The organism is Nocardioides jiangxiensis, from assembly GCF_030580915.1.
Taxonomy (GTDB): Bacteria; Actinomycetota; Actinomycetes; order Propionibacteriales; family Nocardioidaceae; genus Nocardioides; species Nocardioides jiangxiensis.
In genome coordinates, this window is the sequence record NZ_JAUQTA010000001.1 from 1,922,237 (window position 1) to 2,144,028 (window position 221,792).

The 221,792-nt window shown below is 71.5% G+C and carries 234 protein-coding genes, 4 tRNA genes and 1 riboswitch (2 of these 239 running past the window's edge); of the genes, 181 read left to right on the forward strand and 57 right to left on the reverse strand.

Features of this window, described 5'->3' with window-relative positions; all coding sequences use genetic code 11:
- Positions 1-758, forward strand: the 3' portion of a protein-coding gene (locus Q5722_RS09310; RefSeq protein WP_305027935.1) for a hypothetical protein. Its footprint begins 1 nt before the window's first position; only the last 758 of its 759 coding nucleotides appear in the window; the start codon is cut by the window's left edge — 2 of its three bases fall inside, at positions 1-2; it ends in the stop codon at positions 756-758.
- Positions 759-827: 69 nt separating this feature from the next.
- Here the strand turns inward: Q5722_RS09310 and Q5722_RS09315 are convergent, their stop codons facing one another.
- A complete protein-coding gene (locus Q5722_RS09315) occupies positions 828-2,138 on the reverse strand; it encodes a UDP-glucose dehydrogenase family protein (RefSeq protein WP_305027936.1) in 1,311 nt (436 codons plus the stop codon).
- Positions 2,139-2,282: 144 nt separating this feature from the next.
- Between Q5722_RS09315 and Q5722_RS09320 the strand changes: the two genes are divergently transcribed.
- Positions 2,283-3,470 carry a glycosyltransferase family 2 protein gene (locus Q5722_RS09320; protein WP_305027937.1) on the forward strand — a complete coding sequence of 396 codons (1,188 nt, stop codon included), beginning with the start codon at positions 2,283-2,285 and terminating at the stop codon, positions 3,468-3,470.
- Positions 3,471-3,542: 72 nt separating this feature from the next.
- Here Q5722_RS09320 and disA read toward each other — a convergent pair whose 3' ends face one another.
- Positions 3,543-4,637, reverse strand: a complete 1,095-nt coding sequence (gene disA / locus Q5722_RS09325) for a DNA integrity scanning diadenylate cyclase DisA (protein WP_305027938.1) — start codon at positions 4,635-4,637, stop codon at positions 3,543-3,545.
- A 46-nt stretch (positions 4,638-4,683) separates the two neighbouring features.
- Complete coding sequence (gene radA, locus Q5722_RS09330; protein WP_305027939.1) at positions 4,684-6,123, reverse strand: DNA repair protein RadA; 1,440 nt, start codon at positions 6,121-6,123, stop codon at positions 4,684-4,686.
- Between the two features lie 82 nt (positions 6,124-6,205).
- Between radA and Q5722_RS09335 the strand changes: the two genes are divergently transcribed.
- A complete protein-coding gene (locus tag Q5722_RS09335) occupies positions 6,206-7,378 on the forward strand; it encodes an NAD(P)/FAD-dependent oxidoreductase (protein ID WP_305027940.1) in 1,173 nt (390 codons plus the stop codon).
- On the opposite strand, the gene Q5722_RS09340 is transcribed toward Q5722_RS09335, so the two are convergent.
- From Q5722_RS09340 to Q5722_RS09350, 3 genes are all read right to left on the reverse strand, one after another.
- The gene (locus Q5722_RS09340; protein ID WP_305027941.1) at positions 7,372-8,079 is read right to left on the reverse strand and encodes a class I SAM-dependent methyltransferase; all 708 of its coding nucleotides are present in this window, start codon (positions 8,077-8,079) and stop codon (positions 7,372-7,374) included. The two genes, Q5722_RS09335 and Q5722_RS09340, sit on opposite strands and share 7 nt — an antisense overlap.
- Before the next feature lie 2 nt (positions 8,080-8,081).
- Entirely contained in the window at positions 8,082-8,720 is a 639-nt protein-coding gene (locus Q5722_RS09345; RefSeq protein WP_305027942.1) for a VOC family protein, read from the reverse strand.
- 69 nt (positions 8,721-8,789) lie between these two features.
- Positions 8,790-9,551 (reverse strand): DUF3109 family protein, encoded by a 762-nt coding sequence (locus tag Q5722_RS09350; protein WP_305027943.1) that lies wholly within the window; start codon positions 9,549-9,551, stop codon positions 8,790-8,792.
- Positions 9,552-9,588: 37 nt separating this feature from the next.
- Here Q5722_RS09350 and Q5722_RS09355 point away from each other — a divergent pair, with 37 nt between their 5' ends.
- From Q5722_RS09355 to Q5722_RS09400, 10 genes are all read left to right on the forward strand, one after another.
- On the forward strand, positions 9,589-10,527 hold the full coding sequence (locus Q5722_RS09355) for a Ppx/GppA family phosphatase (protein WP_305027945.1): 939 nt from the start codon (positions 9,589-9,591) through the stop codon (positions 10,525-10,527).
- Position 10,528: 1 nt separating this feature from the next.
- Entirely contained in the window at positions 10,529-11,323 is a 795-nt protein-coding gene (locus Q5722_RS09360) for a sugar phosphate isomerase/epimerase family protein (protein WP_305027946.1), read from the forward strand.
- 10 nt (positions 11,324-11,333) lie between these two features.
- Positions 11,334-12,047: an ABC transporter ATP-binding protein gene (locus Q5722_RS09365; RefSeq protein WP_305027947.1), complete on the forward strand. Its 714-nt coding sequence runs from the start codon at positions 11,334-11,336 to the stop codon at positions 12,045-12,047.
- Positions 12,044-12,796: an ABC transporter permease gene (locus Q5722_RS09370; RefSeq protein ID WP_305027948.1), complete on the forward strand. Its 753-nt coding sequence runs from the start codon at positions 12,044-12,046 to the stop codon at positions 12,794-12,796. Before Q5722_RS09365 ends, Q5722_RS09370 begins: the two co-directional genes overlap by 4 nt.
- An 8-nt stretch (positions 12,797-12,804) precedes the next feature.
- Positions 12,805-13,731, forward strand: a complete 927-nt coding sequence (locus tag Q5722_RS09375) for a proline dehydrogenase family protein (RefSeq protein WP_305027949.1) — start codon at positions 12,805-12,807, stop codon at positions 13,729-13,731.
- An 18-nt stretch (positions 13,732-13,749) separates the two neighbouring features.
- On the forward strand, positions 13,750-14,556 hold the full coding sequence (gene proC, locus Q5722_RS09380; protein WP_305027950.1) for a pyrroline-5-carboxylate reductase: 807 nt from the start codon (positions 13,750-13,752) through the stop codon (positions 14,554-14,556).
- Between the two features lie 175 nt (positions 14,557-14,731).
- Entirely contained in the window at positions 14,732-14,935 is a 204-nt protein-coding gene (locus tag Q5722_RS09385; RefSeq protein WP_305027951.1) for a helix-turn-helix domain-containing protein, read from the forward strand.
- Between the two features lie 167 nt (positions 14,936-15,102).
- The gene (locus tag Q5722_RS09390; RefSeq protein WP_017933175.1) at positions 15,103-15,204 is read left to right on the forward strand and encodes a 30S ribosomal protein bS22; all 102 of its coding nucleotides are present in this window, start codon (positions 15,103-15,105) and stop codon (positions 15,202-15,204) included.
- Between the two features lie 13 nt (positions 15,205-15,217).
- The gene (locus Q5722_RS09395) at positions 15,218-16,309 is read left to right on the forward strand and encodes an NAD-dependent epimerase/dehydratase family protein (RefSeq protein WP_305027953.1); all 1,092 of its coding nucleotides are present in this window, start codon (positions 15,218-15,220) and stop codon (positions 16,307-16,309) included.
- Positions 16,302-17,456 carry a lysophospholipid acyltransferase family protein gene (locus Q5722_RS09400; protein ID WP_305027954.1) on the forward strand — a complete coding sequence of 385 codons (1,155 nt, stop codon included), beginning with the start codon at positions 16,302-16,304 and terminating at the stop codon, positions 17,454-17,456. Before Q5722_RS09395 ends, Q5722_RS09400 begins: the two co-directional genes overlap by 8 nt.
- A gap of 65 nt (positions 17,457-17,521) precedes the next feature.
- Here the strand turns inward: Q5722_RS09400 and Q5722_RS09405 are convergent, their stop codons facing one another.
- The 3 genes from Q5722_RS09405 to Q5722_RS09415 all read right to left on the reverse strand — a co-directional run bounded on the left by Q5722_RS09405 (position 17,522) and on the right by Q5722_RS09415 (position 20,541).
- Positions 17,522-18,634 carry a DUF5667 domain-containing protein gene (locus tag Q5722_RS09405; RefSeq protein WP_305027955.1) on the reverse strand — a complete coding sequence of 371 codons (1,113 nt, stop codon included), beginning with the start codon at positions 18,632-18,634 and terminating at the stop codon, positions 17,522-17,524.
- A gap of 121 nt (positions 18,635-18,755) precedes the next feature.
- The gene (locus Q5722_RS09410; protein WP_305027956.1) at positions 18,756-19,550 is read right to left on the reverse strand and encodes a sigma-70 family RNA polymerase sigma factor; all 795 of its coding nucleotides are present in this window, start codon (positions 19,548-19,550) and stop codon (positions 18,756-18,758) included.
- Between the two features lie 112 nt (positions 19,551-19,662).
- Positions 19,663-20,541, reverse strand: coding sequence for an HAD family hydrolase (locus Q5722_RS09415; protein ID WP_305027957.1), 879 nt, complete (start codon positions 20,539-20,541; stop codon positions 19,663-19,665).
- A gap of 33 nt (positions 20,542-20,574) precedes the next feature.
- On the opposite strand from Q5722_RS09415, the gene Q5722_RS09420 reads away from it, so the two are divergent.
- The 6 genes from Q5722_RS09420 to hemB all read left to right on the forward strand — a co-directional run bounded on the left by Q5722_RS09420 (position 20,575) and on the right by hemB (position 26,655).
- Positions 20,575-20,841 carry a glutaredoxin family protein gene (locus Q5722_RS09420; protein ID WP_305027958.1) on the forward strand — a complete coding sequence of 89 codons (267 nt, stop codon included), beginning with the start codon at positions 20,575-20,577 and terminating at the stop codon, positions 20,839-20,841.
- A 178-nt stretch (positions 20,842-21,019) separates the two neighbouring features.
- Positions 21,020-21,748, forward strand: coding sequence for a redox-sensing transcriptional repressor Rex (locus tag Q5722_RS09425; RefSeq protein ID WP_305027959.1), 729 nt, complete (start codon positions 21,020-21,022; stop codon positions 21,746-21,748).
- Positions 21,745-23,061, forward strand: coding sequence for a glutamyl-tRNA reductase (locus Q5722_RS09430; protein ID WP_305027960.1), 1,317 nt, complete (start codon positions 21,745-21,747; stop codon positions 23,059-23,061). The genes Q5722_RS09425 and Q5722_RS09430 overlap by 4 nt, the downstream gene beginning before the upstream one ends.
- Positions 23,058-24,005: a hydroxymethylbilane synthase gene (hemC, locus tag Q5722_RS09435; protein ID WP_305027961.1), complete on the forward strand. Its 948-nt coding sequence runs from the start codon at positions 23,058-23,060 to the stop codon at positions 24,003-24,005. Before Q5722_RS09430 ends, hemC begins: the two co-directional genes overlap by 4 nt.
- The gene (locus Q5722_RS09440; protein ID WP_305027962.1) at positions 24,002-25,663 is read left to right on the forward strand and encodes a bifunctional uroporphyrinogen-III C-methyltransferase/uroporphyrinogen-III synthase; all 1,662 of its coding nucleotides are present in this window, start codon (positions 24,002-24,004) and stop codon (positions 25,661-25,663) included. The genes hemC and Q5722_RS09440 overlap by 4 nt, the downstream gene beginning before the upstream one ends.
- Positions 25,660-26,655 (forward strand): porphobilinogen synthase, encoded by a 996-nt coding sequence (gene hemB, locus Q5722_RS09445; RefSeq protein ID WP_305027963.1) that lies wholly within the window; start codon positions 25,660-25,662, stop codon positions 26,653-26,655. Before Q5722_RS09440 ends, hemB begins: the two co-directional genes overlap by 4 nt.
- Positions 26,656-26,722: 67 nt before the next feature.
- Here hemB and Q5722_RS09450 read toward each other — a convergent pair whose 3' ends face one another.
- The gene (locus tag Q5722_RS09450) at positions 26,723-27,976 is read right to left on the reverse strand and encodes a lytic transglycosylase domain-containing protein (protein ID WP_305027964.1); all 1,254 of its coding nucleotides are present in this window, start codon (positions 27,974-27,976) and stop codon (positions 26,723-26,725) included.
- A 208-nt stretch (positions 27,977-28,184) separates the two neighbouring features.
- On the opposite strand from Q5722_RS09450, the gene hemL reads away from it, so the two are divergent.
- Genes hemL through ccsB form a run of 6 tightly spaced genes read left to right on the forward strand, consistent with a single transcriptional unit; the run spans position 28,185 to position 34,052 of the window.
- Positions 28,185-29,525 (forward strand): glutamate-1-semialdehyde 2,1-aminomutase, encoded by a 1,341-nt coding sequence (gene hemL, locus Q5722_RS09455; RefSeq protein ID WP_305027965.1) that lies wholly within the window; start codon positions 28,185-28,187, stop codon positions 29,523-29,525.
- Entirely contained in the window at positions 29,522-30,196 is a 675-nt protein-coding gene (locus Q5722_RS09460) for a histidine phosphatase family protein (RefSeq protein ID WP_305027966.1), read from the forward strand. The genes hemL and Q5722_RS09460 overlap by 4 nt, the downstream gene beginning before the upstream one ends.
- Complete coding sequence (locus Q5722_RS09465; protein WP_305027967.1) at positions 30,193-30,783, forward strand: TlpA disulfide reductase family protein; 591 nt, start codon at positions 30,193-30,195, stop codon at positions 30,781-30,783. Before Q5722_RS09460 ends, Q5722_RS09465 begins: the two co-directional genes overlap by 4 nt.
- Positions 30,780-31,550 (forward strand): cytochrome c biogenesis CcdA family protein, encoded by a 771-nt coding sequence (locus tag Q5722_RS09470; protein WP_305027968.1) that lies wholly within the window; start codon positions 30,780-30,782, stop codon positions 31,548-31,550. Before Q5722_RS09465 ends, Q5722_RS09470 begins: the two co-directional genes overlap by 4 nt.
- A gap of 1 nt (position 31,551) precedes the next feature.
- Complete coding sequence (gene resB, locus Q5722_RS09475) at positions 31,552-33,189, forward strand: cytochrome c biogenesis protein ResB (RefSeq protein WP_305027969.1); 1,638 nt, start codon at positions 31,552-31,554, stop codon at positions 33,187-33,189.
- Positions 33,186-34,052, forward strand: coding sequence for a c-type cytochrome biogenesis protein CcsB (gene ccsB / locus Q5722_RS09480; protein WP_305027970.1), 867 nt, complete (start codon positions 33,186-33,188; stop codon positions 34,050-34,052). The genes resB and ccsB overlap by 4 nt, the downstream gene beginning before the upstream one ends.
- A 128-nt stretch (positions 34,053-34,180) precedes the next feature.
- On the opposite strand, the gene Q5722_RS09485 is transcribed toward ccsB, so the two are convergent.
- Both Q5722_RS09485 and Q5722_RS09490 read right to left on the reverse strand, forming a co-directional pair.
- The gene (locus Q5722_RS09485; RefSeq protein WP_305027971.1) at positions 34,181-35,446 is read right to left on the reverse strand and encodes a Glu/Leu/Phe/Val dehydrogenase dimerization domain-containing protein; all 1,266 of its coding nucleotides are present in this window, start codon (positions 35,444-35,446) and stop codon (positions 34,181-34,183) included.
- Between the two features lie 121 nt (positions 35,447-35,567).
- A complete protein-coding gene (locus Q5722_RS09490) occupies positions 35,568-36,071 on the reverse strand; it encodes an Lrp/AsnC family transcriptional regulator (RefSeq protein WP_305027972.1) in 504 nt (167 codons plus the stop codon).
- Between the two features lie 165 nt (positions 36,072-36,236).
- On the opposite strand from Q5722_RS09490, the gene hppD reads away from it, so the two are divergent.
- Genes hppD through Q5722_RS09515 form a run of 5 tightly spaced genes read left to right on the forward strand, consistent with a single transcriptional unit; the run spans position 36,237 to position 41,514 of the window.
- Complete coding sequence (hppD, locus tag Q5722_RS09495; protein ID WP_305027973.1) at positions 36,237-37,442, forward strand: 4-hydroxyphenylpyruvate dioxygenase; 1,206 nt, start codon at positions 36,237-36,239, stop codon at positions 37,440-37,442.
- A complete protein-coding gene (locus Q5722_RS09500; protein WP_305027974.1) occupies positions 37,442-38,656 on the forward strand; it encodes a homogentisate 1,2-dioxygenase in 1,215 nt (404 codons plus the stop codon). The genes hppD and Q5722_RS09500 overlap by 1 nt, the downstream gene beginning before the upstream one ends.
- Positions 38,653-39,450, forward strand: a complete 798-nt coding sequence (locus Q5722_RS09505; RefSeq protein ID WP_305027975.1) for a hypothetical protein — start codon at positions 38,653-38,655, stop codon at positions 39,448-39,450. The genes Q5722_RS09500 and Q5722_RS09505 overlap by 4 nt, the downstream gene beginning before the upstream one ends.
- Positions 39,447-40,631 carry a fumarylacetoacetate hydrolase family protein gene (locus Q5722_RS09510; protein ID WP_305027976.1) on the forward strand — a complete coding sequence of 395 codons (1,185 nt, stop codon included), beginning with the start codon at positions 39,447-39,449 and terminating at the stop codon, positions 40,629-40,631. The genes Q5722_RS09505 and Q5722_RS09510 overlap by 4 nt, the downstream gene beginning before the upstream one ends.
- A complete protein-coding gene (locus Q5722_RS09515; protein ID WP_305027977.1) occupies positions 40,624-41,514 on the forward strand; it encodes a phenylalanine 4-monooxygenase in 891 nt (296 codons plus the stop codon). Before Q5722_RS09510 ends, Q5722_RS09515 begins: the two co-directional genes overlap by 8 nt.
- 11 nt (positions 41,515-41,525) lie before the next feature.
- Here the strand turns inward: Q5722_RS09515 and Q5722_RS09520 are convergent, their stop codons facing one another.
- Entirely contained in the window at positions 41,526-41,750 is a 225-nt protein-coding gene (locus tag Q5722_RS09520) for a hypothetical protein (protein WP_305027978.1), read from the reverse strand.
- A gap of 69 nt (positions 41,751-41,819) precedes the next feature.
- On the opposite strand from Q5722_RS09520, the gene Q5722_RS09525 reads away from it, so the two are divergent.
- Together Q5722_RS09525 and cds1 are read left to right on the forward strand one after the other, a co-directional pair.
- Positions 41,820-42,086, forward strand: coding sequence for a DUF4229 domain-containing protein (locus Q5722_RS09525; protein WP_305027979.1), 267 nt, complete (start codon positions 41,820-41,822; stop codon positions 42,084-42,086).
- The gene (cds1, locus tag Q5722_RS09530; protein WP_305027980.1) at positions 42,086-43,132 is read left to right on the forward strand and encodes an L-cysteine desulfhydrase Cds1; all 1,047 of its coding nucleotides are present in this window, start codon (positions 42,086-42,088) and stop codon (positions 43,130-43,132) included. Before Q5722_RS09525 ends, cds1 begins: the two co-directional genes overlap by 1 nt.
- 27 nt (positions 43,133-43,159) lie before the next feature.
- Here cds1 and Q5722_RS09535 read toward each other — a convergent pair whose 3' ends face one another.
- Positions 43,160-44,149, reverse strand: a complete 990-nt coding sequence (locus Q5722_RS09535; protein WP_305027981.1) for a 1,4-dihydroxy-2-naphthoate polyprenyltransferase — start codon at positions 44,147-44,149, stop codon at positions 43,160-43,162.
- A 10-nt stretch (positions 44,150-44,159) separates the two neighbouring features.
- Entirely contained in the window at positions 44,160-44,615 is a 456-nt protein-coding gene (locus Q5722_RS09540) for a GNAT family N-acetyltransferase (RefSeq protein WP_305027982.1), read from the reverse strand.
- Positions 44,616-44,667: 52 nt separating this feature from the next.
- Between Q5722_RS09540 and Q5722_RS09545 the strand changes: the two genes are divergently transcribed.
- The 5 genes from Q5722_RS09545 to Q5722_RS09565 are packed head-to-tail and all read left to right on the forward strand — an operon-like array spanning position 44,668 to position 50,899.
- Positions 44,668-45,744 (forward strand): AMP-binding protein, encoded by a 1,077-nt coding sequence (locus Q5722_RS09545; RefSeq protein WP_305027983.1) that lies wholly within the window; start codon positions 44,668-44,670, stop codon positions 45,742-45,744.
- Complete coding sequence (locus Q5722_RS09550) at positions 45,744-46,697, forward strand: o-succinylbenzoate synthase (protein WP_305028356.1); 954 nt, start codon at positions 45,744-45,746, stop codon at positions 46,695-46,697. The genes Q5722_RS09545 and Q5722_RS09550 overlap by 1 nt, the downstream gene beginning before the upstream one ends.
- Positions 46,694-48,352, forward strand: coding sequence for a 2-succinyl-5-enolpyruvyl-6-hydroxy-3-cyclohexene-1-carboxylic-acid synthase (gene menD, locus Q5722_RS09555; protein WP_305027984.1), 1,659 nt, complete (start codon positions 46,694-46,696; stop codon positions 48,350-48,352). The genes Q5722_RS09550 and menD overlap by 4 nt, the downstream gene beginning before the upstream one ends.
- A 32-nt stretch (positions 48,353-48,384) precedes the next feature.
- Positions 48,385-50,244 carry a Na+/H+ antiporter gene (locus tag Q5722_RS09560; RefSeq protein WP_305027985.1) on the forward strand — a complete coding sequence of 620 codons (1,860 nt, stop codon included), beginning with the start codon at positions 48,385-48,387 and terminating at the stop codon, positions 50,242-50,244.
- A 10-nt stretch (positions 50,245-50,254) separates the two neighbouring features.
- The gene (locus tag Q5722_RS09565; RefSeq protein WP_305027986.1) at positions 50,255-50,899 is read left to right on the forward strand and encodes an MBL fold metallo-hydrolase; all 645 of its coding nucleotides are present in this window, start codon (positions 50,255-50,257) and stop codon (positions 50,897-50,899) included.
- On the opposite strand, the gene Q5722_RS09570 is transcribed toward Q5722_RS09565, so the two are convergent.
- Entirely contained in the window at positions 50,889-52,154 is a 1,266-nt protein-coding gene (locus tag Q5722_RS09570; RefSeq protein ID WP_305027987.1) for an isochorismate synthase, read from the reverse strand. The genes Q5722_RS09565 and Q5722_RS09570 overlap by 11 nt on opposite strands.
- 55 nt (positions 52,155-52,209) lie before the next feature.
- Between Q5722_RS09570 and Q5722_RS09575 the strand changes: the two genes are divergently transcribed.
- The 17 genes from Q5722_RS09575 (at position 52,210) to Q5722_RS09655 (ending at position 70,699) form a co-directional block, all read left to right on the forward strand.
- Positions 52,210-52,899, forward strand: a complete 690-nt coding sequence (locus Q5722_RS09575) for a demethylmenaquinone methyltransferase (RefSeq protein ID WP_305027988.1) — start codon at positions 52,210-52,212, stop codon at positions 52,897-52,899.
- 2 nt (positions 52,900-52,901) lie between these two features.
- Positions 52,902-54,227, forward strand: coding sequence for a geranylgeranyl reductase family protein (locus tag Q5722_RS09580; protein WP_305027989.1), 1,326 nt, complete (start codon positions 52,902-52,904; stop codon positions 54,225-54,227).
- A 289-nt stretch (positions 54,228-54,516) separates the two neighbouring features.
- On the forward strand, positions 54,517-54,873 hold the full coding sequence (locus Q5722_RS09585) for an NADH-quinone oxidoreductase subunit A (RefSeq protein ID WP_305027990.1): 357 nt from the start codon (positions 54,517-54,519) through the stop codon (positions 54,871-54,873).
- Positions 54,874-54,883: 10 nt separating this feature from the next.
- The gene (locus Q5722_RS09590; RefSeq protein ID WP_305027991.1) at positions 54,884-55,444 is read left to right on the forward strand and encodes a NuoB/complex I 20 kDa subunit family protein; all 561 of its coding nucleotides are present in this window, start codon (positions 54,884-54,886) and stop codon (positions 55,442-55,444) included.
- Complete coding sequence (locus tag Q5722_RS09595) at positions 55,437-56,147, forward strand: NADH-quinone oxidoreductase subunit C (protein ID WP_439652492.1); 711 nt, start codon at positions 55,437-55,439, stop codon at positions 56,145-56,147. The genes Q5722_RS09590 and Q5722_RS09595 overlap by 8 nt, the downstream gene beginning before the upstream one ends.
- Positions 56,147-57,478 carry an NADH-quinone oxidoreductase subunit D gene (locus Q5722_RS09600; protein ID WP_305027992.1) on the forward strand — a complete coding sequence of 444 codons (1,332 nt, stop codon included), beginning with the start codon at positions 56,147-56,149 and terminating at the stop codon, positions 57,476-57,478. The genes Q5722_RS09595 and Q5722_RS09600 overlap by 1 nt, the downstream gene beginning before the upstream one ends.
- Positions 57,475-58,092, forward strand: a complete 618-nt coding sequence (gene nuoE, locus Q5722_RS09605) for an NADH-quinone oxidoreductase subunit NuoE (protein WP_305027993.1) — start codon at positions 57,475-57,477, stop codon at positions 58,090-58,092. The genes Q5722_RS09600 and nuoE overlap by 4 nt, the downstream gene beginning before the upstream one ends.
- Positions 58,089-59,402, forward strand: coding sequence for an NADH-quinone oxidoreductase subunit NuoF (gene nuoF / locus Q5722_RS09610; protein WP_305027994.1), 1,314 nt, complete (start codon positions 58,089-58,091; stop codon positions 59,400-59,402). The genes nuoE and nuoF overlap by 4 nt, the downstream gene beginning before the upstream one ends.
- Positions 59,399-61,798 (forward strand): NADH-quinone oxidoreductase subunit G, encoded by a 2,400-nt coding sequence (locus tag Q5722_RS09615; RefSeq protein ID WP_305027995.1) that lies wholly within the window; start codon positions 59,399-59,401, stop codon positions 61,796-61,798. Before nuoF ends, Q5722_RS09615 begins: the two co-directional genes overlap by 4 nt.
- Complete coding sequence (gene nuoH / locus Q5722_RS09620; RefSeq protein WP_305027996.1) at positions 61,795-63,105, forward strand: NADH-quinone oxidoreductase subunit NuoH; 1,311 nt, start codon at positions 61,795-61,797, stop codon at positions 63,103-63,105. Before Q5722_RS09615 ends, nuoH begins: the two co-directional genes overlap by 4 nt.
- On the forward strand, positions 63,105-63,689 hold the full coding sequence (gene nuoI / locus Q5722_RS09625; protein WP_305027997.1) for an NADH-quinone oxidoreductase subunit NuoI: 585 nt from the start codon (positions 63,105-63,107) through the stop codon (positions 63,687-63,689). Before nuoH ends, nuoI begins: the two co-directional genes overlap by 1 nt.
- Positions 63,686-64,444: an NADH-quinone oxidoreductase subunit J gene (locus Q5722_RS09630; protein WP_305027998.1), complete on the forward strand. Its 759-nt coding sequence runs from the start codon at positions 63,686-63,688 to the stop codon at positions 64,442-64,444. Before nuoI ends, Q5722_RS09630 begins: the two co-directional genes overlap by 4 nt.
- A gap of 8 nt (positions 64,445-64,452) precedes the next feature.
- The gene (nuoK, locus tag Q5722_RS09635) at positions 64,453-64,767 is read left to right on the forward strand and encodes an NADH-quinone oxidoreductase subunit NuoK (protein ID WP_305028358.1); all 315 of its coding nucleotides are present in this window, start codon (positions 64,453-64,455) and stop codon (positions 64,765-64,767) included.
- Positions 64,768-64,774: 7 nt separating this feature from the next.
- Complete coding sequence (gene nuoL, locus Q5722_RS09640) at positions 64,775-66,631, forward strand: NADH-quinone oxidoreductase subunit L (protein WP_305027999.1); 1,857 nt, start codon at positions 64,775-64,777, stop codon at positions 66,629-66,631.
- The gene (locus Q5722_RS09645) at positions 66,631-68,109 is read left to right on the forward strand and encodes an NADH-quinone oxidoreductase subunit M (protein ID WP_305028000.1); all 1,479 of its coding nucleotides are present in this window, start codon (positions 66,631-66,633) and stop codon (positions 68,107-68,109) included. Before nuoL ends, Q5722_RS09645 begins: the two co-directional genes overlap by 1 nt.
- Positions 68,106-69,692 (forward strand): NADH-quinone oxidoreductase subunit NuoN, encoded by a 1,587-nt coding sequence (gene nuoN / locus Q5722_RS09650; RefSeq protein WP_305028001.1) that lies wholly within the window; start codon positions 68,106-68,108, stop codon positions 69,690-69,692. The genes Q5722_RS09645 and nuoN overlap by 4 nt, the downstream gene beginning before the upstream one ends.
- Positions 69,689-70,699: a polyprenyl synthetase family protein gene (locus Q5722_RS09655; RefSeq protein WP_305028002.1), complete on the forward strand. Its 1,011-nt coding sequence runs from the start codon at positions 69,689-69,691 to the stop codon at positions 70,697-70,699. Before nuoN ends, Q5722_RS09655 begins: the two co-directional genes overlap by 4 nt.
- A gap of 23 nt (positions 70,700-70,722) precedes the next feature.
- On the opposite strand, the gene rarD is transcribed toward Q5722_RS09655, so the two are convergent.
- A complete protein-coding gene (gene rarD / locus Q5722_RS09660) occupies positions 70,723-71,634 on the reverse strand; it encodes an EamA family transporter RarD (protein ID WP_305028003.1) in 912 nt (303 codons plus the stop codon).
- Between the two features lie 195 nt (positions 71,635-71,829).
- Between rarD and Q5722_RS09665 the strand changes: the two genes are divergently transcribed.
- From Q5722_RS09665 to Q5722_RS09680, 4 genes are read left to right on the forward strand one after another with little or no spacing between them, the layout of a single operon-like run.
- Positions 71,830-72,852, forward strand: a complete 1,023-nt coding sequence (locus Q5722_RS09665; protein WP_305028004.1) for a sulfate ABC transporter substrate-binding protein — start codon at positions 71,830-71,832, stop codon at positions 72,850-72,852.
- Positions 72,849-73,718, forward strand: a complete 870-nt coding sequence (gene cysT, locus Q5722_RS09670) for a sulfate ABC transporter permease subunit CysT (protein WP_305028005.1) — start codon at positions 72,849-72,851, stop codon at positions 73,716-73,718. The genes Q5722_RS09665 and cysT overlap by 4 nt, the downstream gene beginning before the upstream one ends.
- A complete protein-coding gene (locus Q5722_RS09675; protein ID WP_305028006.1) occupies positions 73,712-74,524 on the forward strand; it encodes a sulfate ABC transporter permease in 813 nt (270 codons plus the stop codon). The genes cysT and Q5722_RS09675 overlap by 7 nt, the downstream gene beginning before the upstream one ends.
- A gap of 11 nt (positions 74,525-74,535) precedes the next feature.
- Positions 74,536-75,534, forward strand: a complete 999-nt coding sequence (locus Q5722_RS09680) for a sulfate/molybdate ABC transporter ATP-binding protein (protein WP_305028007.1) — start codon at positions 74,536-74,538, stop codon at positions 75,532-75,534.
- A gap of 60 nt (positions 75,535-75,594) precedes the next feature.
- Here the strand turns inward: Q5722_RS09680 and Q5722_RS09685 are convergent, their stop codons facing one another.
- Positions 75,595-75,771 carry a hypothetical protein gene (locus tag Q5722_RS09685; protein ID WP_305028008.1) on the reverse strand — a complete coding sequence of 59 codons (177 nt, stop codon included), beginning with the start codon at positions 75,769-75,771 and terminating at the stop codon, positions 75,595-75,597.
- A gap of 62 nt (positions 75,772-75,833) precedes the next feature.
- The gene (locus Q5722_RS09690; RefSeq protein ID WP_305028009.1) at positions 75,834-76,325 is read right to left on the reverse strand and encodes a YajQ family cyclic di-GMP-binding protein; all 492 of its coding nucleotides are present in this window, start codon (positions 76,323-76,325) and stop codon (positions 75,834-75,836) included.
- A gap of 104 nt (positions 76,326-76,429) precedes the next feature.
- On the opposite strand from Q5722_RS09690, the gene Q5722_RS09695 reads away from it, so the two are divergent.
- The 11 genes from Q5722_RS09695 to atzF all read left to right on the forward strand — a co-directional run bounded on the left by Q5722_RS09695 (position 76,430) and on the right by atzF (position 89,681).
- A tRNA-Tyr gene (locus Q5722_RS09695) sits at positions 76,430-76,510 on the forward strand.
- A 78-nt stretch (positions 76,511-76,588) separates the two neighbouring features.
- Positions 76,589-77,269 carry an SGNH/GDSL hydrolase family protein gene (locus Q5722_RS09700; protein ID WP_305028010.1) on the forward strand — a complete coding sequence of 227 codons (681 nt, stop codon included), beginning with the start codon at positions 76,589-76,591 and terminating at the stop codon, positions 77,267-77,269.
- 55 nt (positions 77,270-77,324) lie between these two features.
- Complete coding sequence (locus Q5722_RS09705; RefSeq protein WP_305028011.1) at positions 77,325-78,644, forward strand: MFS transporter; 1,320 nt, start codon at positions 77,325-77,327, stop codon at positions 78,642-78,644.
- A gap of 42 nt (positions 78,645-78,686) precedes the next feature.
- Complete coding sequence (gene mptB, locus Q5722_RS09710; protein ID WP_305028012.1) at positions 78,687-80,165, forward strand: polyprenol phosphomannose-dependent alpha 1,6 mannosyltransferase MptB; 1,479 nt, start codon at positions 78,687-78,689, stop codon at positions 80,163-80,165.
- A 68-nt stretch (positions 80,166-80,233) separates the two neighbouring features.
- On the forward strand, positions 80,234-81,679 hold the full coding sequence (mptB, locus tag Q5722_RS09715; protein WP_305028013.1) for a polyprenol phosphomannose-dependent alpha 1,6 mannosyltransferase MptB: 1,446 nt from the start codon (positions 80,234-80,236) through the stop codon (positions 81,677-81,679).
- 97 nt (positions 81,680-81,776) lie between these two features.
- Positions 81,777-82,889, forward strand: coding sequence for an alanine dehydrogenase (gene ald / locus Q5722_RS09720; RefSeq protein ID WP_305028014.1), 1,113 nt, complete (start codon positions 81,777-81,779; stop codon positions 82,887-82,889).
- 90 nt (positions 82,890-82,979) lie between these two features.
- Positions 82,980-83,102: riboswitch (guanidine-I (ykkC/yxkD leader) on the forward strand.
- 70 nt (positions 83,103-83,172) lie between these two features.
- A complete protein-coding gene (locus Q5722_RS09725) occupies positions 83,173-84,729 on the forward strand; it encodes an APC family permease (RefSeq protein ID WP_305028015.1) in 1,557 nt (518 codons plus the stop codon).
- Entirely contained in the window at positions 84,729-85,424 is a 696-nt protein-coding gene (locus Q5722_RS09730; protein ID WP_305028017.1) for a DUF1989 domain-containing protein, read from the forward strand. The genes Q5722_RS09725 and Q5722_RS09730 overlap by 1 nt, the downstream gene beginning before the upstream one ends.
- The gene (locus Q5722_RS09735; protein WP_305028018.1) at positions 85,421-86,059 is read left to right on the forward strand and encodes a DUF1989 domain-containing protein; all 639 of its coding nucleotides are present in this window, start codon (positions 85,421-85,423) and stop codon (positions 86,057-86,059) included. Before Q5722_RS09730 ends, Q5722_RS09735 begins: the two co-directional genes overlap by 4 nt.
- Positions 86,059-88,068 (forward strand): 5-oxoprolinase/urea amidolyase family protein, encoded by a 2,010-nt coding sequence (locus Q5722_RS09740; protein WP_305028019.1) that lies wholly within the window; start codon positions 86,059-86,061, stop codon positions 88,066-88,068. Before Q5722_RS09735 ends, Q5722_RS09740 begins: the two co-directional genes overlap by 1 nt.
- On the forward strand, positions 88,065-89,681 hold the full coding sequence (gene atzF, locus Q5722_RS09745; protein WP_305028020.1) for an allophanate hydrolase: 1,617 nt from the start codon (positions 88,065-88,067) through the stop codon (positions 89,679-89,681). Before Q5722_RS09740 ends, atzF begins: the two co-directional genes overlap by 4 nt.
- Positions 89,682-89,747: 66 nt before the next feature.
- On the opposite strand, the gene Q5722_RS09750 is transcribed toward atzF, so the two are convergent.
- On the reverse strand, positions 89,748-90,875 hold the full coding sequence (locus Q5722_RS09750; RefSeq protein WP_305028021.1) for a glycosyltransferase: 1,128 nt from the start codon (positions 90,873-90,875) through the stop codon (positions 89,748-89,750).
- A gap of 120 nt (positions 90,876-90,995) precedes the next feature.
- On the opposite strand from Q5722_RS09750, the gene Q5722_RS09755 reads away from it, so the two are divergent.
- From Q5722_RS09755 to Q5722_RS09805, 11 genes are all read left to right on the forward strand, one after another.
- Entirely contained in the window at positions 90,996-91,991 is a 996-nt protein-coding gene (locus Q5722_RS09755) for a pirin family protein (protein ID WP_305028022.1), read from the forward strand.
- Between the two features lie 46 nt (positions 91,992-92,037).
- On the forward strand, positions 92,038-92,661 hold the full coding sequence (locus tag Q5722_RS09760) for a DNA-3-methyladenine glycosylase I (RefSeq protein ID WP_305028023.1): 624 nt from the start codon (positions 92,038-92,040) through the stop codon (positions 92,659-92,661).
- Positions 92,658-93,017 (forward strand): CidA/LrgA family protein, encoded by a 360-nt coding sequence (locus tag Q5722_RS09765; RefSeq protein WP_305028024.1) that lies wholly within the window; start codon positions 92,658-92,660, stop codon positions 93,015-93,017. The genes Q5722_RS09760 and Q5722_RS09765 overlap by 4 nt, the downstream gene beginning before the upstream one ends.
- Positions 93,014-93,724, forward strand: a complete 711-nt coding sequence (locus Q5722_RS09770) for an LrgB family protein (RefSeq protein WP_305028025.1) — start codon at positions 93,014-93,016, stop codon at positions 93,722-93,724. Before Q5722_RS09765 ends, Q5722_RS09770 begins: the two co-directional genes overlap by 4 nt.
- Before the next feature lie 65 nt (positions 93,725-93,789).
- The gene (locus tag Q5722_RS09775; protein ID WP_305028026.1) at positions 93,790-95,178 is read left to right on the forward strand and encodes an amidase; all 1,389 of its coding nucleotides are present in this window, start codon (positions 93,790-93,792) and stop codon (positions 95,176-95,178) included.
- Positions 95,179-95,235: 57 nt separating this feature from the next.
- A complete protein-coding gene (gene folP / locus Q5722_RS09780; RefSeq protein ID WP_305028027.1) occupies positions 95,236-96,096 on the forward strand; it encodes a dihydropteroate synthase in 861 nt (286 codons plus the stop codon).
- On the forward strand, positions 96,093-96,728 hold the full coding sequence (locus Q5722_RS09785; protein ID WP_305028028.1) for a class III extradiol ring-cleavage dioxygenase family protein: 636 nt from the start codon (positions 96,093-96,095) through the stop codon (positions 96,726-96,728). Before folP ends, Q5722_RS09785 begins: the two co-directional genes overlap by 4 nt.
- Before the next feature lie 96 nt (positions 96,729-96,824).
- Positions 96,825-96,896 (forward strand) — tRNA-Thr (locus Q5722_RS09790).
- Positions 96,897-96,940: 44 nt separating this feature from the next.
- Positions 96,941-97,017, forward strand: a tRNA-Met gene (locus tag Q5722_RS09795).
- Between the two features lie 36 nt (positions 97,018-97,053).
- Positions 97,054-97,224 carry a 50S ribosomal protein L33 gene (gene rpmG / locus Q5722_RS09800; RefSeq protein WP_107700766.1) on the forward strand — a complete coding sequence of 57 codons (171 nt, stop codon included), beginning with the start codon at positions 97,054-97,056 and terminating at the stop codon, positions 97,222-97,224.
- Positions 97,225-97,314: 90 nt separating this feature from the next.
- On the forward strand, positions 97,315-98,343 hold the full coding sequence (locus tag Q5722_RS09805; protein ID WP_305028029.1) for a UDP-N-acetylmuramate dehydrogenase: 1,029 nt from the start codon (positions 97,315-97,317) through the stop codon (positions 98,341-98,343).
- Between the two features lie 18 nt (positions 98,344-98,361).
- On the opposite strand, the gene Q5722_RS09810 is transcribed toward Q5722_RS09805, so the two are convergent.
- Both Q5722_RS09810 and Q5722_RS09815 read right to left on the reverse strand, forming a co-directional pair.
- Positions 98,362-98,814, reverse strand: coding sequence for a DUF4190 domain-containing protein (locus Q5722_RS09810; RefSeq protein WP_305028030.1), 453 nt, complete (start codon positions 98,812-98,814; stop codon positions 98,362-98,364).
- A 19-nt stretch (positions 98,815-98,833) separates the two neighbouring features.
- On the reverse strand, positions 98,834-100,213 hold the full coding sequence (locus tag Q5722_RS09815) for an MFS transporter (RefSeq protein WP_305028031.1): 1,380 nt from the start codon (positions 100,211-100,213) through the stop codon (positions 98,834-98,836).
- Positions 100,214-100,284: 71 nt separating this feature from the next.
- Between Q5722_RS09815 and Q5722_RS09820 the strand changes: the two genes are divergently transcribed.
- Positions 100,285-101,070, forward strand: a complete 786-nt coding sequence (locus Q5722_RS09820; RefSeq protein WP_305028032.1) for a DUF3027 domain-containing protein — start codon at positions 100,285-100,287, stop codon at positions 101,068-101,070.
- Between the two features lie 27 nt (positions 101,071-101,097).
- Here the strand turns inward: Q5722_RS09820 and Q5722_RS09825 are convergent, their stop codons facing one another.
- Positions 101,098-101,367, reverse strand: a complete 270-nt coding sequence (locus Q5722_RS09825) for a DUF2530 domain-containing protein (protein ID WP_305028033.1) — start codon at positions 101,365-101,367, stop codon at positions 101,098-101,100.
- Between the two features lie 76 nt (positions 101,368-101,443).
- On the opposite strand from Q5722_RS09825, the gene Q5722_RS09830 reads away from it, so the two are divergent.
- The 9 genes from Q5722_RS09830 to Q5722_RS09870 all read left to right on the forward strand — a co-directional run bounded on the left by Q5722_RS09830 (position 101,444) and on the right by Q5722_RS09870 (position 110,534).
- Positions 101,444-102,883 (forward strand): NCS2 family permease, encoded by a 1,440-nt coding sequence (locus Q5722_RS09830; protein WP_305028034.1) that lies wholly within the window; start codon positions 101,444-101,446, stop codon positions 102,881-102,883.
- 100 nt (positions 102,884-102,983) lie between these two features.
- Positions 102,984-103,433, forward strand: coding sequence for a MarR family winged helix-turn-helix transcriptional regulator (locus tag Q5722_RS09835; protein ID WP_305028035.1), 450 nt, complete (start codon positions 102,984-102,986; stop codon positions 103,431-103,433).
- Positions 103,430-104,713 carry an MFS transporter gene (locus tag Q5722_RS09840; protein WP_305028036.1) on the forward strand — a complete coding sequence of 428 codons (1,284 nt, stop codon included), beginning with the start codon at positions 103,430-103,432 and terminating at the stop codon, positions 104,711-104,713. Before Q5722_RS09835 ends, Q5722_RS09840 begins: the two co-directional genes overlap by 4 nt.
- A 162-nt stretch (positions 104,714-104,875) precedes the next feature.
- Positions 104,876-105,247, forward strand: coding sequence for a 30S ribosomal protein S12 (gene rpsL / locus Q5722_RS09845; protein WP_107700762.1), 372 nt, complete (start codon positions 104,876-104,878; stop codon positions 105,245-105,247).
- A gap of 1 nt (position 105,248) precedes the next feature.
- On the forward strand, positions 105,249-105,719 hold the full coding sequence (gene rpsG / locus Q5722_RS09850; RefSeq protein WP_305028037.1) for a 30S ribosomal protein S7: 471 nt from the start codon (positions 105,249-105,251) through the stop codon (positions 105,717-105,719).
- Between the two features lie 74 nt (positions 105,720-105,793).
- Positions 105,794-107,908, forward strand: coding sequence for an elongation factor G (fusA, locus tag Q5722_RS09855; protein ID WP_305028038.1), 2,115 nt, complete (start codon positions 105,794-105,796; stop codon positions 107,906-107,908).
- A 67-nt stretch (positions 107,909-107,975) separates the two neighbouring features.
- Entirely contained in the window at positions 107,976-109,169 is a 1,194-nt protein-coding gene (gene tuf, locus Q5722_RS09860) for an elongation factor Tu (RefSeq protein WP_305028039.1), read from the forward strand.
- A gap of 116 nt (positions 109,170-109,285) precedes the next feature.
- Positions 109,286-110,101: a tRNA (guanosine(46)-N7)-methyltransferase TrmB gene (trmB, locus tag Q5722_RS09865; RefSeq protein WP_305028040.1), complete on the forward strand. Its 816-nt coding sequence runs from the start codon at positions 109,286-109,288 to the stop codon at positions 110,099-110,101.
- 1 nt (position 110,102) lies between these two features.
- Complete coding sequence (locus Q5722_RS09870; protein WP_305028041.1) at positions 110,103-110,534, forward strand: PaaI family thioesterase; 432 nt, start codon at positions 110,103-110,105, stop codon at positions 110,532-110,534.
- A gap of 66 nt (positions 110,535-110,600) precedes the next feature.
- Here Q5722_RS09870 and Q5722_RS09875 read toward each other — a convergent pair whose 3' ends face one another.
- Positions 110,601-111,377 (reverse strand): LamG domain-containing protein, encoded by a 777-nt coding sequence (locus Q5722_RS09875; protein WP_305028042.1) that lies wholly within the window; start codon positions 111,375-111,377, stop codon positions 110,601-110,603.
- A 429-nt stretch (positions 111,378-111,806) separates the two neighbouring features.
- Here Q5722_RS09875 and rpsJ point away from each other — a divergent pair, with 429 nt between their 5' ends.
- From rpsJ to rplQ, 32 genes are all read left to right on the forward strand, one after another.
- Entirely contained in the window at positions 111,807-112,115 is a 309-nt protein-coding gene (gene rpsJ, locus Q5722_RS09880) for a 30S ribosomal protein S10 (RefSeq protein WP_008360994.1), read from the forward strand.
- Between the two features lie 11 nt (positions 112,116-112,126).
- Positions 112,127-112,786, forward strand: a complete 660-nt coding sequence (gene rplC, locus Q5722_RS09885; RefSeq protein WP_305028043.1) for a 50S ribosomal protein L3 — start codon at positions 112,127-112,129, stop codon at positions 112,784-112,786.
- Positions 112,783-113,379: a 50S ribosomal protein L4, sunset domain variant gene (gene rplD, locus Q5722_RS09890; protein WP_305028044.1), complete on the forward strand. Its 597-nt coding sequence runs from the start codon at positions 112,783-112,785 to the stop codon at positions 113,377-113,379. Before rplC ends, rplD begins: the two co-directional genes overlap by 4 nt.
- Positions 113,380-113,381: 2 nt before the next feature.
- On the forward strand, positions 113,382-113,684 hold the full coding sequence (gene rplW / locus Q5722_RS09895; RefSeq protein ID WP_305028045.1) for a 50S ribosomal protein L23: 303 nt from the start codon (positions 113,382-113,384) through the stop codon (positions 113,682-113,684).
- Positions 113,684-114,520, forward strand: coding sequence for a 50S ribosomal protein L2 (gene rplB, locus Q5722_RS09900; protein ID WP_305028046.1), 837 nt, complete (start codon positions 113,684-113,686; stop codon positions 114,518-114,520). The genes rplW and rplB overlap by 1 nt, the downstream gene beginning before the upstream one ends.
- Positions 114,520-114,801: a 30S ribosomal protein S19 gene (gene rpsS, locus Q5722_RS09905; protein ID WP_107700753.1), complete on the forward strand. Its 282-nt coding sequence runs from the start codon at positions 114,520-114,522 to the stop codon at positions 114,799-114,801. Before rplB ends, rpsS begins: the two co-directional genes overlap by 1 nt.
- Positions 114,798-115,196, forward strand: a complete 399-nt coding sequence (gene rplV, locus Q5722_RS09910; RefSeq protein ID WP_305028047.1) for a 50S ribosomal protein L22 — start codon at positions 114,798-114,800, stop codon at positions 115,194-115,196. Before rpsS ends, rplV begins: the two co-directional genes overlap by 4 nt.
- A 2-nt stretch (positions 115,197-115,198) precedes the next feature.
- Entirely contained in the window at positions 115,199-116,029 is an 831-nt protein-coding gene (rpsC, locus tag Q5722_RS09915; RefSeq protein WP_305028048.1) for a 30S ribosomal protein S3, read from the forward strand.
- Positions 116,030-116,033: 4 nt separating this feature from the next.
- On the forward strand, positions 116,034-116,453 hold the full coding sequence (gene rplP / locus Q5722_RS09920; RefSeq protein WP_305028049.1) for a 50S ribosomal protein L16: 420 nt from the start codon (positions 116,034-116,036) through the stop codon (positions 116,451-116,453).
- The gene (rpmC, locus tag Q5722_RS09925) at positions 116,453-116,683 is read left to right on the forward strand and encodes a 50S ribosomal protein L29 (RefSeq protein WP_305028050.1); all 231 of its coding nucleotides are present in this window, start codon (positions 116,453-116,455) and stop codon (positions 116,681-116,683) included. Before rplP ends, rpmC begins: the two co-directional genes overlap by 1 nt.
- Positions 116,683-116,958 carry a 30S ribosomal protein S17 gene (gene rpsQ, locus Q5722_RS09930; protein WP_131585642.1) on the forward strand — a complete coding sequence of 92 codons (276 nt, stop codon included), beginning with the start codon at positions 116,683-116,685 and terminating at the stop codon, positions 116,956-116,958. The genes rpmC and rpsQ overlap by 1 nt, the downstream gene beginning before the upstream one ends.
- 124 nt (positions 116,959-117,082) lie before the next feature.
- On the forward strand, positions 117,083-117,451 hold the full coding sequence (rplN, locus tag Q5722_RS09935; protein ID WP_131585643.1) for a 50S ribosomal protein L14: 369 nt from the start codon (positions 117,083-117,085) through the stop codon (positions 117,449-117,451).
- Positions 117,451-117,798: a 50S ribosomal protein L24 gene (rplX, locus tag Q5722_RS09940; RefSeq protein WP_305028051.1), complete on the forward strand. Its 348-nt coding sequence runs from the start codon at positions 117,451-117,453 to the stop codon at positions 117,796-117,798. The genes rplN and rplX overlap by 1 nt, the downstream gene beginning before the upstream one ends.
- Positions 117,798-118,355 carry a 50S ribosomal protein L5 gene (gene rplE, locus Q5722_RS09945; RefSeq protein WP_305028052.1) on the forward strand — a complete coding sequence of 186 codons (558 nt, stop codon included), beginning with the start codon at positions 117,798-117,800 and terminating at the stop codon, positions 118,353-118,355. Before rplX ends, rplE begins: the two co-directional genes overlap by 1 nt.
- A 1-nt stretch (position 118,356) precedes the next feature.
- Positions 118,357-118,542, forward strand: a complete 186-nt coding sequence (locus Q5722_RS09950; RefSeq protein WP_010831721.1) for a type Z 30S ribosomal protein S14 — start codon at positions 118,357-118,359, stop codon at positions 118,540-118,542.
- Positions 118,543-118,625: 83 nt separating this feature from the next.
- Positions 118,626-119,045 (forward strand): 30S ribosomal protein S8, encoded by a 420-nt coding sequence (gene rpsH / locus Q5722_RS09955; RefSeq protein ID WP_305028053.1) that lies wholly within the window; start codon positions 118,626-118,628, stop codon positions 119,043-119,045.
- 27 nt (positions 119,046-119,072) lie between these two features.
- Positions 119,073-119,612, forward strand: a complete 540-nt coding sequence (gene rplF / locus Q5722_RS09960; protein ID WP_305028054.1) for a 50S ribosomal protein L6 — start codon at positions 119,073-119,075, stop codon at positions 119,610-119,612.
- Positions 119,613-119,614: 2 nt separating this feature from the next.
- Positions 119,615-119,998 (forward strand): 50S ribosomal protein L18, encoded by a 384-nt coding sequence (gene rplR, locus Q5722_RS09965; protein WP_305028359.1) that lies wholly within the window; start codon positions 119,615-119,617, stop codon positions 119,996-119,998.
- Positions 119,999-120,027: 29 nt separating this feature from the next.
- Positions 120,028-120,642, forward strand: a complete 615-nt coding sequence (gene rpsE, locus Q5722_RS09970; protein ID WP_305028055.1) for a 30S ribosomal protein S5 — start codon at positions 120,028-120,030, stop codon at positions 120,640-120,642.
- Positions 120,642-120,824 carry a 50S ribosomal protein L30 gene (rpmD, locus tag Q5722_RS09975; RefSeq protein ID WP_107700740.1) on the forward strand — a complete coding sequence of 61 codons (183 nt, stop codon included), beginning with the start codon at positions 120,642-120,644 and terminating at the stop codon, positions 120,822-120,824. Before rpsE ends, rpmD begins: the two co-directional genes overlap by 1 nt.
- A gap of 1 nt (position 120,825) precedes the next feature.
- Complete coding sequence (gene rplO, locus Q5722_RS09980) at positions 120,826-121,269, forward strand: 50S ribosomal protein L15 (RefSeq protein ID WP_305028056.1); 444 nt, start codon at positions 120,826-120,828, stop codon at positions 121,267-121,269.
- 174 nt (positions 121,270-121,443) lie between these two features.
- The gene (secY, locus tag Q5722_RS09985; RefSeq protein WP_305028057.1) at positions 121,444-122,748 is read left to right on the forward strand and encodes a preprotein translocase subunit SecY; all 1,305 of its coding nucleotides are present in this window, start codon (positions 121,444-121,446) and stop codon (positions 122,746-122,748) included.
- On the forward strand, positions 122,748-123,320 hold the full coding sequence (locus Q5722_RS09990; RefSeq protein WP_305028058.1) for an adenylate kinase: 573 nt from the start codon (positions 122,748-122,750) through the stop codon (positions 123,318-123,320). The genes secY and Q5722_RS09990 overlap by 1 nt, the downstream gene beginning before the upstream one ends.
- A gap of 1 nt (position 123,321) precedes the next feature.
- Positions 123,322-124,173 carry a type I methionyl aminopeptidase gene (gene map / locus Q5722_RS09995; RefSeq protein ID WP_305028059.1) on the forward strand — a complete coding sequence of 284 codons (852 nt, stop codon included), beginning with the start codon at positions 123,322-123,324 and terminating at the stop codon, positions 124,171-124,173.
- Between the two features lie 36 nt (positions 124,174-124,209).
- The gene (locus Q5722_RS10000; protein WP_305028060.1) at positions 124,210-125,283 is read left to right on the forward strand and encodes an LLM class flavin-dependent oxidoreductase; all 1,074 of its coding nucleotides are present in this window, start codon (positions 124,210-124,212) and stop codon (positions 125,281-125,283) included.
- A 226-nt stretch (positions 125,284-125,509) separates the two neighbouring features.
- Positions 125,510-125,731 (forward strand): translation initiation factor IF-1, encoded by a 222-nt coding sequence (gene infA, locus Q5722_RS10005; protein WP_026145687.1) that lies wholly within the window; start codon positions 125,510-125,512, stop codon positions 125,729-125,731.
- A gap of 29 nt (positions 125,732-125,760) precedes the next feature.
- Positions 125,761-125,874, forward strand: a complete 114-nt coding sequence (gene rpmJ / locus Q5722_RS10010) for a 50S ribosomal protein L36 (RefSeq protein WP_004008316.1) — start codon at positions 125,761-125,763, stop codon at positions 125,872-125,874.
- 178 nt (positions 125,875-126,052) lie between these two features.
- The gene (gene rpsM / locus Q5722_RS10015) at positions 126,053-126,427 is read left to right on the forward strand and encodes a 30S ribosomal protein S13 (protein WP_305028063.1); all 375 of its coding nucleotides are present in this window, start codon (positions 126,053-126,055) and stop codon (positions 126,425-126,427) included.
- A 58-nt stretch (positions 126,428-126,485) separates the two neighbouring features.
- Entirely contained in the window at positions 126,486-126,893 is a 408-nt protein-coding gene (gene rpsK, locus Q5722_RS10020) for a 30S ribosomal protein S11 (RefSeq protein ID WP_120060198.1), read from the forward strand.
- A gap of 29 nt (positions 126,894-126,922) precedes the next feature.
- Positions 126,923-127,531 carry a 30S ribosomal protein S4 gene (gene rpsD / locus Q5722_RS10025; protein WP_188783967.1) on the forward strand — a complete coding sequence of 203 codons (609 nt, stop codon included), beginning with the start codon at positions 126,923-126,925 and terminating at the stop codon, positions 127,529-127,531.
- Between the two features lie 118 nt (positions 127,532-127,649).
- Positions 127,650-128,666: a DNA-directed RNA polymerase subunit alpha gene (locus Q5722_RS10030; protein WP_305028064.1), complete on the forward strand. Its 1,017-nt coding sequence runs from the start codon at positions 127,650-127,652 to the stop codon at positions 128,664-128,666.
- 113 nt (positions 128,667-128,779) lie between these two features.
- Complete coding sequence (gene rplQ, locus Q5722_RS10035) at positions 128,780-129,457, forward strand: 50S ribosomal protein L17, sunset domain variant (RefSeq protein ID WP_439652487.1); 678 nt, start codon at positions 128,780-128,782, stop codon at positions 129,455-129,457.
- Between the two features lie 105 nt (positions 129,458-129,562).
- On the opposite strand, the gene Q5722_RS10040 is transcribed toward rplQ, so the two are convergent.
- Together Q5722_RS10040 and Q5722_RS10045 are read right to left on the reverse strand one after the other, a co-directional pair.
- Entirely contained in the window at positions 129,563-130,471 is a 909-nt protein-coding gene (locus tag Q5722_RS10040; RefSeq protein ID WP_305028065.1) for an Rv1363c family protein, read from the reverse strand.
- Positions 130,468-131,217 (reverse strand): DUF2786 domain-containing protein, encoded by a 750-nt coding sequence (locus Q5722_RS10045; protein WP_305028066.1) that lies wholly within the window; start codon positions 131,215-131,217, stop codon positions 130,468-130,470. Before Q5722_RS10045 ends, Q5722_RS10040 begins: the two co-directional genes overlap by 4 nt.
- Before the next feature lie 118 nt (positions 131,218-131,335).
- Between Q5722_RS10045 and truA the strand changes: the two genes are divergently transcribed.
- Genes truA through Q5722_RS10060 form a run of 3 tightly spaced genes read left to right on the forward strand, consistent with a single transcriptional unit; the run spans position 131,336 to position 133,376 of the window.
- Positions 131,336-132,193, forward strand: a complete 858-nt coding sequence (gene truA, locus Q5722_RS10050; RefSeq protein WP_305028067.1) for a tRNA pseudouridine(38-40) synthase TruA — start codon at positions 131,336-131,338, stop codon at positions 132,191-132,193.
- On the forward strand, positions 132,186-132,794 hold the full coding sequence (locus tag Q5722_RS10055) for a class I SAM-dependent methyltransferase (protein ID WP_305028068.1): 609 nt from the start codon (positions 132,186-132,188) through the stop codon (positions 132,792-132,794). Before truA ends, Q5722_RS10055 begins: the two co-directional genes overlap by 8 nt.
- 33 nt (positions 132,795-132,827) lie before the next feature.
- Complete coding sequence (locus tag Q5722_RS10060; protein ID WP_305028069.1) at positions 132,828-133,376, forward strand: hypothetical protein; 549 nt, start codon at positions 132,828-132,830, stop codon at positions 133,374-133,376.
- A gap of 140 nt (positions 133,377-133,516) precedes the next feature.
- Here the strand turns inward: Q5722_RS10060 and Q5722_RS10065 are convergent, their stop codons facing one another.
- Positions 133,517-134,812, reverse strand: a complete 1,296-nt coding sequence (locus Q5722_RS10065) for a citrate synthase (RefSeq protein WP_305028070.1) — start codon at positions 134,810-134,812, stop codon at positions 133,517-133,519.
- A 317-nt stretch (positions 134,813-135,129) separates the two neighbouring features.
- Between Q5722_RS10065 and rplM the strand changes: the two genes are divergently transcribed.
- The 5 genes from rplM to Q5722_RS10090 are packed head-to-tail and all read left to right on the forward strand — an operon-like array spanning position 135,130 to position 139,263.
- Positions 135,130-135,573 carry a 50S ribosomal protein L13 gene (rplM, locus tag Q5722_RS10070; protein WP_305028360.1) on the forward strand — a complete coding sequence of 148 codons (444 nt, stop codon included), beginning with the start codon at positions 135,130-135,132 and terminating at the stop codon, positions 135,571-135,573.
- A 17-nt stretch (positions 135,574-135,590) separates the two neighbouring features.
- Positions 135,591-136,091: a 30S ribosomal protein S9 gene (rpsI, locus tag Q5722_RS10075; RefSeq protein WP_305028071.1), complete on the forward strand. Its 501-nt coding sequence runs from the start codon at positions 135,591-135,593 to the stop codon at positions 136,089-136,091.
- A 17-nt stretch (positions 136,092-136,108) separates the two neighbouring features.
- Positions 136,109-137,452 carry a phosphoglucosamine mutase gene (gene glmM / locus Q5722_RS10080; RefSeq protein ID WP_305028072.1) on the forward strand — a complete coding sequence of 448 codons (1,344 nt, stop codon included), beginning with the start codon at positions 136,109-136,111 and terminating at the stop codon, positions 137,450-137,452.
- Between the two features lie 50 nt (positions 137,453-137,502).
- Complete coding sequence (locus Q5722_RS10085; RefSeq protein WP_305028073.1) at positions 137,503-138,531, forward strand: GNAT family N-acetyltransferase; 1,029 nt, start codon at positions 137,503-137,505, stop codon at positions 138,529-138,531.
- 15 nt (positions 138,532-138,546) lie between these two features.
- A complete protein-coding gene (locus Q5722_RS10090; RefSeq protein ID WP_305028074.1) occupies positions 138,547-139,263 on the forward strand; it encodes a DUF8017 domain-containing protein in 717 nt (238 codons plus the stop codon).
- 1 nt (position 139,264) lies between these two features.
- Here Q5722_RS10090 and coaA read toward each other — a convergent pair whose 3' ends face one another.
- A complete protein-coding gene (gene coaA / locus Q5722_RS10095) occupies positions 139,265-140,239 on the reverse strand; it encodes a type I pantothenate kinase (protein ID WP_305028075.1) in 975 nt (324 codons plus the stop codon).
- 65 nt (positions 140,240-140,304) lie between these two features.
- On the opposite strand from coaA, the gene glmS reads away from it, so the two are divergent.
- The 9 genes from glmS to Q5722_RS10140 all read left to right on the forward strand — a co-directional run bounded on the left by glmS (position 140,305) and on the right by Q5722_RS10140 (position 149,362).
- Positions 140,305-142,149, forward strand: coding sequence for a glutamine--fructose-6-phosphate transaminase (isomerizing) (gene glmS, locus Q5722_RS10100; RefSeq protein WP_305028076.1), 1,845 nt, complete (start codon positions 140,305-140,307; stop codon positions 142,147-142,149).
- Between the two features lie 12 nt (positions 142,150-142,161).
- A complete protein-coding gene (locus Q5722_RS10105) occupies positions 142,162-142,512 on the forward strand; it encodes a holo-ACP synthase (RefSeq protein ID WP_305028077.1) in 351 nt (116 codons plus the stop codon).
- A gap of 354 nt (positions 142,513-142,866) precedes the next feature.
- A complete protein-coding gene (locus Q5722_RS10110) occupies positions 142,867-143,442 on the forward strand; it encodes a C40 family peptidase (RefSeq protein WP_305028078.1) in 576 nt (191 codons plus the stop codon).
- Between the two features lie 30 nt (positions 143,443-143,472).
- A complete protein-coding gene (locus Q5722_RS10115; protein WP_305028079.1) occupies positions 143,473-144,879 on the forward strand; it encodes an NAD(P)H-hydrate dehydratase in 1,407 nt (468 codons plus the stop codon).
- A 27-nt stretch (positions 144,880-144,906) separates the two neighbouring features.
- Positions 144,907-146,058 carry an alanine racemase gene (alr, locus tag Q5722_RS10120; protein ID WP_305028080.1) on the forward strand — a complete coding sequence of 384 codons (1,152 nt, stop codon included), beginning with the start codon at positions 144,907-144,909 and terminating at the stop codon, positions 146,056-146,058.
- On the forward strand, positions 146,055-147,224 hold the full coding sequence (locus Q5722_RS10125; RefSeq protein ID WP_305028081.1) for an alpha/beta fold hydrolase: 1,170 nt from the start codon (positions 146,055-146,057) through the stop codon (positions 147,222-147,224). The genes alr and Q5722_RS10125 overlap by 4 nt, the downstream gene beginning before the upstream one ends.
- Entirely contained in the window at positions 147,221-148,222 is a 1,002-nt protein-coding gene (gene tsaE / locus Q5722_RS10130; RefSeq protein ID WP_305028082.1) for a tRNA (adenosine(37)-N6)-threonylcarbamoyltransferase complex ATPase subunit type 1 TsaE, read from the forward strand. Before Q5722_RS10125 ends, tsaE begins: the two co-directional genes overlap by 4 nt.
- A gap of 25 nt (positions 148,223-148,247) precedes the next feature.
- Positions 148,248-148,892, forward strand: coding sequence for a tRNA (adenosine(37)-N6)-threonylcarbamoyltransferase complex dimerization subunit type 1 TsaB (gene tsaB / locus Q5722_RS10135; protein WP_305028083.1), 645 nt, complete (start codon positions 148,248-148,250; stop codon positions 148,890-148,892).
- Positions 148,889-149,362 (forward strand): GNAT family N-acetyltransferase, encoded by a 474-nt coding sequence (locus Q5722_RS10140; protein ID WP_305028084.1) that lies wholly within the window; start codon positions 148,889-148,891, stop codon positions 149,360-149,362. The genes tsaB and Q5722_RS10140 overlap by 4 nt, the downstream gene beginning before the upstream one ends.
- Here Q5722_RS10140 and Q5722_RS10145 read toward each other — a convergent pair.
- A complete protein-coding gene (locus tag Q5722_RS10145; protein ID WP_305028085.1) occupies positions 149,350-150,975 on the reverse strand; it encodes an HAD family acid phosphatase in 1,626 nt (541 codons plus the stop codon). The two genes, Q5722_RS10140 and Q5722_RS10145, sit on opposite strands and share 13 nt — an antisense overlap.
- A gap of 98 nt (positions 150,976-151,073) precedes the next feature.
- Between Q5722_RS10145 and tsaD the strand changes: the two genes are divergently transcribed.
- Positions 151,074-152,114: a tRNA (adenosine(37)-N6)-threonylcarbamoyltransferase complex transferase subunit TsaD gene (gene tsaD, locus Q5722_RS10150; protein WP_305028087.1), complete on the forward strand. Its 1,041-nt coding sequence runs from the start codon at positions 151,074-151,076 to the stop codon at positions 152,112-152,114.
- Between the two features lie 276 nt (positions 152,115-152,390).
- Here tsaD and rocD read toward each other — a convergent pair whose 3' ends face one another.
- From rocD to Q5722_RS10165, 3 genes are read right to left on the reverse strand one after another with little or no spacing between them, the layout of a single operon-like run.
- Complete coding sequence (gene rocD, locus Q5722_RS10155) at positions 152,391-153,590, reverse strand: ornithine--oxo-acid transaminase (protein ID WP_305028088.1); 1,200 nt, start codon at positions 153,588-153,590, stop codon at positions 152,391-152,393.
- Complete coding sequence (gene ddaH / locus Q5722_RS10160) at positions 153,587-154,477, reverse strand: dimethylargininase (RefSeq protein WP_305028089.1); 891 nt, start codon at positions 154,475-154,477, stop codon at positions 153,587-153,589. Before ddaH ends, rocD begins: the two co-directional genes overlap by 4 nt.
- Before the next feature lie 39 nt (positions 154,478-154,516).
- The gene (locus Q5722_RS10165) at positions 154,517-155,707 is read right to left on the reverse strand and encodes a class I SAM-dependent methyltransferase (RefSeq protein WP_305028090.1); all 1,191 of its coding nucleotides are present in this window, start codon (positions 155,705-155,707) and stop codon (positions 154,517-154,519) included.
- A gap of 41 nt (positions 155,708-155,748) precedes the next feature.
- On the opposite strand from Q5722_RS10165, the gene Q5722_RS10170 reads away from it, so the two are divergent.
- On the forward strand, positions 155,749-156,003 hold the full coding sequence (locus Q5722_RS10170; RefSeq protein ID WP_305028091.1) for a hypothetical protein: 255 nt from the start codon (positions 155,749-155,751) through the stop codon (positions 156,001-156,003).
- A gap of 59 nt (positions 156,004-156,062) precedes the next feature.
- Here the strand turns inward: Q5722_RS10170 and Q5722_RS10175 are convergent, their stop codons facing one another.
- Positions 156,063-156,428, reverse strand: a complete 366-nt coding sequence (locus tag Q5722_RS10175; protein WP_305028092.1) for a hypothetical protein — start codon at positions 156,426-156,428, stop codon at positions 156,063-156,065.
- A 97-nt stretch (positions 156,429-156,525) separates the two neighbouring features.
- On the opposite strand from Q5722_RS10175, the gene Q5722_RS10180 reads away from it, so the two are divergent.
- A complete protein-coding gene (locus Q5722_RS10180) occupies positions 156,526-156,867 on the forward strand; it encodes a hypothetical protein (protein ID WP_305028093.1) in 342 nt (113 codons plus the stop codon).
- A 1-nt stretch (position 156,868) separates the two neighbouring features.
- On the forward strand, positions 156,869-158,080 hold the full coding sequence (locus Q5722_RS10185; protein ID WP_305028094.1) for a site-specific DNA-methyltransferase: 1,212 nt from the start codon (positions 156,869-156,871) through the stop codon (positions 158,078-158,080).
- 28 nt (positions 158,081-158,108) lie between these two features.
- Here the strand turns inward: Q5722_RS10185 and Q5722_RS10190 are convergent, their stop codons facing one another.
- A complete protein-coding gene (locus Q5722_RS10190) occupies positions 158,109-159,527 on the reverse strand; it encodes a WS/DGAT/MGAT family O-acyltransferase (RefSeq protein ID WP_305028095.1) in 1,419 nt (472 codons plus the stop codon).
- Positions 159,528-159,641: 114 nt separating this feature from the next.
- Between Q5722_RS10190 and Q5722_RS10195 the strand changes: the two genes are divergently transcribed.
- The 3 genes from Q5722_RS10195 (at position 159,642) to Q5722_RS10205 (ending at position 163,502) form a co-directional block, all read left to right on the forward strand.
- Positions 159,642-160,781 carry an FUSC family protein gene (locus tag Q5722_RS10195; RefSeq protein ID WP_305028096.1) on the forward strand — a complete coding sequence of 380 codons (1,140 nt, stop codon included), beginning with the start codon at positions 159,642-159,644 and terminating at the stop codon, positions 160,779-160,781.
- Positions 160,782-160,818: 37 nt separating this feature from the next.
- Entirely contained in the window at positions 160,819-162,135 is a 1,317-nt protein-coding gene (locus tag Q5722_RS10200; protein ID WP_305028097.1) for a threonine/serine exporter family protein, read from the forward strand.
- A gap of 182 nt (positions 162,136-162,317) precedes the next feature.
- Positions 162,318-163,502, forward strand: a complete 1,185-nt coding sequence (locus tag Q5722_RS10205) for a S53 family peptidase (protein ID WP_305028098.1) — start codon at positions 162,318-162,320, stop codon at positions 163,500-163,502.
- 117 nt (positions 163,503-163,619) lie between these two features.
- Here the strand turns inward: Q5722_RS10205 and Q5722_RS10210 are convergent, their stop codons facing one another.
- From Q5722_RS10210 to Q5722_RS10220, 3 genes are read right to left on the reverse strand one after another with little or no spacing between them, the layout of a single operon-like run.
- A complete protein-coding gene (locus Q5722_RS10210; protein WP_305028099.1) occupies positions 163,620-164,462 on the reverse strand; it encodes an SDR family NAD(P)-dependent oxidoreductase in 843 nt (280 codons plus the stop codon).
- Between the two features lie 48 nt (positions 164,463-164,510).
- Positions 164,511-165,341, reverse strand: coding sequence for an SDR family NAD(P)-dependent oxidoreductase (locus Q5722_RS10215; protein WP_305028100.1), 831 nt, complete (start codon positions 165,339-165,341; stop codon positions 164,511-164,513).
- Positions 165,342-165,355: 14 nt separating this feature from the next.
- Positions 165,356-166,846 carry a flavin-containing monooxygenase gene (locus tag Q5722_RS10220; protein WP_305028101.1) on the reverse strand — a complete coding sequence of 497 codons (1,491 nt, stop codon included), beginning with the start codon at positions 166,844-166,846 and terminating at the stop codon, positions 165,356-165,358.
- A gap of 72 nt (positions 166,847-166,918) precedes the next feature.
- Here Q5722_RS10220 and Q5722_RS10225 point away from each other — a divergent pair, with 72 nt between their 5' ends.
- Positions 166,919-167,530, forward strand: coding sequence for a TetR/AcrR family transcriptional regulator (locus tag Q5722_RS10225; protein ID WP_305028102.1), 612 nt, complete (start codon positions 166,919-166,921; stop codon positions 167,528-167,530).
- A 10-nt stretch (positions 167,531-167,540) separates the two neighbouring features.
- Here Q5722_RS10225 and Q5722_RS10230 read toward each other — a convergent pair whose 3' ends face one another.
- From Q5722_RS10230 to Q5722_RS10245, 4 genes are all read right to left on the reverse strand, one after another.
- Positions 167,541-168,725: a bifunctional glycosyltransferase family 2/GtrA family protein gene (locus Q5722_RS10230; RefSeq protein ID WP_305028103.1), complete on the reverse strand. Its 1,185-nt coding sequence runs from the start codon at positions 168,723-168,725 to the stop codon at positions 167,541-167,543.
- Positions 168,722-170,761 (reverse strand): glycosyltransferase family 39 protein, encoded by a 2,040-nt coding sequence (locus tag Q5722_RS10235; protein ID WP_305028104.1) that lies wholly within the window; start codon positions 170,759-170,761, stop codon positions 168,722-168,724. Before Q5722_RS10235 ends, Q5722_RS10230 begins: the two co-directional genes overlap by 4 nt.
- A 1-nt stretch (position 170,762) precedes the next feature.
- Positions 170,763-171,077, reverse strand: coding sequence for a hypothetical protein (locus Q5722_RS10240; protein ID WP_305028105.1), 315 nt, complete (start codon positions 171,075-171,077; stop codon positions 170,763-170,765).
- 75 nt (positions 171,078-171,152) lie between these two features.
- A complete protein-coding gene (locus Q5722_RS10245) occupies positions 171,153-172,601 on the reverse strand; it encodes an FAD-dependent oxidoreductase (protein WP_305028106.1) in 1,449 nt (482 codons plus the stop codon).
- Positions 172,602-172,787: 186 nt separating this feature from the next.
- Between Q5722_RS10245 and hrpA the strand changes: the two genes are divergently transcribed.
- The 4 genes from hrpA (at position 172,788) to Q5722_RS10265 (ending at position 179,217) form a co-directional block, all read left to right on the forward strand.
- On the forward strand, positions 172,788-176,621 hold the full coding sequence (gene hrpA / locus Q5722_RS10250; RefSeq protein ID WP_305028107.1) for an ATP-dependent RNA helicase HrpA: 3,834 nt from the start codon (positions 172,788-172,790) through the stop codon (positions 176,619-176,621).
- A 20-nt stretch (positions 176,622-176,641) separates the two neighbouring features.
- Positions 176,642-177,202, forward strand: coding sequence for a hypothetical protein (locus Q5722_RS10255; RefSeq protein WP_305028108.1), 561 nt, complete (start codon positions 176,642-176,644; stop codon positions 177,200-177,202).
- 202 nt (positions 177,203-177,404) lie between these two features.
- Positions 177,405-177,797, forward strand: a complete 393-nt coding sequence (locus tag Q5722_RS10260) for a type II toxin-antitoxin system PemK/MazF family toxin (RefSeq protein WP_305028109.1) — start codon at positions 177,405-177,407, stop codon at positions 177,795-177,797.
- Between the two features lie 64 nt (positions 177,798-177,861).
- On the forward strand, positions 177,862-179,217 hold the full coding sequence (locus Q5722_RS10265; RefSeq protein ID WP_305028110.1) for an ABC transporter substrate-binding protein: 1,356 nt from the start codon (positions 177,862-177,864) through the stop codon (positions 179,215-179,217).
- Positions 179,218-179,253: 36 nt separating this feature from the next.
- On the opposite strand, the gene Q5722_RS10270 is transcribed toward Q5722_RS10265, so the two are convergent.
- Positions 179,254-180,531: an HRDC domain-containing protein gene (locus Q5722_RS10270; protein WP_305028111.1), complete on the reverse strand. Its 1,278-nt coding sequence runs from the start codon at positions 180,529-180,531 to the stop codon at positions 179,254-179,256.
- 2 nt (positions 180,532-180,533) lie between these two features.
- Positions 180,534-181,133, reverse strand: coding sequence for a DUF3000 domain-containing protein (locus tag Q5722_RS10275; RefSeq protein ID WP_305028112.1), 600 nt, complete (start codon positions 181,131-181,133; stop codon positions 180,534-180,536).
- Positions 181,134-181,204: 71 nt separating this feature from the next.
- Between Q5722_RS10275 and hemE the strand changes: the two genes are divergently transcribed.
- Positions 181,205-182,266 (forward strand): uroporphyrinogen decarboxylase, encoded by a 1,062-nt coding sequence (gene hemE / locus Q5722_RS10280; protein WP_305028113.1) that lies wholly within the window; start codon positions 181,205-181,207, stop codon positions 182,264-182,266.
- Positions 182,267-182,269: 3 nt separating this feature from the next.
- Here hemE and Q5722_RS10285 read toward each other — a convergent pair whose 3' ends face one another.
- Complete coding sequence (locus tag Q5722_RS10285) at positions 182,270-183,175, reverse strand: LysR family transcriptional regulator (protein ID WP_305028114.1); 906 nt, start codon at positions 183,173-183,175, stop codon at positions 182,270-182,272.
- 332 nt (positions 183,176-183,507) lie between these two features.
- Here Q5722_RS10285 and Q5722_RS10290 point away from each other — a divergent pair, with 332 nt between their 5' ends.
- From Q5722_RS10290 to Q5722_RS10350, 13 genes are all read left to right on the forward strand, one after another.
- Positions 183,508-184,530, forward strand: a complete 1,023-nt coding sequence (locus tag Q5722_RS10290) for a methionine ABC transporter ATP-binding protein (RefSeq protein WP_305028115.1) — start codon at positions 183,508-183,510, stop codon at positions 184,528-184,530.
- Positions 184,531-184,579: 49 nt separating this feature from the next.
- Positions 184,580-185,251 carry a methionine ABC transporter permease gene (locus Q5722_RS10295; RefSeq protein ID WP_305028116.1) on the forward strand — a complete coding sequence of 224 codons (672 nt, stop codon included), beginning with the start codon at positions 184,580-184,582 and terminating at the stop codon, positions 185,249-185,251.
- Positions 185,252-185,307: 56 nt separating this feature from the next.
- The gene (locus Q5722_RS10300) at positions 185,308-186,234 is read left to right on the forward strand and encodes a MetQ/NlpA family ABC transporter substrate-binding protein (protein ID WP_305028117.1); all 927 of its coding nucleotides are present in this window, start codon (positions 185,308-185,310) and stop codon (positions 186,232-186,234) included.
- Between the two features lie 13 nt (positions 186,235-186,247).
- Positions 186,248-187,468: an acyl-CoA dehydrogenase family protein gene (locus Q5722_RS10305; protein WP_305028118.1), complete on the forward strand. Its 1,221-nt coding sequence runs from the start codon at positions 186,248-186,250 to the stop codon at positions 187,466-187,468.
- Between the two features lie 39 nt (positions 187,469-187,507).
- Complete coding sequence (locus tag Q5722_RS10310; RefSeq protein WP_305028119.1) at positions 187,508-188,758, forward strand: acyl-CoA dehydrogenase family protein; 1,251 nt, start codon at positions 187,508-187,510, stop codon at positions 188,756-188,758.
- Between the two features lie 133 nt (positions 188,759-188,891).
- Entirely contained in the window at positions 188,892-190,031 is a 1,140-nt protein-coding gene (gene sfnG, locus Q5722_RS10315; protein ID WP_305028120.1) for a dimethylsulfone monooxygenase SfnG, read from the forward strand.
- The gene (locus Q5722_RS10320; RefSeq protein ID WP_305028121.1) at positions 190,028-191,242 is read left to right on the forward strand and encodes an SfnB family sulfur acquisition oxidoreductase; all 1,215 of its coding nucleotides are present in this window, start codon (positions 190,028-190,030) and stop codon (positions 191,240-191,242) included. Before sfnG ends, Q5722_RS10320 begins: the two co-directional genes overlap by 4 nt.
- A gap of 10 nt (positions 191,243-191,252) precedes the next feature.
- The gene (locus Q5722_RS10325; RefSeq protein ID WP_305028122.1) at positions 191,253-192,455 is read left to right on the forward strand and encodes an LLM class flavin-dependent oxidoreductase; all 1,203 of its coding nucleotides are present in this window, start codon (positions 191,253-191,255) and stop codon (positions 192,453-192,455) included.
- A 49-nt stretch (positions 192,456-192,504) separates the two neighbouring features.
- On the forward strand, positions 192,505-193,074 hold the full coding sequence (locus Q5722_RS10330) for a flavin reductase family protein (protein WP_305028123.1): 570 nt from the start codon (positions 192,505-192,507) through the stop codon (positions 193,072-193,074).
- 25 nt (positions 193,075-193,099) lie between these two features.
- Entirely contained in the window at positions 193,100-194,461 is a 1,362-nt protein-coding gene (gene hemG / locus Q5722_RS10335) for a protoporphyrinogen oxidase (protein ID WP_305028124.1), read from the forward strand.
- A gap of 5 nt (positions 194,462-194,466) precedes the next feature.
- Entirely contained in the window at positions 194,467-195,231 is a 765-nt protein-coding gene (gene hemQ, locus Q5722_RS10340) for a hydrogen peroxide-dependent heme synthase (protein WP_369415019.1), read from the forward strand.
- 62 nt (positions 195,232-195,293) lie between these two features.
- A complete protein-coding gene (locus tag Q5722_RS10345; RefSeq protein ID WP_305028125.1) occupies positions 195,294-197,342 on the forward strand; it encodes a prolyl oligopeptidase family serine peptidase in 2,049 nt (682 codons plus the stop codon).
- 213 nt (positions 197,343-197,555) lie between these two features.
- Entirely contained in the window at positions 197,556-198,071 is a 516-nt protein-coding gene (locus Q5722_RS10350) for a cysteine dioxygenase (RefSeq protein ID WP_305028126.1), read from the forward strand.
- An 84-nt stretch (positions 198,072-198,155) separates the two neighbouring features.
- Here Q5722_RS10350 and msrB read toward each other — a convergent pair whose 3' ends face one another.
- Together msrB and Q5722_RS10360 are read right to left on the reverse strand one after the other, a co-directional pair.
- The gene (gene msrB, locus Q5722_RS10355) at positions 198,156-198,557 is read right to left on the reverse strand and encodes a peptide-methionine (R)-S-oxide reductase MsrB (RefSeq protein WP_305028127.1); all 402 of its coding nucleotides are present in this window, start codon (positions 198,555-198,557) and stop codon (positions 198,156-198,158) included.
- Positions 198,558-198,596: 39 nt separating this feature from the next.
- Entirely contained in the window at positions 198,597-199,631 is a 1,035-nt protein-coding gene (locus Q5722_RS10360; protein ID WP_305028128.1) for a winged helix DNA-binding domain-containing protein, read from the reverse strand.
- 67 nt (positions 199,632-199,698) lie between these two features.
- On the opposite strand from Q5722_RS10360, the gene Q5722_RS10365 reads away from it, so the two are divergent.
- Positions 199,699-200,790, forward strand: a complete 1,092-nt coding sequence (locus Q5722_RS10365) for a DNA polymerase domain-containing protein (protein WP_305028129.1) — start codon at positions 199,699-199,701, stop codon at positions 200,788-200,790.
- On the opposite strand, the gene Q5722_RS10370 is transcribed toward Q5722_RS10365, so the two are convergent.
- Complete coding sequence (locus Q5722_RS10370; protein WP_305028130.1) at positions 200,779-201,405, reverse strand: TetR/AcrR family transcriptional regulator; 627 nt, start codon at positions 201,403-201,405, stop codon at positions 200,779-200,781. The genes Q5722_RS10365 and Q5722_RS10370 overlap by 12 nt on opposite strands.
- A gap of 161 nt (positions 201,406-201,566) precedes the next feature.
- On the opposite strand from Q5722_RS10370, the gene Q5722_RS10375 reads away from it, so the two are divergent.
- The gene (locus Q5722_RS10375; RefSeq protein WP_305028131.1) at positions 201,567-202,835 is read left to right on the forward strand and encodes a lipase family protein; all 1,269 of its coding nucleotides are present in this window, start codon (positions 201,567-201,569) and stop codon (positions 202,833-202,835) included.
- A gap of 19 nt (positions 202,836-202,854) precedes the next feature.
- On the opposite strand, the gene Q5722_RS10380 is transcribed toward Q5722_RS10375, so the two are convergent.
- Together Q5722_RS10380 and Q5722_RS10385 are read right to left on the reverse strand one after the other, a co-directional pair.
- Complete coding sequence (locus Q5722_RS10380) at positions 202,855-203,412, reverse strand: hypothetical protein (RefSeq protein WP_305028132.1); 558 nt, start codon at positions 203,410-203,412, stop codon at positions 202,855-202,857.
- Positions 203,413-203,477: 65 nt separating this feature from the next.
- On the reverse strand, positions 203,478-204,620 hold the full coding sequence (locus Q5722_RS10385) for an ATP-dependent DNA ligase (protein WP_305028133.1): 1,143 nt from the start codon (positions 204,618-204,620) through the stop codon (positions 203,478-203,480).
- A 106-nt stretch (positions 204,621-204,726) separates the two neighbouring features.
- On the opposite strand from Q5722_RS10385, the gene Q5722_RS10390 reads away from it, so the two are divergent.
- From Q5722_RS10390 to Q5722_RS10410, 5 genes are all read left to right on the forward strand, one after another.
- Positions 204,727-205,158, forward strand: a complete 432-nt coding sequence (locus tag Q5722_RS10390; RefSeq protein WP_305028134.1) for an FAD synthase family protein — start codon at positions 204,727-204,729, stop codon at positions 205,156-205,158.
- Positions 205,155-206,738: a LicD family protein gene (locus tag Q5722_RS10395; RefSeq protein WP_305028135.1), complete on the forward strand. Its 1,584-nt coding sequence runs from the start codon at positions 205,155-205,157 to the stop codon at positions 206,736-206,738. The genes Q5722_RS10390 and Q5722_RS10395 overlap by 4 nt, the downstream gene beginning before the upstream one ends.
- Positions 206,722-206,982 (forward strand): DUF6752 domain-containing protein, encoded by a 261-nt coding sequence (locus Q5722_RS10400; protein WP_305028136.1) that lies wholly within the window; start codon positions 206,722-206,724, stop codon positions 206,980-206,982. Before Q5722_RS10395 ends, Q5722_RS10400 begins: the two co-directional genes overlap by 17 nt.
- A gap of 27 nt (positions 206,983-207,009) precedes the next feature.
- Entirely contained in the window at positions 207,010-207,450 is a 441-nt protein-coding gene (locus Q5722_RS10405; protein ID WP_305028137.1) for an SRPBCC family protein, read from the forward strand.
- A 58-nt stretch (positions 207,451-207,508) separates the two neighbouring features.
- Positions 207,509-207,590 (forward strand) — tRNA-Gln (locus tag Q5722_RS10410).
- An 83-nt stretch (positions 207,591-207,673) separates the two neighbouring features.
- Here Q5722_RS10410 and Q5722_RS10415 read toward each other — a convergent pair.
- From Q5722_RS10415 to Q5722_RS10440, 6 genes are all read right to left on the reverse strand, one after another.
- On the reverse strand, positions 207,674-208,192 hold the full coding sequence (locus Q5722_RS10415) for an LppU/SCO3897 family protein (RefSeq protein WP_305028138.1): 519 nt from the start codon (positions 208,190-208,192) through the stop codon (positions 207,674-207,676).
- Between the two features lie 126 nt (positions 208,193-208,318).
- Positions 208,319-209,368: an ABC transporter permease gene (locus Q5722_RS10420; RefSeq protein WP_305028139.1), complete on the reverse strand. Its 1,050-nt coding sequence runs from the start codon at positions 209,366-209,368 to the stop codon at positions 208,319-208,321.
- 59 nt (positions 209,369-209,427) lie between these two features.
- Positions 209,428-210,339: an alpha/beta fold hydrolase gene (locus tag Q5722_RS10425; RefSeq protein WP_305028140.1), complete on the reverse strand. Its 912-nt coding sequence runs from the start codon at positions 210,337-210,339 to the stop codon at positions 209,428-209,430.
- Positions 210,336-210,785, reverse strand: coding sequence for an acyl-CoA thioesterase (locus Q5722_RS10430; protein WP_305028141.1), 450 nt, complete (start codon positions 210,783-210,785; stop codon positions 210,336-210,338). Before Q5722_RS10430 ends, Q5722_RS10425 begins: the two co-directional genes overlap by 4 nt.
- Positions 210,785-211,909, reverse strand: a complete 1,125-nt coding sequence (locus Q5722_RS10435; RefSeq protein ID WP_305028142.1) for an alcohol dehydrogenase catalytic domain-containing protein — start codon at positions 211,907-211,909, stop codon at positions 210,785-210,787. The genes Q5722_RS10430 and Q5722_RS10435 overlap by 1 nt, the downstream gene beginning before the upstream one ends.
- 37 nt (positions 211,910-211,946) lie before the next feature.
- Positions 211,947-212,270 carry a hypothetical protein gene (locus tag Q5722_RS10440; RefSeq protein WP_305028143.1) on the reverse strand — a complete coding sequence of 108 codons (324 nt, stop codon included), beginning with the start codon at positions 212,268-212,270 and terminating at the stop codon, positions 211,947-211,949.
- A gap of 152 nt (positions 212,271-212,422) precedes the next feature.
- On the opposite strand from Q5722_RS10440, the gene Q5722_RS10445 reads away from it, so the two are divergent.
- Complete coding sequence (locus Q5722_RS10445) at positions 212,423-213,088, forward strand: response regulator transcription factor (protein WP_305028144.1); 666 nt, start codon at positions 212,423-212,425, stop codon at positions 213,086-213,088.
- Positions 213,085-213,801: a sensor histidine kinase gene (locus Q5722_RS10450; RefSeq protein ID WP_305028145.1), complete on the forward strand. Its 717-nt coding sequence runs from the start codon at positions 213,085-213,087 to the stop codon at positions 213,799-213,801. Before Q5722_RS10445 ends, Q5722_RS10450 begins: the two co-directional genes overlap by 4 nt.
- Here Q5722_RS10450 and Q5722_RS10455 read toward each other — a convergent pair.
- Positions 213,739-214,566, reverse strand: coding sequence for a COG4705 family protein (locus Q5722_RS10455; RefSeq protein WP_305028146.1), 828 nt, complete (start codon positions 214,564-214,566; stop codon positions 213,739-213,741). The genes Q5722_RS10450 and Q5722_RS10455 overlap by 63 nt on opposite strands.
- Before the next feature lie 74 nt (positions 214,567-214,640).
- Here Q5722_RS10455 and glmU point away from each other — a divergent pair, with 74 nt between their 5' ends.
- The 5 genes from glmU (at position 214,641) to pth (ending at position 219,460) form a co-directional block, all read left to right on the forward strand.
- Complete coding sequence (gene glmU, locus Q5722_RS10460) at positions 214,641-216,026, forward strand: bifunctional UDP-N-acetylglucosamine diphosphorylase/glucosamine-1-phosphate N-acetyltransferase GlmU (protein ID WP_305028147.1); 1,386 nt, start codon at positions 214,641-214,643, stop codon at positions 216,024-216,026.
- A 123-nt stretch (positions 216,027-216,149) separates the two neighbouring features.
- Positions 216,150-217,130: a ribose-phosphate diphosphokinase gene (locus Q5722_RS10465; RefSeq protein WP_305028148.1), complete on the forward strand. Its 981-nt coding sequence runs from the start codon at positions 216,150-216,152 to the stop codon at positions 217,128-217,130.
- 361 nt (positions 217,131-217,491) lie between these two features.
- Positions 217,492-217,932, forward strand: a complete 441-nt coding sequence (locus Q5722_RS10470) for a 50S ribosomal protein L25 (protein ID WP_305028149.1) — start codon at positions 217,492-217,494, stop codon at positions 217,930-217,932.
- Between the two features lie 210 nt (positions 217,933-218,142).
- Positions 218,143-218,793: a 50S ribosomal protein L25/general stress protein Ctc gene (locus Q5722_RS10475; RefSeq protein ID WP_305028150.1), complete on the forward strand. Its 651-nt coding sequence runs from the start codon at positions 218,143-218,145 to the stop codon at positions 218,791-218,793.
- Between the two features lie 85 nt (positions 218,794-218,878).
- Entirely contained in the window at positions 218,879-219,460 is a 582-nt protein-coding gene (gene pth, locus Q5722_RS10480; protein ID WP_305028151.1) for an aminoacyl-tRNA hydrolase, read from the forward strand.
- Positions 219,461-219,475: 15 nt separating this feature from the next.
- Here the strand turns inward: pth and Q5722_RS10485 are convergent, their stop codons facing one another.
- Positions 219,476-219,985 (reverse strand): AMIN-like domain-containing (lipo)protein, encoded by a 510-nt coding sequence (locus tag Q5722_RS10485; protein WP_305028153.1) that lies wholly within the window; start codon positions 219,983-219,985, stop codon positions 219,476-219,478.
- Between the two features lie 92 nt (positions 219,986-220,077).
- Between Q5722_RS10485 and Q5722_RS10490 the strand changes: the two genes are divergently transcribed.
- Together Q5722_RS10490 and pstC are read left to right on the forward strand one after the other, a co-directional pair.
- On the forward strand, positions 220,078-220,872 hold the full coding sequence (locus Q5722_RS10490) for a 3'(2'),5'-bisphosphate nucleotidase CysQ (RefSeq protein ID WP_305028154.1): 795 nt from the start codon (positions 220,078-220,080) through the stop codon (positions 220,870-220,872).
- Between the two features lie 260 nt (positions 220,873-221,132).
- A protein-coding gene (gene pstC / locus Q5722_RS10495; protein ID WP_305028362.1) for a phosphate ABC transporter permease subunit PstC crosses the window boundary here: on the forward strand, positions 221,133-221,792 show its 5' portion. 387 nt of this gene lie beyond the right edge of the window; only the first 660 of its 1,047 coding nucleotides appear in the window; it begins with the start codon at positions 221,133-221,135; the stop codon falls past the right edge of the window.

The window sequence follows — 221,792 nt, forward strand, 5'->3', positions numbered from 1 at the left end:
TGAGCAGCATGGCACCACGGGGTCCGCTTCCCGCCCGCGTCTACTGGGTTCGTCGCGGCATCGTGCTGGGTGTCGCCCTGCTCCTGGTCCTCGTCGTCGGGCGCCTCCTCACGGGCGGCAGCGACGGCACGGACCAGGCCAGCGGCCCGCGCGACAGCGCGCAGCTGGTCGGCTCGCAGACCTCGCAGACGACGGATCCGACCGCCAGCTCGAGCGCCACGACGGCGACCACCGAGACGACCGCCGGCACCAAGGGACTCCCGCTCGCGGAGCCCACCGGGCCGTGTGACCCGGACAAGGTGACGGTCACCCCCGTCGGCGGCAAGCGCGCCAACGACGGTCACGTCGCCATGATCCTCGCCGTCGGCACGTCGGAGGAGGCGTGCACCTTCACCTTCTCGCCAGAGTCGGTCGTGGTGAAGATCGAGTCCGGCTCCGACAGCATCTGGTCGAGCCAGCAGTGTTCGGTCCTCCCGACGCAGGACCTGGTCGTCCGCGCCGCGAAGCCCGCGGCCGCGACGTTCACCTGGAACGGTCACCGGTCCGACGCGACGTGCTCGCGCAGCACGGCCTGGGCGCTGCCGGGGACCTACCACGCGATCGCGGCGACCCTCGGCGGCGAGCCGACCGACACGGCGTTCGAGCTGACCCGCCCGCCGACCGTCGTGGTCACGAAGACGGCGAAGCCCAAGGTCACGGCGACGGCGACGAGCACGGCCACCTCGTCGACGTCGACCAAGGCAGGCCGTCAGCCCTGACGGCCTGCACCAGCACGCAGAAGCGCCCCACCGGGAGCGAGGTGGGGCGCTTCTGCGTCCGGCTGCGGATCAGGGGCGACCGAGCGAGCGGATCGTCCAGCCCGCGTCGCGGTACGCCGCCTGGTCCAGGCAGTTGCGGCCGTCGATGATCGTGCGCTCGGCGACGAGGTCGCCCAGCTCCGCGGCGGACAGGGCCCGGTACTCCTTCCACTCCGTCAGGTGGAGCACGAGCTGCGCACCGCGGGCGGCCTCTTCGACCGACTCGGTGTAGCTGAGCTGCGGGTGCTTCGCGCTGGCCGGACCGGTCGCCTTCGGGTCGTGCACGACGACGTCCGCGCCCTTGGCGTGCAGGGCGACCGCGACGTCGAGCGCCGGGCTGTCACGGATGTCGTCGGAGTCCGGCTTGAACGCGGCACCGAGGACCGCGATCCGCTTGCCCTCGAGGTCGCCGAGCTCGGCCTTGGCGAGCTTCACGACGCGCTTGCGGCGGCGGAGGTTGATCCGGTCGATCTCGCGGAGGAAGCGCAGCGCGTCCTTCACGCCGAGCTCGTCCGCACGGTCCATGAACGCCCGGATGTCCTTGGGCAGGCAGCCGCCGCCGAAGCCGACACCGGCGTTGAGGAACCGGCGGCCGATCCGCGCGTCGTGGCCGATCGCGTCGGCGAGCGTGACCACGTCGGCTCCGGTCGCCTCGCAGAGCTCGGCCATCGCGTTGATGAAGGAGATCTTGGTGGCCAGGAAGGAGTTGGCCGCGACCTTCACGAGCTCGGCGGTCGGGAAGTCGGTCACGATGACCGGCGTGCCGCCCGCGATCGGCGTCGCGTAGATCTCGCGGAGCGTGGCCTCGGCCTCGGCGTTGCGCACGCCGAGGACCAGGCGGTCCGGCGTGAGGGTGTCCTCGACGGCGAACCCCTCGCGGAGGAACTCCGGGTTCCAGGCCAGGTCGACGTCGGTGCCCGCCGGGGCCTTGTCCTGAAGGATGCCGAGGAGGCGCTCCGCGGTGCCGACCGGCACGGTGGACTTGCCGATGACCAGGGTCGGACGCGTCAGGTGCTCGGCGAGCGACTCGATCGCGCCGTCCACGTAGGTCAGGTCGGCGCCGTTGCCGTCCTTGCGCTGCGGGGTGCCGACGCAGAGGAAGTGGGCGTCGCCGAACTCGGCAGCCTCCTTCATCGACGAGGTGAAGCGGAGCTTGCCGCTCTCGACCTGCTTGACGAGGAGGGTGTCGAGGCCCGGCTCGTAGAACGGGAGATCGCCCTTCGCGAGAGCGTCGAGCTTGCGCTCGTCGATCTCGACGCCGAGGACGTCGAAGCCGAGCTCTGCGAGACAGGCAGCGTGCGTGGCGCCGAGGTAGCCACACCCGATGACGGTGATCTTCATGGCTGTCAGACTAGGGGACGGGCAGCGGTCCTCCCGCACCGAGAGCGGCGCGGGTCGTGCAGCGTTCACGGAACCGTCACGCCAGGCTGCCCCTCGGGTAGCCTCCGCTCCATCAACGAACCCCTGCTGGGAGGCCTGAGTCACATGCCGCGTTTCTGGTCGCGACGTCGCGCGGAGCAGCCGGATCCGCTGGCGGGTCCCCTCCCGGATCCCTACCTCAGCGTGGTCGTGCCCGTCCACAACGTGGCGGAGTACCTCGCCAGCAGCCTGGACAGCATCCTGCGCCAGCCCCTGCGGGAGATCGAGGTCATCGTCGTCGATGACGCCTCGACCGACGGCTCCACCGAGATCGCGGAGAAGTACGCCGCCGACCACGACCGGATCCGGCTCGTGAAGCTGCCCGAGAAGAGCGGCGTGAGCATCGCGCGCAACGTGGCGATGCCGCTGTGCACCGCGCCGTTCATCACGTTCGTCGACTCGGACGACGACCTCCCGCCGGACGCCTGGAGCACCATGCTCCGCACGCTGCTGCGCACGGGGTCCGACTTCGTCGTCGGCTCCGCCGAGCGGGTCAGCAGCGAGCGTCGCTACGTGACCCCGCTGATGAAGCGGAACCACGAGGTCGAGCGCCTGGCCATCACGATCGAGGACGCTCCGCTGATGCTGGCCGACGTCTTCGTGTGGAACAAGATCTTCACGCGCGAGTTCTGGGAGCGGGCGGCGATCCACTTCCCCGAGCGCACGCGCTACCAGGACCAGCCGGCGCTCACGCAGGCGTTCCTCGCCGCGAGGAGCTTCGACGTGATCACCGAGATCGTCTACGAGTGGCGCTTCCGGGAGGACCTCACCTCGGCCACGCAGCGCCGCGTCGAGATCAGCAACATGCGCGAGCGCCGCGGCACCAAGCTGCTCACCCTCGACATGGTCCGCGAGCACGGCTCGGCGCCGATCATGGACGTCCTGCTCCGCGAGATCCTCCCCATCGACATGTGGGAGCACTTCCGTGCCGCGGTGGTCGCCGGCGACGAGTACCGCGAGGTGCTCCGTGACATGCAGCAGCGCATCTGGAACGACGGGACCGTGCGGTTCGAGCACACGACGGTGCCGCCGTCCCAGCGCGTGATGGGTGTGCTCGTCGACCAGGGCCGCTGGGACGACCTGGCCACTCTCATCGCGCACATCGACAGCCTGGGCGGCCCCGCCCCGCGCGCCGTCGTCGACGGGCGCGAGGAGGTCGTGCTCCCGTTCCGCGACGACCCGGCGATGCCGGCAGACGCATATGCGGTGCAGCCGGTGCGTGGCCCCCAGGCCGGCACCCACTCCGGTCGCTGACCGAGCCCCGGTCCGGCAGGCTCGCCGGGCGACGCTCGGGCATCGCGAAAGCGGCGCTCAGGTGGGGCTCGGTCAGACGTAGCGCTCGAGGATGCTCGACTCGGCGAGCCGGGAGAGTCCCTCGCGCACGCTGCGGGCGCGGAGCTCACCGACGCCCTCGACGGCCTGGAGGTCGTCGATGCCGGCACCGAGCAGCTTCTGCAGCGTGCCGAAGTGGTCGATGAGCCGGTCCACGACGGCCGCGGGCAGGCGCGGCACCTTGGCCAGGAGCCGGAAGCCACGTGGCGTCACGGCGCCGTCGAGGTGCTCGGCGGAGCCGAGGCCGAGGGCCTTGGCGACCGCGGCGGGGTCGACGAGCTCGCTGGCGTCGAGGTGCTCGAGCCGGAGCAGCAGCTCCTCCGGGGTCTTCGCCTTGCGGCCACCCGGCAGGTAGTCACGGATGACGAGCTCGCGCTCGGCATCGACGCCGGTGATCAGCTCCTCCAGCTGCAGGGTGAGCAGGCGGCCGTCGGTGCCGAGCTCGAGGACGTAGTCCTCGATCTCGCGGGCGATGCGGGTGACCATCTCCAGGCGCTGAGCGACGACGGCCACGTCACGGACGGTGACGAGGTCCTCGATCTCGAGGGCGGACAGGGTCGAGGAGACCTCGTCGAGGCGCATCTTGTAGCGCTCGAGCGTGGCCAGGGCCTGGTTGGCCCGGGTCAGGATGCGGCCGGAGTCCTCGAGGACGTGGCGGGTCTCACCGACGTACGCCGCGATGATCTGCATCGACTGTGACACCGAGATGACCGGGAAGCCGGTCTGCCGGGCGACGCGGTCGGCCGTGCGGTGGCGGGTGCCGGTCTCCTCGGACGGGATCGTGTGGTCGGGCATGAGGTGGACCGCGGCCTTGTGGATCCGGGTCAACTCCGCGTCGACGATGATCGCGCCGTCCATCTTCGCGAGCTCGCGCAGGCCGGTCGCGGTGAAGGGGACGTCGAGCTGGAAGCCGCCGGTCGCGATGTTCTCCACCGTCTTGTCGTAACCGAGGACGACGAGGGCGCCCGTGCGACCGCGGAGGATGCGCTCGAGCGCATCGCGCAGGGGAGTGCCCGGGGCGATCGACGCGAGTGTCGCCCTCAGGCGTTCGGTCTCTTCGGAACGCTCGATCGCGGCCACTGCTGCCATCCCGTCTGGTGTGTCGACAACTGCCCGAATCCTAGGGCAAGCGCGGTCAGCCGACCTCGTCATTTGTCGGCTGGGCGGCTGCGTGGACGGCGCGGCCCTGCAGGTCGAGGAGGCGCATCACCGCGGCGATGTCGGGCACGTCCATCACCTTCATGCCGTCGACCATCCGGACCCGTCCGGGAGTCGGGTTGCCGTTGCTGCGGTCGACCGGCACGAGTGCGTACTTGAAGCCGAGACGGGCGGCCTCCGCCAGCCGCTGCGGGAGGTCGCGGACCTTGCGGAGCTCGCCGGCCAGACCGAGCTCTCCGATCGCGATGGTGGCGGTCGGCGCGGGCCGGGAGTAGTGGGCCGACGCGATGCTGATGGCGATCGCCAGGTCGGTCGAGGGGTCGGTCAGCTTGGCGCCGCCGACGGTCGAGCAGAAGACGTCGTGGTTGTGCAGCCGGAGGCCACCGTGCTGGGCGAGGACGGCGAGCACCATCGCGACACGGGAGGAGTCCAGGCCCGACGTCGTGCGTCGTGGCTTGTCGCCCGGCGCCACCGTCACCAGGGACTGGACCTCGGCGAGGAGCGGCCGTCGGCCCTCCATGGTGACGGCGACGCAGGTGCCCGGCACCTGCTGGGAGTGGTTCTCCACGAAGAGGCCGGTCGGGTCGGAGACGGCGGTGATGCCGTCGGAGCCGAGGTCGAAGCAGCCCACCTCGTCGACGGGTCCGAAGCGGTTCTTCATGGCGCGGAGCATGCGGAACCGGCTGTTGCGGTCGCCCTCGAAGTGGAGGACGACGTCGACGACGTGCTCGAGCACGCGAGGGCCGGCGATCGTGCCGTCCTTGGTCACGTGGCCCACGACCACCGTGGTGATGTTGCGCGTCTTCGCCACGCGGACCAGGGCGGCGGCGACCTCCTTGACCTGGGAGACACCGCCGGGGACGCCGTCGAGGTCGGCCACGTTGACGGTCTGGACCGAGTCGACGACCAGCAGCTCGGGCTTGACCGCCTCGATGTGGCCGAGCACGGCGGCGAGGTCGGTCTCGGCGGCGAGGTAGAGCTCGTCGACCACCGCGCCGGTGCGGTCGGCGCGCATGCGCACCTGCGCCGCCGACTCCTCGCCGGAGACGTAGAGCGTGCGGCGACCCGAGCGGGCAGTCTGGGCGGCGACCTCCAGCAGCAGGGTCGACTTGCCGACGCCGGGCTCGCCAGCGAGCAGGATCGCGGCGCCGGGCACGAGGCCACCACCGAGCACCCGGTCGAGCTCGGGGACGCCGCTCGCCCGGGCGGTCGTCTGCTCGACGGGGACCTGGCCGATCGGCACGGCGGGCGCGGTCACGGGCCCGGCGGCCGTGCGCGCGCCGGAGGGCGCCGCGGCCGACTCCGAGACCGAGCCCCACGCCTGGCACTCGCCACAGCGACCGACCCACTTCGCCGTGGTCCAGCCACACTCGGCGCAGGTGTAGGCGGGGCGCGGGGCCTTCGGCGACTTCGACATGTTCGAAACCCTATTCGAACGGTCCGACACAAGGGCGACGACACCCTTGGCCCGCTCGCTCCACCGGAGCAGGATGGAGCGCATGGACGAACCGCGCAGCATCGTCATCGTCGGAGGTGGCCTGGCCGCCGCCCACGCCGTGGAGTCCCTCCGCGACATGGACTACGCCGGTCGCCTGACCGTCGTCGCCCGTGAGCCGCACCTCCCCTACGAGCGGCCACCCCTGTCCAAGGGCTACCTGGCCGGCAACGACGAGCGCGAGGCGGCGTTCCCGCACGACGCCGGGTGGTACCGCGACAACGACGTGACGGTCCGTGTCGGCACCGCGGCCACCGACCTGGACCTCGGTGGCCGGGTGGTCGTGCTCGACAGCGGTGAGAGCCTGGGGTACGACCGGCTCCTGATCGCGACCGGTGCCTCGCCGCGGACCCTCCAGCTGCCCGGCATCGGCCATGCCCTCACGCTGCGCACCATCGACGACAGCGAACGCCTGCGGGCGGCGTTCGCGAAGGGCGGGCGGCTGGTCGTCATCGGCGCCGGCTGGATCGGCCTCGAGGTCGCGGCGACGGCCCGGCAGGCCGGCATGGAGGTGACCGTCCTCGAGGCAGGCGAGCGGCCGCTCGGGGCGGTCTTCGGCCCGGTCCTCGCCGACCACCTCACCGCCATCCACCAGAGGAACGGCGTGGTCATCCACACCGGCGTCACGATCGAGGCGGTCACCGAGCACGGCGTCGTGACCTCCGACGACACGTTCGAGGCGGATCTCGTGCTCCTCGGCGTGGGTGCGACGCCGACCTCGGGCCTCGCCGAGAGCGCCGGCCTCGCCGTCGACGACGGCATCCTGACCGACGAGCACCTGCGGACCTCCGACCCCTACGTCCACGCCGCCGGCGATGTCGCGAACGCACGCAACACCGTCCTCGGCCGGCACCTCCGCGTCGAGCACTGGGACAACGCGATCCGCCAGGGCAGGCTCGCCGGCCGCACGATGCTCGGCGTCGACGACACCTATGACTGGCTGCCGTACTTCTTCACCGACCAGTTCGACTTCTCCATGGAGTACGTCGGGCGCAGTGCTCCCGACGACGAGGTCGTGCTCCGCGGTGACGTCGACGCGGGTGAGTTCGTGGCGTGGTGGCTCCGGGACGGCGTGGTCACGGCGGGCATGAACGTCAACGTCTGGGACGTCAACGACCGGATCCGGGAGCTCGTCGGCCAGCGTGTGGACCCGGCCGACCTGCCCGACCTTCAGTAGCCGCGGTGCCAGAGGTTGACTGCGTAGTCGACCTCGAGCCCGCGCTCGGGCCCCCACGAGCGGAGGATCTCGTCGGCCACCTGCCCGCTGAACTCGATCCGGACCACGGCCTCGAGGTCCTCGCGTGAGCCGAACGACCAGCTGATGTCGAGCGGCGTACGTGTCCAGCCGCGGCCGGACCAGAACCGCTCGACCTCGGCGGGGTCGACCTTCGGGTACCCCCGGCGGAACCACCGGCCGAAGGTCGACCGGGTCGCGTCGTTGTCGATGACGAACGCCGTGCCGCCGCGCCGCATCACCCGGTCGAGCTCGGCCAGGCCCGCCTCACAGCCCGGGCCGAAGAAGTAGGCCCACCGGGCGTGCATGACGTCGACCGAGGCATCGGGAAGCGGGATCGCCTGCGCGGTGCCGCTCAGCAGCGACACGTTCGGCAGCCCCCGGGTACGCCGTGCTGCGATCGCCAGCAGGTCGGCGTGCGGCTCGACGCCGATCACGCGCTCCGCGGCGGCCGCCCACCGGGGAAGGTGGAACCCCGTGCCGCAGCCCAGGTCGAGCAGCGTCCGACCGGCCCACGGCGCGACTGACTCCATCGCGCGCTCGATCACGCCGGCGGGGTCGACGGCGTCGTTCTCGACCTCGTAGGTCGCCGTGTGGTGCCAGATGTTCGGGGACGGGATCGCCCCCGGAGCCGTGCGCTCCACGCTCAGATGCGGACGCAGCCGTTCGGGGTGTTGAACTCCACCGCCACGATGCCCGGCGTGCCGTGCGGCGCGACCCAGCGGACCTCGACGTCGTCGAGCGGGTGGTCCTCCGGCTCGCCCAGCCACTCCGACACCCGGTGCGGGTCGCCGGCGATCTCGAGCGCGGCGAGCGCGTAGTCGCCGGAGGCGCCCGCGCTCGGGTGGTCCTCGGCGGGGGAGAGCCACTGGATGAAGTAGGGCAGCTGCGGGTCGTTGGCCAGCTCGCTGATGCCGATCTGCTTCCAGATCAGCTCGTGGCCGTCAGGGCGGTGGCGGTAGCCGTCCTTCGCCTCGCGGCCGAGGCGGGTCTCGACCGACGGCAGGTCGCTGACCGCGACGACCCAGCCGAGCCAGCCGCCGCCGAGGGCCGTGCGCGCCTTCACGGCCTGGCCGAAGACGGCCTTGTCGGAGGCCGGGTGCTCGAGGGCGCCCACGACCTCGAGGTAGGTGTCGCCTGCCAGCGGCAGGATGTAGTTGCACGTGCCGAAGCGCGGGTGCACACCGCCGTCCGCGATCTCGGTGCCGAGCAGCTTGCCGAGACGCTCAGCCGTGGCCTTGAGGCCGTCGGGTCCTGCGGCGTACGAAACGTGGTCGAGGCGCATGGCGGCATTGTTAACCCGAGACGCAGCCCACACGAAAACCGGGGTCGATGTCTCTTGATGTCGAGAGAGTCAGTGTGGGTCTGCGGGGTGCAGCGCGAGGGCCGACCGGGAGCGGACGTGCGCCTCGCAGTGCCGCTTCAGCTCGGCGTACCCCTGCTCGCCCATGAGGGCGGTCAGCTCGGGTGCGGAGGTCACGTAGACCGGCTCCATGGCGACGTGCGCCTCGGTGTTGCCCGAGCAGTACCAGTCGAGGTCGTGGCCGCCCGGGCCCCAGCCCCGGCGGTCGTACTCGCCGATGCCTACCTCGGTGTACGACGTGCCGTCGATCCGCTCCACCTCGCGGAAGGTACGCCGGATCGGCAGCTGCCAGCACACGTCCGGCTTGGTCTCGATGTAGGAGATGCCCTGCGCGATCGCGAGGGAGTGGAGGGCGCAGCCGGCACCGCCGGCGAACCCGGGGCGGTTGGAGAACACGCACGCGGACTGGCCGTCGACCACGTGGGCCCGCGTCTTGCGCTCGCCGTCGTCGTCCTTCTCGACCCAGTCCTTGCGCTTCACGGCGCGACCCGGGTGGAACTGCCACGACTCCGGGGTGAGCTGGTCGACGAAGCCGGCGACACGGTTCTCGTCGTCCTTGTCGCTGAAGTGGGCCCCGAGCGTGCAGCACCCGATGTCGGGGGAGTGCTTGTAGATGCCCGCGCATCCGGAGCCGAAGATGCAGGTCCAGCTCGACGTCAGCCAGGTCAGGTCGCAGCGGAAGATCTCGGTGTCGTCGTGGGGGTTGACGAACTCGACGTACGCGCGGGGGAAATCAAGCGGGACCTCAGGCACCGGCACACAGTAGTCGCAGTGCCGGTAGCGTGGACGCATGCGGCTTGGCGTCCTCGACATCGGATCCAACACCGGCCACCTGCTCGTGGTCGACGCCCACGGTGGTGCGGCGCCGCTGCCGGCGTTCTCCTACAAGGAGCCGCTCCGCCTCGCCGAGCACCTCGACGAGAGCGGTGCGGTGAGCGAGAAGGGCATCCTGGCGCTGAAGTCTTTCTGCGCCGCGGCCCTGGAGGTCGCCCACGACAAGGGCTGCGAGGAGATGCTCGCCTTCGCGACGTCCGCGGTCCGTGACGCCACCAACTCCGACGAGGTGCTGGCGCGCGTCCAGGCCCAGACCGGCGTGCAGCTCGAGGTCCTCCCGGGTGAGGACGAGGCGCGCCTGACCTTCCTCGCCGTACGCCGCTGGTTCGGCTGGTCGGCCGGCCGCCTGGCCGTCTTCGACATCGGTGGCGGCTCGCTCGAGATCGCGGCGGGCAAGGACGAGGCGCCCGACGTCGCCTGGTCGATGCCCCTCGGTGCCGCGCGCCTGGCCCGCAACCACTTCAGCGACGGCGCCCCCGACGAGGCGGGGCTGCGCGAGCTGCGCCGGATGATCCGGGCCCAGATCGCCAAGGACGCCGGCCGGCTGCTCCGCCACGGTGCCCCGGACCGGGCTGCTGCCACCTCGAAGACCTTCCGCTCGCTGGCCCGCATCTGCGGCGCGGCGCCCTCCGGCGACGGCATCATGGTGCCTCGGGTGCTCCCTGCCGCCGAGCTGGCCGGGTGGATCCCGAAGCTGGTCGGCATGGGGCACGAGGAGCTCGCGCTGCTGCCCGGTGTCTCCGAGAGCCGCACACACCAGATCCTGCCGGGCGCGCTCGTCGCCGAGGCCGTCATGGACATCTTCGACCTGCCCCAGCTCGAGATCTGCCCCTGGGCCCTGCGGGAGGGCGTCATCCTCGAGCGCTTCGACCACCTGGACTTCGTCCACCACTGACATGGGCGGTTTCCGGGGAGTCGTCGGGCTGAGCACCGCCTCGGTCTACCCCGAGTCGACCAGTCACGCCTTCGCCTACGCGCGGCGGCTCGGCTACGACGCGGTCGAGGTGATGGTCGGGATCGACGCGATCTCGCGCGACGCCGTCGCGCTGCGGGCCCTCTCCGAGCGCCACGAGGTGCCGGTCTGTGCGGTCCACGCCCCCTGCCTGCTCGTGACGCAGCGGGTCTGGGGCACCGAGCCGTGGGGGAAGCTCGAGCGCTCCGCCGACCTCGCGCACGAGCTCGGCGCCGACGTGGTCGTCGTCCACCCGCCCTTCCGCTGGCAGCGGGACTACGCGCGCACGTTCGTCGAGGGGATCGCCGCCCTCGAGCGGACGACCGGCATCGCCTTCGCGGTCGAGAACATGTATCCGTGGCGGGCCTCCGCCCGCCGCGGCATGGAGATCTACCAGCCTGGCTGGGACCCGTCGGAGGAGTCCTACGCCAACGCCACGATCGACCTCTCGCACGCCTCCACCGCCCAGGTCGACTCGCTCGAGATGGCACGTCGCCTCGGCCCGCGGCTGCGGCACCTGCACCTGACCGACGGCCTCGGGTCGCCCAAGGACGAGCACCTGGTCCCGGGGCGTGGCACCCAGCCCGCGAAGGAGCTGCTGCGCCACCTCGCCGCGACCGGCTTCGCCGGCCATGTCGTCCTCGAGATCAACACCCGGCGCTCGGGCACCGCGAAGCAGCGCGACGCGGACCTGGCCGAGTCGCTCGCCTTCGCCCGCGAACACCTCGGGTGGGAGTAGCGTCGCCAGCATGGTCGACGCGGTGCGGGTCTCCGGTCTGACGGTCGTGCGGGGTGGGCACCAGGTCCTGCGCGGGCTCGGCTTCACCCTGCGCTCCGGCGAGGTCACCGGACTGCTCGGCCCCTCGGGCTGCGGCAAGTCGACGCTGATGCGCGCACTCGTGGGCGTCCAGGCGGGCGTCCGCGGCGAGGTGACGGTCCTCGGCGAACCGGCCGGGTCGCGCTCGCTGCGGCACCGGATCGGCTACCAGACGCAGGCCGTCAGCGTGTACGACGACCTGTCGGTGCGGGAGAACCTCCGGTTCTTCGCCCGTGTGCTCTCCGTCGGGGCGACGCGCATCGACGAGGTTCTCGAGACGACCGGCCTCGCGCCGAAGGCGGACGCCGTCGTCAGCGCGCTCAGCGGCGGCCAGCGGAGCCGTGCCAGCCTCGCGGTCGCGCTGCTCGGTGACCCCGACCTGCTCGTCCTCGACGAGCCGACGGTCGGCCTCGATCCGGTCCTGCGCGCGGAGCTGTGGGGCACGTTCCACGCCATCGCCACCCGGGGCGCAGCGGTGCTCGTCTCCAGCCACGTGATGGACGAGGCCGAGCGCTGTGAACGACTGCTGCTGATGCGGGAGGGGCTGCTCATCGCCGACGGCACACCGTCCTCGATCAAGGCGGACGCCGGAGTCGGCGACATCGAGAGCGCGTTCCTCGCGCTGGTCCGGGGAGGAGCGGCATGAACCCGCGCATCGCCCTCGCCGTGTGCGGCCGCGTGCTCACCCAGCTCCGCCGCGACCACCGCACGCTCGCGATCATGCTCGTGCTGCCGTGTCTGTTGATGGCGCTGCTGTGGTGGATGTTCCAGGACGTCCCCGCGCTGCCGGGGCAGCCGGAGATGTTCGACCGCCTCGCACCTGCCCTCCTCGCGATCTTCCCGTTCATCGTCATGTTCCTGGTGACCAGCGTGACCACCCTGCGCGAGCGCGGGAGCGGCACCCTCGAGCGGCTGCTGGCGATGCCGATGGGCAAGGCCGACTTCCTGGTCGGCTACGCGCTCGCCTTCGGCCTGGTCGCGGCGGTGCAGTCGGTGCTCGCGGTGGGCCTCAGCGTGGGGCTGCTCGGGCTCGACATCCGCGGGCCGGTCTGGCTGCTCACCGTCGTGGCCGTCGCGGACGCACTCCTGGGCACGGCGTTCGGTCTCTTCGTGAGCGCCTTCGCCCGCACGGAGTTCCAGGCGGTCCAGTTCATGCCCGCGCTCGTCGTGCCGCAGATCCTGCTCTGCGGTCTCTTCGTCGCGCGCGACCACCTGCCGACGGTGCTGGGCCGCATCAGCGACGTCCTCCCGCTCTCGTACGCCGTCGACGCGATGACCCAGGTCCGGGACAGCGTGGACTCGGGCCCGGTGTGGGGCGACCTGGTGGTCGTCGGCGCCTACGTGGCGGTCGGGCTGGGCCTGGGTGCGGCGACGCTGCGGCGGCGTACGGACTAGGTGCCGCGATGCCCAACCGTGCCCTGCTGGCCCTGGCCCGCAGCGACCGAGCCCGGGAGCTCGCGCTCGAGCTGCCGGCGACCCGTGCGGTGGTGCGCCGCTTCGTGCCCGGGGAGGCCAGGGCGGATGCCGTGCAGGTGGCCGCGGGCCTGGTCGCCGAAGGCCTCCGGGTCACCCTCGACTTCCTCGGGGAGGACACCATCGAGCGGCGGCACGCCCACCGGGTCGAGGCGGAGTACGCCAGCCTTCTGGGCGAGCTGGCGCGGCGCGGCCTGGCCCGCAGCGCGGAGGTCTCGGTGAAGCTGACCGCGCTCGGTCTGCGGCTGCCGGGAGGCGAGGAGATCGCCACGGCCCACGCGCGGGCGATCTGCGAGGCCGCCCGGACCGCGGGCACGACCGTCACCCTCGACATGGAGGACCACACGGTCACGTCGGCGACGCTGCGGGTTCTCCGCACGCTGCGCGCCGAGTTCCCCGAGACCGGAGGCGTCCTGCAGGCCTATCTCCGCAGGACACCCGCTGACTGCCGGATGCTCGCCGGTCCCGGCTCGAGGATCCGCCTCTGCAAGGGTGCGTACGACGAGCCGGCCGACGTCGCGCTGCGTGACCGGCACGAGGTCGACCTCGCCTACGTCTCGTGCCTGCGCACCCTGATGGCGGGGGAGGGGCACCCGATGGTCGCCACGCACGACCCGCGGCTGGTGGCGATCGCCCGGCACCTCGCGCGGGAGCAGGGCCGCGTCACGGGCGACCACGAGTTCCAGATGCTCTACGGCATCCGTCCGGGCGAGCAGCGGCGCCTCGCGGCCGCGGGTGAGACGGTCCGCGTCTACCTGCCCTATGGGCAGGAGTGGTGGGGCTACCTCACCCGGCGCTTGGCGGAGCGTCCGGCGAACCTGTCATTCTTTGTGCGTTCCCTCCTCTCCAGCTCCTAGACGAAGCAGGTGCCCGGCATGGCAGGCAAGACCGCATTCATCGGCGTCGGCGTCATGGGCGAGACGATCCTCGCCGGGCTGATCCGTGCGGGCCGTCCGGCCAGCGACTTCATCGTCGGCGTACGTCGCCCCGAGCGCGGCGCCGAGCTCGCGGAGAAGTACGGCGTCACCGTGCTGGCCAACCGCGAGGCGGCCGCGCAGGCGGACACCGTCGTCCTCGGCACCAAGCCCCAGGACCTCGCAGCGGTGCTCCAGGAGATCGCGCCGGCGATGCGCGCGGGCCAGCTGCTCGTCTCGCTCGCCGCCGGCATCACCACCTCCTTCATCGAGACCCACGTCCCCGGTGGCGTGGCCGTCGTGCGGGTCATGCCCAACACGCCGGCTCTGCTCGACCAGGGCATGCATGCGCTCTCCGCGGGCTCGCGCTGCGACGAGGCGCACCTGGTCGAGGCCGAGGCGCTGCTGGGCGCCACCGGCAAGGTGGTCCGGATCGCGGAGAAGCTGCAGAACGCGGCCACGGCGGTGAGCGGCTCGGGCCCGGCGTACATCTTCTACGTCGTCGAGGCGATGATCGACGCCGGCGTGATGCTCGGCCTGCCCCGCCCGCTCGCCACCGAGCTCGCCGTCCAGACCCTCTACGGCTCGGCGACCATGCTGCGCGACCTCGGCACGCACCCGACGATCCTCCGCGAGCAGGTGACCTCGCCCGGCGGCACGACCGCCGCGGCTCTGCGCTACCTCGAGGACCACAAGGTCAAGGCAGCCTTCCTGTCCGCGATGGAGGCTTGCCGCGACCGCGCCCAGGAGCTCGCCGCCGGCTCCTGAGGGGCCGGTCGCGATAGGCAGGCAGGCGCAAATCAACGCGCCACGCCGATAACCACGGATATTTTTTCGTCACACTCTTCCCCCGCGTCACAGGAGCCCCTAGTGTTCTGGGCACGGGGCACGTGGGTCGCCAGTGGGGAAGCTGGCGGCGTGCGCCCAGAGAAAGTGGTGAGCCATGGCTGCCAACTCGTCTGACATCTCGGAAGTGAAGTTCCTGACCATCGCCGAGGTGGCCACGATGATGCGCGTCTCCAAGATGACCGTCTACCGACTCGTCCACGGCGGCGACCTGCCGGCGCACCGCGTCGGTCGTTCGTTCCGCGTGCAGGAGAAGGACGTCACCGAGTACATCCAGCGCTCGTTCTACGACGCCGGCTGACTCCTCGCTGACTCACCGGCACACCGCCCGCCGCGGCCCTGCGTCCCCGGACGCGGGGTCTGGCGGGCGGACCCGATTTCGGCCCCCGAGGCAGGGCCGATACGCTGGGGCCGGTCGCCCGTGCTGTATCCGCCAGGGCGGACGTCAAGCTCTGGAAAGGTTCCACCGTGGGTTCTGTCATCAAGAAGCGCCGCAAGCGCATGGCCAAGAAGAAGCACCGCAAGCTGCTGAAGAAGACGCGCGTGGCGCGTCGCAAGCTCGGTAAGTGAGCCTGCTGCTTCGATGACGCAGGCCGGCAAGGTCGTGCTCGTCACCGGGGTCTCGCGTGACCTCGGACGACGTTTTGCGCGCAACCTTGCCGATGACCCTGCCGTCGCGAACGTCATCGGCGTCGACGTCATCCCTCCTGAGGGTGACCTCGGCGCCGTTTCGTTTGTCCGGGCGGACCTGCGCAACCCGGTGGTGGCCAAGCTCCTGGTCCGCGAGCGGGTCGACACCGTCGTCCACATGAGCGTCGTCGCGACGCCGGGCGGCATGGGCTCGCGCGCCTCCATGAAGGAGGCCAACGTCATCGGCACGATGCAGCTGCTCGGTGCCTGCCAGCGCGCTCCCGACGTACGCCGCGTGGTCGTGAAGTCGACGACGACGGTCTACGGCGCGAGCCACCGCGACCCGGCGATGTTCACCGAGGACATGGGGCCCAAGCGCATGCCGCGCTCGGGCTACTCCCGCGACGCGCTGGAGATCGAGGGCTACGTGCGCGGATTCGCGCGCCGGCGGCCCGACGTCCACGTCGCGATGCTGCGCGCGGCCAACGTCATCGGCCCCGGCGTCGACAGCCCGATCGCGCAGTACTTCCGCCTGCCCGTGGTGCCGACCGTCCTCGGCTACGACCCGCGCCTGCAGTTCGTGCACGAGGCAGACCTGACGGAGGCGCTCCGCCACGCGGTGCACACCGACGTGAGCGGCACGTTCAACCTCGCCGGTGACGGCGTCCTGCTGCTGTCGCAGGCGATCCGGCGGCTGGGCCGCGCCGGCCTTCCGGTGCCCTCCTTCGCGCTCTCCGCCGTGGGGTCGGCGATCCGGGGCGCGGGTCGGTCGGAGTTCGCCCCCGAGCTCGTGCACTTCCTGACCTACGGTCGCGGGGTCGACACCACGCGGCTGCGCGAGGAGTTCGGCTTCACGCCGCGCTACTCCACCGAGCAGGCGTTCTGCGACTTCGCCCGCTCGGTCGACATGCCGCCGGGCGTGCCCGGCCTGGCGGTCGCCGATCCCGCCCTGGCCTCCCTCGAGCGCGTGCTCGCCCGAGCGCACGTATCGTCCGCTCCGAGGACTCCTGCGACGACCGCTCCGGGAGGTGAGATCGATGGATGACGCAGACATCATCCCGATCGGCACCCACGGGGCCGCCGGCCGCGGGGCGGGTGCCAAGCCGTCCAAGGCCGCCCGTGACCTGCTCGGAGGGGGACGGCGAACGCCTCCTGCTCCCCGCGCGGCGGAAGGCGCCGACGTACATCCGCTGGCACCGGCTGCCGAGCCGCCTGCCGCCGCTGAGTCCCTGACGCTCCCGGGAACGGGCGGTGGCGCGGCCGGCTCCGCGGCGGCTGCCGGTGGTGCGAAGAGGCCGGGCATCCCGGTCACGGAGATCGTCGACGCGTTCACGCACGCTGCGATGGAGGTCTTCGGCGAGGACTGGGAGCGCAAGCTCGCGCACTTCATCGCCTTCCTCCGCCGCCGGATCACCGGTGAGTTCGAGGTCGACGACTACGGCTTCGACCCGGAGCTCACCGAGCGCCTCCTCATGACCGCTGCCCGGCCCCTTGCCGAGAAGTGGTTCCGCATCGAGGTCCGCGGTATCGAGAACATCCCGAAGAGCGGCGGCGCCCTCATCGTCTCCAACCACTCGGGCACCGTCCCGGTCGACGCGATCATGACCATGTTCCAGGTCCACGAGCGCACCGGGCGACACCTGCGTCCTCTCGGCGCCGACCTGGTCTTCCGGCTTCCGTTCGTCAGTACGGTGGCCCGCCGGGGCGGCGTCACCCTGGCCTGCCAGGAGGATGCCGAGCGCATGCTCAACGGCGGGGAGCTGGTCGGGGTCTGGCCGGAGGGCTTCAAGGGCATCGGCAAGCCGTTCTCGGAGCGCTACAAGCTGCAGCGCTTCGGCCGGGGCGGCTTCGTCGGCGCAGCCCTCCGCACGAGCGTGCCGATCATCCCGGTCTCCGTCGTCGGGGCAGAGGAGATCTACCCGCTGGTCGGCAACGTGCCGTCACTGGCCCGGCTCTTCGGCCTGCCGTACGTGCCGATCACGCCGTTCTTCCCGTTGCTCGGGCCCCTCGGCCTCGTCCCGCTGCCGTCGAAGTGGATCATCGAGTTCGGAGAGCCGATCCGCACCGATGAGTTCGACCCCTCGGCCGCGGAGGACCCGCTCACCGTCTTCGAGGTCACCGACCGGGTGCGCGAGACCATCCAGCAGACGCTCTACCAGCTGCTCATGCGGCGGCGGTCGATCTTCGGCTGAGCCCGGCTTCGGGCCGCGCGGCCGGTCTGTCAGGACGACCCCTCCGTGGACGCGGATGCGTCGCGTCAGAGGAGGCCGCCACCACCCAGGAGCGGGTCGAGCAGCGGGTCCAGCAGCGGGTCGATAGCGCCGTCGACGGCGTCCGTGAGCGGCTTCGTCACGGCGTTGTCACCGAGGATGCCGCTGAGCGTGCCGGACGTGGTGCCCGACGAGGTCGTCGACGACGGCTTGGGTGAGGCGGTCGGCAGCTGCGGAACCGGCTGCGTGGTGGCGCCGAGGGCCGGCAGCTGGTTGAGCAGGTCCGTCACCGCGTCGCTCGAGGTCGTCGGCGTCGCCCGCGGAGCCCGCGTGGCCGTCACGTGCGGAGCGTCGGGAGTGATCGACGCCCCGGACAGCAGGATCGCCGGCACGTCCAGCATGCCCGCGCAGTTGCCGCAGGCGCTGAGGGCCTGCTCGTCGATGCTGAGCAGCGCGTTGACCGCGGCGTCGAAGTCGTCGGCGTACTCCACCGGGACGGCGGACTTCAGGCCGGCGAGGGCGTCGAGGCTCTCGCGCAGGAAGTCGCGCAGGTCGGTGATGGTCGAGATGTCGCCGGACTCGGCGTACTCCCGGAGGAGGGCGTCCGCGGCCTCGCTGGCCTGCGCGACGAAGTCGTGGAGCGACGACGGGATCTCGGCGCGGCTGCTCGCGGAGCCGCTGCTGGCCAGCGCCTTCGTCTCGCCCAGGCGGTTCTCGGCGAGGTCCATGATCCGGTTGGCGCGCGAGGCGTCATCGGAGCTCAGCGAGGTCTGTGCGCTCTCGAGGATGCGCTTGATCGGGTAGAGCGACTCGCCCGGCAGGGCCGACTGTGCGGCCATCGCGACGCCGGTCGTGCTGCCGAGGACCGCGAGCGTGCCGATCGCGACGGACAGCTTGCGGCGGTGCCGCTGCGGTGCGGTGACGACGTGGTCGGCGAACGTCGTGCCGGTGGCGGAGGGCACGAGCAGGTTGTCGGCGGCGGCGAGCAGGTTGCTCCGCAGCTCCGTCACGTACGACGCGGACGGCTGGGGCGCCACCACGGTGCGCAGCGCGGCGACGAGCTCGAGGGCGTCGGCGTGCGAGGCGGTCGAGCCGCCGCGACCCTCCAGCAGGGACGCGAACTCCTCGGCGCGGCGGCGTGCCGGGCTGATGGGGCTCATGACGTCGGTCCTGTCTGTGCGGGCCGTCGGCTGCTGCCGACGCAGTGGTGCTCTGATGCGTAGAACGACCGTGAGACGGTGAAGGTTACGGAGTGTGACGCGGGCGTCATCGAGGAGGTGATCACCGGTGCACCTCCTTCGGCATCAGCTTCGCCAGGTTGCGGACGCCGCGCAGCTGGAGCTGCTTCACGGCGCCCTCCGTGCGACCCAGCACCTTCGCGGTGTCGGCGATGCTCATGCTCTGCAGGAAGCGCATGATCAGGCACTCCTGCTGCTCCTTCGGCAGCTGCTGCAGGGCGGTGAGGAGCGCGTCGTTCGTGAGCTGGGCGAGGACCAGCGTCTCCGGGCCGTCCGTCACGTCGTCGTGGAGCGACATGTCCTCGGTGGTCTGCTCGAGACGGGTCTTGCCGGCCTTGAAGTGGTCGCTGCACAGGTTGCGGGCGATGGTCATCAGCCATGCACCGAAGTCACGGCCCTGCCAGCGGAAGCTGTTCATCGACCGCAGGGCGCGGAAGAAGGTCTCGCTGGCCAGGTCCTCCGCCAGCGTCTGCGACCTCGTCCGGTAGTAGATGAAGCGGTAGACCGACGGGTGGTAGTGGTCGAAGAGGAGGCCGAACGCCTCCTTGTCGCCACCGCGGGCGAGCTCGACGAGAGCGATCATCCGCTCACGGGTGGCCTCGTCCTCCGCAGTGGAGGTCGCGTGCTCGGCGTCGTCGAAGGACTCCGGACCCTCCGAGCTCGGCACGACGTTGACGTCGGTGGCCGCCTCGGACATCAGCCACGGAACCTGCCGGACGGCGCGGGACCCGGCGACGCCACCGGCGAGGGCGAGGTCGGGCTCGAGAAGGCATGCGTCGAGGACGGCGGCGCGCAGGGCATCCAACCCGCGCAGCACAGACGCCAGTCCCTCGTGCATCGAACCCTCCCGTGACCCACTCTCCCTGCGGGTCCTCACCAGCGTAAGCGAAACCACACTCCCGTGGGAACGGATCGCGAAGATTCCCAAGGTTCGTGCTGGAAAGTCCGGATCAGTGGCGCGAGGCCCGCCGCGCGACCGCGCCCAGGACCACGCCGGCGACGGCTGCCGTCGCCACGCCGCGGACGGCCTTGCGGGTCGTGCGGTAGTCGCGGATCCGCCAGCCCTGCTCCTGTGCATGCGCCCGGAGCTTCGAGTCGGGGTTCACCGCGCACGGGTCGCCGACCAGGCCGAGCAGCGGGAGGTCGTTGCTCGAGTCGGAGTACGCCGAGCAGCGGGCCAGGTCGAGGCCCTCGCGCTCGGCGAGCGCCGACACCGCGACCGCCTTCGCCGGACCGTGCAGCATCTCTCCGACCAGCCGGCCGGTGTAGACGCCGTCGACGTGCTCGGCGACGGTGCCCATGGCGCCGGTCAGGCCGAGCCGCCGGGCGATGACCTCGGCGATCTCCACGGGAGCGGCGGTCACCAGCCAGACCCGCTGGCCCTGGTCGAGGTGGATCTGGGCGAGGGCGCGCGTGCCCGGCCAGATCCGGTGCGCCATCGCCTCGTCGAAGATCTCCTCGCCGACCTCGCGCAGCTCCTCGACGGTGTGGCCCGCGATGAAGGAGAGACCCTGGTTGCGGGCCTTCTCGATGTGCTCGGGGTCCTCGACGCCCACGATCCGGAAGTACGCCTGCTTGTACGCCGCGCCGAGCAGGTCCTTCGTCGTGAAGAACTTGCGCTTGTGGAGTCCCTTGGCCAGGTGGAAGATCGACGCGCCCTGCATGACGGTGTTGTCGACGTCGAAGAAGGCCGCCGCTGTCGGGTCCACGGGCACGTCGAGCGCCGACTCGACCTCCGCGACGGCAGCCGAGGCCTCACCTGCGAGCGCCGAGCGCTGCTGCAGGTCCAGCGGGGCGGGCCGCTTCTTCGCGGGCTTGTCCTGGCTCACGGCTCCAGCCTAGGGCTGTGTCAGGATCGCCGCATGACGAGTTCGGGTCCGGACGGTAAAGCGCGCGTGACGGTGTACATGCGCCCCGGCTGCCACCTCTGCGACGTAGCCCGCGACGTCGTGGATGCCGTGTGCGCCGAGCTGGGGGAGTCCTTCGAGGAGATCGACATCGACTCGGATCCGCAGCTGCAGGCGGCGTACGGCGAGGAGATCCCGGTGACGCTCGTCGACGGGCGGCGTCACGACTTCTGGCGCGTCGACCCGCAGCGCCTGCGCGCTGCGCTGACGCAGCAGGCCTGAGCCGGCCGACCCCCGCCGCGGGTGAGACTTCTCACCTGTGCTAGCCGCGGGGCTGCGCGTGGCCGCCTGCGTTTTGTTCTCACGTTCACAAACTCCTACAGTGATGAAGCCGCGAGGACGATCACGGGCCTGGAAGTGCCCGTGCTGAGCCCTTCCTCGCGCGTGAAGGACGAGGACAGTGACCGCACGGAAGCCGGCTGACGCGGCGGCGGGGACCCAGAGCGGGGGTCGTGAGATCCCTGAGGCGACGGTGGCCCGCCTGCCCGAGTACCTCCGCGCGCTGACCTCCCTCGCCGAGCAGGGCATCAGCGTCTGCTCCAGCGAGGAGCTCGCCGGCGCCGTCAACGTCAACAGCGCCAAGCTGCGCAAGGACCTGTCGTACCTCGGCTCCTACGGCACCCGCGGTGTCGGCTACGACGTCGACTACCTGCGCTACCAGATAGCCCGCGAGATCGGCCTGACCCAGGACTGGCCCGTCGCCATCGTCGGCATCGGAAACCTGGGCCACGCACTGGCCAACTACTCCGGCTTCGGCACCCGCGGCTTCCGTGTCGCGGCGCTGCTGGACGCGGCTCCCGAGCGCTGCGAGGAGTCGGTCGCGGGCATCCCGGTGCGCTCGTTCGACGACCTGGACGCCGTCCTCGCCGAGACCCCTGTCGCGATCGGTGTCATCGCGACGCCCGCGGAGGCCGCGCAGGGCGTCGCCGACCGGCTCGTGGCGGCCGGCATCACCAGCATCCTGAACTTCGCCCCGACGAACCTCGCGGTTCCGGCGGGCGTGAGCGTGCGGAAGGTCGACCTCTCGGTCGAGCTGCAGATCCTCGCGTACCACGAGCAGCGCCGCGCCGGCGCTGAAGAGCTGCGCGGCACCGCGATCGCGGCCGCCGGAGAGGAGCAGTCCGCATGAGCGTCCTCGTCGTCGGCGTCTCGCACAAGACCGCACCGGTTGCCGTGCTGGAGAAGCTGGCCCTCACCCCGGAGGGGGTCTCCAAGCTCGTCACGGACGTCGCCGCCATCGAGCACGTCGCCGAGGCGACCGCGATCGCGACCTGCAACCGCATCGAGATCTACGCCGAGGTGGACCGCTTCCACGGCTCCGTCGAGGAGGTCTCGCGGCTGCTCTGCGACCGCTCGGAGATGGCCACCAGCGACATCACCAGCGAGCTCCTGCCGCACCTCTACGTCCACTACGACGACGGCGCCGTCTCCCACCTCTTCCACGTGGCCGCCGGCCTCGACTCGATGGTCGTCGGCGAGGGCCAGATCCTCGGCCAGACCCGCGACGCCCTGCGCATCGGCCAGGAGCTCGGCACGGTCGGCCCGGCGCTGAACTCGCTCTTCCAGCAGGCGCTCCGCGTCGGCAAGCGTTCCCACGCGGAGACCGACATCGACCGCGCCGCGCCGTCGATGGTCTCCGCTGCGCTCGACCACGCCGTCGGTGTGGTCGGCTCCGTCGAGGGCGCGCGCGTTGTCGTGATCGGAGCCGGTGCGATGGCCTCGCTCGCGGTCTCGACCGCGTCGCGCCGTGGGGCCTCGGAGATCACGGTCGTCAACCGGACCGAGGGCAACGCCCAGCGCCTCGCCGACGAGTACGCCGCCCGGTCGCTGCCGCTCGACTCCCTCGCGGACGTCCTCGCCACGGCCGACGTGCTCATCTCCTGCACGGGCGCGACCGGCGTGGTGATCACGGCGGCCGAGCTGGCTGCGGCGCGGGCGGGCTCCGACCGCCCGCTCGCGGTGCTCGACCTCGCGCTGCCGCACGACGTGGATCCGGCCGTCGCCGACCTCGACGGGGTCAGCCTGATCGACCTCCGCTACCTGGCGGAGACGCTGCGCGAGGCCGACGCGGGCCGTGAGGTCTCCGGCGTGCGCCAGATCGTGGCGGAGGAGATCACCGCGTTCGCGTCCGCACGTCGCCAGGCGAGCGTGACCCCGACCGTCGTCGCGCTGCGCACGATGGCCACCGGGGTCGTGGAGGCCGAGGCCGAGCGGCTCTGGGCGCGCCTGCCCGGACTCGACGAGGCCGTGCGTGCCGAGGTGCTGCAGACGGTGCGCCGGGTCGCGGACAAGCTGCTCCACCAGCCCACCGTTCGCGTCAAGGAGCTCGCCGACACCGACGGCGCCGTCTCGTACGCCGCCGCGCTGGCCGAGCTCTTCGCGCTCGACCCCGACGCGGTCACCGCGGTGACCCGCCCCGTCGTCCCGGAGGAGCTCGCGTGAGCGACCACGTCATCAGGGTCGGCACGCGCCGCTCGCTGCTCGCCAGGACCCAGTCCGGCCAGGTGGCCGACCAGATCGCCGAACGCCTGGGTGTCGAGGTCGAGCTGGTCGAGGTCGTCACCGAGGGTGACGTCAACCAGACCTCCACGCTCGCCTCGCTGGGCGGCACCGGCGTCTTCGTCAGTGCGCTGCGCGACGCACTCCTGCGCGGCGACGTCGACGTGGCGGTGCACTCCCTCAAGGACCTGCCGACCGCCCCGTTCGACGGCATCGCGCTCGCAGCGGTTCCGCCGCGCGAGGACCCGCGCGACGTGCTGGTCGCCCGCGACGGCCTGAGCCTGGGCCAGCTGCCCCCGGGCAGCGTCGTCGCGACGGGCTCGCCGCGACGCGTGGCCCAGCTGCACGCGCTCGGCCTCGGGCTCACCATCGTCGGCCTGCGCGGCAACATCGACACCCGCCTCGGCAAGGTCACCTCGGGCGAGGTCGACGGCGTGATCCTGGCCCGGGCCGGCCTCTCGCGCATCGACCGCCTCGACGTCGTCACCGAGTCCATCGACCCGCTCCAGATGCTGCCGGCGCCCGGCCAGGGAGCGCTGGCGATCGAGTGCCGCTCCTCCGACACCGAGCTCGTCGCCCGGCTCGCGGCCGCCCTCGACGACCCCGCCACGAGGGCCGCGGTCACCGCCGAGCGCGAGCTGCTCCGCACGCTCGAGGCCGGCTGCGCGGCTCCGGTCGGGGCCCTCGCCGAGGTCGCCGAGGGTGACCACGGCCCCGAGGTCTGGCTCCGCGCCGTCGCTGCCGCCGTCGACGGCACCGTTGAACTCCGCCGGTCCGCCACCGGACCGGTCGCCGATGCGGCCCAGATCGGCCGCACGCTCGCCGCGTCCATGCTCGACGAGGGCGCGGCCGCACTGATCGAAGAACCCGGAAAGCAGCAGGCATGACTCCTCGCACTCCCGCCCAGAACATCGACGCCGGCCGTGGTGCCGGATGGTTCGCGTTCGTCGGCAGCGGGCCTGGCGACCCCGAGCTGCTGACCGTGAGGGCTGCCGCGCTGCTGGCCGAGGCCGACGTGGTCGTGACCGAGCTTCCCGAGCACGCGGCGTTCGTCCGTGCGGTGCTGGGTCTTGCCCCGCTTGCCGACGACGAGGAGCAGGCCGACGGGCCGGAGATCGTCGACGGCGGGTTCGGTGACGACGGGCAGCCGCTCACCCATGCCAACCGGGCCAAGGTGGTCGTGAAGCAGGCCAAGCGCGGACTGCGCGTCGTGCGCCTGATGAACGGCGACCCCTTCCTCTACGCCTCGGGTCCCGAGGAGGCGGCCGCGCTGGCGAAGGCCGGGCTGCCGTTCGAGATCGTCCCCGGCGTCTCGTCGGTGAGCGCCGTCCCGGCGTACGCCGGTGTCCCGCTGACCACCAAGACCGCCCGCGAGGTCGCCGTGGTGGCCTGCGGCGAGAAGGCCGTCGACTGGAGCCGGTACGCTGACGACCGCACGCTCGTGCTGCTCTCCGCCGTGGGGTCCATCGGCGAGATCGCCTCGGCGCTGATCGCCGCCGGCCGGGCCGCGACGACCCCGGTCTCGATGACCTCGACCGGCACGCTCACGACCCAGGTGACCGTCACCTCGACCCTCGAGCACATCGCCGCCGACGCCCGCGCAGCGAAGATCCAGCCCCCGGCGATCACGGTCGTGGGTAGCGTGGTGGACATGCGGGAGACGCTCTCCTGGTTCGAGACCAAGCCGCTCTTCGGCTGGCGTGTCCTGGTGCCGCGCACCAAGGAGCAGGCCGGCTCCCTCTCCGCGCGCCTGCGTGGCTACGGCTCGGTGCCCGAGGAGGTGCCGACCATCTCGGTCGAGCCGCCCCGCAACCCGCAGCAGATGGACAAGGCCGTGCGCGGCCTCGTCGAGGGCCGCTACGAGTGGATCGCCTTCACCTCCGTCAACGCGGTCAAGGCCGTGCGCGAGAAGTTCGAGGAGTACGGCCTCGACGCCCGCGCCTTCTCGGGCCTCAAGATCGCTGCCGTCGGCGAGAAGACCGCAGCCTCGCTGCTCGAGTGGGGCCTGCGTGCCGACCTCGTGCCCTCGGGCGAGCAGTCCGCCGCTGGCCTCCTGGCCGAGTGGCCGGAGTACGACGAGGACCTCGACCCGATCAACCGGGTCTTCCTCCCGCGCGCCGACATCGCCACCGAGAACCTCGTCGCCGGCCTGGTCGACCTGGGCTGGGAGTGCGACGACGTCACGGCCTACCGCACGGTGCGTGCGGCGCCGCCGGCCGCCCCGGTCCGCGACGCGATCAAGACCGGCAAGTTCGACGCGGTCGTCTTCACCTCGTCCTCGACGGTGCGCAACCTGGTCGGCATCGCCGGCAAGCCGCACCCGTCGACGATCATCGCGGTCATCGGTCCCGCCACCGCGAAGACGGCCGAGGAGCACGGCCTCCGGGTCGACGTCCTCGCCCCGAACCCCTCGGTCGAGGAGCTCGTCGACGCGCTCGCCGCCTTCGGTGCCGCCCGCCGCGCGGAGCTGGTCGCGGAGGGGCAGCCGGTCACGAAGCCGTCCGACCGCAAGCCGGGTGCGCGCCGGAAGGCGACCTCCTCGTGATCGAGCCCGCCGGCCCGCTGGGCCCCGTCGTCCGCCCGCGCCGCCTGCGTCGTACGCCGGCACTGCGCCGCCTCGTCGCCGAGACGTCCCTCGAGGCCCGCCAGCTGATCCTGCCCGTGTTCGTCCGCGAGGGCATCACCGAGCCGAAGCCGATCGGCTCGATGCCCGGCGTCGTCCAGCACACGCGCGAGACGCTGAAGAAGGCGGCGGCCGAGGCGGCCGAGCTCGGACTCGGCGGCATCATGCTCTTCGGCATCCCCGCCGTGAAGGACGCACGGGGCTCCGGCGCCGTCGGCCCCGCGGGCATCCTCAACGTCGCCATCCGCGACGTGAAGCGTGAGGTGGGCGACGCCCTGCCGGTCATGGCCGACCTGTGCCTCGACGAGTTCACCGACCACGGTCACTGCGGCCTCCTGACGAGGTCCGGCGCCGTCGACAACGACGCCACCCTCGCCGTGTACGCCGACATGGCCGTCGCCCAGGCGGCGGCCGGCGTCGACGTGGTCGGTCCCAGCGGCATGATGGACGGCCAGGTCGCCGTCATCCGTGACGCCCTGGACGCGGCAGACGCGGCCGACGTGGCGATCCTGGCCTACTCGGCGAAGTACGCCTCGGCCTTCTACGGCCCTTTCCGCGAGGCGGTCGACTCCTCGCTGCAGGGCGACCGGCGCAGCTACCAGCAGGACCCGGCCAACGCGCTCGAGGGCGTGCGCGAGGCGATGCTCGACGTCGAGCAGGGCGCCGACATGGTGATGGTCAAGCCGGCACTGGCCTACCTCGACGTCGTTCGCGCCGTGCGCGAGGCGGTCGACGTACCGGTCGCGGCCTACAACATCTCGGGGGAGTACGCCATGGTCGAGGCTGCTGCGGCCAACGGCTGGATCGACCGTGAGGCGGCGATCCTCGAGACCCTGCTCTCGATCCGTCGCGCCGGTGCCGACGTCGTGCTGACGTACTGGGCGGCCGAGGCGGCGCGCCTGCTGCAGCGCTGAGCGGTCTCTCGGCGAACGGGAAGGGCCCCGGTTCCTGGTGGAACCGGGGCCCTCCTGCGTCCGTCGGTCAGTAGCTGCCGGCGCTGACCGTGTAGCCGGCCTTCGCCATGCAGGTGACCCAGTAGGTCGCGTTGTCGGTGTTGTTGAGCGGGGTGTTGAGCGAGGCCTGGGTGCGGCAGGTGGTGTCGGCGAGGATGTAGCCGGCCGTCTTGGTGATGTCGGTGACCGTCTTCGTGGTGCTGTCGATGACGTCCTTCACCGTGTCGGTGGTCTTGGTGATCACGTCGGTGGTCCCCTTGGTCACGCCGCCGGTCGTGCCCCCCGTGGTGCCACCCGTGGTGCCACCCGTGGTGCCGCCGGTGGTCCCGCCGGACGTGCCGCCCGTGCTGCCGCTGCCGGCGGGCGTGCTGGAGCCGCCGCCCGGCGTGTAGGTGCCGGTCTTGCCCGTGCCGCCGGTGTGGATCCGGCCGCCGCCGCCACTGCCGGCCGGGGTCCACGAGCTCGGCGGGCTGAAGGTGTAGGCCGAGGTGATGTAGTTGGGGACGGCGGTGTAGTTGCCGGCGAGGTAGGCGTCGCGGATCTTGAGGACGAGGTCCACGTAGTCCTGCGAGTGGTTGTAGCGGAAGACCGACGTGCGGCGCCCGCCCTCGGTGCCGAGGTCGTCGGTGCCGGAGCAGAGGTAGACGGCGGTCGCGAGCGCGGCGTCGTCGATGTCCTGCGGGTTGCGCTTGCCGTCGCCGTCGGCGTCGACGCCGACCTTGCGCCAGGTCGAGGGGATGAACTGCATGGCGCCGACGGCGCGGTCCCAGACCTTGTCGTTGTCGTAGAGGCCACCGTCGGTGTCGGGGACGGCCTGGGTGTTGTTGGTGCCGTCGAGCGCCGGTCCGTAGATGCCGGGGTGGGAGACACCCTTGGTGTCGAGGGTGTTGCCGCCGTAGCGACCGTGGTCCGACTCGACGCGGCCGATGGCGGCGATCAGGGCCCAGTCGATGTGGCAGGCCTGGTCGGCGTCGTTGATGACCTGCTCGGCGCGCTGGTAGGCGGCCAGGGCGGCGGTCGGGATGCCGTTGGTCGAGGCGGTGGCCACGATCTGCGCGCCGTCACCGGCGGAGATGCCGAGGCCGACCTGGCCCGGGGCGGTGTAGCTGGCCGGGTCCTCGAGCGCCTCGATCGGGATCTGGGTGCCGTCGGGGAGGTTGGTGTCGCTCGCGGAGGCGAGACCACCGACGCCGGCCAGGTTGGCCGTCCAGGCAGTGGAGAGCAGAGCCAGCGGGACCAGTGCGGTCACCTTCTGGATCTTGCCGAAACGCGGTGCAGACATCGTGGTGCTTCTCCCTGAGGTCGGTGCGGTGCCGTCCGGTCCCTCTCCGGCCGGCCCCTCACAGGCTGTGGCGTAGGTTACCCCGCCAGTGAGGGAACGCACGATCCACGCAAGTATGACGCGCCTGTAACAGAATTTTCCCTGAGAATCCGGAATCGACACACGGGCGGCGGTCACGGAGCCTTCCGGCGTCAGGGAGAATGCCACGGTGACCAGCTCCACGACCCCCGTGACGACCACCTCAGCGGCCCTCTTCGACCGGGCCCGCGCCGTGACTCCGGGAGGCGTCAACTCGCCCGTCCGCGCGTTCAACGCCGTGGGCGGCACGCCGCGCTTCATCCGGTCCGCGAAGGGGGCCTGGCTCACCGACGTCGACGGCAACGAGTACGTCGACCTGATCTGCTCGTGGGGGCCGATGCTGGTCGGACACGCCCACCCCGAGGTGCAGGCCGCGGTCGCCGCGGCCGTCGCCCGGGGCACGTCGTACGGCACGCCGACGGAGCCGGAGGTCGAGCTCGCGGAGGAGCTCGTCCGGCGCACGTCGGTGGAGAAGGTCCGCTTCGTCAGCTCCGGCACCGAGGCGACCATGTCCGCGATCCGCCTGGCGCGCGGCTTCACCGGCCGCGAGATCGTCGTGAAGTTCGCCGGCTGCTACCACGGCCACGTCGACGCGCTGCTGGCCTCTGCAGGCTCCGGCCTGGCCACGCTCGCAGTGCCCGGCACCCCCGGCGTCCCGGCATCGAGCGCGGGCCTCACCATCGTGCTGCCCTACAACGACAAGGTCGCGGTCACCGCCGCGTTCGCGGAGTACGGCGACCGGATCGCCTGCCTGATCACCGAGGCCGCTCCGGGCAACATGGGCGTGGTCCCGCCGGCGCCCGGCTTCAACGCGTTCCTCGCCCAGATCTGCCGCGAGAACGGTGCCCTCTTCATCTCCGACGAGGTGATGACCGGCTTCCGCGCCAGCAAGCAGGGGCAGTGGGGCCTCGACGGTGCGGTCGAGGGCTGGGTGCCCGACCTGACCACCTTCGGCAAGGTGATGGGTGGCGGCTTCCCCGCGGCGGCGTTCGGTGGCCGCGCGGACGTGATGGGGCACCTGAGCCCGGAGGGCCCGGTCTACCAGGCCGGCACGCTCTCGGGTAACCCGGTCGCGACGACCGCCGGCCTGGCGACGCTCCGGCTGGCGACCGACGAGGTCTACGCCCACATCTCCGCCGCCGGCGAGACGATCAAGGCAGCCGTCGCCGCGGAGCTGACCCGCGCCGGTGTCTCCCACACGATCCAGGCGACCGGCACGATGTTCTCGGTCTTCTTCAACGACGGCTCACCGGTCACCAACTTCCCCGAGGCCAACGCGCAGGACCTCCCGGCGTACACCGCCTTCTTCCACGCGATGCTCGACCGGGGCGTCTACCTCCCGCCCTCGGCGTACGAGGCATGGTTCCTGTCGTCGGCCCACGACGACGCGGCGATCCAGCACGTGCTGGACGCCCTCCCGGCCGCGGCGGACGCCGCTGCCGCCGCCTCCAGCAAGGGAGCCCGCGCATGAGCGACAAGACGACCGTCCACCTGATGCGCCACGGTGAGGTCGACAACCCCACCGGCATCCTCTACGGCCGTCGCGAGGGCTTCCACCTGACCAACCGCGGGCACCAGATGGCCCAGGTCGTCGCCGACTCCCTCGCGGGACGCGACATCACGCACCTGCGCGTCTCCCCGCTCGAGCGCGCCCAGGAGACGGCCGCTCCGCTGGCGAAGGCGAAGGGGCTGGAGATCGTCACCGACCCGCGCGTGATCGAGTCGCTGAACTCCTTCGAGGGCCGCTCGTTCAAGCGCGGCGTGCGCGACCTCGTGCACCCCGCCGTCTGGACCAAGCTCTACAACCCGGCCAGGCCGTCGTGGGGCGAGCCCTACAAGCTCATCGCCGGCCGGATGATGGAGGCCATCGAGGACGCCCGCCAGGTCGCCGAGGGCCACGAGGCCGTCATCGTCAGCCACCAGCTGCCGATCTGGACCGTCCGGATGTTCGCCGAGAAGCGCTCGATGCTGCACGACCCGCGTCGTCGCCAGTGCACGCTCTGCTCGCTCACGTCGTTCAACTTCACCGGCGAGAAGCTCACCTCCGTGACGTACTCCGAGCCGGCGGGTCACCTGATCCCGGAGAAGGACCGCAAGGACCCGTTCTCCTCGGGCAGCGACCCGGCGGAGAGCGCCCAGTGAGGGCGGCCCGGACGCAGCACGGACGACGCGTCGCGGCTGCGGCGCTGACCGCACTGCTCGCCGGGCCGGCGCTGGCCGCCTGCAGCGGTCTCGAGGGCGGCAAGGAGGGTGGCACCGCGACCGGCAGCGGCACGGTAACCTCGATCGAGGCCGCCGACCGGGGAGCCCCGGTCGCGTTCGCCGGGACCACGCTCGACGGCGACCAGCTGGACATCGCCGACTACCGGGGCAAGGTCGTCGTCCTCAACGTGTGGGGCTCCTGGTGCGCGCCGTGCCGGGAGGAGGCACCCGCTCTCGTCACGGCGGAGAAGGACCTCGCCTCGTCCGGGGTCGCCTTCCTCGGCATCGACGTGCGCGAGACGTCGAAGGCCAACGCCGACGCGTTCATCCGCACCTACGGCATCCCGTGGCCGTCGATCGACGACCAGGGTGGCAAGACGCTGCTCGCCCTGCGCGGCATCCTGCCGCCGACCGCGACGCCGTCGACCCTCGTGCTCGACCCGAAGGGGCGCGTCGCCGCGCGCATCCTCGGCCCGGTTCCGACCGCGATCACGCTGAAGGACCTCGCGGAGGACGCCGCGTCGTGACCGACTTCCTCAGGGAGAGCGTGACCAGCGGTTCGCTGGTCCTGGCCCTTCCGGTGGCCCTGCTCGCCGGACTCATCTCGTTCTTCTCGCCGTGCTGCCTGCCGCTGCTGCCGGGCTACCTCTCCTACGCGACCGGCCTGTCGGGCGCCGAGATCGCGTCGGGGTCGCGCCGTCGCGGCCGCACCTTCCTGGGCTCGCTGCTGTTCGTGCTCGGCTTCACCGCGGTCTTCGTGCCGCTCGGCGCGACGGTCGGCGCCCTCGGTGACCTCGGGCAGCAGCTCAACGCCAACCGCCGCCTGCTCGTCGTGGTCCTCGGCTGCGTCGTGATCCTCCTGGGCCTCTTCTTCGCAGGCCTCCTGCGGATCCCGTTCCTCCAGCGCGACGTGCGCGTGCACCGGATCCCGGCCGTGGGCCTGGCGGCGGCGCCCCTGATCGGTGTCCTCTTCGGGCTCGGATGGACCCCGTGCGTGGGTCCGACCCTCGGAGCGATCAGCGCCCTCAGCTTCAGCGAGGCCAGTGCCACCCGCGGCGCGCTCCTCGCGGGTGTCTTCGCCTTCGGCCTCGGGCTGCCGTTCCTGCTCGCGGGCCTCGCCTACGAGCGGGCGACACACGCCTTCGGCTGGCTGCGCAACCACCAGACCGCGCTCATGCGACTCGGCGGGTTCATGCTCGTCGCCGTCGGTGTGGCGATGGTCAGCGGCTGGTGGGACTACGCGATCCAGTGGCTGCAGATCCGGCTGATCGAGCACTTCGGATCGGGGGCCTGACATGGCGAAGCTGAAGACGAACGCCGCTCCCGAGGAGCCCCTCGGACCGGTACCGGGCCCCGCCCAGGGCGACGAGCGCCTCCCGGGCGAGCTCACGGCGCGTGAGCTGCTCCGCTGGACGTGGCGCCAGCTCACCTCGATGCGCACCGCGCTCGTGCTGCTCTTCCTGCTCGCGCTGGCCGCGGTGCCGGGCTCGGTCATCCCGCAGACGTCGGTCGACTCCTACGCGGTGAGCCAGTGGAAGAAGGACCACACCCAGCTGGCCCCGATCTACGAGAAGCTCGGCATGTTCGAGGTCTTCTCCTCGCCGTGGTTCTCCGCCATCTACATCCTGCTCGCGGTCTCCCTCGTCGGGTGCATCCTGCCGCGCACGAAGGTCTACTGGCGCGGGTTCCGCGCGGCTCCGCCCGCGGCGCCCCGCAACCTGACCCGCCTGCCGGACTCCTCGACGTACGTCACGGCGGAGGCGCCGGAGGTCGTCCTGGAGAAGGCGCGCGCGGCGCTGCGCCGCAAGCGCTACCGCGTGGTCGTCTCCGGTGACGCCGTGAGCGCCGAGCGCGGCTACCTCCGCGAGGCCGGCAACCTGCTCTTCCACATCGCCGTGCTCGTCGTGCTCGCCGGCTTCGCCATCGGCTCGCTGTGGGGCTACAAGGGCGGCGTGATCGTCACGCAGGGGACGCAGTTCTCCAACACCCCCACGCAGTACGACGACTTCACCCCGGGCAAGCTGACCAAGGCCGGTGCGCTCGACAGCTTCTCGCTGCAGCTCGACCGGTTCGACATCGAGTGGCTCTACTCGGGCCCCCGCAAGGGCATGGCGCACAAGTTCGTCGCCGGCCTCACCTGGTGGGACGACAAGGGCACGAAGAAGACCTACGACCTGCGGGTCAACCACCCGCTGTCGATCGGCGGCACCGACGTCTTCCTGATCGGCCACGGCTACTCGCCCGTCATCACCGTCCGCGACGGCGAGGGCCACGTCGCCTACAGCGGGCCGACGCCGTTCCTCCCACAGGAGCAGCGCAACTTCACCTCCTACGGCGTGGTGAAGGTGCCCGACGCGAAGCCGAAGCAGATCGGGCTCGAGGGCCTCTTCCTGCCGACCTACAACGGCGACCCGCTGAACTCCGCCATGGGCAACGACCTCAACCCGCTCATCACCATGCAGGCCTACGTCGGCGACCTCGGGCTCAACGACGGCGTGCCGCAGTCGGTCTACTCGCTCGACACCAAGCACATGAAGCTGCTGGCCAAGCCCGGCGGCAAGCTGTTCCGCGTCGACCTGAAGCCGGGGGAGTCGGTCGACCTGCCGGGCGGCAACGGCTCGGTGACCTTCGACGGTGTGCAGCCCTGGGTCCGCCTGGAGATCGCCAAGAAGCCGGGCACCATGCTGGCCCTCGGCGGCGCGATCCTCGCACTGACCGGACTGTGCGGCTCCCTCTTCATCCGGCCGCGCCGCCTCTGGGTGCGCGCGATCCGTCGCGACGACGGCGAGACGCTGGTCGAGGTCGCCGGCCTCGACCGCTCCTCGGGAGGCGACCTCTCGGACGACCTGACCGCTTTCGTCGCTGCCCTCCAGGGCTCCGCGGCGACACCTGACGAGACCGCCGGCGCGCCCGGCGTACAGGAGGACCAGTGACAGACCAGGCGTGGGACACGCTCAGCATCCAGGCGGTCAGCGCCGCAGGCGTCGTCTACTTCCTCGCCCTGCTGGCCTACTCGGCGCAGTGGGCTGCCAAGCGGGGTCTGGCGGCCGGTGACGAGTCGCCGCGCGCGGAGGTCTTCGGGCGCTTCGCGTTCCTCCTCACCGGCGTCGCCGCCGGCGTCCACCTGCTCGCGCTCGTCGCCCGTGGCTTCGCGGCCGACCCGAACCGCGTGCCGTGGGGCAACATGTACGAGTTCACGCTCACGGCGTCCTTCGTCGCGGTGCTGGTGACGCTCGTCTTCTTCCGGCGCTGGGACCTGGGCTTCCTCGGCCCGTGGGTCGTGGGCCTGGTGATGGTCGTGCTGATGGCCGACGTCATCTGGCTCTACGAGCCGGTGGCTCCGCTGACCGAGTCGCTCTCCTCGCCGTGGCTGGTCATCCACGTCATCGCGGCGATCACCGCGACCGGCGTCTTCACCGTCGCCGGCATCGTCTCCGTGCTCTTCCTGGTCCGCGACTCCGGCCGGATGCCGTCCCTGCCTGCCGCCGAGGTGCTCGACCGGCTCGCGTACCGGCTGCACGCGTTCGCGTTCCCGATCTGGACCTTCGCAGTGCTCATCGCCGGCCCGATCTGGGCCCACCAGGCGTGGTCGCGCTACTGGGGCTGGGACCCCAAGGAGGTCTGGGCTTTCATCACGTGGGTGGTCTACGCGGCGTACCTGCACGCCCGGGCGACCGCCGGCTGGAAGGGCAAGGCGGCTGCCATCGTCGCCCTCGTCGGCCTGGCGACGCTGTGGTTCAACTTCATCGGCATCAACTTCTTCTTCGGCGGCGGGTCGCAGCACTCGTACGCCTGAGCCGGCGCCGGGTCGGGCGCGAGCTCCCGCACGTGCGGGACGCCGCGCCGTCGGTCGCGTCGCCCACGGCGCGCCGTCCTGCACGTGCAGGAGCTGGCCGGGCCGCCCCGGGGGCTCCGCGCTGCGGGTCAGGCCGTCTGCGTCAGGGGTACGTCGGGGCGCGCGACCAGCTGCTCCAGGGCGATCTCCAGCGCCGTGCTGGCGATCCCGGTCGGTGCCGGCGAGCGGTCGTGGCACGCGGCGAGCGCGGTCCGGATCGTGATGGAGACGTCCTCGAAGATGGCCCGGTCGCTGACCTCGGTGGTGCCGTCCATGAGCATGGCGAAGGTACGGGCCATGCCGCAGTTGGCGATGAAGTCGGGGATGACGGCGACGTGGCGGTCGGCGAACTCGTAGGTGGGTCCGTAGAAGATCTCCTCGTCTGCGAACGGCACGTTCGCTCCGCAGGAGACGACCTCGAGCCCGGCGGAGACCATCGCGTCGACCTGGCCGCGCGTGACCAGGCGCGAGGCCGCACAGGGCAGGAAGATCGCGGCGCCCATGGACCAGATGCGCGCGTCGACCTCCGCGAACGGCAGCAGGTCGGGCGCGACGAGCTGGTTGCCACGCCGGGTCGCGTAGAGCTCCGCGACCCGCTCGGGCGACAGGCCGTCGGGGTCGACGAGGCCACCGCTGCGGTCGATGATGCCGACGATCCGGGCGCCCATCCGGGACAGGTACGTCGCCGCGGTGGCGCCCACCGTGCCCCATCCCTGGACGATCGTGGGCTTGCCGGCCAGGTCGCCGCCGTAGAGCTCGTAGTGGTGGCGCACGGCCTCGGCGACGCCCCATCCGGTCACCAGGTCGGCGACGGTCGGCACGCCGTGGGCCCCGCCGGCCAGCGCGTACGCCGGATCGGCGACGGGCTTCGCGACCCCGGCGCGCAGGTGCCCGACGCGCTGGATCCGCTCGAAGCCCTCGGCGTGGAAGTGGCCGGTGACGATGCCCTCCTGCGGGTGCCAGAGGCCGTTGCTCTCCGTCATCGGCACGACCTCGAGCGCCTCGTCGACGTTCAGGTCGCCGCCCGTGCCGTAGTAGGCCTTGAGCAGGGGAGCGGCGGCTGCGAACCAGCGGCGGAGCACACCCTCCTTGCGGGGGTCGGAGGGGTCGAAGTCGATCCCGGATTTGGCGCCGCCGATCGGCGGGCCGGCCACGGTGAACTTGACCTCCATCGTCTTGGCCAGCGACTCGACCTCGCGGCGGTTCAGGCCCGCCCGCATGCGGGTACCTCCGCCCGCGGCGCCGCCGCGGAGCGAGTTGATGACGATCCAGCCGCGGGCCTCGGTCTCCGGGTCGTGCCACTCGAAGACGACCTCGGGAGGGGTGTGCTCGAAGCGGGCGAGAAGGTCCTTCATGCGGTCACCGTGCGTCCCGGGTCACGTGGACTGCAACATGTGACTGGCCATCTGGGCGGATCGACGATCGTGCGTCAGTGATGGCGGCCCCGAGATGGGCAGACTGCCTAGAAGAGGGACGTCATCGCGGGTAGCGGGGTGCGCGGGACGGCTTCGCGTCGACGGTCTGCAGCAGGGGGAGCGCCCGCGGCTTCACGATGCTGGAGAGCACGACGATGCTGCTCGACCGTGCGACGTAGCGGGACCGGGCGATCTGGATCAGCGTCTGCTGCAGGTCCTCGTGGGAGGCGGCCGCGACCCGGCAGAGGATGTCGTTCTCTCCCGTGGTCGCCCAGGCCTCGATCACGCCCGGGATGGCGGCCAGCTCCGCCGCCACCGAGTCGAGCTCGCCCTGGGCGATGTGCAGCTGCACGAAGCACTGGACGCCGAAGCCGGCGGCGGCGACGTCGATCTGCGGCTGCCAGCCGGCGATGACGCCGGCCTCCTCGAGCTTGCGCAGGCGGGCCTGCACCGTGGCTCGCGCGACCTTGATCCGGCGCGAGGTCTCCAGGACGCCGATCTGCGGTGCCTCGTGCAGCGAGGTGAGGAGGGCCAGGTCGATCTCGTCGAGCTCGACGGCAGTCATGGATGCTCCCAAGGGACGTGGATTACTAGGCAGATTGACTGCCAGAACTGCCTTGATCATGGCCGAAGAAGGCAGTTTGGCCAATGGTCACTGGTGCAGTTGCCGACCTCTACCGGCAGGCGTTTGATCGAGGAGACCCAGGTCACAGCCCGTGAAGGAGATCGCATGTCCCCGCACGACGTCCTCACCGAGGCCGAGCAGCGCGCCGGCCTCGACGTGCAGCAGCTCCGGCAGCTCGTCGGCCTCGTGGAGTACGACGAGACGGCCGACCCGTTCCCGATCACCGGCTGGGACGCCATCGTCTTCGTCGTCGGCAACGCGACGCAGGCCGCGGCGTACTTCCAGAGCGTCTGGGGCATGGAGCTCGAGGCGTACGCCGGCCCCGAGACCGGCCAGCGCGACCACAAGGCGTTCGTCCTGAGGTCGGGCTCGATCCGGTTCGTGCTGCGCGGCGCGGTCTCGCCCGACAGCCCGCTGATCGCCCACCACGCGCACCACGGCGACGGCGTCGTCGACATCGCCCTCGAGGTCCCGGACGTGGACCGCTGCATCGTGCAGGCGCGCTCCGCCGGAGCCACGGTGCTCGAGGAGCCTCACGACCTGACCGACGAGCACGGCACGGTCCGGGTGGCCGCCATCGCGGCGTACGGCGAGACCCGGCACACCCTCGTGCAGCGCGAGGTGGCCGGCGTCCGCTACGCCGGCGCCTACCTGCCCGGCTTCGTCCAGGCGGCCGGCGTGAAGCACGAGGAGAAGCGGCTCTTCCAGGCCCTCGACCACATCGTCGGCAACGTCGAGCTCGGGCGGATGGACGAGTGGGTCGGGTTCTACAACCGGGTCATGGGCTTCGTGAACATGGCCGAGTTCATCGGCGACGACATCGCCACCGACTACTCCGCGCTCATGTCCAAGGTGGTGGCGAGCGGGAACCACCGGGTGAAGTTCCCGCTCAACGAGCCGGCCGTGGGCAAGCGGAAGAGCCAGATCGACGAGTACCTGGAGTTCTACGGCGGCCCCGGCGCCCAGCACCTCGCGCTGGCCACCGGCGACATCCTGCGGACCGTGGACGTGCTCCGCAGCCGTGGCGTCGAGTTCCTCGACACCCCCGACGCCTACTACGACGACCCGCTGCTGCGGGCCCGGATCGGTGAGGTGCGAGTGCCCGTCGAGGAGCTGAAGAAGCGCGGGATCCTCGTCGACCGCGACGAGGACGGGTACCTGCTGCAGATCTTCACCAAGCCCCTCGGCGACCGGCCGACGGTCTTCTTCGAGCTGATCGAGCGGCACGGCTCGCTCGGTTTCGGCAAGGGCAACTTCAAGGCTCTCTTCGAGTCGATCGAGCGTGAGCAGGAACGACGGGGGAACCTCTGATGCCCCACTACCGCCGGGCCGGGGAGGTGCCGCCGAAGCGGCACACCCAGCACCGCGCCGCCGGGGGTGGGGACCTGCTCTTCGAGGAGCTGATGGGGGAGGAGGGGTTCTCCTCGGACTCCTCGTTGCTCTACCACCGCTCCATCCCCTCGGCGGTTGCCGCGAGCCGCGTCTGGGAGCTGCCCGACCAGTCGCTCGTCCCCAACCACCCGCTGCTGCCGCGGCACCTCTCCACGCACACCCTGTCGTTCGGGGAGGGCGCCGACGCGGTCACGGGGCGACGGCTGCTGCTCGGGAACCCCGACGTCCGGATCTCGTACGTCGTGGCCGACGCGGCCAGTCCCCTCTACCGCAACGGCATCGGCGACGAGTGCCTCTTCGTGGAGGACGGCTCGGGCGTCGTGGAGACGGTCTTCGGCGACCTCTCCTTCGGTCCCGGTGACTACCTCGTGATCCCGCGGGCGACGACGCACCGGATCGTCCCGTCCGGTGCGGCGCGCATCTACGCGATCGAGGGCAACAGCCACATCACCCCGCCGAAGCGCTACCTGAGCCGGTTCGGCCAGCTGCTCGAGCACGCGCCGTACTGCGAGCGCGACCTGCGGGGCCCGACCCCACCGCGGCTCGTCGACGAGCGCGACGTCGAGGTCTTCATCAAGCACCGCGTCAACGGCCTGACCGGCGGCATCGGTGGCACCGTGCACACGCTCCCGCACCACCCGTTCGACGTGGTCGGCTGGGACGGCTGCCTCTACCCGTTCGCCTTCAACGTCGACGACTTCATGCCGATCACCGGCAAGGTCCACCAGCCGCCGCCGGTGCACCAGGTCTTCGAGGGCACCAACTTCGTCATCTGCAACTTCGTGCCGCGCAAGGTCGACTACCACCCCCTGTCGATCCCGGTGCCGTACTACCACTCCAACGTCGACTCCGACGAGGTGATGTTCTACGTCGCCGGCGACTACGAGGCGCGCAAGGGGAGCGGGATCGCCCAGGGCTCGATCACGCTGCACCCCGGCGGCCACCCGCACGGCCCGCAGCCGGGCGCCTACGAGCGCTCCATCGGAGCCGAGTTCTTCGACGAGCTCGCGGTCATGGTCGACACCTTCCGGCCGCTGGACCTGGGAGAGGCCGGCCGCGAGGTCGACGACGGCGTCTACGCCGGGTCGTGGTCACGCGGCGACCGCGGCGAGTCGGGAGGGGTCGACGGATGAGCACGCTCACGCCCGCGCTCCTCGCCGGTCTGCTCGACGACGCGGCCGTCTTCCCTCCGGGCAACGCGCCGCTCGGCAGGGCGGTCGCCGACCACGCCGCGCACCTCCGCAGCCCGTACGCGGGTGCCGTGGGCCCGCTCCTCGTGCGCCCCGACGACCTGGCACGGACCGGGGAGACCGACGTGGCGGTGGTGACCGGACTCGACGAGGTCCACACGGCCGTCGCGGCCGCCGGCCCGCGGCTGCGGTGGCTGGAGGTAGCCCTGCCTGCGTCGGCGACCCCCGGTGAGGTCCGCTCCCTCGCCTCCCTCGGCACCGACGTCTTCGTGGAGGTGCCGCGAGACGACCGGGCCGAGGCGGTGCTCGCCGAGCTCGGCGTGGCCGGGCTGTGGGCCAAGTTCCGCACGGGTGGCGTGCGGGCCGACCTGCACCCGTCCGAGGCCGAGCTGGCCGTGGGGATCACTACCGCCGTCGCCTTCGGCGTGCCGTTCAAGGCGACCGCCGGGCTGCACCACGCGGTGCGGCGTACGGACCCGGAGACGGGGTTCGAGGAGCACGGCTTCCTCAACCTGCTGGTGGCGACGGGCCGCGCGGTCGACGGCGCGACGACCGCCGACGTCGAGGCTGCGCTGGCCGCGCGCGACGAAGCAGCCGTGGCGGCGGCTGCCCTCGCCCTCGACCCTGCCGTGCGCGAGGCCTTCCACTCCTTCGGCACCTGCTCGATCAGCGACCCGCTCACCGAGCTGGCCCGGCTCGACCTGCTGCCCGACGCCTGGCGGGAGGGCGCGGCATGAGGATCGAGGTCTCCCGCGACGACCCGTTCGGCCTGCACAACCTCCCGTACGGCGTGTACCGCTCCCCCGATGACCAGCGCGACGTCGCGCCGCGGGTCGGCGTACGCCTAGGGGAGCACGTCGTCGACGTGGGGCTGCTGCTCGGCGACGACGTCTTCGCGACGGGATCGCTCAATGCGTTCATGGCGCAGGGGCCGGCCCGCTGGGCCTCGGTCCGTGGAGCGCTGACGGAGGCGCTGGCCGGTGACCTGCCCGAGGCGTCGGTCCACCGTCTCGCCGAGGTGACGCTGCAGCTGCCGTTCGAGGTCGCCGACTACGTCGACTTCTACGCCTCGGAGCACCACGCCTCGAACCTGGGACGGCTCTTCCGCCCGGACGCCCCCGACCCGCTGACGCCCAACTGGAAGCACCTCCCGATCGGCTACCACGGCCGGTCGGCGTCGATCGTGGTGTCGGGCACCGACGTCGTGCGCCCCTGCGGCCAGCGGCTCCCGCCGGGCGCCTCCGCGCCTGTCGTCGGACCCTCTGTGCGGCTCGACGTGGAGGTCGAGCTGGGGTTCGTCGTCGGCACGGGCAGCCCCCTCGGCAGCCGGATCGCCACCGCGGACGCCGGGGACCACCTCTTCGGTGCCGTGCTCTTCAACGACTGGTCCGCGCGCGACATCCAGGCCTGGGAGTACGTCCCCCTCGGGCCGTTCCTCGGCAAGTCCTTCGCGTCGACCGTGTCGCCCTGGGTGGTGCCGATGGCCGCCCTGGAGGGAGCGCGGGTCCCGGTGCCCGGCCAGGAGCCGGTGGTGCCCTACCTCGCGATGGAGGAGCCGTGGGGACTCGACATCGACCTGGCGCTGGCGGTGAACGGCGAGGTCGTCAGCCGGCCGCCGTATGCCGCGACGTACTGGTCGCCGGCGCAGATGCTCGCGCACCTGACCGTCAACGGCGCCCCGACGCGCACCGGCGACCTGTTCGCCTCGGGCACGGTGTCCGGCCCGGCTGCCGGCCAGCAGGGGTCGCTGATCGAGATCGGCGAGGGCTTCCTGCAGGACGGCGACGAGGTCGTGATCAGCGGGGAGGCGCGCCTGGCCGACGGACGCCGCGTGGGGTTCGGCGAGGCGGTGGGCCGCGTCGTACCGGCGCTGCCGATGGTGGAAGGGCAGAGGGAAGAGGAGCAGGCGGATGTTTGAGGAGGCACAGCTCTACTCGCCGGTGACCGCCCACGAGGACGGCACCGCGACGGTGCACCTCGTGGAGGGGCACCCGGGTGAGCACGACCCGGACTACCGGCGCCGGCGCAACGAGATCGCGGCGGTGTCGCTGGCCTGGCGGCCCGGGCAGCCGGTGCCGCGGATCGACTACACCGAGACCGAGCACGGGGTCTGGCGCACGGTCTGCGAGCACCTGGGCCCGTTGCACGAGGAGTACGCCTGCCGCGCCTTCAACGGCGCGGTCGCCGCACTCGACCTGCCGCGCGACCGGGTGCCGCAGCTCGACGAGGTGTCCGCGGGGCTGCAGGCGCTGACCGGCTTCTCCTACGTGCCGGCCCCAGGGATCGTGCCGCTGGAGGAGTTCTACGGGTCGCTCGCGGACGGGATCTTCCACTCCACGCAGTACCTCCGGCACCACGCCGCGCCGCTCTACACGCCGGAGCCGGACATCCTGCACGAGGTGATGGGCCACGGAAACCTGCTCGCCTCACCGGAGGTGGCCGAGGTGAACCGGCTGGCCGGTGCGGCGGCGCGGCGGGTGACGACCCCCGAGGCGCTGCAGGTGGTCGCCGACGTCTTCTGGTTCACCGTCGAGTTCGGGGTGCTGTGGGAGAAGGGCGAGCTGCGCGCCTACGGCGCCGGCATCCTGTCCAGCTACGGCGAGATCGAGGAGTTCCGCTCCATGGAGATCCGGCCGATCGACTTCGCTGCCATGGCGACGATCGACTACGACATCACCCACTACCAGCCGGTGCTCTTCGCTGCGGAGTCGTTCGGCCACATGGTCGACGAGGTCGGTGCCTTCTTCGCGGCGTGCGACGACGAGACGCCCGCGCGCCTCGGCGTACGCACGGCGGGGTGAGGCGCATCCGGTCAGGGCGCGTCCGGCGGGCCCTCGCGCTTGGGCGGCTTGCGGCGGTTGAGCTGGCGGAGGAACTCCGGGTCGTCGTCCGGGCCGAGCGGACGACGCGGCTGCTGCGGACGGCGGGGGAGGAGCGGCCGGCCGGCCCGGGTGCCGTTGAGCTGACGGTCGACCAGCATCACGCAGCCGTAGATGGCGAGCGCGAGGAGCACGACGATGAGCAGGAACTTCAGCACCCTTCCAATGTAGACCGGAGGGTGTGGGCCGCGGCCGGGTGTGATGGGGCGGGCGCCTACGCTGTGCGCGTGAAGGCTTTCGTCGTGTACACCCTGCTTCGTGCGGTCCTCTTCCTCGCCGCCTGGATCCTGATCCTGGGCGTCTGGAAGCTCGTCGACGGCGGCGCCGTCACGGGTGCCCAGCTCTTCTTCGCCGCGATCGGTGCCTTCATCGTCTCGGGCGTCGCGTCCTACTTCGTGCTGCGCACCCCGCGCGAGGCGCTGGCCCAGCGGGTCGAGGCGCGCGCGGCGAAGGCGGTCTCGAAGTTCGACGAGATGCGCAGCAAGGAGGACTGATGTCGCGGGCGTGGGTTGCGGAGGCCGTACGCCGCGTCGAGGCCGATGCGAACCGCTCCGCCGACACGCACCTCCACGTCTTCCCGCTGCCGCCGTCGTGGGGCATCGACCTGTACCTCAAGGACGAGTCGGTCCACCCGACCGGGTCGCTGAAGCACCGGCTCGCCCGCTCGCTGTTCCTCTACGGCCTCTGCAACGGCTGGATCTCGGCCGGTACGACCGTCGTCGACGCGTCCTCGGGGTCGACCGCCGTCTCCGAGGCCTACTTCGCGCGGCTCCTCGGACTGCCGTTCGTGGCCGTCATGCCACGGGCGACCTCGCCGGAGAAGGTCGCGCTGATCGAGTTCCACGGCGGGCGGTGCCACCTGGTCGACGACCCGTCGTCGGTGTACTCGGTCGCGCGCGCCCTCGCGGAGGAGTGCGGCGGGCACTACCTCGACCAGTTCACCTACGCCGAGCGTGCCACCGACTGGCGGGGCAACAACAACATCGCCGAGTCGATCCTCGCGCAGATGTCCCGCGAGCCACACCCGGTGCCGTCGTGGGTCGTGGTCGGCGCCGGCACCGGCGGCACGTCGGCGACCATCGGCCGCTACCTCCGCTACCAGCAGCTGCCCACACGGCTCTGCGTCGTCGACCCCGAGGGTTCGGCCTTCTACGCGTCGTGGACCTCCGGGTCGGCGGACGTGACCGCGTGCGGCTCCCGCATCGAGGGGATCGGGCGACCGCGGGTCGAGCCGTCGTTCGTCCCCGGGGTCGTCGACCACATGATCCAGGTGCCCGACGCCGCCTCGATCGCCGCGATGCGCTGGTGCTCGTCGGTGACCGGTCGCCTGGTCGGTGCCTCGACGGGCACCTCGCTCTGGGGCGCCCTGCAGCTGGTCGGCGAGATGCGGGCCCGCGGTGAGCAGGGGTCGGTCGTCACGCTGATCTGCGACGGCGGCGAGCGCTATGCGCACACGTACTACTCCGACAGCTGGCTCTCCGACCACGGCATCGACCCGGCGCCGTACCTGCGCGAGCTCGAGGCGCTGCTGTCCTCCTGAGGCTGCCGCGGGGCCGACCGCCCGAGGTCAGGCGATGAGGAGGCCGGCGAAGACGCCCGCGCCGAGCAGCAGCTCGGCGATGCCGGTCTTCTGCAGCACCGGGATCAGGCCCGGACCGGTCGCACCGGACGTGACCACGCGGACGCCCTTCAGCGCAGGCACGAGGAAGACCAGGCCGAGCAGGGCCCACGCGCTGGTGAGCGCCGCCAGCGCGACGAGCGCGCCGAGGGCGGCAGCGGTCAGGGCGGCGTACAGGCCCCGGGTGCGGTGGTCGCCGAGCCGTACGGCGAGCGTCATCTTGCCCGAGACCGTGTCGGTGGGGATGTCGCGCAGGTTGTTGGCGACGAGGATCGCGCAGGCGAGGGCACCGATCGCTGTGCCGGCGAGGAGTGCCGGGAGGAGCCAGATGTAGGGGTGGGGACTGTCCGGGCACGGGATGTAGCAGTGCCTGGCGAGCGAGGAGCCCGCGACGTAGAGGATCCCGGACTCGCTCTCGCCGCCGCCGAACATGCTGAGCGGCGTGCGCCAGACCTGGACGAACGTGGTGCCGACGGTCGCGACGAGGCCGAAGAAGACGAAGACCATGAGCTCGCCCAGGCCGAGGTAGCCGTAGGGCTTCGAGCCACCGGTGTAGAACCAGGCCGCGACGACGCAGACGAGACCGACGGCGATCAGCCACCACGCGGTCGACAGCGCCAGGACGGTGCCGGCGAGACCGGCGACGCCGAAGCTGATCAGCATCGCGCGCTTCACCGCCGCGGGGGTCGCCTTCTTCGAGCCGACGAGGCGCATCGGGCCCACGCGGTCGTCGTCGGTGCCGCGGATGCCGTCGGAGTAGTCGTTGGCATAGTTGACGGCCACCTGGAGCGCCAGGCTCACGACCAGCGCGAGGGCCGCCGCCCACCAGACGGCGTGGGAGATCCACGCGGCCACACCGGTGCCGGCGAGGACGGGAGCGACGGCGGCGGGAAGCGTGCGCGGACGGGCGCCGGCGATCCATTCAGCGGGGGTTGCCATGGCAGGTGATTCAAGCAGGCTTGCGCACCATGTCGATGTGCGGGATGCCCGCTTCCTCGTAGATGTCGCCGACCGGCTCGAAGCCGTGGCGTCCGTAGAACCCGCGGAGGTGGTCCTGGGCGCCGAGCATGATCGGTGTCGCGGGCCAGAGCTTCTCGCAGGCCGCGACCGCGCGGCGTACCAGCTCGGTGCCGGTGCCGCCGCGGGCCTCCTTCGCCACGACGACCCGGCCGACGTGGGACGCGGCGTGGTGGTCGGGCTCCAGGAGGCGTGCGTACGCGACCAGCTCGGCGCCCTGCCACCCGAAGAGGTGGTGGGTCTCGCCCTCGAGGTCGCGCCCGTCGATCTCGAGGGCGGCCGGGACCTGCTGCTCGTCGACGAACACCACCCCGCGGAGGTGCAGCATCGCGTAGGTCTGGCGCGCGGTCAGGCCGCGGTGGTGGACGAGCTGCCAGGTGAGGTGCATGGGGCAAGTATCCGACGCCTCCCCGAGCTGGCGTCGGCGGTAGGTTCTGGCCATGTCCTCGTCACCCGCGCCGCTCCGCCTCTCCGGTGACGCGTACGCCGACATCGACGCCCTGCGCCGCTGGATGGACGGCACCGACGAGCAGCGGCTGCTCATCGAGACCTCCGGTTCGAGCGGTACGCCGAAGCGCGTGCTGCTCTCGCGGGAGGCGATGCTCGCCTCCGCCGAGGCCAGCGCCTTCACGCTGCGGGCGTCGGGCCCGTGGGTCCTCGCGCTGCCGTCGAGCTACGTCGCCGGCGTCAACGTCATCGTCCGGTCGCTCTTCGCCGGCTACGAGCCGACCGTCGTCGACGAGCACGGCCTGGGCTGGGCGATCACGGGCGCAGAGGCGCGCGACCACACCGCTCCGGTCTTCCTCTCGCTCGTCCCCACCCAGCTCGCGCGGGCCCTCGACAACGGCGCCGAGCGCCAGGCCCTCGCTCGGTCGGTGCACACGGTGCTCCTCGGCGGCGGTCCGATCGACCCGGTCCTGCGCGCTCGCGCGGAGGAGGCGGGCATCCGCGTCGTCGCGACCTACGGTGCCAGCGAGACCAGCGGAGGCTGCGTCTACGACGGCTACCCCCTCGACGGCATCGAGCTCGGCCTGACCGACGACGACCGGATCCGGATCCGCGGCCCGGTCCTCTTCGACGGCTACCTCGACGACCCGGCACTGACCGCGGAGACCCTGGTCGACGGCTGGTACCTCACCTCCGACCTCGGCACGCTCGCCGAGGACGGACGGCTCAGTGTCCTGGGCAGGGTCGACGACATGCTGATCAGCGGCGGCGTGAAGGTGCCCGCTCCGGTGGTGGCCCGGCGGCTGTGCGAGCACCACGCGGTCGCGGCGGCCGAGGTCGTGGGCGTCGAGGACCCGGAGTGGGGCCAGGCGGTGGTCGCGGTCGTGGCGACGCCGGGTCTCGCGTCGATGCCGGCGATGACGCTGCTCGAGGCGCGTTCGTGGGTTGCCGCGGCACACCCGCGCACCTGGGCACCCCGCCGGCTCGTCGTGGTCGAGGAGCTCCCCCTCCTGACCAACGGCAAGGTGGACAGGCAGGCCGTCCGCGCACTGGCGGAGGCGGCCACGTGATCGAGCAGCACGTGTTCTCGGTCCCGATGCGCACGCGCTTCCGCGGCATCACCGTCCGCGAGGGCATGCTCCTGCACGACCCCGCCACCGGCGGCTGGGGTGAGTGGTCCCCCTTCCTCGAGTACGACGACGAGGTCGCCCGCCCGTGGCTGCAGTGCGCGCTCGAGGCGATGCGGAGTGAGTGGCCTGCACCGGTGCGCGACACCGTGCCGGTCAACGTGACGGTGCCCGCTGTCGACCCCGAGCGCGCGCACGCCATCGTCACCGCCGGCGGGTGCCGCACCGCGAAGGTCAAGGTCGCCGAACCCGGACAGTCGCTGGCCGATGACGAGGCCCGCCTCGAGGCCGTGCGCGATGCGCTCGGACCCCACGGCCTGCTCCGCATCGATGCCAACGGCGCCTGGGACGTCGACACCGCTGTCGCCGCCCTGGCCGCACTGGACCGTGCTGCCGGCGGCCTGGAGTACGCCGAGCAACCGGTCGCCTCGGTCGAGGACCTCGCGCGCGTGCGCCGTCGGGTCTCTGTGCCGATCGCGGCGGACGAGTCGATCCGCCGTGCCGCGGACCCCTACCGGGTGCGCGACCTCGAGGCGGCCGACATCGCCGTCCTCAAGGTGCAACCGCTCGGGGGTGTCCGGAGCTGCCTGCGCATCGCGGAGGAGATCGCGCTGCCGGTCGTCGTGTCGAGTGCACTCGAGACCTCCTTCGGGATCGCGGCGGGGGTCGCGCTCGCGGCCGCGCTGCCGGAGCTGCCCCACGCCTGTGGCCTGGCCACAGTCCAGCTCCTGACCGACGACGTCGCAGAGCACCCGCTGCTGCCGGTGGACGGTGCGCTCCCGGTCGCCCCTGTGCACGCAGACCGGGCCGCACTGGGCCGGCTGGCCGCCGACTCCGAGCGCACCGCCCACTGGCAGGCGCGGCTGGACCGGGTGCGGCAGGATCAGCGCCTGTGAACGCCTCGACCCTCCTCGCCCGCGCCTGCATCCAGGAGCTGGTCGACGCCGGCGTCACCGACCTGGTCCTCGCGCCCGGAAGCCGCAACGCCCCGCTCGCGTTCGCGGCGTACGACGCGGACCGGCAGGGCGTGCTGCGCCTGCACACGCGCATCGACGAGCGGACCGCGGGCTTCCTCGCGCTGGGGCTGGCCAAGAGCGGCCGTCGGTCGGCGGTCGCCTGTACGAGCGGCACCGCCGTCGCCAACCTGTTCCCGGCGGTCATGGAGGCCGCGCACACCGGCGTGCCGCTGGTCGTGGTCACGGCCGACCGGCCTGCGGGACTGCGCGGCACGGGCGCGAGCCAGACGACCGACCAGGTCGAGGTCTTCGGGCGCTTCGCCCGGTTCCTCGACGTCGCTGCCGCTGACCTTTCGGGACCCGACCTCGGCGATGTTCGATCGCTGCTCGCCTTCCCGTCGGGCCGGTTCGCCATCGACGACCGCCGCCCGAGCGCGGTCGCGCACCTCAACCTGCAGTTCGAGCTTCCGCTCACCCCGCCGGTGGACGGTCCGGCGACCTACACGGCCAGGGCGACCGAGCCCGGCTCCTGCCGGGTCGCGGTCACCTCCGCCGACGCCCACCAGCTGGCGCCCGGTCCGCGCACGGTCGTCGTGGCGGGTGACGACGCCGGTGCCCGCGCGCGCCAGCTCGCGGAGGCGGGAGGCTGGCCGCTCTTCGCCGAGCCGACCTCGGGGTCGCGGACGGGCCCCCACGCGCTGCGGACCTACCGCCTCCTCCTCGACGGCGACCTCGGCCGCTCCATCGAGCGCGTGGTGGTGGTCGGCCATCCGACGCTGAGCCGTCCCGTGGCCCGCCTGCTCGCCCGCGACGACGTCGAGGTGATCTCCCAGCGGACGGCGGGCATCTGGCCGGAGCGCCCGTTCGCGGTCGCCTCCGAGCACGACGCCCTGTGGGCTCCCGACGCCGAGCCGGACACCGCCTGGCTGGACGCGTGGCGCGACCTCGACCGGTCCGTCTCGCGCCAGCTGGACCGCCTCCTCCAGGAGCAGCCCGAGCTGACGCCCTGGGAGGTCGCCGCGGCGACCCACGCGGCGCTTCCTTCGGGAGGCCTGCTCGTGGTCGGCGCCTCCAGCCCGATCCGTGACCTCGACGTCATGGCGCCGCCCCTGCCGGTCGGCGGCCGGCGCAAGGTCATCGCCAACCGGGGCCTGGCCGGCATCGACGGCACCGTCTCCACCGCCATCGGTGCCGCGCTCGCACGCAGCACCCGCGACCCCGACGCGCGCACGATCGCGCTGATGGGCGACGTGACCTTCCTCCACGACGCCGGTGGCCTGGTCATCGGCCCGGCCGAGCCCCGCCCCGACCTGACGATCGTCGTGGTCAACGACGACGGTGGCTCGATCTTCACGATGCTGGAGCAGGGCGCGCCGACGTACGCCGAGCAGTACGACCGCCTCTTCGGCACACCCCACGGAGTCGACATCGCCAGCCTGTGCGCGAGCACCCGCACGCCGCACTGGAAGGTCGAGAGCCTGCCGGAGCTGCAGCAGGCCCTGGACAGCCCCAACGGCGGCATCGAGGTGATCGAGGTGCGCGTGCGTCGCGACAACCGCCGCGAGCTCGACGCAGCCATCCGCGCCCTCGGCTGACCCGACGCCCGCCGGCACGGCAGGATCACCCCGTGGAGATCGCTTTCCTTCTCGTCCTGCTCGCCGTCGCGGTGCTCGCCGGCACGTCGCTCTCGGAGCGCATCGGCCTTCCGGCGCCGCTCGCGCTGATCGCGATCGGTGTGGTGGGCGCCTACGTCCCCGGGATCCCGGAGGTGCACCTGCACCCCGAGGTGGTCCTCCTCGGGCTGCTGCCGCCGCTGCTCTATGCGGCCAGCCTCCAGACCAGCCTGGTCGACTTCAACGCCAACCGCCGTCCGATCCTGCTGCTCAGCGTGGGCCTCGTCGTCTTCACGACGGTCGGGGTGGGGGCCGTGGTGCACGCCCTCCTCCCTGGTGTCGGCTGGCCTGCGGCCCTCGCGATCGGCGCCGTCGTCGCCCCTCCCGACGCCGTCGCCGCGACCGCCATCGCGCGCCGCATCGGCCTGCCCCGTCGCCTCGTCACCATCCTCGAGGGGGAGTCGCTGCTCAACGACGCGACCGCGCTCGTCGCCCTGCGCACCGCCGTCGCCGCCGGCACCGTCGGCGTCTCCGCACTCCACGTCACCCTCGACTTCGCCCGCGCTGCCGGCGGCGGCGTGCTCGTCGGTCTGGTGGCCTTCGTCGTGGTCGCCAAGGTCCGCCGGCTGCTCACCGACGCCGTGCTCGACACCGCGGTCTCGCTGGTCACCCCCTTCGCGGCGTACGTCGCGGCGGAGCGCCTCGAGGCCTCCGGGGTCATCGCGGTCGTGGTGGCCGGGCTCCTGCTCGGCCACAAGGCGCCCATCCTGCAGTCGGCGCCGAGCCGGATGGCGGAACGGACCAACTGGCGCACGATCGCCTTCGTGCTCGAGCACGCGGTCTTCCTCCTCATCGGCCTGCAGGCCGCGTGGATCGTGCAGGACGCCGCGCACTCGGCGTTCGGCTGGGGACGGATCGCGGCCGTGTGCACCGCGAGCCTCGCCGCCGTGATCGGCCTGCGCCTCCTCTGGGTCTTCCCTGCCCGCTACCTGCTGGTCCGTCCCGGCCCGGACCTCGCGACGGGTCGGCAGACGCCGTGGACCTACACCTTCCTGCTCGGTTGGGCGGGCATGCGTGGTGTGGTCACGCTGGCCGCTGCGTTCGTGATCCCGGACGACACCCCGCACCGTGAGGTGCTGCTGCTGGTGGCGTTCACGGTCGTGGCCGGCACGCTCTTCATCCAGGGCCTCACGCTGCCGGTGCTGGCGCGCCTCCTGCGGGTGCCGAGCCCGGACCCCGCCGAGGACGCCCTGGCCCGCGCCACCCTGCTCCAGCAGGCGACGAAGTCGGCCCACGCCCGCCTCGAGGAGCTCGAGTACGACGACCGCCACGGCGTGGTCGACCTCGTGCGGCAGCAGATGGACCGCCGCAACTTCGCGGCCTGGGAGCGGCTCGCGACCGCCGAGGACCACGAGAGCCCGAGCGACCTCTACGCGCGGATCCGGCTCGAGCTGATCGCGGCGGAGCGCAGCCGCGTGCTGGAGATCCGGAGCGAGGGCACCGTGCCGTCGACCGTGGTGCGGCAGGTGCTCGCGATGCTCGACGTCGAGGAGTCGGTGCTGCTCACCGCCACGGCCGAGCGGGCCCGCGTGGTCAGCGCCGCGAGCATGCGCCAGAGCGGCGCCGACTGCGCCCACCTGCGCGCCGCACCTGCCATCGTGACCACGGGCACGGCCTGCGAGGAGTGCGTGGCGGAGGGACGCTCGTGGGTCTCGCTACGCGAGTGCCTCGCCTGCGGGCACACCGGGTGCTGCGACTCCTCGGCGGGCCAGCACGCGACGGCACACTTCCACGCGACCGGGCACCCGGTGATCCAGTCGGCCGAGGCCGACGAGGACTGGCGCTGGTGCTACATCGACCACACCACGGCGTAGCGTCGGGCCCATGCGGATCATCAAGTTCGGTCACTCCTGCGTCCGGATCGAGCACGAGGGTCGTGTTCTCGTCATCGACCCGGGCGGGTGGACGAGCGCCGAGGCGGTCGACGGCGCGGACGGGGTGCTCATCACCCACGAGCACCCCGACCACGTGAGCGCCGACCTGCTGCGGCGTACCGATGCAGAGGTCTTCACCATCGGCGGAGTCGCCCAGCTGCTCGCCGCGGAGGCTCCCGACGTGCGGGAGCGGGTGACGGTGCTGCAGCCGGGTACCGGCCTCACGGTCGCCGGCTTCCAGGTCGAGACCGTGGGCGAGATGCACGCGGAGATCCACCACGAGATCCCGCGGATCCACAACAGCGGCTACCTCGTGAGCGACGGTCACACCCGGCTCTTCCACCCGGGTGATGCGCTGACCGCGCCGGGGGAGCACGTCGACGTGCTGTGCCTGCCGGTGAGCGCCCCGTGGCTGAAGATCGGCGAGGCGATCGACTTCGCCCGCGGTGTCGGCGCCGCCCACAACCTGGCGATCCACGACGAGATCTACAGCGAGCGCGGCCTCGGGGTCGTCGACGGGCACCTGGGCCGGTTCCTCGGCGCCTCAGGCCTGGACTACGCGCGTGTCCCGGAGGCGACCGAGCTCAGCTGGTGAGCGCGTCGCGCACCGGCACGAACTTCGCCTGCGACTCCGCCAGCTCCGCCTCGGGGTCCGAGCCGCCGACGATGCCGCAGCCGGCGAAGAGCCGGACGGTCGAGCCGTCGATGACGCCCGAGCGCAGCGCGATGCCCCACTCGCCGTCGCCGCTGGCGTCCATCCAGCCGACGGGGGCGGCGTAGCGGCCGCGGTCCATGCCCTCGATCTCGCTGATCAGCGCACGCGCGACGGGTGTGGGGGTGCCGCCGACGGCGGCGGAGGGGTGCAGGGCGGCAGCCAGCTCGAGCGAGCTCTCGCCGTCGCGCGCGACACCGGCGACGTCGGTCGCGAGGTGCAGCACGTTGGGCAGATGCAGTACGAACGGCGCCTCGGGCACGTTCATCGAGGAGCAGTACGGCTCGAGCGCCTCGGCGACCGAGCGGACGGCGTACTCGTGCTCCTCGAGGTCCTTGCTGGAGTGGGCGAGCATCGCGGCCAGAGCGAGGTCGCGCTCGTCGTCGCCGGTGCGGCGGATGGTGCCGGCGAGCACGCGGGAGGTGACCAGGCCGCGCTCGCGGCGGACCAGCATCTCGGGGGTGGCGCCGAAGAGACCGTCGACGTGGAACGTCCAGCACGTCGGGTACGCCGAGGCGAGCCGGCGCAGGGGCCAGCGCGGGTCGATCGGGGCGGAGGCCTCGGCGATGAGGTCGCGGGCGAGCACGATCTTCTCCAGGTCACCGGCCTCGATGCGGGAGACCGCGTCGGCGACGACCGCCATCCAGGCCGGTCCGCTGAGCGCGCCGTCGCTGAACCGGAGGTCGGCAGGCGCGGCCGGGGCATCCGTCGGCTCGAGCGACGGCTTCGCCCCGCCGACGGTGGTGACCCAGAGGAGGTCGCCGCGGCGTCCGACGACGACCGAGGGCACGACGAGGACGGAGTCCGAGGCCCCCGGCTCGTCGGAGAAGGTGAACGCGCCGAAGCAGACCAGGCCGCTGCCGGGCTCCTCGACCTCGTCGGTGACGGTCGCCAGCGCCGTCGTCTCGGACCACCACTTCGCGGCGTCGGAGAAGCGCGTCGGGCCGGTGGTGCGCACCGAGGCAGCGACGCCCCAGCCCACGAGCCCCTCGCCGCGGCGCAGCCAGCTCAGCGGGGCCTCGGCCGGGAGGAGGTCGACCAGCGCGCCGACCGCTGCCGCGTCCGACGCGGGGACCAGCGCGGTCCGTACGTCGAGGGGGGTGCGGACCTCTGAGGTCCCCCCGGCGGTCTGGGTCATGCGCGCAGCCTAGTCCGGCGACCATCGCGCACGTGGACCGCCTAGTCTGTGCCCCGTGACCCGAGCCGAGCTGGACAAGAAGCCCACCGACGTACGCCGCATGTTCGACGCCGTCGCCAAGCGCTACGACGTGACCAACACCGTGCTCTCGGCGGGCATCGACCGGCACTGGCGCAAGGAGATGATCGCGGCCGTGGGCGCGCGCCCCGGCGACCGCGTCCTCGACCTGGCTGCCGGCACGGGCGTGTCGTCCGTGCCGTTCGCGGAGGCCGGCGTCCACGTCGTGCCGTGCGACTTCTCGGTCGGCATGCTGCAGGCAGGCAAGAAGGTCCGCCCGACCCTCAACTTCGTCGCGGGCGACGGCACGAAGCTGCCGTTCGCCGACGACACCTTCGACGCGGTCACCATCTCCTTCGGCCTGCGCAACTTCGTCGACACCGTCGCGGGCCTGAAGGAGATGCGGCGCGTTACGCGCCCCGGCGGCCGGCTGGTCGTCTGCGAGTTCTCGCACCCCACCAACGGTGCCTTCCGCACGCTCTACCTCGAGTACCTGATGAAGGGCCTCCCGGCGATCGCCAAGGCCGCGTCCTCCTCGCCCGACGCCTATGTCTACCTCGCCGAGTCGATCCGTGCCTGGCACGACCAGGCGGGGCTGGCCCGCCTGCTCCAGGAGGCGGGCTGGACGCACGTCGAGCACCGCAACCTGACCGGCGGCATCGTCGCCCTGCACCGAGGTGTGGCCTGACCATGAGCTCTCCTGCTGACGCGCTCTTCGGACTCGGCACCCCCGCGCGCGACGAGCGCGAGGCCCAGGTCATCGTCGTGGGCGCCGGACCGGCCGGTGCCGCCACGGCGTACCACCTCGCGAACGCCGGGATCGACGTGCTGCTGCTGGAGAAGTCGTCGTTCCCGCGCGACAAGGTCTGCGGCGACGGCCTCACCCCGCGCGCGGTCAAGCAGCTGATCGGCATGGGCTTCGACCTCGACGAGCCGGGCTGGCAGAAGAACAAGGGCCTGCGCATCATCGGCGCGGGCCACCGCATCGAGCTGCCGTGGCCCGAGCTCGCCAGCTTCCCGGCGTACGGCATGGTGCGGCCGCGCATGCAGCTCGACGAGCTGCTCGCCCGTCACGCCCAGAAGGCCGGCGCCCGCCTGCTCGAGCGCACCTCGGTGACCGGGCCGGTCCTCGACGCCGCCGGCCGCATCGTCGGTGTCACCGCCAAGCCCCTCGACGCCAACGGCCGCCGGGCCGGCGACGACGTGACGTACCGCGCGCAGCTCGTCGTCGCGTGCGACGGCGTGTCCTCCCGGCTGGCCACCGGCCTCGGCATCACGCGTCGCGAGAACCGTCCGATGGCGGTCGCAGCACGCGCGTACTACAAGACGCCGATGCACGACGACCCGTGGATGGAGTCCTGGCTGGAGCTGTGGGACGGCAAGCCGGGGGAGTCCAACCAGCTTCCCGGCTACGGCTGGATCTTCCCGTGCGGCGACGGCACGGCCAACGTCGGCCTCGGCATCCTCGACTCCTCGGCAGCGTTCCGGACCTACGACTCCAAGGCCGCGATCCGCACCTGGCTCGCGCACACGCCGGAGGAGATGGGCTTCAGCGACCCGTCCAACCTCGTCGGCGAGGTCCGCTCGGCCGCCCTGCCGATGGGCTTCAACCGCAAGCCGCACTACCGCAACGGCCTGCTCCTGGTCGGCGACGCGGGTGGCATGGTCAACCCGTTCAACGGCGAGGGCATCGACTACGCCCTCGAGGCCGGCCACATGGCGGCGGAGGTCATGGTCCAGGCGCTGGCCCGTCCGGCGGGCCTGCAGCGGGAGCGGGTCCTCCACGGCTACCAGGCGGCGCTCGACCAGGCCTACGGCGGCTACTTCACCCTCGGCCGCGGCTTCGCGAAGCTGATCGGCAACCCGAAGGTCATGAAGCTCGCGACCAGGCACGGCCTGCCGCGCCCGGCACTGATGCGGTTCACGCTGAAGCTGATGGCGAACCTCACCGACCACAAGGGCGACGCCCACGACCGGATCATCAACGCGCTGGCGAAGATCGCGCCCGACGCCTGATCGTTGCGGCTGCGCGACCTCTCGCACGTGCAGTACGCCGCGCCGAGCTCCGGCACAGCGTGGGCGCATCGTCATGCACACGCAGGACGACGCAGCGCGACACGCACGTCGCGGATCCGCTTCCCGGTGCATCCCGACGCGCGTTCTCGACGGCCGGACCCCTGCAGCACAAAGGAATCCGGGTGATCCGGACACGCATCCGGGGTGCCCTGTTGACGTCACCCCCTGGGTCGTACAGTGTGAGCCGGGCCACTCAAGTGAATGGATTCACAAGCGCGCAGGAGGGTGTGTGGAGCTCTACGTCCCGGTGTTGGCGCTGGCCGTGCTGGCGGCAGGATTCGCGATCTTCTCGGTCGTGATGAGCAGCTTCACCGGCCCGAAGCGCTACAACCGCGCGAAGCTCGATGCCTACGAGTGCGGCATCGAGCCGACGCCCAACGCGCTGAGCGGCCGCTTCCCGGTGAAGTACTACATCGTCGCGATGCTCTTCATCGTCTTCGACATCGAGATCGTCTTCCTGTACCCGTGGGCGGTCCACTTCGACGCCCTCGGCTGGTTCGGGCTGGCCGAGATGGCGATCTTCCTGGCGACGGTCTTCGTCGCCTACGCCTACGTGTGGCGCCGCGGCGGCCTGGACTGGGACTGAGGGAACACTGATGGGTCTCGAGGAGAAGCTCCCCAGCGGAGTCCTGCTGACGACGGTCGAGGGGCTGGCCGGCTACATGCGCAAGGCCGCGTTCTGGCCGGCGACGTTCGGGCTGGCCTGCTGCGCGATCGAGATGATGACGAGCGGCGGCCCGAAGTACGACCTGGGCCGCTTCGGCATGGAGGTCTTCCGGGCCAGTCCGCGCCAGGCCGACCTGATGATCGTCGCCGGGCGCGTGAGCCAGAAGATGGCTCCCGTCCTGCGTCAGATCTACGACCAGATGGCCGAGCCCAAGTGGGTGCTGGCCATGGGCGTCTGCGCGAGCTCGGGCGGCATGTTCAACAACTACGCGATCGTGCAGGGCGTCGACCACGTCGTGCCCGTCGACATGTACCTCCCCGGCTGCCCGCCGCGCCCGGAGATGCTGATCGACGCGATCCTCAAGCTCCACGACCAGGTCCAGCACGGCAAGCTCGGCGCCCACCGCCAGAAGCAGATCCTCGAGCTCGAGGAGCAGGGCCTGATCGCCACCCCGACGAGCCTGATGAAGGGCCTGATGCGTGGTGAGTGAGAAGGACCCGCAGCCCGTGACCCACGAGGGCAGCTCGCCCGAGGTCGAGGCGACCACCGACTCGACCTCCGGGTTCGTCCGCAGCCCGGCGGTCGGCGTACGCACGGGGATGTTCGGGGCCAAGGGCTCCGGAGACACCAGCGGCTACGGCGGCCTCGTGGCGCCGATCGTCTACCCCGGCCAGGCCGAGCGGCCCTACGGCGGCTGGTACGACGTGGTGGCCGACAGCATCGACGGCCTCGTCGAGCGTGTGGTCATCCATCGCGGCGAGATCACGTTCCACGTCGCGCGCGAGCACGTGCGGGAGGTCCTGCAGCGGCTCCGCGACGACCAGCGCTTCGAGTTCTGCGCCGGCGTCGACGGCGTGCACTACCCCGACGACACCGGCCGCGAGCTCCACGCGGTGTACAGCCTGCTGAGCATGACCTTCAACCGCCGGATCCGGGTGGAGACCTCCACCCCCGACGACGACCGGCACCTGCCCAGCGGCGTTGCGATCTACCCGACCCTCGACTGGCACGAGCGCGAGGCCTGGGACTTCTTCGGCATCGTCTTCGACGGCCACCCGGCGCTGACCCGGATCCAGATGCCCGATGACTGGCCGGGCCACCCGCAGCGCAAGGACTACCCCCTCGGCGGCATCCCGGTCGAGTACAAGGGCGGCACCGTGCCGCCGCCGGACCAGCGGAGGTCCTACTCCTGATGAGCGACGCATACGCACCCTCCACCGACACCACCGAGGGCCGTGTCTTCACGGTCGGCGGCCAGGACTGGGACCAGTTCACCGACGAGCTCAACCCCGACGCCACCGAGCGTGTCGTGGTCAACATGGGTCCGCAGCACCCCTCGACCCACGGAGTGCTGCGGCTGATCCTCGAGCTCGAGGGCGAGACGGTCACCGAGGCCCGCTGCGGCATCGGCTACCTGCACACCGGCATCGAGAAGAACATGGAGTTCCGCAGCTGGGTGCAGGGCGTCACGTTCTGCACCCGCATGGACTACCTGAGCCCGTTCTTCAACGAGGCCACCTACTGCCTCGGCGTCGAGCGGCTGCTCGACATCGAGGACGACATCCCGGAGAAGGCGCAGGTCATGCGCGTCCTCCTGATGGAGCTGAACCGGATCTCCAGCCACCTGGTCTGCATCGCCACCGGGGGCATGGAGATCGGGGCCCTGACGGTGATGACGATCGGGTTCCGCGAGCGCGAGCTGATCCTCGACCTCTTCGAGCTGATCACCGGCCTGCGCATGAACCACGCGTTCATCCGTCCCGGCGGCGTCGCCCAGGACCTCCCGCCCGGTGCCCTCGACGAGATCCGCTCGTTCGTCGCGCTCATGCGCAAGCGACTCCCCGAGTACGCCGCCCTGTGCAACGCCAACCCGATCTTCAAGGCCCGCCTCGAAGGTGTCGGTCACCTCGACCTCGAGGGCTGCCTCGCCCTCGGCATCTCGGGCCCGGTGCTGCGCAGCACGGGCTACGCGTGGGACCTCCGCAAGACCAGCCCCTACTGCGGCTACCAGGACTACGACTTCGACGTGATCACCTGGGACACCGCCGACGCCTACGGCCGGTTCCGCGTCCGCCTGGCCGAGATGGAGGAGAGCCTGCGCATCGTCGAGCAGGCCGCCACCCGGCTGGCCGGCCTGGAGGGCGCGCCGGTCATGGTCGCCGACAAGAAGATCGCCTGGCCCAGCCAGCTCGCCATCGGCGCCGACGGCATGGGCAACTCCCTCGACCACATCCGCCACATCATGGGCGAGTCGATGGAGGCGCTGATCCACCACTTCAAGCTGGTCACCGAGGGGTTCCGGGTCCCCGCGGGCCAGGCCTACGTCCCCGTGGAGAGTCCGCGCGGCGAGCTCGGTGCGCATGTCGTCTCCAACGGCGGCACCCGCCCCTACCGCGTGCACTTCCGCGACCCCAGCTTCACGAACCTGCAGGCCACCAGCGTGATGAGCGAGGGCGGCGCGGTCGCCGACGTCATCGTCGCGATCGCCAGCATCGACCCGGTCATGGGAGGCGTCGACCGATGATCACGGAGAAGACGTACGCCGAACTGCAGGAGATCGCCGCGCGCTACCCGCACGCGCGGTCGGGCCTGCTGCCGATGCTCCACCTCGTCCAGTCCGCCGAGGGCCGTGTGACCGCCGAGGGCATCAACGCCTGCGCGGAGATCCTCGGGCTCACGGCCGCCGAGGTCAGCGGTGTCGCGACCTTCTACACGATGTACAAGCGCAAGCCGGTCGGAGAGCACCACGTCGGTGTCTGCACGAACACGCTCTGCGCGGTGATGGGCGGCGACCAGATCTTCGCCGAGCTGAAGGAGCACCTGGGCGTCGGCAACGACGAGACGACCGCCGACGGCAAGGTCACCCTGGAGCACGTCGAGTGCAACGCCGCGTGCGACTTCGCCCCGGTCGTGATGGTCAACTGGGAGTTCTTCGACAACCAGACGCCGGAGTCGGCGAAGCAGCTCGTCGACGACCTCCGCGCGGGCCGCAGCGTGACCGCGACGCGTGGCGCGAAGATCTGCAGCTGGCGCGAGGCCGAGCGCGTCCTCGCCGGCTTCGACGACGGCCGCGCCGACGAGGGCCCGTCGGCGGGCGAGGCGTCGCTGGCCGGCCTGAAGACGCTGGAGGGCAAGTGAGCAGCCCGATCACCCCCGTCCTCACCGCCAACTGGGGCACCGACCGCAGCTGGACCCTCGAGGCCTACACCGCCCAGGGCGGCTACCGGGCGCTCGCCACCGCCCTGACCAGGACTCCCGACGAGATCGTCGACGCGGTCAAGGAGTCCGGCCTGCGCGGCCGCGGTGGGGCGGGTTTCCCGACCGGCATGAAGTGGGGCTTCCTCCCGCCGTACGACGAGAGCGACCCGCAGCCGCGCTACCTCGTCGTCAACGCCGACGAGTCAGAGCCGGGCACCTGCAAGGACATCCCGCTGATGATGGCCAGCCCGCACACCCTGGTCGAGGGCGTCATCATCAGCAGCTACGCCATCCGCGCGAAGCAGGCCTTCATCTACGTGCGCGGGGAGGTCCTCCACGTGATCCGCCGCCTGCGTGCCGCCGTCGCCGAGGCGTACGCCGCGGGCCACCTCGGCCCGGACAGCCCGTCCGGGGTGGACCTCATCGTCCATGCCGGCGCCGGTGCCTACATCTGTGGCGAGGAGACCGCGCTGCTCGACTCCCTCGAGGGTCGTCGCGGCCAGCCGCGCCTGCGCCCGCCGTTCCCGGCGGTCGCGGGCCTCTACGCGCGTCCGACCGTCATCAACAACGTGGAGTCGATCGCCTCGGTCCCTTCGATCATCGGCAAGGGGGCCGACTGGTTCGCGGGGCTCGGCACGGAGAAGTCGAAGGGCTTCGTCATCTACTCGCTGTCGGGCCACGTCACCCGCCCGGGCCAGTACGAGGCGCCCCTCGGCATCACGCTGCGCGAGCTGCTCGACCTGGCCGGGGGAGTCCGGCACGGCCACCAGCTGAAGTTCTGGACCCCCGGCGGTTCGAGCACCCCGATCCTCACCGACGCGCACCTCGACGTCCCCCTCGACTACGAGGGAGTCGGCGCCGCGGGGTCGATGCTCGGCACGCGCGCGCTGCAGGTCTTCGACGAGACCACCTGCGTCGTCCGCGCCGTCCTGCGGTGGAGCGAGTTCTACAAGCACGAGTCGTGCGGCAAGTGCACGCCGTGCCGCGAGGGCACGTGGTGGCTGGTGCAGGTGCTGAGCCGCCTCGAGGCCGGCCAGGGCACCGCCGCCGACCTCGACCAGCTGCTCGACCAGTGCGACAACATCGCGGGCCGCTCGTTCTGTGCGCTCGGTGACGGCGCGACCTCGCCCGTCGTCAGCTCCATCCAGCACTTCCGCGAGGAGTACCTCGCGCACCTCGAGCACGGTGGCTGTCCCTTCGACCCGGCGGCCTCGACCGCCTGGGCCCCGCGCCAGGAGGTGCACGCATGAGCACGCCGGCGAAGTCCGACGCGAAGGTCACGCTGACCATCGACGGCCAGTCCGTCACCGTTCCCGCCGGGACGCTGGTGATCCGCGCGGCCGAGCAGGTCGGCGTCCAGGTGCCGCGCTTCTGCGACCACCCGCTGCTCGCGCCGGTCGGCGCCTGCCGCCAGTGCCTCGTGGAGGTCCCCGACGGCGGCAACGGCCGCCCGATCCCGAAGCCGCAGGCCTCCTGCACGCTCACCTGCGCCGAGGGCATGGTCGTCGAGACCCAGGTGACCAACGAGGTCGCCGAGAAGGCGCAGCGGGGCGTGATGGAGCTGCTGCTCATCAACCACCCGCTCGACTGCCCCGTGTGTGACAAGGGGGGCGAGTGCCCCCTGCAGAACCAGGCGATGTCCAACGGCCAGGACGAGAGTCGCTTCGCCGCCCAGGGCGGCGTCAAGCGCACCTTCGTGAAGCCGATCGCGATCTCGCCGCAGATCCTGCTGGACCGCGAGCGCTGCATCGTCTGCCAGCGCTGCACCCGGTTCGCGGCGGAGATCCCGGGTGACCCGGGCATCGCGCTGATCGAGCGTGGTGCGCAGCAGCAGATCGGCACGCCGACCGACGCGCCGTTCGACTCCTACTTCTCCGGCAACATCGTCCAGATCTGCCCCGTGGGTGCGCTCACCTCGGCCGACTACCGCTTCCGGGCCCGCCCGTTCGACCTGGTCTCCAGCCCGAGCATCGCCGAGCACGACGCGTGCGGCGCGGCGATCCGCGTCGACCACCGCCGCGGCAAGGTCGTCCGCCGGCTGGCCGGCAACGACCCGGAGGTCAACGAGGAGTGGATCTCCGACAAGGACCGCTATGCCTTCCGCTACCAGCGGCCGGCTGCGCGCCTCACCCACCCGCTGGTGCGCGACGCCGCGACCGGCGAGCTGCGCGCGGCGAGCTGGCCCGAGGCGTTCACGGTCGCGGCCCGCGGACTCGCCGCGGCGAAGCAGGCCGGCGGCGTCGGCGTGCTCACCGGCGGCCGCGTGACCGGCGAGGATGCCTACGCGTACTCCAAGTTCGCCCGCGTGGTGCTCGGGACCAACGACATCGACTTCCGCGCCCGCCCGCACTCCGCGGAGGAGGCGGAGTTCCTCGCCTCGACGGTGGCCCTCGCCTCCGACGTCACGTACGCCGACCTCGACAACGCCTCGACGGTCGTGCTGCTGGGCCTGGAGCCCGAGGACGAGGCCGGCACGCTCTTCCTCCGGCTGCGGAAGGCGGTCAAGGGCGGCCTCGCGGTCGCCTCCGTGGCGCCGTACGCCAGCCGCGGCCTCCGCAAGCTGGCCGGCAGCCTCGTGCAGGCGGCGCCGGGCGAGGAGGCCGGGGCCATCGTGTCCCTGGATGTCGACGACCGCAGCGTGATCCTCGTCGGCGAGCGCCTGGCGACCTCGCCGGGTGCCCTGAGCGCCGCGGCGGCACTGGCGCAGCAGTCCGGCGCCCGCCTGGCCTGGGTGCCCCGGCGCGCCGGTGACCGCGGTGCCGTCGAGACCGGCTGCCTGCCCAACCTGCTGCCCGGTGGGCGTCCGGTCGAGGAGCCGGCCGCCCGCATCGACCTCGGTGCCGCGTGGGGGGTCGAGCACCTGCCGGCGACCGTGGGCCGCGAGGGCGACGCGATCCTCGCGGCCGCGGCGAGCGGCGAGCTCGGCGGCCTCGTGATCGGCGGGGTCGACCTCGACGACCTGGCCGACCCCGCCGGCGCCCGTGCGGCGATCGACGCGGCCGGTTTCGTGGTCAGCCTCGAGCTCACCGCGACCGACGTGACCCGCGCAGCCGACGTGGTGTTCCCGGTCGCGCCGGTCACCGAGAAGGCCGGCATGTTCGTCACCTGGGAAGGTCGGCCGCGCCCCTTCGCCCGGATCTTCGACGTCCCCGGATCGCTCGCCGACCTCCGGGTGCTGGCCGGGATCGCCGAGGAGATGGCCCAGGTCGGTGCCGGGAGCCCGCTCGGCTTCGCCACCACCGAGGGCGCCCGCGCCGAGATGGAGCAGGTCGGCCCCTGGGACGGCGCCCGCCCGGCCGCACCCGCGGCGAAGCCGGGGCCCGCCCGCAAGGTGCTCAAGACCAAGCTCGCGCTGGCGACCTGGAAGCAGCTGGTCGGCCACGGCGCCCTCCTCGCGGACGCCGACGTCCTCCTGGCGACGCAGCGTCCCGCGGTCGCCCGGATCACCGCCGAGACCCACGAGATGCTCCGCGGCGCGACCGAGGTGACCCTCACCGGCGACCGTGGCCAGGTGACCCTCCCCGTCGAGGTCGCCGACCTGCCCGAGGGCGTCGTCTGGGTGCCCGCCAACGCCTGGCCCGGGGGAGTGCTCGCGACGCTGAGCGGCCCCGGCGGCTCCGTCTCCGTGAAGGGAGTCCAGCGATGAAGGCACTCGTCGGCATCGCCGCCGTGACCGAGGACCTCTCGGCGTTCGGCAAGGACCCGTGGTGGCTGATCATCGGCAAGGTCGTCGCGATCTTCCTGGTCCTCGTGCTGCTGACGCTCTTCAACATCTGGTTCGAACGCCGCGTGGTGGCCCGCATGCAGCACCGCATCGGCCCCAACGTGCACGGCCCCTTCGGCCTGCTCCAGTCGCTTGCCGACGGTGTGAAGCTGGCGCTGAAGGAGGACATCATCCCGAAGGCCGCCGACGTGGTGGTCTTCGTGCTGGCCCCCGTCATCGCGGCGATCCCGGCCTTCATCACGTTCTCGGTGATCCCGTTCGGCCCGGAGGTGACCGTCTTCGGCCATCGCACCCCGCTGCAGCTGACCGACATGCCCATGGCGGTCCTCTTCGTGATGGCGATCGCCTCGATCGGCATCTACGGGATCGTGCTCGGCGGCTGGGCCTCCGGCTCGACGTACTCCCTGCTGGGCGGTCTCCGCTCCAGTGCGCAGATGATCTCCTACGAGGTCGCGATGGGCCTGAGCCTGGTCGCGGTCTTCCTGTACGCCGGCTCCATGTCGACGTCCACGATCGTCGCCGCCCAGGACAAGGTGTGGTTCGGCATCGTGCTGCTGCCGAGCTTCGTCATCTACGTGATCTCGATGGTCGGCGAGACCAACCGTGCGCCGTTCGACCTCCCGGAGGCCGAGGGCGAGCTGGTCGGCGGCTTCCACACCGAGTACTCCAGCCTGAAGTTCGCGCTCTTCTTCCTCGCCGAGTACATCAACATGGCGACCGTCTCGGCGCTCGCGACGACGCTCTTCCTGGGCGGCTGGCGTGCGCCGTTCGGCATCGCGCAGGTCTGGGCCGGTGCCAACGAGGGCTGGTGGCCCGTGCTCTGGTTCTTCGGCAAGCTGCTCTGCTTCATCTTCTTCTTCGTGTGGCTGCGCGGCACGCTGCCCCGGCTGCGCTACGACCAGTTCATGGCCTTCGGCTGGAAGGTGCTGATCCCGATCTCGCTGGTCTGGATCCTGCTCGTGGCGACGATGCGGGTGGCGCGCAACGAGGGCACGTTCGACTCGTTCTTCAGCGGACCGGTGCTGCCGGTGGTCGCCGGGGTCGCCGTCGTCGGGTGCGTCGCCCTGGTCTTCTGGCCCGCCCGCACGCCGGAGGCGGCGGTGCCGGCTCCGGTCCAGCGGCCCGAGCCGCGCGCCGGGGGCTTCCCGACGCCGCAGCTTCCCGAGGCCGGCGCCGTGCGCGGCGCTGCTGCCCCGCTCGTGTTCGACCAGTCAGGGGAGGTGCGCTGATGGGCGCCAAGGAGACGCTCTGGGACCCGGTCGCCGGGTTCGGGGTGACGTTCCGGACGATGTTCAAGAAGCCCGTCACGGAGCAGTACCCCTTCCAGAAGGAGCAGACGGCGCCGCGCTTCCACGGACGGCACCAGCTCAACCGCTGGCCCGACGGCCTGGAGAAGTGCGTCGGCTGCGAGCTCTGCGCGTGGGCCTGCCCGGCCGACGCGATCTACGTGGAGGGTGCGGACAACTCCGACGAGCTGGACGCCGACGGCAACAGCCAGCGGTTCAGCCCCGGTGAGCGCTACGGCCGCGTCTACCAGATCAACTACCTGCGCTGCATCCTGTGTGGCCTCTGCATCGAGGCCTGCCCGACGCGTGCGCTGACGATGACCAACGAGTACGAGCTGGCCGACGACAATCGCGCCGACCTGATCTACGAGAAGGCCGACCTGCTCGCGCCGCTGCAGCCGGGCATGGAGCAGCCGCCGCACCCGGCGCGCTACGGCGACGAGAAGAACTACTTCCGCGGCGAGTTCGTCGAGGAGCCCTCCTCGCTGACCGAGCTGCTCGAGGCGACGAGGGAGGAGCGCGCGTGATCGCCTTCTGGTGCCTGGCCCCGATCATGGTGGTGGCCGCCCTCGGCATCCTCGTCGTCCGCAAGGCCGTGCACGCGGCCCTGCTGCTCGCGGTCGTGATGATCAGCCTCGCCGTGCTCTACGCCAGCCTGGAGGCGCCGTTCCTCTTCGCGGTGCAGATCATCGTCTACACCGGCGCGATCCTGATGCTCTTCCTCTTCGTGCTCATGCTCGTCGGCGTCGACGCGTCCGACTCCCTGACGGAGACGATCAAGGGCCACCGCGTCGCCGCCCTCGTCGTGGGTGTGCTCTTCGGCCTCACGATCGGCCTCGCGGCCGGCCAGGTCGGCTACGGCACGGCGACCGGGCTGACGGCGGCCAACGAGGGCGGCAACGTCAACGCCCTCGCGGACCTGCTCTTCTCCGACTGGGTGCTCGCGTTCGAGACCACGTCGGCACTGCTCATCACCGCGGCCGTCGGCGCGATGGTCCTCGCCCACCGCGAACGGCTCGAGCCCCGGGCGGGGCAGAAGGAGCTCGCCGCCCGACGGGTCCAGGAGTACGCCGCATCCGGCCGCCACCTCGGCCCGCTCCCCGCGCCGGGTGTCTACGCGCGGCACAACGCGGTCGACACGCCCGCCCTGCTGCCCGACGGCACGCCGAGCGAGCTGTCGCTCAACCGCACGCTGGTCGGCCGCCACGACGAGAAGGCGCCACCGAAGGACGTCAAGGCGATCGAGAAGATGGTGGAGTCGCACGGGGAGGGCGGTCGGTGATGACCCCGATGGTCGTGTCAGCGTTCCAGGTCGGTCCCTACGTCGTGCTCAGCACCATCCTCTTCACCATCGGCTGCGTCGGCGTGCTGATCCGGCGCAACGCGATCGTGGTCTTCATGTGCGTCGAGCTGATGCTCAACGCCGCCAACCTCGCGCTCGTCGCGTTCGCCCGCTACCACGGCAACCTGACCGGCCAGATCGCCGCGTTCTTCGTGATGGTGGTGGCCGCGGCCGAGGTCGTGGTCGGCCTCGCGATCATCATGACCCTGTTCCGCACCCGCCGTTCGGCCTCGGTCGACGACGCCAACCTGCTGAAGCTGTGAGGCGCTCGTGCTTGCTCTGATCATCGGCCTCCCGCTGCTGGGTGCCGCCGTCCTGCTCCTCGGGGGCCGGGCCACCGACCGCTGGGGCCACTGGCTCGGCGTCGCGACGGTCGCGACGTCGTTCGTGCTGGGGCTGGTCACGTTCGGCCAGGTCGCGAGCGAGTCGGAAGGCGGTGGGGTCCACCAGCACCTGTGGGAGTTCCTCCACGTCGGCACCTTCCAGGTCGGCGCCGACCTGTACGCCGACCGGCTCTCGATTCTCTTCGTCCTGCTGATCACGGGCGTGGGGTCGCTGATCCACGTCTACTCAGTCGGCTACATGGAGCACGACGAGCGGCGCCGCCGGTTCTTCGGGTACCTCAACCTCTTCGTCGCCGCGATGCTGCTGCTGGTGCTCGGCGGCAACTACCTGATGCTCTTCATCGGCTGGGAGGGCGTCGGCCTGGCGTCGTACCTGCTGATCGGCTTCTGGCAGCACAAGCACTCCGCGGCGCTCGCCGCGCGCAAGGCCTTCGTGATGAACCGCGTCGGTGACATGGGCCTGCTGCTGGCGATGTTCCTCTTCGTGTCCCACGTGGGAACGCTCGACTTCGTCCAGATCGGCGGCTCCCTCGACGGCGAGTCCGAGCGCACCCTGACCCTCATCGGCCTCGCGCTGCTCCTCGCCGCCTGCGGCAAGAGCGCGCAGGTGCCGCTCCAGGCCTGGCTGCTCGACGCGATGGAGGGACCGACCCCGGTCTCGGCCCTGATCCACGCGGCCACGATGGTCACCGCCGGCGTCTACCTGGTCGTCCGCAGCGGCGTGGTCTTCGAGGCCGCCCCGGTGGCACAGACCGCCGTCGTCGTGGTCGCGGTCGTGACGCTCCTCTGGGGTGCTGTCCTCGGCTGCGCGAAGGACGACATCAAGAAGGCGCTGGCGGGCTCCACGATGAGCCAGATCGGCTACATGATGCTCGGCGCGGGCCTCGGCCCGGTGGGTGCGGCGTTCGCGATCTTCCACCTGCTCACGCACGGCTTCTTCAAGGCGAACATGTTCCTCGGCGCCGGCTCGGTCATGCACGCGATGGACGACGACGTCGACATGCGCCACTACGGCGCGCTGCAGAAGATGCTGCCGGTCACGTTCCTGACCTTCGCGATGGGCTACCTCGCGATCATCGGCTTCCCGGGCTTCTCCGGATTCTGGTCCAAGGACAAGATCATCGAGACCGCGTTCGCCGACAACGCCGTCGTCGGCGTGCTGGCGATGCTCGGCGCGGGCATCACCGGCTTCTACATGACCCGGCTGATGCTGCTCACCTTCTTCACCGAGAAGCGCTGGAGCGAGGGCGTGCACCCGCACGAGTCGCCGCGGGTGATGACGATCCCGCTGATGGTCCTCGCGGCGCTCAGCGTCCTCGGCGGCCTCATGCTGGCCGGTGGCTGGATCACCGACTGGCTGCGTCCCGTCGTCGGCGAGGCGCACCACGAGGAGCTGCCGATGCCGGCGTTCGTCATCACGCTGCTGGTCTTCGTGACCGTCGCGGTCGGCGTGGCGACGGCGTGGTTCACGGTGGGCGAGCGGTTCGTGCCGCGCAAGGCTCCCTCGGACGTGGCCTGGCCCGTGAAGGCCGCCCGTGCCGACCTGTACGGCGACGCGATCAACGACGTGCTCGTCGTCCAGCCGACGGTGCGCCTGGCCGAGGGCCTGATGGTCTTCGACAAGGCGGTCATCGACGGCGTCGTGATGGGGCAGGCCGCCGCGACCGTCGGCGGCTCGCTCCAGCTGCGCCGGATCCAGAACGGCTTCGTCCGCTCCTACGCGCTCTCCGTGCTCGGCGGCGGCCTGCTCGTCGTCCTCGCGCTCCTGGTGGTGAACATCTGATGCTGAGCCTGCTCATCGCCCTCCCGCTGGTCGGGGCCCTCGCGGTCGCGCTGTTCCCCAGCCGGCCCGGCGACGCGCTGCCGAAGTGGAGCGCGCTCGCGTTCTCGATCGCGACGCTCATCGGCGGAGCAGTCGTCGGGATCGCCAACGCCGACACCGGCGAGACCTGGGCCGAGACGCACACCTGGATCGCGCCGATCGGCGCTCACTGGGCGCTCGCGGTCGACGGGCTCGGCGTCACCATGGTGCTGCTCACCGTGATCCTCGTGCCGGTCGTGATCGCGGCCAGCTGGCACGACGCCGACGACCGCAACACCAAGGGCTTCTTCGCGCTGATGCTCGTCGTCGAGGCGCTCGCGCTCGCGGTCTTCTGCGCCCAGGACGTCTTCCTCTTCTACCTCGTCTTCGAGGCGACGCTGATCCCGGCGTACTTCCTCATCGGCAGCTACGGCCACGGGCCGCGCCGCACGGCGGCGGCGGTGAAGTTCCTGCTGTACATGCTCGCCGGCGGCCTGGTGATGCTGGCGGCGGTCGTGGCCCTCTACGCGTTCTCTGCGCAGACCGGCCATGCGTCGTACCTGATCGAGGACCTGAAGCAGGTCGCGCTGACGACCAGCCAGGAGCGGATGCTCTTCCTCGGCTTCTTCCTCGCCTTCGCGATCAAGGCGCCGATCTTCCCGTTCCACACCTGGTTGCCGGACACCACGGGCAACGCCACCCCGGGCACGAGCGTGCTGCTGATCTGCGTGCTCGACAAGATCGGCACCTACGGCATGCTCCGCTTCTGCCTCGAGCTCTTCCCGGGTGCCGCGCACTGGGCCACGCCGGTGGTGGTCACCCTCGCGCTGATCTCCATCGTGTACGGCGCGCTGCTCGCGCTCGGCCAGGACGACCTGCTCGTGCTGACCGGTCTGACCTCGCTGAGCCACTTCGGCTTCATCGTGCTCGGCATCTTCGTGGTCAACGCCCAGGGCGTCTCGGGTGCGACCTTCTACATGTTCAACCACGGTCTCGCGACGGCCGTGCTCTTCCTGGCCGCGGGGTACCTGATCAGGCGCACCGGCACTGCGCGCCTCTCGCAGATGGGCGGCGTCGAGAAGAAGGCGCCGGTCCTCGCCGCCCTGCTGCTGCTGGGTGGACTCGGAACGCTGGGCCTGCCCGGCCTGTCGCCCTTCGTGTCGGAGTTCCTGGTCATGCTGGGCGCCTTCGAGCACCACTGGTGGGTCGGCACGATCGCCGTCTCCGGCGTCGTGCTGGCCGCGGCGTACGTCCTGCGGGCCTACCGCCTGGCGGTCACGGGACCCGAGCGGCCCGAGCTGGCCGGCGTGAGCGAGGTGGGCACGCGCGAGATCGCGGCCGTGGCGCCGCTGGTCGCGCTGATGATCCTGCTCGGCTTCGTGCCCCAGCTCGCCCTGTCGGTGATCAACCCGGCGAGCGACCACACCATGTCGACCATCGAGGCGGGGGCGCAGAAGTGACCACCTTCCAGAGCCCGCACCTGGGCTACGACCTGATCTGGCCGCTCCTCGTGGTCCTCGGCGCCGCCTGCGTGGGCATCGTCGTGGAGGCCTTCGTGCCGCGGGCCTGGCGCTACGTCACCCAGGTGCTGCTCACGCTGGCCACCCTCGCGGTCGCCTTCGGCGGCACGGTCTACGTGGCCACCGGCCTCGACGAGCGGGGCCACGGCGCGGCACGGGGCTCGGTCGTCGCCGAGGGCGCGGTCGCCGTCGACGGGCCTGCGGTCTTCGCGTGGGGACTGCTGCTGGTCGTGGCCTTCCTCGGTGTGCTGCTCTTCGCGGAGCGCCACCTCGACGGCGGGGTGTCGGCGTTCTCCGGCCAGGCGGCGGCGCTGCCCGGCACCGCGGCCGAACGCCGTGTCGGCGAGCGCGGCCTCGAGCACACCGAGGTCTACCCGCTGCTGCTCTTCGCGGTCGGCGGCATGCTGCTCTTCGCGGCGGCGAACGACCTGCTCACGCTCTTCGTCGCCCTCGAGGTGCTGTCGCTGCCGCTCTACCTGCTCACCGGCCTCGCGCGCCGCCGTCGCCTCCTCTCGCAGGAGGCCGCGATGAAGTACTTCCTGCTCGGCGCGTTCTCCTCGGGCTTCCTGCTCTACGGCATCGCCCTCGTCTACGGGTACGCCGGCACCGTGCGCTTCGGCGGCATCGCCGACGCCATCGCCAACACCTCCGGTGAGCGCGGGCTGCTCCTGGCCGGTATCGGCCTGCTGTCGGTCGGCCTGCTCTTCAAGGTCGGTGCGGTGCCGTTCCAGGCCTGGACGCCCGACGTCTACCAGGGTGCTCCGACGCCGGTGACGGCGTTCATGGCGGCGGGCACGAAGGTCGCGGCGTTCGTCGCGATGCTGCGCCTCTACTCCGTGGCCTTCGGCGGTGAGCGCTGGACCTGGCTGCCCATGCTCTGGGCGATCGCCCTGCTGACGATGGTGGTCGGCGCCGTCATGGCGGTGGCGCAGACCGACGTGAAGCGGATGCTGGCCTACTCCTCGATCGCCCACACGGGCTTCGTGCTCACCGGCATCCTCGGCACGGGCGCGACGCTCGGCGAGGACCAGGTCGGTTCGACGCAGGCGGTGCTCTTCTACCTGGTGACCTACGGCCTGATGACGCTCGGTGCGTTCGCGGTGCTGACGCTGGTGCGCGACGCGGCCGGCGAGTCCGGTGAGCTCCGCGGCTGGGCGGGCCTGGCGAAGACGTCGCCCGTCGTCGCTGCGGTGTTCTCCCTCTTCCTGCTCTCGCTGGCCGGCCTGCCGTTCACGGCCGGCTTCACGGGCAAGTGGATGGTCTTCGCCAGCGCGATGGGCGGGGGAGCGTGGCCGGTCGTCGTGGCTGCCGTCCTGACCTCGGCCATGGCGGCGTTCTTCTACATCCGGGTGATCGTCCTCATGTACTTCTCCGAGCCCGCGTCGGATGCTCCGGCAGTCGTGATCCCGAGCGTCCTGACCTCCGTGACGATCGCTGTGACGGCCATCGCGACGGTCGTCCTGGGCGTCGTACCCGGCCCGGTTCTCGATCTCGCGGCGCATGCGGGAGACTTCATCAGGTGAGCACGACTTCGTCCGGTCCCGCCCTGGCCCTCCCTGTCCTCGACGAGGCCCTCGCGGCGCGTCTGAAGGCCCGCCTCGTCGAGGTGGAGGCGGCCCTGGCCGACCACATCACGAGCGAGGCCGACTTCGTCACGGAGGCGGCCCGCCACCTCATGGACGCCGGCGGCAAGCGCTTCCGCCCGCTGCTGGTGCTCCTCGCCGCGGAGACCGGCCCCGACGCCGCTTCGTCGCAGGTGATCGACGCGGCCTGCGTCGTCGAGCTCACGCACCTCGCGTCGCTCTACCACGACGACGTCATGGACGAGGCGGCCCTGCGTCGTGGCGCCGACTCGGCCAACGCCCGCTGGGACAACCACGTCGCCATCCTGACCGGCGACTGGCTCTTCTCGAAGTCCTCCGAGCTCACCGCCGCCCTCGGCCCCGACGCGGTCAAGATCCAGGCCCGGACGTTCTCCCGCCTGGTCGAGGGCCAGATCCTCGAGACCGTGCCGCCGGCGTCGGAGGAGGTCGCGCTCGAGCACCATCTCCGTGTCGTCGCCGGCAAGACCGGTTCCCTGATCGCCACCTCCGCGCTCTACGGTGCTCGCTTCGCCGGTGCACCCGCCGAGGTCGAGGAGGCGCTCGCGGCGTACGGCGAGATCGTCGGTGCGGCGTTCCAGATCAGCGACGACATCCTCGACATCGCCTCGGAGACCGAGGAGTCCGGCAAGACCCCGGGCACCGACCTGCGCGAGGGCGTCCCGACCCTGCCCGTGCTGCTCGTCCGCCGTGCCAAGCGCGCGGAGGACGCTCGCCTGGTCGAGCTCCTCGACTCCTCTCTGGAGTCCGACGCCGACCTCGCCGAGGCACTCGGCCTGCTCCGGGCACACCCGGCGATGGACGAGGCCCGTGCCTACGTCATCGCGCGCGCCCAGGAGGCGAAGGACCTGCTCAAGGTCCTGCCCGAGGGTCCGGTCCGCGACGCCCTCGAGGCGTTCGCCGACGTGGTCGCCACGCGCACGGCCTGACGCGGGCGGCCCCGGGTAGCGGGTCAGACCGCGGCGGCCTCGGCGGAGCGCACGAGCTGCTGGCGCCGGTGGTGCAGCAGCGACTCGACGGTCAGCAGGGTCAGCGCCGACCAGACGAGCCCGAACCCGATCCAGCGTCCGAGCGGCATCGCCTCGTCGAAGACGAGCAGGCCGAGGGTGAACTGGATGATCGGCGCGAGGTACTGCAGGAGGCCGAGCACGACCAGCGGCATCCGCGTGGCGGCAGCGCCGAAGAGGACCAGTGGCACGGCGGTCACCACGCCGGACGACGCCATCAGGGCGGCGTGCCCGGGCCCTTCGGACGCGAACGTCGAGTCCCCGGCGGCGGCCAGGCCGATGACGTACGCGAGGGCGAGCGGGGCGAGGAAGGCCGTCTCGAGGGTGAGGCTCTCCACGGCCCCCGCGGCGGCCTGCTTCTTGGCGAGCCCGTAGAGGCCGAAGGAGACCGCCAGGACCAGGGCGACCCACGGCGGCCGGCCGTAGTCGAGCGTGAGCACGACCGCGGCGACCAGCGAGAGCCCGAGGGCGGCCCACTGGAGACCGCGGAGTCGCTCCCCGAGGACGGTGACCCCGAGGAGCACGGTGACCAGCGGGTTGATGAAGTAGCCGAGGGACGTCTCGACGACGTGGCCGTGGTTGACGCCCCAGATGTAGCCGCCCCAGTTGCAGGCGACCACGACGGCGGCGACTCCGAGCCAGCGCAGCCTCCGTCGGTCGGCGACCAGCGCCTGCACGGCGTTCCAGCGCCGCAGCACGAGGATGACGAGGGCCATCGTGAGGGCGGACCACAGCACGCGGTGGGTGAGGATCTCCAGCGCTCCCGCCGGCTCGAGCAGCGGGAAGTAGAGCGGGAAGAGCCCCCAGATCCCGTACGCCGCGGCGCCCAGCAGGAAGCCCCGCCGCTGTTCTGACATGGCTCCCAAGCTAGTGGGCCCTGCAACCGTTTTTCCGTCCCCCGTACGCGGGTCCGCGCCGGTCCTTCGCGTGCGACGCGGGTTACATCTCAAAGTGCACCGAGAAAGATGACAAAGAAACGAAAGTCCCCTAAGGTTCTCGACATACGCCGGATCGACATGGGGTCCCCGGCGCAGATGAAAGCGAGAAGCATCATGAGCAAGAAGCTCACGACCGCAGTGGCCGCGACTCTGGTGGGAGCGCTCGGCCTGACTGCATGCGGTTCGTCGGACGCTGCCGGTGGCAAGGGCACGACCATCGACCTGGTCGCGTACTCCACGCCGCAGACGGCGTTCACCTCCATCGAGAAGGCCTTCGAGAAGACGCCGGCCGGCAAGGACGTGAAGTTCTCCGAGTCGTACGGCCCGTCCGGCGACCAGAGCCGTGCGGTCGAGGGCGGCCAGCCGGCCGACTTCGTCAACTTCTCCCTGGAGAGCGACGTCACCCGCCTCGTCGACGCCAAGCTGGTCGACTCCGACTGGAAGACCCAGACCGGCCACGACGGCATCGTCGCCGACTCCGTGGTGGTCCTCGTGGTCCGCAAGGGCAACCCGAAGAAGATCACCGGCTGGGACGACCTGGTCAAGCCCGGCATCGGCATCGTGACGCCGAACCCGGCCTCCTCCGGCGGTGCCCGCTGGAACACCCTCGCGGCCTACGGTCACGTCCTCGCCAACGGTGGCACCGAGGCCGACGCGAAGAAGTACCTCACGGAGTACTTCAAGCACGCGGTCTCGCTGCCCGGCTCGGCGCGGGACGCCCTGACGTCCTTCACCTCTGGCAACGGCGACGTCCTGGTCTCCTATGAGAACGAGGCGATCCTCGCGAAGCAGAAGGGCGAGGACATCGACTACATCGTCCCCGACCAGACGCTCCTCATCGAGACGCCGGCGGCGGTCACCAAGGACGCCCCGAAGGCGGCCGCGGACTTCCGTGACTTCCTGTTCACCCCCGAGGCCCAGAAGGACTTCCTGGCCAGCGGCTACCGCCCGGTGATCGACGGCATCACCGGCGAGGTCCAGGGCGCCAACGACCCGGCGAACCCGTTCCCGACCCCGAAGAAGCTGCTCACCATCGCGAAGGACTTCGGTGGCTGGGACGCCGCGAAGGACAAGTTCTTCGACGAGGAGAACGGCATCGTCACGAAGATCCAGATCGCGACGGGCACCTCCGAGTGACCACAGCGACCACGCTGACCCCGACGGATGGGGTCCGACCCGGCCGGGCGGCGCACAAGCGCCGCCCGGCTCGGGCCGTTGATGCACTGACCACGTCGTCGGGCCTCGCGCTCGGCGTCTCGCTCGTCTGGTTCAGCCTGCTCGTGCTCATCCCGCTCGCCGCCGTCGTCGTCCAGGCGAGCACCGGCGGCTGGGACGGCTTCACCAAGGTCCTGCAGAACCCGCAGACCTCCGCCGCCCTCAGGCTCACGGTCATCCAGGCGCTCGGCGTCACCCTCCTCAACGTCGTGATGGGCACGACGATCGCGTGGGTGCTCGTCCGCGACCGCTTCCGCGGCGCAGCGATCCTCGACGTCATCATCGACATCCCGTTCGCGCTGCCGACCATCGTCGCCGGCCTCGTGCTGCTCTCGCTCTACGGCCCGAAGAGCCCGATCGGCGTCAACGTCGCCAGCACGAAGACGGCTGTCTTCCTGGCCCTTGCGTTCGTCACGCTGCCGTTCGTCGTCCGCACGGTGCAGCCGGTGCTCGAGGAGCTCGACACCGACGTCGAGGAGGCCGCGTCCTCGCTCGGGGCCACCCGCTTCTACACGTTCCGCCGGGTGATCCTGCCCAGCCTGGTTCCGGCGATCGTGGCGGGCGCCGGAATGGCGTTCGCGCGGGGCATCGCCGAGTACGGCTCGCTGGTCCTGCTGAGCGGCAACCTGCCGTTCAAGACGGAGGTCGCGTCGGTGCGGATCATCAGCTCCATCGAGAGCGGCAACACGGCTTCGGCCGCGGTCGTCGCCACGATCCTGCTGGTGATCGCGCTGGTGGTCATCGTCGCCCTGGACCTGCTGCAGAGGCGGGTGACGAAGCGATGGTGAAGACGCCCCCCGCCCTCCGCTGGGCGCTGCGCCTGCTGGTGGTGGCGTACCTGTTCCTGCTGGTCGCGTGGCCGGTCTCGCTCGTCGTCCGCAACACCTTCGCGGACGGCTTCGACGCCCTGTCGCACGCCTTCGGTGACCCGTACGTCGTCCACTCGCTGAAGCTGACGCTGATCGTGGCCGTGAGTGCAGTGGTCATCAACACCGTCTTCGGTGTCACCGTCTCGCTCCTGCTCGTGCGCCACAGCTTCTGGGGTCGCCGGGCGCTCTCGGTGCTGCTCGACATCCCGATGTCGGTCTCGCCGGTCGTGGTCGGACTCGCGCTCGTGCTGGTCTACAGCCCCACCAAGGGCTGGTTCGGCCAGCCGCTCGCCGACGCGGGCGTCCAGGTCATCTTCTCGACTCCCGGCATCGTGATGGCGACCGTCTTCGTCGCCCTGCCGCTGGTCATCCGCGAGGTCGTCCCGACGCTCCAGGAGGTCGGCGACGAGCAGGAGTGGGCGGCCCGCAGCCTCGGGGCGAACGGCTTCCAGACCTTCACCCGGATCACCCTGCCGAGCATCCGGTGGGCGGTCATCTACGGAGTGGTGCTGTCGCTGGCCCGCTCCCTCGGCGAGTTCGGCGCGGTCAAGGTGGTCTCCGGCAACATCGTCGGCAGGACCCAGACCGCCACGCTCATCGTCGAGGAGCGCTACCAGAACTTCGACCAGCCGACGGCGTACGCCACGGCGTTCCTGCTGGCCTCGGCCGCGGTCGCCTGCATCGTCGTCGTCGCCCTCCTCCGCCCCAAGCACACGGCTTCCTGAAGGACCCTTCCATGAGCATCGAGATCACCGGTGTCAACAAGTCCTTCGGGGACTTCGTGGCACTCGAGAACATCAACCTGTCCCTCCCGACCGGTCAGCTGACCGCGCTTCTCGGCCCGTCCGGCGGTGGTAAGTCCACCCTGCTGCGGATCATCGCCGGCCTCGACCGCGCCGACACCGGCTCGGTCGAGATCGAGGGCACCAACGCGACCCACCTCCCGCCGCAGAAGCGCAATGTCGGCTTCGTCTTCCAGCACTACGCGGTCTTCAAGCACATGAGCGTCGCCAAGAACGTGGCGTTCGGCCTGGAGATCCGCAAGAAGCCGAAGGCCGAGGTCAAGCAGCGGGTCGCCGAGCTCCTCGAGCTCGTGCACCTGTCGCAGTTCGCCGACCGGCTGCCGTCGCAGCTCTCCGGCGGGCAGCGTCAGCGTCTCGCGCTGGCCCGTGCCCTCGCGGTGGAGCCGTCGGTGCTGCTGCTGGACGAGCCGTTCGGCGCGCTCGACGCGAAGGTCCGCAAGGAGCTCCGTGACTGGCTGCGCCGGCTGCACGACGAGGTCCACGTGACCACCGTCTTCGTCACGCACGACCAGGAGGAGGCCCTCGAGGTCGCCGACGAGATCGTCGTCATCAACCAGGGTCGCGTGGAGCAGGTCGGCACCCCCGACGAGCTGTACGACGCGCCGGCGTCCGACTTCGTCATGTCGTTCCTCGGGGAGGCGACCACCCTCGGTGGCCAGCTGATCCGCCCGCACGACATCGAGCTGACGACCGCCCCGACCGCGGTCGGGGCGATCGAGGGCGTCGTCTCCCGCGTGCTCCGCGTGGGCTTCGAGGTCCGCGTGACCGTCCTGACCGATGCAGGGGAGGAGGTCGTCGTGACGCTCACGCGGACGTCGGCCCGCCACCTCGGCGTCGACACCGGCCGCCACGTCTGGCTGAGCGCGGCCGCCGGTGCTGTCACGCTGCCGTCGGCCGGTCTCCCGTCAGGTACGCCGCTGACCGTCGCCTGATCCGACCTGGGCGCCACCACGGCGCGGAGGCGAGCGCAGCGAGCCCCGCGCCGGTGGCGTTCAGGAGCACGTCGTCGACACCCGGTCGAGCCGCAGCACGTGCTGCAGCGTCTCGATCCCCGTCGAGACCACGGCCCCGTACCGCTGAAGGTCAGCAACGCGGGGGAGGTGCTCGACGCCGGGCGCCTCGCCACGTTTGTCGAGCCCTTCCAGCTGGACCGCGTCGTCGCCGCGCACGGCGGCGAGATGACGCTGAGCCCCCGCCGTAGGGGAGGGCTCAGCGTCGTGGTGGTGCTGCGTCAGCGGTAGTTGGTGAACTGCACCGCGAAGTCGTAGTCCGCCTCGGTGACCAGGCGCTGGACGGCCTGCAGGTCGTCGCGCGACTTGGAGGAGACGCGGAGCTCGTCGCCCTGGATCTGCGCCTTGACGCCCTTCGGGCCCTCGTCGCGGATCAGCTTCGAGACCTTCTTGGCGTTCTCCGAGGAGATGCCCTCCTTGAGCGTGATCGTGATCTTGGAGAGCTGGCCGGACTGGCGCGGCTCCGAGGCGTCGACGATCTTGAGCGACTGGTTGCGCTTCACGAGCTTGCCCTTGAAGACGTCGAGGATCGCGTTGGCCCGGTCGTCGGCGGACGCCTCGATCTCGATGCCGTACTCGCCGGACCACTTGATCGCTGCGTTGGTGCCGCGGAAGTCGTAGCGCGTCGCGATCTCCTTGGCCGTCTGGCCGAGCGCGTTGTCGACCTCCTGGCGGTCGATCTTGCTGACGATGTCGAACGACGAGTCGGCCATGGCCTTGCTCCTCCTGCGCCCAAGGGTGCGGGCGTTTTCGCTAGGGGTCGGGTGCTGCGCTATTCTTCCACCCGTTGTCGCCGGGGTGACCCGGGGCTCAACACGGCAGGTTGCCCGAGCGGCCAATGGGAGCGGACTGTAAATCCGTCGCGAAAGCTTCGAAGGTTCGAATCCTTCACCTGCCACAGACAGGCCCCGCCGGTTTCCGGCGGGGCCTCGCTGTTTTTCGGGGTGTGGCGGTCGTCATCGCTTACGCTCCCCGCATGCGGAAGGTCTGCGCGGGCATCGCGGCGGGGTTCACGGCCACGGCCGTCGCCGCGGGCGTCGCGCTCGCCAGCCCGGTGGCGCCGCCCGTCGTGGCGGCACCTGCCGCCACACACACCGTCCAGGCGGTCACGACCCATGCGCGGAGCGCGCCTCCGTCGTACACGCTGGTGATCGGTGACTCGATCGCCCACCGCAGCCGCGACCAGCTCAAGGCCCGGCACCCGCACTGGATCGTGGACGCGGTCGAGGGGCGCAACGTCGACCGGCTGATGCCCCTGGTGCGCGGTTGGGTGGAGCGCAAGGGCCGCGCCCCTGCCCAGCTCGTGGTCGAGCTGGGCACCAACTGGTCGACCACGTGGGAGGCCGCTGACTACGAGCGGGTCCGGGCCCTGCTCCCGCACGCGCAGGTCGAGTTCGTGACGCCCTTCCGCTCGCCGACGGCGAAGCACCCGCGCTCCACCGGCCGCTACGCCTTCGACCGCACCGGCCAGTACGCCGCCGCGATGCGCCGTCTGGCGGCGGCCGGCGAGGGGGTCTGCGTCGCGGAGTGGCGCGACTGGGCCCAGGCACACACCGACCAACTGGTCGACGGCGTGCATCCGGCCCGCAGCGCCAAGGTGGTCTGGGCGGACCTCGTCTCCTCGGCGATGCGGGGCTGTCGCTCGGAGGTCGGCTGAGCCTGTCATGCTCGATGGCGTGGAGGTCTCCCCGCTCGGGCGTGAACGCGAACAGATGCACGACATCGGGCGCCGGCGCGCCTGGGCGATCTGGGCCGCGGCCCTCTCGGCGTACGGCGTGGCGATCTTCCACCGCAGCTCGCTCGGCGTCGCGGGCCTGATCGCTGCCGACCGGTTCGACATCTCCGCCAGCCAGCTGGCGGCGTTCACGGTCCTCCAGCTCGCGGTCTACGCCAGCATGCAGATCCCGGTCGGTGTGCTCCTGGACCGCTTCGGCTCCCGACGGATGATCCTGGCCGGCCTGGCCCTGATGACCGCCGGGCAGCTGGCGTTCGCCTTCACGGACACGTTCGCGGCGGCGCTGCTGGCCCGGGCGGTGATCGGTGCGGGTGACGCGATGATCTTCGTCTCCGTGCTGCGGCTGGTGGCGGTCTGGTTCCTCGTCCGGCAGGCCCCGATGGTGGCGCAGCTGACCGGCCAGATGGGCCAGCTCGGCGCGATCGTGGCCGCGGCACCGCTGAGCATCGCGCTGCACGCGCTGGGATGGACGAAGGCGTTCGCGGGCTTCTCCGCCGTCGGCCTCGTCGTGATGGTCGCGGTCGCCCTCCTCGTGAAGGACTCGCCCTACCGCGACGCCGGCCACGAGGCGACCAAGCTGCGTGCCCTGGCGCGGAGCCTCCGGGTGATCTGGTCGCACCCGACGACCCGCCTCGGCATGTGGTCGCACTTCACGTCGCAGTTCGGCGCGACGGTCTTCTCGCTGCTGTGGGGCTTCCCGTTCCTGGTGTCGGGGGAGGGGCTCTCCCGTGGCACGGCCAGCGCGCTGCTGATGCTGATGACCGGCTGGATCGTCGTCGCCGGTCCCGTGCTCGGCAGGCTCGTCACGCGCCACCCCTTCCGCAGGTCGCAGCTGGTGCTCGTCGTCGTCGCGGCCAGCGCCCTCGCCTGGGCCGTCGTGCTGCTCTGGCCCGGACCCGCGCCACTCTGGCTGCTGGTCGTCCTGGTCTGCGTGATCGCGACGGGCGGACCCGCGTCGATGGTCGGCTTCGAGCTGGCCCGCACCCTCGCACCCGTCCAGGCGGTCGGCCGCGCCAACGGGCTGGTGAACATCGGCGGCTTCACGGCCTCGCTGCTGACGCTCTGGCTGGTGGGCGTCGTGCTCGACCTGCGCGAGCCGGCCGGGCCCTCGGCGTACGACCTCGGGGACTTCCGGGTCGCGCTCTCGGTGCAGTACGTCGTGTGGGCGCTCGGCAGCATCCAGATCCTGCGGTACCGGCGCCGGGCCATCGCCCACATGCACCGCCATCACCCCGACGAGCTCGACGCGATGCGGGCCGGCACCCCGGCGGCGCACCTCGGGTTCACCCCGCGCTGAGGCTTCACGCTTCCGTCACGCAGCCGCGCCTACGGTGCCGGCGTGCTGCTCCGTGGAACCACCGGCTCGGTGCTGGTCCTGCTCGGGGGACTGGTCATCGTGCCCATGCCCGCCGGCAACCCGGTCCTGCTCGCGCTGCCCTGGCTGCGGCTCCTGCGCCACCACGACCCGCACGGGCGCGTGCTCGCGCTCGGCGTCGTCCTGACCGGTCTGGCGCTGCTGTCGTGGGCCTGGTGCTCACTGCTGCGCACGACCGGCCGGCTCGACGACCGGGCCGGCGTCCGGCTGGCGCGCAGCGCCGTCACCACCTGGTCGCTGCCACTGGTCGTCGCGCCGCCGCTCTTCTCCCGTGACGGCTGGAGCTATGCGGCGCAGGGGATGATGACCCGGCTCGGGATCTCGCCGTACGAGCACGGGCCGGCGGTGCTGACCGGCCCGATCGTCGCGGCCGTCGATCCGCAGTGGATGCACACGCTCACCCCCTACGGGCCGTTGCCGCTGGCGCTGGGCAGCCTGGCCGCGCGGGTGACCGGCGACCCGTGGCTGCTGGTCATCGCCGACCGGCTGGTCGCCCTCCTCGGGCTGGCACTGCTGGCCTGGGCGGTGCCGCGGATGGCAGCGTGGGCGGGCACCAGCCCGGGGTGGGCGTCGGCGTTCGTGCTGGCGTCCCCGCTGATGCTCGCCCACGGCGTGGGCGGCCTGCACAACGACGTGCTGATGGTCGGCCTGATGGCGGCCGCGCTGGTGGTCGGAGTCGAGCGGAGCTGGGTCGCGGGGTGCCTGCTCGGCGGGCTCGCGGCTGCCGTGAAGGTCCCCGGGGGCCTGGTCTGCGTGCCGTTGCTGCTGGCGAGCCTGCCGGTCGGTGCGTCGTTCCTCCGCAGGTGCGGCCGGCTGGTGGTGGGCGCTGCCCTCGCCGGCGCGGTCCTGGTCGGGGTCGGCCTCGCCTCGGGGCTCGGCGTCGGCTGGGTCCACGGCCTCTCCGTGCCCGCGGTCATCGACACCCCGCTGTCGGTGCCGACCGAGCTCGGCGACCTCCTCGGCCGGCTCAGCCACCACCTCGGAGGACCGCCCCACCGGCGCGTGCTGCACAGCGTGCGCGCCGTGGCGACCGCCGGGTCGCTGCTGGTGGTCGTCCTCGTCGCCCTCCGTGGACGCACGGGGAACCCGCGTGCGGGCCTCCGCGCCGCCCTCCTCCTGTACGGCACGCTGGTGCTGGGCCTGCCCGCGGTCCAGCCCTGGTACCTGCTGTGGCTGCTGCCGTTCGCCGCCGCGGCCGGCATGCGCCGTCGTACGGCTGCCCCGGTCGGTGCGCTCCTGGTCCTCGGGAGCCTGCTCGCGCCGCTCCAGTCGACCTTCCACGTCGTGTACCGCCAGACCGTCCTCGACCTGGTGCGCCTCGGCATGGCCGTGGTCGTGCTCGCCGGTTGCCTGGTGACCGTGCGGGCCGTCCGGCGTCGGCGCCCGCGGGACCCCGGGACGGCATCGGACGGCCCGGCCGGCGGACTGGCGGTGGGACCGTGACCACGCGTTCGGGTGTCGTTCACCCCGGTGTCGGTCACCAGCCAACGCCTGCTCGTACGGTCCCGCGTGTGCTGACTCGTGGCCTCGCCGGTTCCGTCCTGGTCCTCATCGGAGGGCTGGTGGTGTCGACCCTGCCCGACTCCAGCTTCCTGCTCGACAGCGAGCAGGTCGTGGCGCTCCGGACCCACCCTGCCGGCCGCATGCTGGGCCTCGCCGTGGTGCTCGCCGGTCTCGGCATGCTCGCGGCGGCCTGGCTGTCGCTGTGCCGCTCGCTGGCGCGCAGCGACCGGCCAGGCGGCCTCGAGCTGGTCCGGCAGGCGACGGTGCTCTGGGCGCTGCCCCTGCTGGTCGCGCCGCCGCTGTTCTCCCGCGACGGCTGGAGCTACGCCGCACAGGGCACGATGACGCGCCTCGGCATCTCCCCCTACGAGCACGGCCCCGGGGTGCTCGCGGGGCCCATCGTGGAGGCGGTCGACCCCCGCTGGATGGAGACGCTGACGCCGTACGGCCCGCTGCCGCTGATCCTGGGCGACCTCTCCTCGCGCCTCACCACCAACCCGTGGGCGCTGGTCATCTGCGACCGGGTGGTGGCACTGGCCGGCCTCGCGCTCATCGCCTGGGCCGTGCCGCGGCTCGCGGCGTGGTCCGGTGTGCGTCCGGCCCTGGCTTCCGCGGTGGCCATCGCCTCGCCGCTGATGATCGCTAACGGCGTCGGCGGGCTCCACAACGACCTGCTCATGGTCGGGCTGATGGCCGCTGCCCTGGTCGTCGGCATCGAGCGCGGCTGGCTGTGGGGCGCGGTCGTCGGAGGTCTCGCCGCGAGCGTCAAGGTGCCCGGCGGCCTGGTCTGCATCCCGATCGTGCTCGCCTCCCTCCCCGCCGGAGCCCCGCTCCTGGAGCGGGTGAAGCGCCTCGGTCTGGCGGGCGCCGTCGCTGGATCCGTCCTCGCAGCGGTCGGCTTCGCGTGGGGGCTCGGGCTCGGCTGGGTCAGCGCCCTGTCCGTGCCGGGCACGGTCTACACGCCGCTGTCGCCGCCGACGTTCGTCGGGGGGATCTTCGACCAGATCGGCCACCTCGTCGGCATGGAGCTGGAGGAGCACACGTTCGCCGACGCCTTCCGCAAGGTCGCCTCCCTGCTGTCGCTGGTCCTGGTCGGAGCGGTCGCCCTCCGCTGGCCCACGGGCAGCCGGCTGCGGGCGCTCGAGGGCACCGCGCTCCTCGTCGGCGGTTTCCTGCTGACCTTGCCCGTCGTCCACATCTGGTACCTGATGTGGGTGGTCCCGTTCCTGGCCGCGATGCGGCTCCCGCGCGCTGCCTCGGTCGTCTTCGTCGCGGTCTCGGTCGTCGGTGGCATGGTCGCCCCGCTCGACTCCTCCCTCCACGGCGCCTGGATCCTGATCATCATGGGCTCGATGTACGTCGCGCTCGCGACGGCGGTCCTGATGCTGTCGCGCTTCGGTCGCGAGCGCGTCCGGCACATCGCCGAGGTGGAGTGGCTCCCGGCTGTTCGCTGATCACGCCGGGGTCACGGCGCACCCCTGAAGGGATCCGGACAGCACGGTTCGGTCACGGCCCTTCCGCAGGACCCCCGACCTGAGCATGCTGGCTCCCATGAGGGTGGGAGTTCCCAAGGAGATCAAGAACCACGAGTACCGCGTCGCCATCACCCCGGTCGGGGTGACCGAGCTGGTCGCACACGGTCACACGGTGGTCGTCGAACGCGGTGCGGGCCTCGGCAGCGCCATCCCCGACGAGGAGTACGCCGCGGCAGGCGCGACGCTCGGCTCGGTCGACGACGCCTGGGCCGCCGACATGGTGCTCAAGGTGAAGGAGCCGGTCGAGGCGGAGTACCCGCGCCTGCGGGAGGGACTGGTGCTCTTCACCTACCTGCACCTGGCCGCCGACCGGCCGCTGACGGTCGAGCTCGTGGAGCGGGGCGTGACCGCGATCGCCTACGAGACCGTCCAGCTGCCCTCCGGCGCGCTGCCGCTGCTCTACCCGATGTCGGAGGTGGCCGGCTGCCTCGCGCCGCAGGTCGGCGCGCACGCGCTGATGAAGGCGCAGGGCGGGCGCGGGGTGCTGATGGGCGGTGTCGGTGGCGTCGCGCAGGCCAAGGTGGTGATCCTCGGTGCGGGCGTCTCGGGCCAGAACGCCGCCAACATCGCCCTCGGCATGGGAGCCGACGTCACGCTGATCGACACCGACCTGGACAAGCTCCGGATGTCGTTCTGGCGCTACAACAACCGCGTGCACGGGCTCGCCTCGTCGCGCCTGGTCATCGAGGAGCAGGTGCGCGAGGCCGACATGGTCATCGGTGCCGTGCTGATTCCCGGAGCCGCGGCCCCGAAGCTGGTCACCAACGCCCTCGTCGCGCAGATGAAGCCCGGCTCGGTGCTGGTCGACATCGCCATCGACCAGGGCGGCTGCTTCGAGGACTCCCACCCCACGACCCACGCCGACCCGACGTTCCAGGTGCACGGGTCGATCTTCTACTGCGTGGCCAACATGCCCGGGGCGGTGCCGCGCACCTCGACGTACGCGCTGACCAACGTCACCCTGCCGTACGCCGTCGCGCTCGCCGACCGCGGGTGGCAGGCGGCCTGCCTCGCCGACGCCGCGTTGGCGAAGGGCCTCAACACCCACGGGGGAGCCCTCGTCTACACGCCGGTCGCCGAGGCTCACGGGCTGGACTCGACGCCGCTGGCGGCGGTGCTGGAGGGCTGACCGGCCGGGCCGGCGTTCACACACTTGTTACCGCGAGGGCGACACGGCGGAAACGCCCGGCCGATGGAGTAGTCCATGACCCGCTACCGAGCGGGGCGCCCCTAGGGTTCCGCTTCCCGTGCACACGCTGCCACGGGAGGGCCTGGTCCGAGAGGGGAGGCGGAGGGACGACGGTGTCGCTCCGCTCCACGGCGGGATAAAAGCCCGGGAGGCCGAATGGCCCCGGCTGCCGTGCGCCCAGTCAGGCGTCGCGGTGTCGGGCCTACCGTTTCGGAGGCACCTCTTGTCCACCCATCTCGCAACCCCCGGCGCTGACGCGCTCAGCGCGACCGATCTCCACAGCTTCGGCTACACCCAGCAGCTGGCCCGGCGCGTCGGCAGCTACGCGTCGTTCGCGGCCGGCTTCTCGTTCGTGTCGATCCTGACCACCGTCTTCCAGCTCTTCGGCCTCGGCTACAGCTTCGGCGGCACGGCGTTCTTCTGGACCTGGCCCGCCGTCTTCGCGGGCCAGATCCTGGTCGCGCTCTGCTTCGCGGAGCTGGCTGCGCGCTACCCGCTCTCCGGCGCGATCTTCCAGTGGTCGCGTCGCCTCGGCGGCTCGGTCCTCGGCTGGTTCGCCGGCTGGACCATGATCGTCGCCCAGATCATCACCGTCGCTGCGGCCGCGATCGCGCTCCAGGTCGTGCTGCCGGCGGTGTGGGCCGGGTTCCAGGTGATCGGCACCGACCCGTCGGTCTTCTCCGCCGACGGTGCCGCCAACGCGGTCTTCCTCGGCTGCGTGCTGCTGGCCGCCACGACGACGCTCAACGCGCTGTCCGTGCACATCACCGCGGTGGTCAACTCGGTCGGCGTCACCTGCGAGCTGATCGGTGTCGCGCTGCTCGCCGTCCTCCTCTTCGGGCACGCCGAGCGCGGTCCGTCGGTGGTCCTGCACCACACCAACCTCGACGCCTCGACCGGGTACGTCGTCCCGCTGCTGATCTCGTCCCTGATGGCGGCCTACGTCCTCGTCGGCTTCGACTCCGCCGGCGAGCTGGCCGAGGAGACCCACAAGCCGCGCGCCACGACGCCACGCACCATCCTGCGCGCGGTCGTCGCCTCCGGCATCGGTGGCGCGTTCCTGCTCCTCGCCGCCCTGATGGCCGCTCCCAGCCTCGCCGCCGACGACCTCGGGTTCGGTGGCCTGCCCTACGTCCTGACCAGCCAGCTCGGCACCTTCTGGGGCAAGCTGCTGCTCGTCGACGTCGCGCTCGCGGTCTGCGTGTGCACGCTCGCCATCCAGACGGCCGCGGCCCGGATGATCTTCTCGATGTCGCGCGACGACGTGCTGCCGTTCTCCTCGGCCCTGCGCACGGTCTCGCCCCGCACCGGCACCCCGGTGCTCGCGACGGTCGTGCCGGGTGTCGGCGCCGCGCTCTGCCTGCTGGTCAACGTCAAGAACGCCGGCCTGTTCCTCGGCCTGTGCAGCGTCTGCATCATGCTCATGTACATCGCCTACCTCGCCGTCACCGGCTCGATGCTCGTGCAGCGCCTGCGCGGCACCCTGGAGACCGGAGGTACCGACGAGAACGGCAAGCCGCTCTTCTCCATGGGTTCCAGGGTCGGCCTCGTCGTCAACGTGCTCGCGGTCGCCTACGGCGTCTTCATGGCGGTCAACCTCGGGCTGCCGCGCGCGGAGGTCTACGACCCGGCCGGTGACGGCTGGTACCTCCACTACCTCCCGCTGATCACCCTCGCGGTCACCTTCGGCGGCGGTGCGCTCGCGTACGCCGCGAAGCGGGCCGATTACCACGCCTCCGTGACGGTTCCGTTCGGTGCGCTCGAGGGGGAGGGTGCGTGATGGCGCTCTACTCCCACGAGATCCCCGGCGGAGCCGCCTGGTCGACGCCGGTGACGGCGGGCCGGCTGGTCACGCTCACCGCGCTCGGCGACGACGCCAACTGCAGCGTGCTCCTGGTGGCGGCCGACCGGGTGGACCGGATGAACATCCCCGACACCCTGAAGGCGCAGATGTCGGCGCGGATCCTCCCGCCGATGGTGCTCATGTCCGACCGGGGCCTGGCTCTCGCGTCCGTGGTCGCCTCGACCCTGGACTGGCACGACTGCCTCGGCGGCTTCGGCCACGACGCCCACCTGGCCCGCTTCGGCCCCACCAGCTACCAGGTGGACCGCAACGCCTGGCGCCGCTCGGCGCACACCGGCCTGGTCAGCGAGCTCACCAAGCACGGTCTCGGCGAGCGCGACCTGCACGCTCCGGTCAACTTCTTCAGCCGCGTGGCCATCGGCGAGGACGGCTCCTCGCTCAGCTTCGTCCCCGGACACGCCACCGCCGGTGACAGCGTCACCCTGCGCACCGAACAGGACCTCCTGCTGGTGCTGAGCACGGCGCTGCACCCGATGTCGACGGCGGACACACCCGCAGGGGTGCGGGTGAGCGTCGACGTCGCGCCGCCTGCGGGCGCTGATGACGCCTCCTACACCTTCCGGGCGGAGTCGGCCCGCGCCCTGGAGATGACGCGGAGGGCAGTGGCATGACCGCGCTCGACTCCAGCCCGACCGTCGAGGTCGGGCCCGTCCTCGACGCCACCATCGGGGCGGGTGACGGCGCCCTGGTGCGGGTGCCGGCCGGCGGCCGCCTGCGGATCGTCGACCTCTTCGGCAACCAGGCGGCGGACACGCTGCTCTACGACGCGGCCGACATCGACAACCGCTACTCCGCCTTCGACACGATCCGCGAGCAGGGTGCCGTCTTCCTGACCACCGGGTCCCGGCTCCTCTCGACGCGGCTCGACGAGCTCGCGGTGATCACCGACGACACGGTGGGTCGCCACGACACGATCGGGGGTGCCTGCGCCCAGGAGAGCAACGTGGTCCGCTACGGCGAGCACGTCCGGCACCAGCACGCCTGCCGCCAGACCTTCCTGGCGTACGGCGCGGCGGCCGGCATCGGGCAGCGCGAGCTCGGCCACAACATCAACTTCTTCATGAACGTGCCGGTCACCTCCGCCGGTGGCCTGCAGTTCGACGACGGCCTCTCCGCCCCCGGGAAGTACGTCGAGCTGACCGCGAGCCGCGACATCCTGGTGCTGCTCTCCAACTGCCCGCAGCTCAACAACCCGTGCAACGGCTGGGACCCGACCCCGCTCCAGCTGCAGGGGTGGTGGTCCTGATGCTGCACGCCGTGAAGTGCACCGTCGTCGACGCGGGCGCGCAGACCACCGTCCAGGACGCCACCGGCCGCTGCGGCTACTGGGACGTCGGGGTGCCGCCGTCGGGGGCCTTCGACGAGTTCACCTTCGCGCTGGTCAACGCCGCGGTCGGCAACCCGGACACCGCAGCCGGCCTGGAGTGCGTCGTGCGCGGGCCGGTGCTCACCTTCGACGAGGACACCCTGGTCTGCGTCGGCGGCGGCCTCACCGAGGCGACCGTCGACGGGCGCCCGATCGCCAACGGCCAGCCGGTCCGGGTCCGTGCCGGTTCGACGCTCGACGTCGGCCCCGTCGACGGCCCGGGGATGCGGGGGTACGTCGCCGTGCAGGGCGGCATCGACGTGCCGCGGGTGCTGGGCAGCCGGGCGACCTTCATCCTCGGCGGCTTCGGCGGAGTCGAGGGGCGCCCGGTGGTGGCCGGCGACGTGCTGCCGCTGGGCCGCCGGGAGAACCTGGCCGCCCCCGGCAGCGTCGCAGAGCTCCTGCCCGTGCTCGGGCACGCCTGGGAGCTGCGGGTCATTCCGGGACCCCACGGTGCGCCCGAGCACCTCACGCCGGATGGCGTGGACGCCCTCTTCGAGGCTGACTGGCGCGTCGACCACCGGGCCGACCGGACCGGCGTCCGGCTCGTCGGCCCGACGCCCACGTGGGCGCGGACCGACGGCGGGGAGGCCGGCCTGCACCCGAGCAACGTCCATGACTCGGCCTACCCGGTGGGCGGGATCATGCTGTCGGGCGACACCCCGGTGATCGTCGGCAAGGACGGACCGTCGCTGGGTGGCTTCGTCGTGCCGGCGGCCGTGATCGGCGCCGACCTCTGGAAGCTGGGCCAGCTCCGGCCCGGCGACGCGGTCCGGCTCGTGCCGGTGACCCCGGTGCACGCCGGGGCCGCGATGGCGGAGCGCCGCGACCTCCTCGATGCCGCGCGCGGGCTGTCCGACCGGCGGCCGCACGCGGCCCCGGTCATGCTCGAGGCGGACGACGCGGAGCCCGCCGGCTCCAGGCGCCCGCCCGCGCTGGCCGACCGCCCCGCGAGCGACCACCACCCGGCGTACACGATCCGGAGGTCGGGGGACCGGCACCTGCTCGTCGAGGCCGGTCCGGCCTCGCTCGAGCTCACCGTCCGGGTCTGGGTCCACCTGCTCGCCGAGGCGCTGCGCGCGGACGCGGTCGCCGGGGTGGTCGAGGTGGTCGAGGGGGTGCGCTCGGTGCTGGTCAAGGTCGACGACGCGGTCCTGGCGCTGCCGGCCCTGGCCTCGCGCCTGGTCGCTCTGGCGGCTGGGTTGCCCGATCCCGCGACCGTGGTGCTCGACGTCCGCGAGGTGACGCTGCCGATGGCGTTCGACCACCCGGAGGCCCACGAGGCGATGCGCCGCTACCAGACGGTCAACCCGACTGCGCCCTGGAACCCGGACAACGTCGAGTTCATCCGCCGCGTCAACGACCTCCCCCAGCGTGACGACGTCTTCGACGTGGTCACCGAGGCGACGTACCTCGTGGTCGGGCTCGGCGACGTCTACCTCGGCGCGCCCGTGGCGGTGCCGATCGACCCGCGCCACCGCCTGGTCACCACGAAGTACAACCCCGCTCGCACCTGGACGCCGCAGAACGCCGTGGGCATCGGCGGGATCTACCTCTGCATCTACGGGATGGAGGGTCCCGGCGGCTACCAGCTGGTCGGCCGCACCGTGCCGGTCTGGCGGCTGATCGCGGAGGACCCGGACCGGGACCCGAAGCCCTGGCTCCTCCGGCAGTTCGACCGGATCCGGTTCGTGCCGGTGAGCGCCGACGAGCTCGCGGTCCAGCGCGCCGAGATCACGGCAGGCCTGCGCGACCTCGACGTCCGGCCGGCGACCTTCTCGATCGCGGAGGTCGCCGCGCTCGAGGCGGGCGCGGCCGACGAGATCGCGCTGGTGCGTGCCCACCGACGGGCCGCCTTCGAGGCCGAGCGGGAGCGGTGGGTCTCATGAGCGACCAGCCCACCTTCATCCACCGGCTTCCCGAGGAGGCCGTGGCCGGCTACGCGGCCGTCGCCCCCGCCGGGCCGCTGGCCGGGCTCACCTTCGCGATCAAGGACAACATCGACCTGGCGGGTGTGCCCACCACCGCGGCCGACCCGCGGCGCACGACGCCGGCGGGGGAGTCCGCCACCGTCGTGCAGCGCCTCCTCGACGCAGGGGCGGTGCCCGTCGGCAAGACGAACATGGACCAGTACGCCACCGGGCTGGTCGGCACGCGCTCGCCGTACGGCGCCTGCCACTCGGTCTACTCGCCCGACCACGTGAGCGGTGGGTCGAGCTCGGGCAGCGCGGTGGCCGTGGCAGCGGGGGAGGCCGAGTTCGCGCTCGCCACCGACACCGCCGGCAGCGGCCGCGTGCCGGCGGCGTTCAACGGGCTGGTGGGGGTCAAGCCGAGCAAGGGGCTGGTGCCCACCACGGGCGTCGTGCCCGCCTGCGCCTCGCTGGACTGCGTCACGGTCATGGCGCGCACCGTCGCCCGCGGCCGCGAGGTCCTCGACGTGATCGCAGGGCCGGACCCGCGAGACCCTTGGTCCCGCACGCTCGAGCAGCGGGCGACACCGGCTCGGCCGGTGGTCGCGGTGCCGGTGGGCGACCTCGACCTGGACCCGGTGCACCACGCCGCCTGGGAGGCGTCGACGGCGCGTGCACGCGAGCTCTGGGACGTGGTGGAGGTGGACGTCACGGCCTTCCTCGAGGCGGCGACCCTGCTCTACGGCGGCCCCTGGGTCGCGGAGCGTCGCCTCGCCTTCGGCGACGTGCTGACCGACGACCCGGCGGTCGACCCCACGGTGCGGACCATCGTCGCGGACGGACCGGACCTCTCCGCGGTCGACGCCTTCGCCGCCTTCCACCGGCTGGCCTCCCTCGATGCGGCCACGCGCCCGGTGTGGACCGGGGCCGACGCGCTCCTGCTGCCGGTGACGGCGACGCACCCGACGCTGGAGGAGGTCGCGGCCGACCCGGTCGGGGTCAACACCCGGCTCGGGCGGTTCACCAACATGACCAACCTGCTCGACCTCTGCGCCGTTGCCTTCCCGGGACCGGTGCGGGGAGACGGACTGCCGTTCGGGGTGCAGCTGCTGGCACCTGCTGGCGGTGACCTGGCCCTGCTCGACCTCGCGGCCCGCTGGTGCGGCGAGCAGCCGGCACGGCCCGCCGGGGACGGTCGGGTCGACCTCGTCGTGGCGGGGGCCCACCTGGCCGGTGAGCCGCTCAACGCCGACCTCGTCGCGCGCGGTGGCACCTTCGTGCGGACCGCCCGGATGGCCCCCGACTACCGGATGTACGTCGTCGACGGCCCGCTCCCGCGCCCCGGCGTCACCCGGCTGCCGGCCGGTGGTGTCGCGGAGCCCAGTGCCCTCGAGGTCGAGGTGTGGTCGCTGCCGGCGGTGGCGCTGGCCGGCTTCCAGGCGACGATCGCGCCGCCTCTGGGGCTGGGCCAGGTCGACCTCGACGACGGCACGCGCGTGCTCGGCTTCCTCTGCAGCGGCGACGGTGTCGATCCCGCCCGCGACATCACCGCCCACGGCGGCTGGCGGGCCTGGCGCGCATCGACGGGGTGACGGCACCGGGTGGCGGCACCGGGTGGCGGCACAGCCGTGTCGCCGCCCGGTGCGTGCGGGTCCGGATCAGCGGGTGAGGGCGAGGGGGCGCGCGTCCTCGGTCAGGGACGCGTGCAGGTCGACCATGGCCGCGGTCGTCGCCGACCAGGGGAAGCGCTCGGCCCGCGCCCGGGATGCCGTACGCCGCTCGGCTGCGGGCCGGCTCGCGACCCGCAGCACCGCGTCGGCCAGCGACGCCGGGTCGGCGTCGCCCCATGCACCGGACCCGGCGTCGATCAGCTCGCTCGCGCCACCTGTGCGGGCGGTGACGACGGGCGTGCCGCAGGCGAGCGCCTCGAGCACCGCGAGACCGAAGGTCTCACCGGGGCAGACACTCAGTGCGACGTCGGCGGCGGCGATGCGGGCGGCCAGCTCGGCGCGGCCGGCGACGTGGCCGTGGAAGGTCACGGGTGCACCGGCTGCGAGCTCCTCGAGCTCGTCGCGGTGGGGACCCGTGCCGTAGACGTCGAGTGCGACGGGGACGCCCCGGCGGTGCAGCTCGACTGCCGTGGCGACCGCCAGGTGGGGCGACTTCTCCCGGGAGAGACGGCCGACGTGGACCAGGCGGAGCCTGGCGCCGGCCCGTGCCGGAGGGACGGCAGGCCGGAACGTCTCCAGGTCCACGCCGAGGGGCACCTGGACCACCGGCGTCCCGACGGCCGCCGCGGCCGCACCGAACTCCCGTCGCGCGTAGCGCGAGGTCACCACGATCGCGTCGAACTGACGGACCAGGACCTGGTTCCACAGTCCGATGGAGACCTTGACCGAGGTGTCGAGGCCGGTGCGCATGGCGAGCATGTCGTCGAGCCGCTCATGGCTGAAGAGGACCGACGCGACGTCGTTGCGACGGGCCCAGCGTGCGACCGGGAGCAGGGTGGACTTGTCGTTGACCTCGACCGAGGTCGGGCCGAACTGCTCCAGCGCGTCGATCACCCGCCAGGGCTCGACGATCAGCCGGTAGCCGCCGCCGACCCGGGGCGCGCGCAGCTGGACCACGGTCCCCTCGGGCGTCTCCTCGCGCGCGTCGGTGGGGCCGGGCACGACGAGGAGGCGCTCGGCGCCGGCTGCGACGTAGCCTGCGCCGAGGGCGGCGACCGCCGTCTTCATGCCCCCCGACGCTGGGCCGATGAAGTTGGCGAGCTGGGCGATGCGCATGCCCTCCACCATGCCTCGCGTGCGTGAACGGACCGTGAGCCGCGGGTGGCCCACGCATGTCGCCTCCCGTGGTGACCGCCACCTCTGACGCGGATGAGCGGCGCGTGGCAGGCTGAGGGCATGAGCAACACCGAGCGCGAGCCCGTCGAGATCGTCTGTGGCGAGGCCGGCGCCGGCCCCGGCGTCACCGTCCTGGTGCCGCGCGACGTCCCGCTCGGCGGACCCCGGGCGATGAACGTGCGCCGGACCCTCCCGTCGCGGGAGCGCACGCTGATCGGCGCCTGGTGCTTCGCCGACCACTACGGCCCCGACCCCGTCGCCGAGAGCGGCGGCATGGTGGTCACCCCGCATCCGCACACGGGGCTGGCCACGGTCAGCTGGCTGTTCACCGGCGAGGTGGAGCACCGCGACTCGATCGGCACCGTGGCGATGGTCCGTCCGGGTGAGGTGAACCTGATGACGGCCGGCCACGGCATCAGCCACTCCGAGAACTCGACGCCCGCGACCACGGTCCTGCACGGTGTGCAGCTCTGGTTGGCGCTGCCCGACGCCGCCCGTGACATGGCGCCGTCCTTCGAGCACCACGCGCCCGCTCCGGTCACGGGGGAGGGCTGGTCGGCGTCGGTCTTCCTGGGCTCGCTGCTCGGGTCGTCGTCCCCGGTGAGCTACCCGTTCCCGGTGCTCGGCGCCGAGCTCCGGCTCCAGGCCGGCACCACCCTGCGCATCGACGTCGACGCGTCGTACGAGCACGGGCTGCTGGTGGACCACGGCGTGGTCACCTTCGCCGGGCGGGAGCTGAAGCCGGCCGAGCTGGGCTACCTCGCACCGGGGTGCGCGACGGTGGAGATCACCGCGCACGAGGACGCGCTGCTGGTGCTGCTCGGTGGCCCGCCGTTCGGCGAGCAGCTGGTGATGTGGTGGAACTTCGTGGGGCGCACCCACGACGAGGTCGTCGCCTACCGCGACGAGTGGCAGGCGCAGATCACGCGCGACGGGGCGGTGCTGGCGGACAGCCAGGACGTCGCGCCGGGCCGGTTCGGCACCGTGGCCGGCGACCACACGCCGCCGATCCCGGCGCCTCCGCTGCCGAACCTGCGACTGAAGTCCCGCGGCTGAGCCTGCTCACGCCGCCGCGGGCCCGGCGTACGGAAGGATGTGCGCCATGACGGACCTGGTGCTGCCCGACCTCGTTCTGGGTGACGACGGCGAGCTTCGCTGCGCGTGGGCAGGCTCCGGCGAGATGCGGGCCTACCACGACACCGAGTGGGGACGCTTCCCGGAGACCGGGTCCAGCGCGGACGTGGTGCTCTTCGAACGGCTGACCCTCGAGGCGTTCCAGTCCGGCCTGAGCTGGGCGATCATCCTGCGCAAGCGGGAGGGGTTCCGCCGGGCGTTCGCGGGCTTCGACCCGTACCGGGTCGCGACCTTCGGCGAGCCCGAGCGCGAGGCGCTGCTCGCCGACACCGGCATCGTGCGCAACCGCGCGAAGATCGACGCCACGATCGCCAACGCCCGGGCCCTGCTCGCCTTCCGCGACAGCGAGGGGCCGGGCGAGTTCGCGCGGTTCGTCGCCTCCTTCGCGCCCCCGCCCCGCCCCGCGCCCACCTCGTACGCCGAGGTGCCCGGCCAGACGCCGGAGTCGCTCGCGCTGAGCAAGGCGCTCAAGAAGCGAGGGTTCACCTTCGTCGGCCCGACCACGATGTACGCCCTCATGCAGGCGCTCGGGATGGTCAACGACCACCTGGAGGGCTGTGTGGCGAGGGAGCCCCGGGAGTCAGTCGCGTGATCAACGGACTGCTCTGGCTGCTCGGCTTCCAGCTCGTCGGGGAGGTCGTCGTGCGCAGCCTCCACCTGGCCGTCCCCGGTCCGGTCGTCGGCATGGTGCTGCTCTTCGCCGTGCTGCAGTGGCGGCGCCCTCCTGCCGGCGCCAACCTCTTCCGCGCGGCCGACGGGCTGCTCAAGCACCTCCAGCTCCTCTTCATCCCCGCGGGCGTCGGCGTCATCACGCTGCTGCACGTGGTGGGCGACCACCCGGTGCCGATCGTGGGTGCCCTGGTCGTCTCGTGGATCGCCGTGCTGCTGGTGGTGGGCTGGCTGACCCAGCTGCTGCTCGGTCGTGACGCCGGGGCGGCACGCCGATGAACGACGCGCTCGACTGGCTGCGCACCTCGCCGCTGCTCGGCCTCTTCCTGACCCTGTTCGGCTACCGCCTCGGCCTGGAGTTGCAGCAGCGCGTACCTGTGGCCTGGAAGGCCGTTGCGCAGCCGGTCCTCGTGGCGCTCGTCGTCATCGGGACCTCCCTGTGGGCCCTCGACATCTCCTACGACGACTACCTCGTCGGCGGGAGCATCATCGGCTTCTTCCTCGGCCCGGCGACCGTGGCCCTGGCCGTGCCGCTGCACCGCCAGGCCCACCACCTCGGTCGCATGTTCGTGCCGATGGTCGTCGCGCTGCCGGTCGGTGCCGTCATCGGCATCGCGACCGGCGTCCTCGCGGTGCGGCTGCTCGGTGGGGACCACGTCCTGGAGCTGACGATGGCACCCAAGTCGGCGACCACCCCGGTCAGCCTGGCGATCTCGACGTCGATCGGCGGGCTCCCCGCCCTCACGGCGGTGCTCGCGATCGTCACCGGCATCATCAGTGCGGTTGCCGCTCCGGCGCTCCTCGACCTGGCCCGGATCCGCGACCGGCGCGCGCGTGGCCTGGCGATCGGTGCGAGCAGCCACGGCATCGGCACCTCACGGGCGCTGCGGGAGCACCCGACCGAGGGAGCCTTCTCCGGCCTCGCGATGGGCCTCACGGCACTGCTGGTCAGCCTCCTCACCCCGATCGTCCTGATCCTGCTGTGAATCCCGGCCGGGATTGGTATGACTCCCGAGTCATATGTGTCCGCGCGGGTGGCTAGGGTCGGGCCATGGCTCGCGTGCACGCATTCACCGATGACGTCCTGGCCGACCACGACGCGGTCGGCCTGGTCGACCTGCTCCGCACGAGGGCGGTGAGCCCGCAGGAGCTGAGCGCGGCGGTCGGCGCCCGCATCGGGGCGGTGGACCCCGACCTCGGTGGCCTCGCCCACGCGGCGTACGACGTGCCGGCGCGGGGGAGCGGGGGCTTCTTCGCCGGGCTGCCGATGCTGGCCAAGGACAACGTCGACGTCGCCGGCATGCCCACGCGCCACGGCACCGACGCCTTCCCGGCGGTGCCGAAGAAGGCCGACGGCGACTGGGCGCGCGCCCTGCGGGCCATCGGGCTGCACCCGATCGGCAAGTCGCGTCTCTCCGAGTTCGGCTTCAGTGCCTCCTGTGAGCACCCGCGCCTCGGCCCGGTCCGCAACCCGTGGAGCACCGCGCACACCGCGGGCGCGAGCAGCAGTGGCTCCGCGGCGTTCGTCGCGGCCGGTGCCCTCCCGCTGGCGCACGCCAACGACGGCGGTGGCTCGATCCGGATCCCGGCCGCGAGCTGTGGCCTGGTCGGCCTCAAGCCGACCCGCAACCGCACGCCGCAGGACGCGATGATGCGCCACATGCCCGTGCGGATCGTCTCCGACGGCGTCGTCACCCGCTCGGTCCGCGACACCGCGGCGTTCCTGCGGGAGATGGAGCGCCATGCGCCCGCGCGCAGGCTCCGCCCGGTCGGCGACGTGACGGGACCGTCGGACGAGCGGCTGAAGGTCGCCGTCGTGACCACGTCCGTGGGCCGCGAGGCGTCCCCGGAGATGCGCGAGCTGACCCTGAAGACGGCTGCCCTCCTCGAGGGCCTCGGCCACCGGGTCGAGGAGATCGACCACCCGGTGCCGGACTCCTTCGCCGACGACTTCCTGCTCTACTGGTCCATCCTGGCGACCGCGATCGTCCGGGGGTCGAGGCTCCAGTTCGGCAGGGACGCCGACGTGAGCCGCTACGACAACCTGACGCACGGCCTCGCCCGCCACGGCCAGCGCAGCCTGCCGAGGCTGCCGCTCGCCATGGCCCGGCTCGCCCGGTCGCAGCGTGCCTCCGCCGCGCTCTTCCAGCAGTACGACGTCGTCCTCACGCCGACCGTGGCCCACGAGACCCCGCGCATCGGCCACCTCGACCCGACGCAGCCCTTCGAGACGGTGGTCGAGCGCCTGATGGACTGGGTCGCCTTCACGCCCCTGCAGAACGCCACCGGCGACCCGTCGATCTCGCTCCCGCTCGCGCAGACCGCGGCCGGCCTGCCTGCGGGCATGCTCTTCTCCGCCGGCAGCGGACAGGAGGCCCGGCTCCTCGGCCTCGCCTACGAGCTGGAGCAGGCCCAGCCGTTCGCCCGGATCCAGGACTGACCGGCCCGGCCTGCGCGCGTCCCGGTCGGGCTGTGGCCGGCCGCTAGGTTGGGGCTCGTGCTCAAGCTCGGTCGCCACACCTTCGCCGACGACCGCCTCCTCGTGATGGCGATCGTCAACCGCACCCGCGACTCCTTCTACGACAAGGGCGCGACCTATGCCGAGGACGCCGCCCTCGACCGCGTCCGGCAGGTCGTGGAGCAGGGGGCGGAGATCGTGGACATCGGAGGGGTGAAGGCCGGTCCCGGCGAGGTGGTGGACCTCGACGAGGAGCTGCGCCGCACGGTCGGCTTCGTCGCCCGGGTGCGCGAGGAGCTCCCGGACGTCGTGATCTCCGTCGACACCTGGCGCCACGAGGTCGGCGACGCCGTGTGCCGGGCGGGGGCCGACCTGCTCAACGACGCGTGGGGCGGCTACGACCCGCAGCTGATCGAGGTCGCCGCGCGCCACGACGCGGCGTACGTCTGCACGCACACCAACGGGGCGACGCCGCGCCAGCCACCGCACCGGGTCTCGTACGCCGACGTGGTCCGTGCCGCCATCGACGACACCGTCGCCCTGGCCAACCGGGCGCTGGCTGCCGGTGTCGCGCGCGAGTCGCTGCTGATCGACCCCGCCCACGACTTCGAGAAGACCACCTGGCACTCGCTCGAGGTCACCCGCCGCCTGGACGAGATGACGGCGACCGGCTGGCCCGTGCTCGTGTCGCTCTCCAACAAGGACTTCGTGGGGGAGACCCTCGACCTGCCGACCGACCAGCGGCTCACGGGCACCCTCGCCGCCACCGCGGTGAGCGCGTGGCACGGTGCCCGGGTCTATCGCGTCCACGAGGTCGTCGAGACCCGGCAGGTGCTCGACATGGTCTCCTCCATCCGCGGCATCCGACCGCCCGCGCGCACGACGAGGGCGCTGGCATGACCGGCGTCGTCGCGGCGGCGTTCGTGCCGATGACCCCGCTCGTCTTCCGGCACCTCGCGGGCCGGGCCGACCCGGCCGCGGAGCTGCGCGATGCCTCCGTCGCCGCGGTCCGCGAGGCCTGCGACGGCGCGGAGCAGGTCGTCGTCCTGTGCCCTGTCGGGGGGCGGGAGGCGCCGGGGGACTGGCACGACCCGTCGCGCGCGCGCCCCGTCCACGGTGCGCCGGAGGCGCTCTCCACCCAGGTCGGGAGGCACCTGCTGGAGCTCGCCGCCATCGGGCTGCCGGCGAGCTTCGTCGAGTGCACCGACGGCGTCGCGGCCGCCGCGCCCGCCGGACCGCGCACGGCCCTCGTCGTCCTCGGCGACGGTGCTGCAGCACGCTCGCAGGGAGCGCCCGGCCACATCGACGAGCGGTCGTTCCCGTTCGACGACGCCCTCGCGGCCGCGTTGCAGGCCGGCGATGGCGCCGCCCTGACGGCGTACGACGAGGAGGTCGCCGCCGCGCTCATGGTCACCGGACGCCACAGCTGGCCGGCCGCCGCGAAGCTCCTGCCGCATGCGTCCCGAGCGGTGCTGCGGCACCGCAGCGACCCCTTCGGCCTGACCTACGTCGTCGCGCTCTGGCGGGCCTGACGTGGCGCTCGCCATCGTCCGAACCGGTGGTGTGAGGCGCATCAACCGGACCCGATTTTGCGCGCCGGTCGGGGGTCTGTAATGTTCTCCCTCGTTGCCCCCTTAGCTCAGTGGTAGAGCACTTCCATGGTAAGGAAGGGGTCGTCCGTTCAATCCGGACAGGGGGCTCTGAGAGGGAGGCCCGCCGCACCCGCGGCGGGATTCCCCTCCGTGGCGGGGTAGCTCAGGTGGTTAGAGCGCACGACTCATAATCGTGAGGTCGCGGGTTCGATCCCCGCCCCCGCTACCAGCGAGACAGCAACACCCAGACCAAAAGGATCCTCCAGTGGCCAGCAAGAGCAGCGACGTTCGCCCGAAGATCACGCTTGCCTGCGTGGACTGCAAGGAGCGCAACTACATCACCAAGAAGAACCGCCGCAACGACCCCGACCGCATCGAGCTGAACAAGTTCTGCCCGCGTTGCCGCAAGCACACCGCGCACAAGGAAACCCGCTGATCACAGCGGTTCCCCCGCAGGTTTCCGAAGGCCGTCACCCCCGGGTGGCGGCCTTCGCTGCATTTCCGGCGCAGCGACTAGGGTCGTCCCGTGCTGCTCCGAGACCTCACCACCCTCCGCCTGGGCGGCCCTGCCGCGTCGTACGTCGAAGCCACGACGGATGCCGAGCTGGTCGAGGCGGTCACGCACGCTGACGCGGCCGGCACGCCCGTGCTGCTGGTGGCCGGCGGCAGCAACCTCGTCGTCGCCGACGAGGGGTTCCCCGGCCTGGTCGTGAAGGTCGCGACGACCGGCGTCACCTCGCGCGAGGTGGACGGCGGCGTCGAGGTCACCGCGGCCGCGGGTGAGGGGTGGGACGACTTCGTCGAGCACACCGTCGCCAACGGCTGGGTCGGCGTCGAGGCGCTGTCCGGCATCCCGGGCGCCGTGGGTTCGACCCCCATCCAGAACGTCGGCGCCTACGGCCAGGAGGTCTCCGAGACGATCCTTGCGGTCCGGGTGTGGGACCGCGTCCTCAAGGGGGAGCGGACCTTCGCCGGCGAGGAGTGCTCCTTCGGCTACCGCCACAGCCGGTTCAAGGCCGACCCGGACCGCCACGTCGTGCTGGACGTGACCTTCCGGCTCGCGGTGGGTGAGGAGAGCGCCCCGGTGAAGTACGCCGAGCTGGCACGCACGCTCGGCGTCGAGCCGGGGGAGCGCGCGCCGCTCGCGGCGGTGCGCGAGACTGTCCTCGGCCTCCGTGCCGGCAAGGGCATGGTGCTCGACGCGGTCGACCACGACACCTGGAGCGCCGGGTCGTTCTTCACCAACCCCTTCCTCACCGAGGAGCAGGCGGCGGCGCTGCCCGCCGACGCGCCGCGCTTCCCGCAGCCGGACGGCACGGTGAAGTCGAGTGCCGCCTGGCTCATCGACCACGCCGGCTTCGGCAAGGGCTACGGAGCCGACCAGCGCGGCGGCCGGGTGAGCCTGTCCACGAAGCACACGCTCGCCCTCACCAACCGCGGGGGCGCGACGACCGCCGACCTGCTGGACCTCGCCCGCGAGGTGCAGGCCGGCGTCGAGGCCAGGTTCGGCGTACGCCTGGTCAACGAGCCGGTCTGCGTCGGCTGCGCCCTCTAGGGCGCGCGCCGGCGAGGGTCAGCACCCGTCGCCGAAGCAGTCGGTCGAGAACAGGGCGGCGAAGAAGACCGCAGCAGCGATGACGCCGAGGACCAGCAGCACCGTGCCGATGATGCCCATGATGAAGCCGGCCTGCGCGAACCCTCGGCCAGCGACCTGTCCCTGGGAGCTGTCGATCCGCTTCATCGACGTGCGGCCGAGGACGAGCGCGACCGGTGACAGCAGCAGGCTGAAGCCGTAGCCGCACATGCCCACGATGCCGATGATGCCGAGCACGAACGCCGCGATAGCGCCGCCGTCGTTGGGCGGGGCCGGGAGCCACTGCTGCTGCCCGTAGTACGGGGCCTGGGGCGGCAGGGGCGGCACGCCCGGCTGCTGCGGGGGAACGGCACCGTAGGGGTGGTGCGTCGGCGGCAGGGGCGCGGTCGGCTCGGGGCTGTCCGGCGAGCCGGGGTACGGGGGCGTGCTCATGCGGGCAATCCAAACACGCTCAGGCGCGGCGTGAGGGCCGGTTGGGGTTGGTGACGAGCACGGTCACGGTCCACGCGACCAGGACGGCGACCGCGACGCCAAGGCCCAGGCGCGGCTGGAGCGGCATCACGATGCCGATGCCGCCGCCGACCACCCAGGCCAGCTGCAGGAGCGTGTCGGAGCGGGCGAACGCGCTCGCCTGCACCCGCTCGGGGACGTCGCGCTGGATGGTGGAGTCGAGCGAGAGCTTCGCCAGCGACTGGGCCAGGCCCGCCGTGAGACCCAGTGCCAGGAGCGGGAGGAGGCCGTAGAAGAGCGCAGCCACGAGGGTCATCGCGGTGGCGCCGAGCAAGGCGATGACGACCGTGAGTGCTGGCTTGAGCCGGCGGACCAGGGAGGCCAGCGCGATGCCGAGCGTGTTGCCGAAGCCGGCAGCGCCGATGACCAGACCGATCAGCAGGGCGGTGCTCGAGTGCCACCCGTCGACGGGGTGCTCGCGCAGCAGGAAGGCCATGAACATGGTGAGGAAGCCCGAGAGCCACCGAGGGCCGCAGTTGGCACGGAGCGCGAACGAGACCGCCGGCGGGATGCGCAGGCTCCTCGGGGCAGTGCCCGGCTCGGCGGCGGCTCCCCCGGGGGAGTCGGCGGCAGGCGACGCGTGCCCCGGCAGGAGCTCGAGGCGCACCTCGCCGGCGGCCGAGTCGACGCGGGACGGCAAGCGGATCGCCAGGATCGTGGCGACCACGAAGACAGCGAACGCGTAGCGCAGGCACCACGCGGGGCCGGCCAGCGCGGCGAGGCCGGCGAGCGGGGCGGACGCGGCAGCGCCGATCACCCCGGCGAGCGAGACCCGCGCGTTGGCCTTCACCAGGGGTACGCCGTGGGGCACCAGTCGCGGCGCTGCAGCAGCCTTGGTGACCCCGTAGGCCTTCGAGGCGACGAGGACGCCGAGAGCGGCCGGGAAGAGCCAGTGGGACCCGGTCGCGACGGCGCTGGCGAGGGTCCAGCAGAGGAAGGCGCGCACCGCCATGGTGGCGCCGATCGCCCAGCGCCGGCCGTGGCCGACGCGGTCGAGGAACGGGCCGATCAGCGGGGCGAGCACGGCGAACGGCAGCATCGTCAGGCCGAGGAAGAGGGCGACCTGGCCGCGGGCCTCGCCGGTCGGCACCTGGAAGAAGAGGGTGCCGGCCAGGGAGATCGCCACGGCGGCGTCGCCGGCGGCGTTGGAGGCGTGGAGGGCGATCAGGCGCGACATCCCGGTCTGGCCCGCGCCCTCGGCGGTGGCCGCGCGCTGCGCCACGGCGTAGGTGGCCCGACCCGCGCGGGCCGTGCCGCGGGCTGCGGACCCGGCGGCCCGGCGTACGCCGCGGGCCGTGCGTCGGGGCAGCTCGCCGTTCATGGCCCCATCCTTGCTCACCGCTCCGACACCCGGTGCGACAATCCGGGCCCCGATGGTGGACAATCCACCTCGTGACCCCACTCACCGCATCGACCACCGCCCCGGGCGACCCCGTCCTGCTGGGCGCCGTCGACCTCGCGCGCGAGGTCCTGCTCGAGCAGGTCGACAGCGCAGACGTGGGCGCGGCGACCGGTGCGGTCGCCGAGGACGAGCACGTCGTCACGCACTACTTCACGTGCCTGCGCGCCGGCTACGTCGGCTGGACCTGGTCGGTCACCGTCGCGCGTGCCGTCGGCAGCGACAAGGTCACGGTCGACGAGGTCGTGCTGCTCCCGGGCGAGGACGCGATCGTCGCTCCCGAGTGGGTTCCGTACAAGGACCGCATCCGCCCGGGCGACCTGTCGCCGGGCGACCTCCTGCCCGTCGAGGAGGACGACCCGCGCCTCGTCCCGACGTACTCCTTCGGCGACGACCCGCTGGATGCCGACGCCAAGGCGCAGATCCGCCAGGTGGCCAAGGATCTCGGCCTGGGTCGCGTCCGCGCCCTGTCGCCCGAGGGCATCGACCTCGCCGCCCAGCGCTGGTACGACGGCGACGGCGGCCCCGACGTCCCGCTCGCGCAGTCCGCGCCGGCGAAGTGCTACTCGTGCGGTTTCCTGATGCGCCTCTCGGGCCACCTCGCGGAGACGTTCGGCGTGTGTGCCAACGGCAACGCCAACGACGACGGCCGTGTCGTCGCGTTCGGCCACGGCTGTGGTGCCCACTCCGAGGCGCAGCTGTCCCGGAAGCAGCAGCCGCTGCCCCCGGCGGACCACGCGCACGACACGCTCACCCCGGACGAGCTCGAGTCCCTCTGACCGCGGTGCGCTGAGCGCGGACGTCGGTCAGCCGCGCCGGCTGCGGCGCTTGCGGCAGATCTCGATGCCGAAGAGCCCGAGGCCGAAGCCGGCCATGCACGCCCAGAGCCACCACAGCCGGCCGCTCTCCTCGAGCCGACCGTAGAAGGGCAGCAGCGCCAGGAAGGCGACCAGCCACAGGGCGGTGCCGACCTCGACCGTGCGTACGCCGTCGAGGTCGAGCGGCTCGACGTCGGCGACGAGGTAGGTCCGGTTGCCGATCTCGTGCACGGTCGGCTGCTCGTCGAGGGGATCCACGACCGCAACAGTAGGCCATCACCCCGCGCCGTCGGCGTCCCGTTTTCCGTCCCGACACGCGACCGGAACCTGCACGATGCAGCCATCTGCCAGACTGCCGCGCGTGACGCTCGACTCGTACTTCCAGATCACCAGGCGCGGATCCACCCTCGGGCAGGAGGTCCGTGGCGGCATCGTCACCTTCCTGACGATGGCCTACATCATCGTGCTCAACCCGATCATCCTGCTCCAGGGCCGTGACATCGACGGGCACCTGCTCGCGGGCGGTGACTTCGCGGCGATCGCAGCGGCGACCGCCGTCGCCGCCGGCGTCCTGACCCTGTTGATGGGCGTGGTCGCCAACTACCCCCTCGCGCTCGCGACAGGTCTGGGGCTCAACGCCTTCGTGACCTTCTCCATCGCCAGCAAGATGACATGGGCCGACGCCATGGGGCTGGTGGTCATCGAGGGCCTGGTGATCCTGGTGCTCGTGCTGACCGGCTTCCGGGAGGCGGTCTTCCGTGCCGTCCCGGCGCAGCTCAAGGTGGCCATCTCGGTCGGCATCGGCCTCTTCATCGCGCTCATCGGCCTGGTCGACGCGGGCTTCGTCCGTCGCCACACGACCGGTCCGGTGCCCGTCGAGCTCGGTGTCGCCGGCCAGCTGCGCGGCTGGCCCGTCCTCGTCTTCGTGGTCGGCCTGGTGCTCCTGCTGGTCCTCTACGCGCGCAAGGTCCGCGGGGCGATCCTGATCTCCATCACGGCCACGACGCTCGTCGCGATCCTCGTGGAGAAGCTCGTGCACGCGGGCTCCGTCGTCGACCACCCGACCGGCTGGAACCTCAACGTCCCCGCCTGGCCCAAGGACGTCGTCGGCATGCCGGACCTGAAGCTTGTCGGCCACTTCAACCTGCTCGGCTCGTGGCAGAACGCCGGCGTGGTCACCGTCGTCCTCTTCGTCTTCACGCTGATGCTCGCCGACTTCTTCGACACGATGGGCACGATGACGGCGATCGGTGCCGAGGCCGGGCTGCTCGACGACGAGGGGAACCCGCCGGCGATGCGCCGCATCCTCGTGGTCGACTCCATCGCCGCCGCAGCCGGTGGTGCTGCGGGCGTCTCGAGCAACACCTCCTACATCGAGTCGGCGTCCGGCGTCGCCGAGGGCGCCCGGACGGGCCTGGCCAGCGTCGTGACCGGTGTGCTGTTCCTCTTCGCGGCCTTCTTCGCGCCGCTGGTCGGCGTGATCCCCAACGAGGCGGCCGTGCCGGCGCTGGTGCTGGTGGGCTTCCTGATGATGCAGCAGGTCACCGGGATCGACTGGGACGACGTGGAGATCGCGATCCCGGCGTTCCTCACGATCGTGCTGATGCCGTTCACCTACTCGATCAGTGCCGGCATCGGCGCAGGCTTCCTGGCCTGGGTGGTGCTCAAGCTCGCGCACGGCAAGGCGCGCGAGGTGCATCCGCTGATGGCGGTCATCGCCGTGCTGTTCGTCGTCTACTTCGCGATCGGGCCGGTCACCGACTGGCTCACCTGAGCCACGCGAGACAGCAGAGGCCGCCCCGCCGCCCGGCGGGGCGGCCTCGTCGCGTCGTCCGCCGGAATAGTTAGCCAAGGTAATGACTTAGGCTAATGACATGACTCCTTCTCTCGAGAAGCTCGCCCGCACGGACGCCGGCCTCGCCTCCGCCCTCCGAGTCTCGGTGGCACGCCTGAGCCGTCGCATCCGCAACGAGCGCGACCCGGGGGTCGACCTCGGCCTCGGCGCCTTCTCGGTGCTGGGCCTGCTGGCGCGCCACGGCTCGCAGACCGTCGGCCAGCTGGCGGAGCTCGACCACGTCCGACCGCCGTCCATGACGAGGACGGTCGGCTGCCTGGTCGACGGCGGCTACGCCGTGCGCCGCAAGGACGAGGCCGACGGCAGGCTCGTCGTGGTCGAGCTCAGCGACCACGGCCGTGCGGTCGTCGAGGAGGAGCGCAGCCGCCGGGACGCCTGGCTGGCGCGGCGGCTGACCGAGCTGACCCCGGACGAGCGGGAGGTGCTGCGTCGGGCAGTGCCCCTGCTGGAGAGGATCGCCACTACGTGAGTCCCACCTTCAGAGCCCTGTCGAACCCCAACTACCGGCGGTACGCCGCCGGCGGCGTCGTCTCCAACACCGGCACCTGGATGCAGCGCGTGGCGCAGGACTGGCTCGTGCTCGCCGTCTCCGGCGGCAGCGGCACCGCGATCGGCGTCACCACCGGCCTGCAGTTCCTGCCGTTCCTGCTCGTCATGCCGTTCGCGGGCGTGGTGGCCGACCGCGTGCCGAAGCGCCGCCTGCTCCAGGTCACCAACGTCGCGATGGCCGCCCCGGCGCTCGTGCTCGGCCTCCTCGCGGTCTCGGGCCACGTGGAGACCTGGCACGTCTACGTGCTGGCCCTCCTGCTCGGCGTGGGGTCGGCGTTCGACGCCCCGGCGCGGCAGTCGTTCGTCTCCGAGCTCGTCCTCCCCGAGGACCTCCCGAACGCGGTCGGCCTCAACTCGGCCAGCTTCAACGCCGCGCGCCTGGTCGGCCCGGGCCTGGCCGGCCTCCTCATCGCCTGGCTCGGCGGTGGAGCGGAGGCGACCGGCTGGGTGATCCTGCTGAACGCCGCGACCTACGCCGCGCCGGTCTGGAGCCTGGCCCGCCTCGACGAGGAGCACCTCGTCCCCGCGAAGCCGGCGGGGCGCGGCCCCGGCGCCCTGCGGGAGGCGGTCCGCTACGTCCGCGGTCGCCGCGACCTGGTGGTCGTGCTCGCGATCGTGTTCGTGGCCGGCACCTTCGGCCTCAACTTCCAGCTCACCTCGGCGCTCATGGCCACCAACGTGTTCGGCCGGGGCCCGGGGGAGTACGGCCTCCTCGGCTCGGTACTGGCGCTCGGCAGCCTGACCGGTGCCCTCGTCGCCGCGCGGCGCGAGACCCCCCGGCCGCGGCTGATCGTCGCCGGCGCCATCGTCTTCGGCGTCCTTGAGGTCGCAGCGGGCTCCGCGCCGTCGTACCTCCTCTTCGCGCTGGCCGCACCGCTCCTCGGCTTCTCGGCGCTGACCATGATCACCGCCGCCAACGGCTACCTCCAGGTCACCACGGAGGCCGGCATGCGGGGGCGGGTCATGGCGCTCTACCTCACCGTCTTCATGGGCGGTACGCCGTTCGGGTCGCCGCTGATCGGCTGGGTCGGGGAGGCCTTCGGGCCCCGCTGGACCCTGTGGCTCGGTGGCGGCGTGACGGCCCTCGGTGCGCTCGTCGCGCACCTCCTCCTGGGTCGCCCGCGTGGTCGGCGGATGAACGTCCGGGGCGCCGCCGCGCTCCCGCAGTCCGAGCGGGCCGAAGCCGTTTTGCCCTCGTAGACGGGGACGCGTAGGCTCACTCCTCGTGTCTGGCATGTCCAGACCGATCCGCCTGCCCGGAAACGGGCGGCCAGGGCACCACCGTTTCGACGGGAGTTCCCTCATTGCCCACCCGGGCAGAGCGTCCGGGTGTGATGGAAGAACAAGAAAGGGAACCAACCGGTGCCCACTATTCAGCAGCTGGTCCGCAAGGGCCGCCAGGACAAGGTGTCGAAGACCAAGACGCCTGCCCTGAAGGGTTCGCCGCAGCGCCGTGGCGTCTGCACGCGCGTCTACACGACCACCCCGAAGAAGCCGAACTCCGCCCTCCGCAAGGTCGCCCGTGTGCGCCTGTCGTCGGGTGTCGAGGTCACGGCCTACATCCCGGGTGTCGGCCACAACCTCCAGGAGCACTCGATCGTGCTCGTCCGTGGCGGTCGTGTGAAGGACCTCCCCGGTGTCCGCTACAAGATCATCCGCGGCTCGCTCGACACGCAGGGCGTGAAGAACCGCAAGCAGGCCCGTTCGCGCTACGGCGCGAAGAAGGAGAAGTGACATGCCTCGTAAGGGTCCCGCTCCGAAGCGTCCGATCGTCAACGACCCGGTCTACGGCTCGCCCGTCGTGACGCAGCTCGTCTCCAAGGTCCTGCTCGACGGCAAGAAGGCCACCGCGCAGCGCATCGTCTACACCGCCCTCGAGGGCTGCCGCGAGAAGACCGGCACCGACCCGGTCGTCACGCTGAAGCGCGCGCTCGACAACGTGAAGCCGGCCATCGAGGTCAAGTCCCGCCGCGTCGGCGGTGCGACCTACCAGGTCCCGATCGAGGTCAAGGGCACGCGTGGCACCACGCTCGCGCTGCGCTGGCTCGTCGGCTACTCGCGCGACCGTCGCGAGAAGACGATGGCCGAGCGCCTCATGAACGAGATCCTCGACGCGAGCAACGGCCTGGGCGCCGCTGTGAAGAAGCGTGAGGACACCCACAAGATGGCCGAGTCCAACAAGGCCTTCGCGCACTACCGCTGGTGATCGACGGCGGGGCGTACCCTCGGGTGCGTCCCGCCTCCACCGTTTCCAACACTTCCTAAGGAACGCGAACAAAAGTGGCTGTTGACATCACCACGGACCTCAGCATCGTCCGCAACATCGGCATCATGGCGCACATCGATGCCGGTAAGACCACCACCACCGAGCGCATCCTCTTCTACACCGGTATCTCCTACAAGATCGGTGAGGTCCACGAGGGCGCGGCCACGATGGACTGGATGGAGCAGGAGCAGGAGCGCGGCATCACGATCACGTCGGCCGCGACGACCTGCTGGTGGAAGAACCACCAGATCAACATCATCGACACCCCCGGTCACGTCGACTTCACGGTCGAGGTGGAGCGTTCGCTCCGCGTCCTCGACGGCGCTGTCGCCGTCTTCGACGGCGTCGCCGGTGTCGAGCCCCAGTCCATGACCGTGTGGCGCCAGGCGAACAAGTACAACGTCCCCCGCATGTGCTTCGTCAACAAGCTCGACCGCACGGGTGCCGACTTCTACCGCGTCGTCGACACGATCGTCTCGAAGCTCAACGCGACCCCGCTCGTGCTGCAGCTCCCGATCGGTGCCGAGGGCGACTTCATCGGTGTCGTCGACCTGGTCGAGATGAACGCCAAGGTGTGGCGTGGCGAGACCAAGCAGGGCGAGGACTACGTCGTCGAGGAGATCCCCGCGGACCTGGCCGACAAGGCCGCCGAGTACCGCGAGAAGCTCGTCGAGACGCTCGCCGAGGGCGACGACCAGACCATGGAGGTCTACCTCGAGGAGGGCGACGTCTTCGACGTTCCCACCCTGAAGGCCGCCATCCGTCGCGCGACCCTGGCCGGCAACCTGAACCCGGTCCTCACCGGCACCGCGTTCAAGAACAAGGGCGTCCAGCCGCTGCTCGACGCGGTCATCGACTACCTCCCGTCGCCCGTCGACGTCGAGGCCATCGTCGGTCACTCGCCGAAGGACGAGGAGGTCGAGGTCCTCCGCAAGCCGGCTGACTCCGAGCCGCTCGCCGCGCTGGCGTTCAAGATCGCCACCGACCCGCACCTCGGCAAGCTCATCTTCGTGCGCGTCTACTCGGGTCGCCTCGAGGCTGGTTCGACCGTGCTCAACGCCTCCAACGGCAAGAAGGAGCGCATCGGCAAGGTCTACCAGATGCACGCCAACAAGCGTGAGGAGATCGCCGCCGTCGGCGCCGGTCAGATCGTCGCCGTCATGGGTCTCAAGGAGACCAAGACCGGCCACACGCTGTCCGACCCGTCCAACCCGGTCGTCCTCGAATCGATGACGTTCCCGGCCCCGGTCATCGAGGTCGCGATCGAGCCGAAGACGAAGTCCGACCAGGAGAAGCTGGGTGTCGCCATCCAGCGCCTCTCCGAGGAGGACCCGACCTTCGTCGTCAAGACCGACGAGGAGACCGGCCAGACCATCATCGCCGGCATGGGCGAGCTCCACCTCGACATCCTCGTCGACCGCATGAAGCGCGAGTTCAAGGTCGAGGCGACCGTCGGCAAGCCGCAGGTCGCGTACCGCGAGACCATCCGTGGCACCGTCCGCGGCCACTCGTACACGCACAAGAAGCAGACCGGTGGTACGGGTCAGTTCGCCAAGGTGCTCATCGACGTCGAGCCGAACATCAACCCGGAGACGGGCCTCGGTGCCGGCTACGAGTTCGTGAACACCGTCACCGGTGGTCGCGTTCCGCGCGAGTACATCCCGTCGGTCGACGCCGGTGCCCAGGACGCGATGCAGTTCGGCATCCTGGCCGGCTACCCGATGGTGGACATCAAGGTCACCCTGACCGATGGTGCCTACCACGACGTCGACTCCTCGGAGCTCGCGTTCAAGATCGCCGGCGCCCAGGCCTTCAAGGAGGCCGCCCGCATGGCCAAGCCGGTCCTGCTGGAGCCGATGTTCGCCGTCGAGGTCACGACCCCCGAGGACTACCTCGGTACCGTGATCGGCGACATCAACTCCCGCCGTGGCCAGATCCGCGCGCAGGAGGACCGTCACGGCGACCTCGTCGTGTCCGCCCTTGTGCCGCTGTCCGAGATGTTCGGGTACGTTGGTGACCTTCGGTCGAAGACCTCGGGTCAGGCCTCGTACTCGATGGAGTTCGACTCGTACGCCGAGGTTCCCACGAACGTCGCCGACGAGATCATCAAGAAGGTCCGCGGCGAGTAATCGCCCGGTACTTCGGCACTGCACCATTCAACGAGTCAAGTAACAAACACACCCAGGAGGAGCCCCAGTGGCTAAGGCGAAGTTCGAGCGGACGAAGCCGCACGTCAACATCGGCACGATCGGTCACATCGACCACGGTAAGACGACCCTTACCGCGGCGATCACCAAGGTGCTGCACGACGCGTACCCGGACCTGAACCCGTTCACGCCGTTCGACGAGATCGACAAGGCTCCGGAGGAGCGCCAGCGCGGTATCACGATCTCGATCGCGCACGTCGAGTACCAGACCGACGCGCGTCACTACGCGCACGTTGACTGCCCGGGTCACGCGGACTACATCAAGAACATGATCACCGGTGCGGCCCAGATGGACGGCGCGATCCTCGTGGTCGCCGCCACCGACGGCCCGATGCCGCAGACCCGCGAGCACGTCCTCCTGGCCCGCCAGGTCGGCGTTCCGGCGCTCGTCGTCGCGCTCAACAAGTGCGACATGGTCGACGACGAGGAGCTCATCGAGCTCGTCGAGATGGAGGTGCGCGAGCTCCTCTCCGAGTACGAGTTCCCGGGCGACGACATCCCGGTCGTGCGCGTTGCGGCCTTCCCGGCCCTCAACGGCGACGCCAAGTGGGGCGAGTCCGTCCTCGAGCTCATGAAGGCCGTCGACGAGTACATCCCGCAGCCCGAGCGTGAGACGGACAAGCCGTTCCTCATGCCGGTCGAGGACGTCTTCACGATCACCGGTCGTGGCACCGTCATCACCGGTCGTATCGAGCGCGGCATCGTCAAGGTCGGCGAGGAGGTCGAGATCGTCGGCATCCGCGAGACCTCGCAGAAGTCGACCGTCACCGGCGTCGAGATGTTCCGCAAGCTCCTCGACGAGGGCCAGGCTGGCGAGAACGTCGGCCTCCTGCTCCGTGGCACGAAGCGCGAGGACGTCGAGCGCGGCATGGTTGTCATCAAGCCGGGCACCACGACCCCGCACACCAACTTCGAGGCCTCGGTCTACATCCTCTCGAAGGAGGAGGGCGGCCGCCACACGCCGTTCTTCAACAACTACCGTCCGCAGTTCTACTTCCGTACGACTGACGTGACCGGCGTTGTGACGCTCCCCGAGGGCACCGAGATGGTCATGCCGGGTGACAACACCGAGATGGCCGTCGAGCTCATCCAGCCCATCGCCATGGACGAGGGCCTCCGCTTCGCGATCCGTGAGGGTGGCCGCACCGTCGGCGCCGGCCGGGTCACCAAGATCACCAAGTGATCCGAGCGGGTTCACGCCCGCGACCTGAAGCACCGAGGACCCCCGGTCTCCGCAAGGAGGCCGGGGGTCCTCGCCATTTCTGGCCCGGGCGGCCACCCGCCTAGACTCGGCGCGCCATGAACGACGTCTCGCCTGCCGCCCCCGCCGACAAGCCGGCCTCCTTCGACACCAAGGGGAAGCTCGCCCGCAGTCGCAACGCCTCGCCCGAGGCACGTCCCGGTGTCGAGCTCAGCGAGGACGGCCGCCCGATGCGCGGCGTGCTGTCCTACTCGCGGCGCGGCAGCCGGTTCACCGCGAAGCAGGCAGACGCGTGGGAGCGGCTCGCCGGTGACTGGGTGATCGGGCCCGACCGGGTGACCGACATCGACGTACCCATCGACGTCAACGCCGACTGGTTCGGTCGCGAGGCGCCGCTGTACGTCGAGATCGGCTCGGGCAACGGCGAGCACGTGGCGCAGTACGCCGCTGCCCACCCCGAGGCCAACATCGTCGCCTTCGAGGTCTGGCTGCCAGGCGTGGCCGACACGCTGAGCCGTCTCGACGAGGCCGGGTCGACCAACGTGCGCCTGTGCACCGTTGATGCCGCCTGGTCGATCACCGAGCTCTTCGCGCCCGGGTCGATCACCGAGCTGTGGACGCTCTTCCCGGACCCGTGGCACAAGGCCCGCCACCACAAGCGCCGCCTGGTCAACCAGCCCTTCGTCGGCACGGCTGCATCGCGGCTGGTCCCCGGCGGCCGGTGGAGGCTGGCCACGGACTGGCCCGACTACACCGAGCACATGCTCGAGGTCTTCGCGACCGAGCCGACCCTCGAAGGAGGGGTGGGGGAGCGGTGGGAGGCTCGCCCGGTGACGAAGTTCGAGCGCCGTGGCCTCGCCGAGGGCCGGGGCTCGGACGACCTGACCTACCGCTACACCCGACCGGAGGCCTGACGTGGACCTGGTGATGGACGCTGCGGAGATCGGCGAGGTGATCCGCCTGGCCACCGGTCGCGACGAGCCGCCGTTCGTCATCGAGGAGATCGAACCGGGTCGTCTGGTCGTGCGCCTTCCGTTCCAGCAGCGCATGCTGCGTCCCGGTGGCACGCTCTCCGGCCCGTCGCTGTTCACGGCGGCCGACCTCGCGATGTGGGTCGCGGTGATGGCCCACTACGGGCCGGTGGTTGCTGCGGTGACGGCGAACCTGAGCATCAGCTTCCTCACCCGCGGTGAGCCGGGGGACATCCTGGCCGAGGTCCGCCTGCTCAAGAAGGGCCGCCGGCTGGCGGTCATGGACATCGGGCTGTTCTCCGCGGCGGACCCGAAGACCCGGGTCGCGCACGTCACCGGCTCCTACGCCATCCCCTCCCAGGCGACGCAGGCCTGAACCCGTCCTCGACACAGCGACGGCCCGCCTCCCGGGAGGGAAGCGGGCCGTCGTCGTACGCAGTGGTCAGCAGGCGTTGGCGTAGGTCCCGAGGTTCGTGCCCGGCACGGCCTCGGGGGCACGGCCGCCGTTGAGGGAGTACTGGCGCAGCCAGTCCATCTGCATGCGGCTCTGGTTCATCGTCTTGCCGGGGACGGCCGCCATGCGGAAGCGCACGGTGAACGGAACGCCGGAGAGGGCCGCGGGTCGCTTCTCGGTGCGGATCGCCTTGGCGTTGACGTACCAGGTGATCCGGCTGCTGGTCACCTCGACGGCGAAGACGTTCCAGACGTCGGTGCCGAGGTTCGGCCGCGTGGTCGTCGCCGTGTACTCCAGGTCCGGCAGGTTGCGGATCTTGAGGTTGGCGGTGTGGGAGCCCAGCTTGTAGCCCTCGAACACGATGTTGCGGGCGCCGCAGTGCTGCTCACGGTCGCCGGCCGGGATCAGCTCGGTCCGCACGGTGTAGTTCGTCGCGCTGGTGCTGTAGCGCTTCGAGCGGAGGCGGATCTCCCACCGTCCGGTCGTCGCCCCCGGGCGGTGGAGCGTCGCCGTGACCGAGCCCTTGCGGCCGGTGTTGAGCGTCAGCATGCCGTTCTGGTTGCGGATCAGGGTCGTGTTGGAGCGACCCCAGACGCTCTTGACCGGGCCGACGAAGTCGTCCTGCCAGATCGGCTTGCCCCAGTTGTACTCGGTCTGGGCGTTGACCGGGCCCCAGATCGTTGCGTCGGCGGGCTGCAGTGGCGCGAGAAGCGTCAGTGCGGCCGCCACGATGGCGAGTCGGCGAACTGCTCGGTGAACAAACATGTCCAGCACCGTAAGCGACACTCCATGCAAACCCCATATCCCCGCACGTCGGGGGAGAGTGCGCTAGCGATTTGGAGCGCCGCCGGAACTCTGACAAGATAGCCCGGTTGCTCCGGCGGGTTGCCGGGGTGCGACACACATCTTGACTACTGAATCGCTCCTCCTGTGACGAGTCGGTGGTTGTGCTGTGGCCGCACCGATCCAGGAGACCCGATTCCAGTCCGATAAACCGTCGGACGCACCGCACAACACCACGAGGCCTACCCGGGGCCGGCGATTCGTTGCGAAGCAATAGCGCGACACGCCCGACCGCGGGGGTCGAGTGGGGTGGGGAACAACAGGCGGGACGGCTTCACCCGGAGCCGATCTCGACACAGAACGCAGGTGTCGGCGAGAGCCCGGCACTGACACGAAGGACGAGAGAGACCTATGGCGGGACAGAAGATCCGCATCAGGCTCAAGGCCTATGACCACGAGGTGATCGACACCTCGGCGCGCAAGATCGTTGACACCGTGACCCGTACGGGCGCGAAGGTCGCCGGCCCGGTGCCGCTGCCGACCGAGAAGAACGTCTACTGCGTCATTCGCTCGCCGCACAAGTACAAGGACTCGCGCGAGCACTTCGAGATGCGCACCCACAAGCGCCTCATCGACATCATCGACCCCACGCCGAAGACCGTCGACTCGCTCATGCGTCTCGACCTGCCTGCCGGCGTCGACATCGAGATCAAGCTCTGAGGTAGATCGAGATGACTTACGAGCGCAACGTGAAGGGTCTGCTGGGCACCAAGCTCGGCATGACGCAGACCTGGGACGAGAACAACAAGATCGTCCCCCTGACTGTCGTTTCCGCGGCGACCAACGTCGTCACCGCGGTCCGCAAGGTCGAGACCGACGGCTACAACGCCGTGCAGGTCGGCTACGGCGAGATCGACGGCCGCAAGGTGAGCAAGCCGGTCGCCGGCCAGTTCGCCAAGGCCGGCGTGACGCCCCGCCGCCACGTGGTCGAGATCCGCACCGCTGACGCCGCCGCCTTCGCCGCCGGCCAGGAGCTGACCGTCGAGACCTTCGCCGCTGGCGACGTCCTCGACGTGACCGGCACCTCCAAGGGCAAGGGCTTCGCCGGTGTCATGAAGCGTCACGGCTTTGCCGGTGTCTCCGCTTCGCACGGTGCCCACCGCAACCACCGCAAGCCCGGTTCCATCGGCGCCTGCGCGACCCCGGGTCGCGTCTTCAAGGGTCTCCGCATGGCCGGCCGCATGGGTGGCGACATCGTGACCACGCAGAACATCACGGTCCACGCGATCGACGCCGAGAAGGGCCTCGTGCTCCTCAAGGGCGCCGTTCCTGGCCCCAAGGGCGGTCTCGTGGTTCTCCGCTCCGCCGTGAAGAAGGAGGCCTCCAAGTGAGCACCCTCAAGGTCGAGCTTCCCGTCGAGATCTTCGACGTCGAGCCGAACATCCCGCTGATCCACCAGGTCGTCGTCGCCCAGCAGGCTGCTGCCCGCCAGGGCACGCACGCGACCAAGACCCGCGGCGAGGTCCGCGGTGGTGGCAAGAAGCCGTACAAGCAGAAGGGCACCGGTCGCGCCCGCCAGGGCTCGACCCGCGCTCCGCAGTTCGCCGGTGGTGGCACCGTCCACGGTCCGCAGCCGCGTGACTACGACCAGCGCACCCCGAAGAAGATGAAGGCCGCCGCGCTCAAGGGCGCCCTGTCGGACCGCGCCCGCAACGGCCGGATCCACGTGGTCGACTCCCTGGTCTCCGGCGAGAAGCCGTCGACCAAGGCTGCCATCGCTTCGCTCGCCGGCCTCTCGGACCGCACGAAGTTCCTCGTGGTCCTTGAGCGTGGTGACAACCTCACCTGGCTGTCCCTCCGCAACGCGGCGAACGTCCACATCATCGCCGTCGACCAGCTGAACACGTACGACGTTCTGCTGTCCGACGACGTGGTCTTCACCAAGGGCGCGTACGACGCGTTCGTGGCCCCGAAGGAGGCCTGAGCATGAGCACGCTGCACAAGGACCACCGCGACATCCTGCTCGCGCCGGTCGTGTCCGAGAAGAGCTACGCCCTCCTCGACGCGAACAAGTACACCTTCCTGGTGCACCCGGACGCGAACAAGACCGAGATCAAGATCGCCGTCGAGAAGGTCTTCGGCGTCAAGGTCACCTCGGTCAACACGATCAACCGTGTCGGCAAGACGCGCCGTACCCGCACGGGTCTCGGCAAGCGCAAGGACACCAAGCGCGCCATCGTCAGCCTTGCCGAGGGTCACTCCATCGACATCTTCGGAGGTCAGGCCTGATGGGCATCCGCAAGTACAAGCCGACTACGCCGGGCCGTCGTGGCTCGTCGGTCGCCGACTTCGTCGAGATCACTCGCTCGACGCCGGAGAAGTCGCTCACGCGTCCGCTCCCGAAGACCGGTGGCCGTAACAACCAGGGCCGCATCACGACCCGTCACATCGGTGGCGGTCACAAGCGTGCCTACCGCGTCATCGACTTCAAGCGTTACGACAAGGACGGCGTGCCGGCCAAGGTCGCTCACATCGAGTACGACCCCAACCGCACCGCGCGCATCGCGCTCCTGCACTACGCCGACGGCGAGAAGCGCTACATCATCGCGCCGAAGGGCGTCACGCAGGGCACCCCGATCGAGGCCGGCGTCAACGCCGACATCAAGCCGGGCAACAACCTGCCGCTGCGCAACATCCCCGTCGGTACGACGATCCACTGCATCGAGCTCCGTCCCGGTGGCGGCGCGAAGATCGCCCGCTCGGCCGGCATGTCGGCGCAGCTCGTCGCCCGTGAGGGTTCGCGCGCCACGCTGCGCATGCCCTCCGGCGAGATGCGGTACGTCGACGTCCGCTGCCGCGCCACGATCGGCGAGGTCGGCAACGCCGAGCAGTCGAACATCAACTGGGGCAAGGCCGGCCGCATGCGCTGGAAGGGCGTCCGCCCGACCGTCCGTGGTGTCGTCATGAACCCGGTCGACCACCCGCACGGTGGTGGTGAGGGCAAGACCTCCGGTGGTCGCCACCCGGTCTCCCCGTGGGGCAAGCCCGAGGGCCGCACGCGCAAGCGCAAGGCCAGCGACTCCCAGATCATCCGTCGCCGCAAGTCCGGAAAGGGCCGCAAGTAATGCCGCGCAGTCTCAAGAAGGGTCCCTTCGTCGACGGCCACCTTCTCAAGAAGGTGGACGCCGAGAACGAGAAGGGCACCCACAACGTCATCAAGACCTGGTCGCGCCGTTCCATGATCCTGCCGTCCTTCATCGGACACACGATCGCGGTGCACGACGGTCGCAAGCACGTGCCGGTCTTCGTCTCCGACTCCATGGTCGGTCACAAGCTCGGTGAGTTCGCTCCGACGCGTACCTACAAGGGTCACGTGAAGGAAGACCGGAAGGGGAAGCGTCGATGACCGCCGCTGCTCGTACCGCCACGAGCGACCGTCGCAAGTCGCTCCTCGGTGACAAGCCGGGCGCGTTCGCCGTCGCCCGCTTCCAGCGCATCACGCCGATGAAGGCCCGCCGTGTCGTCGACATGGTCCGCGGTCTTCCGGTGGACGACGCCCTGTCGCTGCTGCAGTTCGCTCCGCAGGCTGCCGCTGAGACCGTCTACAAGGTCCTCGAGTCCGCGATCGCGAACGCCGAGAGCACCGAGGGCCTGAACGCTGCTGACCTGTTCGTCAGCGTTGCCCGCGTCGACGAGGGTCCGACGATGAAGCGCTGGCGTCCGCGTGCCCAGGGCCGCGCGACGCGCATCAACAAGCGCACCTCGCACATCACGCTCGTCGTGCAGCCGAAGGAGGCCTGAGCATGGGTCAGAAGATCCACCCGAACGGATTCCGTCTCGGCATCTCGACCGACCACAAGTCGCGTTGGTACGCCGACAAGCTGTACTCGTCGTACGTCGGCGAGGACGTCGCGATCCGCAAGCTGCTCTCCAAGGGCATGGACCGCGCCGGCATCGCCAAGGTCGAGATCGAGCGCACCCGTGACCGCGTCCGTGTGGACATCCACACGGCCCGCCCGGGCATCGTCATCGGTCGCCGTGGCGCCGAGGCCGACCGCATCCGCGGCGAGCTCGAGAAGCTGACCGGCAAGCAGGTCCAGCTGAACATCCTCGAGGTCAAGAACCCCGAGATCGAGGCGCAGCTCGTCGCCCAGGGCGTTGCCGAGCAGCTCTCCGGTCGCGTGCAGTTCCGTCGTGCGATGAAGAAGGCCATCCAGACCTCGATGCGTTCTGGCGCCAAGGGCGTCAAGATCCAGTGCTCCGGCCGCCTCAACGGCGCCGAGATGTCGCGCACCGAGTTCTACCGCGAGGGTCAGGTTCCGCTGCACACGCTGCGTGCCGACATCGACTACGGCTTCTACGAGGCCAAGACGACCTTCGGCCGCATCGGCGTGAAGGTCTGGATCTACAAGGGCGAGGTCGCGGGCACCCGCGCCGAGCGTGAGGCGCAGGCTGCGGCCCGTGCCGGTGCGCCCGGCCGTGGTGGCCGTCCGGCGCGCGGTGGTGACCGTCCGAACCGTGGTTCGCGTGGTGACCGTCCGCAGCGTGCTGACCGCGCCGAGGCTCCCGCCGAGGCCACCGCCGCCGTCGAGGCGCCGGCCGCCGAGGCTGTTACCACCGGTCAGGAGGGCTGACGCCATGCTGATGCCGCGTCGTGTCAAGCACCGCAAGCAGCACCACCCGGACCGTCGTGGTGTTGCCAAGGGCGGTACCTCGCTCGCCTTCGGCGAGTTCGGTATCCAGGCCCTCGAGCCGCACTACGTGACGAACCGCCAGATCGAGTCTGCGCGTATCGCCATGACCCGCCACATCAAGCGTGGCGGCAAGGTGTGGATCAACATCTACCCGGACCGTCCGCTCACGAAGAAGCCGGCCGAGACCCGCATGGGTTCCGGTAAGGGTTCGCCGGAGTGGTGGGTCGCCAACGTCAAGGCCGGCCGTGTCATGTTCGAGCTCTCCGGTGTTCCGGAGGACGTGGCCCGCGAGGCGATGCGCCGCGCGATCCACAAGCTCCCCATGAAGTGCCGTTTCATTTCGCGAGAGGCGGGTGAGTTCTGATGGCTACCGCTTTCGAGCTCGACGAGCTGAACAACACGGACCTCGAGGCCAAGCTCCGCGAGGCCAAGGAGGAGCTGTTCAACCTCCGCTTCCAGGCCGCCACCGGCCAGCTGGAGAGCAACGGCCGTCTCCGCACGGTCAAGAAGGACATCGCCCGGATCTACACCGTCGTGCGCGAGCGTGAGCTCGGTATTCGCACGGCGCCGGGCGCGACGGCTGAGGAGGCCTGATGAGCGAGAACGCCACCACCGAGGCGCGCAACGCCCGCAAGGTCCGCGAGGGCCTCGTCGTCAGCGACAAGATGGACAAGACCATCGTCGTCTCTGTCGAGGACCGCGTGAAGCACGCCCTCTACGGCAAGGTCATGCGTCGCACGATCAAGCTGAAGGCGCACGACGAGAACAACGAGTGCGGCATCGGCGACCGCGTCACCATCATGGAGACGCGCCCGCTGTCCGCCACGAAGCGTTGGCGCCTCGTCTCGATCGTCGAGAAGGCCAAGTGACCTGCGGCCGCCGGTCCCGGCAGTGATGCCGGGGCCGGGGGCCGACCCAGATTCCAAAGCAAGTTCGGCAAGGCTCGTTGCCCGCTGAGGCGGCGAGAACCAGCTCGACAACCAGGAGAAATCAATGATCCAGCAGGAGTCGCGACTCAAGGTCGCCGACAACACCGGTGCCAAGGAGATCCTTTGCATCCGTGTTCTCGGTGGCTCGGGTCGACGCTACGCCGGTATCGGTGACGTCATCGTCGCCACCGTGAAGGACGCGATCCCCGGTGGCAACGTCAAGAAGGGTGACGTCGTCAAGGCCGTCGTCGTGCGCACGGTGAAGGAGCGCCGTCGTCCGGACGGTTCCTACATCAAGTTCGACGAGAACGCCGCTGTCATCCTCAAGGCTGACGGTGAGCCCCGTGGTACCCGCATCTTCGGCCCCGTGGGCCGCGAGCTGCGCGAGAAGAAGTTCATGAAGATCATCTCGCTGGCTCCGGAGGTGCTGTGATGGCTAGCTTCAACATCAAGACCGGTGACACCGTCAAGGTCATCGCCGGCAAGGACAAGGGCGTGACCGGCAAGGTCCTGTCCGTCCTCCGCGAGGACGACCGTGTCGTCGTCGAGGGTGTCAACCAGGTCAAGAAGCACGTCAAGGCGATGGCCCAGGGCCAGGAGTCGGGCATCGTGACCGTCGAGGCCCCGATCCACGTCTCGAACGTCATGCTCGTCGAGGGTGACGGCGTCACCCGCGTCGGCTTCAAGAAGGTCGAGGGCACCAAGAAGCGTGCCGACGGCTCTTCGTACACCGTGGAGCGCTCCGTGCGCATCTCCCGCAAGACGGGGGAGGAGATCTGATGACCGAGACCATTCAGCCCCGCCTGAAGACCCGCTACCGCGAGGAGATCGTGCCGGCCCTCAAGGCCGAGTTCGAGCTTCCCAACGTCATGCTGGTCCCCGGCCTGACGAAGATCGTCGTCAACATGGGTGTCGGCGACGCTGCCAAGGACTCGAAGCTGATCGAGGGTGCGGTCAAGGACCTCACCGCGATCACGGGCCAGAAGCCGCAGATCACCAAGGCCCGCAAGTCCATCGCGCAGTTCAAGCTGCGTGAGGGCATGCCGATCGGTGCGCACGTCACCCTGCGTGGTGACCGCATGTGGGAGTTCCTCGACCGCCTCCTGGCGCTCGCCCTCCCGCGTATCCGCGACTTCCGTGGTCTGAACCCGAACCAGTTCGACGGTCGTGGCAACTACACCTTCGGTCTCACGGAGCAGGTCATGTTCCACGAGATCGACCAGGACAAGATCGACCGGTCGCGCGGTATGGACATCACGCTCGTGACCACGGCCACCACCGACGACCAGGGCCGCGCGCTGCTCAAGCAGCTCGGCTTCCCGTTCAAGGAGAACTGACATGGCGAAGACTTCGCTCAAGGTCAAGGCTGCGCGCAAGCCGAAGTTCGCTGTCCGCGGTTACACCCGCTGCCAGCGCTGCGGCCGCCCGAAGGCCGTCTACCGCAAGTTCGGCCTGTGCCGTATCTGCCTGCGGGAGATGGCTCACCGTGGCGAGCTCCCCGGCGTGACCAAGTCCTCCTGGTGACCAGGTCCCGGATTTCCACCTATCGCTGAAGGTCCGTACGCCGCTGAGCGCGCGGAAACCGCAGCAGAGAGAGAACACGCATCATGACGATGACTGACCCGATCGCAGACATGCTCACGCGTCTGCGCAACGCCAACCAGGCGTACCACGACACGGTCGCCATGCCGTACTCCAAGCTGAAGCAGGGTGTCGCCGACATCCTCAAGCAGGAGGGCTACATCACGTCGTACGAGGTTGCCGACAACGTCGACGCGGACGGCCAGCCGGCCGTCGGCAAGACGCTGACCATCACCCTCAAGTACGGCCGCAGCCGCGAGCGTTCCATCGCTGGCGTCCGCCGCATCAGCAAGCCGGGCCTCCGGGTCTACGCCAAGCACACGGGTCTCCCGAAGGTGCTCGGCGGTCTCGGCGTCGCGATCATCTCGACGTCGCAGGGCCTGCTCACCGACCGCCAGGCGAACCAGAAGGGCGTGGGCGGCGAAGTCCTCGCCTACGTCTGGTGATCTGAGACCGAGAGAGGAAGAAGAAGCATGTCGCGCATTGGCAAGCTCCCGATCACGGTCCCGGCGAACGTGGACGTGACCATCGAGGGCGACCTCGTGACCGTCAAGGGTCCCAAGGGCACCCTGTCCCACAACGTCGTCGCGCCGATCACGGTCGAGAAGAACGAGGGCGTCCTGGACGTCATCCGCCCGGACGACAGCCGTCAGGCGAAGTCGTACCACGGCCTGACCCGGACCCTGATCAGCAACATGGTCACCGGCGTCACCGAGGGCTACGAGAAGAAGCTCGAGATCGTCGGCGTGGGTTACCGCGTCCTGCCGAAGGGCCCGACGCAGCTCGAGTTCCAGCTCGGCTACTCGCACTCGATCACCTTCGACGCCCCCGAGGGCATCACCTTCACCACGGACGGTCCGGTCAAGCTGGCCGTCCTGGGCATCGACAAGCAGCTCGTCGGTGAGGTCGCTGCCAACATTCGCAAGCTGCGGAAGCCGGAGCCCTACAAGGGCAAGGGCGTCCGCTACGCCGGCGAGCACATCCGTCGCAAGGTCGGAAAGGCTGGTAAGTGACCATGGCGATCTCGCTCAAGAACAACAAGCACACCTCCGCTCGAGTGCGTTCGCGCCTCAAGCGTCAGGTTCGTGGCCGCAAGAAGATCTCCGGTACGGACGAGCGTCCGCGCCTGGTCGTCACGAAGTCGGCCAAGCACCTTTCCGTCCAGGTCGTCAACGACCTCGTCGGCAAGACGCTCGCGTACGCGTCGACCATGGAGAAGGACGTTCGTGCCTTCGAGGGCGACAAGACTGCCAAGGCGAAGAAGGTCGGCGAGCTCGTCGCCGAGCGCGCCAAGGCTGCGGGCATCGAGGCGGTCGTCTTCGACCGTGCCGGTAACAAGTACCACGGTCGCATCGCTGCGCTGGCGGACTCCGCCCGCGAGGCCGGTCTGACCTTCTGATTGCGACAGAGAGAGAAGAGGAAAGTCTGATGAGCGGAGCCCAGCAGCGCGGTCAGCGCGCCGGTGGCGAGCGCCAGTCGGGCGGTCGTGGAGGCCGCGACGGTCGTCGCGGTGACCAGAACGCCGACAAGACCGCCTACATCGAGCGTGTCGTCGCGATCAACCGTGTCGCCAAGGTCGTGAAGGGTGGTCGTCGCTTCAGCTTCACCGCCCTCGTGATCGTCGGTGACGGCGAAGGCATGGTCGGCGTCGGCTACGGCAAGGCGAAGGAGGTGCCGGCCGCCATCGCCAAGGGTGTTGAGGAGGCCAAGAAGCACTTCTTCAAGGTCCCCCGCATCCAGGGCACCATCCCCCACCCGGTCCAGGGCGAGAAGGCTGCGGGCGTCGTCCTGCTCCGTCCGGCCGCTCCGGGTACCGGTGTCATCGCGGGTGGTCCGGTTCGCGCCGTGCTCGAGTGCGCCGGCATTCACGACGTCCTGAGCAAGTCGCTCGGTTCGTCCAACCAGATCAACATCGTCCACGCGACGGTCGAGGCGCTCAAGATGCTCGAGGAGCCGGAGGCTGTTGCCAGCCGTCGCGGCCTCCCGGTCGAGCACGTTGCCCCGGCCGCTCTGCTCAAGGCCCGTGCGGAGGTGTCTTCCTGATGGCCCAGCTCAAGGTGACTCAGCTCCGCGGCAAGGTCGGTCTGAAGCAGAACCAGCGCGAGACCCTGCGCACGCTGGGTCTCAAGCGGATCGGCGACGTGGTCGTCAAGGAAGACCGCCCGGAGATCCGGGGCATGGTCAACACGGTCCGTCACCTCGTGACGGTCGAGGAGGTCAACTGACATGGCCGCTCTGAAGCTGCACCACCTGCGTCCCGCCCCGGGAGCCAAGACCGCCAAGACCCGTGTTGGTCGTGGTGAGGGCTCCAAGGGTAAGACCGCCGGTCGTGGTACCAAGGGCACCAAGGCGCGTTACCAGGTTCCGGTTGCCTTCGAGGGTGGCCAGATGCCGATCCACATGCGTCTGCCGAAGCTCAAGGGCTTCAAGAACCCGTTCAAGGTGGTCTTCCAGGTCGTGAACCTGGACCGGATCTCCGAGCTCTTCCCCGAGGGCGGCGCGGTCACCGTTGCCGACCTCGTCGCCAAGGGCGCGGTTCGTGACGGCCACCCGGTCAAGGTCCTGGGCTCCGGTGACATCACCGTCGCCGTCCAGGTCACCGCTGACGCCTTCTCCGGCTCTGCCAAGGAGAAGATCGAGGCTGCCGGCGGTTCCGTCACCGTCGCCTGACCAGGTCAAGCAACCACCGCGAGGGGCTCCGGATTCGTCCGGCGCCCCTCGCGCGGTTTGGGTCACACCCCTGCCTGTTAGGCTTCCCGAGCCCGTGCCGGCCCCGCTTCGAAGCGGAAGGGCCGCCGGGCACGTGTCTCCCCACTGTCTGCTGCAACTGAGAAGAGGATCACCGTGCTGGGCGCGTTCGCCAACGCCTTCCGGACGCCGGACCTGCGACGCAAGTTGCTGTTCGTGCTCTTCGTCATCGTCCTCTTCCGCCTGGGATCGCAGATCCCCGCGCCGGGCGTCAACGTCGCGAATGTCGAGGGTTGCCTCAACGACATCAAGGACAACAGCGTCTACAACCTGATCAACCTGTTCTCGGGTGGCGCGCTGCTGCAGCTGACCATCTTCGCGCTCGGGATCATGCCGTACATCACGGCGAGCATCATCCTGCAGCTTCTCGTGGTCGTGATCCCGCGCCTGGAGGCCCTCAAGAACGAGGGCCAGGCCGGCCAGCAGAAGATCACCCAGTACACCCGGTACCTCACGCTGGCGCTCGCGCTGCTGCAGGCCACCGGCATCGTCGCGCTCGCGCGCTCGAAGCAGCTCCTCCAGGGCTGCAGCAACGACCTGCTCTACAACAACGACAGCATCCAGGTCTTCCTGGTCATGGTCGTCACGATGACTGCCGGCACGGCCGTGATCATGTGGCTGGGCGAGCTCATCACCGACCGCGGCATCGGCAACGGCATGTCGATCCTGATCTTCACCCAGGTCGTCGCGACCTTCCCGGGCGCGCTCTGGGGCGTGAAGCAGTCGAAGGGCTGGGCGACGTTCGCGATCGTCATGGCGATCGGTCTCGTCATCGTCGCCGGCGTCATCTTCATCGAGCAGGCGCAGCGCCGCATCCCGGTGCAGTACGCCCGCCGCATGGTCGGCCGCAAGATGTTCGGCGGCAGCTCGACCTACATCCCGCTGAAGGTCAACCAGGCCGGCATCATCCCCGTCATCTTCGCCAGCTCGCTGCTCTACCTGCCGGCGATGGCCGTGCAGTTCAACCAGGGCAAGACCGACCAGGCGAAGTGGGTCACCTGGCTCAACGACTACCTCGTCGGTGGTGACCACCCGCTCTACATGGCCCTCTACTTCGGCCTCATCATCTTCTTCACCTACTTCTACGTCTCGATCACGTTCAACCCTGCTGAGGTCGCGGACAACATGAAGAAGTACGGCGGCTTCATCCCCGGGATCCGGGCGGGCAAGCCGACCGAGGACTACCTCGCGTACGTCCTGTCCCGGATCACGCTGCCGGGAGCTCTCTACCTCGGTCTGATCTCGCTGATCCCGCTGATCGCCTTCGCAGTGCTGCACGCCAGCCAGAAGTTCCCGTTCGGCGGCACCTCGATCCTCATCATGGTCGGTGTCGCGCTCGACACGGTGAAGCAGATCGAGAGCCAGCTCCAGCAGCGCAACTACGAAGGATTCCTCCGCTGATGCGACTTCTCATCATGGGCCCGCCGGGTGCGGGCAAGGGCACCCAGGCCGTCGACCTCGCCAAGAGCATCGGTGGTGCGCACATCTCGACGGGCGACATGTTCCGCGAGAACCTGGCCAACAACACCGAGCTCGGTCAGCTCGCCCGCTCCTACATGGACAAGGGCCAGTACGTCCCGGACGAGGTCACCAACGGCATGGTCCGTGACCGTCTCGCCCAGCCCGACGCGCAGGCGTTCGTCCTCGACGGCTACCCGCGGACGGCGGACCAGGTCGCCGAGCTCGACGACATCCTGGCCTCGATGGGCACCAAGCTCGACGGCGTCATCTCGCTCGTGGTCGAGGACCGTGAGGAGCTCGTGCAGCGCATGATCAAGCGCGCCGAGACCAGCGGTCGTGCCGATGACACCGAAGAGGTCATCCGCCACCGCCAGGACGTCTACGACGCCGAGACCGCCGCGCTGGTGCCGCTCTACCAGGAGCGCGGCATCCTGCACGAGGTCGACGGCATCGGCACCATCGACGAGGTCGCGGCGCGCATCGCCGCCGTCGTCGACTCCCTGCGAGGCTGACGTGAGCCTCCGCGGTCGCGCCGTCGAGATCAAGAGCCCCGAGCAGCTCCGTGTCATGCGGAAGGCCGGCCTCCTGACGGGGCAGGCGCTCGAGGCAGTGCGCGCGGCGGTCAAGCCGGGCGTCACCACGCTCCAGCTCGACGCGATCGCGGAGGACACCATCCGCTCGGGCGGCGGCATCCCGTCGTTCAAGGGGTACAGCCACCCGCCGTTCCCGGCGACGATCTGTGCCTCGGTCAACGACGAGATCGTGCACGGGATCCCCAACGAGCGGGTGCTCGTCGAGGGCGACATCGTCTCCATCGACTGCGGCGCCATCGTCGAGGGCTGGCACGGCGACTCCGCGATCACGGTCCCCGTGGGCGGGGACGCCGCGGTGGGCGGTGACGTGCGCGAGCTGCTGCGGGTGACCGAGGAGTCGCTGTGGGCCGGCATCGCGGCCCTGCGTCTCGGCGGCCGCGTCACCGACGTCTCCGCCGCCGTCGAGGGTTACCTGCGAAGCCAGGCGCACCCGACCGGCGGCTCCTGGGGCATCCTCGAGGACTTCACCGGTCACGGCATCGGGTCACAGCTGCACATGGCCCCTGACGTCCCCAACTACGGCCGCGCCGGTCGCGGCCCGAAGGTGGAGCGTGGCCTCGCGCTCGCCATCGAGCCGATGGTCACGCTCGGCTCGCACCGCTGGAAGACCTACGACGACGAGTGGACCATCGCGTCGCAGGACGGCTCCTGGGCCGCACACTTCGAGCACACCGTCGCGATGACCGCGGGTGGCGCCTGGGTGCTGACGGCGCTCGACGGGGGAGAGGCCCGGCTCGCCGAGCTCGGGGTCCCCTTCGGCGGACTCTCCTGACGGAACACCGACGGTGTCGGCGGGGTTGAGCACCTCGTGACTCCCGCGCTCTCGGTCCTCGACCTCGTCCCCGTCCGCTCGGACCAGTCCACCGGCGACGCCCTCGCGGCCTCGCGCCGGCTCGCCCGCGTGGCCGACGAGCTCGGCCTGCGTCGCTACTGGGTGGCCGAGCACCACAACATGCCCGGTGTCGCGGCGACCAACCCGCCCGTGCTGATCGCGATGCTGGCGGCAGCCACCTCGCGGATCCGTGTCGGCTCTGGCGGGGTGATGCTGCCCAACCACGCGCCGTACGTCGTGGCGGAGCAGTTCGCCCTGCTCGAGGCGGCACACCCCGGGCGCATCGACCTCGGCATCGGTCGCGCACCCGGCACGGACCCGCTGACCCGTTACGTGCTGCGCGGGGGAGCCGGGCCGACCGAGGAGGACCCGGTCGCCCGCTTTCCCGAGTACGTCGACGAGGTGCGGATGCTGCTCGAGCCCGACGGCGTGGAGGCCCAGCTCGGCAGCCGCCGCCACGGTCTCCGGGCGACGCCCGCCGCTCGGTCCGTGCCCACGGCCTGGCTGCTGGGTTCCTCCGACTACTCGGCACGGCTCGCGGCGGAGCGCGGTCTTCCCTACGTCTTCGCCCATCACTTCGCGGGGAAGGGGACGGCCGAGGCGCTTGCCCTCTACCGCTCGGCGTACCGGCCGAGTGCTGAGCACCCCGAGCCGCAGACGTTCCTGACCGTCAACGCGGTCGTCGCGGCGACGGCTGCCGAGGCGGAGCGGCTGGCGCTGCCGAACCAGCAGTCGATGCTGGCCCTGATGCACGGCGCAGAGCTCTTCCCCCAGCGCCTGGTGGAGGACGCCGAGCTGTTCGGAATCCCGGAGGAGCAGCGGGGTCTCGCGTCGGCGATGCTGCGGCGCTGGGTGGTCGGTGACCCGGCGTCCGCAGCCGCCCAGGTGCGCGAGCTGGCGGCGACGTACGGCGTGGACGAGGTCATGGTGCACCCGGTCGCAGGCGCCCTGAAGGGGACGCCGCGCGATGCGGCGCCGGCGCGCGAGGAGACCCTGCGCCTGCTCGCGAGCGAGCTGGTCGATGAGGGGCACGGCGCCCGGCGGGACTAGATCGGATTAGGTCAACGCGCCACGCCGTGGCTAGACTGGTCCGTCGGCCCAACGTGGGTCTGTTTCGTGGTGCCTCGCGGCTGCCCGGATCGCAACGCCTCCACCGTTCTCGGTGGCTCGCACGCGCCCGGGGAAATGAGCGCCACAGACGACACACGAGGTCCACTCGTCCCGACGGCGAGAGGTTCCCGGGCCACCGGTAGAAGCAGCAACAAGATGGGATGGCATGCCGAAGAAGGAAGGCGTGATCGAGCTCGAGGGCACGATCACTGAAGCACTGCCCAACGCGATGTTCCGGGTGGAGCTGAGCAACGGTCACAAGGTGCTCGCCCACATCAGCGGCAAGATGCGCCAGCACTACATCCGCATCCTCCCCGAGGACCGCGTGGTGGTGGAGCTCTCTCCCTACGACCTCACCCGGGGTCGCATCGTCTACCGCTACAAGTGACACAGCCGAACTAGCTAGAAAGGGCTGACATGAAGGTCAACCCCTCCGTCAAGCCGATCTGTGACAAGTGCAAGGTGATCCGTCGCCACGGCCGCGTCATGGTGATCTGCGAGAACCCGCGCCACAAGCAGCGCCAGGGCTGAGGCCCGGGGCCCTCGGTCCCGCCTCCCTCGCAACCAGCAACACAGCACCACCACTCAATCGAGTCGCTAGCGCCGTACGGCGTGAAGCCACCTCCGGAGCAGAGGCCGGAGCCTGGGTACCCACCCGGGACGCGACACGACCAGACACCTCTGTGAACTACCGAAGGGACCGCCATTCATGGCACGCCTCGTTGGTGTGGATCTCCCGCGTGACAAGCGCATCGAGATCGCGCTCACCTACATCTACGGCATCGGCCGTACCACCGCCGCTCAGCTCCTGGAGACCACGGGCGTGAACCCGTCGCTCCGCGTTCACGAGCTGGGTGACGAGGAGCTGGTCAAGCTCCGCGACGCGATCGAGGCCGCCGGCCTCAAGATCGAGGGTGACCTCCGTCGTGAGGTCGCCGCCGACATCCGCCGCAAGATCGAGATCGGCAGCTACCAGGGTCGCCGCCACCGCATGGGCCTCCCGGTCCACGGTCAGCGCACCAAGACCAACGCTCGTACCCGCAAGGGCCCGAAGCGCACCGTCGCCGGCAAGAAGAAGAAGTGACCTTCCGGTCCTTCTGACTTCCTCGAACTCACAGACCAGCCACCTCAGGAGATTCTGAATGCCTCCCAAGAGCCGACAGGCTGCGGCGAAGACCAAGATCCGCCGCAAGGAGAAGAAGAACGTCGCTCAGGGCGAAGCCCACATCAAGAGCACGTTCAACAACACCATCGTCACCATCACGGACCCCACCGGTGCCGTGATCTCGTGGGCCTCTGCCGGCACCGTCGGCTTCAAGGGCTCGCGCAAGTCCACGCCGTTCGCCGCGCAGATGGCCGCCGAGGCCGCCGGCCGCCGTGCCATGGAGCACGGCATGAAGAAGATCGACGTGTTCGTCAAGGGCCCGGGTTCCGGTCGTGAGACCGCCATCCGTTCGCTCGGTGCCATCGGCCTCGAGGTCGGCACCATCCAGGACGTCACGCCGGCCCCGCACAACGGTTGCCGCCCGCCCAAGCGCCGTCGCGTCTGATCACCCGAGACTTTAGGAGACTTTGAGATATGGCCCGTTACACCGGCCCCATGACCAAGAAGTCGCGCCGTCTCGGTGTCGACCTCGTTGGCGGCGACGCTGCGTTCGAGAAGCGTCCCTACCCGCCGGGCCAGCACGGCCGCGGCCGCGTCAAGGAGAGCGAGTTCCTCCTCCAGCTTCGCGAGAAGCAGAAGGCCCGCTTCACCTACGGCGTCCTGGAGAAGCAGTTCCACAAGTACTACGTCGAGGCGTCGCGTCGCTCCGGCAAGACCGGTGAGAACCTCCTCCAGCTGCTCGAGGCCCGCCTCGACAACGTCGTGTACCGCGCCGGCTTCGCCCGCACCCGCAAGCACGCCCGCCAGCTCGTCGTCCACGGTCACTTCCTCGTGAACGGCAAGAAGGTCAACATCCCGTCGTTCCAGGTCTCGCAGTACGACGTCATCGACGTCCGCGAGAAGTCGCTCGAGATGACCCCGTTCATCGTCGCGCGTGAGACCCACGGCGAGCGCATCGTCCCGGCGTGGCTCGAGGCCATCCCGGGCCGCATGCGGATCCTCGTGCACCAGCTTCCGGTTCGGGCGCAGATCGACCTGCCCGTCCAGGAGCAGCTGATCGTCGAGTACTACTCGAAGAAGTGATTCTTCGTTCCCGGGCCCGCTCCGGCGGGCCCGGGAACATCGCTCCGCAACTTCAACTTCCTCATCCTCGAAGTTCGGGTCCGTCAAATATCGGTCGGGCCCGGGAAGGAAAGAATCAGTGCTCATCGCACAGCGCCCCACCCTGTCCGAAGAGGTCGTCGACGAGTTCCGCTCGCGGTTCGTCATCGAGCCGCTGGAGCCCGGCTTCGGCTACACCCTCGGCAACTCGCTCCGTCGCACCCTGCTCTCGAGCATCCCGGGCGCCTCGGTCACGAGCATCAAGATCGACTCCGTCCTGCACGAGTTCTCGACCATCGAGGGCGTGAAGGAGGATGTCACCGAGATCATCCTGAACCTCAAGGGCCTGGTCGTCTCCTCGGAGAACGACGAGCCGGTCACCATGTACCTGCGCAAGTCGGGTGCCGGTGACGTGACCGCCGCCGACATCCAGCCGCCGGCCGGTGTCGAGGTCCACAACCCCGAGCTCAAGATCGCCACGCTGTCCGACAAGGGCTCGCTGGAGATGGAGCTCGTCGTCGAGCGCGGCCGTGGCTACGTCTCGGCCGTCCAGAACAAGGGTGGCGACAACGAGATCGGCCGCATGCCGGTCGACTCGATCTACTCGCCCGTCCTCAAGGTCAGCTACAAGGTCGAGGCGACGCGAGTCGAGCAGCGCACCGACTTCGACAAGCTGATCATCGACGTCGAGACCAAGCCGTCCATCGCCCCGCGTGACGCCCTCGCCTCGGCGGGCAAGACGCTGGTCGAGCTCTTCGGTCTGGCCCGCGAGCTGAACGTCGAGGCCGAGGGCATCGACATCGGCCCGTCGCCGATCGACGAGCAGCTGGCTGCCGACCTCGCCCTCCCGGTCGAGGACCTGCAGCTCACCGTCCGCTCCTACAACTGCCTCAAGCGCGAGGGCATCCACACCGTGGGTGAGCTCATCGGCCGTTCCGAGCAGGACCTCCTCGACATCCGGAACTTCGGTTCCAAGTCGATCGACGAGGTCAAGGGCAAGCTCGTCGAGATGGGCCTGTCCCTCAAGGACAGCGCGCCGGGCTTCGACGCCGCTGCCGCCCTCGCGGCGTACGGCGACGACGACGACGACTCGTTCGTCGAGGACGAGCAGTACTGATGTGACTCCGGTCGGGGCGGCGCCTGCCGCCCCGACCTCATCAAAACCCCGCGACGCTCCGGTCGCGGGTCTACCCGGGTACCTGACACGGCCCGAGAGAAAGAGAGATGGCAATGCCCGCTCCCAAGAAGGGTGCCCGCCTCGGCGGCTCGCCCGCGCACCAGCGCCTGATCCTCTCGAACCTGGCCACGGCCCTGTTCGAGCACGGCCGGATCACCACCACCGAGGCCAAGGCGCGCACCCTGCGCCCCCACGCCGAGAAGCTGATCACCAAGGCCAAGAAGGGCGACCTGCACAACCGCCGCGAGGTCCTCAAGACCATCCGCGACAAGTCCGTCGTGCACGTCCTCTTCACCGAGATCGCCCCGCTCATGGCGGAGCGCCCCGGTGGCTACACCCGCATCACCAAGATCGGTCCGCGCAAGGGCGACAACGCCCCCATGGCGATCATCGAGCTGGTGACCGAGCAGTTCACGCCGCAGGCGCCGAAGGCCGCTCCGGCTGCCCCGGCCGCCGAGGAGGCCCCCGCTGCCGAGGTCGTCGAGGAGGCCGCTGAGGCCCCCGCCGCCGACGAGGCCGCCGAGGTCGAGACCGTCGTCGAGCTGCCGGCCGGTGCCGCGCTCCCGCTCGAGGACGGCTCCGCTCCGGAGGGTTACACCATCAAGGGCAACCGCGACTCCATGAAGTTCCACCAGGAGGGTGGTCAGTGGTACGACGCGACCATCGCCGAGGTGTGGTTCGACACCGCCGAGAACGCTGAGGCCGCCGGCTTCACCGAGGCTGGCAAGTGAGCCAGCCGTAAGGCACCAGGTGGGCCCGTCATCCGTGAGGATGGCGGGCCTTCCTGCTTCTCCGGACCAGGTCGGCCGGGTGACGAGGCTGTCGACCCGGAAGGGTCAGTGCCCCGCGTCGGGGACGAGCCGGACGGCCCGGGCGAGCCAGGCGGTCGGGGTGCGGACCAGGTCGAGGTCGAGGCGGAGCAGCCGGTGCACGTCGCGCCGGCCGGGCACGCGCAGCACCGTGGTGACGACGGCGACCACGCGTGCGTGCCCGCCCCGGAGGGACGACAGGCCCGCCGAGACGACCTCGCCTTCCTGGACGGCTCGAGCGGCCACCGTCCGCTGTACCAGCTCGGGAGCTGCCTGCTGGTAGTCGTGGTGGAAGGCCCCCGAGGTCAGCGACAACAGGCGGGCGATGTCGGCGCGGGGATGCGCGCTGTCCAGATCGGCGTACGCGTCGGCTACCGCCGTCGCCGCAGCCAGGACCGTGGCCGGCACGGGTCGCTGCTCGAGAACCTGCCGCTTCGGCGGGGTGAGCCCGAGCCCGGCCAGCAGCCAGCCCGCGCGGCCGTGGCGGAGCGTCGCCACGGCGTATCCGCCCGAGGTCTGGGTGCCTGCGTTGCTGGTGACACTCCGGTCGACGAGCAGGAGGACCTGGGCCGCCCGGCTCGTCGCCCCCGTCACGCCGGCGTCGACGACCCGGGCCGTGGCACGCGCGTGCCGCACGTCGCTGCGGGGGCGCAGCCGAGCGGCGACGTGGCCCCACGACGCTGCGAAGGCCGGCGTCATCAGCGCCTCGGCGGCCCTGGTGTCCGCCGCGTAGGTGGTGTGGTCGTAGGTCAGCGCGGCCTCGACCGCCCGCGAGGCACGGGCGATCAGCTGACCCTCGACGGAGGTGCCGGTGGCCTGGCTCCCGGCTGCGGGGTACGCCGTCGGGCGCCGGCCCAGGGCGCTGTCGCTGGCGGGTCCGCACGCTCCGGTGGCGAGCAGGGCAGCCGCCACGACAAGGGCCCCGAGACGAGTCACGCAGGCAGTATGCCGCGTGTGCCGCGTGCGAGGCGTGAGCGCTCACCGAGATCGGCGCGCTGGCCCGCGTCCCAGCCGTGGCGGCCGCCGCTGCCGGAGAGGCTCCGTGGCCGTGCCGTGCGCAGACGCGGGTAGGCGTCGTGCATCGCTGCCTCGACGAGCTCGGTGCGGCTGGCCAGGACGAGCGCCGCCGAGCTGCCCGCCGCGGCGAACCGTGGTGCCGCCTCCGTGGCGGCACGGCGCTCCGCGTCCGACAGGCGCTGCCCGATGGCAGCGGAGAAGCCGGCCAGCCACGAGCGCCGGAACGCCGCAGCGTGCTGGTCGCGGGGGACCGGTGTGCGGGTCAGGTCGCGCGTCGCCTGGAGCAGCAGGGAGGTGAAGAGCACCTCGACGCGGTCGAGGTCGCTGGCGTGGCCGAAGAGGTGGAGGGTGATCTCCGTGCCCTCGGCACGCCGCTCGATCCGACGCACGGCGCGGCACCGCAGCTCGTGGGCGATCACCGACAGCAGATCGCCCTTGTCGGCGGCGTACGGCGCATCGAGCGGCACCACGCGGTCGCCGAGCGGATCTGCGCCCGGGTCCGTCTGGGCCAGCAGTGCCTGGTCGATCCCGTACGCCGCCACCAGCGCTGCCGCCTTCGCGGTGTAGGACTCCGCCTCCTCGGGCGTCGTCGCGGGGTCGGCCGCCTTCGCCAGGAGCTTGCGCACCTTGGCCAGCATCGGGTCGACGTCGGTCTTCGTGGTCATCGGGCCCATCCTTCCTGCCGGGCCCCCGTGACCCGGCGTTCCCACGCTGGCACCGGCCACTGACAGCACACCCCGGTCCGGGTCGCTCCCTCCACAGGCCGGATGGGAGGATGCGCGCGTGCGGATTCGGATGGACCTCGCCTACGACGGGGGCGGCTTCAAGGGCTGGGCGCGCCAGCCTGCCCTGCGCACCGTGCAGGGAGAGCTCGAGGCCGCGCTCGCGACCGCGCTGCGCCTGCCCGAGGTCCAGGTCGTCTGTGCCGGCCGCACCGACACCGGCGTCCACGCGCGCGGCCAGGTGGTCCACCTCGACGTCGATGCCGATGTCGTCGAGGCGACGGCCGGGCGGGCTGCGGCCACCCCGATCGCCTCGCTGCACCGGCGGCTCAACGGCATCCTGCCCGCTGATGTCCGGATCCACGACGTCACCGAGGCGCCGGAGGGTTTCGACGCGCGCTTCTCGGCCGTCTGGCGCCGCTACGCCTACCGCGTCGCCGACCTGCCCCAGGTGCAGGACCCGCTGACCCGCAACCACGTCCTGCACTGGCGCGCCCCGCTCGACCTCGACACCATGAACGAGGCGAGCCGCATGCTGATCGGCCTGAAGGACTTCGCGGCGTTCTGCAAGAAGCGCGAGGGGGCGACGACGATCCGTACGCTGCTCGACTTCCACTGGTACCGCGACGCCGAGGAGCGGGCGGTCGCCACCGTCCGCGCCGACGCCTTCTGCCACTCGATGGTGCGGGCGCTCGTCGGCTGCATGCTGGCCGTCGGCGATGGGCGGAAGTCCCCGCAGTGGGCACACGACGTACTGGTGAACGCGAAGCGCGACGCGGCGGTGGCCGTCGTCGCTGCGCACGGACTGACCCTCGAGGAGGTCGGCTACCCGCCGGCCGCCCAGCTGGCGCTGCAGGCCGAGAAGGCCCGTGCGCGCCGCGACCCCGACGCCCTCGTGAAGGACAACTGCCATGAGTGAGCAGGACGAGCACTACTTCACCGCGGACCCGTCGGTGCCGTTCGAGCGACAGCGGGTCGCGTTCGAGGCATGGGACCAGGACCTGGTCATGGAGAGCGGCAGCGGGGTCTTCGCCAAGGGCCGGCTCGACATCGGCACGTCGGTGCTCTTCAAGGAGACCGAGCCGCCGGTGCAGGGCCGCTTCCTCGACCTCGGGTGCGGCTACGGCGCGATCGGCCTCACCATCGCCAGGCAGGTGCCGCTCGCCTCGGTGATCGGCGTCGACGTCAACGAGCGGGCGGTGAGGCTGATGAACGACAACGCGCGGGCGCTCGGCGTCGACAGCCGGGTCGTCGCGTGCACGCCCGAACAGGTGCCCACCGACTACACGTTCGACGAGATCTGGTCGAACCCGCCGATCCGGATCGGCAAGGAGGCGCTGCACGCGCTCCTGCTGACCTGGCTCCCGCGCCTGCTCCCCGGCGGCCGCGCCGTCATGGTCGTCGGCAAGAACCTCGGCGGCGACTCGCTGCAGCGCTGGCTCACCGAGCAGGGCTACCCGACGACGCGCATCGGCTCGGCCAAGGGCTTCCGCGTCCTGGAGTCGATCCGGCCCGCCTGACTCCTCTCAGGTTCGGCTGCTTGGATGGCGCCCATGTCCTCGCTTCACCGCCTGTCCTCCCTCGTCCTCGGCACCGTCGTCCTCGCCTCCCTGACGGCGTGCGGGGGAGGGGAGACGAAGGCCGGCGACCAGCCGGCCCGTGCCACGCCCCTGTCGGGCCGTCAGCAGACCGCCGACCACGAGGCGAGCTTCGTGCTGCCCACCGGCTGGGTGAAGAGCCAGTGGGACCTCGACGGACCGGTGAAGTTCGCCGCTGTCGACGCCCTGGACGACACCCGCCAGATCTTCGTCAGCGAGGCGAAGGACCGCCGTGACGCCGAGGCCGCCGCGCTGTACGCCGCCGAGGTGCTGGGCAAACAGGGCGCGACGTGTCGCCGCGACCGCGAGGACACGACATTCGGCGGGACCTACCGGATCGTCGACTGCGCCTGGCGGAAGCCCACGCCGTACCACAAGCTGATGGTGGCGCTGGGCGACGAGCACCGCGGGGCGATGGTCCTCGTCGCCGGCGCCGCGAAGAAGCGCAGCGACCTGGCCGACCTGGTCACGCCCCTGCTGAAGTCCTGGGAGTGGACGGACTGAGCCAGCCCCACGGCGGCCTCATCGCCGAGACGGGCTCGTGCAAAACGCGAGACGGGGCTTGTGCACGGAAATCCGTGCACAAGCCCCGTCTCGGCGTGGCAGGAGGCCCGTCCCAGTGCGGCACGGGCCCCGTCCCGGCATCAGGCCTGGGCCCAGCGCTCCTCGCGCGGGACGAAGGTCAGGGTCCGGTCGCCGGTGTAGATCTGCTTCGGGCGCGCGATCTTCTGCTCCTTGTCCTGGATCAGCTCGTTCCACTGGGCCAGCCAGCCCGGAGCGCGACCGATCGCGAACAGGACCGTGAACATCTCCGGCGGGAACTGCAGCGCCTCGTAGATGAGGCCGGAGTAGAAGTCCACGTTGGGGTAGAGCTTGCGCTTGACGAAGTACTCGTCCTCGAGGGCGATCCGCTCGAGCTCCTGGGCGACCTGGAGGAGCGGGTTGACACCCGTGACCTCGAAGACGTCGTCGCAGGCCTTCTTGATGATCTTCGCGCGCGGGTCGAAGTTCTTGTAGACGCGGTGACCGAAGCCCATCAGGCGCTCGTTGCCCGCCTTCACGCCCTCGATGAACGCCGGGATGTTGTCGACCGTGCCGATGCGCTTGAGCATCTTCAGGACGGCCTCGTTGGCGCCGCCGTGGAGCGGGCCGTAGAGGGCGCCGACACCGGCAGCCACCGCGGAGTACGGGTCGACCTGGGAGGAGCCGACCGATCGGACCGCGTTGGTCGAGCAGTTCTGCTCGTGGTCGGCGTGCAGGATCAGCAGGACGTCGAGCGCGCGGACCAGGCGCGGGTCGGCGGAGAACTTCAGCTCGCTCATCTTGAAGAGCATGGCCAGGAAGTTCTCGGTGTAGGAGAGCTCGTTGTCCGGGTAGACGTACGGCTTGCCCTGCGCGTGGCGGAACGCCCAGGCGCCCAGCGTCGGCATCTTCGCGATCATGCGGACGATCTGCATGTGGCGGTTGTCGGCGTCGTGGATGTTGCGCGCGTCCGGGTAGAACGTCGACAGGGCGCCGACGGAGGCCATCAGCATGCCCATCGGGTGCGCGTCGTAGCGGAAGCCCTGCATGAAGCCCTTGACGTTCTCGTGCACGAACGTGTGGTACGTGATCTCGTGCACCCAGGCGTCGTACTGCTCCTTGGTGGGGAGCTCGCCGTAGACGACGAGGTACGCGACCTCGAGGAACGTCGACTGCTCGGCGAGCTGCTCGATCGGGTAGCCGCGGTACTCGAGGATGCCCTTGTCGCCGTCGATGTACGTGATGGAGCTCTTGCAGGAGGCCGTGTTGGTGAAGCCCGGGTCATAGGTGCACAGGCCCGGGTCCTCGTCGGAGGCCTTGATCTTGCCGAGGTCTGCGGCCTTGATCGCTCCGTCAACGATGGGCACCTCGTATTCGGTGCCCGTGCGGTTGTCCCTGATGGTCAGTGAATCAGTCACGACGCCCAATCTAGGTGCACAGGTCGAAGCGGAACCAGATCCTGTCCGGACCACGGGAACGCTCACCGCCTCACGGACGCCAGCCGGGCCCGCCGTGCGACGCCCTCGGACGTCATTTTGACCGTGCGACACGCCGGCTCGTATCCTTGCAAGTCGCGCCTCCTGCCGCGTTCGGGCTCCGTCACGGAGTCGGATGCAGATCCGGATGCTCCACCAGCTGGTGAAGATGCCGGGCAGTGTTCGTCAGAAGGCGCCGCACCACCCCCGGCGTACATCCCCGTGCGCCGGGACCAACGAACGAGAAAGCTGTGACTGCCGTGCGCACCTACAGCCCCAAGCCCGCTGACATCCAGCGTGAATGGCTCATCATCGACGCCGAGGATGTCGTCCTCGGTCGTCTCGCCGTGACCGCCGCGAACCTCATCCGCGGCAAGCACAAGCCCACCTTCGCCCCGCACGTCGCGGGTGGTGACTTCGTCGTCATCATCAACGCCGAGAAGGTCGCGCTCTCCGGCAACAAGAAGACCACCAAGATGTCCTACCGCCACTCGGGTTACCCGGGCGGTCTGACGGCCACCCCGATCGGCGAGGGCCTCGAGAAGGACGCTCGCAAGGTCATCGAGAAGGCTGTCTGGGGCATGCTCCCCAAGAACCGCCTCGGTCGCCAGATGCTGAAGCAGCTCAAGGTCTACTCGGGCCCGACGCACCCGCACGCGGCCCAGCAGGCCAAGCCGTTCGAGATCACCCAGATCTCCCAGTGACTTCAGAGGACCAGGACATGACTGAGAACATCGCTGAGGTCGAGGAGACCTTCGAGACCGACGCCGACGGCGTCGCCTACACCTCCGAGTCGGCCCCCGCCGCCGACGCGCCGCTCAAGCCGGCCACCATCGCTCCGGCCGGTGCCACCGGTCGCCGCAAGGAGGCCGTCGCCCGCGTCCGCATCGTCCCGGGCACCGGCGTCTGGACGATCAACGGTCGTGAGCTCAACGACTACTTCCCGAACGCCCTTCACCGCCAGATCGCGAACGAGCCGTTCGTGGAGCTGGGCCTCGAGGGTCGCTTCGACGTCATCGCCCGCATCCACGGTGGTGGCATCGCCGGCCAGGCCGGCGCGCTGCGCCTCGGTGTGGCCCGCTCGCTCAACGCCGTCGACGTCGAGGCCAACCGCCCGGCGCTGAAGAAGGCCGGTCTGCTCACCCGCGACGCCCGCGTCGTCGAGCGCAAGAAGGCCGGTCTCAAGAAGGCCCGCAAGGCGTCGCAGTTCAGCAAGCGCTGATCTGGCAGCCTGCCTTCATGGCAAACCTGTTTGGCACGGACGGGGTCCGGGGCCTGGCAAACGGTGTCCTCACCGCAGAGCTGGCCCTGGACCTCTCCGTCGCTGCAGCACATGTCCTGGCCGACCACGGCGAGTTCAGTGGGCACCGCCCGCTGGCAGTGGTCGGCCGGGACACGCGCATTTCGGGACAGTTCCTCGAGGCCGCGGTCGTCGCGGGCCTCGCGTCGGCCGGTGTCGACGTGCTGCTCCTGGGCGTCGTGCCCACCCCCGGTGTCGCGTACCTGACCGGACACCTCGGCGCCGACTTCGGCGTCATGCTCTCGGCGTCGCACAACGCCATGCCGGACAACGGCATCAAGTTCCTGGCCCGCGGTGGCGTCAAGCTCGACGACGCGATCGAGGAGGCCATCGAGGAGCGCCTCCACGAGGAGTGGGAGCGCCCGACCGGCGCGGCCGTCGGTCGCGTCTCGACGTACGCCGAGGCGATCGACGACTACGTCGACCACCTGCTCCGCACGACGACGCGGCCGCTCGCCGGCCTGCGCGTCGTGCTCGACTGTGCCGAGGGGGCCGCCTCCGAGGCAGGCCCGCGTGCGCTGGAGGCCGCCGGCGCGCAGGTCACCGCGATCCACGCACAGCCCGACGGCCTCAACATCAACGACGGGTGCGGCTCCACGCACCTGGAGAACCTCCGCGCGGCCGTCGTCAAGGACGGGGCCCACGTGGGCTTCGCGCTCGACGGTGACGCGGACCGCTGCCTCGCGGTCGACGCGGAGGGCAACGTCGTCGACGGCGACCAGATCCTCTGCATCCTCGCGGCCTCGCTCAAGGAGCAGGGCCGGCTCGCCGCCGACACGGTCGTCGCCACGGTGATGAGCAACCTCGGCTTCAACCGCGCCATGGCCGCGGCCGGCATCACGGTGGTCTCCACCAAGGTCGGCGACCGCTACGTCCTCGAGGCGATGAACGCCGACGGCTACTCGCTCGGCGGGGAGCAGTCCGGCCACGTGATCATGAGCGAGCACGCGACGACCGGTGACGGCATCCTCACCGCCCTCCAGCTGCTGGAGCGCATGGCGATGACCGGCTCGTCGATGGCGGAGCTCGCCGGCGCGATGACCCGGCTCCCGCAGGTCCTGGTCAACGTCAAGGGCGTCGACAAGGACCGCTCGGCGACCGACGAGGTCCTCCTCGCCGCGGTCGCCGACGCGGAGGACAGCCTCGGCGACGACGGACGCGTGCTGCTGCGCGCATCCGGCACGGAGCCGCTCGTCCGCGTCATGGTCGAGGCGACCTCGCAGGTCGAGGCGCAGGCGGTCGCGGACAAGCTCGCGGACGTCGTCCGCGAGCGCCTCGGCTGAGGCGAAAACTCGGTCGCGCGACGGACCGGCCGAGGCCTACCGTCGAGGACGTGAACGACCTCCGCATCATCCGGCTCGACCCCTCCGCGGCCTCCTTCGACGCTGACGTCGCCCGCTGGCACGAGGTCCACGTGGCGTCGTCCCTGCCGGAGCGCCCGGACTCCTCGCCCTGGCGCATCGCCGAGGTCCGCGACTACGTCGGTACGCCGGTGCCGTTCCGCTGGTGCGTCGGCTGGCTGGCGCTGTGCGGGGATGACGCCGTCGGTGCCGCGCTGCTCGAGGCACCGCTCGTGACGAACCTCGAGGTCGCCAACGTGTTCGTCGACGTCCTCCCGTCGGCGCGCCGCGGCGGCGTGGGGACCGCACTGCTGGACGTGGTCGAGGGGGAGGCCCGGCGCCGCGGCCGGACGATCGCGATGGCCGAGGTCTCGTTCGGCCTGGAGCTGCCCGAGGACGGGGCGGGGTCGCCCGACGTGCACTTCGCGCGCACCCGCGGCTACGACGTCGCGCTCGGCGACGTGCAGCGCCGGCTGGAGCTGCCCGTGGACCCGGTCCTGCTCGACCGGCTCGCGGCCGAGGCCGCGCCGCACCACGCGGCGTACCGGATCGAGGTGGTGCGCGGAGCCCTGCCCGACACCCTGGCCCCCGGCTACGCCGCGCTCGCCTCGACGCTCGCGGTCGAGGCTCCGGCGGGTGACCTGCTCCTCGAGGCCGAGGACCCGTCGACGCAGGGGTGGCGCGACCGGGAAGCGGCCTACGCCCGTCAGGGGCTGACCCTGTGGCACGCCCTCGCGCTGAGCCCGGCAGGCGAGGTGGTGGCGCACTCGACCATCGCGGTCTCGGCGCACGACCCCTCGCTGTGCCACCAATGGGGCACGCTGGTCCGGGCTGACCACCGCGGCCACCGGCTCGGCCTGGCGGTGAAGGTCGCCCTCCACCGCGCTCTCCAGGCGGACGGCGCCCCCGCTCCCCAGGTCGCCACGTGGAACGCGACCGTCAACGACCACATGGTCGCCATCAACGACCGGCTCGGTTTCCACAAGGTCGGCCGGAGCGTGGAGCTGCAGAAGCGCCTGTGAGGTGAAGATGGATGGGTGACCCTCCGACGTAGCGCCCTCGTGACAGCCGTGGTCGCCGTCGTGGTGACCGGCGTGCTGGTCTTCGTGGCCGCGGACGCCGGGCGGCACGGCGAGGGGACGGCTGCCCGTGTGCAGCCCACGGCACCTGCCGCCGGGTCGCCGGAGGCCCATCCGTCCGTGGGCACGCGCGTGCCGCCGCGCTGGGTCAGGGTGCGGGTCGGGGACGCCTCCTATGCCGTGCCGCGGACGTGGCAGCGCCGGCCGGCCGCCGAGCGCACCGCCTACCGGGAGGGTGGCGCCGTGATCGCCGCCGGTCGTGGCCAGGCCCTGTCGTGGGGCAACGACTGCCGCACGGACTTCGCCCCGGTGCCGGGCGGGTGGGCCGTGCTCCCGGACCCGGTCGCCGCCACCGACGCAGCCGGCGTCGCAGCGGCGACGGCGGTGGCATGGGCACGCGGCTACGCCGGACTGCCCGCCACGAAGACCCTCGCCGCGTCCCCTGCGCGGGAGGTGCGGCTCGCCGGGGGAGGACGCGGCCTGGTCGCGCAGGTGACCGTGGACACCACCGACTCGGCGAACCCGTGTGCAGGTCAGCGAGCAGAGCTGACCGCGGTGGCGCGACAGGCGGGCGGTCGGGTGGTCACGCTCGTCGTGGCACGCTATCTCGACGTGCGCGGGGCGCCGGGCGACGCGGTCTACGCGGCCGTGCTGGGATCGCTCCGCGTCGGCTGAGTCAGATCTTGCGCAGGCGCACGTAGCGGACCGAGTGGTCGGCGTCCTTGCGCAGCACGAGCTTGGCGCGCGACCGGGTCGGCAGGACGTTCTCCATGAGGTTGGGACCGTTGATCTCGTCCCAGATCCGTTCCGCCTCGGCGAGCGCCTCGGCCTCGTTGAACTTCGAGTAGCGGCGGAAGTACGACCCCGGCTTGCGGAACGACGTCTCGCGCAGCTTGAGGAACCGCTCGGCGTACCAGCGCTTGATGTCGGTGGTGGCCGCGTCGACGTAGACGGTGAAGTCGAAGTAGTCGGCGACCGCGAGGCCGACCTTGCCGTCCTCGCGCGTGCGGGCGGGCTGGAGCACGTTGAGCCCCTCGACGATGACGATGTCGGGGGACTGCACGACGACCTTCTCGTCCGGCAGGACGTCGTAGACGAGGTGCGAGTAGGTGGGCGCCTCGACGGCCTCGCGGCCGGACTTGATGTCGATGACGAACTTCAACAGCGCCTTGCGGTCGTAGGACTCCGGGAAGCCCTTGCGGTGCAGGATGCCGCGACGCTCGAGCTCGGCGTTGGGCAGCAGGAAGCCGTCGGTCGTGACCAGGGCGACCTGCGGGTGCTCGGGCCAGTGGGCGAGCATCTGCTGCAGCACGCGTGCCGTCGTGGACTTGCCGACGGCCACGGAGCCGGCCAGACCGATGACGAATGGGGTGCGCGGGGGCTGGGGGTGGTTGAGGAACTCCTCCTGCTTGCGGTGCAGGCGGCCGGCCGACTCGACGTACATCGAGAGCAGGCGGGAGAGCGGGAGGTAGACCTGCTGGATCTCCTCGAGGTCGAGCTCCTCCCCGAGGCCGCGGAGGGCCTGGATCTCCTCGCGGGTCAGCGGAGACCGCATGTCCGCGGCGAGGGCTGCCCACGCGGCCCGGTCGAGCTCGACGTACGGCGACGCCTCGCGCTCGGGGCGCTGCTGCTCGGGAAGGGGCGCAGACATGCGAGCGATTGTTGCAGCATGTGGCTGCCGGCCGGTCGCCAGTCCCTCACCGTAGACTTCGGGGCATGTGCGGAATCGTGGGGTACGTCGGCAGCAAGCAGGCGCAGGGCGTTGTCATCGAGGGCCTGCGCCGCCTCGAGTACCGCGGTTACGACTCCGCCGGCGTCGCGCTCGTGCACGACGGGGCCATCGCCAGCGACAAGAAGTCGGGCAAGCTCGCGAACCTCGAGAAGGCGATCGCCGAGCACCCGTTGCCGCCGTCCACGACCGGCATCGGCCACACCCGCTGGGCGACCCACGGCGCCCCGACCGACCGCAACGCCCACCCGCACCTGGGCCAGGCGCAGCGCCTCGCGCTGGTGCACAACGGCATCATCGAGAACTTCGCGGAGATCCGTGCCCAGCTGGAGGCCGAGGGCCACGAGCTGCTGTCGGAGACCGACACGGAGGTCGCTGCCCACCTGATCGAGCGGGAGCTCGACAAGGGGGTCGACCTGACCGCCGCGATGCAGGCGGCGTGCCGTCAGATGGAGGGCGCCTTCACCCTCGTCGCCATCGACGCGCAGGACCCTGACCGCGTCGTCGCGGCCCGTCTGAACAGCCCCCTGGTGGTCGGCCTCGGCGAGGGCGAGAACTTCCTCGGCTCCGACGTCGCCGCCTTCATCGAGCACACGCGCGACGCGCTCGAGCTCGGCCAGGCCCAGGTGGTCACCCTGACCCGCGACGGCGTCTCGGTGACGTCGTTCGACGGCCAGCCCGCCGAGGGCACGCCGTTCCACGTCGACTGGGACCTCTCCGCAGCGGAGAAGGACGGCCACGACTGGTTCATGCGCAAGGAGATCTTCGAGCAGCCGAGCGCGGTCGCCAACTCGCTCCTCGGCCGTCGCAACGCCTCCGGCCGCCTGCAGCTCGACGAGGTGCGGCTCTCCGACGAGGAGCTGCGCGACATCGACAAGGTGATCGTCATCGCCTGCGGCACGTCGTTCTACGCGGGCATGGTCGCCAAGTACGCCATCGAGCACTGGTGCCGGATCCCGGTCGAGGTCGAGCTCGCCAGCGAGTTCCGCTACCGCGACCCGATCCTCACCCGCGAGACGCTGGTCGTCGCGATCTCCCAGTCCGGCGAGACCGCCGACACCCTGCAGGCGATCCGTCACGCCCGCACGCAGCGGTCCAAGGTCCTCGCGATCTGCAACAGCAACGGCTCGACGATCCCGCGCGAGTCCGACGCGGTGATCTACACGCACGCCGGCCCCGAGATCGGCGTCGCGTCGACCAAGGGGTTCCTGACCCAGCTCGTCGCCTGCTACCTGCTCGGTCTCTACCTCGCCCAGGTGAAGGGCACGCGCTACAACGACGAGATCGCGCTCGTCATGGACCAGCTCGAGCAGATGCCGGCCCACATCGAGACGGTGCTCGGCCAGTCCGAGCGCGTCTACGAGCTGGCCCGTGAGTTCGTCGGCACGCCCTCGGTGCTGTTCCTCGGCCGCCACGCCGGCTACCCCGTCGCGCTCGAGGGGGCGCTCAAGCTCAAGGAGCTGGCCTACATCCACGCGGAGGGCTTCGCGGCCGGCGAGCTCAAGCACGGCCCGATCGCGCTGGTCGACGACGGCCTGCCGATCTGGTGCGTCGTGCCGCCGCGGGGTCGCGACCAGCTCCACGAGAAGATGATCTCGGGCATCCAGGAGGTCCGTGCCCGTGGCGCTCGCACCATCTGCCTGGCCGAGGAGGGCGACACCGCCATCGAGCCCTACGCCGACGAGCTGATCCGCCTGCCCAAGGTCCCGGTCCTGCTCCAGCCGCTGGTCTCCGCGGTGCCGCTCCAGCTCTTCGCCTGCGAGCTGGCCACGCTGATGGGCCACGACGTCGACATGCCGCGCAACCTGGCGAAGTCCGTCACCGTCGAGTGATCCGCTGCTGACGTGATCGTCGGGATCGGGGTCGACGTCGTCGACATCGCGCGCTTCGGTGCCGCGCTCGAGCGGACGCCGTCGCTGCGGTCCCGGCTCTTCACCGAGGCCGAGGCAGTGCTGCCGCTGGAGTCGCTGGCGGCTCGCTTCGCGGCCAAGGAGGCGATGGCCAAGGCGCTGGGCGCGCCGGCGGGGCTCTCCTGGCACGACTGCGAGGTCGTGCGGGTCGACGGTCGCCGTCCGGCGTTCGCGCTGCGGGGCACGGTCGCCGACGCGGCGGCCGCCCTGGGAGCGACGTCCTGGCACCTCTCGCTGGCGCACGACGGTGGCCTCGCGACGGCGTACGTGGTCCTCGAAGGGTGACGGTCGGGTCCCGACCTCGCCCGTGGTCGGCGACGAGCGAGGAGCAGGTCACCGGAGGCGACCGGGCCGTCGCGGGGTGAGGCGGGCCACGCCGGGTCCGTGACCGGCGTCATGGCGCTAACTTTTGCAAGCGCCTTCAATGGACGAGTCCTCCCACCGGAGGGCCGTCCCTGTCGCGCCGAGGCCCGCGCTCGACGGAGATGACCAAGCACGAAGAAGGAGCGCGGGCACGGGAGACCCACGCAGTACGCCGGACACGTCCGGCTCGGGGCGAAGGACGCGCAGCGTCCAGGACACCAGCAGTCCTAGCCCGACAGGTCATCTCTCGCAGGCGTCGCTGCCGGAGTCACCCCCATGGTCACCATGTCGCCGCGCGCCTCTGCGCGCCTGCTCGCCGCCCCGCTCGTCCTGACCGTGCTCGTCACGGGCCAGGCTGCCGGAGCCGCCCACGCCAGCCCCGCTCCCACGACGGCGGTCGCCCCCGCGGCGTTCACGCGCGTGGACGAGCAGCAGGTTCTCGACACCCTCGCCCGCGAGCGCACGATCGAGGCGGAGAAGCGCGCCGAGAAGCGCGCCGAGCGCCTCGCCCGCGAGGCCGCTGCGATCGGCCAGCGGATCGTCGCCGCTGCCGCCGCGCAGGCCGGCAAGCCGTACGTCTACGGTGCCACCGGCCCGAGCGCCTTCGACTGCTCCGGTCTCACCGGCTGGGCCTACGCCGCGGTCGGCATCCACCTGCCGCGCACCTCGGGCGCCCAGGCCGCCGTCATGACGCGCGTGTCCGACCCGATGCCGGGCGACCTCGTCTACATGCCCGGTCACATCGGCATCTACGCCGGCAACGGCCAGATGTGGCACGCCCCGCACACCGGTGACGTCGTCCGCCTCTCGACGATCTGGACCGACGACGTGGTCTACGGCCGGGTCCGCTGACCCGCTGCGGGCGTGCCCTAGGTTGGGGCCATGCGGCACGCCCACACCGTCGCGCAGGTGCGCGCAGCAGAGCAGGCCAGCCCTGACCTCGGGCCGGGCCTGCTCATGCAGCGCGCCGCGCGCGGTCTGGCCCAGGCCGTCATCGACCTGCTCGGCGGGGCCTACGGACGCCGCGTCGTCCTCCTCGTCGGCTCCGGCGACAACGGCGGCGACGCCCTGTACGCCGGGGCGGTGCTCGCCAGGCGGGGTGCCCTCGTCGACGCCTGGCTCCTCGGAGCGCGGGTGCACGAAGCCGCGCTGACCACCTTCCGTGGCGCCGGCGGGCGCGTGGGGACGCCCGGACCCGCCACCCGGGGCGCCGCACACGACCTCGTGGTCGACGGCATCGTCGGCATCGGCGGCCGTCCCGGGCTGGCCCCTGAGGCGATCGCCGCACTCGAGGCGGTGAGCCGCGACGCACTCGTCGTCGCCGTCGACGTGCCCAGCGGACTGGACGCCGACACCGGGCGGATCACGGCACCGCACGTCGAGGCGGACGTGACCGTCACCTTCGGATCGCACAAGGTGGCGCACCTGGTCGACCCCGCCGCCGCTGCGTGCGGTGTGGTCCACCTCGTCGGGATCGGCCTCGACCTGCCTCCGGCACCCGTCGAGGCCCTCCAGGCCGCCGATGTCGCGGCGCTGCTGCCGGTGCCCGACCGGCACGCCCACAAGTACACGCGCGGGGTCGTCGGCGTGCGCGCCGGCTCGTCCGCGTACCCCGGGGCGGGGCAGCTGTGTGTCGCGGGAGCCGCGAGCGGCCTGGCCGGCATGGTGCGCTACCGGCCCGTCGACGACGACCGGGAGACCGCCCGCAGCGTGCTCGCCGCGCACCCCGAGGTGGTCACCGGTGAGGGCCGCGTGCAGGCGTGGGTCGTGGGCTCCGGTGGCGGAGCGGAGGCGGCACGCGCGCTCGGTGAGGCGCTGAACGCCCGCGTCCCGGTCGTGATCGACGCCGACGCACTCGCCGCCGTCGAGCGTCCCCTGCCCGTCCCGGCTGTGCTCACGCCGCATGCCGGCGAGCTGGCCGCGATGCTCGGCATCTCCCGCGAGGAGGTGGAGGACGACCAGCTCGCTGCGGCACGACGAGCCGCCGACCGCTTCGACGCCGTCGTCGTGCTCAAGGGCCGGCGCACCCTCGTCGCCGAGCCCGTCGGGCGCGTCCGCGTCAACACGACCGGAACGCCATGGCTGGCCACGGCCGGAGCGGGCGACGTGCTGGCCGGGCTCACCGGCTCCCTCGTCGCCGCCGGGCTCTCTCCCTTCGACGCCGCATCCGCCGCGTGCTGGCTGCACGGAGCAGCCGCGAGCCTCGCGTCGGCCGGCGCCCCGATCACCGCGAGGGCGGTCGCTGCCGCACTGCCCGAGGCGGTCCGCCGTGTCCTCGATGCCCGCTGACCGGGCCGTCCTGACAGAATCGCACCCGTGAACACGCCCAACGCCGAGATCGTCGTCGACGTCGCGGCCATCCGGCACAACGTCCGCAGGCTGCGGGAGTGGGTCGGTCCGGACGTGCAGATGATGACCGTCGTCAAGGGCGACGGCTACGGACACGGCATGCTCGATGCGGCGCGTGCCGCGGTCGCCGCCGGCGCGGACTGGCTCGGTGTCGCCACGTACGACGAGGCGCTGACGCTCCGCGCCCACGGCTACACCGGCCGCCTGCTCTGCTGGCTCGGCGTCCCGGGTCAGGACGTCGTGCCGCTGGTCGACGCCGACGTCGACGTCACGGCGTACTCCGTCGCGGAGCTCGACGTGATCCGTGCGGCGGCGCGCGAGGCCGGCGTGCCGGCCCGGGTGCAGCTCAAGATCGACACGGGCCTCTCGCGCGGCGGCGCGACGGCCGCGGACTGGCCGGGCCTGGTCGCGGCCGCACGCGAGGCCGAGGTGGCCGGCGAGGTCCGGGTGACCGGCATCTGGTCCCACCTCGTCGCCTCCGACGACCCCGGCCACCCCGCCAACGACCTGCAGGAGAAGGCGTTCCTCGACGCGCTCGCGATCGCCGACGCGGCCGGCCTGCAGCCGGAGGTGCGCCACCTCGCCAACAGTGCTGCGGCGGTGCTGCGGCCCTCCATGCGCTTCGACCTGGTGCGGTGCGGGATCGCGTCGTACGGCCTGGACCCGGCCCCCGGCGTGACGCCCGCCGAGCTCGACCTGGTGCCGGCGATGACGGCTCGCGCTCACCTGGCCATGGTCAAGCGGATCGAGGCCGGCGCGGGGGTCTCCTACGGTCACCTCTGGGTCGCGGACGCGCCCACCACCCTCGGGCTCGTCCCCGCCGGCTATGCCGACGGCGTCCCGCGGCACGGGTCGAACGTCCTCGAGATCGCGGTGGCCGGTGAGCGCCACCCGCTCCGCGGGCGGGTCTGCATGGACCAGGTGGTCATCGACCTCGGTCCGGAGTCGTCGGCACGGGCCGGCGACCTTGCTGTGCTCTTCGGCCCCGGCTCACAGGGCGAGCCCACCGCCACGGAGTGGGCCGAAGCGTGCGGCACCATCAACTACGAGATCGTCACGCGCATCGGCGGCCGGTTCGCCCGTACCGTCGTCGACAGCGCACCCGAGGGGCAGGCATGAGCTGGAAGACCCGGGCCTGGGCCGCGGCAGGTGCCGCCGGCGTGGCGGCTGCCGGCACGGCGGTCGGTGTCGCGCGGCACCGCCACGTGATCGCCGCACGCGGGGCGGGCGAGGTCGCGCGCCTCGGCTCCCTGCACTCCGACCCGATCACCGTCCACGCGACCGACGGCGTCGCGCTGCACGTCGAGATCGACCCGTTGCCCGAAGGGGCCGGGCGACGGCCCCGTCACCGCGGCCGCGCGCGGGGTAACCAGCCGCGCATCGAGGACCTCACGGTCATCTTCGTCCACGGGTTCACCCTCAACCTGGACTCGTGGCACTTCCAGCGGGCCGGCTACCGCGGTCAGGTGCGCACGGTCTACTACGACCAGCGCTCGCACGGCCGCTCCGGTCGGTCCAGCCGCGAGAACTCCACGATCGAGCACTGTGCCGAGGACCTCGTGCGGGTGATGGACGAGGTCGCCCCCGACGGGCCCGTCGTGCTCGTCGGCCACTCCATGGGCGGCATGACCATCGTGGCGCTCGCCGAGGCGCACCCCGAGCTCTTCGGCGAGCGCGTCGTCGGCGTCGGCCTCGTCGCGACGACCGCGGGTGGGCTCTCGCCGCTCCACATGATCGTGCCGGTCATCCCCGAGGGGTTCGGGGCCGACCTGGCCCAGCGCGTCATCGCCGGCCTGGCCCGCGGGTCGCGGGTCATCGAGCACATGCGCCGGCTCTCCTCCTCCGTCGCGCTCGTGGTCACCGACATGTTCGCCTTCGGCGACGAGGTGCCGGCGGCGTACGTCGAGTTCGTCGACGCGATGATCTCGGCCACGCCCTTCGAGGTGCTGTCGGAGTTCTTCCCGAACTTCGAGGCGCTCGACAAGTTCTCCGCGCTCTCCGCCCTCGAGCGGGTGCCCACCGCCATCATCGGCGGCACCGAGGACAAGCTGACCTCGATCGGGCACAGCCGCAAGCTGGCCAAGGCGATCGCCGGCTCGGTGCTCACCGAGTGCACCGGTGCCGGTCACATGGTGCTGATCGAGCGCCACGAACAGGTCAACGCCGCCCTCGACCAGCTGATCGCGGGTGCGCTCGACCCGGCGTCCTGGCCGGCCACCACGGCGGAGGCAGCCGTGGCCGACGAGCCTGGCGGCATCGCCGGCAGTGCGGTGGAGGCCCCGTGACCGTCGAGACCCGTCGGGTCGGCCCCGAGGCCGCCGCCGACCTCTACGCCGTCGTCCGCGCCGCCTTCGAGGGGCGGCCGCCGCTCGACCCGCCTGCAGACGCGCTGGCGGAGACCCCCGAGACCCTGGAGGCCGCCCTGGCTGCCGGACCGGGCGGGCTGCTCGCCTACGTCGACGGCGAGGTCGTCGGCGGCCTCCTGCTCGACCCCGTCACCACCGAGCTCGGTGACCTCATGGCGCTGCGCCGCTTCGGCGTCGTCCCCGGCGCGCGCCACCACGGTGTCGCCCACGTCCTGATCGCGGCGGCCGTCGAGGTCGCGCGGGAGATGGGCCGGACCGGCCTGACCGTGCTGGCCCGCCAGGAGCTCGAGTCCAACATCGGCTTCTGGGCGAGCAACCACTTCGCTGAGGTCGGCCGCCACGCGCCGTACGTCGAGATGGTCCGGCCGCTGCCGGTCTCCGCGCCCGCCCCGGACGCCGACGCGATGCAGGCGCTCGCCGGCGAGCTGGCCGGGGTGCTGCGCGCGGGGGACCTGCTGGTGCTGTCCGGAGAGCTCGGGGCGGGCAAGACGACGTTCACCCAGGGACTCGGTGCGGGCCTGGGAGTGCGGGGCGGGATCACCTCCCCGACCTTCGTGATCGCCCGCGTGCACCCGTCGCTGGTCGACGGTCCGGCCCTCGTGCACGTCGACGCCTACCGGCTCGGCGGGCTCGACGAGCTCGACGACCTGGACCTCGACACCTCGCTGGACGAGGCGGTCACGGTGGTCGAGTGGGGAGCCGGCATGGCCGAGGCGCTCGCGGACGAGAGGCTCCACGTGCGCATCACGCGGGCGGTCGGCGCCGACGCCGTGCCGTCCGAGGAGGACACCGACGACCCGCGGGTCGTCGAGTTCGTGCCGGTCGGTGCCCGGTGGCTGGGCGTCGCCCTGCCCGGCACTTCCCCGGGGACGCTGCCCGGTGCTGTGGCCGGTGCGGTGGCCGACGCGGGTCGCTGAGCCGCCGGCTCGTTAGCCTGTCCCTGTGCTGCTCGCCTTCGACACCGCCACCGCCCTGGTCTCGGTCGCCCTCCACGACGGATCGACGGTCCGTGCGGAAGCGGTCTCCGACAAGCCGATGAAGCACGGCGAGCAGCTCGCCCCGCTGATCGAGGCGGTCCTCGCCGAGGCCGGCGCGACGCCGGCCGACCTCACCGGCGTCGCGGTCGGCGTGGGCCCGGGACCGTTCACCGGCCTGCGCGTGGGGCTGGTCACCGCGCGCACCCTCGGCTTCGCACTGGGCGTGCCGGTCCACGGGGTGTGCACGCTCGACGTGCTCGCCGCCGAGGCCGTCGCCTCGGGCGCCGTCGTGGGCGACTTCGTCGTGGCGACCGATGCCCGCCGCAAGGAGGTCTACCTCGCCGCGTACGACGAGACGGGCGCCCGCGTCAGCGGGCCGGAGGTCGTGCGTCCCGACACGGCGGCGACCAGCCGGCCGGCCGTCGGGGAGGGGCCCGTGCTCTACCCCGCGGCGTTCCCGCACGGGGTGGGGCCCGCCCAGCCGAGCGCGGGCTGGCTCGCTCGCCTCGTCCTCGCCGGCACCGTCGAGGTGCTCGACCCCGAGCCGCTCTACCTGCGGCGGCCGGATGCGGTCGCCGCCGTCGTACCCGCACCGAAGACCGGCCGGTGATCCGGCCCGCCACGGTCGATGACGCCGCTGCGATCGCTGCCCTGGAGCCGGTGCTCTTTCCCGGCGACGCCTGGTCGCGGGAGCAGGTCGCCGAGGAGCTGAGTGGCTACGGCCGTCGCGGGTGGGTCCTGCTCACGTCGTCTGCGGCCGGTGAGCCCGGCTCAGCCGCGGAGGTCGCGGGCTACGTGATCATGCGGACGGTCGCCGACGTCAGCGACCTGCAGAGGATCGGCGTGGCCCCGGACGGGCAGCGGTCGGGGGTGGCGTCGCAGCTGATGGACGTCGCGCTCGACGGCGTACGGGAGGACGGAGCCGAGCGCGTCCTCCTCGAGGTCGCCGAGGACAACGCGGCTGCGCGGGCGCTGTACGCGCGCTTCGGCTTCGTCGAGATCGACCGGCGGCCCCGGTACTACCGCAGCGGGGCCGCCGCTCTCGTGCTGGAGCTGGCGCTGCCTGCTCAGGGCAGGTAGTAGGTCGGGTTCGGCAGTTTCACGGTCCGGTCGGCGTGACCCCCGGCGAGGTCGCTGAACTGGTCGCCGAAGTTGGCGATGACGTCGAAGCCCTGCGACTCGAGGTACGCCCGCGCCGCCGACTTGTACTGGACCGTCGAGCAGGAGCCGGTCGCGCAGCCGGTGCCGCCGTAGATCGTCGGGTCCGGGGTGGTGCCGGAGTTCCACCTGGTGAAGTAGTGGTCGGCGGAGAAGTGGCGGTAGCCCACCTTGGCGAGGTTGCCGAGCGTCGCGGCCCGCTGGGTGTCCCTGCGGCCGGTGATGCCGACGACGGTGCAGCCGGCGTCGCCGACGGCGTTGACGAGGTCGACCATGCCGGGCACGGCGGGGAACGCCTGCGGCTGCACCCAGTCGCGGTCCTGGGCCACGGGGTCGAACACGAACTTCATCGCCCCGTCCTCCATGTCGTAGGTCCACAGCGTGGTGTCGTCGGCGTCGAAGACCACCGCCGGCTCGAGGCCCGCCCGCAGCTCGCGGCGGCAGGCGTTGACCAGGCGGTCGCGGTTGTCGGCCTCGATGCCGGCCAGCTCGGCGATGTACGGCGAGGACGCCTTGTCGGCGATGCCCGCGCTGCTGGCCCTGTAGTAGGTGCGGATCGTGGACTTCACCGCGTCGATGTTGGGGATGCCCTCACCGCCCTCGGTGCGCCCGGAGGACCCGTCGGCCGCCATCGTGAACTCCGTGCGCGGGGCCAGCGTGGCGTCGCTCTCCGGGGCACCGGCGATGTCCGGGCTCGGGAGGTAGTACGTCGGGTTGGGCAGCTTGAGCGACTGGTCGGCGTACCCGCCCTGGAGGTCGGAGAACTGGTCGCCGACGTTGAGCGCGATGTCGTAGCCGAGGTCCTGCTCGATGTGCTTGCGGGTGTTGGCCTTGTACTCCACGGTGGTGCACTTCGGCAGCGCACAGGTCACGTACGACGGCATGACCGACGGCTTGGTGTAGAAGTTCTCGGCGGTGAAGACGGGGGCGCCGTCGACGGCGTACCCGTCCCTGGCGAGGTTGTCGACGGTCGCGGGCTCCTGGGACTCGCCGCGGCCGGTGATGCCGAAGATGGTGTAGCCCTTCGCAGCGACGGCGGTGACGAAGTCGGGCATGCCGGGCACGGCGGGGAACTGCTCGTTGGTGACCCAGGTGTTCTGCAGGACGGGGTCGAAGCTGAAGTGCATGGCCCCGTCCTCCATGTCGTAGGTCCACAGCGTGGTGTCGTCGGCGTCGAAGACGACGGCCTTGTGCGCCGCCGGGTCCACCGTGGGCAGGCGCGCGAGCGTGGCGGCCTGGAGGTCGGCGAGCTCGGAGATGTAGGGCGAGGTCGTCTTGTCCGCGATGCCCTTGCTCGAGGCGCCGTAGTACGCGCGGATCGTCGACTTCACCACGTCGATGTCCGGGAGGGCGTCGCCCGACGCGGTGAGGCCGCTCGAGCCGTCAGCGGCCACGGTGAAGTGCGTGGCCGGCGTGAGGTGCCGGTCCGGATCGGCCTGGGCACCGGCCGGCGATGCGGCGGCGAGGAGGGTGCTGGCGACCGCGGTGGTGGCGGTCAGCGCGGGGACGAGGCGCCGCGAGCGGAGGAGGTTCATCGAGTGTCTTCCCGGGAAAGAGTCGAGTGTGGTGGAGCGGACGCTATGCCTCGACTGCTTCGGAGAGGTGAACCCGAGGACACGGCACAATAACGACCATGACTGAGCCCCTCGTCCTCGGAATCGAGACCTCCTGCGACGAGACAGGTGTCGGCATCGTGCGCGGCCACACCCTCCTGGCCGACGCGGTCGCGAGCTCGGTGGAGGAGCACGCGCGGTTCGGTGGCGTCGTACCGGAGGTGGCGTCGCGCGCCCACCTCGAGGCGATGGTGCCGACGATCGAGCGCGCCTGCGCGACCGCCGGCGTCGCGCTGCGCGATGTCGACGCGATCGCGGTGACGTCCGGTCCGGGCCTCGCCGGAGCACTCCTGGTCGGCGTGGCGGCGGCGAAGTCGCTCGCGCTCGCGCTCGACAAGCCGCTCTACGGCGTCAACCACCTCGCCTCGCACGTCGCGGTCGACCAGCTCGAGCACGGTGCGCTCCCGGACCGCTGCCTCGCGATGCTGGTGTCGGGCGGACACTCGTCACTGCTGCTGGTCGACGACATCACCCTCGGCGTCACGCCGCTCGGAGCGACGATCGACGACGCGGCGGGTGAGGCGTTCGACAAGGTCGCGCGCGTGCTCGGGCTGCCGTTCCCGGGCGGTCCGCACATCGACCGCGCGGCGCGTGACGGCGAGATCACGATCGACTTCCCGCGCGGCCTCTCGACCCGCAAGGACCTCGAGCGGCACCGCTTCGACTTCTCCTTCTCCGGTCTCAAGACCGCCGTGGCCCGCTGGATCGAGGCACGCGAGGCCTCGGGCGAGCCGGTGCCGGTCGCGGATGTCGCGGCCAGCTTCCAGGAGGCGGTCTGCGACGTGCTGACCCGCAAGGCGATGGACGCGGCCCTCGAGCACGACATCGACACGATCATGATCGGCGGCGGCGTCGCGGCGAACTCGCGCCTGCGGGCGCTGGCGGAGGAGCGAGCCGCGGCCCGCGGCATCCGCGTGCGCGTCCCGCGGCCTGGCCTCTGCACGGACAACGGCGCGATGGTCGCGGCGCTGGGTTCGGAGCTGGTCGCCCGCGGCCGCACCCCCTCCGCCCTCGACCTGCCCGCCGACTCCTCCCTCCCGGTCACCACCGTCGTCGCCTGACCCTCGCCGACACGGGGCGTGTGCCGCGCCGAGACGGGCCTCGTGCCGCGCCGAGACGGGCCTCGTGCCGCGCCGAGACGGGCCTCGTGCCGCGCCGAGACGGGCCTCGTGCCGCGCCGAGACGGGCCTCGTGCCGCGCCGAGACGGGCCTCGTGCCGCGCCGAGACGGGCCTCGTGCCGCGCCGAGACGGGCCTCGTGCCGGGCGGCCTGTGGAGAACCTCGGCACACGCCCCGTGTCGGCGCGGCACACGCCCCGTCTCGGCGCAGGAGGCGGGTCAGAGGGATGCGGCGAGGGCGTCGACGGCGAGGTCGATCTCCTCGGGCGTGACGACGAGCGGGGGAGCGAGCCGCAGGGTGTGGCCGTGCGTGTCCTTGGCGAGTACGCCGTGGGCGAGCAGCCGTTCGCAGACCTCGCGCCCGGTGCCCACCGACGGGGCGAGGTCGACGCCGGCCCACAGGCCCAGGCTGCGCACCCGGGTCACCCCCGTGCCGACCAGCTCGTCCAGCCGTGACCGCAGGTGCACGCCGAGCGAGGCCGCCCTCGCCTGCCACGTCCCCTCGGCGAGCATCGCCACGACCTCGGAGCCGACCGCGCAGGCCAGCGGGTTGCCCCCGAACGTCGACCCGTGCTGCCCCGGCCGGAAGACGCCCAGCACGTCGGAGTCGGCGCACACTGCCGAGACCGGCAGGACGCCGCCGCCCAGGGCCTTGCCGAGCAGCACGACGTCGGGGCGCACGCCCCAGTGCTCGCAGGCGAGCGTCCGGCCGGTCCGGGCCAGTCCGCTCTGCACCTCGTCGGCGATGAGCAGGACGCCGGCAGCCGTGCAGGCGGCGCGCACGGCCGGCAGGTAGGCGGGCGGCGGCACGATCACCCCTGCCTCGCCCTGCACCGGCTCCAGCAGCACCGCGACGACGCGCGGGTCCTCGAGGGCCGAGGCCAGCGCCGCCTCGTCGGCGTACGGGACCGTGTGGAAGCCGGGCGTCCAGGGCCCGAAGCCGTCGTGGGCCACGGGGTCGTCGGAGAAGCTGATGATGGTCGTGGTCCGGCCGTGGAAGTTGCCCGACGCGACCACCACCACCGACTCCTCGCAGGGCACGCCCTTCACCACCGAGCCCCACAGGCGCGCCAGCTTGAGCCCCGTCTCGACGGCCTCGGCACCGGTGTTCATCGGCAGGACCATCTCCGTGCCGACGAGGTCGCCGAGGGCGGCGCAGAAGGGCCCGAACCGGTCGTGCCCGAAGGCGCGCGAGACCAGCGTCATCCGCTCCAGCTGTGCCTCCGCCGCCGCACGGATCCGGGGGTGGCCGTGCCCGAAGTTCAGTGCGGAGTAGGCCGCGAGGAAGTCGAGGTAGCGCCGCCCCTCGACGTCGGTCACCCAGGCGCCTTCGGCGTGCGACGCGACCACCGGGAGCGGCGCGTAGTTGTGCGCGGCGCGCGCCTGGGCGAGGGCGAGGTGCTCACCGGAGCTCCTCATGCCGCCGCCACCGCGTCCCGCAGCTCGAGGGTGCAGCACTTCGCCCCGCCGCCCCCGCGCAGGAGCTCGGAGAGGTCGACGGGCACGGGTACGTAGCCCCGGGAGGAGAGCTCGGCGACCAGGTGGCGGGCGGCCGCGGCGACGACGACGTGCCGCCCGTCCGAGACGGCGTTGAGACCGAATGCCAGGGCGTCTTCCTCGGTCGCCTCGATCGCGTCGGGGAAGAGCCGCTCCACCACGCGCCGACTGCCCGGGCTGAACGCCGGAGGCCACCACGCGACGGTGCGGTCGTCGAGCACCGCGAGCGCGGTGTCGAGGTGGTAGAACCGCGGGTCCACCAGCACCAGCGACACCACGGGTACGCCGAAGAGCTCCTGCGCCTCGGCGTGCGAGGCCGGGTCGGAGCGGAACCCGGATCCTGCGAGCAGCCAGTCGCCGGCGAGCAGGAAGTCGCCCTCGCCCTCGTTGAGGGCGACCGCGTCCGTGACCTCGATGCCCTGCGCGCGCAGCCACGCGGCGTACGCCCCTGCCTCGGCGGCGCGCTCGGCGTGCCGGAACCGCACGCCGAGGGCATGGCCGTCGATCACCAGGGCGCCGTTGGCGGCGAAGACCATGTCCGGGAGCCCGGGCAGCGGATCGACCAGGTCCACCACGTGCCCGAGGTCGAGGTACGTGCGGCGCAGGTGCTCCCACTGCGCGAGCGCGAGGTCCGTGTCGACGGCTCGCGAGGAGTCCATCCACGGGTTGATCTCGTACGCCACCGTGAAGTGCTCGGGTCGACACATCAGGTAGCGACGGGCTCGTGCGGTGCGGATCTCCTCACCGCGCGTGCTGCCGCTCCGTGGCGTGCCGGCCCGACCAGGGGTGGCGGGGGCCATCTCCACCATGCAACGACGCTACTCCCGGGCGTCGAGCCGCGGGAAGGATCAGATCGGCTCGACCAGGTACGCCGCTCCGGCACCGGCCACGCGGGTCAGCACGAGGGTGCCCTCGTGGGCGCCGCTCAGCGCGAGCCGCTTGCGCAGCTGCTCGGGCACGACCTGCACGCCGCGGGGCTTGATCGCCAGCCGCCCGATGCTGCGCTCGCGCAGGGCCGCCTTGAGCTGCTTCTCGCGGTACGGCAGCTCCTCGACCACCCGGTAGCCGCGGGCGAAGGGCGTGCGGAACGCGCTGTCCGAGGTGACCCAGGCGATCTTCTCGTCGACGAGGCCGCCGTCGACGCCGGCCGCGACTGCGGTGACCAGCCCCGCGCGGATCACCGCGTCGTCGGGCTCGTAGAGGTAGCCGCCGACGGGCCGCACGGGCCGCTCGGTCGCGCCGTCGTAGGGGTCGTCCTCCTCGGTCAGCGTCGCCAGGCCGCCGCTCGCCGGGATGACCGTCGCGCGGCGTCGGGCGGTGGCCATGGCCGGCGACCAGAGGGCGGCCTCCTTGAGGTCGCCTGCCTCGCTGACCCACTCGGCCTCGACACCCTCGGGCACGAGGTCGTGCGGGATGCCGGGCGCGACCTTCACGACGGACGCCCGTCCGAAGAGGCCGAGCACGAAGTCCCACGACGGCGTCCAGCCGTTGACGTCGAAGACCCGTCCGCTCGAGGTGCGCCGCGCGGGGTCCGCGAAGCAGGCCCCGAACCCGCTCAGGTCGAGCTGCGTCGAGTTCGCCACCTCGACGGCACCGGCGAGCCCGAGCGCGGCGAGGTTGGCACGCGCGATCTCCACCCGCAGCGGGTCCAGGTCGACGCCGGCCGCCGTCAGCCCTGCGCGCGCGAACGCCGCGAGGTCGCCGCCGATGCCGCAGCCGAGGTCGATCACGCTCTGGGGCGCGAACGCCGCGAGCCGCGCCGCGCGGTGGGCGGCGATGCGTGGCCGCGTCGCCTGCTCGAGCGCGTCGCCGACGAAGTACATGCGCAGCGCGTCGTCACCGAACTTCGCCACGGCCCGGACGCGCAGCTGGACCTGGCTCAGTGCCGCGGTCGCACGGTCCGGGTCCGGCTCGAGCCGGCGGACCGCGGAGGCTGCCGCCACAGGGTCGCCGGCCACGTCGGCGTACGCGTGGGCGGCGCGGTCGAGCAGCTGCTGACCGGCGTCGGTGAGCAGCCAGCGGAAGGCGTCGAGGTCCACGCGCGGAGCCTAGTGGTGCAAGGCGTGGCACGCTGAGGCCCATGCACGTCTACGTGATGCCGCTGAAGCGGTTCCTGAGCTGCCAGGTGTGCGAGGGCACCCTCTTCCTGCAGCGCGAGATCAAGATGAACACGACCGGCATGTCCTTCTTCGACCTCGACTGGGCCAACAAGTCCGCCGACGGCGCGATCTGCCGCCGCTGCGGCTTCGTCCACACCTTCATGGGCGGCGGGCTGCAGTGGATCGCGCCGGAGCAGGTCAAGCCGGAGGACCTCCCGGTCGACCCGCTCGCCTGAGCGAGTCGGGTGCGCGGCCCTCCGCAGGACCCGTCGACCAGCGCACTCCGCTCGCGACGTCAGCGGCGGCGCAGCACCCGACCCGGCGTACGCAGCACGGCGTTGCCGCCCCGCACGCCGAGCCTCGCGCCACCCACGGCACCGCGGACGCCGAGGCGCGCGGCCGCTCCGGGCGCCCGGACCGCGCTGCCGACCGGGTCGGCGATCGCACCCGCGACGACCGCCGCGTCGTCGAGGTGCGTGAGGACGAACGGAAGGTGCTTGACCGCGCGCAGGTCGCCGTGCCGGATCACCGGCGGGACCGCGGCGACGGTGACCTTCACCGCGAGCCGGACCGTCGTCGGCGACGGCAGCGCGGCCGAGACCGGCCCCGGGAGGGCGGCCTTCGGCAGCGTCGGAACCTTCGGCAGGCGGAGCGCGTTCATGTGCCGGACGATATCGTCGGGAGTGGCCGGCGCGGCCGCTTCGAGGGCGACCTCACACGGCCGCCTCCGGAGACCGCGAGAAGGACAGGGGAGCGCAATGGGCAAGGCAGCCACGACCGCGAAGGTGCTCGGTACCGGGGCGAAGGTCGCCGTGAAGTACGGCCCGCAGGTCAAGATCGCGTGGGACAACGGTGGCAAGCAGGCCGGCGCCGCGGCAGCCCGCCGCGCCCGGTCGGTCACGGCGAAGCGCAAGGCGCTCAAGCAGGCCGCCACCGTCCGCGAGGGCTCGATCCTGAAGGTCGCCCCCAACGGCACCACGACGTACGTCGTCTTCACCGGCGACCAGCCGATCGCGACGTACCCGCACTCGAACCTGCCGTTCGAGGTGCTGCTCGCCCACGCCGACCTGTCCAAGCGGATCCCGGCCGCGACCGCCTGAGATGACCGAGCTGCGTCCCGATGCGGGGAACCCCGCCGGGGCGCGCACCGTCTTCGTCGAGGGCGACAACCTCGACGTCCTGCCGCTGCTGCCGAAGCTCCCCGAGCTCGAGGGCCGGCCCGTCGACCTGGTCTACATCGACCCGCCGTACAACACCGGCAACGGGTTCGCGTACGCCGACAAGCAGGGCTACGGCCGTGGCCGGCACGAGGCCTGGACGGCGATGCTCCGTCCCCGGCTCGAGGCGGCCCGCGACCTGATGGCGCCCAGCGGCGCGATCTTCGTGAGCATCGACGACAACGAGGTCGCCCACCTGCGCCTCCTCCTGGACGAGGTCTTCGGCGAGCGCAACTTCATCGCCCAGGTGGTCGTGAACCTCAACCCGAAGGGGCGCCAGCTCGGGCCGTTCTTCGCGACCAACCACGAGTACCTGCTCGTCTACGCGCGCTCGCTCGCCGCATGTGCCCTCGACCCGACGAGCACCCACGAGGTGACCGAGGCCGACTTCCCGCAGGTGCACGAGGACGGGCGGCGGTTCCGCCACCTCCCGCTGCGCAACACCAACAAGAAGTCCAACCCCGAGACCTGTCGGACGCTGGCCTACCCGCTCTGGGGCGACCCGGTGTCGGGGCGCGTCGCGACGACGCCGTTCGACGGTGCTCGGGAGATCTGGCCGGTCTTCGGCGACGGGTCGCCGGCGGTGTGGCGCTGGTCCACGCGGCTCGTCGACGAGCGGCCCGCCGACGACCTGGTCTGCCGCACGCTGCGGGGTCGGCTGGGGGAGCGCGTCGACGTCTTCCAGCGGGACTGGCTGCACCCGGACCGCCGCAAGAAGCTCCGCACGATCTGGACCCACGAGGAGGTGGGCTCGACCGACACCGCGGTCGCGGAGGTGAAGGCACTGGTCGGCAAGGTCTTCGAGTCGCCCAAGCCGACCGGCCTGCTCCGACGCGTCCTGGAGACCTACCCCGACGACGCCGTCGTGCTCGACTTCTTCGCCGGCTCCGGTACGACGGGGCACGCCGCGTTGCTGGCCGACGCCGCCGACGGCGGCACCCGGCTCTCGATCAGCGTCAATGCACCCGAGGAGACCCGGCCCGCCTCGCCGGCGCGCGCCGCGGGATTCGCGCGGGTCAGCGAGATCACCGAGGCACGGCTGCGCGCCGCGGCCGCCGTCCACGGGGCTGCCGTGGCGGCGTACCGCCTGGGCTGACCGGGTGGGCCGCCCGGACCGGCGCGGCTCAGCGGAGGCCGGCGGCGACCTCGAGGTCGACCAGGGCGTCCTCGAGGTGGACCAGGAGGCGCTGCAGGTGCGGGACGGTCCGCCGGCAGCCGGTGAGGCCGAGCCCGACCTGGCCGTTGTAGGAGACCGCGGTGACGTTGAGCGCCTGCCCGTGCATCGGCACGGATGCCGGGTACATGCCGACCAGCTTGGCGCCGTTGTAGTACATCGGCACCTTCGGGCCCGGCACGTTGGAGATGGTGATGTTGAACGGCGGGTTGACCACGCTGTTGAGCCGCAGCAGCGGCGTCAGCATCGACGGCGCCATGCCGAGGCCGGCCATCGCGATGATCTGGGTCTTCGTCATCGACGCCATCATCTCCTTGCCCGACGCCATCGAGGCGTGGATCGACTGGAGGCGCTCGGCGGGGTCGGCCAGCTCGGTGCCGAGGCGGACCATCAGGGTGCCGACCGCGTTGCCGCCGGCGGTGGAGGCGACGCCGGCCTGCTTGGCGTTGAGCCCGACCGGGACCATGGAGACGAGCGAGGTGTCCGGAAGGGCGTTGAGGTCGTCGAGGTAGGTGCGCAGCGCGCCGCCGTTCATGGCCAGCAGCACGTCGTTCATCGTCGTGCCGGTGGCGTCGCCCACCCGCTTGAGCCGCTCGAAGGACCAGTCGTCGGCTGCGAAGCGACGGGCGCCGGTGATCCGCTGGTTGAGGATCGTCTTGGGCGCGGCGAACGAGACCGGCCCGGCCTTGGGCAGCGAGAGCGAGTTGCCGAGCGACTTCAGCGTCGCGCCGGGCAGGCCGGCGGCGTCGGCGATCGCGGCCATCGTGGAGCGGATCGCGCTCGGCGGGATCTCCGCGAGCGCCTTCGCCTGCTCGACGCGGGTGCGGTCGCGCGGCTCGCGCGGTGCCCGCTCCTGCCATGCGAAGGGCGGCTTCATGCCGCGCTCGTCGGGGTCGGGGGAGAAGCTGCTGGAGAGCAGCCGCATCGCGGAGACGCCGTCGACCAGCGCGTGGTGGATCTTGGTGTACATCGCGATCCGCCCGTCGGCGAGGCCCTCGATCATGTGGGTCTCCCACAGCGGGCGGTCGCTGGCCATGCGGGTGCCGTGCAGGCGGCTGGTCAGGTCGAGCAGCTCGCGGATCCGGCCCGGTGAGGGCAGCGCGCTGTGCCGGACGTGGTGCTCGATGTCGAAGTGGTCGTCCTCGGTCCACACCCACTGGCCGCCGGTCGCGATCGAGCGGTAGGGCCGCTTGGCGAAGAGCGGCTTGAGCCGGTCGATGGTGAGCATGTCCTCGTAGACCGTGCGGACGTAGTCGTCACCGGCGCCGTCGGGCTTCTCGAAGAGCAGCAGGCCGCCCACGTGGATCGGCATGTTCCGGCTCTCGGCCAGGAAGAACGCCAGGGACTGCGGGTCCAGCGGGGTCGCCATCGAGCTGCCTCTTCTCCTCCGGGGGTACGCCGTGCGGCGCTGCCGGATGCGGGCAGCCTAGCCACCCCTCCGGTCGTCCGTCCGGGGTTGCTCGTGGTCTGCCAAGATCCCGTCATGGAACTGCCGCCACTCGACCTGGTCCGCACCCGCGGCCGCACCTCGGTGGCGGCCCGGATCCGTCGCCTGCAGTCGAAGGCGTGGCACATCGGGCAGTGCGCGGTGGCGGCTGCCCTGGCCTGGTTCGTGGCAGCCGACGTGCTGGGCCACCACGTGCCGTTCTTCGCGCCGGTCGCTGCCGTGGTGGCGCTCGGGACCTCCTACGGGCAACGGCTGCGGCGGGTCGCCGAGATCGCGGTGGGGGTGGCGCTCGGTGTCTTCATCGGTGACATGTTCGTGCTGGCCGTCGGCAGCGGTGGGTGGCAGATCGGCCTGGTCGTCGGGTTCGCGATGATCGCGGCGATGCTCCTCGACGGTGGCCAGCTGATCGTCACGCAGTCCGCGGTCCAGGCGATCATCGTGGTCGCGCTCGCCTCGCAGACCGGCACCGGCCAGCCCATCGACCGCTGGATCGACGCGCTCGTCGGCGGAGGGTTCGCGCTCCTGGCGGCCGCGGTCGTCCCCGGGGCGCCGCTGCGCCGTCCCGGCGAGCAGGCGGCCGTCGTGGTCCGCAAGATCGCCGCGCTCCTGCGTGCCGCCGCGGACGTCATGGTGCACGGCGAGGTCGAGCCGGCCATGGCCCTGCTCGCCGACGCCCGCACCACCGACCGGCTCGTGCGTGAGCTGCGGGCCTTCGCCGACGAGGCGGTCGCGATCACGGTCTCGCCGCTCCAGCACCACCACCGCGACCGGATGAAGCAGATGGTCGTCCTCGCCGAGCCCGTCGACAAGGCGCTGCGCACGACGCGGGTGCTGGTCCGGCGCACGGCCGTGGCGGCGTACCACCGCGCGCCCGTGCCCCCGCAGTACGCCGAGGTGTGCCGCGAGCTCGCCGACGCGGCCGACCTGGTCGCCCAGGCGCTGGCCGGTGGCGGGGAGAGCACCGCGGCGCGGGAGGCGCTGCTCCAGGTCGGTCACCGGACCGCAGCGCTCGGCCGCTCGCACGCGCTCTCCGTCGAGGTCGTCCTCGCCATGCTGCGTGGCCTGACGGCCGACCTGCTCGAGCTCACCGGCATGAGTCCGCTCGAGGCGACCGATGCCCTGCCGCTGCCGAGCCGGGTCTGGCTGGACACCGAGGACCGTCCCGAGCCGGGGTGACGTCGCGAGGTCACCGGCTCCTTGCCAGCATGGGGGGATGGACGAGACCCGCCTTCGGCACATGACGATCGACCTCTGTCTCCGGGTCGGGGAGCTGCTCCTCTCGTCGGGGGCGGGAGCGGCTGACGTCGTGGCCACCATGCAGTCGGTGGCGCGCCACCTCGGGCTCCGCAACGCGACGGTCGACGTCACGTTCACCTCGCTGGCGATGTCGTGGCAGCCCGACCCCGGTGAGCCGCCGGTCGCGCTGCTCCGCAACGTCGTCCAGCGGGAGATCGACTACCAGGACCTCAGCCGGGTCGACCGGCTGGTCGCGCAGATCCTCGCCGGCGAGGTCGACCTCGTCGCGGCACGGGCGATCGTGGCCAAGGTGAGCTCGACCGGCCACCGCCGCGGCCGGACCAAGGTGACCCTGGGCTGGGGCGCGATGTCGGCCGGCGTCGCGTTGATGCTCGGTGGTGGAGCGCTGGTCTGCGTGATCGCGTTCGGCGCCGCTGCGGCCATCGACCGGCTCCAGGCCGCCATGGCCCGGCGGCGGCTGCCGCGCTTCTACCAGCAGGTCGCCGGTGGTGCCGTGGCGACACTGATCGCGGTCGTGACGGCGTCCCTGGACTCCTCGCTCGATCCCTCCCTCGTGGTCACCGCCAACATCGTCATGCTGCTCTCCGGCATCGGCTTCATGGGTGCGCTGCAGGACTGCCTGACCGGCTTCTACGTCACCGGCAGTGCCCGGATCACGGAGGCGCTGCTGGCCACTGCCGGCATCATCGCGGGGGTCAGCGGTGGCCTGTCGTTCGCCCACGTCGTCCACGTCGACGTGGGCCGGATCGAGCAGTGGCACAACACGCTGCAGGGCGTCGCGGTGGTCGTCGTCGGTGCGGCGATCTGTGCCGCCGGCTTCGCCTACGCGTCGCACGCGCCGAAGCGGACCCTGGTGCCGGTCGCCTCGCTCGCGGCCCTTGCCCTCCTGGTCTCGCGCCAGATCCAGGCGGGAGGCTTCGGTGCCACCTGGGGCACCGGGGTGGCGGCGTTCGTCGTCGGTCTGCTCGCCTGGACGCTGAGCCGGTGGTTCGCGGTGCCGCCGCTCGTCATCGTCGTCTCCGCGGTGGTCCCGATGCTGCCCGGCTTCGCGATCTACGGCGGCCTCTCCGAGCTCGGTGGCGACAGCGCCAACCCCGCGGCGGGGATCCTCTCCCTGGTCACCGCGGCCTCGATCTCCCTGGCGCTGGCCGCCGGGGTGATCCTCGGGGAGTACGTCGCCCAGCCGGTCACCCGCGAGGCCCGGCGCCTGGAACGCCGCCTCGCCGGGCCCCGGCTCGTCGGTCCGCTGCGAGCCAAGTCAGCAGGTCGCTGAGCGGTCGCCGAGCGCCCGTCGAGGGGTCGTCGGGCGGCTGTCGAGCGGGCGGACGGACCCCGGGTTCCCGGATCCGTCCGACTTGTCCATTGCCAGCGCGTCGTCCGCAGGTGCACCGTTGAGGGACGCCGGAGCGGGAGGCCGTTCGAGGGGACCGGCGATTCACTCCAGGAGTCATGTCGATGAGGAAGTTCCTTCCGTCCGTGGTCATCGCGCTCGTTGCGGGGTCGTTCTCGCTCGCGCCGCCGGCCGCAGACGCCGCAGGCCAGCGCCTGCACCCGGTCGCCGTCTGCGGCACCCCGGCGCCCGGCTCGGCTGCGTGCCACGCCAAGGTGATGGTGAACGGGTCCGGCGTGGTGCCGGCCTCGACCACGCCGGCCGCCTCGGCGCTCACGCCGGCACAGCTGCAGGACGCCTACAAGCTGACCGGGCTGACCTCGGGCGCGAAGACGGTGGCCATCGTCGACGCCTACGGCTACACCAGCCTCGAGCGCGACCTCGCGACGTACCGCTCCTACTTCGGGCTGCCGGCGTGTACCACCGCCAGCGGCTGCCTGAAGATCGTCGACCAGAACGGCGGCACCAGCCTGCCGCGCATGGACGTCGGCTGGGCCGGCGAGCAGGCGCTCGACGTCGACGCCGTCTCGGCGATCTGCCCCGACTGCAAGATCGTCGTGGTGCAGGCGAAGACCGCGTCGTTCGCCAACCTGGGTGCCGCGGTCAACACGGCCGCGAAGATGGCCGGCGTGGTGGCGATCTCCAACTCCTACGGCTCCAGCAGCGATGCCTCCGACGCCAGCTACGGCAGCTACTACAACCACCCGGGCATCGCGATCACCGCGTCGACCGGCGACAACGGCTACCAGGGCGGCTCCTACCCGGCGTCCTCGACGTACACGACCGCAGTCGGCGGCACCTCCCTGGTCAAGGACGGCAGTGCACGTGGCTGGAGCGAGTCGGCGTGGAGCGGCGCGGGCTCGGGCTGCTCCACGTACAACGCCAAGCCGTCGTTCCAGAACGCGGTGCCGACCGGCTGTGCCAAGCGCGCGATGGCCGACGTCTCCGCGGCGGCCGACCCCGGCAAGGGCGGCATGGCGGTCTACTACCCGACGAGCCGCTCCACCTCCACGTGGGCGCAGGTCGGTGGCACGAGCGAGTCGGCGCCGATCATCGCCTCGGTCTACGCGCTGGGAAGCAACTCGCTCGCGGGCTACCCCAACGCGGTGCCCTACGCGCACACGGCGAACCTCTTCGACGTCACCAGCGGCAGCAACGGCACCTGCCCGACGTCGCAGTGGTGCAACGCCGGCTCGGGCTGGGACGGTCCGACCGGTCTCGGTACGCCGAACGGCGCCGGCGCCTTCTGACCGCGAGACGGGGCTCGTGCCCACGCGAGACGGGGCTTGTGCAGGGAATCCCTGCACAAGCCCCGTCTCGGCGCTGCACGGGCCTCGTCTCGGCGTTGCACGAGGCCCGTCTCGGCGTCAGTGCTTCTTCTTGGTGGCCTTCATGACCCGGCCGGAGCCGAGCGCGATCAGGTCCTGGTAGCGCGAGCCCGTGAACTTGCCGAAGTTGTGCACGGCGTGGGCGTCGATGCCGATCAGCAGACGGGCCTTGTCCTTCTTGACCGCCTTGAGGATCTGCTGCGCGGCGGACTCGGCGGTGGTGCGCGCGAGGTACTTGTCGAAGAGCTCGGCCGTCTTGGCCTGGTCCTCGCCCTCCGAGACGCGGGCGTTGCGGGCGATCGCGGTCTTGATGCCACCCGGGTGCACGACGGTGACGCCGACGCCGGTCTTGTTGGCGAGCATCTCCTCGCGGATCGCCTCGGTCATGCCGCGCACGGCGTACTTCGTCGCGTTGTACGCCGACTGGCCGGGCATCGAGACCAGGCCGAAGAGCGAGGAGATGTTGACCAGGTGGCCATCGCCTGACGCGATCAGGTGCGGCAGGAACTCCTTCGAGCCGTGCACGACGCCCCAGAAGTTGATGCCGACGATCCAGTCGATGTCCTTGTACTCCAGCTCGGTGAAGTCACCGGCCAGGGCGACGCCGGCGTTGTTGACGACCAGGTTGACCCGGCCGAAGTGGTCGACGACCGACGCGGCGTACGCCTGGAAGGCAGCGCGGTCCGCGACGTCGAGCTTCGCCGTCTGGACGTCGGGGGAGCCGGCGGCGCGCGCCTTCTCCGCGGTCTCGGCGAGGCCGATCTCGTTGACGTCGGAGATGGCGAGCAGGGCGCCCTTCTTCGCGGCCTCGACGGCGAGGGCCTGGCCGATGCCGGAACCGGCACCGGTGATGACGACGACCTTGTCCTTCAGGGACTTCATGCTGGGTTGCTCCTGAGCGTTGGGTGAGGTGGGGCGATTCTGCCGGGATCAGCGGTTGCCGGGAAGGACGAGCTTCTTGCCCAGCGCGAAGACGTCCTGGTAGCGCGAGCCGGCGAACTTGGTGAGGTTGTGCAGTGCGTGCGCGTCCAGGCCGACGAGCAGCCGGGCCTGGTCCTTGCGCACGGCGCCCCAGATGATCTTCGCCGCCTTGGCCGGGTCCATCCGGCCCAGCTTCTCGAACGCCGCGTTCAGGGCGTCGGCGTCCTCGTGGGCGGTGGTGCGGCCGTTGCGGACGATGCCGGTGCGGATGCCGCCGGGGTGAACGCAGGTGACGCCGACCGGATGCTTCGCGACCAGCATCTCCTCGCGCAGTGCCTCGGTGAAGCCGCGGACGGCGTACTTGGAGGCGTTGTACGCCGACTGGCCCGGCACCGAGAAGAGGCCGAAGATCGAGCTGATGTTGACCACGTGGCCGTCGCCCGAGGCGATCAGGTGGGGGAGGAACGCCTTGGTGCCGGTGATGACGCCGTCGACGTTGATGCCCATGATCCAGTCGAACTCCTCGAGGGTCATGTCCTCGAAGTCGCCGGTCATGGTGACGCCGGCGTTGTTGACGATGACGTTGACCCGGCCGAAGTAGCGGGCGACCTCGTCGGCGTACGCCAGGAAGGCGGGGCGGTCGGCGACGTCCAGCTTCGCGCTGTGGACGTCGACGGCGCCGGCGTCCTTGGCGAGCGCCACGGTCTCGGCCAGGCCGGCCTCGTTGACGTCCGAGATCGCGACGAGCGCGCCCTCGCCCGCGGCGTGGACGGCGAGCGCGCGGCCGATGCCGGAGCCGGCACCGGTGATGACGACGACCTTGTCCTTGAGGGTCTTCATGTCTGTGTCGCCTTTCAGGCCGGGGTGCCGACGTACTTGTCGAGGTCGAAGCGGGAGAGGTGGTTGCGGAAGGTGAAGGTCTGGCCCGGCCACAGGGTGGTGTTGTTGCCGAACTCGTCGACGTACCAGCTGGCACAGCCGCCGGTGACCCACACCGTGGGCTGCATGCGGCGCTGGACCTCGTCGTTCCACGCGTCCTGTGCCTCGAGGGTGGGCTCGACCGCGGCCAGGCCCTCGCGGCGCAGCGTGCGGGCCGCGTCGACGATGTAGCGGACCTGCGACTCGATGATGAAGATGATCGAGCTGTGGCCGAGTGCGGTGTTGGGACCGACGATCTGGAAGAGGTTCGGGAAGCCGTGGATGGTCGTGCCCTTGTAGGCGCGCATGCCCTTCTCGCCCCACACCTCGGCCAGGGTGCGGCCGCCCTTGCCGGTGATGTGGCCGGCGATCGGCTGGTCGGTGACGTGGAAGCCGGTGGCGATCACGAGGACGTCGATCTCGCGCTCGACGCCGTCCTTGTCGACGATCGAGTTCGGGCGGATCTCGGCGATGCCGGAGGTGACCAGGTCGACGTTGTCGGACGCGATCGCCGGGTACCACTTGTTGGAGACCAGGATCCGCTTGCAGCCCGCGCGGTAGTCGGGGGTGACCGCGGCGCGGAGCTCGGGGTCCTTGATCGCCTTGGCGATGTTCTGCTTGCCCTGGAGCTCGACCAGCTTGAGGAGCGCCGGGAACTTCGCGAACGCCGGAACCCGGCCCTCGAGGGTCGCGTAGACGCCGGCGCGGACCGCGCGCTGGACCCCCGGGACGTGGCGGAACGCCAGCTTCTCGAGCCTGCTGAACGCGCGCTCGTTGCGGGGGATGATCCAGTTCGGCGTGCGCTGGTAGACGTCCACGCGGCCGGCGATCTTCTGCAGCTCGGGGACGAGCTGGATCGCCGAGGCACCCGTGCCGATGACCGCGATGCGCTTGCCGGCCAGGTCGACGTCGTGGTTCCAGCGGGCGGAGTGGAAGGTGTCGCCGGCGAAGGAGTCGATGCCCTTGATGTCGGGCAGCGAGGGCTCGGAGAGGCCGCCGGAGCCCGAGATCAGGGTCTTCGCGGCGTAGGTGCGCTTCGTGCGCCCGTCCACCGAGCCGGTCGTGACGATCCAGCGCCGCGTCGCCTCGTCCCAGACGGAGTTGTGCACCGCGGTCTCGAGGACGACGCGGTCGAGGATGCCGGCCTTCTCGGCGACGCCCTTGGTGTACTCCCAGATCTCCCGCTGCGGCGAGTAGACCTTGGACCAGTCGGGGTTGAGGGCGAAGGAGTAGCTGTAGAGCTGGCTCGGGACGTCGCACTCCGCGCCCGGGTAGGTGTTGATGTGCCACGTGCCACCGACGTCGCTGTCCTTCTCGATGACGACGAAGTCGGTCTCGCCGGCCTCGTCGAGCTTGATGGCGGCACAGAGGCCGGCGAAGCCGGCGCCGATGATGAGGTGGTCGACCTCGGTGATCCGGGATGTCATGCGTCGAGAGTAGGGACGCTGTTGAACAAGCGTCAATAGCGTTGTTGACCGTGGTTCAGTAAGATGCGCCACATGGCCACCCGGACCCGGCTCTCGCCCGAGCAGCGCCGCGAGCAGCTCCTCGCCTTCGGCGTCGCGTGGATCGCCGACAAGCCGTTCGACGAGCTCTCGCTGGACCTCCTCGCCGAGCACACCGGCGTCTCGCGCGGCCTGCTGTACCACTACTTCGGTGGCAAGCAGGAGTACCAGTACGCCGTCCTGCAGCGCCTCTCCGACGACCTCTTCGAGGCGACCGCACCGGTCGACCACCCCGACATGGTGCAGCGCATGCGCGTCTCGCTGGAGAACTTCGTGCGGTGGGTGCGGGAGCACCGCACGTCGTACGAGGAGTTCCTCGCCGCCGCGCGTGGTGGCGGCAGCCCGGAGGTGGCTGCGATCTACGCCCGGGGCCGCGACGCGCTCACCGACCGCATCTTCGAGTCGGCCACCACCGAGGAGCTCGCCGCCTACGGCATCGTCGACTCGGCTGCGACCCGCCTCTTCGCCCGAGGCTGGGCGACCATGGTCGAGGACGTCGTGCGAGCATGGCTCGACGAGCCCGGGGACCTCACCGAGGACGCGATGATCGATGCGTTCACCCTGTCGCTCGGCGGCATCCTCGGGCTCGTCGCTCCGCTTGCCTGACCCCGCGGTGTCACACCGTGGACGCCGGCCGGAAGATCCACCACCGCATCGCCACGAACCGCAGCCCCGTCGCCACCAGGTTGGCCACCGTCAGCACGGTGATCTCGACCGTGTGCGGCGCGGTCGGCGCCGTCGCGTCGAGGACCACCAGTGCACCGCTGGTGAGCAGCAGCCCGACGCCGAACACGAGGAGCCCCTGGCCGTGGTGCGCGGCCAGCGACTCCCGCCCGCGTACGCCGAAGGTCAGGTGCCGGTTGGCGGCGGTGTTGACCACGGCCGTCAGCCCGAGCGCCAGCGCGTTGGCTCCCTGGGCCGGCACGAGCTGCCGCAGGAGCAGGAAGAGGAGCGCGTAGGCCAGCGTGCTGGCCACCCCGACGAGCGCGAAGAGGCCCAGCTGGTTGCCGAGACGGCCGCTGCGGCCCCGGACGTCGAGCTGCGCCCGGACGTCGGCGAGGGGCAGCCGGCCGGCGAGGAGGTTCCAGCCGAGGCGGCCCATCCCCTTGAGGTCGTCGACGGCGGTCTGGACGATGTCGACCCGGGAGTCGGGGTCGTCCACCCAGTCCACCGGCACCTCGTGGATCCGCAGGCCGGTCCGCTCGGCCAGCACCAGCAGCTCGGTGTCGAAGAACCAGGCGTCGTCCTCCACCAGCGGGAGGAGGACGTCGGCGACGTCGCGGCGTACCGCCTTGAAGCCGCACTGGGCATCGCTGAACCGGGCGCGGAGCGTGCCTCTCAGCAGCACGTTGTAGCTGCGCGAGACGAGCTCCCGCTTCGCCCCGCGGGTGACCCGTGAGCTCCGGTGGAGGCGCGAGCCGATCGCGAGGTCCGAGTGACCGCTCAGCAGGGGTGCGACGAGCGGGACGAGGGCGTTGAGGTCGGTCGAGAGGTCGACGTCCATGTAGGCGACGACGTCGGCGTCCGAACCCGACCACGCCCGCTTCAGCGCGCGGCCCCGTCCCTTCTCGGGGAGGGTGAGCACCGAGACGCCGTCGTACTGACGCGCGAGGTGTCGTGCGACCAGCGGCGTCGCGTCCGTGCTGGCGTTGTCGGCGATGGTGATCCGCCAGACCCACGGGAAGGCGCGCAGTGCCGCGGTGAGCCGCTCGACCGCGGCCGGCAGGGCCACCTCCTCGTTGTGGACCGGGATCACCCACTCGACGACCGGCTCGGTGGCCGGTGACTCGAGCGCGCTCATGACGCTGCCTGCGTGAGGTCGTAGAGCGTCACGCCGTCGACCGTGGTCGCCGCGAACGTGCTGCTCACCCAGCTGGCGATCTGGCTCGAGGCCGTGGAGCCGCCGGTCTGGCTGCCCGCACCCGTGCCCATGCCGCCGGCGATGAACCAGTGCACCTCGCCGTCGGCGACGAGCTGCTTGAACGCAGCGAGGGTCGGGCTGGGGTCGGAGCCGTTGAAGCCGCCGATCGGCATGACCGGCTTCTCCGTGGCGAGCTGGTAGCCGCTCGCGGAGTTGGAGCCGACGGCCGCCGCGACCCAGGTGTACTGGTCGGCATCCGCGAGCAGCAGCCTGGTGAGCGCCGTGCTCGGCGTGCTGCTGTTCAGCAGCCCGCCCGCGGCGCCGCCCATCCCCCCGCCCTCCGTGGCACCCGGGAACGGCATGCCCTGCTGGCCGGTCGGGCCGCCCTGGCCGGTGGGGCCCGCCCCGGGCACGCCCGGCGGGGTGCCCATCCGGCCGCGCATGGCGCCGCCGGGACCGCCTGCGCCGCCCGCGCCTTCCGGCCCGGCGGTCGGGATCGAGCCGGTGTGCGGCGTGGCCGCCGTCGACAGCGAGTACGCCGACGGCCCGGCGAGGACCGCGGCGATCGCGACTGCAGCGACGACCGGCGCCCAGCGGCCGGCGAGGCGCACCGCGCCGAGGGCGAGCGCGCTGCCGATGCCGCCGACGAGGACGACCCAGCGCAGCCACGGCTGCCAGTCGGTGCGCCCGAGCAGCTCGAACGCCCACACGCTGGAGAGTGCCGTGGTCGCTGCGAGGAGCCCGCTGGCCACGAGGTGGTCGCGGCGGGTCCACAGCACGTGCGCGCCGATGGCGACGCTGGCCGCGACCGCGGGAGCAAGGGCGACGGCGTAGTAGGCGTGGAAGATGCCTGCCATGAAGCTGAACGTCAGCCAGGTGACGGCCAGCCAGCCCGCCCAGACGGTCGCGGCTGCCGCCGTACGACGGGGGAGCGGTGCGAGGTGCAGCATCCGGGCGACGCGCGGGACGGCGAGAGCGAGGGTCGCGGTCGCGAGGAGCAGCGCAGCGGGAAGGAGCCACGAGCCCTGCGCGCCGTTCTCGCTGTCGAAGAGGCGGAACAGGCCGGTCGAGCCCCACATCGAGGTGCCGCCGCCCCTGCCGCCGCCGACCGAGCCGGTCTCGTTGCCGCTCAGTCGGCCCAGGCCGTTGTAGCCGAGGGTCAGCTCGAGGATCGAGTTGCCCTGCGAGCCGCCGATCCAGGGGCGCATGCTGGCCGGGACCAGCTCGACGATCGCGATCCACCAGCCGGCGGCGGCGATCATCGCGCCGAACGCGCCCAACAGGTGCAGGATGCGCCGGCCGGCGGTCACGGTCGCGGGGGCGAAGAGCAGATAGGTCAGCGCCAGCGCGGGTAGCACCAGGAACGCCTGCAGCATCTTGGTGAGGTACGCCAGGCCGACCAGGCCGCCACCGAGCACCAGCCAGCGCACGGCGCGTGGCGACTCGGTCGCCCGCAGCGTGGCGTGCACGGCGCCGATCATCAGCAGGACGAGCAGGGCGTCGGGGTTGTCGAACCGGAACATGAGCACGGCGACGGGGGTCAGTGCGAGCACCGCGCCGGCGAGGAGTCCGGCGAGGTGGCTGCCGGTCGCGCGCTTCACGGTGGCATGGAGCAGGGCGACGGCCGCGACGCCCTCGAGCGCCTGCGGGACGAGGAGACTCCAGGAGCTGAGTCCGAAGACCCGGATGCTGAGCGCCATCGGCCACAGCGACAGCGGGGTCTTGTCGACGGTGATCGAGCTCGCCGCGTCGGAGGAGCCGTAGAAGAACGCCTTCCACGACTCTGACCCCGCCTGGGCCGCAGCGGCGTAGAAGGAGTTGGCCCAGCCGGACTCGCCCAGGCCCCAGAGGTAGAGCAGGGCAGTCGCGGCGAGCAGGCCCAGCAGCGTCGCGCGCTCCGTCGTACGCCGGCGGGGTGGGGTGGATGCACGGGTGCCGGGCCTGGTGGGCTCGGCTGCGGGGAGGACGGCGGTCATGTCAGGCCTCCTCGTCGGTGCTGCGGGGGAGCGTGGCGGGCAGCTTGCCGGGGACGCCCGGGGGGAGGTGGCCGGTCTGGTTCTGGCCTCCGGTGAGGCCGCCGGGCAGCTGCCCGTTGGCGGGGAACTGCCCCCGGCCGGGGAAGCCTCTGCGGTCGTTGCCGCTGCCGTCGGCGGCTGCGGCGAGGGCGGCGCCGCCGGCACTGCCGAGGATCACCGAGGCGAGGGTGGTGGCCGCGACGGCGCGCCAGCCGAACAGCCGGTCGCGCCAGCGCAGGGTCTTCTGGTCGGGGAGAGGAGGGGAGTAGTCGCTCATGGCCCCGACGGTCGCGAGCGAAGTCAGGCGGTTCCCCTGACCTGGCTGTGCTCCGCCTGTGAGTGGCGGGCCGGGCTACGCCCGGTCGGGCGAGAGGGGGCCGGAGCGGATGCCACGGGCGCCGAACGCGTCGAGTGCGGCGCGGTGCCGCGCGCGGACGCGGTGGTGCGTTGCCATGAAGCGCAGCGAACCCGCCGCGACCCGGGCCGGCGGGAGCCAGCCGTCGAAGTCGAGCCTGTTGTTGAGGAAGACCGACATCGGGAGCGCGTCGAAGAAGACGCTGATGTTGTAGAGCGTCGCGGTGAGCGCGAGGACGCCGCCCGCGGCCTTCGCCTCCTTCGTGCCCGCCACCATGTCGACCTCGTAGAGATCGGGCAGGGGGAGCAGGCCGCGCATCAGCGCGTGCGTCAGGAAGTAGCTCGCGAACGTCGTCAGGTGGGTCAGTGCCGAGCGGGGGTTGATGGACACGACGCGGCCGCTCGCGGAGACGAACGGCTCGTAGGGGATCTCCTCCCGGGCGAGGTAGCCCGTGCAGTTCACCAGCCAGGTCCCGGCCGGCACCGGCCGCTGCGCGCCTGAGCGCAGCTGCAGGAGCGGCCCGTCGGGACCGTCGACGACGTCGACGAGGTAGTCCTTCACGAACTCCGCGACCCCGGTGCGAAGGGTGTCCGCCTCGGCGCGGCTCATCAGGCCCAGGAGGAAGTCGCGCGGGTGGTCGACGGGGGAGAGTCCGCTGCCGCGGAGCAGCCACTGCTGCACCTCCTCCTCGTTGCTCCCGTCGAAGTGGAGCGTGTACGCGATGCCCTGCTGGTTGGGCCGCGTGGCCACCCAGCGTCGCGCGCCGGTCGGGAACCACACGTCCCGGGAGAGGAACGCCGTGCCGCCGCCCACCAGCATGCGTACGTCGCGGCCGGGCTGCTCCTCGAGCAGGGCAAGCGCCGCGTCCATGCCCGACTTGCCACCGCCGATGATCCAGACCGGCGCCTGGTCGCGGGCGATGGCGCCCGTCTTCATCCCGTGATCGTTGGGGGAGATCGACCGCACCGCCCCGCTGGACACCTCGAACGGCGGCTTCGCCTGGACGTCGTACCCGAAGGCCTTGACGAGGCGGTCGCACGTCACGGTGTCCAGGCTCCCGTCGGGAGCGCGCAGCGTCACCTCCACCAGCTCGTCGTGCTCCGCGTGCGCCACGTACTCCCAGCCGAAGCGGGTCTCGACCTGGCTCCGGGACCGGCACACCTCGAGGCAGTACGCCATGTGCGCGAGGACTTCTGCGCGCGTGGCGAGGTGCTCGCGCGGGTGGCCCTGGGTCCACGGGATGTTTCCAGCCGTGAAGAACCCGTGCGGCTGGTGCAGCCGCACGTAGTCGTAGGTGTCGTTCCACATGCCGCCGGGCTGGGGGCGGCGCTCGACCAGGAGGGCGCGACCGGCCGGGCCGAGGACGTCCGTCGCGACGGAGAGTGCGTTGAGGCCGGCGATGCCGGCGCCGAGGACGATCACGTCTCGATGTCCGGTTTGTGCCATGAAATGACGCTAGGGCGCCGCGGCGCCCGAGCGCCAGAGGCCGCGACCCCTGACCGGCCCGTTCTCCAGCCCGGAGGCGCTGCCGACACGTACGTAGGTGCGTGCGCCCAGAAACCTGCGCATCGGCGGCGCGGCAGGGGCGCGGCGGCGAAACCCACTGGCGGCGTACGGGAGAATGGGCGCGCTGTGACTCTCTCCATCACCTACCCGGACCTGCCGGTCAGTGCCCGCCGCGACGACATCGCGGCGGCGATCCGCGACCACCAGGTCGTCGTCGTCGCCGGCGAGACGGGTTCGGGCAAGACCACCCAGCTGCCGAAGATCTGCCTCGAGCTGGGGCGGGGGCAGGGCGGCCGCGACGGCAAGCTGATCGGCCACACCCAGCCGCGTCGCATCGCCGCGCGGTCGGTCGCGGAGCGCATCGCCGAGGAGCTCGGCACGGAGCTCGGAGACGTCGTCGGCTACCAGGTCCGCTTCACCGACCGCACCTCGGCGAGCAGCCGGGTCAAGCTCATGACCGACGGAATCCTGCTCGCGGAGATGCAGCGCGACCGCAAGCTGGAGAAGTACGACACGATCATCATCGATGAGGCGCACGAGCGGTCGCTCAACATCGACTTCCTGCTCGGCTACCTCAAGCGGCTGCTGCCGCAGCGCCCCGACCTCAAGGTCATCGTCACCTCCGCGACGATCGACGTGGAGCGGTTCGCCCACCACTTCGCCGACCCGCGCACGGGCGAGCCCGCCCCCGTGGTCGAGGTCTCCGGTCGCACCTTCCCGGTCGAGGTCCGCTACCGGCCGCTGATGGCGGAGGACCTCGACGCCGAGGGCGAGCCGGTCGTCCGGGACCAGACCGAGGCCATCGTCGCCGCCGTGAAGGAGCTCTCCGCCGAAGGCCCCGGCGACATCCTCTGCTTCCTGCCGGGCGAGCGGGAGATCCGCGACACCGCGGACGCGTTGGCCGCGGCGCTGGGTGTCCGGAAGGACGACAAGCGGGGCCTGGTCGAGATCGTCCCGCTCTTCTCGCGGCTCTCCGCGGCCGACCAGCACAAGGTCTTCGCACCGCACACGGGCCGCCGCATCGTCCTCTCCACGAACGTCGCCGAGACGTCCCTGACCGTCCCCGGCATCAAGTACGTCGTCGACGCCGGCGTCGCGCGCATCTCCCGCTACTCCGCCCGCACCAAGGTGCAGCGCCTGCCGATCGAGCCGATCAGCCAAGCCAGCGCCAACCAGCGGTCCGGTCGCTGCGGCCGCGTCTCCGAGGGCATCGCGATCCGGCTCTACTCCGAGGAGGACTTCCTCGGACGGCCGGAGTTCACCGACCCCGAGATCCTGCGCACGAACCTGGCCAGCGTCATCCTGCAGATGGCCTCGCTGCGCCTCGGTGACATCTCCCGCTTCCCGTTCGTGGAGAAGCCCGACTCGCGCAACGTGCAGGCGGGCGTGCAGCTGCTCGAGGAGCTGGGTGCGCTGTCCACGGCCGGTTCGGTCAGCGCCGACGGGCGCCAGCAGGGACCGCGGCTGACCCGCCTCGGGCAGCGGCTCGCGCGGCTGCCCCTGGACCCGCGCCTGGGCCGGATGATCCTCGAGGCCGAGCGGCTCGGCTGCGTGCGCGAGGTCCTCGTCATCGCGGCGGCCCTGTCCCTCCAGGACCCCCGGGAGCGTCCGGGTGACGACCGGCCGGCCGAGCAGGCGCGGGCGGCGCAGCTGCACGCCCGCTTCAAGGTCGAGGGCTCGGACTTCCTGGCCTGGCTGCAGCTCTGGAACCACCTCAGGACCTCGCAGCGCGAGATGGGCTCGTCGGCCTTCCGCCGGATGTGCCGCGACGAGTTCCTCAACTACCTCCGCGTCCGGGAGTGGCAGGACTTCGAGTCCCAGCTACGCCAGGTGGCCAAGGAGATGAAGGTCGACATCGGGCGTCCCGCCGACGTGCCCGACGCCGATGGCATCCACCAGGCGCTGCTCTCCGGCCTGCTCTCGCACATCGGCGCCCTGGAGGAGCGGGAGAAGAAGGACGTCGCCAAGGGCAAGCGGCCCGGCCCGCGGGAGTACCTCGGCGCGCGCGGCACCCGCTTCGCGATCTTCCCGGGCTCCTCGCTCAAGGGCTCCAGCCCGCAGTTCCTGATGGCCGGCGAGCTGGTCGAGACCGGTCGCCTCTGGGCCCGGCAGAACGCCGCGATCAAGCCCGAGTGGGCCGAGCGGCTCGGCGGCCACCTGGTCAAGCGCAGCTACTCCGAGCCGCGCTGGTCGCGGAAGCGGGCGGCCGTCACGGCGTACGAGAAGGTCACGCTGTACGGCGTCCCGCTGGTCGCCGACCGTCCCGTCAACTACGGGAAGATCGACCCCGAGCTGAGTCGCGAGCTCTTCATCCGGCACGCCCTCGTCTACGGCGAGTGGCACACCCGGCACCGCTTCATGGCCGAGAACAAGCGCCTGCTCGAGGAGGCCGAGGAGCTCGAGCACCGCGCCCGTCGCCGCGACATCGTGGTCGACGAGCACACCCTCTTCGACTTCTACGACGCACGCGTCGGCAAGGAGTGCGTCAGTGGCGCGCACTTCGACACGTGGTGGAAGCAGGCGCGCCAGCGCGACCCGAAGCTGCTCACCTTCGACCCGTCGATGCTCACCCACGACACGGCAGGGGAGGTCGCGGCGAGCGACTTCCCGACCGAGTGGCAGGGAAGCGAGGGCGGTCTCACCTTCAGCATCGGCTACCACTTCGAGCCCGGTGCGAAGGATGACGGCCTCACCATCGACGTGCCGCTCGCGACCCTGAACCGGGTCGAGGCCGAGGAGTTCTCCTGGCTGGTCCCGGGCCTGCGCGAGGAGCTCGTGACCTCCCTGATCCGCAGCCTGCCCAAGCAGCTCCGGGTGAGCCTGGTGCCGGCCCCGAACCACGCCCGCGCCTTCCTCGACGCCGTGCCGCCGGGTGAGGAGCCGCTGCTGGACGCCCTCGAGCGACACGTCCGCGCCACCGTCGGGGTCGTCGTGCCACGCGACGCCTGGGACTGGTCGAAGGTGCCCGACCACCTCAAGCCGACCTACCGCGTCGTCGACGAGAAGGGGCGCGAGCAGGGGCGTGGCAAGGACCTCGAGGCGCTCAAGGCGCCGCTGCGCCCGAAGTTCGCAGCCGCCATGGCCGAGGTCGCCGAGCAGTCCGGCATCAGCGTCACCGGGCAGACCGGCTGGACCTTCGACGTCATCGAGAAGTCCTTCACCCAGACGCGCGCCGGCCACGAGGTCCGCGGCTTCCCGGCGCTCGTCGACGAGGGCAGCACCGTCGGACTGCAGGTCTACGGTTCCGAGGACGAGCAGCTCGCCCGTCACCGCCTCGGCGTACGCCGCCTGCTGCAGCTCGAGCTGCCCGACCCGACGAAGAAGATCGTCGACGGCTTCGGCAACCTGGAGAAGCTCGCGCTGGCGGGCTCGCCGTACCCGACCGTCGCCGAGCTGCTCGAGGACTGCCGGGCCGCCGTGCTCCAGCAGCACGTCGACGCCCGGCCGCCCGTCCGCACCCCCGAGGAGTACGCCGCGCTGAAGGCCGCCGCGGGTGGCGACCTCGAGGCCCGCATCCGCGCCGTGCTCGACGACGTGATGCGGGTGCTGGAAGCAACGCGCACGGTCGACCGCCTCCTCTCGGGTAGGGCTGACATGACCACCCTGCCCGCGCTCACCGACATGAAGGCCCAGCTCGCGCGCCTCGTCCACAGGGGCTTCGTGGCGGAGAAGGGCACGGCCTGGCTGCGCCGGATGCCGGTGCAGCTGATGGCGCTCCAGCAGCGCCGCGAGAAGCTGGAGGCGCAGGTCACCCGCGACCGCCAGCTCATGGACACCATCGGCGACCTGCAGGAGGCCTACCTGCACCGGCTCGCGGCCCTGCCCGACGGCCGTCCGCCGGGGGAGCAGCTGCGCCAGGTCGGCTGGATGCTGGAGGAGTACCGCGTCTCCCTGTGGGCGCAGCAGTACGGCACGGCCTTCCCTGTCAGCGACGCGCGGATCAGGAAGGCGCTCGGATGAGCCGACAGCACCATCGCCCGATGTTTCCCGGCGACCGGTTCTTCGACGCGATCGAGCGCGGCATCGACCCGGCGGCAGTGACCGAGGCCGCCGAGGTGGCGGCGGCCGTCCTGGTGCGCGGCGCCCGGGCAGCGGGCGACGAGGTGACCGCACAGCGTGTCCTCACGCTCGCCGACACCGAAGGCATGGAGACGCTCGCCGAGCTCTGGTCCCACGCGCCCGCCCACACGCTCGCCGGATGCCTGTGGCGGCTCTACCTGCTCCGCGGATGGGTGCACGCCGCGCCGCTCTCCGCCGCCGAGGAGTACGACGCCGGCCACCGTGTCGCCGAGGTCGCCCGGGTCGTCGCCGGTGTCTCCGAACCGCCCGGCCCCGACGAGGTGCGGCTGATGGTCGACGACGTCCTGCGGGGCATCGTCCGCACGGACTTCGCCGACGTGCTGCTGCGCGCTGCGGCGTTCTCCCGGGTGGTCGCGGTGGGCCGGGCTGCCCTCGGTCGCGGCAACGACAGCGCGATCCTCACCCTCAGCGAGCAGCTCGAGGCCGCCGCGCACATCGAGCTCGACCACGGCCTGGCCTGAGCGCGGCACGGTCCTCGTCTCGGCACGGGCCTCGTCTCGGCACAGGCCCCGTCTCGGCGGTGTGTGTGCGCCGGACCGGGAGCGCCTCACGGCGCGTGGCCGCTCGCAGCGGCTGATTTTGGGACCCGGGGCTGCCACGGCCCGGCGCACCAGAGAAGTGTAGGTCAGCGCCCGGCATGCGGCCACGCCCTAAGGTCGTGACGTGGAGCCCATCTACGCACCCGAGGCAGACGGCGGGCCCGACCCGGGTGAGGTCGTCTGGGCCTGGGTCCCGTACGAGGAGGACCCGACACGCGGCAAGGACCGTCCGGTCGTCGTGCTGGCGCGCGAGGGTGACTCCTGGCTCGCGCTGCCGATGACGTCGAAGGACCACGACCGCGACGAGGCCCAGGAGGCCTCCGTCGGCCGGCACTGGATGGACGTCGGCACCGGGCCGTGGGACCACCGCGGCCGCCCGAGCGAGGTCCGGCTGGACCGTCTGCTCCGCCTGCCGGCCTCGGCCGTACGCCGGGAGGGTGCGGCGCTCGCCCCCGAGGTCTTCGCCGCGGTGGTCGCGGCGGCCGCGCCGTACCTCACACCTGACGCCCCTGTCTGACGACCTCGTGCCCGCTAGGGTGGTGCGCGCTCTACTCGATGACCTGATGAGGAGGCCTGCGGCCGTGAGGCGTTCGGTTCTGGTGGCTGCGACGACGGTCGTCGCCACGGTCGTTGCCGGTTGTTCCTCTGACGCGTCGCCGCAGCCGACGCCGTCCGCGACGAGTGCCAGCGGCACCCCGACGGGTGCACCGACGAAGATCTCCTTCCTCGCCTACGGCGCCCCCGCGGAGGTAAAGGCCTACCGCGCGATGGTGCAGAGCTACAACGTCGCGAACCCCGACGTGAAGGTGAGCCTGGTCGAGGTCGCCAGTGCGGATGCCGCCGTGCGGCGGCTGCAGGCGGGCCACGTCCCCGACGTCTTCCTGATGTCGCGGCGCGACCTGAGCGCCGTCGTCGAGGCCGGGCTCAACCAGCACATCGACGAGCTCCTCGACTCGCGCGGAGTCGACTTCACCGATGACTACAAGCGCGACAGCATCCGGGCCTTCTCCCACGACGAGCACCTCGAGTGCATGCCGTACGGCATCTCGCCGATGGTCATGTACTACAACACCAACCTCGTCGACTTCTCCGAGATGCAGGAGGAGAAGCTGCCGGCGCCCACGAGCCACGCGACCTGGACGTGGGACCAGTTCGCCGCGGCGGCGAAGTTCGGCAGCCGCTACGGGGCGAAGGGCGTCTACATCGACCCCTCGCTGCTCGGCATCGCACCGTTCGTGTACTCCGGCGGCGGTTCGCTCTTCGACGATGACCGCGAGCCGTCGCGCCTCGACCTCGAGTCGGGCAGCAGCCTCGATGCGCTGACCAAGGCGATGGAGCTGCTGCGCCAGGGTGCGGTCACGCCGACGCCGCGCCAGCTGCGTTCCTCCAGCGCCCTGCAGATGTTCAAGGACGGCAAGCTCGCGATGATCGCCGGCTTCCGCACCCTGACGCCCGAGCTGCGCAAGACCCCGGGCCTCAGCTTCGACGTGATGCCGATGCCGGCCCTGCCCGACGACCGCACGGTCGGCGACGCGAGTGGCCTGTGCATCTCGGCGAAGGCGGTCAACACCAGCGCTGCGGCCGACTTCGTCGTCCACGCCATCGGCAAGGACGCGGTCAGCCAGGTGGCTGCCGCCGGCTACATGGTCCCGACCAACACCGCGGTCTCCGAGTCCGACGCGTTCCTGCAGAAGGACCGGATGCCGGCGCACGCCTACGTCTTCAACCGCTCGGTCAAGGACATCGTGACCCTGCCGCTGATCGACGGCTGGCCGGCGCTCGAGAAGGCCGTCCACAGCGACATCTACCAGCTCTTCTACAACCGCGTGATCGACATCGAGGGGCTGGCGAAGAAGATCGACGAGGAGTCGAAGGCAGTCCTGTCGCCTCCGGCGCCGTCGACCTCGCCGACGCCCACGGCATCCGCGACCAGCTGACCTCCGGGCCCACCACGGAGGGCCCGCTGCCCATGCTCAGGCAGGCGGTTCGACGTCGCCGGCGATGATCGCGTCGCGCAGCAGTGGTGCGGTCAGCTCGACCTGCCAGGGCCGGGCGCCGTACGCCGCGAGCTGCTCGCCGACGGCGTCCAGCAGCTCCTCGGGCTGACGCGTGCGCGGCGGGGTCCACAGCAGGCGACGGAGGAAGTCAGGGGTGAGCAGCTGCTCGACGGGGGTGTTGACCTTCTCGCCGAGGGCGGTGATCGCGTCACGGGCGATGGCCAGGCGTCGGGCCGCGACGGGGTCCTTCTCGGCCCAGGCACGGGGGACCGGCGGGCCGTCGCCGCGCAGGGTCCGGGGTGGCAGCGCCGACTCCGGCAGTGCCGCGGCCTCGCGGATCGCCGCCACCCAGCGGGTCGAGTAGCGCTCCGCGCCGCGGCCGTGGAAGCCCTTGATCGCCAGGAGGGCAGCGCGGTCGTGCGGCATCGCGATGGCGGCCTCGACGATCGCGGAGTCGGGGATGATCTTGCCGGGGGTCACGTCCCGCTCGGCGGCGATCTCGTTGCGCGCCTCCCAGAGCAGCTTGACCGCGGCCAGGCCGTGGCGGCTCCGGACCCGGTGCATCTGCGACGTGCGGCGCCACGGGTCGACGCGCACGGTCGGGGTGAAGCCGAGCAGGTGCTCGAACTCCTGGCGTGCCCACTCCGCCTTGCCGGCCTCCTCGAGGGCAGTGGCCATGAGGGCGCGCAGCTCGACGAGGACCTCGACGTCGAGGGCGGCGTACTCGAGCCAGGACTCGGGCAGGGGGCGCTTCGACCAGTCGGCGGCCGAGTGCTCCTTGCGCATGCGCTGGCCGAGCAGCTCCTCCACCAGGGTGGCCAGGCCGACGCGCGGGTAGCCGAGGAGGCGACCGGCGAGCTCGGTGTCGAAGAGCGATGCCGGGCGGAGGCCGATCTCCGCGAGACAGGCGAGGTCCTGTGTCGCCGCGTGCAGGATCCACTCGGTGCCCTCGAGCGCGGCGATGAGTGGCGCCATGTCGAGGCCGATCGGGTCGACCAGGGCGGTGCCGGCCCCCTCCCGGCGCAGCTGCACCAGGTAGGCGCGCGCGGAGTAGCGGTAGCCGGAGGCGCGTTCGGCGTCGATCGCGACCGGCCCGGTGCCGGCGGCGAGCGCGGCGGCGTAGGCGGTCAGCGCCTCATCGGTCTCGATGACCGGGGTGAGGCCGTCGCGCAGCGTCAGCAGGGGAGCTGGTGCGGCCTCGACGATCTCGTCATCGGCGCCGGGGGTGCCCGTGGTGGGCTCGGAGTCAGTCACGCTCAGCGCTGCCCTCGTCGACTCGGCATGGCGGTGACGCCCTCGGGGACCGGTTCCAGGCCGACGGCGGTGCAGAGCAGCTCGGCCCAGGCCTCGACATGGGAGGCGATGTCGAGCGTGTCGGGGGTCCAGGACGCACGGATCTCGAGCTGCGCCGACCCCTCGTCCTCGGCCATGCCGCCGAAGCTCTCGGTGGCGACCCGCGTCACCGTGCCCGACGCGGCGTGGAACGACGCCCCGTGGGCCTCCAGTGCCTCGGTCAGCCAGGCCCAGCCGACCTCGGCCAGCAGGGGGTCGGTGATCATCGTCGGGTCGATCTCGGCGCGCGCGTAGGCGACGCAGCGGTAGGTGCCGTCCCAGGCGTCGTTGCCCGCCGGATCGTGCAGCAGGATGATCCGGCCGGTGCCGAGGTCCTCCTCGTCGACGGTCACGTCGGCACTCAGCGCGGCGGCGTACGGCGCGATCCGCTGCGGCGCCGGCATGTCCTCGCAGAAGACCTCGCTGCGCAGCTTCGCGGACCGCATGCTCGCCACGGCGAGCCGGAACTCCTCGGGCTGAAGTGGCGCGCCCTGCGTCGGGGGCGTCTCCTGACGGACGACCATGCGGCCCAGCGTAGGACTGGTCACACCTCGTCGATGCCCTGCCACGCCGCGTCACCTGCGAGGATTGCCCTGTGACCCCCACGACTTCCGCCACGCCCGCGAACCCGGCGTACGACTCCGCTTTCCTCCGGGCCGCCCGCGGTGAGTCCGTGCCGCACACGCCGGTCTGGTTCATGCGGCAGGCGGGTCGCTCGCTGCCGGAGTACCTCAAGGTCCGTGAGGGCATCGGGATGCTCGAGTCCTGCATGGACGCGGACCTGATCACCGAGATCACCCTCCAGCCGGTCCGTCGCTACGGCGTCGACGCGGCCATCTTCTTCTCCGACATCGTCCTGCCGCTCAAGGCCGTCGGCGTCGACCTCGACATCAAGCCGGGCGTCGGCCCGGTCGTCGCGAAGCCGGTGCGCACCCTTGCCGACGTCGAGGCGATCCCGGACCTCGCGCCGGAGCACCTGCCGTTCATCACGCAGGCAGTGCAGAACCTCGTCGCCGAGCTCGGCACGACCCCGCTGATCGGCTTCGCCGGCGCGCCGTTCACCGTGGCGAGCTACCTGGTCGAGGGCGGTCCGTCGCGGGAGTACGCGAAGACCAAGGCGATGATGTTCGGCGCCCCCGAGGTGTGGGACGCCCTGATGCAGAAGATCGCCCAGATCTCCGCCGGCTTCCTCGAGGTGCAGGTAGCGGCCGGCGCCTCGGCCGTGCAGCTCTTCGATTCCTGGGCCGGTGCCGTCAACCGTGACGACTACGTCAGCTTCGTGCAGCCCTACTCGGCGCGTGTGCTCGCCCAGATCGGCGAGACCGGTGTGCCGAGGATCCACTTCGGCGTGAACTCCGGGGAGCTGCTCGACCTGATGGGCGACGCGGGCGCGGATGTCGTCGGCGTCGACTGGCGCGTGAAGTTCGAGGACGGCATCAAGCGGATCGGCCCGGACCGCGGCGTCCAGGGCAACCTCGACAACACGCTGGTCTTCGCGCCCGACGAGGTGATGTTCGCCCGGGCCGCCGAGGTGATCGAGGCCGGCAAGGCGGCGAAGGGCCACATCTTCAACCTCGGCCACGGCGTCATCCCGTCGACCAACCCGGACCAGCTGGCGAAGCTGACCGACTTCGTCCACGCGTACCCGCGGGGCTGACCCTCACGCGGCGCGCAGCGAGCGCGCCTGCCGGATCAGTGCCTCGATGAGGCCGCGCGATGCGTCCGTCGCGCCCTCGCGCTGGCGGTGCAGGAGCAGCAGGCGTACGCCGGCAGGGCTGTCGCGGATCGGCCGGGTCGTGATCAGCCCGGTCCGGGCGAGCGGGTCGCCGTCGACGCTGTAGTCCGGCAGCACGGTCAGGCCGATCCCTTCGGCGACCATGAGCTTGCCCATCTCGGCGCCGTCGGTGCTGTGCCAGGTGCGGGGCAGGTCGCCATCGAAGAGGCGGTGCGCGTAGCGGTGCATGAGGTAGCCCGCGCGCATCCCGACGAACGGTTCCCCGCGCAGGTCGTCCGCACCCACGTCCGGCCCCTCGGCCAGCGGGTGGCCGGCCGGGAGCACGGCCACCGGTCGCCCCCGCTTCAGCTCGTACGCCGCCAGGCCGGCGGGCACGTCGTCGCCGTCGAGGAGGTTGACCAGCCCGAAGTCGAGGCCGCCTTCGAGCAGGCCGAGGACGATCTCGTGCTGCTGCAGGGTCCGCAGCTCGATCGAGGTCTGGGGCCGGTCCTCGCGCAGCCGCTGGACGGCCGGCAGCAGCAGCACGCTGGTCGCCGCGTGGACCGAGCCGATCCGCAGCGTGTGGCTGGCGGCCGCCTCCCCGGCCGCGGCGGACCGGAGCCGGTCCACCGCCTCCAGCACGTCGGTCATCCGGGGGAGGAGCTCCCGGCCCGCGGCGCTCAGCCGCGCCCCGGACCGCTGGCGCTCCAGCAGCTCCACGCCGAGCTCGCGCTCCAGGCGGGCGAGGGCATCGCTCATCGCGGGCTGCGAGACGTGGAGGCGCTCGGCGGCACGGCGTACCGACCCGTGCTCGGTGACGGCGAGGACGTACTGGAGCTGTTCGATGCGCATCCGCGCTCCCGGTGATCGGTGGCGGCGAGGGGGTGATCGGGGATCCCGTCCATGCCGCGCTGGACAATGTCTAGCGAAATACTACTATTAACTCTCGAAAGGAGGTCGACCATGAACACCGCGATGCCGCACCACCCCGCCGCCCGGCTGGTCGGCTTCCCCTGTGCTGGTCGTGCCGGCGCCCGTCGTACCGGCGCCTGTCGGGCCCACACCTGTCGCTGACCGCGACCTGTCCCGAAGCCGACCTCGTCGGCCCGCGTCGCTCGGGCGACGCCTCGTCTCCCCGGTCGCTGCCGGACCCCGCTCCGGCCTGCCCCCATCCAGGAACTCCCATGATCGAGATCTCCGGACTGACCAAGTCCTACGGTTCGACCACCGTCCTCGACGGCATCGACCTCACGGTCGCCGACGCGCAGATCGGTGCCGTCGTCGGACCCAGCGGTGCCGGCAAGAGCACGCTCGCCCGCACCATCAACCTGCTCGAGCGGCCGACCAGCGGCACGATCGCCGTCAACGGCCGGGAGCTGACCTCCCTCTCCGGCAGCGAGCTGCGTGCCGCGCGCCGGGAGATCGGCACCGTCTTCCAGTCCGCCAACCTGCTCCGCCGGCTCACCGCGGCGGAGAACGTCGCGCTCCCGCTGCGGCACCACGGGGTGCCCGACATCCAGGTCCGGCGTCGCGTCCACGAGCTGCTCGAGCGGGTCGGCATGCTGCACCGCGCGAACCACTACCCGTCGCAGCTCTCCGGCGGCCAGCGCCAGCGCATCGGCATCGCCCGTGGCCTCGCGCTCAAGCCGTCGGTGCTGCTCAGCGACGAGGCGACCTCCGGCCTGGACCCGGACACGACGCTGTCGATCATCACGCTGCTGCGGGAGCTCCGCGACGACCTGGGTGTCACGATCCTCGTCATCACGCACGAGATGGACGTCGTGCGCGGCATCGCCGACCAGGTGGCGCGGCTCGACCACGGCCGGATCGTCGAGCGCGGCTCGGTCGCTGACGTCGTCCGCGGCTCCGACTCGGACCTCTCGCGTGCGCTGCTGCCGCTGCCGCCCGCGGTGGCAGCTCCGGCGGGGCACCGCACGTGGACGATCCGCTACGACGCGGCGACCGTCTCGCCGTACTGGGTCGGGCAGGTGGGCCGGGAGGTCGGCACCGACCTGGCCGTGCTCTCGGCGCTCGTCGAGGAAGCGGGGCGGGCCAGCGTCGGCCGCGTGACCATCGGCGTAGACCCGCGCGTCGACGAGCGCCGGCTCGAGCAGGCGCTCGTGGCCCAGGGCCTCGTCGTCGAGCAGCGCTCGGCGCTGCGCGTCGTCGGTCCGGACGCCCGGCCGGGCTCGGAGGCGGTCGCATGAACACCCCACGAAACTGCTCGCGCCGCTCCCACCTCCGCGAGGACCTCGCATGATCGCGCTCATCTCCACGCCCTGGCCCGACGTCCCCTCGCTGCTCGGCCCCGCGCTGGGCGAGACGGTCCGGCTGGTCGGGATCGTCATGGCCGTCGTCGTGGCGCTCGGCCTCCCGCTGGGCCTGCTGATCTTCAACACCTCGCCGCTCGGGCTGACGCCGCACCGGCTGCTGCACGTCTCGGTCAGCTGGGTCTCCAACCTGGGCCGGTCCCTGCCGTTCCTGGTCCTCATGGCCGCGGTCATCCCGGCCACGAAGGTCCTCTTCGGCACGACGATCGGCTTCAAGGCGGCCCTGTTGCCGATGGCGATCGCGGGCGTCGCGTTCTTCTCCCGGATCACCGAGAACGCCGTCCGCGAGGTGCCGCGCGAGCTGCTCGACGTCGGCCTCGCCGGAGGGTCGACCCGCTGGCAGATCGTCACCGGCATCCAGCTCAAGGAAGCCCTTCCGGGCCTCGTCGCCGGCTTCACGATCAACCTGATCGCCATGATCGAGTACTCCGCGATCGCGGGAGCCATCGGCTCCGGCGGGGTCGGCTACCTGGCCGTCAACTACGGCTACCGGCGCTTCGACCAGAACATCATGCTCGCCTGCATCGTCGTCCTGGTCGCGATCGTCCAGGCCCTCCAGTTCAGCGGTGACCGCGCCGTCCGCGCCCTCACCCGCTAGCGCACTCCCGCGCCCACGTCACCGCTCGACGTACCCCTCTCCCCGAAGGAAGAACCATGTCCCTGACCGACAAGAACCTCCCCGACGCGTTCGACGAGATCGACCTCGGCGGCCGCAACCGCGGCAAGATCCTGATCGCGCTGGTCGCCCTCGTGCTCGTCATCGGAGCCGCCGTGGTCACCTGGCGCATCGCCAGCGGAGACGACGAGACCGGCGCCGCCAACGGCAGCCACTTCGGCAACGACTTCCAGATCGCCTACCAGGCCAGCTCGGCCTCGGAGAAGGCGTTCCTCGACTACCTGGACAAGGAGATCGCGCCGAAGCACGGCGTCACGATCACGCCCGTCGGCATCGAGGACGGCAACCAGCTCGACCAGGCCACCGCCGACGGCAAGTACATCGCCAACATCTACCAGCACAAGCACTGGCTCAAGCAGGTCACGGACTCCACCGGCTGGGACCTCAAGGCCCTCGGCCCGGTCTTCCAGTGGTCCTACTCGATCTACTCCGAGAAGTACGACAGCTTCGACAAGCTGCCGAAGGGCGCCACCATCGCCCTGCTCAACGACCCGGCGAACACCGCCCAGGCCCTGTGGATCCTCGAGCGTGCCGGTGCGATCACCTTCAAGGACGGCGTCGACCCGGCCGAGGCCACCGAGCAGGACATCGCCACCAACCCGAAGCGCCTGAAGTTCCAGTACATCGAGTACGGCGCCGGCCCGCGCTCGCTGCCGTCGGTCGACGCGGTCATCGACTACAACATGAGCTTCGTCGACGCGGGCACCCCGGACTCCGAGCGGATCCTCGCTCCGGCTGCGCCGAAGGACTTCGCCGGCCAGCTGGTCGTGGGCGGGAAGTACCTCGACGACCCGCAGGTGAAGGTGCTCAAGGAGATCTTCTTCGACCCCGCGGTCCAGGAGTACCTCAAGACCAACGACGACCCGGCGCTCAAGGGCCAGCTGGCCCCCGTCTCGGCGAGCTGATCGGGGTCCTGGCATGACTGCGACGAGGAACGCCACGAAGCCGGTCGTCCGCCCGGGCACGCCCGAGTGGACCGCCCTGCTCACCCGGATCGCCGAGGGTGCCGCCGAGCGCGAGCGGGACCGGACGGCTCCCCATGAGGTGATCGGCTGGCTGAAGGAGGCCGGCGTCGGCCGGCTCCGGCTGCCGGTCGAGCTCGGGGGAGCGGGGCTCACGATCCCGGAGCTCTTCGCGGCCCTGATCGATCTGGCCGAGGCCGACTCCAGTGCCCCGCACATCCTGCGGACCCACTTCTGGTTCACCGAGCAGCACCTGCAGGCGAGCGAGGACCCGGCGTTCCGGGCCCGACTCGCACTGGCCGCCGCGGACAAGCTGGTCGGCAACGGCTTCAGCGAGCAGAGCCGCAAGCCGGTGGGGCTGCACTTCGACACCGCCTTCACGCCTGACGGCGACGGGTACCGGCTCAACGGCACGAAGTTCTACTCGACCGGGAGCATCTACTCCGACTACACGCAGATCTGGGCGGCCGCGCCTGGCGGGCGGATCGCCGGGGCGGTCATCCCGGTGGACCGGGAGGGCGTCACGATCCTCGACGACTGGGACGGCTTCGGCCAGCGGCTGACCGGCACCGGCACGACGCAGCTGGACGACGTCCGGGTCGAGGCCGAGGAGTTCTTCGACCTCGGCGAGCCCGAGCCGGCCGAGCCCGCTCCCGGCTACCAGGGTGCCTTCCTGCAGCTCTTCCTCCAGGCGGTCACGGCGGGCATCCTGCGCAGCGTCCGCAACGACGCGGTCGCGCTGCTGAAGCGACGTGCCCGCAACTACAGCCACGCGGGCTCCCCGCAGGGCCCGGCCCGGGACCGGCAGGTGCTGCAGGTCGTCGGCGAGATCTCGGCTGACGTGTTCGCGGCCGAGGCGATCGTGCTGAAGGCGGCCGAGGCGCTCCAGGCTGCCGCCGACTCCGTGGTCGACGGGCTGCCGACGGCGGAGGCCGCCGACGCTGCCCAGCTGGCGGCGGCGCAGGCCAAGGTCGCGATCGACCGGTTCTCCTACGCGACCGCCGCGAAGCTCTTCGACGTCGGCGGCACCTCCGCGACGCAGGCGGTCCACAACCTCGACCGGCACTGGCGCAACGTCCGCACCATCTCGACCCACAACCCGACGTTCCTCAAGGCGTCGGCGGTCGGCGACCACCTGGTCAACGGCACGGACTTCCCCGCCAACGCCTACTTCTGACCCTCACCTCACCCTCAACGACGAAAGCGAGCACTACCCATGACCATCTCCGTGACCGAGGCCCTCCAGGCCTCTCCCTGGGCCGGGCAGCCGGTCCCGACCAGCGGCGAGGGCTGGATCGCCCGCGCCGCCGAGGTCGCCGGAATCCTCGCCGCCGACGCGGTGGAGCGCGACCGCGCCCAGGCCGTGCCGCAGGCCGAGATCGACCTGCTCAAGGCCGCCGGCCTCGTGACCCTGCTCGGACCGGCGGCGCACGGGGGCGCCGAGCAGCCGTGGACGACCGCCTACAAGGTGATCCGCGAGGTCGCCTCCGGCGACGGGTCGATCGGCCAGCTGCTGGCCTACCACTACCTCTGGGCCTGGGCGGTGCGCCTGGTCGGTACCGCCGACCAGGTGGCGGCCGTGGAGGAGCTCTACACGACCAACAACTTCTTCTTCGGCGGTGCGGTCAACCCGCGCGACAACGACCTGGTCATCACCGACCTGGGCGAGGAGATCGAGTTCAACGGCCGGAAGACGTTCTCCACCGGTTCGAAGATCAGCGACCTCACGGTCCTGGAGGGCGTCCTCGAGGGCACGGACAAGCACATCTTCGCGATCGTGCCGAGCAAGCAGGAGGGCATCGTCTACCAGGACGACTGGGACAACCTCGGGCAGCGCCTGACGGAGTCCGGCGGCGTCGAGATCACCGGTGTCCGGGTGCCGTGGGCGGCCGCCGCCGGCTACGTCGACAAGGAGTTCGCTCCGTTCGACCCGCTCACGTACGCCACGCTCAACCTCCCGGCGATCCAGCAGGTCTTCACCGAGTTCTACCTCGGCATCGCCAAGGGTGCGCTGAAGGCGGGCACGGCGTACACGCAGGACGTCACGCGCGCCTGGCCGTACGGCGGCGACAACAAGGAGAAGGCCACCGAGGAGTGGTACATCCTCGAGGGCTACGGCCGCCTCCAGGCCGACCTCTGGGCGGCCGAGGCGCTGGCCGACGCGGCGGGGGAGGAGCTCTCGGGCCTCCTCCACGCCGAGCGGGAGTCGGTCACTCCGGAGCAGCGCGGCCACGCGGCCGTCCGGGTGGCCGCCGCCAAGGTGAAGGCGATCGACATCGGCCTCGAGGCGGGCACGAAGGTCTACGAGCTGACCGGCGCCCGCGCGACCAGCAACAAGGTGGGCCTCGACATCTTCTGGCGCAACATCCGCACGCACTCGCTGCACGACCCGGTGGCGTACAAGCGCCGCGAGGTCGGCGAGTACGCGCTGCTCAACAAGCTGCCCGAGCCGTCCTGGTACACGTGAGCGCCCACCGCGCGCGGTGACAGGTCCTGCCTGTCACCGGATCGGTTCTTCGGTGGGGCCTCGGGCTGGAGAGGGGCCCCGCCGATCATTAAAGTCGAGTTAATCAATCTAGTTAGACACGAAGAGGTTTCCCATGACCACCACGCCCGCCACCGAGCCGCTGAAGTTCGCGTACTGGGTCCCCAACGTCAGCGGGGGCCTCGTCGTCAGCAACATCGAGCAGCGCACCGACTGGGGCTACGACTACAACGTCAAGCTCGCCCGCCTCGCCGAGAACAACGGCTTCGACTACGCCCTCTCCCAGGTCCGCTACACCGCGTCGTACGGCGCCGACCAGCAGCACGAGTCGACGTCGTTCAGCCTCGGCCTGCTGACGCAGACCGAGCGCCTCAAGGTGATCGCTGCGGTCCACCCCTACTTCTGGCACCCTGCCGTCCTGGCCAAGTGGCTGATCACCGCCGACCACATCTCCGGCGGCCGCGCCGCCGTCAACGTGGTGTCCGGCTGGTTCAAGAACGAGGCCGTGGACCTCGGCGTCCGCTGGCTCGAGCACGGCGAGCGCTACCGCCAGTCCGAGGAGTTCATCCGGGTGCTCCGGGGCCTCTTCGAGTCCGCCGAGAAGGGTCCGTTCACCCACCAGGGCGACTTCTTCCAGGTCCACGACTTCCAGCTGAAGCCCGGCCCGGTCACCTCCGAGGGCCGTCCCCACCCGGAGATCTTCCAGGGCGGCAACTCCACCGCCGCGCGGGCCCAGGCCGGCAACGTCGCCGACTGGTACTTCTCCAACGGCAAGGACTTCGACGGCTTCACCGAGCAGTACCTCGAGGTCAACCAGAACGCCGCGGTCGCCGGCCGCGAGGGCGCGGTGAAGTTCGGCCTCAACGGCTTCGTCGTCGCCCGCGACAGCGAGAAGGAGGCCCGCGAGGTCCTCGAGGAGATCATCGCCAAGGCCAACCCCGAGGCGGTCGAGGGCTTCCGCTCGGCCGTCCAGCAGGCCGGCCCGAGCACGGCCGACGGCAAGGGCATGTGGGCCGACTCCACCTTCCGCGACCTGGTCCAGTACAACGACGGCTTCCGCACCGGCCTCGTCGGTACGCCGGAGCAGGTCGCCACGCGCATCGTGGAGTACAAGAAGCGCGGCGTGGACCTCTTCCTGCTCGGCTTCCTGCACTACCTCGAGGACGTCGAGTACTTCGGCGCCAAGGTCCTCCCGATCGTGCGCGAGCTCGAGGCCGACCTCGAGAAGGCCGGCGATCCGGTGGCGGTCCGATGACCGTCGCCGCCTGGCCGGAGACCCGGGTCCCGGTCCTGACCGCCGAGGAGGCGGTGCGCGTCGCGGCAGCGCTGTCGCGCGAGCTCGCCGCCTCGGCGTCCCTCCGGGACCGGGACCGCATCCTCCCGCTGGCCGAGCTGGAGGCGGTCACCGCCTCCGGCCTGCTGGCGATCACCGTCCCGGCGGCGTACGGCGGCGCGGACCTTCCGGTCCGCGTCGTGGCCGAGGTGGTCCGGCTGCTCGCGGCCGGTGACCCCAACGTCGCGCAGATCCCGCACAGCCACTTCGCCTACGTCAACGCCCTCCGTGAGCAGGGAACGCCGGAGCAGCAGGCGTTCTTCTTCGGCGAGGTGCTGGCGGGGCGCCGGTTCGGCAACGCGCAGTCCGAGATCGGCACCAAGCACGTGCGCGACATCCGGACCACGCTGACGCCGGACCCGGCCGTGCCCGGTGCGTGGCGGCTCGACGGGCTCAAGGGCTACGCCACCGGTGCGTTGCTCGCCCACTGGATCCCGGTGCTCGCCCACCTCGACGTCGACGGGCCGCTCCACGTGGCCTGGGTGGAGCGGCACGCCCCGGGCGTGACCGTCGTCGACGACTGGGACGGCATGGGCCAGCGGACGACCGCCAGCGGCTCGGTGCGGCTGGAGGACGTCGCGGTCGCGGCGGACCGGGTGACGCCGTACCACCTCACCTTCGAGCGCCCGCAGACCTACGGCGCGTTCGCCCAGGTGCTGCACGCGGCGATCGACGCCGGCATCGCCCGGGCGGCGCTGTCCGAGGCGGCGACCTTCGTCCGCACGAAGTCGCGGCCCTACCCGGACGCCCTCGTGGAGCGCGCGGCCGACGACCCCCTCGTCGTGCAGGCGCTCGGGCAGGTCGAGGTCCAGGTGCGGGCCGCGGAGGCGCTGGTCCGCGAGGCGGCGTCGGCGATCGACGAGGCCGACCTCGACCTGTCTGCGGAGTCGACCGGTGCCGCGAGCCTCGCGGTCGCCGCGGCACGGGCCGCGACGACCGAGGCGGCACTGGCGGCGGGGTCCCGGCTCTTCGAGGTCTCCGGCACACGGTCCGCGCTCGGTGCCCTCAACCTCGACCGGCACTGGCGCAACGCCCGCACCCACACGCTCCACGACCCCGCCGCGTGGAAGGTCCAGCACCTCGGTCGCTGGGTCGTCGACGGGGTCCTCCCGCCCAACCACGGACAACTCTGAAAGCTGGCTCATGTCTGATCTGACGTTCCACTGGTTCCTGCCGACCAACGGCGGTGACAGCCCGCAGGTCGTGGGCGGTGGCCACGGGGTGCCGGCCGGGCCGTCGGTGCGCCCGGCCTCGGTCCCGTACCTCGGCCAGGTGGCCCGCTCGGCCGAGCAGCTCGGCTTCGAGGCCGCCCTGACGCCGACCGGTGCCTGGTGCGACGACGCGTGGCTCACGACCGCGATGCTGGCCTCGGTGTCGGAGCGGCTGAAGTTCCTCGTCGCCTTCCGCCCCGGCCTGGTGTCGCCGCTGCTCGCCGCCCAGATGGCCGGCACGTTCCAGAACCTCAGCGGCGGCCGGCTGCTGCTCAACGTCGTCGTCGGCGGCGAGAGCCACGAGCAGCGGGCCTACGGCGACTTCCTCGACAAGGACGCGCGCTACGCCCGGTGCGGCGAGTTCCTCGACGTCGTACGCCGGCTGTGGGCGGGGGAGACCGTGACCTACCACGGCGAGCACCTCGCGCTGGCCGAGGCGACGCTGGCGCAGCGGCCCGACCCGCTGCCGGAGATCTACTTCGGGGGGTCGTCGCCGGCCGCCCACGACGTGGCCGCCGAGCACGCCGACGTCTACCTGACCTGGGGCGAGCCGCCCGCCGCGGTGGCCCGCAAGGTCGAGGACATGCGCCGCCGGGCCGCGGAGCGCGGGCGTGAGCTGCGCTTCGGCATCCGGCTCCATGCCATCGCCCGTGACACCCGCGAGGAGGCGTGGGCCGAGGCCGACCGCCTGCTCGCCGGCATCTCCGACGAGCAGATCGCCCGGGTCCAGGCGGGCCTGCGCCGCAGCGAGTCCGAGGGCCAGCGCCGCATGCTCGACCTCAACCGTGGCTCGCGCGACGGGCTCGAGGTGCACCCCGGGCTCTGGGCCGGCATCGGCCTGGTCCGCGGCGGCGCCGGCACCGCGCTCGTCGGCTCGCACCAGGAGATCGCCGACCTCATCGAGGAGTACGCCGCCGTCGGCATCTCCGAGTTCATCCTCTCCGGCTACCCGCACCTCGAGGAGGCCTACCGCTTCGGCGAGGGGGTCCTCCCCGAGCTGGCCCGCCGCGGTCGCTGGACCCATCCCGCGCCGTCGCCGCTGGGTCTGCGCTCGGGCTCGGTGCCGTTCGGGGCGCCCGTGCCCGCCGTCGTACCCGCCGCCTCGGACCAGGACCGTCAGGAGGTCCCCGCATGACCACCCCACTCGACCACTCGCTCCGTTCGCGCTCGATCGGGGGCCCGGCATGACCCTCGCCCCCGTCCCCGACCTCGAGGAGGCGCCGCCCGTGCTCGACGGCGCCACGCTCCGCCAGGCCTTCGGGCACTACCCGTCCGGCGTCGTCGCCGTCGGCGCGCACGTCGACGGCCAGCTGGTCGGCATCGCCGCCTCGTCGTTCACCTCGGTCTCGCTCGACCCGCCGCTCGTCTCGGTGGCGGTGTCGCGCACGAGCAACACGTGGCCCGCCCTGCGCGAGGCCGGCGAGATCGGTGTCTCCGTCCTCGCCGACCACCACGACGTGGTCTGCCGCCAGCTCGCCGGCCCGGCCGGCCAGCGGTTCGCGGGCCTCCGGTTCTCGGTCTCGGCCGGCGGCGCGGTGCTGCTGCGCGAGTCGGTCTCGACGTTCACGACCGTGCTGCACGACGAGATCGAGGCGGGCGACCACGTGATCGCCCTGCTCCGGGTCCTGTCGGTCGACGCCGGTGAGGGTGAGCACCCGCTCGTCTTCCACCGCTCGGCATTCGCCCAGCTCGACCGCGGTGGCCTCGACCCGGCGCGCCTCGACGGCCGGATCAACGGGCAGCCGGTCGACTGAGCCGGGGCGTCGATACGCTGGCGGGGTGAAGAACGTCCTCGTCATCGGCGGCGGCATCGCCGGCCTTGCAGCGGCGTGGGACCTCTCCGCCGACCACGACGTCACCGTCCTGGAGGCGAGCGACCGCGTCGGGGGCAAGCTCCGGCTGGAGAAGGTCGCCGGAGCGCGTGTCGACGTCGGTGCGGAGGCGATGCTCAACCGCCGTCCGGAGGGCGTCGCCCTCGCGCGTGAGGTCGGACTGGCGATCGAGCACCCGGTGATCGCGTCCTCGCGGCTCTGGGTCGACGACCAGCTCAAGCCCCTGCCCCGGTCGCTGATGGGCGTGCCGCTGGACGTCGAGGAGCTCGCCGCGTCGGGCGTCCTGTCCGCCGCGGGGATGGCGCGGGTCCTCGCCGAGCCGGGGATCGCACCCTCCGACCTCTCCTCCGACGTCTCGGTCGGGGCCCTGGTGGGAGAGCGGTTCGGCGACGAGGTCGTCGACCGGCTGGTCGAGCCCCTCCTCGGCGGGGTGTACGCCGGCCGCGCCCGCGAGATCTCCGCGCGTGCTGCCGTGCCGCAGCTCGTGGCGATGGCCGCCCGTGGGTCCCTCACGGCAGCGGCCGCGGCGCTCCCGGCCTCCGACACGCCGGTCTTCGCCGGCATCCCCGGTGGCATGGGGCGCCTGCCGGAGGCGCTGGCGTCCTCGGGTCGCTTCGCGGTCCGCACCAACGCCTCCGTCGAGCGGATCTCGCGCGCCGGCGACGGGTTCCGGGTCCGGGTGGACGGTGAGGAGCTCCTCGCGGACGCCGTCGTCGTCGCGACGCCTGCCGAACCGTCCGCGGTGCTGCTCATGGACCTCGTGCCCGACGCGGCTGCCGCGCTCGCACGGGTCGAGTCCGCGGACGTCGTCGTGGTCACCTTCGCTGTGCGTGAGGTCGAGGCGCGACCGCTGCTCGACCTGGGAGCCTCGGGCTTCCTCGTGCCCCCGGGTGAGCGGCGCGCGATCAAGGCGTCGACCTGGTCCTTCGCCAAGTGGGACTGGGTGCGGGCCGCCGGCCGCGGGGCCGGCGCCCACGGTGAGGACCTGCTCTACCTGCGCACGTCGCTGGGCCGGTTCCGCGAGCGTGTCCTCCAGCTCCAGGACCACCTCCTCGAGGTCGGGTCCCTCGCCGACCTGCACGCGGCGACCGGCGTCCGGCTCGAGCCCGTGGCGACGCACGTGCAGCGCTGGCAGGCCGGCCTCCCGCAGTACGCGGTCGGCCACGTCGACCTCGCCGCTGCGATCCGGGCGGAGGTCGAGGCGGTGCCGGGCCTGGCGGTCTGTGGTGCGGCGTACGACGGAGTGGGCATCCCGGCGGTCATCGGGTCGGCCCGCCGCGCAGCTGCTCAGGTGCGGTCGGCAGAATAGGAGCCATGACCGACGCTCCCGTGCAGCCTGTCGAGCCCACCGAGACCGACCCGCAGGCCCACATCCAGTCCAACGCCGCGAAGATCAACGAGCTCAACGCCACGATCCGCTACACGATGTGGAGCGTCTTCAAGCTCGAGTCGGTCTACGGCGATGTCGCCGAGGGGGTGCGGCAGGCCGAGGCGATCGAGCTGACCGCCCTGCTCGACGAGCTCGCTGCCGAGGACGTCACGACCCGCGGCGTCTACGACGTCGCCGGCCTGCGCGCCGACGCCGACGTCATGTTCTGGATCCACGCGGCCTCCTCCGACGCCCTGCAGGCGGCGTACCACCGGATCCGCCGTACGGCGTTCGGTCGCCGCCTCGCGCCGGTCTGGTCGCAGATGGCGCTGCACCGCCCGGCCGAGTTCAACCGGTCCCACCTCCCGGCCTTCCTGGCTGACGAGCGTGCCCACGGCTATGCCGCGGTCTATCCCTTCGTCCGCTCCTACGAGTGGTACCTGCTCGACGAGAAGGAGCGCCGTCGCCTGCTCGCCGAGCACGGTGGCATGGCGCGCGACTACCCCGACGTCCGTGCGAACACGGTCCCGGCCTTCGCGCTCGGTGACTACGAGTGGCTGCTCGCGTTCGAGGCCGACGACCTCTCCCGCATCGTCGACCTGATGCGCCACCTGCGCGGCTCGGAGACCCGCCGCCATGTGCGCGAGGAGGTGCCGTTCTACACCGGGCGCCGGGTCGAGATCGCGGACCTGCTCACCGCCCTGCCCTGACCCGGTCGGAGCTCGCGAAAAGGTCGTGACCGCGGGTCCTGCCGCGTGGTAGCAAGGGTTGCATGACGCAACCTTCCGCCGGTGACCTCGACGCGTTCCTGCGCCTTCCGCGCCTCTCCGGGCTGGAGCTCTCGCCCGACGGCACCCGCCTGGTCACTGCGGTGGCCTCCCTCGACCACGACGGCACCCGATGGGTCTCGGCGCTGTGGGAGGTCGACCCGACCGGCGAGGCGCCGGCACGTCGCCTGACCCGGAGCGCGAAGGGGGAGACCTCCGCGCGCTTCGTGTCGACCGGCGACCTTCTCTTCACCTCCGCGCGCCCTGATCCGGACGCGACGGAGGAGGACGACCCGAAGGCGATGCTCTGGCTGCTCCCGGCGGCCGGTGGTGAGGCCCGTGTCATCGCCCGCGCCGCCGGTGGCCTCGGTGACGTCGTCACGGCCCGCGACGTCCCCGTCGTGTCCGTCACCGCCCCCGTGCTGGGGGCGTCGGTCGACCTGGACGACGACGCGGAGCGCCGCAAGGCCCGCAAGGAGCGCAAGGTCAGCGCGATCCTCCACACCGCCTACCCGGTGCGGATCTGGGACCACGACCTCGGCCCGGACCAGCCCCGCCGCTACCTGGCGACGCTCGGCGAGGACGAGCTCGACCTGCGCCAGCTGACCGGTGCCGGCCCGCAGCTGCAGGGGGAGTACGTCGGCGCCTCGCTGTCCCCGGATGGCGCCGCCTTGGTCACCGCGTGGCTGGTGCCCGAGGGTGCGGGGCAGCGGATGACGGTCGTGGTGGTCGACAGCGTCACCGGCGAGTGCCGGACGCTGCTCGACGATCCCGACACCGAGTACGTGAACCCGGTCGTCTCTCCCGACGGCCGCTGGGTCGTCGCCGAGCACCACGTCCGCTCGACGGCGACCACCGCGCCCGCGGTCCGGATCTGCCTGGTCCCGTTCGACGGCAGCGAGCCGCCGCGCATCCTCGCGCCGGCGTGGGACCGGTGGCCGGCGTCCTTCGCGTGGCTTGCCGACTCCAGTGGCATCGTGCTGACGGCGGACTCCGACGGCCGCTGCCCGGTCTTCCTGCTCGCCCTCGACGACCCGGACGCCGTGCGACAGGTCACCGCCGACGACGCGGCCTTCACCGACGTGCGGGTCAGCCCGGACGGCGCCACCCTGTACGCGCTGCGCTCGTCGTACCTCGCCCCGGCGGAGCCGGTGCGCGTCGACCTCGCTGCGTTCCGCGCCTCGTGCGAGCCGGTCCAGGCGCAGCTCCTCCGTGGTCCGGCTGCGGCTCCCGCCCTGCCGGGCACGCTCACGGAGGTCGAGGCCACCGCGGCCGACGGCGCCCGGGTGCGCGGCTGGCTGGCCCTGCCGGACGGCGCCTCGGCCGATGCCCCCGCGCCACTGCTGCTCTGGATCCACGGCGGGCCGCTCAACAGCTGGAACGCGTGGTCCTGGCGCTGGAACCCGTGGCTCATGGTCGCGCGGGGGTACGCCGTCCTGCTCCCGGACCCTGCCCTCTCCACCGGCTACGGGCAGGAGTTCGTGCAGCGAGGCTGGGGTGCGTGGGGCGATGCGCCGTTCACCGACCTCATGGCGGTCACCGACGCCTGCGTGGCGCGCCCTGACGTCGACGAGGAACGCACGGCGGCGATGGGCGGCTCGTTCGGCGGCTACATGGCCAACTGGGTCGCCGGGCACACCGACCGCTTCCGCTGCATCGTCACGCACGCCAGCCTGTGGTCGCTCGAGGGGTTCGGTCCGACGACCGACGGCGCCTTCTACTGGGAGCGCGAGATGTCGCCGGCGATGATGGCCGCGCACAGCCCGCACCACTTCGTCGACCGGATCGTGACGCCGATGCTCGTCATCCACGGCGACAAGGACTACCGCGTCCCGATCGGGGAGGGGCTGCGGCTCTGGTACGAGCTGCTCACGAAGTCGGGGCTCCCCGCCGCCGACGACGGCACCACGGAGCACCGCTTCCTCTACTTCCCCGACGAGAACCACTGGGTCCTCACGCCCGAGCACGCGCGCGTCTGGTACCAGACCTGCCTGGGCTTCCTCGGCCGGCACCTGCTCGACGAGGAGATGGTCACGCCCGACCTGCTCGCCTGAGGGTGCGGCAGTGCGTCCGCACACTCTTGCAAAGTGGAGTAAAACAATCTACATTGATCACATGTTGCCGAGGATGACACCGCGCCGGCCTGGCTGTCGTTGAAGGACCTCTCCGCGCCGTACGCCGCGTGCGGAACCACCCCCCATGTCCCCCGGCAACGGGGCCCGCGCCCGCCACGGCGCGGGCCCCACCCACACGTCCCAGGAGTTCCCATGACCCTCCCGCTCCCGACCTCCCAGCAGTTCCGTGCGGCGCAGGCCCGCACCGCCCAGGGTCGTCCGACCCGTGCCCGGCTCGACCATCTCGTGCGCGTCATCGAGGACAACGCCGATCGCGCCGACCTCCTCGAGCTCGTTCCCGTCCTGGAGCCGGGGGCGACCGAGCGCGCGTTCGTCCTCGTCGAGGAGACCGACGAGCACCAGCTCTGGCTGATCACCTGGCCTGCCGGCGCCAGCACCGGCTGGCACGACCACGGATCGGCTGCTGGCGCCTTCACGGTGCTCGAGGGCCGCCTCGTCGAGCAGAACTGGAGCGGCGGGCTCAAGCTCGCCCAGGTCACCAGCAACTCGATCCGGGTCCACGGCGCCGGTCACGTCCACGACGTGCAGAACCGCAGTGGCGAGCAGGTCGTCTCCCTGCACGCGTACGGCGCCCGGCTCGACGCCATGAACCACTACGAGTTCCTCGGCGACCGGATCCGCCTGATCTCGGCGGAGACGGGTCGCTGAGGCCGGGCCACCGGCCGCTGAGCCGCTGCTGACCGGTCGTCGGGCAGCGCTCGGCGGCCGTTGGCGCACCCGCTCCGGGCGACCTCAGGACTCGCGCGGCTCGAGTGTCAGCGCGATCGAGTTGATGCAGTACCGGTCGCCGGTCGGCGTGCCGTAGCCGTCCGGGAAGACGTGGCCCAGGTGCGAGCCGCAGCTGGCGCACCGCACCTCGGTGCGGACCATGCCGTGCGAGCGGTCCTCGATGTACTCGATCGCCTCGGACTCGGGCTGGTAGAACGACGGCCAGCCGCAGCCCGAGTGGAACTTGGTGTCGCTGCGGAAGAGCTCGGCCTGACAGGCCTTGCAGCGGTAGACGCCGGTCGTCTCGGTGTCGGTGTACTCGCCGGTGAACGCGCGCTCGGTGCCGGCCTGGCGGAGCACCTGGTACTCCGCAGGGGTCAGCTGCTCGCGCCACTCGTCGTCGCTCTTGGAAACCTCGTAGCCCACGCCCCGAGAGTACGCCCGGGGTCCAGCAGGAGGCAGTGGTCAGGCGACGACCAGGTCCACCGGGGCGCCGAGGAAGCGCCCGTAGCGCTCAGCCTCCTCCTCGAGCGCCGACCGCGCGGCCCGCCTCAGTGCGCGCCGCGGCGTCACCGTGACGAGCGTCGCCTGGCGGCCGACCTTGCGGGTCCACGATCCGGCCAGACCGCCGTCGACGAAGAGCAGGCCGGTCGACCGGAGCACCGTGCCGACGTCGCCGTCGACACCGGCGTAGTCCTCGGGGGAGCGGGCGTAGGAGATCAGCTCGTCGAAGGCTGGGAGCAGCATCGCCGCGGGCACGTCGACCTCCTGCTCCGGCCCGGCACGGAAGAGCCCGTCGCCGAAGGGCTCGAGGCCGGCGAGCCCGATCGCGCGGCGTGACTGGGTCAGGGTGAGCCCGGCCCACCAGGAGAGGTCGACCGCCGCGATCGGGCCGTGCCCCTCGGCGTACCTGCGTGCGAGCCAGCCGAGACGCTCGTCCGGGCTGCGGCGCGAGGCGGGGAGCGAGGCCGCGACGTAGGTCTGCTGCTTGCCGCGCGGTGGTCCGCTGTGGATCTCGCCCGTCAGCTCCGCCTCGATCATGACGTGGGCCATCGCGTTGCCCACCCGTTCGAAGCCCTCCTCGGCCAGGCGTGCCTCGACCTCGGGCCGGGTCAGCGGCCCGGCCGAACGGATCGCCTCGATGGCGAGGGCGGACCAGCGGGCGATCGACTCCGCCGTCAGGCCGTCGCGGCGACTGTTGCTCGCCGATGCCTGGCGGACGCGCGGCGCGGTCACCTCGAGGAGGTCGGGCAGGTCGGCCGGAAGGACGTGGTGCCAGGTGGGCCGCAGTACGTGCGTGCGCACGAAGGCGCCGGCGGCGAACGAGGCCTCGACGTCGGCGAGCGTCGCGCCGCAGCGCCGGCCGATCGCCCACAGCGACATGTCGTGCAGCTGTGACTGCACGCCGCCCAGGTGGCCGACGACCTCCGCCGGCCCGGCCAGCGGTGCTCCGACGAGCCGTTGCGGCCGGAGGCGGTGGGGAGCCAGCGATGCCCTCATGCGGCGATCGTGCCACCTCCCACTGACATTCCCCGGGGGGAGCGGGGCCGGCCAGTAGGTTGGGGTCATGGCGAGCAGTCGCAAGGAGGCGTACGTCGCAGCAGGCGGCCGCGAGGTCAGGATCTCGAGCCCGGACCGCGTGGTCTACGAGGCGACGGACCGCACGCCCGCGATCACCAAGCTCGACGTGGCGGAGTACTTCGCCGCGGTGGGCGATGCGATGCAGGAGTGGGTCCACGAGCGGCCGACCGCTCTCGAGCGCTGGCCCGACGGCTGGCGCGAGGGCATGCGCCTGGCGACTGGTCCCACCGACAAGGAGGGGCAGGGCTTCTACCAGAAGAGGATCCCCAAGGGTGCCCCCGAGTGGGTCGAGACGGCACGGATCGCGTTCCCGAGCCGGCGTACCGCCGACGAGGTCTGCCTGACCGAGCCGGCGACGGCCGTGTGGGCCGCCCAGATGGGCACGCTGACCTTCCATCCCTGGCCCTGCCGTCGCGCCGACACCGACCATCCCGACGAGCTGCGGATCGACCTGGACCCGCAGCCGGGCACGACGTTCGCCGATGCCGTCCGGGTGGCGGGCCTGGCCCGCGACCTGCTCCAGGAGCTGGGCCTGACCGGCCTTCCCAAGACCAGCGGCAACCGAGGCGTCCACGTCTTCGTGCCGATCCGGCCGCAGTGGACCTTCGAGGAGGTCCGCCACGCTGCGCTCGCCTTCGGCCGCGAGCTGGAGAAGCGGGACGGTGGCGTCACCACGGCGTGGTGGAAGGAGGAGCGCGGCGAGCGCATCTTCGTCGACTTCAACCAGAACAACCGTGACCGCACCATCGCGTCCGCCTACTCCCTGCGGCCGCTCCCGGGGGCCCCGGTCAGTACGCCGGTGACGTGGGAGGAGCTCGTGGAGATCACCGACCCCCGGGCCTTCAACCTGCTCACGGTGCGGGAGCGCGTCGCCCGCGGTGACCACCCGTCGTACGCCGGAGGGCAGGGCGACCTGCGCCCGTTGCTGGACCTGTGGGAGGCCGACCCGCGCGAGGCCAACTGGCCACCGGACTACCCGAAGATGCCGGGGGAGCCGCCGCGCGTGCAGCCGTCGAAGAAGGTCGCGGAGCACTGGGACGCCGCGGGCAACCGGATCGGCCAGTCCTCAGCCGAGTGAGTCGAGCACCGGGCCGAGGCCGCGCCAGACGGTGTCCATGTGGAGCTCGACGATCTGCTCCAGGGTGACCTCGGGGTGGTGCTGCCACCAGCGGGTCAGTGCCTCGCCGGCGCCGGAGATGGCGTGGGCATAGGCGTTCGCGCGGAGTGCGGGCTCGTCGGGAGCGGCAGCGGAGACGAGCAGCGCGATCTTCTCCGACGTCTCGAAGCGCTGGCGGGTGGCCTCCTCGGCCACGGCGCCGGCCACGGCGGTGCCGCCGCCGAAGAGCAGCTCCCACAGGTGCATGTGCTCCTGGACGAAGTGGAAGTAGCCCTCGATCCCGCCGCGGAGCTGTGCCTCGGGGGAGGCGTCGGACGGGACGTGGTCGACGATCGCTGCGTCGAGGGCTGCCCGTGCCCGGGTCAGGATCTCGAGGTAGAGCGTGTCCTTGTCGCGGAAGTAGTGGTAGATCAGCGGCCGAGTGATGCCGGCGCGCGCGGCGATGTCCTCCAGTGAGGTGCCCTGGTAGCCGCGCTCGATGAACACGTCGGTCGCCGTCGCGACGATCTGGTCGCGCCGGTCCCCTGCGGAGAGCCGTCGGCGGCTTCCGTCTGCTGCGGGGATCTGCTCGGCCATGGCGTCGGAGTCTAGGGCTACCCATTGACAATTGACAGGGTCGTAAACAAGAGTGCTCCGGATGTCGTGAGACGCACGACACAGGGCATGGAGGCGACATGCGGCGACGGGCGACGCGCAGGACGGGTATCGGGGCGGCTGTGGCCGCTGGGGTGCTGACGGTGACCACGGCGATGGCGGCGGTCCTCGGCCCCGGCGCGGCGACGGCGGCGAGCGCGCCGGACGCCTTCTACACCTACACCGGCAGCAAGCCGCTCGCGGACTACGCGCCCGGGGCGATCCTCAAGACGCGCACCCTCGCGTACTCGCTCGCCGGCCTCTCGCTCCCGGTCCGCGTCAAGCAGATCGTCTTCCGCACGACGAACCAGCGCGGCCGTGCGGTCGCGGGCGTGACGTCCGTGCTCGAGCCGCTGACCGGTGCGACGTCGAAGGTCATCGGCTACCAGTCGTTCTACGACTCCCTCAACCCCGAGGACGGCCCGTCGCGCGCCATCGCGGGCGGGACCAACCCGGGTGGGCTGGCAGCCCACTTCGAGACCGCGATGATGACCCAGTTCCTGCTCCAGGGCTACGCGGTCGTCATCGCCGACACCCAGGGGCCGACGGCCGACTTCGCAGCCGGGCCGGAGTACGGCATGGTCACGCTGGACTCGATGCGTGCCGCGCTCGCGGCGTCCGGCACCGGCATCGCCCCGGGCGCCAGGGCGGGCCTGATCGGCTACTCGGGTGGCGCGATCGCCACCAACTGGGCCTCGGTCCTCGCGCCGGCATACGCGCCGGACATCAACAGGCGCCTGGTGGGCGCGGCCGAGGGCGGCGTGCTCGTGCGCCCGTCCGCCAACCTGCGCTACATCGACGGCAGCCTCGTCTGGGCCGGCGTCATGCCGATGGCCGTCGTGGGCGTCGCGCGTGGGTTCGGCATCGACCTCACGCCGTACCTGAGCGACTACGGCAAGCAGGTCTACGCGAAGCTGCAGAACGCCTCGATCACCCAGGTGCTCGGCGCCTACCCGGGCCTGACCTGGAAGAAGCTGGTCAAGCCGGCCTACGTCGACCCGGCCTCCATCCCGATCTTCGTGTCGACGGTCAACAAGCTCAACCTCGGTACGCGCCCGAACCCGACCATCCCGATGTTCATCGGGCAGGGCACGCTCGGGGAGGCGGAGGGAACGCTCGCCAGCAAGGCCGGTCTGGGCCCCGGTGACGGCGTGATGATCGCCGGTGACGTGCGCTCGCTCGCCCGCAAGTACTGCGCGGCCGGGGTGCGCGTGGTGCACCACGAGTACCCGCTGAGCCACTTCAGCTCGGTGCCGGTCTGGCTGCCGCAGGCCACGTCGTGGCTGACGGCGCGCTTCAGTGGGACGACGGCGCCGACGAACTGCTCGACGATCAAGGCCGGCAACCCGCTGACGCCGCTCAAGCCCGCCTGACCCGCAGCGGCGACGGGCGTCAGACGCCGCTGACGCCCTCGCCGCTGCCGGCGGACTGCTCGACGATCGACTCGTGCTCGAGCAGGTGCAGCACCGGCACCTCGAGCTTGCGCCGTGCCTTCGAGGTCCAGTCGAGGTGGAAGAACTCGGCGACCAGGTGCGGCCGGGTCAGGATGATCGCCTCCCGGCCGTCGGTCTCGGCGATGGTCTTCGCGAGCGCCGCGACCGGTGGCTCCTCGACGGTGCGACCCTCGGCCTCCACGCCTCCTGCCCGCAGCAGCCGCAGGCTGGTCGCGAGGGCGTCCGCGGACTGCTGCAGGCACTCCTCGCGGACCGCCTCCAGGTCGAGGTCGTTCATCGCCATCGCGGGCACGACCATCGGCTCGCCGGCGCCGAGCGAGCCGAGGGTCGCCTCGACGCGCGCGGCGGCGTCCTCCACCGGGATCAGCACGTGGTAGCGCACCTGCTGGTCGGTCTCCAGCTCCTCGTGGAGCGCGATCACCTCCTGCGCATCCACCTCGGAGAGGGCCTGCTCGGCGAGCAGCACCACGTCGTAGGTCGGTCCGGTTGCAGCCATGTCAATCGCCTCCTGATTCCACTCTAGGGAGTACGCGGGTACCCGCGACAGGGGGGTACCCCGACCTAGCCCGAGAGGACTTCGGACAGGTCGTAGGACACCGGCTCGTCGAGCTGGTCGTAGCCGCAGGTCTCGGGGTCACGGTCGGTGCGCCAGCGCTTGAGCTGCGCGGTGTGGCGGAAGCGACGGCCCTCCATGTGGTCGTAGCCGACCTCGATCACGCGCTCGGGGCGCAGTGGCACGAACGACAGGTCCTTGCCCTGGCTCCAGCGGCTCTGCGTGCCGGGCACCCGGTCGGGGTTGGCGGTCAGGAACTCCTGCCATCGGCCCCACGGGTGATCCTCGATCGGGCACACGAGCGGGGCGAGCTCGTCGACCAGCTCGGCACGTCGGGTGGCGGTGAAGCTCGCCGCGACGCCGATGTGCTGCAGCTCGCCGCCGTCGTACAGGCCGAGGAGCAGGGAGCCGAGCAGCGGCTTCTCGTCGGTCGAGGTCTTGTGCAGCCGGTAGCCCGCGACGACGACGTCGGCAGTGCGCTCGTGCTTGACCTTGAGCATGGTCCGCTTGTTGGGCTCGTACGCCGCGGTGAGCGGCTTGGCGATGACGCCGTCGAGGCCTGCGCCCTCGAAGCGCTCGAACCAGCTCGCGGCCTCTGTCGGGTCGGTGGTGATCCGGGTCAGGTGGACGCGGCTGGCCCGGCCGGTGATGTCGGAGACGGAGGCGACGGGCTCGAGCGCGGCCAGGCCGGTCAGCGCCATGGCCAGCAGCTCACGCCGCTCGGCGTAGGGGCGGTCGAGCAGCGCGTCGTCGCCGAGGGCGAGCAGGTCGAAGGCGACGTACTCGGCCGGGGTCTCCTGGCTCAGCTTCGTCACGCGGGAGGCAGCCGGGTGGATCCGCTCCTGGAGCACCTCGAACTGCAGCCTGTCGCCGACCGCCACGAAGATCTCGCCGTCGAGGACGCAGCGTTCGGGCAGCTGCTCGCGCATGGCCGCGACGACCTCGGGGAAGTAGCGCGTGAGCGGCTTGGTGTTGCGGCTGGCCAGCTCGACCTCGTCGCCGTCCTTGAAGACCAGGCAGCGGAAGCCGTCCCACTTCGGCTCGAAGGCGAGGCCGTCGAGCTTGTCGGCGGTGGCCGGGCTGAAGGCGGCGGACGCCTTCGCCGGCTTGGCGAGCATCGGGAGCACCGGAGGCATCACGGGCAGGTCCATGGAGCCGACCCTAGGCCCTGGGGGTGACACCCGGGGGAGCGCGCCGGTTCGACCTCGACATAAAAGTGCAGTAAATTGGTTTGGAAACAACGTAAAGGAGTTCGCCGTGGGTCCGCTCATCGGTTACGTCCCCGGGGTCTACGACCTCTTCCACGTGGGTCACCTCAACCTGCTGCGCCAGGCGCGCGAGCAGTGCGACGTGCTCGTGGCCGGCGTCGTCACCGACGAGATGTGCGAGCTCGCCAAGGGCGTGACGCCCACCGTGCCCCTCGCCGAGCGCCTCGCGATCGTCGACGCGATCGGCATCGTCGACGCCGTCTACGCCGAGGACACCCCGTCCAAGGCCGACGCGCACGCCGTCGTCGGCTTCCACCGGCTCTTCAAGGGCGACGACTGGCGCGGCACCGAGAAGGGCGACCGGCTCGAGCGACAGATGGCGTCGCTCGGCGTCGAGGTCGTCTACTTCCCCTACTCGCTGCAGACCTCCTCGACCGCGCTCCGGCGCGCCCTGAAGCTGCGCGACGGACGCGCGTCATGACCCTCCAGGTGGACGCCGACGGCCTGACGGTCGCCGGCGCCGAGCTGCTGTCCGTCCCCCTCCAGGTCTCCTTCGACGGGGCGTGGGTGTGGTCGACGACCCCGGCGCGCGACGGCGTACGCCGCTCCGGTGGCGGCCTCGTGGTGCCCTGGCCGCCGGCGCTGGCGTCGTTCCTCGACGGGCGGGCGCGGGTGCAGGTGAGCCGGACCGACGGTTCGGTGGTGCACGACGCGGAGCTGGTGCTCGGCTCCGGTGAGGGCCGGATCCGCGTGGTCGACGCGTCGGGTCACCCGCTCTCGATCGACAAGGTCGGTCACCTGACCCGGTCGTTCGCCGAGACCTCCGCCGATGTCCGCGAGGAGATCCTGGCGGGCACCGGGCGGGCCCTCGCCGACCTGCGTGAGCGGGCCGGCGTCGAGGCGTACCTCAACTACGGCGCCCTGCTCGGCGCGGTGCGCGACGGCCGCATGCTCGGCCACGACAGCGACACCGACGTCTGCTACCTGTCCGGGTTCAGCGACCCCGTCGACGTCATCCGCGAGTCCTACCGCGTCGAGCGCGTGATGCGCGACCTCGGCTGGGACGTGCTGCGGATGTCAGGTGGTGACATCAAGCTGCTGCTGCCGCTCAGTGACGGGCGGGTCTGCCACATCGACGTCTTCGTCGCCTTCCACACCGTCGGGCGCTTCTTCCAGCTCGGCAACCGCAGCGGGCAGCTCCCGCGCGAGAGCATCCTGCCGGTCTCCACGATCGTCCTGCAGGGTCACGCTTTCCCGGCGCCGGCCGATCCGGAGGCGATGCTTGCCTTCGTCTACGGCCCGGGCTGGCGCGTCCCCGACCCGTCGTTCCGGTACGCCGACCCGCCGGCCGGCATCCGTCGCCTCGACGGGTGGCTGCGCGGCTTCCGCACCGAGATGCCCGCGTGGTCCGAGCACCACCTCGAGCGTGTCGGGCAGTGGGAGACGCCGTCGGAGTTCGGACAGGTCGTTGCCGGCCGGCTGCCGGCCGATGCCCTGGTCGTGGACCTCGGGGCCGGGCGGGGGAGGGACGCACTGCACTTCGCGCGACGGGGGCACGAGGTGCGTGCGTACGACTTCTCCCGCCCGGCGATCCACGCGATCCGTCGCCGGGCCCGCCGCTCCGGCCTGCCGGTCACGCCGCAGCGCCTCATCCTCGACGAGCTCCGCTTCGTCGCGTCGGTGGGCGCCCAGCTGAGCCGGCTCCGCCCCGAGCTCTACTCGCGCCAGCTGGTCGGCTGCCTCACGCCGCACGCCCGCGGGCACCTGTGGCGCCTGGCCCGGATGGCGACGGCCGAGGGCGGCACCTTCCACCTCGAGTACGCCGCGACCGGTCCCGGCCGCCTCCCTGCGCCGGAGCCCGATGGCCTCGTGCGGCGGCTCGACCCCGACCTGGTCGCCCGGGAGGTCGCCGCTTCCGGTGGCGTCATCGACGACCAGCAGCTGCTCGCCACGGGAGAGGACCCACGCGTGGCGAGGCTGCGGGTGCGCTGGCCCCGCGGCGTACGCGACCTGTCCGACCTGACCGTCCTCGAGGAGGAGTCCCATGTCCGAGCTCACTGACCGCGCCCGCGGCAAGGCCCGTTCGGCTGCCCGCCGTGCCCGCGACCGCTACCGCGAGGTGCAGTCCCACCGTGCCGTCGAGGTGCGCCTGCGTGCGCTGGAGGAGGAGGCACAGGAGGCACGCCAGCTCCAGCGCCGCGTCGCGGAGCTGACCGACGTGGTGACCGAGCTGCTGGTCCCGATCCATCTGCGCGACGACGTGCGGGTGGAGGAGGTGCTGGAGCGCTACCGCTCGCGGCTGTGACGACCGGGTGTTGGCTACCGTGAGCGCGTGGCCAGCGTCGTCGAGCACAGCGTCGAGATCGATGCGCCCGTCTCCGTCGTCTTCGCCTATGTCGACGACCACGACCGCACCCGCGACTGGATCTACGGGCTACACGAGATCCGGCCGGTGACCGAGCAGACCCACGGCGTCGGGGCGACGTACGACGGCGTGATGAGGCTCGGTGTCACCTTGACCTCGCGGATCCGGTGCACGGCGTGGGAGCAGGACCGGCTCCTCGAGATCGAGTCCGTGAGCGGGATCCGCAACACCCAGCGCTGGACCTTCGCCGACCTCGGCGACGGGCGTACGCGACTGTCGGCGTGGATCAGCTACACGCTCCCGGGTGGCCCGGCCGGCCGGGCCGTCGCGGCTGCGGTCAAGCCCCTCATCGCAGTGGCCGTCCGGCACACCAGCGAGGCACTGGTCCGCAACGTCGAGGCACTCTGACTGCGTGCCGGCACCCGCATGGTCCTAGGGTTGGTCGCGCTCTCCCTGTGGGGAGCAGTCCCCAGTTGGTCTGCCGGCAGGGCCCGCCTGACTTTGAATCAGGACTAGCGACGTAGGTTCGACTCCTACCTGGGGAGCCATCCGCGAGTCCCCGGACGAGGACCCGAAACGACGAAACGGGCCCGGAGCATCAGCTCCGGGCCCGTTCGTACGTCGGTGCGTGTCAGGCGGACGTCCTGCCGATGCACATCGAGGTGTGGCGGGTCTTGTTCGGAAGCGGGAGCTCCCGCTTGCCGCACTTCAGGTCCGCCGTGGTGGTGTCGACCTTGGTCACCTTCACGACGAACGTGCCGGCAGCGGGCGCGGCGGTGCAGGCGACCTGCTTGTCCAGGACGTTCGGGTCGTCGGGGTTGATCTGGAGGCACTCGCCGACGGCGGCATCCTCCTCGAGGCAGAGGTTGACGGCCTTGGCGCCCGTGACGGTGACGGTGTAGCTGACCTCGAGCTCGTCGCACTTGCCGTCATCCGAGGCGACCTTCCAGAGCGTCTCGGAGCCGCACGCCTTCTTCTTCACCTCCGGGCTGGAGGAGGGGCCGGTGACGACCACGCAGTCGCCGACGTCCGGGGCCTTCGCCTTCTCGCTGAGGAAGCCGATGCCGGAGCCGAGGCCGAGGCCGATGGCGATCTTGATGCCGATGGCGACGATGACGGCGAGGATGCCGCCGCCGAGCTTCTTGTTCATTATGTCCCCCGTGGGCTGGGCATCCCCGAGCGGGACACACACGCGGGCGAACGTAGGTGGCGGGTGGCCGGCTTGTCCCGGAAATCCTGAAAATGTCCTGAGAAGAAGACCGGCCCTCGCCGGACGTCAGGCCGTCGTCGTCCGCCCGGCGAGGGCGTTGCGCGCCAGCACGACCAGCAGGCCGACGCACGCGAACGCCGCGAGGACGAGCAGCGGCAGGTGGTCGGAGGCGTCGGGGAAGTAGAGCCGGTCGCGGATGAACGACGCGCCCGCACCCGGCGGCAGGAGGCGGCCGATGGTGCGTCCGGCGTGCGGGAGCATCTCCGGCGCGATCGAGGAGCCGGAGATGATCAGGCCGAGCGTGAAGTAGAGCGCACCCACGAGGGCGCCCGCCCGGCCGACGAGCGCCACGGCCGCCGCGGTGGAGGCCGTGATCGCGAGCGAGACCAGCGAGAAGGCGACGAAGAGCCCGGCATGGTCGGCGCCCCTGCCCACGCCGTAGAAGGACATCGCGAGCAGTGCCACACCGCCGGACAGCAGGGCGTAGACGACCAGCAGTGCTGCGTGCCCGAGGCCGCGCATGGTCGAGCGGTCGACGCGCTTCCCGAGCTGGCCGAGCGCCATCGAGGCGATCGAGGCTCCGAGGCTGAGCGCCTGGATCAGGAACCCGAGCGAGCTGCCGGCGCTGTCCGCCTTCGGCAGCGGGACCAGGTCGACGATGGCCGGGGGCTGGGCGAGCCGGGCTGCCGTCGCGGCCGGGACCGGGCCGCCTGCCGCCGTCACCTTTCCGACGGAGTCGGCGATCCGCCGCTCGTACTCCTGGCTGTACATCCCCTTGAGGAGGTTGGCGACGGCCGGAGAGGCGGCCGAGGCCACGTAGAGCGTCGGCCCCTTCGCGTCGTGCACGTAGCCGCCGTACGCCTTGCGCTCCTTGACCGCGGCGACCAGGGCGTCGGCCGAGGAGTACTCCTCGACGCGGAACGAGCCGTCCCGCTCGAGCTGCGGCACGATCGCGGACCGCTCCTCGGCCGGGGCGGAGATGCCGACCGGCAGGTGGTGCGGCTTCGGGGCGTGGGCCATCGCCAGGTAGTAGCAGCCGAGGAGCAGCTGGATCGCGGCTCCGGCCAGTGCCACGGCGAGGCCGAGCTTCGACAGCGTGCGCCGTTGGTGGTTCATGCGGAGGCTCCTTCCGGCGGACGTCGCCCGACGTCCGGGCACGACCGTAGCGCCCCCGCTCAGCCCGCGGCGATCACCTTCGCGACGACGTCGGCGATCGCCTCGTCGACGGCAGGAGCGCCCTCGAAGGTGACCATGTGCCCCGCCCGCTCGACGAGGACGAGGCGGGAGCCGGGGATGGAGCGGGCGAGGCGGCGGTTGGCGGCGACCGGGGTGACCAGGTCGCTGCGTCCCGCGACGACCACCGTCTCGGTGCGGCCCAGCTCGGCAACGGAGCCGCGGGCGTCGTGGGCGAACATCGCAGCCAGGTAGTCGGCGACCACGTCGAGCGGGTTGGCCTGCACCATCTCGGCGAAGGCACGCCGGTGCACCGCGAGCGAACGCCGGTCGTGCATCGCCCACGCGACGAGGTCGAAGGGCGCCCGGCCCGCGAGCCGGACGAGCGGACGTGCGCGGTGGAGGGCGCGTAGTGCCCGCGGGCCGACGAGCCGCGCGAGGAGCTCGAGGCCGTGGAGGTCGATCTCGCGGCCCGAGCGAGCGCTCGCGATCAGCACCGTGCCGCGCACGCGGCCGCCGATCAGGTCGGGCCGGAGGCCGGCAAGGGCCTGGATGACCATCGCGCCCATGCTGTGGCCCACGAGGACGACGGCACCCGGCGCGGCCTCGACGAGCTCGGCGAGGTCGAGCGCGAGCTGGTCGATGCTGGCGACCCCGCGCGGGCCTCGGGCGCTGCTGCCGAAGCCACGCTGGTCGAAGTAGATGCGGCGTACGTTGCCGCCGGCCGCGTCGAGGGTCGCGCGCTGGTGGCGGAAGCTGGTCAGGTCGAGGGTGAAGCCGTGGACGAACACGACCGTCACCGCGGCGTCGACCGGCCCGTCCGCCTCGACGTCGAGCCGCGTGCCGTCGGCGACCCGGAGCTCGAAGTGGTCCGTGCCGACGTCCGGCACGAGGCGGAGCGGGCGGGAGGTCACGACCGGATGCCCTCGGCAGCGGCCTTGATCACGGCCGGGATCGCCGTGGGCCGGCGGGTCTGGGGATCGGCGTACACGACGGAGAAGCGGGACACCGCGGCCGGCGTCTCCGAGGTGTCGATGAAGAAGCCCACCTGGTAGCGGATGCTCGAGCTGCCCGTGTGGAGGCACCGCAGTCCCAGCCGCAGCCGGTGGGTGGGCAGGATCTCCTGCAGGTAGAGGCAGCCGGTCTCGACGACGAGCCCCACGGCCGGCAGGTGGTGCGGCGGCATCCCGGCGGCGTCGGCCACGAAGTCGTTGATGAGGGTGTCCATCATCAGGTACTGCACGGCGTTGTTCAGGTGGCCGTAGCGGTCGATGTCGGCCCAGCGGATCGGGTAGTCCCGCTGGTGCGGGAACTGCTCGATCCGGAGGTCGCGCGGCGCGGTCTCGGTGGCCTCGGTCATCAGTGCTCCATCACGATCAGCTGGCGCAGGGCTGCTCCCGCGTCCAGGCGGTCCAGGGCGGTGTTGAGGTCGGCCAGCGTGATCCGGTCGGAGACGAGCTCCTCGACCGGGAGCTGGCCGGCACGCCAGAGTTCCACGAACCGCGGGATGTCACGTCGCGGCACCGCGTTGCCGAGATAGCTGCCCACGATGGAGCGGCCCTCGGCGACCAGCCCGAGCGGCGAGACCGCGGCACGCGCGTCGGGGTGGGGCAGCCCGACGGTGACGGTGCGGCCGCCCGGCGCGGTCAGGGCGACCGCGGTCTCGAACGCGGGGACCGAGCCGGCCGCCTCGATGACGAGGTCGCCCTTGAACGCCGCAGCGTCGGCAGCTGCGTCGGCGGGCGTCGCCGCGCGCGCCGCGCCCAGGCGCAGGGCCGTCGCCAGCTTGTCCGGCTGCATGTCGACGGCGCAGACCTCGACTCCGTCGAGGGCGAGCGCGGTGATGACCGCGGCCATGCCCACACCGCCGAGGCCGACGACAGTGACCCGTCCTCCCGGTCGCACGCCACCGGTGTTGAGCACGGCGCCGCCGCCGGTCAGCACGGCGCAGCCGAGCAGCGCCGCCACCTCCGCGGGAACGTCGGCCGGCACCGGCACGACGGAGCGCCGGTCGACCACCGCATGCGTGGCGAAGGCGCTCGCGCCCAGGTGGTGCAGGACCGGCTCCTCCCCGCGCAGGAGCCGGGTCCCGCCCGAGAGCAGCTCACCCGTGCCGTTGCTTGCCGACCCGGCAGTGCAGGGACGGACGCCGTCGGTCGCGCAGGCCTCGCACTCACCGCAGCGCGGCAGGAAGGTCAGGACGACGCGCTGCCCGACCGGGAAGAGGTCGGCGTCGGCGCTCAGCCGGCCGGTCGCCACCACGACGCCCGCGGCCTCGTGGCCGAGCAGCATCGGCAGCGGCCGCGGTCGGTCGCCGTTGACCACCGACAGGTCGGAGTGGCACAGGCCGGCGACCTCGATCCGGACCAGCAGCTCCTCCGGTCCGGGATCCGCGAGCTCCAGCTCCGTGACCGCGAGGGGTGCGGAGTCGGCGTACGGGCGCGGGAGGTCGCGCTGCGAGAGGACGGCGCCGGTGATCTTCACGCAGCCGACTATGGCACCCGGCGCCGTCCGGCGTCTGTCAGGGCTCCTCGAAGCCGGGCTTGCAGGAGTTGCCGGGGTTGAGGCCGATCGAGGTGAGGAACGCCTTGCCCTCGGCCGGGATCTGTCCCCAGTTCTGGGTCCGGTAGAAGCCGTCCTCGTCCGGCACCGTGGGGTCGCCGCTGTACGCGTCGTTGAGGCCGGAGAAGGCGCAGATCGAGGCGCCGTGGAGCGAGCCGTCGGGCTGCTTGAGGCTCTTCCCGTTGCCGGTGATCTCGCCGGCGTGGGCGGCGGTCGCGCCGAGCGTGACGAGCGCGACGGCGGTGATGAACCCGCCGGCGAGCGGGCGCGTGATGGAGTGCATGGAGACGTCCCTCCCGGAGTTCGGGCGCCGGCCGGGTGCCGGCGTCGGGTGCTTCGACGCTAGGCAGGCCGGATCGGCGTACGCCATGGCGCGGCGGGGTGGTCAAGCCCACGGGCACCCCGGCGTACGGGGTCTGGGGGCAGACTCCTCCCATGCGCATCGGACTCTGCGAGGACGACCCCGCGATCCGCCGGGTCGTGAGCTCGGCCCTCCGGCTCGGCGGCCACGAGACCACGGTCGCCCACGACGGCCGGGAGGCGCTGGCGCTCTTCGCCGCCCACCCCCACCCCGACGTCGTGGTCCTCGACATCGGCCTGCCGGACGCCGACGGCCGTGACATCTGCCAGGCGCTGCGGGCGGCCGGTGTCCACGCGCCGGTCCTCTTCCTGACCGCCCTGGGTCAGGTGCACGAGAAGATCGCCGGCTTCGCGGCGGGCGGCGACGACTACCTTCCGAAGCCGTTCGACGTGAAGGAGCTCGTCGTCCGGGTGGAGGCTCTGGCACGGCGCGCAGGGCGGACGACCGCCCCCGCCGCCACACACGGGCTGCGCCTCGACCCGGCACGACATGCCCTCGTCTTCGACGGGGCGGAGGTCGGCCTGACCCCGACCGAGTACCGGATGCTCGGCGCGATCGCGGCCCGCCCGGGCGAGGTGGCACGTCGTCGCGACGTCGTCGCCGCCGGCTGGCCGGACGGCGCGATCGTCGCCGACAACACCGTCGACGCCTATGCGGCCCGGATCCGGCGCAAGCTGAAGAAGGTCGGGGCGCCCGTCCAGCTCGAGGCCGTCCGCGGCGTGGGCTTCACGCTCCGATGAGGACAGTGGGCTTCCGCCGCCGTGTGGTGCTGGCGACGCTGTGCCTCGTCACCGCCGTGATGATCGGGCTGATCCTCGTCACCCAGGCCGTGCTCGAGCTGACCGAGACCGACCCCCATCGGCGCACCTCGATCGACGTGCTGGCGGTGACCGCCGTGCTGAGCGTCGGGGCGGTCGTCCTGGTCGGCCTGGTCACCTGGCGCGTCGCGACGAACGCCGAGCGCGAGGTGCGGGAGGCCCTCCTCGCCGAGCAGCGGCTCACCGCCGAGCTCGCCCACGAGCTGCGTACGCCGCTCACCGCGCTGCAGGGGTCGGCCGACCTCGCGCTGCTCCGGGGCATCGCCGACGAGGACCTGGCCGAGGACGTGCAGGAGATCGCGGCCGCCGCGCGGCGGCTCGGCTCGGTGATGGCGACCCTGCTCGACGGAGCCGACCGTGCGCGTCCTGGTGCGGACCGGGCAGAGACGATCCTGCAGGCGATCGCCCCGCTGCTGGACAACGCCCTGCAGCACGCGTCCTCGACCGTCACGGTGACGGTCGAGGACGACGGCCCGGGCGTCGACGCAGGGGTGGACGTCTTCGCCGCGGGGGAGAGCGCACGTGCCGACGGGCACGGGCTGGGGCTGCCCATCGCCCGCCGGCTCGCGCGGTCAGTCGGTGGCGAGGTCGAGCTCGCGGACCGCAGCCGCTTCGTGCTCCGCGTGCCCCGCTGAGGGCTCCTCGTCCGCCGGCACGTCGGCGGGCGAGTCCGCCCGGGTGATCGCGATGTAGCCCACCAGCAGCGCGAAGAGCACCAGGCCGACCGCGGTCACCGGGCCGGTGCCCCAGCCGAGGCCGCCGTGCTGCGGGCGGACGGCCATGCCGTCCGCGATCGAGGCGCCGAGCGGGCGGGTCAGGGCGTAGGAGAGCCAGAAGCAGATGACGGCGTCAGCCCCGCGCGTCCAGGCCACCAGCGGCAGCACGATCAGGCCGCCGAAGATGGCGATGGACCACGCGAAGCCGAGGTGCAGGTTGGCCGCGGTGGTGTCACCGAGCGCCGTGCCGAGGCCGAAGGTCATCAGGACCGTGCCCCAGTAGAAGCGCTCGCGGCGCGGGGTGGTGATCGAGTGGACCGAGAAGGTGCCCTCGCTGGAGCGCCACCAGGTGAGCAGGGCGACCAGGCCGCCGGCGTACAGCAGCGAGTCGAACCAGTACGGCGTGCCCAGAGCGACGTGCGGGCCGTCGGCGATCATCGTGCCGAAGACCGCGACCATGAGGACGGTCATCCAGTAGCGGACCGGGTGGTAGCTGTCGGCGCGCAGCTGCAGCCAGAGGGCGAGGAAGAAGCCGCCGACGCCGACCAGGCCGGCCGTCACGAGGCTCTTGGTGCCCATGAAGTCGGCGGCCGTCTCGCCGATGCCGGTCGTCAGGAGCTTGACCACCCAGAAGAGGGCGAAGACCTCCGGGACCTTGGGGTGCGGGAAACGTCGTGTCGTCATGGGGCGATGCTCGGCGTGCGTCCCTGAATTCATCCTGACAGTCGTGGGTCACACGTCGGTCTAGGCTGCAGCGCGTGACTTCCAGCGATCTGACCGTCATCGTCCTGGCCGCCGGAGGCGGCACCCGGATGAAGTCCAAGACCATGAAGGTGCTGCACCGCATCGGTGGCCGGAGCATGATCGGCCACGTCCTCACGGCCGTGCAGGCGACGGACCCGGCGCGCATCGTCGCGGTCATCGGCACCCAGCGCGAGCAGGTCGGGCCCCATGTCCTGGAGCACGCGCCGGACGCCGTTCTCGCCGTGCAGGAGACCCAGGACGGCACCGGCCACGCAGTGCGCGTGGCGATCGAGTCCCTGCCGGAGCCGCCGACCGGGACGGTTCTCGTCGTCACCGGCGACACCCCGCTGCTGCGGGGGGAGTCGCTGCGCGCCTTCGCGGCGGCCCATGCGGGCTCCGGTGCGGCCGTCTCCGTCCTGACCGGCACGGTGGAGAACCCCTTCGGCTACGGGCGCATCGTCCGCGACGCCTCCGGCGGGGTCGACGCCATCGTCGAGGAGAAGGACTGCACCGACGAGCAGCGCCTGATCGCGGAGATCAACAGCGGGATCCTCGCCTTCGAGGCCGGCTTCCTCGTCGGGGCGCTGGGCCGGCTCACCAACGACAACGCCAACGGCGAGTACTACCTCACCGACACGGTGAAGATCGCACGCGCCGACGGGCGCACCGTCGCCGCGCACCAGGTCGACGACGTGCGCGAGACCGAGGGCGCCAACGACCGCGCCCAGCTCGCGGAGCTGGGGCGCATCCTCAACCAGCGCATCGTCACCCAGTGGATGAAGGACGGCGTGACCGTCATGGACCCCGCCACGACCTGGATCGAGGCCGACGTGGTGCTCGAACGTGACGTCACGATTCTGCCGGGCACGCAGCTCCTCGGTGCGACGCTGGTCCGCGAGGACGCGGTGGTCGGCCCGGACACCACCCTCGAGGACTGCGAGGTCGGGGCCGGCGCCCGCGTCGTACGCACGCACGGGCAGCTGGCCGTCATCGGCATGGAGGCCACCGTCGGCCCCTTCTCCTACCTGCGTCCGGGCACCGTGCTCGGAGCGGCCGGCAAGATCGGCGCCTTCGTGGAGACCAAGAACGCCCAGATCGGCAACCGGTCGAAGGTGCCGCACCTCTCCTACGTCGGTGATGCGGAGATCGGCGAGGACACCAACATCGGCGCCGGCACGATCTTCGCCAACTACGACGGGGTCAACAAGCACCGGACGAAGGTCGGCAGCCGGGCCCGGACCGGCTCCAACAACACCTTCGTCGCGCCCGTGACGATCGGCGACGACGCCATGACCGGCGGTGGCACCACGGTCCGCGAGGACGTGCCCGCGGGCGCCCTCGCCGTCTCCGCCGGACCGCAGCGCAACCTGGAGAACTGGAAGGCCCGCAAGGGGTCCTGAACCGGTGGTGATCCCTCCTTTCGGGTGAGGTGTCTCACCCCGGAGCGGTCCCGGGTTAACACCAGGTGGCCGGGAAGGGCAGAATTCACCCCGGCGACGACGCAAGCAACGAGGGAGCGACGGGTGACGTCCTACACCAAGACCACCGAGAAGAACCTGATGGTCTTCTCCGGCCGCGCACACCCGGAGCTCGGTGAGGCGGTCGCCGCGCAGCTCGGGGTCTCGCTGGTCCCGACCTCGGCGTACGACTTCGCCAACGGCGAGACCTACGTGCGCTTCGAGGAGTCGGTGCGCGGCTGCGACGCGTTCGTCATCCAGAGCCACACGGTGCCGATCAACTCCTGGATCATGGAGCACCTGATCATGGTCGACGCGCTCAAGCGCGCCTCCGCCAAGCGGATCACCGTGGTCATGCCGTTCTGGGGCTACTCGCGCCAGGACAAGAAGCACCGCGGTCGCGAGCCGATCTCGGCCCGCCTGGTCGCCGACCTGTTCCACACCGCCGGTGCCGACCGGATCATCACGGTCGACCTCCACGCCGACCAGCTCCAGGGCTACTTCGACGGCCCGGTCGACCACCTCCACGCGCTGCCGCTGCTGGCCGACTACATCAAGGAGAAGTACGGCGACTCCGACCTCGCCGTCGTCTCCCCGGACGCCGGCCGGATCAAGGTCGCGGAGAAGTGGGCCGCGCGCCTGGGCGGCGTACCGCTGGCGTTCATCCACAAGACCCGCCGCACCGACGTCGCCAACGAGGTCGTCGCCAACCGCGTCGTGGGTGACGTCTCGGGCAAGATCTGCGTCCTCACCGACGACATGATCGACACCGGCGGCACGATCGTGAAGGCGTCCGAGGCGCTGATGGCGGACGGTGCTGCCGGCGTCGTCATCGTCGGCACCCACGCGATCCTGTCCGACCCGGCGGTCGACCGCCTGAAGAACTCCTCTGCGATCGAGGTCGTCGTGACCGACACGCTTCCGATCCCCGACGAGAAGCGGTTCGACAAGCTGACGGTGCTCTCCATCGCCCCGCTGCTGGGCCGCGCGATCCGCGCCGTCTTCGAGGACGGCTCCGTGACGTCGATGTTCGACGGCCACGCCTGACCGTTCGCTTCCACGACGGCCCGGCGCGCGATGCGCCGGGCCGTCGTGCGTTTCGCGCGGGAAGGTCCTCGCCTGTGGGAAGACCTTCACGGCCCGCGGACGCTGGAGCCGCGAAGGTGTGCTCCCCGGTGAAGACTTTCACCGGACACGGTCGGGCTCCGTCGCTGGGCTCCGGCGATTTGGGGGAGCGAGCGGGCGAACCGTAGGATTCGGGCATTGCCTAGGCGAGGGAGCGCGTGCTCCGTGATCGACGGGGCCGACTGACTCTCTCGAGGGCGTCGCGCTGTCGTGCGCGGCGCTCTTCCTCGTTTCGGGGCACCGCCAGCCCGGGCCGCTCGGCCCGCCAACCCGAGGAGTCACCATGGCCGTTGAGGTCAGCATCAACATCACCGCCGAGGTCCGCACCGAGTTCGGCAAGGGCGCTGCCCGCCGTGCCCGTCGTGCCGGCCAGATCCCCGCGGTCGTCTACGGCCAGGGCGAGCCGGTCCACATCAACCTCCCGGGTCACCTCACCACGATGGCGCTCCGCAAGAACGGCACCCAGGCCGTCCTCATCCTCGACATCGCCGGCCAGGAGACCTACGCCCAGACCAAGGCGATCCAGGTCGACCCGCTCAAGCGCGTCATCGAGCACATCGACTTCATCGTCGTCGACGCCGCCGCCGGCAAGGAGGCCATCGCGGCCGCCGAGGCCGCCGTCGCCGCCGCCGAGGAGGAGGCCGTCGCCGAGGCTGCCGCCGAGGTCGTCGCCGAGGCCGAGGCCGTCGTCGAGGACGCCGAGGCCGAGGGCATCGAGGCCTGATCGAGCCCGTCGTTCGTGAGCGGATCCGCTCAGCCGCTCCCGGATACCTCGCGCGCCCCACGTCGTACGACGTGGGGCGCGTCGCATTTCCGGCCAGGCATTCAGGACGACAGGGGAGGTGCGGGACGAACCTGTCCCGCACTCTGGTCGGCGTCACCACGTGGATGGCATGGTGGGGAGCCACGACATCCAACCGTGAGGAAGAAAGAAATGTCCGAGGCAAACATCACCGCGGAGCTCCGTAACGAGTTCGGCAAGGGCGCATCCCGTCGGATCCGCCGCGATGGCAAGATCCCGGCGGTCATCTACGGCCACGGCGAGGACCCGGTCCACGTGACCCTCCCCGGCCACCAGACCACGATGGCGCTTCGCCACCTGGGCACCAACGCCGTGCTCGAGCTCGCGATCGGCTCCAAGACCCAGCTCGCGCTGACGAAGGCGATCCAGGTCGACCCGCTCAAGCGGCTCATCGAGCACATCGACTTCGTCGCCGTGAAGAAGGGCGAGAAGGTCCACGTCGACGTCCCGGTGCACACCACGGGCGACGCCGCGAAGGAGACGCTGGTCGTCCTCGAGAACGCGACCGTCCAGGTCGAGGCCGAGGCGACCCACATCCCCGAGGGCATCGAGGTCGACATCGAGGGTGCCGAGGCCGGCACGCAGATCCACGCCGACGCGCTGACGCTCCCCAAGGGCGTCACGCTCCTCTCCGACCCGGAGCTGCTCGTCGTCCACGTGACGGCGGCGCCGACGGCTGCGCAGGTCGAGGCCGAGCTCGCCGAGGCGGAGGCCGAGGCCGGCATCGAGCACGACGCCCCGCAGGCCGAGGCGACGTCCGAGGAGCCTGCCGCCGAGGAGTGATCCCCGGCATCCCGCACGGCATCACGGGCCCGGACGCATCTGCGTCCGGCCGGGCCCGTGTCCGTCGTCTGGGAGAATCCCCGCCATGAGTGACGACGTGTGGCTGGTGGTCGGTCTGGGCAACCCGGGCGACAAGTACGCCGGGACCCGGCACAACATCGGCTACCTGGTCACCGACGAGCTCGCCTCGCGGATGAACGCCGGCTTCCGGCGCCACAAGTCCGGCCGGGCCGACGTCGTCGAGGGGCGCTTCCAGCCCGGCGGTGCCCGCATCGTGCTGGCCCGCCCGCACGCGTACATGAACGAGTCCGGTGGCCCGGTCAAGGCGCTGTGCAGCTTCTACAAGATCGAGCCCGACCACGTCATCGCGATCCACGACGAGCTCGACATCGACTTCGGCACGCTGCGGGTCAAGCTCGGCGGTGGCGACAACGGGCACAACGGCCTGCGCTCGATGCGCTCCAGCCTCGGCACGGGCGACTTCTTCCGGGTGCGTGCCGGCATCGGCCGCCCGCCGGGCCGCCAGGACGTCGCCGACTTCGTCCTCTCGAACTACTCCAGCACCGAGCGCAAGGAGCTCCCGTTCCAGGTCGGCGACGCCGCGGACGCGGTCGAGAGCCTGGTCGCGGACGGCCTGGAGAAGACGCAGCAGCGCTTCAACTCCTGACCGCCCGCGCCCTGCTCAGGAGGCGTGCCGGAAGTCGAGCACGATCCGCTGCGGGTCGTGCAGGGCGAAGATCCGGTACGGGTTGCGGCCGTCGAGCCCGAACGCGAACGACACGTAGCCCTCGAAGTCGCCGGTGAAGGCGACCGCCTTGAGGGCGGGGAGGTGCGGCCGGGCCAGCTGCGGACCGGTGTAGCACGAGGAGCCGTCGGCCCGGTGTGCGTACGCCGGGAACAGCACGAGGTCGGCGCCGGCCCGGATCGGCACGGGCTCGCCCGACCCGTCGTACGTGTGGGTGCGGGCGTAGCGGACCGTCCAGCCGGGGATCCTCCCCGTGACCGTGATGACCACGCGGTCGAAGTTGCTGTGCTGCGCGTAGCGGAGGCCGGTGACCAGCGGGTGGCGCGCGTCCGGGTTGGACCAGCTCGAGCCGGTCGTCTGCCACGCGGGCAGGGCGGAGGCCGGGGGAGCGCTGAGAGTGGCGGCGAGGAGGCCCGAGGCCAGCGTGGCGAGGAGGCGGCGGATCATGGCTGAGCTCCTTTGCGGGGAAGTGGGCTGCCTGTTCGACGCGTGTCGGGCCGGGCGGGTTGACACCGGTTCGCGCCGCTAGGGTTGCCCGCATGTCCGACTTCAAGGCACCCCTGCCGGCCGACGCCGCCACCGACGACCACGTCCTCGCCACCTGGCTCGCCACGGTCGCGGGCGAGCGCCTGCTCGAGGTCCGCGCGACCTCCGGTCTCGAGGGCAAGGAGCTCAAGGACGCCGGCGACCGGGCCGCCCACGAGCTGCTCATGGAGCTCGTCGCCGAGCACCGCCCCGACGACGCCGTCCTCTCCGAGGAGGCGCTGGAGACGGCCGAGGACAAGACCGCCCGCCTGCGTGCCTCGCGCGTGTGGATCATCGACCCGCTCGACGGCACCCGCGAGTTCTCCGAGGTGCCGCGCGAGGACTGGGCGGTCCACGTCGCGCTGTGGCAGGACGGCGACCTCGTCGCCGGTGCCGTCGCGCAGCCCGCACTGGGGGAGACCTTCAACACCAAGACCCCGCTCGTCGTCCCGCCGTCGACCTCGGAGCGCGTGCGCATCGCGGTCAGCCGCAGCCGGCCTCCGGCGTTCGTCGAGGCGCTGGCGAAGGAGCTCGACGCCGAGCTGGTCCCGATGGGCTCGGCCGGCGTGAAGGTGCTGAGCGTCGCCCGCGACATCTCCGACGCCTACGTGCACGCCGGTGGCCAGTACGAGTGGGACTCGGCTGCGCCCGTCGCGGTGGCCCGCGCCGCCGGTCTCTTCACCAGCCGCGTCGACGGCTCGGAGCTGAAGTACAACCAGGAGGACGTCTACCTCCCGGACCTGATCGTCTGCCGCCCGGAGCTCGCCGAGCGCATCGTCGCCTTCGTGAAGGCCCACGGCACGGACTGAGCCAGCGCGGCTGCGCCGCCTCCTCTTCACCGCAGATCCCCTTGGAAACAAGGGGATCTGCTGCATTTGGGCTATTGCATTTCGTTGCACTTGCGGAGCTGAGAGCGAGACCACGCACCCCTTCGCCGACTGGGCCTCGGGCGTTTCCTGATTGTCCATCTTGAGCGGACTGTCCGTTACGAAAGCCTTGTCAGCGTTCGGGGCGTTATTGGCTGCGCTCGGGACACGCAGGCTCGACTGTCAGGAAGAACTGCGTGACCATGCTTCGAACCGAGGTGCTGCCCTCGTCGCGTCCCGAGGTGGACCAGCGACCGCGCACGATCTCGCGCAAGCCCGCCGGCGTGGACGCCGTGTTCGCCCACTCCTCGCGGGCCGTCGGCGCCACCGTCCTCGTGATCACGGGAGGCGTCGGTCTCTTTCTCGCCTTCCAGGCGATCCCGACGTTGCGGGACTACGGTCTCGGCTTCTTCACCGAGGAACAGTGGTCCCCCGACACCAACCAGATCGGCATCGCAGGCGTGCTCGTCGGCACCCTGTCGGTGGCGCTCGTCGCGATGTTCTTCGCCTTCCCGCTCGCCCTGGCGAGCGCGCTCTACATCTCCGAGTACGCGCCGGCGAAGCTCAAGCCGACCCTCGTGTCGATGATCGACCTGATGGCCGCCGTGCCGTCGATCGTCTACGGCCTCTGGGGCTTCTTCCTGGTCATGCCGCACGCGGGCGAGGTGGCCGTCGGCATCCAGCGGCTCCTGGGATGGATCCCGATCTTCCGGGTGACCACGGTCGACTCGTCGGGCGCCGTCGTCACGTCCGACCCGCACGCTGCCGTCGTCGACGCGACCCGCTACGTCTCGAGCGCGTTCTGCGCCGGCATCGCGGTCTCGATGATGGTCATGCCGATGGCCTGCGCCGTCATGCGCCAG

Coding starts and splice junctions, on each gene's coding strand:
- Q5722_RS09315 (WP_305027936.1), bottom strand. CDS start 2,138: ATGAAGATCACCGTCATCGGGTGTGGCTACCTCGGCGCCACGCACGCT.
- Q5722_RS09320 (WP_305027937.1), top strand. CDS start 2,283: ATGCCGCGTTTCTGGTCGCGACGTCGCGCGGAGCAGCCGGATCCGCTG.
- disA (WP_305027938.1), bottom strand. CDS start 4,637: ATGGCAGCAGTGGCCGCGATCGAGCGTTCCGAAGAGACCGAACGCCTG.
- radA (WP_305027939.1), bottom strand. CDS start 6,123: ATGTCGAAGTCGCCGAAGGCCCCGCGCCCCGCCTACACCTGCGCCGAG.
- Q5722_RS09335 (WP_305027940.1), top strand. CDS start 6,206: ATGGACGAACCGCGCAGCATCGTCATCGTCGGAGGTGGCCTGGCCGCC.
- Q5722_RS09345 (WP_305027942.1), bottom strand. CDS start 8,720: ATGCGCCTCGACCACGTTTCGTACGCCGCAGGACCCGACGGCCTCAAG.
- Q5722_RS09355 (WP_305027945.1), top strand. CDS start 9,589: ATGCGGCTTGGCGTCCTCGACATCGGATCCAACACCGGCCACCTGCTC.
- Q5722_RS09360 (WP_305027946.1), top strand. CDS start 10,529: ATGGGCGGTTTCCGGGGAGTCGTCGGGCTGAGCACCGCCTCGGTCTAC.
- Q5722_RS09365 (WP_305027947.1), top strand. CDS start 11,334: ATGGTCGACGCGGTGCGGGTCTCCGGTCTGACGGTCGTGCGGGGTGGG.
- Q5722_RS09370 (WP_305027948.1), top strand. CDS start 12,044: ATGAACCCGCGCATCGCCCTCGCCGTGTGCGGCCGCGTGCTCACCCAG.
- Q5722_RS09375 (WP_305027949.1), top strand. CDS start 12,805: ATGCCCAACCGTGCCCTGCTGGCCCTGGCCCGCAGCGACCGAGCCCGG.
- proC (WP_305027950.1), top strand. CDS start 13,750: ATGGCAGGCAAGACCGCATTCATCGGCGTCGGCGTCATGGGCGAGACG.
- Q5722_RS09385 (WP_305027951.1), top strand. CDS start 14,732: ATGGCTGCCAACTCGTCTGACATCTCGGAAGTGAAGTTCCTGACCATC.
- Q5722_RS09395 (WP_305027953.1), top strand. CDS start 15,218: ATGACGCAGGCCGGCAAGGTCGTGCTCGTCACCGGGGTCTCGCGTGAC.
- Q5722_RS09400 (WP_305027954.1), top strand. CDS start 16,302: ATGGATGACGCAGACATCATCCCGATCGGCACCCACGGGGCCGCCGGC.
- Q5722_RS09405 (WP_305027955.1), bottom strand. CDS start 18,634: ATGAGCCCCATCAGCCCGGCACGCCGCCGCGCCGAGGAGTTCGCGTCC.
- Q5722_RS09410 (WP_305027956.1), bottom strand. CDS start 19,550: ATGCACGAGGGACTGGCGTCTGTGCTGCGCGGGTTGGATGCCCTGCGC.
- Q5722_RS09420 (WP_305027958.1), top strand. CDS start 20,575: ATGACGAGTTCGGGTCCGGACGGTAAAGCGCGCGTGACGGTGTACATG.
- Q5722_RS09430 (WP_305027960.1), top strand. CDS start 21,745: ATGAGCGTCCTCGTCGTCGGCGTCTCGCACAAGACCGCACCGGTTGCC.
- Q5722_RS09440 (WP_305027962.1), top strand. CDS start 24,002: ATGACTCCTCGCACTCCCGCCCAGAACATCGACGCCGGCCGTGGTGCC.
- Q5722_RS09450 (WP_305027964.1), bottom strand. CDS start 27,976: ATGTCTGCACCGCGTTTCGGCAAGATCCAGAAGGTGACCGCACTGGTC.
- Q5722_RS09460 (WP_305027966.1), top strand. CDS start 29,522: ATGAGCGACAAGACGACCGTCCACCTGATGCGCCACGGTGAGGTCGAC.
- resB (WP_305027969.1), top strand. CDS start 31,552: ATGGCGAAGCTGAAGACGAACGCCGCTCCCGAGGAGCCCCTCGGACCG.
- Q5722_RS09485 (WP_305027971.1), bottom strand. CDS start 35,446: ATGAAGGACCTTCTCGCCCGCTTCGAGCACACCCCTCCCGAGGTCGTC.
- Q5722_RS09490 (WP_305027972.1), bottom strand. CDS start 36,071: ATGACTGCCGTCGAGCTCGACGAGATCGACCTGGCCCTCCTCACCTCG.
- hppD (WP_305027973.1), top strand. CDS start 36,237: ATGTCCCCGCACGACGTCCTCACCGAGGCCGAGCAGCGCGCCGGCCTC.
- Q5722_RS09500 (WP_305027974.1), top strand. CDS start 37,442: ATGCCCCACTACCGCCGGGCCGGGGAGGTGCCGCCGAAGCGGCACACC.
- Q5722_RS09505 (WP_305027975.1), top strand. CDS start 38,653: ATGAGCACGCTCACGCCCGCGCTCCTCGCCGGTCTGCTCGACGACGCG.
- Q5722_RS09510 (WP_305027976.1), top strand. CDS start 39,447: ATGAGGATCGAGGTCTCCCGCGACGACCCGTTCGGCCTGCACAACCTC.
- Q5722_RS09515 (WP_305027977.1), top strand. CDS start 40,624: ATGTTTGAGGAGGCACAGCTCTACTCGCCGGTGACCGCCCACGAGGAC.
- cds1 (WP_305027980.1), top strand. CDS start 42,086: ATGTCGCGGGCGTGGGTTGCGGAGGCCGTACGCCGCGTCGAGGCCGAT.
- Q5722_RS09535 (WP_305027981.1), bottom strand. CDS start 44,149: ATGGCAACCCCCGCTGAATGGATCGCCGGCGCCCGTCCGCGCACGCTT.
- Q5722_RS09540 (WP_305027982.1), bottom strand. CDS start 44,615: ATGCACCTCACCTGGCAGCTCGTCCACCACCGCGGCCTGACCGCGCGC.
- Q5722_RS09545 (WP_305027983.1), top strand. CDS start 44,668: ATGTCCTCGTCACCCGCGCCGCTCCGCCTCTCCGGTGACGCGTACGCC.
- Q5722_RS09565 (WP_305027986.1), top strand. CDS start 50,255: ATGCGGATCATCAAGTTCGGTCACTCCTGCGTCCGGATCGAGCACGAG.
- Q5722_RS09570 (WP_305027987.1), bottom strand. CDS start 52,154: ATGACCCAGACCGCCGGGGGGACCTCAGAGGTCCGCACCCCCCTCGAC.
- Q5722_RS09580 (WP_305027989.1), top strand. CDS start 52,902: ATGAGCTCTCCTGCTGACGCGCTCTTCGGACTCGGCACCCCCGCGCGC.
- Q5722_RS09590 (WP_305027991.1), top strand. CDS start 54,884: ATGGGTCTCGAGGAGAAGCTCCCCAGCGGAGTCCTGCTGACGACGGTC.
- Q5722_RS09600 (WP_305027992.1), top strand. CDS start 56,147: ATGAGCGACGCATACGCACCCTCCACCGACACCACCGAGGGCCGTGTC.
- nuoE (WP_305027993.1), top strand. CDS start 57,475: ATGATCACGGAGAAGACGTACGCCGAACTGCAGGAGATCGCCGCGCGC.
- Q5722_RS09615 (WP_305027995.1), top strand. CDS start 59,399: ATGAGCACGCCGGCGAAGTCCGACGCGAAGGTCACGCTGACCATCGAC.
- nuoH (WP_305027996.1), top strand. CDS start 61,795: ATGAAGGCACTCGTCGGCATCGCCGCCGTGACCGAGGACCTCTCGGCG.
- nuoI (WP_305027997.1), top strand. CDS start 63,105: ATGGGCGCCAAGGAGACGCTCTGGGACCCGGTCGCCGGGTTCGGGGTG.
- nuoK (WP_305028358.1), top strand. CDS start 64,453: ATGGTCGTGTCAGCGTTCCAGGTCGGTCCCTACGTCGTGCTCAGCACC.
- Q5722_RS09645 (WP_305028000.1), top strand. CDS start 66,631: ATGCTGAGCCTGCTCATCGCCCTCCCGCTGGTCGGGGCCCTCGCGGTC.
- rarD (WP_305028003.1), bottom strand. CDS start 71,634: ATGTCAGAACAGCGGCGGGGCTTCCTGCTGGGCGCCGCGGCGTACGGG.
- Q5722_RS09665 (WP_305028004.1), top strand. CDS start 71,830: ATGAGCAAGAAGCTCACGACCGCAGTGGCCGCGACTCTGGTGGGAGCG.
- Q5722_RS09675 (WP_305028006.1), top strand. CDS start 73,712: ATGGTGAAGACGCCCCCCGCCCTCCGCTGGGCGCTGCGCCTGCTGGTG.
- Q5722_RS09680 (WP_305028007.1), top strand. CDS start 74,536: ATGAGCATCGAGATCACCGGTGTCAACAAGTCCTTCGGGGACTTCGTG.
- Q5722_RS09690 (WP_305028009.1), bottom strand. CDS start 76,325: ATGGCCGACTCGTCGTTCGACATCGTCAGCAAGATCGACCGCCAGGAG.
- Q5722_RS09700 (WP_305028010.1), top strand. CDS start 76,589: ATGCGGAAGGTCTGCGCGGGCATCGCGGCGGGGTTCACGGCCACGGCC.
- Q5722_RS09705 (WP_305028011.1), top strand. CDS start 77,325: ATGCACGACATCGGGCGCCGGCGCGCCTGGGCGATCTGGGCCGCGGCC.
- ald (WP_305028014.1), top strand. CDS start 81,777: ATGAGGGTGGGAGTTCCCAAGGAGATCAAGAACCACGAGTACCGCGTC.
- Q5722_RS09730 (WP_305028017.1), top strand. CDS start 84,729: ATGGCGCTCTACTCCCACGAGATCCCCGGCGGAGCCGCCTGGTCGACG.
- Q5722_RS09735 (WP_305028018.1), top strand. CDS start 85,421: ATGACCGCGCTCGACTCCAGCCCGACCGTCGAGGTCGGGCCCGTCCTC.
- Q5722_RS09740 (WP_305028019.1), top strand. CDS start 86,059: ATGCTGCACGCCGTGAAGTGCACCGTCGTCGACGCGGGCGCGCAGACC.
- atzF (WP_305028020.1), top strand. CDS start 88,065: ATGAGCGACCAGCCCACCTTCATCCACCGGCTTCCCGAGGAGGCCGTG.
- Q5722_RS09750 (WP_305028021.1), bottom strand. CDS start 90,875: ATGCGCATCGCCCAGCTCGCCAACTTCATCGGCCCAGCGTCGGGGGGC.
- Q5722_RS09755 (WP_305028022.1), top strand. CDS start 90,996: ATGAGCAACACCGAGCGCGAGCCCGTCGAGATCGTCTGTGGCGAGGCC.
- Q5722_RS09760 (WP_305028023.1), top strand. CDS start 92,038: ATGACGGACCTGGTGCTGCCCGACCTCGTTCTGGGTGACGACGGCGAG.
- Q5722_RS09770 (WP_305028025.1), top strand. CDS start 93,014: ATGAACGACGCGCTCGACTGGCTGCGCACCTCGCCGCTGCTCGGCCTC.
- Q5722_RS09775 (WP_305028026.1), top strand. CDS start 93,790: ATGGCTCGCGTGCACGCATTCACCGATGACGTCCTGGCCGACCACGAC.
- Q5722_RS09785 (WP_305028028.1), top strand. CDS start 96,093: ATGACCGGCGTCGTCGCGGCGGCGTTCGTGCCGATGACCCCGCTCGTC.
- Q5722_RS09810 (WP_305028030.1), bottom strand. CDS start 98,814: ATGAGCACGCCCCCGTACCCCGGCTCGCCGGACAGCCCCGAGCCGACC.
- Q5722_RS09815 (WP_305028031.1), bottom strand. CDS start 100,213: ATGAACGGCGAGCTGCCCCGACGCACGGCCCGCGGCGTACGCCGGGCC.
- Q5722_RS09830 (WP_305028034.1), top strand. CDS start 101,444: ATGCAGCCATCTGCCAGACTGCCGCGCGTGACGCTCGACTCGTACTTC.
- Q5722_RS09835 (WP_305028035.1), top strand. CDS start 102,984: ATGACTCCTTCTCTCGAGAAGCTCGCCCGCACGGACGCCGGCCTCGCC.
- rpsG (WP_305028037.1), top strand. CDS start 105,249: ATGCCTCGTAAGGGTCCCGCTCCGAAGCGTCCGATCGTCAACGACCCG.
- trmB (WP_305028040.1), top strand. CDS start 109,286: ATGAACGACGTCTCGCCTGCCGCCCCCGCCGACAAGCCGGCCTCCTTC.
- Q5722_RS09875 (WP_305028042.1), bottom strand. CDS start 111,377: ATGTTTGTTCACCGAGCAGTTCGCCGACTCGCCATCGTGGCGGCCGCA.
- rpsJ (WP_008360994.1), top strand. CDS start 111,807: ATGGCGGGACAGAAGATCCGCATCAGGCTCAAGGCCTATGACCACGAG.
- rplC (WP_305028043.1), top strand. CDS start 112,127: ATGACTTACGAGCGCAACGTGAAGGGTCTGCTGGGCACCAAGCTCGGC.
- rplW (WP_305028045.1), top strand. CDS start 113,382: ATGAGCACGCTGCACAAGGACCACCGCGACATCCTGCTCGCGCCGGTC.
- rplB (WP_305028046.1), top strand. CDS start 113,684: ATGGGCATCCGCAAGTACAAGCCGACTACGCCGGGCCGTCGTGGCTCG.
- rpsS (WP_107700753.1), top strand. CDS start 114,520: ATGCCGCGCAGTCTCAAGAAGGGTCCCTTCGTCGACGGCCACCTTCTC.
- rplV (WP_305028047.1), top strand. CDS start 114,798: ATGACCGCCGCTGCTCGTACCGCCACGAGCGACCGTCGCAAGTCGCTC.
- rpsC (WP_305028048.1), top strand. CDS start 115,199: ATGGGTCAGAAGATCCACCCGAACGGATTCCGTCTCGGCATCTCGACC.
- rplP (WP_305028049.1), top strand. CDS start 116,034: ATGCTGATGCCGCGTCGTGTCAAGCACCGCAAGCAGCACCACCCGGAC.
- rpmC (WP_305028050.1), top strand. CDS start 116,453: ATGGCTACCGCTTTCGAGCTCGACGAGCTGAACAACACGGACCTCGAG.
- rpsQ (WP_131585642.1), top strand. CDS start 116,683: ATGAGCGAGAACGCCACCACCGAGGCGCGCAACGCCCGCAAGGTCCGC.
- rplN (WP_131585643.1), top strand. CDS start 117,083: ATGATCCAGCAGGAGTCGCGACTCAAGGTCGCCGACAACACCGGTGCC.
- rplX (WP_305028051.1), top strand. CDS start 117,451: ATGGCTAGCTTCAACATCAAGACCGGTGACACCGTCAAGGTCATCGCC.
- rplE (WP_305028052.1), top strand. CDS start 117,798: ATGACCGAGACCATTCAGCCCCGCCTGAAGACCCGCTACCGCGAGGAG.
- Q5722_RS09950 (WP_010831721.1), top strand. CDS start 118,357: ATGGCGAAGACTTCGCTCAAGGTCAAGGCTGCGCGCAAGCCGAAGTTC.
- rpsH (WP_305028053.1), top strand. CDS start 118,626: ATGACGATGACTGACCCGATCGCAGACATGCTCACGCGTCTGCGCAAC.
- rplF (WP_305028054.1), top strand. CDS start 119,073: ATGTCGCGCATTGGCAAGCTCCCGATCACGGTCCCGGCGAACGTGGAC.
- rplR (WP_305028359.1), top strand. CDS start 119,615: ATGGCGATCTCGCTCAAGAACAACAAGCACACCTCCGCTCGAGTGCGT.
- rpsE (WP_305028055.1), top strand. CDS start 120,028: ATGAGCGGAGCCCAGCAGCGCGGTCAGCGCGCCGGTGGCGAGCGCCAG.
- rpmD (WP_107700740.1), top strand. CDS start 120,642: ATGGCCCAGCTCAAGGTGACTCAGCTCCGCGGCAAGGTCGGTCTGAAG.
- rplO (WP_305028056.1), top strand. CDS start 120,826: ATGGCCGCTCTGAAGCTGCACCACCTGCGTCCCGCCCCGGGAGCCAAG.
- Q5722_RS09990 (WP_305028058.1), top strand. CDS start 122,748: ATGCGACTTCTCATCATGGGCCCGCCGGGTGCGGGCAAGGGCACCCAG.
- infA (WP_026145687.1), top strand. CDS start 125,510: ATGCCGAAGAAGGAAGGCGTGATCGAGCTCGAGGGCACGATCACTGAA.
- rpmJ (WP_004008316.1), top strand. CDS start 125,761: ATGAAGGTCAACCCCTCCGTCAAGCCGATCTGTGACAAGTGCAAGGTG.
- rpsM (WP_305028063.1), top strand. CDS start 126,053: ATGGCACGCCTCGTTGGTGTGGATCTCCCGCGTGACAAGCGCATCGAG.
- rpsK (WP_120060198.1), top strand. CDS start 126,486: ATGCCTCCCAAGAGCCGACAGGCTGCGGCGAAGACCAAGATCCGCCGC.
- rpsD (WP_188783967.1), top strand. CDS start 126,923: ATGGCCCGTTACACCGGCCCCATGACCAAGAAGTCGCGCCGTCTCGGT.
- rplQ (WP_439652487.1), top strand. CDS start 128,780: ATGCCCGCTCCCAAGAAGGGTGCCCGCCTCGGCGGCTCGCCCGCGCAC.
- Q5722_RS10045 (WP_305028066.1), bottom strand. CDS start 131,217: ATGACCACGAAGACCGACGTCGACCCGATGCTGGCCAAGGTGCGCAAG.
- Q5722_RS10055 (WP_305028068.1), top strand. CDS start 132,186: ATGAGTGAGCAGGACGAGCACTACTTCACCGCGGACCCGTCGGTGCCG.
- Q5722_RS10060 (WP_305028069.1), top strand. CDS start 132,828: ATGTCCTCGCTTCACCGCCTGTCCTCCCTCGTCCTCGGCACCGTCGTC.
- rpsI (WP_305028071.1), top strand. CDS start 135,591: ATGACTGAGAACATCGCTGAGGTCGAGGAGACCTTCGAGACCGACGCC.
- glmM (WP_305028072.1), top strand. CDS start 136,109: ATGGCAAACCTGTTTGGCACGGACGGGGTCCGGGGCCTGGCAAACGGT.
- coaA (WP_305028075.1), bottom strand. CDS start 140,239: ATGTCTGCGCCCCTTCCCGAGCAGCAGCGCCCCGAGCGCGAGGCGTCG.
- glmS (WP_305028076.1), top strand. CDS start 140,305: ATGTGCGGAATCGTGGGGTACGTCGGCAGCAAGCAGGCGCAGGGCGTT.
- Q5722_RS10110 (WP_305028078.1), top strand. CDS start 142,867: ATGGTCACCATGTCGCCGCGCGCCTCTGCGCGCCTGCTCGCCGCCCCG.
- Q5722_RS10115 (WP_305028079.1), top strand. CDS start 143,473: ATGCGGCACGCCCACACCGTCGCGCAGGTGCGCGCAGCAGAGCAGGCC.
- Q5722_RS10125 (WP_305028081.1), top strand. CDS start 146,055: ATGAGCTGGAAGACCCGGGCCTGGGCCGCGGCAGGTGCCGCCGGCGTG.
- Q5722_RS10145 (WP_305028085.1), bottom strand. CDS start 150,975: ATGAACCTCCTCCGCTCGCGGCGCCTCGTCCCCGCGCTGACCGCCACC.
- tsaD (WP_305028087.1), top strand. CDS start 151,074: ATGACTGAGCCCCTCGTCCTCGGAATCGAGACCTCCTGCGACGAGACA.
- rocD (WP_305028088.1), bottom strand. CDS start 153,590: ATGAGGAGCTCCGGTGAGCACCTCGCCCTCGCCCAGGCGCGCGCCGCG.
- ddaH (WP_305028089.1), bottom strand. CDS start 154,477: ATGGTGGAGATGGCCCCCGCCACCCCTGGTCGGGCCGGCACGCCACGG.
- Q5722_RS10170 (WP_305028091.1), top strand. CDS start 155,749: ATGCACGTCTACGTGATGCCGCTGAAGCGGTTCCTGAGCTGCCAGGTG.
- Q5722_RS10175 (WP_305028092.1), bottom strand. CDS start 156,428: ATGAACGCGCTCCGCCTGCCGAAGGTTCCGACGCTGCCGAAGGCCGCC.
- Q5722_RS10180 (WP_305028093.1), top strand. CDS start 156,526: ATGGGCAAGGCAGCCACGACCGCGAAGGTGCTCGGTACCGGGGCGAAG.
- Q5722_RS10185 (WP_305028094.1), top strand. CDS start 156,869: ATGACCGAGCTGCGTCCCGATGCGGGGAACCCCGCCGGGGCGCGCACC.
- Q5722_RS10190 (WP_305028095.1), bottom strand. CDS start 159,527: ATGGCGACCCCGCTGGACCCGCAGTCCCTGGCGTTCTTCCTGGCCGAG.
- Q5722_RS10195 (WP_305028096.1), top strand. CDS start 159,642: ATGGAACTGCCGCCACTCGACCTGGTCCGCACCCGCGGCCGCACCTCG.
- Q5722_RS10200 (WP_305028097.1), top strand. CDS start 160,819: ATGGACGAGACCCGCCTTCGGCACATGACGATCGACCTCTGTCTCCGG.
- Q5722_RS10205 (WP_305028098.1), top strand. CDS start 162,318: ATGAGGAAGTTCCTTCCGTCCGTGGTCATCGCGCTCGTTGCGGGGTCG.
- Q5722_RS10210 (WP_305028099.1), bottom strand. CDS start 164,462: ATGAAGTCCCTGAAGGACAAGGTCGTCGTCATCACCGGTGCCGGTTCC.
- Q5722_RS10215 (WP_305028100.1), bottom strand. CDS start 165,341: ATGAAGACCCTCAAGGACAAGGTCGTCGTCATCACCGGTGCCGGCTCC.
- Q5722_RS10220 (WP_305028101.1), bottom strand. CDS start 166,846: ATGACATCCCGGATCACCGAGGTCGACCACCTCATCATCGGCGCCGGC.
- Q5722_RS10225 (WP_305028102.1), top strand. CDS start 166,919: ATGGCCACCCGGACCCGGCTCTCGCCCGAGCAGCGCCGCGAGCAGCTC.
- Q5722_RS10230 (WP_305028103.1), bottom strand. CDS start 168,725: ATGAGCGCGCTCGAGTCACCGGCCACCGAGCCGGTCGTCGAGTGGGTG.
- Q5722_RS10235 (WP_305028104.1), bottom strand. CDS start 170,761: ATGACCGCCGTCCTCCCCGCAGCCGAGCCCACCAGGCCCGGCACCCGT.
- Q5722_RS10240 (WP_305028105.1), bottom strand. CDS start 171,077: ATGAGCGACTACTCCCCTCCTCTCCCCGACCAGAAGACCCTGCGCTGG.
- Q5722_RS10245 (WP_305028106.1), bottom strand. CDS start 172,601: ATGGCACAAACCGGACATCGAGACGTGATCGTCCTCGGCGCCGGCATC.
- Q5722_RS10255 (WP_305028108.1), top strand. CDS start 176,642: ATGTTTCCCGGCGACCGGTTCTTCGACGCGATCGAGCGCGGCATCGAC.
- Q5722_RS10275 (WP_305028112.1), bottom strand. CDS start 181,133: ATGGTCGTCCGTCAGGAGACGCCCCCGACGCAGGGCGCGCCACTTCAG.
- Q5722_RS10285 (WP_305028114.1), bottom strand. CDS start 183,175: ATGCGCATCGAACAGCTCCAGTACGTCCTCGCCGTCACCGAGCACGGG.
- Q5722_RS10290 (WP_305028115.1), top strand. CDS start 183,508: ATGATCGAGATCTCCGGACTGACCAAGTCCTACGGTTCGACCACCGTC.
- Q5722_RS10295 (WP_305028116.1), top strand. CDS start 184,580: ATGATCGCGCTCATCTCCACGCCCTGGCCCGACGTCCCCTCGCTGCTC.
- Q5722_RS10300 (WP_305028117.1), top strand. CDS start 185,308: ATGTCCCTGACCGACAAGAACCTCCCCGACGCGTTCGACGAGATCGAC.
- Q5722_RS10305 (WP_305028118.1), top strand. CDS start 186,248: ATGACTGCGACGAGGAACGCCACGAAGCCGGTCGTCCGCCCGGGCACG.
- Q5722_RS10310 (WP_305028119.1), top strand. CDS start 187,508: ATGACCATCTCCGTGACCGAGGCCCTCCAGGCCTCTCCCTGGGCCGGG.
- sfnG (WP_305028120.1), top strand. CDS start 188,892: ATGACCACCACGCCCGCCACCGAGCCGCTGAAGTTCGCGTACTGGGTC.
- Q5722_RS10320 (WP_305028121.1), top strand. CDS start 190,028: ATGACCGTCGCCGCCTGGCCGGAGACCCGGGTCCCGGTCCTGACCGCC.
- Q5722_RS10325 (WP_305028122.1), top strand. CDS start 191,253: ATGTCTGATCTGACGTTCCACTGGTTCCTGCCGACCAACGGCGGTGAC.
- Q5722_RS10330 (WP_305028123.1), top strand. CDS start 192,505: ATGACCCTCGCCCCCGTCCCCGACCTCGAGGAGGCGCCGCCCGTGCTC.
- hemQ (WP_369415019.1), top strand. CDS start 194,467: ATGACCGACGCTCCCGTGCAGCCTGTCGAGCCCACCGAGACCGACCCG.
- Q5722_RS10345 (WP_305028125.1), top strand. CDS start 195,294: ATGACGCAACCTTCCGCCGGTGACCTCGACGCGTTCCTGCGCCTTCCG.
- Q5722_RS10350 (WP_305028126.1), top strand. CDS start 197,556: ATGACCCTCCCGCTCCCGACCTCCCAGCAGTTCCGTGCGGCGCAGGCC.
- Q5722_RS10360 (WP_305028128.1), bottom strand. CDS start 199,631: ATGAGGGCATCGCTGGCTCCCCACCGCCTCCGGCCGCAACGGCTCGTC.
- Q5722_RS10365 (WP_305028129.1), top strand. CDS start 199,699: ATGGCGAGCAGTCGCAAGGAGGCGTACGTCGCAGCAGGCGGCCGCGAG.
- Q5722_RS10370 (WP_305028130.1), bottom strand. CDS start 201,405: ATGGCCGAGCAGATCCCCGCAGCAGACGGAAGCCGCCGACGGCTCTCC.
- Q5722_RS10380 (WP_305028132.1), bottom strand. CDS start 203,412: ATGGCTGCAACCGGACCGACCTACGACGTGGTGCTGCTCGCCGAGCAG.
- Q5722_RS10385 (WP_305028133.1), bottom strand. CDS start 204,620: ATGGACCTGCCCGTGATGCCTCCGGTGCTCCCGATGCTCGCCAAGCCG.
- Q5722_RS10395 (WP_305028135.1), top strand. CDS start 205,155: ATGACCCTCCAGGTGGACGCCGACGGCCTGACGGTCGCCGGCGCCGAG.
- Q5722_RS10400 (WP_305028136.1), top strand. CDS start 206,722: ATGTCCGAGCTCACTGACCGCGCCCGCGGCAAGGCCCGTTCGGCTGCC.
- Q5722_RS10415 (WP_305028138.1), bottom strand. CDS start 208,192: ATGAACAAGAAGCTCGGCGGCGGCATCCTCGCCGTCATCGTCGCCATC.
- Q5722_RS10420 (WP_305028139.1), bottom strand. CDS start 209,368: ATGAACCACCAACGGCGCACGCTGTCGAAGCTCGGCCTCGCCGTGGCA.
- Q5722_RS10430 (WP_305028141.1), bottom strand. CDS start 210,785: ATGACCGAGGCCACCGAGACCGCGCCGCGCGACCTCCGGATCGAGCAG.
- Q5722_RS10440 (WP_305028143.1), bottom strand. CDS start 212,270: ATGCACTCCATCACGCGCCCGCTCGCCGGCGGGTTCATCACCGCCGTC.
- Q5722_RS10445 (WP_305028144.1), top strand. CDS start 212,423: ATGCGCATCGGACTCTGCGAGGACGACCCCGCGATCCGCCGGGTCGTG.
- Q5722_RS10450 (WP_305028145.1), top strand. CDS start 213,085: ATGAGGACAGTGGGCTTCCGCCGCCGTGTGGTGCTGGCGACGCTGTGC.
- Q5722_RS10455 (WP_305028146.1), bottom strand. CDS start 214,566: ATGACGACACGACGTTTCCCGCACCCCAAGGTCCCGGAGGTCTTCGCC.
- Q5722_RS10470 (WP_305028149.1), top strand. CDS start 217,492: ATGGCCGTTGAGGTCAGCATCAACATCACCGCCGAGGTCCGCACCGAG.
- Q5722_RS10475 (WP_305028150.1), top strand. CDS start 218,143: ATGTCCGAGGCAAACATCACCGCGGAGCTCCGTAACGAGTTCGGCAAG.
- pth (WP_305028151.1), top strand. CDS start 218,879: ATGAGTGACGACGTGTGGCTGGTGGTCGGTCTGGGCAACCCGGGCGAC.
- Q5722_RS10485 (WP_305028153.1), bottom strand. CDS start 219,985: ATGATCCGCCGCCTCCTCGCCACGCTGGCCTCGGGCCTCCTCGCCGCC.
- Q5722_RS10490 (WP_305028154.1), top strand. CDS start 220,078: ATGTCCGACTTCAAGGCACCCCTGCCGGCCGACGCCGCCACCGACGAC.